204 protein-coding genes, 1 other RNA gene, 9 pseudogenes and 1 riboswitch (1 of these 215 cut by a window edge) are annotated in these 227,609 nt (G+C 70.9%); of the genes and pseudogenes, 103 read left to right on the top strand and 111 right to left on the bottom strand.

Annotated features, from left to right (window positions below):
* Positions 1-92: 92 nt before the first annotated feature.
* Positions 93-560 carry an RDD family protein gene (locus OG595_RS31740; protein WP_329277954.1) on the bottom strand — a complete coding sequence of 156 codons (468 nt, stop codon included), beginning with the start codon at positions 558-560 and terminating at the stop codon, positions 93-95.
* Between the two features lie 197 nt (positions 561-757).
* Between OG595_RS31740 and glnA the strand changes: the two genes are divergently transcribed.
* From glnA to pspAB, 5 genes are all read left to right on the top strand, one after another.
* Positions 758-2,167 (top strand): type I glutamate--ammonia ligase, encoded by a 1,410-nt coding sequence (gene glnA, locus OG595_RS31735; RefSeq protein ID WP_329277952.1) that lies wholly within the window; start codon positions 758-760, stop codon positions 2,165-2,167.
* A gap of 183 nt (positions 2,168-2,350) precedes the next feature.
* Entirely contained in the window at positions 2,351-2,608 is a 258-nt protein-coding gene (locus tag OG595_RS31730) for an SCO2583/SCO2584 N-terminal domain-containing protein (RefSeq protein WP_329277950.1), read from the top strand.
* Between the two features lie 17 nt (positions 2,609-2,625).
* Positions 2,626-4,065, top strand: a complete 1,440-nt coding sequence (locus OG595_RS31725) for a hypothetical protein (protein ID WP_329277948.1) — start codon at positions 2,626-2,628, stop codon at positions 4,063-4,065.
* Positions 4,066-4,177: 112 nt separating this feature from the next.
* Entirely contained in the window at positions 4,178-5,101 is a 924-nt protein-coding gene (htpX, locus tag OG595_RS31720) for a zinc metalloprotease HtpX (RefSeq protein ID WP_329277946.1), read from the top strand.
* A 26-nt stretch (positions 5,102-5,127) separates the two neighbouring features.
* Positions 5,128-5,739 carry a PspA-associated protein PspAB gene (gene pspAB, locus OG595_RS31715; protein WP_329277945.1) on the top strand — a complete coding sequence of 204 codons (612 nt, stop codon included), beginning with the start codon at positions 5,128-5,130 and terminating at the stop codon, positions 5,737-5,739.
* A gap of 54 nt (positions 5,740-5,793) precedes the next feature.
* Here the strand turns inward: pspAB and OG595_RS31710 are convergent, their stop codons facing one another.
* Together OG595_RS31710 and OG595_RS31705 are read right to left on the bottom strand one after the other, a co-directional pair.
* On the bottom strand, positions 5,794-6,081 hold the full coding sequence (locus tag OG595_RS31710) for a hypothetical protein (protein ID WP_329277944.1): 288 nt from the start codon (positions 6,079-6,081) through the stop codon (positions 5,794-5,796).
* 398 nt (positions 6,082-6,479) lie between these two features.
* A complete protein-coding gene (locus OG595_RS31705; protein WP_329277943.1) occupies positions 6,480-6,788 on the bottom strand; it encodes a hypothetical protein in 309 nt (102 codons plus the stop codon).
* 129 nt (positions 6,789-6,917) lie between these two features.
* Between OG595_RS31705 and OG595_RS31700 the strand changes: the two genes are divergently transcribed.
* The 6 genes and pseudogenes from OG595_RS31700 (at position 6,918) to OG595_RS31675 (ending at position 12,778) form a co-directional block, all read left to right on the top strand.
* Positions 6,918-7,289 carry an arsenate reductase family protein gene (locus tag OG595_RS31700; RefSeq protein ID WP_329277942.1) on the top strand — a complete coding sequence of 124 codons (372 nt, stop codon included), beginning with the start codon at positions 6,918-6,920 and terminating at the stop codon, positions 7,287-7,289.
* A gap of 97 nt (positions 7,290-7,386) precedes the next feature.
* Positions 7,387-8,067, top strand: a complete 681-nt coding sequence (locus tag OG595_RS31695) for a hypothetical protein (protein WP_329277940.1) — start codon at positions 7,387-7,389, stop codon at positions 8,065-8,067.
* 353 nt (positions 8,068-8,420) lie between these two features.
* Positions 8,421-9,449 (top strand): glutamine synthetase, encoded by a 1,029-nt coding sequence (gene glnII / locus OG595_RS31690; protein WP_329277939.1) that lies wholly within the window; start codon positions 8,421-8,423, stop codon positions 9,447-9,449.
* A 316-nt stretch (positions 9,450-9,765) separates the two neighbouring features.
* A complete protein-coding gene (locus OG595_RS31685) occupies positions 9,766-10,362 on the top strand; it encodes a winged helix-turn-helix domain-containing protein (RefSeq protein WP_329277937.1) in 597 nt (198 codons plus the stop codon).
* Between the two features lie 137 nt (positions 10,363-10,499).
* A pseudogene (locus OG595_RS31680) lies at positions 10,500-10,936 on the top strand (hypothetical protein); the annotation flags it as partial.
* Positions 10,937-11,107: 171 nt separating this feature from the next.
* Entirely contained in the window at positions 11,108-12,778 is a 1,671-nt protein-coding gene (locus tag OG595_RS31675; protein ID WP_329277935.1) for a DUF1996 domain-containing protein, read from the top strand.
* 160 nt (positions 12,779-12,938) lie between these two features.
* Here OG595_RS31675 and OG595_RS31670 read toward each other — a convergent pair whose 3' ends face one another.
* Positions 12,939-13,400, bottom strand: coding sequence for a hypothetical protein (locus OG595_RS31670; protein WP_329277933.1), 462 nt, complete (start codon positions 13,398-13,400; stop codon positions 12,939-12,941).
* Between the two features lie 233 nt (positions 13,401-13,633).
* On the opposite strand from OG595_RS31670, the gene OG595_RS31665 reads away from it, so the two are divergent.
* From OG595_RS31665 to OG595_RS31645, 5 genes are all read left to right on the top strand, one after another.
* Positions 13,634-14,143, top strand: coding sequence for a tetratricopeptide repeat protein (locus OG595_RS31665; RefSeq protein WP_329277931.1), 510 nt, complete (start codon positions 13,634-13,636; stop codon positions 14,141-14,143).
* A gap of 49 nt (positions 14,144-14,192) precedes the next feature.
* Positions 14,193-16,121: a hypothetical protein gene (locus tag OG595_RS31660; RefSeq protein WP_329277930.1), complete on the top strand. Its 1,929-nt coding sequence runs from the start codon at positions 14,193-14,195 to the stop codon at positions 16,119-16,121.
* 69 nt (positions 16,122-16,190) lie between these two features.
* A complete protein-coding gene (locus OG595_RS31655; protein WP_329277928.1) occupies positions 16,191-17,105 on the top strand; it encodes a metal-dependent hydrolase in 915 nt (304 codons plus the stop codon).
* Positions 17,105-18,178: a PDR/VanB family oxidoreductase gene (locus OG595_RS31650; RefSeq protein ID WP_329277926.1), complete on the top strand. Its 1,074-nt coding sequence runs from the start codon at positions 17,105-17,107 to the stop codon at positions 18,176-18,178. The genes OG595_RS31655 and OG595_RS31650 overlap by 1 nt, the downstream gene beginning before the upstream one ends.
* A 56-nt stretch (positions 18,179-18,234) precedes the next feature.
* Positions 18,235-18,954, top strand: coding sequence for a TetR/AcrR family transcriptional regulator (locus OG595_RS31645; RefSeq protein ID WP_329277924.1), 720 nt, complete (start codon positions 18,235-18,237; stop codon positions 18,952-18,954).
* A gap of 83 nt (positions 18,955-19,037) precedes the next feature.
* Here the strand turns inward: OG595_RS31645 and OG595_RS31640 are convergent, their stop codons facing one another.
* The 9 genes from OG595_RS31640 to OG595_RS31600 form a co-directional block, all read right to left on the bottom strand.
* Positions 19,038-19,394 carry a 5-carboxymethyl-2-hydroxymuconate Delta-isomerase gene (locus OG595_RS31640; RefSeq protein ID WP_329277922.1) on the bottom strand — a complete coding sequence of 119 codons (357 nt, stop codon included), beginning with the start codon at positions 19,392-19,394 and terminating at the stop codon, positions 19,038-19,040.
* A 40-nt stretch (positions 19,395-19,434) separates the two neighbouring features.
* Positions 19,435-21,096 carry a fused response regulator/phosphatase gene (locus OG595_RS31635; RefSeq protein WP_329283381.1) on the bottom strand — a complete coding sequence of 554 codons (1,662 nt, stop codon included), beginning with the start codon at positions 21,094-21,096 and terminating at the stop codon, positions 19,435-19,437.
* Positions 21,097-21,167: 71 nt separating this feature from the next.
* Positions 21,168-26,642, bottom strand: a complete 5,475-nt coding sequence (pulA, locus tag OG595_RS31630) for a pullulanase-type alpha-1,6-glucosidase (protein ID WP_329277920.1) — start codon at positions 26,640-26,642, stop codon at positions 21,168-21,170.
* A gap of 103 nt (positions 26,643-26,745) precedes the next feature.
* On the bottom strand, positions 26,746-28,128 hold the full coding sequence (locus OG595_RS31625; RefSeq protein ID WP_329277918.1) for an alpha-amylase: 1,383 nt from the start codon (positions 28,126-28,128) through the stop codon (positions 26,746-26,748).
* A gap of 268 nt (positions 28,129-28,396) precedes the next feature.
* Positions 28,397-29,137: a dienelactone hydrolase family protein gene (locus tag OG595_RS31620; RefSeq protein ID WP_329277915.1), complete on the bottom strand. Its 741-nt coding sequence runs from the start codon at positions 29,135-29,137 to the stop codon at positions 28,397-28,399.
* A gap of 339 nt (positions 29,138-29,476) precedes the next feature.
* Positions 29,477-31,216 (bottom strand): glycoside hydrolase family 13 protein, encoded by a 1,740-nt coding sequence (locus tag OG595_RS31615; protein ID WP_329277913.1) that lies wholly within the window; start codon positions 31,214-31,216, stop codon positions 29,477-29,479.
* A 213-nt stretch (positions 31,217-31,429) separates the two neighbouring features.
* A complete protein-coding gene (locus OG595_RS31610) occupies positions 31,430-32,335 on the bottom strand; it encodes a sugar ABC transporter permease (RefSeq protein WP_329277911.1) in 906 nt (301 codons plus the stop codon).
* A 19-nt stretch (positions 32,336-32,354) separates the two neighbouring features.
* The gene (locus OG595_RS31605) at positions 32,355-33,359 is read right to left on the bottom strand and encodes a carbohydrate ABC transporter permease (protein WP_329277909.1); all 1,005 of its coding nucleotides are present in this window, start codon (positions 33,357-33,359) and stop codon (positions 32,355-32,357) included.
* A gap of 153 nt (positions 33,360-33,512) precedes the next feature.
* Positions 33,513-34,787, bottom strand: a complete 1,275-nt coding sequence (locus OG595_RS31600; protein WP_329277907.1) for an extracellular solute-binding protein — start codon at positions 34,785-34,787, stop codon at positions 33,513-33,515.
* A 498-nt stretch (positions 34,788-35,285) separates the two neighbouring features.
* On the opposite strand from OG595_RS31600, the gene OG595_RS31595 reads away from it, so the two are divergent.
* Together OG595_RS31595 and OG595_RS31590 are read left to right on the top strand one after the other, a co-directional pair.
* Positions 35,286-36,323 carry a LacI family DNA-binding transcriptional regulator gene (locus OG595_RS31595; RefSeq protein ID WP_329277905.1) on the top strand — a complete coding sequence of 346 codons (1,038 nt, stop codon included), beginning with the start codon at positions 35,286-35,288 and terminating at the stop codon, positions 36,321-36,323.
* Between the two features lie 195 nt (positions 36,324-36,518).
* Positions 36,519-37,400: a phosphatase PAP2 family protein gene (locus OG595_RS31590; RefSeq protein ID WP_329277903.1), complete on the top strand. Its 882-nt coding sequence runs from the start codon at positions 36,519-36,521 to the stop codon at positions 37,398-37,400.
* 40 nt (positions 37,401-37,440) lie between these two features.
* On the opposite strand, the gene OG595_RS31585 is transcribed toward OG595_RS31590, so the two are convergent.
* Both OG595_RS31585 and OG595_RS31580 read right to left on the bottom strand, forming a co-directional pair.
* Positions 37,441-40,446, bottom strand: coding sequence for a bifunctional [glutamine synthetase] adenylyltransferase/[glutamine synthetase]-adenylyl-L-tyrosine phosphorylase (locus tag OG595_RS31585; protein WP_329277901.1), 3,006 nt, complete (start codon positions 40,444-40,446; stop codon positions 37,441-37,443).
* Between the two features lie 278 nt (positions 40,447-40,724).
* A complete protein-coding gene (locus OG595_RS31580; protein ID WP_329277899.1) occupies positions 40,725-41,579 on the bottom strand; it encodes a hypothetical protein in 855 nt (284 codons plus the stop codon).
* Between the two features lie 192 nt (positions 41,580-41,771).
* Between OG595_RS31580 and OG595_RS31575 the strand changes: the two genes are divergently transcribed.
* Positions 41,772-42,518: a helix-turn-helix domain-containing protein gene (locus tag OG595_RS31575; protein WP_329277897.1), complete on the top strand. Its 747-nt coding sequence runs from the start codon at positions 41,772-41,774 to the stop codon at positions 42,516-42,518.
* Positions 42,519-42,611: 93 nt separating this feature from the next.
* Positions 42,612-43,058, top strand: a complete 447-nt coding sequence (locus tag OG595_RS31570) for a VOC family protein (protein WP_329277895.1) — start codon at positions 42,612-42,614, stop codon at positions 43,056-43,058.
* A gap of 57 nt (positions 43,059-43,115) precedes the next feature.
* Here OG595_RS31570 and OG595_RS45445 read toward each other — a convergent pair.
* Positions 43,116-43,202 (bottom strand): annotated as a pseudogene (locus OG595_RS45445) (glutamine synthetase); the annotation flags it as partial.
* Positions 43,203-43,548: 346 nt separating this feature from the next.
* Here OG595_RS45445 and OG595_RS31565 point away from each other — a divergent pair.
* Entirely contained in the window at positions 43,549-44,019 is a 471-nt protein-coding gene (locus OG595_RS31565; protein WP_329277893.1) for a hypothetical protein, read from the top strand.
* Between the two features lie 193 nt (positions 44,020-44,212).
* On the opposite strand, the gene OG595_RS31560 is transcribed toward OG595_RS31565, so the two are convergent.
* On the bottom strand, positions 44,213-44,728 hold the full coding sequence (locus tag OG595_RS31560) for a hypothetical protein (RefSeq protein ID WP_329277892.1): 516 nt from the start codon (positions 44,726-44,728) through the stop codon (positions 44,213-44,215).
* A 599-nt stretch (positions 44,729-45,327) separates the two neighbouring features.
* Here OG595_RS31560 and OG595_RS31555 point away from each other — a divergent pair.
* Together OG595_RS31555 and OG595_RS31550 are read left to right on the top strand one after the other, a co-directional pair.
* The gene (locus OG595_RS31555; RefSeq protein WP_329277890.1) at positions 45,328-45,747 is read left to right on the top strand and encodes a hypothetical protein; all 420 of its coding nucleotides are present in this window, start codon (positions 45,328-45,330) and stop codon (positions 45,745-45,747) included.
* A complete protein-coding gene (locus tag OG595_RS31550) occupies positions 45,748-46,797 on the top strand; it encodes an LPO_1073/Vpar_1526 family protein (RefSeq protein WP_329277887.1) in 1,050 nt (349 codons plus the stop codon).
* Between the two features lie 709 nt (positions 46,798-47,506).
* Here the strand turns inward: OG595_RS31550 and OG595_RS31545 are convergent.
* Genes OG595_RS31545 through OG595_RS31535 form a run of 3 tightly spaced genes read right to left on the bottom strand, consistent with a single transcriptional unit; the run spans position 47,507 to position 49,142 of the window.
* Positions 47,507-48,358, bottom strand: a complete 852-nt coding sequence (locus OG595_RS31545; RefSeq protein ID WP_329277885.1) for a helix-turn-helix domain-containing protein — start codon at positions 48,356-48,358, stop codon at positions 47,507-47,509.
* 24 nt (positions 48,359-48,382) lie between these two features.
* Positions 48,383-48,910 carry a DUF6879 family protein gene (locus OG595_RS31540; RefSeq protein ID WP_329277884.1) on the bottom strand — a complete coding sequence of 176 codons (528 nt, stop codon included), beginning with the start codon at positions 48,908-48,910 and terminating at the stop codon, positions 48,383-48,385.
* Positions 48,882-49,142, bottom strand: coding sequence for a hypothetical protein (locus tag OG595_RS31535; protein ID WP_329277882.1), 261 nt, complete (start codon positions 49,140-49,142; stop codon positions 48,882-48,884). The genes OG595_RS31540 and OG595_RS31535 overlap by 29 nt, the downstream gene beginning before the upstream one ends.
* Before the next feature lie 227 nt (positions 49,143-49,369).
* Here OG595_RS31535 and OG595_RS31530 point away from each other — a divergent pair, with 227 nt between their 5' ends.
* The 5 genes and pseudogenes from OG595_RS31530 to OG595_RS31510 all read left to right on the top strand — a co-directional run bounded on the left by OG595_RS31530 (position 49,370) and on the right by OG595_RS31510 (position 53,635).
* Positions 49,370-49,759 (top strand): DUF6415 family natural product biosynthesis protein, encoded by a 390-nt coding sequence (locus OG595_RS31530; RefSeq protein ID WP_329277880.1) that lies wholly within the window; start codon positions 49,370-49,372, stop codon positions 49,757-49,759.
* Between the two features lie 23 nt (positions 49,760-49,782).
* Entirely contained in the window at positions 49,783-49,944 is a 162-nt protein-coding gene (locus OG595_RS31525) for a hypothetical protein (RefSeq protein WP_329277878.1), read from the top strand.
* Positions 49,945-50,152: 208 nt separating this feature from the next.
* Positions 50,153-51,406: pseudogene (locus OG595_RS31520) on the top strand (IS256 family transposase).
* Between the two features lie 42 nt (positions 51,407-51,448).
* Positions 51,449-52,432 carry a GNAT family N-acetyltransferase gene (locus OG595_RS31515; protein WP_329277876.1) on the top strand — a complete coding sequence of 328 codons (984 nt, stop codon included), beginning with the start codon at positions 51,449-51,451 and terminating at the stop codon, positions 52,430-52,432.
* A gap of 138 nt (positions 52,433-52,570) precedes the next feature.
* Positions 52,571-53,635, top strand: coding sequence for a tyrosine-type recombinase/integrase (locus OG595_RS31510; RefSeq protein ID WP_329277874.1), 1,065 nt, complete (start codon positions 52,571-52,573; stop codon positions 53,633-53,635).
* A gap of 75 nt (positions 53,636-53,710) precedes the next feature.
* On the opposite strand, the gene OG595_RS31505 is transcribed toward OG595_RS31510, so the two are convergent.
* Positions 53,711-55,072: a glutamine synthetase family protein gene (locus tag OG595_RS31505; RefSeq protein WP_189146573.1), complete on the bottom strand. Its 1,362-nt coding sequence runs from the start codon at positions 55,070-55,072 to the stop codon at positions 53,711-53,713.
* 336 nt (positions 55,073-55,408) lie between these two features.
* On the opposite strand from OG595_RS31505, the gene OG595_RS31500 reads away from it, so the two are divergent.
* The 3 genes from OG595_RS31500 (at position 55,409) to OG595_RS31490 (ending at position 58,854) form a co-directional block, all read left to right on the top strand.
* Complete coding sequence (locus OG595_RS31500; RefSeq protein WP_329277871.1) at positions 55,409-56,095, top strand: DUF3105 domain-containing protein; 687 nt, start codon at positions 55,409-55,411, stop codon at positions 56,093-56,095.
* Positions 56,092-56,715 carry a DUF305 domain-containing protein gene (locus OG595_RS31495; protein WP_329277869.1) on the top strand — a complete coding sequence of 208 codons (624 nt, stop codon included), beginning with the start codon at positions 56,092-56,094 and terminating at the stop codon, positions 56,713-56,715. Before OG595_RS31500 ends, OG595_RS31495 begins: the two co-directional genes overlap by 4 nt.
* A gap of 195 nt (positions 56,716-56,910) precedes the next feature.
* The gene (locus OG595_RS31490) at positions 56,911-58,854 is read left to right on the top strand and encodes a S53 family peptidase (RefSeq protein ID WP_329277867.1); all 1,944 of its coding nucleotides are present in this window, start codon (positions 56,911-56,913) and stop codon (positions 58,852-58,854) included.
* Between the two features lie 55 nt (positions 58,855-58,909).
* Here the strand turns inward: OG595_RS31490 and OG595_RS31485 are convergent, their stop codons facing one another.
* Positions 58,910-59,332, bottom strand: coding sequence for a hypothetical protein (locus OG595_RS31485; protein ID WP_329277865.1), 423 nt, complete (start codon positions 59,330-59,332; stop codon positions 58,910-58,912).
* Positions 59,333-59,544: 212 nt separating this feature from the next.
* Between OG595_RS31485 and OG595_RS31480 the strand changes: the two genes are divergently transcribed.
* The 3 genes from OG595_RS31480 (at position 59,545) to OG595_RS31470 (ending at position 64,163) form a co-directional block, all read left to right on the top strand.
* Positions 59,545-61,299 carry an NAD+ synthase gene (locus OG595_RS31480; protein WP_329277864.1) on the top strand — a complete coding sequence of 585 codons (1,755 nt, stop codon included), beginning with the start codon at positions 59,545-59,547 and terminating at the stop codon, positions 61,297-61,299.
* A gap of 467 nt (positions 61,300-61,766) precedes the next feature.
* Positions 61,767-63,266: an arabinofuranosidase catalytic domain-containing protein gene (locus tag OG595_RS31475; protein WP_329277863.1), complete on the top strand. Its 1,500-nt coding sequence runs from the start codon at positions 61,767-61,769 to the stop codon at positions 63,264-63,266.
* Positions 63,267-63,971: 705 nt separating this feature from the next.
* Positions 63,972-64,163 carry a hypothetical protein gene (locus OG595_RS31470; RefSeq protein WP_082417165.1) on the top strand — a complete coding sequence of 64 codons (192 nt, stop codon included), beginning with the start codon at positions 63,972-63,974 and terminating at the stop codon, positions 64,161-64,163.
* A 58-nt stretch (positions 64,164-64,221) separates the two neighbouring features.
* Here the strand turns inward: OG595_RS31470 and OG595_RS31465 are convergent, their stop codons facing one another.
* Entirely contained in the window at positions 64,222-64,794 is a 573-nt protein-coding gene (locus tag OG595_RS31465; protein WP_329277860.1) for a dihydrofolate reductase family protein, read from the bottom strand.
* A gap of 176 nt (positions 64,795-64,970) precedes the next feature.
* On the opposite strand from OG595_RS31465, the gene OG595_RS31460 reads away from it, so the two are divergent.
* Entirely contained in the window at positions 64,971-65,621 is a 651-nt protein-coding gene (locus tag OG595_RS31460; protein ID WP_329277858.1) for a tetratricopeptide repeat protein, read from the top strand.
* Positions 65,622-65,695: 74 nt separating this feature from the next.
* Here the strand turns inward: OG595_RS31460 and OG595_RS31455 are convergent, their stop codons facing one another.
* From OG595_RS31455 to OG595_RS31440, 4 genes are all read right to left on the bottom strand, one after another.
* Positions 65,696-66,988 carry an MFS transporter gene (locus tag OG595_RS31455; RefSeq protein WP_329277856.1) on the bottom strand — a complete coding sequence of 431 codons (1,293 nt, stop codon included), beginning with the start codon at positions 66,986-66,988 and terminating at the stop codon, positions 65,696-65,698.
* Positions 66,989-67,097: 109 nt separating this feature from the next.
* Positions 67,098-68,078, bottom strand: coding sequence for an endonuclease/exonuclease/phosphatase family protein (locus OG595_RS31450; protein ID WP_443073373.1), 981 nt, complete (start codon positions 68,076-68,078; stop codon positions 67,098-67,100).
* A 298-nt stretch (positions 68,079-68,376) separates the two neighbouring features.
* Positions 68,377-68,994, bottom strand: a complete 618-nt coding sequence (locus tag OG595_RS31445; RefSeq protein WP_329277852.1) for a TetR/AcrR family transcriptional regulator — start codon at positions 68,992-68,994, stop codon at positions 68,377-68,379.
* Between the two features lie 103 nt (positions 68,995-69,097).
* The gene (locus tag OG595_RS31440) at positions 69,098-70,696 is read right to left on the bottom strand and encodes an MFS transporter (RefSeq protein WP_329277850.1); all 1,599 of its coding nucleotides are present in this window, start codon (positions 70,694-70,696) and stop codon (positions 69,098-69,100) included.
* 306 nt (positions 70,697-71,002) lie between these two features.
* Between OG595_RS31440 and panB the strand changes: the two genes are divergently transcribed.
* On the top strand, positions 71,003-71,878 hold the full coding sequence (gene panB, locus OG595_RS31435) for a 3-methyl-2-oxobutanoate hydroxymethyltransferase (protein ID WP_329277849.1): 876 nt from the start codon (positions 71,003-71,005) through the stop codon (positions 71,876-71,878).
* A 194-nt stretch (positions 71,879-72,072) separates the two neighbouring features.
* Here the strand turns inward: panB and OG595_RS31430 are convergent, their stop codons facing one another.
* The gene (locus tag OG595_RS31430; protein WP_329277846.1) at positions 72,073-73,002 is read right to left on the bottom strand and encodes a hypothetical protein; all 930 of its coding nucleotides are present in this window, start codon (positions 73,000-73,002) and stop codon (positions 72,073-72,075) included.
* Between the two features lie 238 nt (positions 73,003-73,240).
* On the opposite strand from OG595_RS31430, the gene OG595_RS31425 reads away from it, so the two are divergent.
* Together OG595_RS31425 and OG595_RS31420 are read left to right on the top strand one after the other, a co-directional pair.
* The gene (locus OG595_RS31425; RefSeq protein ID WP_329277844.1) at positions 73,241-74,275 is read left to right on the top strand and encodes an ATP-binding cassette domain-containing protein; all 1,035 of its coding nucleotides are present in this window, start codon (positions 73,241-73,243) and stop codon (positions 74,273-74,275) included.
* The gene (locus OG595_RS31420; protein ID WP_329277842.1) at positions 74,272-75,129 is read left to right on the top strand and encodes an ABC transporter permease; all 858 of its coding nucleotides are present in this window, start codon (positions 74,272-74,274) and stop codon (positions 75,127-75,129) included. The genes OG595_RS31425 and OG595_RS31420 overlap by 4 nt, the downstream gene beginning before the upstream one ends.
* Before the next feature lie 89 nt (positions 75,130-75,218).
* On the opposite strand, the gene OG595_RS31415 is transcribed toward OG595_RS31420, so the two are convergent.
* Complete coding sequence (locus OG595_RS31415) at positions 75,219-78,686, bottom strand: AfsR/SARP family transcriptional regulator (RefSeq protein WP_329277841.1); 3,468 nt, start codon at positions 78,684-78,686, stop codon at positions 75,219-75,221.
* 273 nt (positions 78,687-78,959) lie between these two features.
* Here OG595_RS31415 and OG595_RS31410 point away from each other — a divergent pair, with 273 nt between their 5' ends.
* Positions 78,960-79,757: a site-2 protease family protein gene (locus tag OG595_RS31410; protein WP_329277839.1), complete on the top strand. Its 798-nt coding sequence runs from the start codon at positions 78,960-78,962 to the stop codon at positions 79,755-79,757.
* Here OG595_RS31410 and OG595_RS31405 read toward each other — a convergent pair.
* From OG595_RS31405 to OG595_RS31395, 3 genes are read right to left on the bottom strand one after another with little or no spacing between them, the layout of a single operon-like run.
* The gene (locus tag OG595_RS31405; RefSeq protein WP_329277838.1) at positions 79,750-79,947 is read right to left on the bottom strand and encodes a hypothetical protein; all 198 of its coding nucleotides are present in this window, start codon (positions 79,945-79,947) and stop codon (positions 79,750-79,752) included. The genes OG595_RS31410 and OG595_RS31405 overlap by 8 nt on opposite strands.
* A 57-nt stretch (positions 79,948-80,004) precedes the next feature.
* Positions 80,005-80,742: an NADPH-dependent F420 reductase gene (gene npdG / locus OG595_RS31400; protein ID WP_329277835.1), complete on the bottom strand. Its 738-nt coding sequence runs from the start codon at positions 80,740-80,742 to the stop codon at positions 80,005-80,007.
* A 37-nt stretch (positions 80,743-80,779) separates the two neighbouring features.
* The gene (locus OG595_RS31395) at positions 80,780-81,859 is read right to left on the bottom strand and encodes a sialidase family protein (RefSeq protein ID WP_329277833.1); all 1,080 of its coding nucleotides are present in this window, start codon (positions 81,857-81,859) and stop codon (positions 80,780-80,782) included.
* Between the two features lie 130 nt (positions 81,860-81,989).
* On the opposite strand from OG595_RS31395, the gene OG595_RS31390 reads away from it, so the two are divergent.
* Both OG595_RS31390 and OG595_RS31385 read left to right on the top strand, forming a co-directional pair.
* Positions 81,990-82,628 carry a hypothetical protein gene (locus tag OG595_RS31390; RefSeq protein WP_329277831.1) on the top strand — a complete coding sequence of 213 codons (639 nt, stop codon included), beginning with the start codon at positions 81,990-81,992 and terminating at the stop codon, positions 82,626-82,628.
* Between the two features lie 164 nt (positions 82,629-82,792).
* A complete protein-coding gene (locus OG595_RS31385; RefSeq protein WP_329277829.1) occupies positions 82,793-84,085 on the top strand; it encodes an MFS transporter in 1,293 nt (430 codons plus the stop codon).
* A gap of 106 nt (positions 84,086-84,191) precedes the next feature.
* Here OG595_RS31385 and OG595_RS31380 read toward each other — a convergent pair whose 3' ends face one another.
* On the bottom strand, positions 84,192-84,422 hold the full coding sequence (locus OG595_RS31380; protein WP_329277827.1) for a hypothetical protein: 231 nt from the start codon (positions 84,420-84,422) through the stop codon (positions 84,192-84,194).
* 60 nt (positions 84,423-84,482) lie between these two features.
* Here OG595_RS31380 and map point away from each other — a divergent pair, with 60 nt between their 5' ends.
* Positions 84,483-85,340 (top strand): type I methionyl aminopeptidase, encoded by an 858-nt coding sequence (gene map / locus OG595_RS31375; RefSeq protein ID WP_329277825.1) that lies wholly within the window; start codon positions 84,483-84,485, stop codon positions 85,338-85,340.
* A 158-nt stretch (positions 85,341-85,498) separates the two neighbouring features.
* A complete protein-coding gene (locus tag OG595_RS31370) occupies positions 85,499-86,152 on the top strand; it encodes a biliverdin-producing heme oxygenase (protein WP_329277823.1) in 654 nt (217 codons plus the stop codon).
* 1 nt (position 86,153) lies between these two features.
* Here OG595_RS31370 and OG595_RS31365 read toward each other — a convergent pair whose 3' ends face one another.
* Positions 86,154-86,798 (bottom strand): PhzF family phenazine biosynthesis protein, encoded by a 645-nt coding sequence (locus OG595_RS31365; RefSeq protein WP_329277821.1) that lies wholly within the window; start codon positions 86,796-86,798, stop codon positions 86,154-86,156.
* Between the two features lie 37 nt (positions 86,799-86,835).
* A complete protein-coding gene (locus tag OG595_RS31360) occupies positions 86,836-87,156 on the bottom strand; it encodes a hypothetical protein (protein WP_329277819.1) in 321 nt (106 codons plus the stop codon).
* Between OG595_RS31360 and OG595_RS31355 the strand changes: the two genes are divergently transcribed.
* From OG595_RS31355 to OG595_RS31335, 5 genes are all read left to right on the top strand, one after another.
* Positions 87,151-87,900, top strand: a complete 750-nt coding sequence (locus OG595_RS31355; protein ID WP_329283379.1) for a heme ABC transporter ATP-binding protein — start codon at positions 87,151-87,153, stop codon at positions 87,898-87,900. The genes OG595_RS31360 and OG595_RS31355 overlap by 6 nt on opposite strands.
* 218 nt (positions 87,901-88,118) lie before the next feature.
* On the top strand, positions 88,119-89,258 hold the full coding sequence (gene efeO, locus OG595_RS31350) for an iron uptake system protein EfeO (RefSeq protein ID WP_329277818.1): 1,140 nt from the start codon (positions 88,119-88,121) through the stop codon (positions 89,256-89,258).
* A 15-nt stretch (positions 89,259-89,273) separates the two neighbouring features.
* Positions 89,274-90,614, top strand: coding sequence for an iron uptake transporter deferrochelatase/peroxidase subunit (gene efeB / locus OG595_RS31345; RefSeq protein WP_329277816.1), 1,341 nt, complete (start codon positions 89,274-89,276; stop codon positions 90,612-90,614).
* A 5-nt stretch (positions 90,615-90,619) separates the two neighbouring features.
* On the top strand, positions 90,620-91,504 hold the full coding sequence (gene efeU, locus OG595_RS31340; protein ID WP_329277814.1) for an iron uptake transporter permease EfeU: 885 nt from the start codon (positions 90,620-90,622) through the stop codon (positions 91,502-91,504).
* Positions 91,452-92,486 (top strand): hypothetical protein, encoded by a 1,035-nt coding sequence (locus tag OG595_RS31335; protein WP_443073209.1) that lies wholly within the window; start codon positions 91,452-91,454, stop codon positions 92,484-92,486. Before efeU ends, OG595_RS31335 begins: the two co-directional genes overlap by 53 nt.
* Before the next feature lie 37 nt (positions 92,487-92,523).
* Here OG595_RS31335 and OG595_RS31330 read toward each other — a convergent pair whose 3' ends face one another.
* Together OG595_RS31330 and OG595_RS31325 are read right to left on the bottom strand one after the other, a co-directional pair.
* Positions 92,524-93,273: a bifunctional DNA primase/polymerase gene (locus OG595_RS31330; protein ID WP_329277812.1), complete on the bottom strand. Its 750-nt coding sequence runs from the start codon at positions 93,271-93,273 to the stop codon at positions 92,524-92,526.
* Positions 93,274-93,462: 189 nt separating this feature from the next.
* Positions 93,463-94,140, bottom strand: a complete 678-nt coding sequence (locus OG595_RS31325) for a TetR/AcrR family transcriptional regulator (RefSeq protein WP_329277811.1) — start codon at positions 94,138-94,140, stop codon at positions 93,463-93,465.
* Between the two features lie 100 nt (positions 94,141-94,240).
* Here OG595_RS31325 and OG595_RS31320 point away from each other — a divergent pair, with 100 nt between their 5' ends.
* On the top strand, positions 94,241-94,510 hold the full coding sequence (locus tag OG595_RS31320; RefSeq protein ID WP_329277809.1) for a DUF6243 family protein: 270 nt from the start codon (positions 94,241-94,243) through the stop codon (positions 94,508-94,510).
* Between the two features lie 51 nt (positions 94,511-94,561).
* On the opposite strand, the pseudogene OG595_RS31315 reads toward OG595_RS31320, so the two are convergent.
* Positions 94,562-94,985 (bottom strand): annotated as a pseudogene (locus OG595_RS31315) (DUF5937 family protein); the annotation flags it as partial.
* Positions 94,986-95,210: 225 nt separating this feature from the next.
* Here OG595_RS31315 and OG595_RS31310 point away from each other — a divergent pair.
* From OG595_RS31310 to OG595_RS31300, 3 genes are all read left to right on the top strand, one after another.
* Positions 95,211-95,636 carry a cytidine deaminase family protein gene (locus OG595_RS31310; RefSeq protein WP_329277808.1) on the top strand — a complete coding sequence of 142 codons (426 nt, stop codon included), beginning with the start codon at positions 95,211-95,213 and terminating at the stop codon, positions 95,634-95,636.
* A gap of 75 nt (positions 95,637-95,711) precedes the next feature.
* Positions 95,712-95,954, top strand: a complete 243-nt coding sequence (locus OG595_RS31305) for a hypothetical protein (protein ID WP_329277806.1) — start codon at positions 95,712-95,714, stop codon at positions 95,952-95,954.
* A gap of 69 nt (positions 95,955-96,023) precedes the next feature.
* Positions 96,024-96,239 carry a hypothetical protein gene (locus OG595_RS31300; RefSeq protein ID WP_329277804.1) on the top strand — a complete coding sequence of 72 codons (216 nt, stop codon included), beginning with the start codon at positions 96,024-96,026 and terminating at the stop codon, positions 96,237-96,239.
* A gap of 367 nt (positions 96,240-96,606) precedes the next feature.
* Here OG595_RS31300 and OG595_RS31295 read toward each other — a convergent pair whose 3' ends face one another.
* Genes OG595_RS31295 through OG595_RS31280 form a run of 4 tightly spaced genes read right to left on the bottom strand, consistent with a single transcriptional unit; the run spans position 96,607 to position 100,939 of the window.
* Entirely contained in the window at positions 96,607-97,284 is a 678-nt protein-coding gene (locus tag OG595_RS31295; protein WP_329277802.1) for a hypothetical protein, read from the bottom strand.
* A gap of 11 nt (positions 97,285-97,295) precedes the next feature.
* Positions 97,296-99,449, bottom strand: coding sequence for a glycoside hydrolase domain-containing protein (locus OG595_RS31290; protein ID WP_329277800.1), 2,154 nt, complete (start codon positions 99,447-99,449; stop codon positions 97,296-97,298).
* Between the two features lie 15 nt (positions 99,450-99,464).
* Positions 99,465-99,986 carry a peptidase inhibitor family I36 protein gene (locus OG595_RS31285; RefSeq protein ID WP_329277798.1) on the bottom strand — a complete coding sequence of 174 codons (522 nt, stop codon included), beginning with the start codon at positions 99,984-99,986 and terminating at the stop codon, positions 99,465-99,467.
* Positions 99,983-100,939, bottom strand: coding sequence for a hypothetical protein (locus tag OG595_RS31280; protein WP_329277796.1), 957 nt, complete (start codon positions 100,937-100,939; stop codon positions 99,983-99,985). The genes OG595_RS31285 and OG595_RS31280 overlap by 4 nt, the downstream gene beginning before the upstream one ends.
* Positions 100,940-101,128: 189 nt before the next feature.
* Here OG595_RS31280 and OG595_RS31275 point away from each other — a divergent pair, with 189 nt between their 5' ends.
* The gene (locus tag OG595_RS31275; protein WP_329277794.1) at positions 101,129-102,160 is read left to right on the top strand and encodes a MarR family winged helix-turn-helix transcriptional regulator; all 1,032 of its coding nucleotides are present in this window, start codon (positions 101,129-101,131) and stop codon (positions 102,158-102,160) included.
* A gap of 85 nt (positions 102,161-102,245) precedes the next feature.
* On the opposite strand, the pseudogene OG595_RS31270 reads toward OG595_RS31275, so the two are convergent.
* Positions 102,246-102,464 (bottom strand): annotated as a pseudogene (locus tag OG595_RS31270) (DUF397 domain-containing protein); the annotation flags it as partial.
* A 325-nt stretch (positions 102,465-102,789) separates the two neighbouring features.
* Positions 102,790-103,785, bottom strand: a complete 996-nt coding sequence (locus OG595_RS31265; RefSeq protein WP_329277791.1) for a small ribosomal subunit Rsm22 family protein — start codon at positions 103,783-103,785, stop codon at positions 102,790-102,792.
* Positions 103,786-104,023: 238 nt separating this feature from the next.
* Between OG595_RS31265 and OG595_RS31260 the strand changes: the two genes are divergently transcribed.
* Positions 104,024-104,755 carry a class I SAM-dependent methyltransferase gene (locus OG595_RS31260; protein WP_329277789.1) on the top strand — a complete coding sequence of 244 codons (732 nt, stop codon included), beginning with the start codon at positions 104,024-104,026 and terminating at the stop codon, positions 104,753-104,755.
* Positions 104,756-104,776: 21 nt separating this feature from the next.
* On the opposite strand, the gene OG595_RS31255 is transcribed toward OG595_RS31260, so the two are convergent.
* Together OG595_RS31255 and OG595_RS31250 are read right to left on the bottom strand one after the other, a co-directional pair.
* The gene (locus tag OG595_RS31255) at positions 104,777-105,964 is read right to left on the bottom strand and encodes a serine hydrolase domain-containing protein (RefSeq protein WP_329277787.1); all 1,188 of its coding nucleotides are present in this window, start codon (positions 105,962-105,964) and stop codon (positions 104,777-104,779) included.
* A complete protein-coding gene (locus OG595_RS31250; RefSeq protein ID WP_329277785.1) occupies positions 105,916-107,307 on the bottom strand; it encodes a multidrug effflux MFS transporter in 1,392 nt (463 codons plus the stop codon). Before OG595_RS31250 ends, OG595_RS31255 begins: the two co-directional genes overlap by 49 nt.
* 116 nt (positions 107,308-107,423) lie before the next feature.
* On the opposite strand from OG595_RS31250, the gene OG595_RS31245 reads away from it, so the two are divergent.
* The 4 genes from OG595_RS31245 (at position 107,424) to OG595_RS31230 (ending at position 111,978) form a co-directional block, all read left to right on the top strand.
* Positions 107,424-108,428 carry a Gfo/Idh/MocA family protein gene (locus OG595_RS31245; protein WP_329277783.1) on the top strand — a complete coding sequence of 335 codons (1,005 nt, stop codon included), beginning with the start codon at positions 107,424-107,426 and terminating at the stop codon, positions 108,426-108,428.
* Positions 108,425-109,201 carry an SDR family oxidoreductase gene (locus OG595_RS31240; protein ID WP_329277781.1) on the top strand — a complete coding sequence of 259 codons (777 nt, stop codon included), beginning with the start codon at positions 108,425-108,427 and terminating at the stop codon, positions 109,199-109,201. Before OG595_RS31245 ends, OG595_RS31240 begins: the two co-directional genes overlap by 4 nt.
* 469 nt (positions 109,202-109,670) lie before the next feature.
* Positions 109,671-111,152 (top strand): ABC transporter permease, encoded by a 1,482-nt coding sequence (locus tag OG595_RS31235; RefSeq protein WP_329277779.1) that lies wholly within the window; start codon positions 109,671-109,673, stop codon positions 111,150-111,152.
* A 136-nt stretch (positions 111,153-111,288) separates the two neighbouring features.
* Positions 111,289-111,978, top strand: a complete 690-nt coding sequence (locus OG595_RS31230) for an ABC transporter ATP-binding protein (RefSeq protein ID WP_329277777.1) — start codon at positions 111,289-111,291, stop codon at positions 111,976-111,978.
* A gap of 188 nt (positions 111,979-112,166) precedes the next feature.
* On the opposite strand, the pseudogene OG595_RS31225 reads toward OG595_RS31230, so the two are convergent.
* Together OG595_RS31225 and OG595_RS31220 are read right to left on the bottom strand one after the other, a co-directional pair.
* Positions 112,167-112,376, bottom strand: a pseudogene (locus OG595_RS31225) (aldo/keto reductase); the annotation flags it as partial.
* A gap of 67 nt (positions 112,377-112,443) precedes the next feature.
* Positions 112,444-112,767: a nuclear transport factor 2 family protein gene (locus OG595_RS31220; protein WP_329277775.1), complete on the bottom strand. Its 324-nt coding sequence runs from the start codon at positions 112,765-112,767 to the stop codon at positions 112,444-112,446.
* 101 nt (positions 112,768-112,868) lie between these two features.
* On the opposite strand from OG595_RS31220, the gene OG595_RS31215 reads away from it, so the two are divergent.
* On the top strand, positions 112,869-113,423 hold the full coding sequence (locus OG595_RS31215; protein WP_329277772.1) for a DoxX family membrane protein: 555 nt from the start codon (positions 112,869-112,871) through the stop codon (positions 113,421-113,423).
* Between the two features lie 113 nt (positions 113,424-113,536).
* Positions 113,537-113,860, top strand: a complete 324-nt coding sequence (locus OG595_RS31210; protein ID WP_329277770.1) for a MazG-like family protein — start codon at positions 113,537-113,539, stop codon at positions 113,858-113,860.
* Between the two features lie 78 nt (positions 113,861-113,938).
* Here the strand turns inward: OG595_RS31210 and OG595_RS31205 are convergent, their stop codons facing one another.
* From OG595_RS31205 to OG595_RS31170, 8 genes are all read right to left on the bottom strand, one after another.
* On the bottom strand, positions 113,939-115,315 hold the full coding sequence (locus tag OG595_RS31205) for an NADase-type glycan-binding domain-containing protein (RefSeq protein ID WP_329277768.1): 1,377 nt from the start codon (positions 115,313-115,315) through the stop codon (positions 113,939-113,941).
* Positions 115,312-115,869, bottom strand: coding sequence for a phage tail protein (locus OG595_RS31200; RefSeq protein WP_329277766.1), 558 nt, complete (start codon positions 115,867-115,869; stop codon positions 115,312-115,314). Before OG595_RS31200 ends, OG595_RS31205 begins: the two co-directional genes overlap by 4 nt.
* Positions 115,866-117,827, bottom strand: coding sequence for a putative baseplate assembly protein (locus tag OG595_RS31195; RefSeq protein WP_329277764.1), 1,962 nt, complete (start codon positions 117,825-117,827; stop codon positions 115,866-115,868). The genes OG595_RS31200 and OG595_RS31195 overlap by 4 nt, the downstream gene beginning before the upstream one ends.
* A gap of 6 nt (positions 117,828-117,833) precedes the next feature.
* The gene (locus OG595_RS31190) at positions 117,834-118,277 is read right to left on the bottom strand and encodes a GPW/gp25 family protein (RefSeq protein ID WP_329277762.1); all 444 of its coding nucleotides are present in this window, start codon (positions 118,275-118,277) and stop codon (positions 117,834-117,836) included.
* A gap of 69 nt (positions 118,278-118,346) precedes the next feature.
* Positions 118,347-120,227: a VgrG-related protein gene (locus OG595_RS31185; protein ID WP_329277759.1), complete on the bottom strand. Its 1,881-nt coding sequence runs from the start codon at positions 120,225-120,227 to the stop codon at positions 118,347-118,349.
* Positions 120,227-120,961 carry a CIS tube protein gene (locus OG595_RS31180; RefSeq protein WP_329277757.1) on the bottom strand — a complete coding sequence of 245 codons (735 nt, stop codon included), beginning with the start codon at positions 120,959-120,961 and terminating at the stop codon, positions 120,227-120,229. Before OG595_RS31180 ends, OG595_RS31185 begins: the two co-directional genes overlap by 1 nt.
* 69 nt (positions 120,962-121,030) lie before the next feature.
* A complete protein-coding gene (locus tag OG595_RS31175; protein WP_235479583.1) occupies positions 121,031-121,456 on the bottom strand; it encodes a phage tail protein in 426 nt (141 codons plus the stop codon).
* Between the two features lie 87 nt (positions 121,457-121,543).
* Entirely contained in the window at positions 121,544-122,815 is a 1,272-nt protein-coding gene (locus OG595_RS31170; protein WP_329277751.1) for a hypothetical protein, read from the bottom strand.
* 1,051 nt (positions 122,816-123,866) lie between these two features.
* Here OG595_RS31170 and OG595_RS31165 point away from each other — a divergent pair.
* Entirely contained in the window at positions 123,867-124,637 is a 771-nt protein-coding gene (locus OG595_RS31165) for a hypothetical protein (RefSeq protein WP_329277750.1), read from the top strand.
* 453 nt (positions 124,638-125,090) lie between these two features.
* On the opposite strand, the gene OG595_RS31160 is transcribed toward OG595_RS31165, so the two are convergent.
* From OG595_RS31160 to OG595_RS31145, 4 genes are all read right to left on the bottom strand, one after another.
* Positions 125,091-125,249: a DUF6760 family protein gene (locus tag OG595_RS31160; protein ID WP_329277748.1), complete on the bottom strand. Its 159-nt coding sequence runs from the start codon at positions 125,247-125,249 to the stop codon at positions 125,091-125,093.
* Positions 125,246-125,734 carry a hypothetical protein gene (locus tag OG595_RS31155; RefSeq protein WP_329277746.1) on the bottom strand — a complete coding sequence of 163 codons (489 nt, stop codon included), beginning with the start codon at positions 125,732-125,734 and terminating at the stop codon, positions 125,246-125,248. Before OG595_RS31155 ends, OG595_RS31160 begins: the two co-directional genes overlap by 4 nt.
* Positions 125,734-126,177, bottom strand: coding sequence for a phage tail protein (locus OG595_RS31150; protein ID WP_329277744.1), 444 nt, complete (start codon positions 126,175-126,177; stop codon positions 125,734-125,736). Before OG595_RS31150 ends, OG595_RS31155 begins: the two co-directional genes overlap by 1 nt.
* A gap of 73 nt (positions 126,178-126,250) precedes the next feature.
* Entirely contained in the window at positions 126,251-127,837 is a 1,587-nt protein-coding gene (locus tag OG595_RS31145; RefSeq protein WP_329277742.1) for a phage tail sheath subtilisin-like domain-containing protein, read from the bottom strand.
* 326 nt (positions 127,838-128,163) lie between these two features.
* Here OG595_RS31145 and OG595_RS31140 point away from each other — a divergent pair, with 326 nt between their 5' ends.
* Positions 128,164-129,603, top strand: a complete 1,440-nt coding sequence (locus OG595_RS31140) for a hydrolase (protein WP_329277740.1) — start codon at positions 128,164-128,166, stop codon at positions 129,601-129,603.
* A 14-nt stretch (positions 129,604-129,617) separates the two neighbouring features.
* On the opposite strand, the gene OG595_RS31135 is transcribed toward OG595_RS31140, so the two are convergent.
* From OG595_RS31135 to OG595_RS31125, 3 genes are all read right to left on the bottom strand, one after another.
* Positions 129,618-131,768 carry an ATP-binding protein gene (locus OG595_RS31135; protein WP_443073204.1) on the bottom strand — a complete coding sequence of 717 codons (2,151 nt, stop codon included), beginning with the start codon at positions 131,766-131,768 and terminating at the stop codon, positions 129,618-129,620.
* Positions 131,765-132,421 carry a DUF4255 domain-containing protein gene (locus tag OG595_RS31130; RefSeq protein ID WP_329277738.1) on the bottom strand — a complete coding sequence of 219 codons (657 nt, stop codon included), beginning with the start codon at positions 132,419-132,421 and terminating at the stop codon, positions 131,765-131,767. Before OG595_RS31130 ends, OG595_RS31135 begins: the two co-directional genes overlap by 4 nt.
* A 197-nt stretch (positions 132,422-132,618) precedes the next feature.
* Positions 132,619-133,281 (bottom strand): helix-turn-helix transcriptional regulator, encoded by a 663-nt coding sequence (locus OG595_RS31125; RefSeq protein WP_329283373.1) that lies wholly within the window; start codon positions 133,279-133,281, stop codon positions 132,619-132,621.
* A 221-nt stretch (positions 133,282-133,502) separates the two neighbouring features.
* Between OG595_RS31125 and OG595_RS31120 the strand changes: the two genes are divergently transcribed.
* Complete coding sequence (locus tag OG595_RS31120; protein ID WP_443073202.1) at positions 133,503-136,493, top strand: AAA family ATPase; 2,991 nt, start codon at positions 133,503-133,505, stop codon at positions 136,491-136,493.
* A gap of 278 nt (positions 136,494-136,771) precedes the next feature.
* Positions 136,772-137,038 carry a hypothetical protein gene (locus OG595_RS31115; RefSeq protein ID WP_329277736.1) on the top strand — a complete coding sequence of 89 codons (267 nt, stop codon included), beginning with the start codon at positions 136,772-136,774 and terminating at the stop codon, positions 137,036-137,038.
* Between the two features lie 18 nt (positions 137,039-137,056).
* Here OG595_RS31115 and OG595_RS31110 read toward each other — a convergent pair whose 3' ends face one another.
* The gene (locus OG595_RS31110; RefSeq protein WP_329277734.1) at positions 137,057-138,667 is read right to left on the bottom strand and encodes an MDR family MFS transporter; all 1,611 of its coding nucleotides are present in this window, start codon (positions 138,665-138,667) and stop codon (positions 137,057-137,059) included.
* A 264-nt stretch (positions 138,668-138,931) separates the two neighbouring features.
* Here OG595_RS31110 and OG595_RS31105 point away from each other — a divergent pair, with 264 nt between their 5' ends.
* Positions 138,932-140,737: an AfsR/SARP family transcriptional regulator gene (locus tag OG595_RS31105; protein WP_329277732.1), complete on the top strand. Its 1,806-nt coding sequence runs from the start codon at positions 138,932-138,934 to the stop codon at positions 140,735-140,737.
* Between the two features lie 75 nt (positions 140,738-140,812).
* Here OG595_RS31105 and asnB read toward each other — a convergent pair whose 3' ends face one another.
* Positions 140,813-142,714 carry an asparagine synthase (glutamine-hydrolyzing) gene (asnB, locus tag OG595_RS31100; protein WP_329277730.1) on the bottom strand — a complete coding sequence of 634 codons (1,902 nt, stop codon included), beginning with the start codon at positions 142,712-142,714 and terminating at the stop codon, positions 140,813-140,815.
* 108 nt (positions 142,715-142,822) lie between these two features.
* The gene (locus OG595_RS31095) at positions 142,823-143,254 is read right to left on the bottom strand and encodes a DUF6069 family protein (RefSeq protein ID WP_329277728.1); all 432 of its coding nucleotides are present in this window, start codon (positions 143,252-143,254) and stop codon (positions 142,823-142,825) included.
* A 215-nt stretch (positions 143,255-143,469) separates the two neighbouring features.
* Here OG595_RS31095 and OG595_RS31090 point away from each other — a divergent pair, with 215 nt between their 5' ends.
* The 3 genes from OG595_RS31090 (at position 143,470) to OG595_RS31080 (ending at position 146,522) form a co-directional block, all read left to right on the top strand.
* Complete coding sequence (locus OG595_RS31090; RefSeq protein ID WP_329277726.1) at positions 143,470-143,937, top strand: MarR family winged helix-turn-helix transcriptional regulator; 468 nt, start codon at positions 143,470-143,472, stop codon at positions 143,935-143,937.
* A gap of 522 nt (positions 143,938-144,459) precedes the next feature.
* Positions 144,460-145,524, top strand: a complete 1,065-nt coding sequence (locus OG595_RS31085) for a hypothetical protein (RefSeq protein WP_329277723.1) — start codon at positions 144,460-144,462, stop codon at positions 145,522-145,524.
* Positions 145,521-146,522 carry a beta-ketoacyl-ACP synthase 3 gene (locus OG595_RS31080; RefSeq protein WP_329277721.1) on the top strand — a complete coding sequence of 334 codons (1,002 nt, stop codon included), beginning with the start codon at positions 145,521-145,523 and terminating at the stop codon, positions 146,520-146,522. The genes OG595_RS31085 and OG595_RS31080 overlap by 4 nt, the downstream gene beginning before the upstream one ends.
* 210 nt (positions 146,523-146,732) lie before the next feature.
* On the opposite strand, the gene OG595_RS31075 is transcribed toward OG595_RS31080, so the two are convergent.
* From OG595_RS31075 to OG595_RS31055, 5 genes are all read right to left on the bottom strand, one after another.
* Positions 146,733-147,050 (bottom strand): antibiotic biosynthesis monooxygenase family protein, encoded by a 318-nt coding sequence (locus OG595_RS31075; RefSeq protein WP_329277719.1) that lies wholly within the window; start codon positions 147,048-147,050, stop codon positions 146,733-146,735.
* Positions 147,047-147,358, bottom strand: coding sequence for an antibiotic biosynthesis monooxygenase family protein (locus tag OG595_RS31070; protein WP_329277716.1), 312 nt, complete (start codon positions 147,356-147,358; stop codon positions 147,047-147,049). Before OG595_RS31070 ends, OG595_RS31075 begins: the two co-directional genes overlap by 4 nt.
* 1 nt (position 147,359) lies before the next feature.
* A complete protein-coding gene (locus OG595_RS31065) occupies positions 147,360-148,109 on the bottom strand; it encodes an SDR family NAD(P)-dependent oxidoreductase (protein ID WP_329277714.1) in 750 nt (249 codons plus the stop codon).
* A gap of 101 nt (positions 148,110-148,210) precedes the next feature.
* Positions 148,211-149,263, bottom strand: coding sequence for a methyltransferase (locus OG595_RS31060; RefSeq protein ID WP_329283371.1), 1,053 nt, complete (start codon positions 149,261-149,263; stop codon positions 148,211-148,213).
* A 22-nt stretch (positions 149,264-149,285) separates the two neighbouring features.
* Positions 149,286-149,750 (bottom strand): anthrone oxygenase family protein, encoded by a 465-nt coding sequence (locus OG595_RS31055; protein ID WP_329277712.1) that lies wholly within the window; start codon positions 149,748-149,750, stop codon positions 149,286-149,288.
* A 203-nt stretch (positions 149,751-149,953) separates the two neighbouring features.
* Between OG595_RS31055 and OG595_RS31050 the strand changes: the two genes are divergently transcribed.
* Positions 149,954-150,400 carry a DUF1772 domain-containing protein gene (locus OG595_RS31050; RefSeq protein ID WP_329277710.1) on the top strand — a complete coding sequence of 149 codons (447 nt, stop codon included), beginning with the start codon at positions 149,954-149,956 and terminating at the stop codon, positions 150,398-150,400.
* Positions 150,401-150,520: 120 nt separating this feature from the next.
* Positions 150,521-151,261 carry a SchA/CurD-like domain-containing protein gene (locus OG595_RS31045; protein ID WP_329277708.1) on the top strand — a complete coding sequence of 247 codons (741 nt, stop codon included), beginning with the start codon at positions 150,521-150,523 and terminating at the stop codon, positions 151,259-151,261.
* 123 nt (positions 151,262-151,384) lie between these two features.
* On the opposite strand, the gene OG595_RS31040 is transcribed toward OG595_RS31045, so the two are convergent.
* The 10 genes from OG595_RS31040 to fabG form a co-directional block, all read right to left on the bottom strand.
* Positions 151,385-151,819, bottom strand: a complete 435-nt coding sequence (locus OG595_RS31040; protein WP_329277706.1) for an SCP2 sterol-binding domain-containing protein — start codon at positions 151,817-151,819, stop codon at positions 151,385-151,387.
* Between the two features lie 15 nt (positions 151,820-151,834).
* Positions 151,835-152,167 (bottom strand): antibiotic biosynthesis monooxygenase family protein, encoded by a 333-nt coding sequence (locus tag OG595_RS31035; RefSeq protein WP_329277704.1) that lies wholly within the window; start codon positions 152,165-152,167, stop codon positions 151,835-151,837.
* The gene (locus tag OG595_RS31030; RefSeq protein ID WP_329277702.1) at positions 152,164-152,628 is read right to left on the bottom strand and encodes an SRPBCC family protein; all 465 of its coding nucleotides are present in this window, start codon (positions 152,626-152,628) and stop codon (positions 152,164-152,166) included. Before OG595_RS31030 ends, OG595_RS31035 begins: the two co-directional genes overlap by 4 nt.
* Before the next feature lies 1 nt (position 152,629).
* Positions 152,630-152,881 (bottom strand): acyl carrier protein, encoded by a 252-nt coding sequence (locus tag OG595_RS31025; RefSeq protein WP_329277700.1) that lies wholly within the window; start codon positions 152,879-152,881, stop codon positions 152,630-152,632.
* 112 nt (positions 152,882-152,993) lie between these two features.
* A complete protein-coding gene (locus tag OG595_RS31020) occupies positions 152,994-154,208 on the bottom strand; it encodes a ketosynthase chain-length factor (RefSeq protein WP_329277698.1) in 1,215 nt (404 codons plus the stop codon).
* On the bottom strand, positions 154,205-155,470 hold the full coding sequence (locus OG595_RS31015; protein ID WP_329277696.1) for a beta-ketoacyl-[acyl-carrier-protein] synthase family protein: 1,266 nt from the start codon (positions 155,468-155,470) through the stop codon (positions 154,205-154,207). Before OG595_RS31015 ends, OG595_RS31020 begins: the two co-directional genes overlap by 4 nt.
* Positions 155,467-155,892 carry a cupin domain-containing protein gene (locus OG595_RS31010; protein WP_329277694.1) on the bottom strand — a complete coding sequence of 142 codons (426 nt, stop codon included), beginning with the start codon at positions 155,890-155,892 and terminating at the stop codon, positions 155,467-155,469. Before OG595_RS31010 ends, OG595_RS31015 begins: the two co-directional genes overlap by 4 nt.
* A 74-nt stretch (positions 155,893-155,966) precedes the next feature.
* Entirely contained in the window at positions 155,967-156,287 is a 321-nt protein-coding gene (locus OG595_RS31005; RefSeq protein WP_329277693.1) for a TcmI family type II polyketide cyclase, read from the bottom strand.
* A 133-nt stretch (positions 156,288-156,420) separates the two neighbouring features.
* On the bottom strand, positions 156,421-158,022 hold the full coding sequence (locus OG595_RS31000) for a peptide MFS transporter (protein WP_329277691.1): 1,602 nt from the start codon (positions 158,020-158,022) through the stop codon (positions 156,421-156,423).
* Between the two features lie 10 nt (positions 158,023-158,032).
* On the bottom strand, positions 158,033-158,776 hold the full coding sequence (fabG, locus tag OG595_RS30995) for a 3-oxoacyl-ACP reductase FabG (protein ID WP_329277689.1): 744 nt from the start codon (positions 158,774-158,776) through the stop codon (positions 158,033-158,035).
* A gap of 119 nt (positions 158,777-158,895) precedes the next feature.
* On the opposite strand from fabG, the gene OG595_RS30990 reads away from it, so the two are divergent.
* Positions 158,896-161,541, top strand: a complete 2,646-nt coding sequence (locus tag OG595_RS30990; RefSeq protein ID WP_329277687.1) for a multicopper oxidase domain-containing protein — start codon at positions 158,896-158,898, stop codon at positions 161,539-161,541.
* Here OG595_RS30990 and OG595_RS30985 read toward each other — a convergent pair.
* The gene (locus OG595_RS30985) at positions 161,502-162,569 is read right to left on the bottom strand and encodes an acyltransferase domain-containing protein (RefSeq protein WP_329277685.1); all 1,068 of its coding nucleotides are present in this window, start codon (positions 162,567-162,569) and stop codon (positions 161,502-161,504) included. The genes OG595_RS30990 and OG595_RS30985 overlap by 40 nt on opposite strands.
* Positions 162,570-162,665: 96 nt before the next feature.
* Here OG595_RS30985 and OG595_RS30980 point away from each other — a divergent pair, with 96 nt between their 5' ends.
* Positions 162,666-164,315, top strand: coding sequence for an acyl-CoA carboxylase subunit beta (locus OG595_RS30980; RefSeq protein WP_329277683.1), 1,650 nt, complete (start codon positions 162,666-162,668; stop codon positions 164,313-164,315).
* The gene (locus OG595_RS30975; RefSeq protein WP_329277681.1) at positions 164,312-164,524 is read left to right on the top strand and encodes an acyl-CoA carboxylase epsilon subunit; all 213 of its coding nucleotides are present in this window, start codon (positions 164,312-164,314) and stop codon (positions 164,522-164,524) included. Before OG595_RS30980 ends, OG595_RS30975 begins: the two co-directional genes overlap by 4 nt.
* Before the next feature lie 601 nt (positions 164,525-165,125).
* Here the strand turns inward: OG595_RS30975 and OG595_RS30970 are convergent.
* Positions 165,126-165,614 (bottom strand): hypothetical protein, encoded by a 489-nt coding sequence (locus tag OG595_RS30970; protein ID WP_329283655.1) that lies wholly within the window; start codon positions 165,612-165,614, stop codon positions 165,126-165,128.
* Between OG595_RS30970 and OG595_RS30965 the strand changes: the two are divergent.
* Positions 165,564-167,378 (top strand): annotated as a pseudogene (locus tag OG595_RS30965) (polymorphic toxin-type HINT domain-containing protein); the annotation flags it as partial. The gene OG595_RS30970 and the pseudogene OG595_RS30965 overlap by 51 nt on opposite strands.
* Positions 167,342-167,695: a hypothetical protein gene (locus tag OG595_RS30960; protein ID WP_329277679.1), complete on the top strand. Its 354-nt coding sequence runs from the start codon at positions 167,342-167,344 to the stop codon at positions 167,693-167,695. The pseudogene OG595_RS30965 and the gene OG595_RS30960, both read left to right, overlap by 37 nt.
* Before the next feature lie 398 nt (positions 167,696-168,093).
* Here OG595_RS30960 and OG595_RS45440 read toward each other — a convergent pair whose 3' ends face one another.
* The 3 genes and pseudogenes from OG595_RS45440 to OG595_RS30950 form a co-directional block, all read right to left on the bottom strand.
* A complete protein-coding gene (locus OG595_RS45440) occupies positions 168,094-168,495 on the bottom strand; it encodes a ricin-type beta-trefoil lectin domain protein (RefSeq protein ID WP_443073372.1) in 402 nt (133 codons plus the stop codon).
* A 3-nt stretch (positions 168,496-168,498) separates the two neighbouring features.
* Positions 168,499-169,689: pseudogene (locus tag OG595_RS30955) on the bottom strand (alginate lyase family protein); the annotation flags it as partial.
* 87 nt (positions 169,690-169,776) lie between these two features.
* On the bottom strand, positions 169,777-170,823 hold the full coding sequence (locus tag OG595_RS30950; protein WP_329283369.1) for a glycoside hydrolase family 19 protein: 1,047 nt from the start codon (positions 170,821-170,823) through the stop codon (positions 169,777-169,779).
* A gap of 265 nt (positions 170,824-171,088) precedes the next feature.
* Between OG595_RS30950 and OG595_RS30945 the strand changes: the two genes are divergently transcribed.
* The 4 genes from OG595_RS30945 (at position 171,089) to OG595_RS30930 (ending at position 174,703) form a co-directional block, all read left to right on the top strand.
* Positions 171,089-171,397, top strand: coding sequence for a hypothetical protein (locus OG595_RS30945; protein WP_329277675.1), 309 nt, complete (start codon positions 171,089-171,091; stop codon positions 171,395-171,397).
* Between the two features lie 403 nt (positions 171,398-171,800).
* Positions 171,801-173,219, top strand: a complete 1,419-nt coding sequence (locus OG595_RS30940) for a BTAD domain-containing putative transcriptional regulator (protein WP_329277673.1) — start codon at positions 171,801-171,803, stop codon at positions 173,217-173,219.
* 409 nt (positions 173,220-173,628) lie between these two features.
* Positions 173,629-174,222 (top strand): hypothetical protein, encoded by a 594-nt coding sequence (locus OG595_RS30935; RefSeq protein ID WP_443073198.1) that lies wholly within the window; start codon positions 173,629-173,631, stop codon positions 174,220-174,222.
* Positions 174,223-174,409: 187 nt separating this feature from the next.
* Entirely contained in the window at positions 174,410-174,703 is a 294-nt protein-coding gene (locus OG595_RS30930; RefSeq protein WP_329277671.1) for a hypothetical protein, read from the top strand.
* Between the two features lie 27 nt (positions 174,704-174,730).
* On the opposite strand, the gene OG595_RS30925 is transcribed toward OG595_RS30930, so the two are convergent.
* Both OG595_RS30925 and OG595_RS30920 read right to left on the bottom strand, forming a co-directional pair.
* Positions 174,731-175,501: a dienelactone hydrolase family protein gene (locus OG595_RS30925; protein WP_329277669.1), complete on the bottom strand. Its 771-nt coding sequence runs from the start codon at positions 175,499-175,501 to the stop codon at positions 174,731-174,733.
* 47 nt (positions 175,502-175,548) lie between these two features.
* Positions 175,549-176,046 (bottom strand): hypothetical protein, encoded by a 498-nt coding sequence (locus OG595_RS30920; RefSeq protein WP_329277667.1) that lies wholly within the window; start codon positions 176,044-176,046, stop codon positions 175,549-175,551.
* A gap of 293 nt (positions 176,047-176,339) precedes the next feature.
* Between OG595_RS30920 and OG595_RS30915 the strand changes: the two genes are divergently transcribed.
* A complete protein-coding gene (locus OG595_RS30915) occupies positions 176,340-179,450 on the top strand; it encodes a helix-turn-helix transcriptional regulator (RefSeq protein ID WP_329277665.1) in 3,111 nt (1,036 codons plus the stop codon).
* 162 nt (positions 179,451-179,612) lie between these two features.
* Here OG595_RS30915 and OG595_RS30910 read toward each other — a convergent pair whose 3' ends face one another.
* From OG595_RS30910 to OG595_RS30890, 5 genes and pseudogenes are all read right to left on the bottom strand, one after another.
* Positions 179,613-180,422: a calcium-binding protein gene (locus tag OG595_RS30910; RefSeq protein ID WP_329277663.1), complete on the bottom strand. Its 810-nt coding sequence runs from the start codon at positions 180,420-180,422 to the stop codon at positions 179,613-179,615.
* 624 nt (positions 180,423-181,046) lie between these two features.
* Positions 181,047-181,455, bottom strand: an RNA gene (gene rnpB, locus OG595_RS30905) — RNase P RNA component class A.
* A gap of 115 nt (positions 181,456-181,570) precedes the next feature.
* Positions 181,571-182,353: pseudogene (locus OG595_RS45435) on the bottom strand (DMT family transporter); the annotation flags it as partial.
* Complete coding sequence (locus OG595_RS30895) at positions 182,350-183,213, bottom strand: AraC family transcriptional regulator (protein ID WP_329277659.1); 864 nt, start codon at positions 183,211-183,213, stop codon at positions 182,350-182,352. The gene OG595_RS30895 and the pseudogene OG595_RS45435, both read right to left, overlap by 4 nt.
* A gap of 54 nt (positions 183,214-183,267) precedes the next feature.
* Positions 183,268-184,728: an RNB domain-containing ribonuclease gene (locus tag OG595_RS30890; protein ID WP_329277657.1), complete on the bottom strand. Its 1,461-nt coding sequence runs from the start codon at positions 184,726-184,728 to the stop codon at positions 183,268-183,270.
* 96 nt (positions 184,729-184,824) lie between these two features.
* Here OG595_RS30890 and yaaA point away from each other — a divergent pair, with 96 nt between their 5' ends.
* Together yaaA and eda are read left to right on the top strand one after the other, a co-directional pair.
* Positions 184,825-185,610, top strand: coding sequence for a peroxide stress protein YaaA (gene yaaA / locus OG595_RS30885; RefSeq protein WP_329277655.1), 786 nt, complete (start codon positions 184,825-184,827; stop codon positions 185,608-185,610).
* 181 nt (positions 185,611-185,791) lie between these two features.
* The gene (eda, locus tag OG595_RS30880; protein WP_329277654.1) at positions 185,792-186,466 is read left to right on the top strand and encodes a bifunctional 4-hydroxy-2-oxoglutarate aldolase/2-dehydro-3-deoxy-phosphogluconate aldolase; all 675 of its coding nucleotides are present in this window, start codon (positions 185,792-185,794) and stop codon (positions 186,464-186,466) included.
* Here the strand turns inward: eda and OG595_RS30875 are convergent.
* Genes OG595_RS30875 through OG595_RS30865 form a run of 3 tightly spaced genes read right to left on the bottom strand, consistent with a single transcriptional unit; the run spans position 186,441 to position 189,248 of the window.
* Positions 186,441-187,601: a bifunctional RNase H/acid phosphatase gene (locus OG595_RS30875; RefSeq protein ID WP_329277652.1), complete on the bottom strand. Its 1,161-nt coding sequence runs from the start codon at positions 187,599-187,601 to the stop codon at positions 186,441-186,443. The genes eda and OG595_RS30875 overlap by 26 nt on opposite strands.
* Positions 187,602-187,635: 34 nt before the next feature.
* The gene (locus OG595_RS30870) at positions 187,636-188,379 is read right to left on the bottom strand and encodes a zinc ribbon domain-containing protein (protein ID WP_329283365.1); all 744 of its coding nucleotides are present in this window, start codon (positions 188,377-188,379) and stop codon (positions 187,636-187,638) included.
* Positions 188,376-189,248, bottom strand: coding sequence for a Nif3-like dinuclear metal center hexameric protein (locus OG595_RS30865; RefSeq protein WP_329277651.1), 873 nt, complete (start codon positions 189,246-189,248; stop codon positions 188,376-188,378). The genes OG595_RS30870 and OG595_RS30865 overlap by 4 nt, the downstream gene beginning before the upstream one ends.
* Positions 189,249-189,534: 286 nt before the next feature.
* On the opposite strand from OG595_RS30865, the gene OG595_RS30860 reads away from it, so the two are divergent.
* Together OG595_RS30860 and OG595_RS30855 are read left to right on the top strand one after the other, a co-directional pair.
* Positions 189,535-190,797 (top strand): hypothetical protein, encoded by a 1,263-nt coding sequence (locus OG595_RS30860; RefSeq protein WP_329277650.1) that lies wholly within the window; start codon positions 189,535-189,537, stop codon positions 190,795-190,797.
* 98 nt (positions 190,798-190,895) lie between these two features.
* Positions 190,896-191,063, top strand: a complete 168-nt coding sequence (locus OG595_RS30855; RefSeq protein WP_329277649.1) for a hypothetical protein — start codon at positions 190,896-190,898, stop codon at positions 191,061-191,063.
* A 90-nt stretch (positions 191,064-191,153) separates the two neighbouring features.
* Here OG595_RS30855 and OG595_RS30850 read toward each other — a convergent pair whose 3' ends face one another.
* The 3 genes from OG595_RS30850 to OG595_RS30840 form a co-directional block, all read right to left on the bottom strand.
* Complete coding sequence (locus OG595_RS30850) at positions 191,154-192,107, bottom strand: 3-oxoacyl-ACP reductase (RefSeq protein ID WP_329277648.1); 954 nt, start codon at positions 192,105-192,107, stop codon at positions 191,154-191,156.
* 9 nt (positions 192,108-192,116) lie between these two features.
* Positions 192,117-193,193 carry a Zn-dependent alcohol dehydrogenase gene (locus tag OG595_RS30845; RefSeq protein WP_329277647.1) on the bottom strand — a complete coding sequence of 359 codons (1,077 nt, stop codon included), beginning with the start codon at positions 193,191-193,193 and terminating at the stop codon, positions 192,117-192,119.
* Positions 193,194-193,322: 129 nt separating this feature from the next.
* The gene (locus OG595_RS30840; RefSeq protein WP_329277645.1) at positions 193,323-194,183 is read right to left on the bottom strand and encodes a MaoC/PaaZ C-terminal domain-containing protein; all 861 of its coding nucleotides are present in this window, start codon (positions 194,181-194,183) and stop codon (positions 193,323-193,325) included.
* 350 nt (positions 194,184-194,533) lie between these two features.
* Here OG595_RS30840 and OG595_RS30835 point away from each other — a divergent pair, with 350 nt between their 5' ends.
* From OG595_RS30835 to OG595_RS30800, 8 genes are all read left to right on the top strand, one after another.
* Positions 194,534-196,063, top strand: coding sequence for a sensor histidine kinase (locus OG595_RS30835; RefSeq protein WP_329277641.1), 1,530 nt, complete (start codon positions 194,534-194,536; stop codon positions 196,061-196,063).
* 5 nt (positions 196,064-196,068) lie between these two features.
* Positions 196,069-196,701 (top strand): response regulator transcription factor, encoded by a 633-nt coding sequence (locus OG595_RS30830; protein ID WP_329283364.1) that lies wholly within the window; start codon positions 196,069-196,071, stop codon positions 196,699-196,701.
* A gap of 247 nt (positions 196,702-196,948) precedes the next feature.
* Entirely contained in the window at positions 196,949-198,679 is a 1,731-nt protein-coding gene (locus tag OG595_RS30825) for an MFS transporter (RefSeq protein WP_329277640.1), read from the top strand.
* A 165-nt stretch (positions 198,680-198,844) separates the two neighbouring features.
* The gene (locus OG595_RS30820) at positions 198,845-199,510 is read left to right on the top strand and encodes a class I SAM-dependent methyltransferase (protein ID WP_329277638.1); all 666 of its coding nucleotides are present in this window, start codon (positions 198,845-198,847) and stop codon (positions 199,508-199,510) included.
* A 10-nt stretch (positions 199,511-199,520) separates the two neighbouring features.
* On the top strand, positions 199,521-200,444 hold the full coding sequence (locus tag OG595_RS30815) for an N-acetylmuramoyl-L-alanine amidase (protein ID WP_329277635.1): 924 nt from the start codon (positions 199,521-199,523) through the stop codon (positions 200,442-200,444).
* Between the two features lie 141 nt (positions 200,445-200,585).
* The gene (locus OG595_RS30810; protein WP_329277633.1) at positions 200,586-201,437 is read left to right on the top strand and encodes a hypothetical protein; all 852 of its coding nucleotides are present in this window, start codon (positions 200,586-200,588) and stop codon (positions 201,435-201,437) included.
* Between the two features lie 111 nt (positions 201,438-201,548).
* Entirely contained in the window at positions 201,549-202,559 is a 1,011-nt protein-coding gene (locus OG595_RS30805; RefSeq protein ID WP_329277631.1) for an LLM class F420-dependent oxidoreductase, read from the top strand.
* Positions 202,560-202,629: 70 nt separating this feature from the next.
* Positions 202,630-202,923: a hypothetical protein gene (locus OG595_RS30800; protein WP_327694505.1), complete on the top strand. Its 294-nt coding sequence runs from the start codon at positions 202,630-202,632 to the stop codon at positions 202,921-202,923.
* A 28-nt stretch (positions 202,924-202,951) separates the two neighbouring features.
* Here the strand turns inward: OG595_RS30800 and OG595_RS30795 are convergent, their stop codons facing one another.
* From OG595_RS30795 to OG595_RS30785, 3 genes are read right to left on the bottom strand one after another with little or no spacing between them, the layout of a single operon-like run.
* Positions 202,952-204,022: a prenyltransferase gene (locus OG595_RS30795; RefSeq protein WP_329277629.1), complete on the bottom strand. Its 1,071-nt coding sequence runs from the start codon at positions 204,020-204,022 to the stop codon at positions 202,952-202,954.
* Positions 204,019-204,810, bottom strand: coding sequence for a class I SAM-dependent methyltransferase (locus tag OG595_RS30790; protein WP_329277627.1), 792 nt, complete (start codon positions 204,808-204,810; stop codon positions 204,019-204,021). The genes OG595_RS30795 and OG595_RS30790 overlap by 4 nt, the downstream gene beginning before the upstream one ends.
* The gene (locus tag OG595_RS30785; protein WP_329277626.1) at positions 204,804-206,213 is read right to left on the bottom strand and encodes a glycosyltransferase family 4 protein; all 1,410 of its coding nucleotides are present in this window, start codon (positions 206,211-206,213) and stop codon (positions 204,804-204,806) included. Before OG595_RS30785 ends, OG595_RS30790 begins: the two co-directional genes overlap by 7 nt.
* 262 nt (positions 206,214-206,475) lie before the next feature.
* On the opposite strand from OG595_RS30785, the gene OG595_RS30780 reads away from it, so the two are divergent.
* Entirely contained in the window at positions 206,476-207,258 is a 783-nt protein-coding gene (locus tag OG595_RS30780) for a TetR family transcriptional regulator (protein WP_329277625.1), read from the top strand.
* Between the two features lie 191 nt (positions 207,259-207,449).
* Here the strand turns inward: OG595_RS30780 and OG595_RS30775 are convergent, their stop codons facing one another.
* Positions 207,450-207,683, bottom strand: a complete 234-nt coding sequence (locus tag OG595_RS30775; protein ID WP_329277623.1) for a ferredoxin — start codon at positions 207,681-207,683, stop codon at positions 207,450-207,452.
* A 5-nt stretch (positions 207,684-207,688) separates the two neighbouring features.
* On the bottom strand, positions 207,689-209,146 hold the full coding sequence (locus OG595_RS30770) for an aldehyde dehydrogenase (RefSeq protein WP_329277621.1): 1,458 nt from the start codon (positions 209,144-209,146) through the stop codon (positions 207,689-207,691).
* 191 nt (positions 209,147-209,337) lie between these two features.
* On the opposite strand from OG595_RS30770, the gene OG595_RS30765 reads away from it, so the two are divergent.
* Positions 209,338-210,375 carry an MBL fold metallo-hydrolase gene (locus OG595_RS30765; RefSeq protein ID WP_329277619.1) on the top strand — a complete coding sequence of 346 codons (1,038 nt, stop codon included), beginning with the start codon at positions 209,338-209,340 and terminating at the stop codon, positions 210,373-210,375.
* 31 nt (positions 210,376-210,406) lie between these two features.
* Here OG595_RS30765 and OG595_RS30760 read toward each other — a convergent pair whose 3' ends face one another.
* On the bottom strand, positions 210,407-211,087 hold the full coding sequence (locus OG595_RS30760; RefSeq protein WP_329277617.1) for a phosphotransferase: 681 nt from the start codon (positions 211,085-211,087) through the stop codon (positions 210,407-210,409).
* 47 nt (positions 211,088-211,134) lie between these two features.
* Positions 211,135-211,249, top strand: a riboswitch (cobalamin riboswitch).
* 137 nt (positions 211,250-211,386) lie between these two features.
* Here OG595_RS30760 and OG595_RS30755 point away from each other — a divergent pair.
* From OG595_RS30755 to OG595_RS30720, 8 genes are all read left to right on the top strand, one after another.
* Positions 211,387-212,637 (top strand): prenyltransferase/squalene oxidase repeat-containing protein, encoded by a 1,251-nt coding sequence (locus tag OG595_RS30755; protein WP_329277615.1) that lies wholly within the window; start codon positions 211,387-211,389, stop codon positions 212,635-212,637.
* Positions 212,637-213,296 carry an SCO2322 family protein gene (locus OG595_RS30750; RefSeq protein ID WP_329283361.1) on the top strand — a complete coding sequence of 220 codons (660 nt, stop codon included), beginning with the start codon at positions 212,637-212,639 and terminating at the stop codon, positions 213,294-213,296. Before OG595_RS30755 ends, OG595_RS30750 begins: the two co-directional genes overlap by 1 nt.
* A complete protein-coding gene (locus OG595_RS30745) occupies positions 213,293-214,501 on the top strand; it encodes a CbiQ family ECF transporter T component (protein WP_443073194.1) in 1,209 nt (402 codons plus the stop codon). Before OG595_RS30750 ends, OG595_RS30745 begins: the two co-directional genes overlap by 4 nt.
* Complete coding sequence (locus OG595_RS30740; protein ID WP_329277613.1) at positions 214,498-216,180, top strand: ABC transporter ATP-binding protein; 1,683 nt, start codon at positions 214,498-214,500, stop codon at positions 216,178-216,180. Before OG595_RS30745 ends, OG595_RS30740 begins: the two co-directional genes overlap by 4 nt.
* A complete protein-coding gene (locus OG595_RS30735) occupies positions 216,177-217,016 on the top strand; it encodes an ECF transporter S component (protein ID WP_329277611.1) in 840 nt (279 codons plus the stop codon). The genes OG595_RS30740 and OG595_RS30735 overlap by 4 nt, the downstream gene beginning before the upstream one ends.
* A gap of 317 nt (positions 217,017-217,333) precedes the next feature.
* Positions 217,334-217,753: a transglycosylase SLT domain-containing protein gene (locus tag OG595_RS30730; protein WP_329277609.1), complete on the top strand. Its 420-nt coding sequence runs from the start codon at positions 217,334-217,336 to the stop codon at positions 217,751-217,753.
* Between the two features lie 136 nt (positions 217,754-217,889).
* Positions 217,890-218,591 carry a YoaK family protein gene (locus tag OG595_RS30725; RefSeq protein WP_329277607.1) on the top strand — a complete coding sequence of 234 codons (702 nt, stop codon included), beginning with the start codon at positions 217,890-217,892 and terminating at the stop codon, positions 218,589-218,591.
* A 274-nt stretch (positions 218,592-218,865) separates the two neighbouring features.
* Positions 218,866-219,087, top strand: coding sequence for a hypothetical protein (locus OG595_RS30720; RefSeq protein WP_044473203.1), 222 nt, complete (start codon positions 218,866-218,868; stop codon positions 219,085-219,087).
* A gap of 275 nt (positions 219,088-219,362) precedes the next feature.
* Here OG595_RS30720 and OG595_RS30715 read toward each other — a convergent pair whose 3' ends face one another.
* The 6 genes from OG595_RS30715 to OG595_RS30690 all read right to left on the bottom strand — a co-directional run bounded on the left by OG595_RS30715 (position 219,363) and on the right by OG595_RS30690 (position 227,390).
* Positions 219,363-221,747: a protein kinase domain-containing protein gene (locus tag OG595_RS30715; RefSeq protein ID WP_329277602.1), complete on the bottom strand. Its 2,385-nt coding sequence runs from the start codon at positions 221,745-221,747 to the stop codon at positions 219,363-219,365.
* A gap of 181 nt (positions 221,748-221,928) precedes the next feature.
* Complete coding sequence (locus tag OG595_RS30710; protein ID WP_329277599.1) at positions 221,929-222,564, bottom strand: class F sortase; 636 nt, start codon at positions 222,562-222,564, stop codon at positions 221,929-221,931.
* A gap of 102 nt (positions 222,565-222,666) precedes the next feature.
* Positions 222,667-223,062 carry a sortase-dependent protein gene (locus OG595_RS30705; protein ID WP_329277598.1) on the bottom strand — a complete coding sequence of 132 codons (396 nt, stop codon included), beginning with the start codon at positions 223,060-223,062 and terminating at the stop codon, positions 222,667-222,669.
* 102 nt (positions 223,063-223,164) lie between these two features.
* Positions 223,165-225,240 carry a sensor histidine kinase gene (locus OG595_RS30700; RefSeq protein WP_329277597.1) on the bottom strand — a complete coding sequence of 692 codons (2,076 nt, stop codon included), beginning with the start codon at positions 225,238-225,240 and terminating at the stop codon, positions 223,165-223,167.
* Positions 225,227-225,997 (bottom strand): response regulator transcription factor, encoded by a 771-nt coding sequence (locus tag OG595_RS30695; RefSeq protein ID WP_329277596.1) that lies wholly within the window; start codon positions 225,995-225,997, stop codon positions 225,227-225,229. The genes OG595_RS30700 and OG595_RS30695 overlap by 14 nt, the downstream gene beginning before the upstream one ends.
* 46 nt (positions 225,998-226,043) lie before the next feature.
* Positions 226,044-227,390, bottom strand: a complete 1,347-nt coding sequence (locus OG595_RS30690; RefSeq protein WP_329277594.1) for a glycoside hydrolase family 125 protein — start codon at positions 227,388-227,390, stop codon at positions 226,044-226,046.
* A 200-nt stretch (positions 227,391-227,590) separates the two neighbouring features.
* Here OG595_RS30690 and OG595_RS30685 point away from each other — a divergent pair, with 200 nt between their 5' ends.
* Positions 227,591-227,609: the beginning of a LacI family DNA-binding transcriptional regulator gene (locus OG595_RS30685; RefSeq protein WP_329277592.1), read on the top strand. It continues 983 nt past the right edge of the window; 19 of the gene's 1,002 nt are visible here — the first part of the coding sequence; its start codon is at positions 227,591-227,593; its stop codon lies off the right edge, out of view.

The following is a 227,609-nucleotide window of genomic DNA, read 5'->3' as shown; positions in this document are numbered from 1 at the left end:
CGGATCACTCTCCGGGCGCCCCCATCGTCGTACGTGTCACGCGTCACGCGTCGCCGTACGTCGTGCGTCATGCCTGCCGTGCCGCGGAAACGCTAGACGCGTACTTCCACGGTGCCGGCCAGCCGGTCGTGCAGGCCGCGGCCGTCGCGGTCCCAGATCAGGGGTGGGAGGGCGAGGAAGAACAGGACCGTTCGCAGCGCGGCGCGCAGGGGGTTGACGCGGCCGGTGTCCAGGGCGACGACCCGCAGGCCGAAGAGCCGCTTGCCCGGGGTGTACCCGAGCGTGCCCAGCGTGAGCAGGAGCAGCGCGAGGAGAATGAGCGGCGCCCAGACCTGCGCCGCCTCGTTGTAGCTGTCGGTGATGAGGCCGTATGCGATCAAGAGGCACAGGCCCCAGTCGACGGCGAGGGCGCCGAGACGGCGCCCCGGGCGGGCGATCGATCCGGGGCCCTGCTCGGGCAGACCGAGCTGTTCGCCGCGGTACCCGAAGTCGACACCCGCTTCCTCCGCGGCTGCGCGAGGTCCGGAGAGCCACGATCCGATTGCGTCCCTGTTGTCCACCCGACCACCGTACTGCGCGTGAATTCCGCTACCCACAGGTGGGTCACCAGGCCCGGGTCCGGTTAACTTGGTCGAAACAAATGGGTCATGCCTGAGAAATCACCTGTCCCTAAGGTCGGATCCAACGTGTGCCACCGCACTGGCCGCACGAACGAACTACCACCCCGGCACGGACGGCCGGGAGTAGGAGGAGCTGGATGTTCCAGAACGCCGACGAGGCCAAGAAGTACATCGCGGACGAGGACGTCAAGTTCGTCGACGTCCGCTTCTGCGATCTGCCGGGTGTGATGCAGCACTTCACGCTGCCGGCGACGGCCTTCGACCCGGACGAGGAACTTGCCTTCGACGGCTCCTCGATCCGCGGCTTCCAGGCCATCCACGAGTCCGACATGGCGCTCCGCGCCGACCTGTCCACGGCGCGGGTCGACCCGTTCCGCAAGGACAAGACGGTCAACATCAACTTCTTCATCCACGACCCGATCACGGGCGAGCAGTACTCCCGTGACCCGCGCAACGTGGCCAAGAAGGCGGAGGCCTATCTGGCGTCGACCGGTATCGCGGACACCGCGTACTTCGGTCCCGAGGCCGAGTTCTACGTGTTCGACAGCGTGCGCTTCGCGACCGGCGCGAACGAGTCCTTCTACCACATCGACTCCGAGGCCGGCGCCTGGAACACCGGTACGGTCGAGAACAACCGTGGTTACAAGGTCCGCTACAAGGGCGGCTACTTCCCGACCCCGCCGGTCGACCACTTCGCCGACCTGCGTGCCGAGATCTCCCTGGAGCTGGCCGCGTCCGGCCTCCAGGTCGAGCGTCAGCACCACGAGGTGGGCACCGCCGGCCAGGCCGAGATCAACTACAAGTTCAACACGCTGCTCGCCGCGGCCGACGACCTCCAGCTCTTCAAGTACATCGTGAAGAACGTGGCCTGGCGCAACGGCAAGACCGCGACCTTCATGCCGAAGCCGATCTTCGGCGACAACGGCTCGGGCATGCACGTCCACCAGTCGCTGTGGACGGGCGGCTCGCCGCTCTTCTACGACGAGGCCGGCTACGCGGGCCTGTCGGACATCGCCCGCTACTACATCGGCGGCATCCTCAAGCACGCCCCGTCGCTGCTCGCGTTCACCAACCCGACGGTGAACTCGTACCACCGCCTGGTCCCGGGCTTCGAGGCGCCGATCAACCTGGTGTACTCGCAGCGCAACCGCTCCGCGGCCATGCGTATCCCGATCACGGGCTCCAACCCGAAGGCCAAGCGCGTCGAGTTCCGCGCGCCCGACTCCTCCGGCAACCCGTACCTCGCCTTCTCCGCCCTGCTGCTGGCGGGCCTGGACGGCATCAAGAACAAGATCGAGCCGGCCGAGCCGATCGACAAGGACCTGTACGAGCTGGCTCCCGAGGAGCACGCGAGCGTGGCGCAGGTCCCGACGTCCCTCCCGGCCGTCCTCGACTCCCTTGAGCGGGACCACGAGTTCCTCCTCCAGGGCGACGTGTTCACGCCGGACCTGATCGAGACGTGGATCGACTTCAAGCGCACGAACGAGATCGCGCCGATCCAGCTGCGTCCGCACCCGCACGAGTTCGAGCTGTACTTCGACGTGTGATCGACCCGCCTCACCAGCGTTCCAGGGCCGTCCCCGCGAGGGGGCGGCCCTGCCGTGTTCGGGCCGCGTGTTTTGGGCTGATCGATATCCTTTTCCGCTTCCCAGGCGTGCCGCAGTCGGGAGATCATCCACATCTACTGTCCATACGGTTGTTCGAACCAGGTGTGAGAGAGGGAAACGGGGATGTCCGAACAGGACGACGTGGAGCGGGAGTTCGACGTCAGGTGGGCCGACAGCGCCGAGCACAAGGAGCCCTCGGCGCGGGCCCGGATGCTGGCCGCGCGGTGGAAGGAGAACCCGCCGGAACCGGTGCCGTTCCGGGGCGATCCCGACCACTCGGGACCGCGTCGGTCGTCGTGGGTGTCGACGGCGGTCGTACTGGGGTGCGTGGCCGCGGTGATCCTGCTGCTGGGGTACGCGAACTTCCGGGCTCCCTACTAGTACCGGCGGGGACGGGCATGCGCGAGGACATCAGGGTTGGCGAAGCGGCGGCACTGCGGCTGGCCGAGGGAGCCGCTCTGTCCGACGTGCTCGACGCCGGGGAGCCGATGGCCTGGCTCCGGCTGGACGAGGGGTTTCGGTGCTGCTGGTCCTACCGGCTCCCGCCGGAGCGGTTGCCGACCCTGACCGAGGTCGACGGCCGGCGCCCCTGGCTCACCGCCCTCACCGAGTCCCGGCTCGCGCTCGCCCTGTGCCACCGCGACGGGCGGGTGCGTGAGGCGGCTCTCGGCCGGGCGGTGGGGTGTCCCGGGCTGTGGCCGCTGGTCGTCGTCCGCACCGCCGACTGGGTGCTTCCCGTACGGGAGCGGGCCCGGGAGGTGCTGCGGGCGGTCCTCGACCCGGAGACGGCCGTCCGGCTCGCGCCGCTGATCCTGCTCGGCGCCCGCCGCGGCCGGGGTGTCTTCGCCGTCGACCTGCTCGACGACGTGCTGCGCCGGGCACCCAGTGAGCGTCTCGCGCCGCTGTTCACCGACGCCGACCGGGGCGTACGCCGGTACGCGTACCGCCTCGCCGTCGACGAGGGGCGCCTCTCCCCCGCCGAACTCGCCCGCGCCGCCGCCCGCGACACCGACCCCGTCGTCCAGAACCTTTGCGCCGAGGCCGCCTTGGCCGGCCTACCGGAGAGCGATGCGGCGGGCGGCCCGGACACCGGCGTACTCGACGCGCTGCTCGGCGCGCGCGGGCCCCGGGTGCGGTCCGCCGGGGTGACCGCGCTGCGGCGGGCCGGGCAGGGGGAACGGGCGGAGGAGTTCCTCCCCGACCGGTCGGGGCTCGTGCGGGCCTGTGCGCGGTATGTCGTACGGCAGTCCGGGGGCGATCCGCGGGCCTGGTACCGGCAGCGGTGTGCCGGGCCGGACGACCCGGCGCTGCCGCCCGGCGCGGTCGCCGGGCTGGCGGAGTGCGGGGTGCGCGCGGACGCGGAGCTGCTGTGGCCGCTGCTCGGCCATCCCGCCGCCGGGGTACGGGCGCGGGCGGTGGCGGGTCTGCGGACGCTGGACGTGACGGACGTACGACGGCTGCGGGCGCTGCTCGACGACCCGGAGCCCGGTGTGGTGCGGGAGGTGACGTCGGCGCTGCTGCCCTTCGTGCGGTCGCTGGACACCGGCCGGCTGGCGGAGCGGCTGGGGGACGGGTCGCCGCGGCATGCGCGGGTGGCCGCGTTCCGGCTGCTGGACGCGTACGGCGGGCTGGTGCGGCTGCGGGCGGCGGTCGCGCTGCTCGGCGATCCGGACGTCCGGCTACGGGCCTGGGCCGCGCACTCGGTGCGGAGCTGGTCCCCGGCTCCGGATGCGCGGCGAGGGTCGGCGGAGGTGGGCGAACTGCTCGGCCGGGCGCAGCATCTGCTCGGTGAGTCCGCGCTGAGAATGCCGATGTGGGAGGCGGGCATCACGCGCTGAGCCGGACCGAACCGAGCTTTGCTGGGCCTAGGACCGATCGCGACCGCTTCATGGGACGGGGCAGGTGCACACTGGGCAGTGGGGCGAGTGCCTGACTGGCGGGGTGGTACGGATGCCGAACCGAATGCGGAGCGACCGGCGACTGACCGTGCGGATGACGGTCACGCTGTTTCTGCTCGGACTGCTGTACGTGGCCTTTGTCGCCGCGTTGATCGTGTTGTTGAAGTCCTGGGTGCTGGTCGTGGTGGTCGCGGCGGGGTTCCTCGGCGCGCAGTACTGGTTCTCGGACCGGGTCGCCCTGTTCGCGATGCGCGGGCGGGTCGTGGAGCGGGAGGAGTATCCGCAGCTCCACGGGGTGATCGACCGGCTGTGCGCGGTGGCCGATCTGCCCAAGCCCTTGGTCGCCGTTTCGGACATGGATATGCCGAACGCGTTCGCGACCGGGCGGAACGCCGATCACGCCGTGGTGTGCGTGACCACCGGGTTGCTGCGGCGGCTGGAACCGGAGGAACTGGAGGGTGTCCTCGCGCACGAACTGTCCCATGTCGCGCACAAGGACGTCGCCGTGATCACCGTCGCGTCCTTCCTCGGCGTCATCGCCGGGCTCATCGTGCGGTTCGCGTTCTACTCGCAGCTGTTCGGCGGGGGCCGGCGGGACCAGAACACCGCCGTCGTCTTCGCGGCGGTGATGGGCGTCTCCGCCGCCGTCTACACGATCAGTTTCCTGCTGATCCGCGCGCTGTCCCGGTACCGTGAGCTGGCCGCAGACCGCTCCGCCGCACTGCTCACCGGGCGGCCCTCGGCACTGGCCTCCGCGCTCACCAAGGTGTCCGGCGACATCGCGCGGATCCCGTCGAAGGACCTGCGGACCGCACAGGCCTTCAACGCCTTCTACTTCACACCCGCCCTCGGCAAGGAGCCGGGCCTGGCACGGTACTTCTCCACCCATCCCAGTCTGGAGCAGCGGCTCGACCAACTGGGGCAGATCTCCGGCGAGTTGGGGGAGGCGGCGGCTCCCGGCACGGGAAAGTCGTGAGCTGAGGAGCGAGGAGGACACAACCCATGGGGCTGCTGGACATTCTGCTGGGGCGCACCAAGCCCGTGGCGCCCGACCTCGACCGGCTCTTCGGGCTGCCGTCGGCCGCCGTGACCCTCCAGGCCGCGGCAGGCTTCACGCCCACGGGCAGCGGGTCGGTGTGCTTCGCCTCGGTGGAGGGCGCGGCCTTCGACGACGTACGCAAGGAGGTCCAGTCCCTGCTCGACGCTGACGCGGAGCGGACCGGGCCGCCTGTCGAGCTGGTCCGGGACGAGTACGGGTACTCGTGGCTGGTGTCGCGGCGCGGGCCGGAGGATCTGCCGGCGCTCGTCGGGGATCTGCACGCGGTCAACAGCGCGTTGGAGGCGAGTGGGTTCGGGCCCCAGTTGTTGTGTTCGGTGGTCGGGTTCGAAGACGCGGGAGCTACGGGGACCTCGGGCCAGGGTGCTCGGCGGCTCGGGCTTGTCTATCTGTACAAGCGCGGGACCTTCTACCCCTTCTCGCCGCTGACCGGCGGTGAAGGTCAACGGCGGGACAGCGCACTGGAGTTGCAGGTGCGGGCCGTGCTCGCCGACGATCTGCGGATCGAGCAGGACCTGAACCGCTGGTTCCCGGTGTGGGGTGCCCCCGGTCTGTGAGACGGACCGACCGGAGGCACTCCCCCCTTCCCGTTCTCCCCTGCGCGACTTCCCCTACTGGCCCCGGCGGTCCTGGCGGCGGGTCTGGACAGGGCGCTCGCGACGGTAGCGGCGCTCCCACCTGGCCTGCTGGTCCCGGCGCTGGCGGTAGGCGCGGTAGCTGGCGGGCGAGGAGCCCGCGGCCGGGCCGGCACCCCCGGACGAGGAGGCCGCCGTACCGCTCCCCGTGCGGCCGTAGCGGAAGTAGACGTAGAGCAGGCCGGCGGCGGCGAGCCACAGGACGCTGTTCTTGAAGCCCATGATGATCAGAACGACGGTCGCGGAAATGATCAAGGTGCCCATGACGGGACTCCTTGTGAGTGGCGTGGATGGCTGAGCGGTGACGGATGTGACGGTGTGCGCCGGGCGGGGCGCTGGGGTGGGTGCCCGTCCGTCGGTGCGTAGAGAGTAGCCCCGAGTCCTGGAACTCACGCCTGTCCGGCGGGAAGCCGTATGGACGGCTTCGCTCTGCCTGTCCAGCGTAGGGACGACAGGGGAGCCCGCGCATCCGTGTTTCGCGGTGCGCGGGACGGGAGTGGCGTGAGCGATCGGGCGACGGGCTCACGGGGTGAGGCCCTCTGTGCCTGGGCCCGGACCTGGGCCCCGGGCGGGTGGTTGAACACCGCCTGGGCGGCGGCCGGATCGCCTCCTGGACGCCGAACGCCGGGTGCCCTGGACAGACAAGGGCACCCGGCGGCCGTTCAGCGGGAGTAACGCATCAGCGCTCGTACCATGTGGCACGTCGTCTCCGACGGCGGGTGTACGCCGATCAGATCCGCCGCGCTGCGAATCGTTTCGTTGCGGGCCTGGTTCGGCATGTAGACGCCGGAGTCGAGCAGGGCGATCGCGAGGCGCATCGCCTTGAGCCGGCGGTTGTGCGTGACGTACCACTCGCGGGGGCGCCCCGGCGGCAGCGGGCGCTTCTCCACAGGGGCGCACGGCAGTTCGAGCAGGACCCCCCTCCTGGCGGTGGACTGGGTGGGCGACGGCTTGAGAGCGGCAGCGGGCACAGGCATCCTCCTGTCGCGGTCAGGGTGGCACCGGACCCCCCGGCGACACCCTCGAACACTGCTTCTATTCTACTGCCCGGCACTGACAAAAGCCCCTGGCCACAAGGCCTCTGGCGTACCGTGAGCCCCATGGAAATCTGGATCAACCCGGCCTGCTCCAAGTGCCGTGGAGCCCTCTCCCTGCTCGACGCCGAGGGTGCCGAATACACCGTCCGCCGCTATCTGGAGGACCCGCCCACCGAGGCCGAGATCCGCGACGTACTCGACCGGCTCGGGCTCGAACCCTGGGACATCACCCGGACCCAGGAAACCGTCGCCAAGGAGTTGGGGCTGAGGGAGTGGGGCCGGGAGGCGGCGGACCGGGAACGCTGGGTCGCCGCTCTCGCCGCGCATCCCAGGCTGATCCAGCGGCCCGTCATCACCGCCGACGACGGCAGTGCCGTCGTGGCCCGCACGGACGAGGCCGTACGAGAGGCCCTGACCCGGCGCCCACCTGCGTGACGTACGTCACTTCGGCGGCTCCCGTGACCGCTGAGTGACCTCGTTCGGTATCTCGTACATAGCGGCGTACGCTCCCCTATCTCTTCAGGAGGCGCGCATGTCGCGCAGGAGAACTGTCAGTACGAAGAAGAAGCTGGCGCTGTTGATCGGTGCCGGTGTGGTGGCGGGCGGCGGCGCCTTCGCCATGGCCGCCACCTCCAACGCGGCGCAGACCGCCGCGGATTCGACCGTCTGCCAGGGGCTCGCCACCGCCCTCGGCAACAACCAGAAGTTCATCGCGGACCAGCGGGCCGATCCCGACGCCCTCTCGACGGCCCGGATCGCGAACCGTGACGCGGTCGTCGCGCAGATCAAGGTCCAGCAGGAGGCGTCCCGTTGCGTGGTTGGGGAGTCGGCTCAGGACTCCCAGGTCACGCAGCCCGTCACGCAGCCCGCATCGCCCGCACAGACCGACTCGCCCGCCTCGACTGCCACTCCGGCCACTCCGGGCGTTCCCGCCGACCCGGCCGACCCGGCTGACCCCGCCGACGGGCAGCAGGTCTGCGACGGGTCCACCGTCACCCTCTCCGGGGAGGGCGGGGCCCCTGCCGCGTCCAGCAACCAGTTCCCCGTCGGGACCACGTTGCGCGTCACCAACCTGGACAACGACAAGTCCACGACGGTGCAGGTCACTTCGTTCTCCGGCAGTTGCGCTCTGCTCAACAACGCGGCTTTCGAGCAGGTTCGCGAGCCCGGCAAGTTCCTGATCCGCCGGGCGCTGATCGAGAAGGTGGGGTGAGGTTCCGGCGCTGAACCGCTCGGACAAGGGTCCTGTCACTCCCGGCCAGGGGTGGCAGGACCCACCCATTCCTCCGAAGTCCCCCTCATCCGCATCAATCCCCTCCACCCCCCTCAACCCCTTCGCATACGAGTCCCGGAGCGCTCCCCCTCCTTTCCCCTTCGCGACTCCGTGCGGGCCCTCCCCGCGTGAAAATCGCCACAAGAACACCAGGTAACACGGGGTTCACATTCGAGCAATGATCGGGAAATCGCCTGTTGACAGGCTCGCGGGCAACAACAGCGGCGCCCCAGTGCCGCAGCGCCGCAGCACCCGCAAGTGCGCCTAGAGACCCACCCCGAAGGATGTGTCCCGTGACCTTCAAGGCTGAGTACATCTGGATCGACGGCACCGAGCCGACGGCCAAGCTCCGCTCCAAGACCAAGATTCTGGCCGACGACGCCAAGGGCGCCGAGCTGCCGATCTGGGGCTTCGACGGGTCTTCCACGAACCAGGCCGAGGGACACTCCTCGGACCGCGTGCTCAAGCCGGTCTCCTCCTACCCGGACCCGATCCGCGGCGGTGACGACATCCTCGTCATGTGCGAGGTCCTCGACATCGACATGACGCCGCACTCGTCCAACACGCGTGCCGCGCTGGTCGAGGTCGCCACGAAGTTCGCCGCCCAGGAGCCGATCTTCGGCATCGAGCAGGAGTACACCTTCTTCGACGGCTCCCGTCCGCTGGGCTTCCCCGAGGGCGGCTTCCCGGCCCCCCAGGGCGGCTACTACTGCGGTGTCGGCGCCGACGAGATCTTCGGTCGCGAGATCGTCGAGGCCCACCTGGAGAACTGTCTCAAGGCCGGTCTCGCCATCTCCGGCATCAACGCCGAGGTCATGCCCGGTCAGTGGGAGTTCCAGGTCGGCCCGGTGTCCCCGCTGGAGGTCTCCGACCAGCTGTGGATCGCCCGCTGGCTGCTCTACCGCACCGCCGAGGACTTCGGCATCTCCGCGACGCTGGACCCGAAGCCGGTGAAGGGCGACTGGAACGGCGCCGGTGCGCACACCAACTTCTCCACGAAGGCGATGCGCGAGGGCTACGACGCGATCATCACCGCGTGCGAGTCCCTCGGTGAGGGCTCGAAGCCGCTCGACCACGTCAAGAACTACGGCGCCGGCATCGACGACCGCCTCACCGGTCTGCACGAGACCGCCCCGTGGAACGAGTACTCGTACGGCGTCTCCAACCGTGGCGCCTCGGTCCGTATCCCGTGGCAGGTCGAGCAGGACGGCAAGGGTTACATCGAGGACCGCCGCCCGAACGCCAACGTCGACCCGTACCTCGTGACGCGGCTGATCGTCGACACCTGCTGCTCTGCCCTGGAGAAGGCCGGACAGGTCTGATCACCAGCTGATCCCAGATAGTGAGAAGGGGTGTCCACCGGACGGTGGACACCCCTTCTCCGCTTCGCCCCTTCTCTGCTTCAATGGACCCATGGCCAGCTTCCAGAAGTGCATCGCGACAGGTCGCCACGACCTTGAGCCCTTCTGGCCTTCCCGCCAGCACCACGACTTCGACCGGGTGTGTTGTCGCGCGATGAACGCGTCGGCCCTCTAACACCAGCCGTACGGCCCCTCTGCTGCCGTACTTCTCGGTCTTCCGCCGACGCGCACGACGTACGTCCCCGACGAACTCCTCGCGCGAAAGAGCTGACCTCTCATGGCGACCACTCGTACTCTCTCCCCCCTGTCCCCCCTCTCCCCCAACGGCTCCGCCCGGCACCGGCTGCGCGCCGTCGACCGGGACGAGGTGGTCGACGTCAGGGACTTCCTGCCGCCGGGTGCCACCTGGCTGCCCGCTCCCCCGCACACCCTGCCCACGCTGCCCGGGCAGCCGCCGATGATCGGCTACCTGGTGCTCGTGCCGGCCGACCAGCAGCCGCCCGTACTGCCGTTCGCGCTCCCGGACCCGGAGCTGCCGGCCCCGTCCACCGCCCCGGAGCAGTCCCGGGCCGACGGCGACCGTCACCTCGTACGCGTCGACAACGTGCAGCGCACCGCCGAGGTCGACGGGCAGCCGCTGGATCTCACGTACCTCGAGTTCGAACTGCTCGCCCATCTCGTCGCCCACCCCAACCGGGTGCACACCCGCGACCAGTTGGTCACCACGGTGTGGGGCTACGGGCACGTGGGCGACGGCCGGACCGTGGACGTCCACATCGCCCGGCTGCGCCGCAAGCTCGGCGCGGAGCACCGGCAGGCGATCCAGACGGTACGACGGGTGGGGTACAAGTACACGCCCCCGACCGCGCGTTGACCGGCACGAGCGTTGACCGACCTGCCCTGATCTGATCCGGCCTGACCGATCCTCCGGACCGGGGAGGTGTGCCCGGCGCCCACCCCCCGGTACCGACAACGGGCGGAGTTCCACCAGGGTGCCCGTGAAGAGGCGCCGTACGCCCGCCGCCGACGCACACCGACGAGGCACCGCAGTGCGCGCTGCGGGCACTGCGGGCTCGGCCGGGACCCGCCGGTACCGGTGCTGTCCGTGGCGGGGCTGTCGCGGCACGTGGAGCGGCTGTACGCGGACGAGTTGCCGGCCTGCGGGGTGCGCCGGGGACAGCCGGCGGCTGGGGCGGCTGACGCCCAGCGAGCCGGATGCGCTGGAACTCATGGCTCGGGAAACGTTCGAACGCGGCGACCGCGGGGCATCTTGTTGTCGCGGAGCGGGCGATCACGGGGCACACGTCCGACATCTTCGCCGAACCGGACCCCGGGTGCCGGACGGCGACAACCGCCGCGTCCTGACGGTACTGACATATCTCGACCACCGGCGCCGAAAACATGCCAGAGTCGACGATATCCGCTCCCCCTCCGAACACTTGCCGTAAGAGATCCGCAACTCCCGGTATAGCCGGTGGAGTTGAGGTCGAATTGTCCTACGAATCTCTCATCAATTTCTGAGGCGGCTGAACACTCCTGGGGTCCCCCTCGTATGGAACGACGCCGCTTCACTCCTGTCGGGCGCCTCGATAGCCCCGCAAGGAAGTCAGAGGAGTTCCATGGGACGCAATGCACGTAAACGACGCTCACCACTGGCCGTTCGCGCCGTGGCCGCATCCGCGGCCCTCGCGATCGGTGGTGGTGGACTTGTCTGGGCGAATTTCTACGCCTCCGCACACGAGGAGAACGGCGCCCAGAACCAGACCAAGGCCGCTGCCGCACAGATCGCCACGATCGACTGCCCGGACGTCGGCCAGAAGCTCTCGAATGTCCCGAGCGGCGCCCGCGCCGGTGTGGACAGGGAGCTCGCGAATCTGGACAACCAGATCACCGAGGCCTACGCACGTCTCGCCTCCACCCGGCAGGCGCAGGCGGGCGACGCGAGCTTCGTACAGAACGCGATCGTCAATCCGCTGAAGGACAAGCGCGTCGCGGCGATCGACCGGATCCGCATCAACATCAAGCGGGCCGGTGGTTCCGGAGCCGACAACCTGGCGCAGTTCGCCCAGTGCACCGCCGTCGCGGCAGCCCCGCAGACCAACGCCGGCCAGGGCCAGGGCAACAACAACCAGGGCAACGGCCAGAACAACAACGGCAACCAGAACAACGGTGGCCAGAACAACAACGGTCAGAACAACAACGGCCAGGGCAACGCTGGTGCGGGCAACGCAGGCGCGGGCAACGCTGGCGCGGGCAACGCTGGCGCGGGCAACGCTGGCGCGGGTAACGCGGGTGCCGGCAACGCCGGCGCGGGTAACGCGGGTGCCGGCAACGCCGGCGGTGGCGGCCAGGGCGGCAACGGACCGGTGGCTGCCGACTTCGTCGACATCACCAAGGTTCAGGGCAACGCCCAGCTGGGTGTGGGCGCGAACGGGCTCGCCGCGAACGGCAACAGCGGCTCGCGCGGTTCCTTCACCACCAAGTGCGGCACCAACGGGAACGACAACCACAACACGGACAACGTGATCGTCGCCCCCGGTGTCAGCAACGGCGCGCACCACCTGCACGACTACGTCGGCAACCAGAGCAACGACGCCTTCGCGAGCGACCAGGAACTGGCGGCGGCCCAGACCAGCTGCCAGAACCAGGGCGACAAGTCGTCGTACTTCTGGCCGGTGCTGCGTCTGCAGGACGGTTCGCAGGACTTCGACCAGAACGCCGCCGGTGGTGGCACCGAGGGCAACGTCGGCAAGATCCTGCAGGCCTCCCAGGCGCAGATCAAGTTCGTCGGCAACAAGAAGGGCAACGTCGTCGCGATGCCGACCGCCCTGCGCATCATCACCGGTGACGCCAAGGCCTTCGTCAACGGCAACGCGAACGCCAACGTGAACTGGAGCTGCACCGGCTTCGAGAACAAGGTGCAGCTGAAGGACAAGTACCCGATCTGCCCGCAGGGCAGCGCCGTGGTCCGTACGACCGCTTTCCAGAGCTGCTGGGACGGCCAGAACATCGACAGTGCGAACCACCGCACTCACGTGGCCTTCGTCCAGGCCGACGGCACCTGCGCCAACGGCTTCAAGGCGATCCCCCAGCTCCAGGTCCGTCTGGTCTACAACGTTCCGGCCCCGAAGCTGCAGAACGGCACGGTCGTGAACCCGTACGCGGTGGACTCCTTCCCGGAGAACCTGCACAAGCCGATCACCGACCACAACGACTTCATCAACTTCTTCTCCCAGAACACGATGAACAAGATGGTCAACTGCATCAACACCGGCAAGAAGTGCCAGTAGATCCAACAGTGGTCCACCGATGGTGGTCCACGTGAGAAAGCCGGTGGCGGGTTCTCCCGCCACCGGCTTTCTCGTGCTCTGCCCTGCTCTTCGTTCTGCTTCTCGTCCTGCTTGCCGCTCTGCGTGCCGTCCCGCTCGTTCTTCCTGTTCCTGCTTCCGCTCAGCCGTCGTGGCCGGCGGAGTGGGTCGCCTCGCCGCTGGCGCCCGCGTGGTGGTCGGCGCCCACCTCGGTGGTCCCGCCGAGCTTCCCCTGCAGTTTCGCGATCACCTTCTGGTCGCCGACCGCGGTCCACTTGCGGCCGAGGAGGTAGAAGCCGCCGTAGTCCTTGGCCCCGTTGATCCACTCGCGCTGGCCGCGGTCGGTTGCGTAGGTCAGGAGAAGGAACTTGCCGTAGGTGGTGGTCTTGCAGGCGGCCTGGCGGAGCTCGTCCGCGTCGATCTGCATGATCGGCTTGCAGCCGGCCTTGTTCGCGAGCTGCTCCAGGCTGCCGGTCGCGGCGACCGGCGTGGAGTCGATCGCCGTGGCCGCCCGATCGCTGTCGCCGCCCGAGCAGCCCGTCAGTGCCAGCGCCGCCACGGCTGTGACCGCGGCAGCCGCGAGCTTCGGTCGCGTCACCATCATCTGTTCGTCCTCCGGTCCGTTCGCCGCCGACATTACTCTCGGCCCATGCCGCGGGTGGCCCCGTCGAGGAGCCCTCGCCTTCGATACGGCTGCCGGGCACAGACCACTCAATCAGGGAACACGTGTGCGAGAGTGGGCAAGTACCACGTCCACCCGGGGGACAACCCCCCGGACCCCCGGCAGAAAGGCAGGTCAGCAAGCATGACCGGCACGGATATCGCGAGGCGACCCGAGTGAACGCGGACTGGAACGAGCGCGTGGACGCGGCCTGGGCCACCTTCGACGACTACGACGAGGACCACGGGGCCGACTTCCGCGCCGTGATCGACACTCTCGTCGCCGAACTGCCCGCCGACAGCCCCCTGGCCCCTTTCGAGCAGGCGTGCGCCTGGGACTCCACGGGCCACTCGGACCGGGCGGCGCCGCTCTACCGGGAGGCGCTCGCACTCGGCCTCAGCGAAGCCAGCGGCTACAAGGGCCGCCGCGCCAAGATCCAGCTGTCGAGTTCGCTGCGGAACCTCGGGCAGGCCGAGGAGGGCGTCAAACTGCTCACTCCCGAACTGGACGCCCCCTCCGACGAGTTGGACGACGCCGTACGGGCATGTCTGGCGCTGTGTCTGTCCAGCCTCGGCCGCGACCGTGAGGGACTCTCGCTGGTCCTCGGCGCCCTCGCTCCCCACCTGCCGCGCTACCAGCGGTCGATGGCGAACTACGCCCGCCTGCTGACCGAGCCCGACGGCTGACTCCCGGCCGGCCAGGTGACCATCCGACCATTCGCTCGTTCTGCTGAACGTGCAGTCACAGGATGTCGCCTTCAGCCCCACCACCGGTAACAGCGCCAAGGGCCGCCCCGTCGTCGACGTGGAGCAGGCCGAGGCCGCGCTCGTCGAGCACTACCCCCGGCTCGTCCGGCTCGCCTATCTGGTGCTGCCGCCGAGCCTCGGCCGCAACCGGCGCGTCCTGACCGCGCACGCTCTCACCCAGCGCGCGCTGCCCAGGGGACGCACGGCCACGGCCGCGATCCCGGCCCAGCCGAAGGGCCGTGCGGGCGACCCCGGTTACGCGCTCGTCCGCCTCCAGGTGCTGCGTACGGCGCTCGCCGCGGGGCAGCCGTGGCGGGGCCGCACGCTGCCGAAGCGGTCGCAACTGCCGCCGCTGCTCCCCCAGGTGTGGGGGCTGCGGCTCTTCCCGCGGTCGGGGGGCGCCGAGGAACTCGCCCTGGACCAGCGGCTGTCGGCCCTCTCCGGCCCCGCGCGGGCCGCGTACGTCCTGCGCGGTCTGGAGAAGCTCCCGGACTCCGACGTACGCACCGCCCTGGAGGCCGCCGGGGTCGACCGGCCGACCGAGGCGCTGCGCGAGGCGGACGAGGTCCCGGCGCAGTACGCGCTGCTCGACTCCGCCGAGTTCGACCCCTGTTCGCTCCAGGCCCGCCCGACCGACCTGATGCGGCGCAGGCAGCACCTGAAGGCCGCGCTCGTCGCCGCCGCGGCCGTCGCGGTGTGCGGCGCGCTGCTCGGCCTGCCCGGGGACGGCTGGGCCCCGGACGGCGCCGCCGCACCCGCGTACGCGAAGAACCCGGCCGCCGAAGCCGCCCTGGACCCGGCCCGGCTGACCCTGGTCGCCCCCGCCACCTGGAAGTCCTCCGCGCGCACCGACTTCTCCGTCTGGCCCGCGCGCGGCGACCTCGTCGACGACAGCGCCCTGCTGCGCCGCGCCCTCGCCGTCTGGGCCCGCCCCGGCGGGACGGTCCAGGTCTCGGCGACCCCGGGCACCCCGTCCGGCGGCCCGGCCGGCCCGCCCCAGCTCCTGTACGCGGGCACTGTCGACGCCGCCCACGTGGTGATCCTGTACGACGGTCTGCGCATCGCCCGGTACGCCGAGCCGAAGGACGGCACGAGCGGGGCCGCCCTCGACTTCGCCCGCGTCGACGGCGCGACCGGCGCCGAGGCCGACGCGGTGGTCCTCGACCGGGCCGACGGCAACGTCCGTTACCTGACGGCACCCTGGGTGCTCAAGGCGGAGATGCGGGACCTGCGGGTGCCGGCCGGGACGCCGATCGACCTGGGGCTGACGGACGGGGTGACCGGGCCGCTGGCCAGCCCCGTCGCGCAGACCGGCACCTGCCGGTCGTGGAACACGCTCCAGGTGACCGACGCCGGAGGCGCCCGTCTGCTGAGCGACCTCGGCGAACTCGTGCCGGCCCACCTCACCACGGGCCGCCCGACCGCGCCCCGCGAGGCCTCGGCTCCGGCGGCGCTGACCATGTGGTCACCGTTCGCCTGCTCGCTCGCCGCGATGCACTCCCAGGGCGTGCGCTCCGTGAACGCCTGGCAGTACGCGCGGCAGCCGCTGCCCGACGCGGGCGGAGCCGCCGACTGGGTGTGCACCCGCGCCGAGACCTGGCGCGGTGAGGGCGCGCGGGTCCTGGCCCAGTTCCACACGCCGGGCGGGGCGTACGGGGCGGTCGCGGCGAAGTCCGAGAGCGGCCCGGCGTGCGGTCCCCGCGACCCGAACGTGCTCGCCGGTGTGCTGTGGAAGTCGGGGGCGGGTGAGTGGTACATGCTGGCCGCCGGGTCGGAGAACACGGCGTCGATCACGGCGACGGGCGGGGTGAGTTCGTCCGCGCGGGGTGCCATGCTGGCGGCCAGGACCCAGCAGGGCGCCCAGGCGGGCCTGAAGGGGACGCTCAAGGACGGGCGGGCCATCGGCGGACTGCGCTAGCTGACACTGGCGTCAACAAGTCGGCGCAGAAGGGTTTCCCCACCCGCTACCCGTCAGTACATTGACGCCATGTCCAACAGTGCCGATCCCTCCCCCGCCCCCTCCGAACACGTACCGCCGCACATACCGCTCAAGGCGCGCAAGGTGTCCTTCTCCTGGGAGGACACCCCGCTGCACTGGGTGCCGGGGGATCCGTTCACCTCGCACACCATCAACGTGCTGCATCTGCTGCTGCCGGCCGGCGAGCGGTGGTTCGTGCACGTGTACAAGCAGGTGCTGCCGTACATCCGTGACGAACGGCTGCGGGCGGACGTCGTCGGGTTCATCGGGCAGGAGGCGATGCACTCCCAGGCCCACGACGAAGTCCTCCCGCATCTCCGGGAGTCGGGGCTCGATCCGACGCCGTACACCGCCCAGGTCGACTGGCTCTTCGAGAAGCTGCTCGGCGACCGGTTCCTCCTGCCGGGCCGCCGGGCGCGCAGGTGGTGGCTCATGGAACGGGTCGCCGTCATCGCGGCCATCGAGCACTACACGGCGTTCCTCGGCGACTGGATACTCAACGCCCCGGAGCTGGACCGGCGCGGCGCCGATCCGACCATGCTGGACCTGCTGCGCTGGCACGGTGCCGAGGAGGTCGAGCACCGGTCGGTCGCCTTCGATCTGTTCACACACGTCGACGGGGGCTACGGGCGGCGCGTGCGGACCTGGCTGACCGGACTGCTGGCGCTGTTCTTCCTGTGGCAGCGCGGGGTGCGGTTCTTCATGGCGAACGACCCGGCGCCGAACCTCCGCAAGCCGACCTTCCGGGGCTTCTACGTGCGCGGGAAGCGGGGTCTGCTGCCGTCGACCCGGGCCATGGCGAGATCGGTGCCGCGCTATCTCGCCCGGGACTACCACCCGTCCCAGGAGGGCTCCACCGAGCAGGCCGTCGCCTATCTGGCCTCCTCCCCCGCCGCCCTCGCGGCCGACCGGGGCGCCGCCTGATGCCCCGGCCGCTGACTCTCGCGCTCACCGCCGGGGCCGCGCTGCTCGCCCGGCGGGCCGTGCGCCGCCGGATCGAGGACTCCCCGCTGTGGCCGCTGCCCGCGCTGGCGGAGCCGGTCTCCGGCCGGCCGCGCTCACGGGCCCTGCGGCTGACGGTCGCCGGGCACGAGACGGTCGCCGACGGTGTCGTACAACTTCGCCTGGTGGGGCGGGAGTTGCCGGGCTGGGCGCCGGGGGCGCATCTCGATCTGGTGCTGCCGTCGGGGCTTGTGCGGCAGTACTCGCTGTGCGGGGATCCGGCGGACACCTCGTCGTACACGGTCGCCACGCGGCTGGTGCCGGACGGGCGCGGAGGGTCGCGCGAGGTGCACGAGGGACTGCGGGCCGGCATGAGCGTCGAGGTGCGCGGCCCGCGCAACCGCTTCCCGCTCGCCCCGGCTCCGGCCTACGTCTTCGTGGCCGGCGGTATCGGCATCACCCCGATCCTGCCGATGCTCCGGGCCGTTCACTCCCAACCCGGCCTGGAATGGCGGCTGTTGTACGGAGGGCGCAGCCGGGCCTCGATGCCGTACCTCGCCGAGATCGAGAAGCTGGGCGCGGGCGGCGACCGGGTGCGGGTCGTCGCGGAGGACGAGGACGGACTGCCCGACCTCGACGCGCTGTTCGCGGGTGTGGCGGCGGACCTGCCCGAGGGCACCGCAGTCCACTGCTGCGGCCCCGAGGGGCTGATGGCCGCGGTCGAGGCCCGGCTGCCCGAGGGGACCGTGCTGCGACTGGAGCGCTTCACCCCGCGTACGTCGACCGGGGGCGACCAGCCTTTCGAGGTCGAACTCCGGCGCAGCGGAAGGACGTTGACGGTGGCGGCCGACTCGACCGTGCTGGCCGCCGTACGGGCGGAGCTGCCGGACATCGCGTACTCGTGCGAGCAGGGATTCTGCGGGACCTGCCAACAGCGCGTGCTCGCCGGGGAAGTCGACCATCGTGACGAGCTGCTGACCGATGCCGAGCGGGCGGACTCGATGCTGATCTGCGTGTCACGGGCACGACGGAGTCCACTTGTGCTGGATTTGTGAACATCCTCGGTCGGACCCGTCCGTTGCGGGCCGTATCCGATCGGTAAGGTGTTCGCATGACAACCGGGGTTCGCCGCAGAATGGGAGTCGAGGAACGCCGGCAGCAGTTGATCGGCGTCGCCCTCGAACTGTTCAGCCGCCGCTCGCCCGACGAGGTCTCCATCGATGAGATCGCGTCGGCCGCGGGCATCTCGCGCCCACTGGTCTACCACTACTTTCCCGGCAAACTCAGCTTGTACGAGGCCGCGTTGAAGCGGGCGTCGGACGATCTGGCGGCCCGGTTCACAGAGCCGCACGAGGGTCCGCTGGGGGCCCGGCTGCTGCGCGTGATGCGCCGGTTCTTCGACTTCGTCGACGAACACGGGCCCGGTTTCGCGGCGTTGATGCGCGGCGGTCCGGCGGTGTCCGCGGACGAGGTGCGTTCGAGCAGCGCCTCGACGACGAACGCGCTCATCGACGCCGTACGACAGGTCGCGTACGTCCAGATCCTGTCGCATCTGGAACTGAACCCCGAAGACGCGCCCGCCCGGCTGGAGTTGGTCATCCGGACGTGGATATCGCTCGTCGAGTCGACCGCGCTGATCTGGCTGGACGGGCGGCGCGTGCCGCGCGGCGAGCTGGAGGCACAGCTCGTGCACGACTTCGCGGCACTGGCCGCCGTGAGCGCCGCCTACGACGAGGAGATGGCCGCGCTGCTGCGCCGGATGCTCAAGCAGGAGCCCACCGACGGCCCGTTCACCGACCTGGTCACACGGCTCATCTCACTCGCCTCGTAGCCCGCGGAGCCTCCCGCAGCCCCTCGTAGTCCCTCGTCGTCCCTCGTACGTAGCCCTGAGACCCTCCGGGCCCGGTCGACGGGTCAGTTGTCGAACTTCCGGTAGGAGTCGTCGAGTTCGCGGACCTCGACCGAGGCGTGCAGGGCGAGTCCTTCGACGGGCTTCACATGGGCGCGCACCAACTCCAGTACGGCTTCCGTCAGTTGGGCCTTCGTCTCCACCGTGCGCCCGGTGAGCATGCCGATCCAGACGTGCACGATCGCGTGGCCGTCGCTGTCCGCGCCGACCGTGGCGTCCTCGGTGCGGCGGAACTGCGTCTTGCACGCCTCGGGCTTCGCCTTCGCCGTGGCGACGACCTCCTCGTGCAGCGCGAGCGCGAACGCGCGCCGGTCGAAGGCCTCGGTCAGCGGACCCGAGTAGTCGACGGTGATCTGCGGCATGGGTCAAACCCCTGTTCTACGACGGCACGGCCAACACACCCTAACCGTTGGCCCTCGCCGACAGCCCTGGACTGTGGTCCTGGTCAGCGAGCCGCAGCGCCAGCATCGCGATGTCGTCCTCCCGGTCGTGGCCGAAGGAGACCAGCAGCGTGTCGCAGAGGGCGTCCAGGCCGGGCAGCGCGCCGGAGGCCGCCGCGCGCAGGTGTTCCATGGAGTCCGCGAGGTCGGTGCCCCGGGTCTCGATCAGGCCGTCGGTGATCATGAGGAGCCGGTCGGTGGGTTCGAGGAAGAGTTCGGTGGGCGGCGGATGGGTCAGGCCCACGCCGAGCAGCGGGCCCGCGGCCTTGGCGTAGTCGGCGCTGCCGGTGTCGCGGATGATCAGCGGCGGGATGTGGCCCGCGTTGGCGATACGGGTGCGCCCGGTGCCCGGAGCGACATGGACCAGACAGACGGTGGCCGTGACCTCGGGGTGGTAGCGCCGGAGCATCCGGTCGAGGCGCTCGGCGAGCACGGCCGGGTCGCTCTCGTCGACGCAGTAGGCGCGCAGCGCGTGCCGGATCTCGACCATGACGGTGGCCGCGTCCAGCGAGTGCCCGACGACGTCACCGACCGCGGCGAGCACGCCGTCCGCGGTGCGCAGGGCGGCGTAGAAGTCGCCGCCGATCTCGGCGTCCCGGGATGCGGGCACGTACCGGACCACCACGTCGATGCCGGGCAGGTCGGGCAGCCGGTCGGGGCGCGGCAGGAAGCTGTGCTGGAGGGTGAGGGCGACATGCCGCTCGACCTGGTACATGAGGAGCGGCTCGGCGGCGAGCACGGTGGCCTGGGCGAGCCGGGCCACCAGGGACTCGTTCTCGGGGCTCACCCTGCGGGTCCCGCGGGTGGGCGTGGCCAGGCACACCGAGGCCCTGCCGTCCTCGGTGGGGATCAGCACGAGGCGGGCGTCGTGCTCCATGCCCGGCCGGAAGAACCCGGCGGGCCACAGCGGCGAGGCCACCGTGGTGATCTGCACCCCGCTGTGCCCGCGGGTGAGCCGCCGGAGCAGCCCCGCCACGACACGGTGGGCGCTCTCGTCCGGCATGGCGAGCGTGGTGCGGTCGCGGGAGATGGCGCGGTACAGCTCGTCGTCCGGGCCGAGGAAGAACACGGCGGCGGGCGAGCCGGTGAGCCGCGCGGTGCCCTCGGCGGCGGCGTCGGCGAGTTCCTGCAGGGACCGCGCCGACTGGATGGCGAAGACCGTCTCCGACAGCCGGGTCAGCCGCCGCGCCAGCGCCTGGTCGTCGGCCCGCAGCCGCGAGGCACGCACCGCGGCCCGCAGCACCGCGTCGATCTCCCCGGGCTCGGCGGGCACCGTCAGATACGCCTCCCCGCCCGCCTCCAGCCCGTCGCGACGGTCGCCCGGGGAGACGGCGGAGGACGAGAAGTGGACGACTGGCAGGCCGGCCATGTGCGGCCGGGTCTTGATCCGGCGGCACAGTTCGACCCCGCTCACGCCGGGCAGGTTCACCGCGATGAGGGCCACGTCGGGCAGGATGCCCTTGCGCAGCCTTACGTCGAGTTCCGCGAGCGCCTCGTGGCCGCCGCCGACCGGGACGACCTGGTAACCGGCTCGGCGGAGCAGGGCGCTCATCGCGTAGCGACCGGCCGGGGTGGCGTCCACGACGAGCACGGTGGTCTCGGTCCGCTTGCCGTTGCCGTCCATCTGGCCGCCCTTGGACACACCGGTGGGGCAGACCGAGGTCCATGGTCTGCCCCACCAGGATAATCCCCTCGTCAGGAGGTGCGGGAGTACACCGCGACGGTTCGCCCGGGAACGGCGAACGTACCCGAATCCCGTTCGTACGTGGCCGACTTGACGACGGGGTCCGCTCCCGCCCGCAGTACGGGATGCAGCGCGTACGAGGTTCCGGCGAGCGGGCCGACCCGCTGCTCACTGCGCTGGGGCGTCGCGTTGAACACGATGACGAGATCACCGAGTTCCATGGTGATCACGCCGGGCGTCTCGTCCCTGCCGGACAGCGGGAAGGAGAGCTTCGACTGCACCTGTCCGGCCGTGCCGAGGGAGAATCCGCTCTCCGTCGTACGGATCCTCAGCAGATCCCGGTACGCGGCCGAGGCGCCCTCTATCTGTGCGCAGCCGGCCCCGACGGTGGTCAACAGGGGCTTGGCGTAGGCCCACTTGGAGGCGTTGTCGGCCGCCATGGGCAGCCCGCGCCCGAAGCCGTTGCCGTTACCGGTGCCGTCCGCGCAGTTCCAGTGGATGGCGTTGAACCAGTCGCCGCTGTCGTAGGAGTTGCGGTCGAGGGACTTGGAGCGCAGCAGGTCGCTGCCGGCCTGGGAGAGCGCCGGGCCCTGCGAGAGGGTGGCCGTGGCCATCGCGAGGACCTGCATACGTGCCCGTTCGGCGGCGCTCGTCGTGGCGGGCAGTTTGAAGGCGAGCGCGTCGAACAGCGACTCGTTGTCGTGCGCGTCGGCGTAGGCGAGGGCGTCGCCGGGGGCGTCCGCGTACCCGGCGGGCCGGCCGTTGTAGTCGACCTGGGCGCCGGTGACCTCCTTGCCGTCGGTGTCCGTGAAGCGGTAGGCGGCGAGGTTGCCGGAGAGGCCCACCTTGATCAGGTCCTGGTAGTGCAGGAGACGGGCCTTCTGCTCGGCCGAAGTGCCGTTGCTCGTGGAGGAGTTGGGGTCGGTGTACAGGCCGGACGCGAAGCCCTGGACGCCCGGGTCCCCGTCGAAGGGGCCGCCGCCGCGCACGGCGTCACGGGCCCGGTCGGAGAAGGTCGCGACGCCCGTCCCCGCCATGTTCTCCTGGGTGGCCTGCACGAACCGGGAGTCGTCGGCGACCTCGCCGAAGTTCCAGCCCTCCCCGTACAGGATGATCTTCCTGCCGTCGACGCCGTCCTTCTTGAGGGTGAGCGCGTCCAGGGCCTTCCTGACGGCCAGGATGTTGGCCTTCGGGTGGTGACCCATCAGGTCGAAGCGGAAGCCGTCGACCTTGTACTCCCTCGCCCAGGTGACGATCGAGTCGACGACGAGCTTGCCCATCATCGTGTTCTCGGGCGCGGTGTTGGCGCAGCAGGTGGAGCTGGCCACCGAGCCGTCGGCGAGAAGGCGCTGGTAGTAGCCGGGGACCACCTGGTCGAGGACGCTCGTCTTCGCCTGGCCACTGGCCGGGGTGTGGTTGTAGACGACGTCCATCACGACCCGCAGTCCGTCGGCGTTGAGCGACTTCACCATCTTGCGGAACTCGACCGTGCGCCGCGTCCCGTCCGGGTCGCTCGCGTACGAGCCCTCCGGAACGGTGTAGTGGTACGGGTCGTAGCCCCAGTTGTACGCGTCCTTCGCGGCGATCTTCGCGACGCAGGCCTGCTGCTGGTCGGAGTCGGCGGCGTAGGAGGACAGGTCGCAGTCGACGGTCGCCTGGTCCGCCTTCTTCTCGGGGATGGTCGCGATGTCGAAGACGGGCAGCAGGTGCACGTAGGAGGTGCCGGCCTTCGCCAGCGCGCGGAGGTGCCTGGAGCCGTCGCTGTCCTTGTCGGTGAAGGCGAGGTAGGTGCCCTTGTCCTTCGCGGGCACGGTGGTGTCGGCGACCGAGAAGTCCCGGACGTGCAGTTCCTGGATCTGGGCGTCGCGCAGCGGCACGGCCTTCGGCTTGCTGTACGACGTCCAGCCGCTCGGCGCGAGGGACTTGTCGTCCAGATCGACGACGAGGCTGCGCTCGGAGTCGGCGGTCAGGGCCACGGAGTACGGGTCGGTGACGTGGTTGGTGACGACCTCGGCGACACTCGGGGCCCACACCTTCACGACGTACCGATAGGGCTTGTTCTTCCACGACTTGCCGCCGGTGACGGACCAGACGCCGGTGGTGTCGTTCCGCTCCATCGCGACCGTGGAGCCGTCGAGTTCGAGCTTCACCGACTGGGCCGTCGGCGCCCAGACGGAGAGTGTCGGACGGCCCTTGCTGAAGGTGGGGCCGAGGTCGGCGTTCCCCGCGCCGGCGTAGAGATCGTCGAGTACGCCGGCGATCTGAACGCCCGTCGCGGCCAGCACCGCGCCGTTCGCGGCCCGTTGGGAGGCGACGAGCTGGCCGCGCAGGGCCCCGGGGACCCGGTCGCGGTCGCGCGGGTCGACCGTCCAGGCGGTGTACGAGGCGAGGTGCGGGAACCTGGCCTTCTGGGCGTCGGTGAGGGCCGACCTGGCCAGGCGGAGCCAACGCTCGTCGGTGCTGGTCAGCACGCCGTTCTTCGCCGTGATCGAGCCGGTGCGGGAGGAGAGCAACTGGGTCGAGGCGGCGGTGTCGTTGCCGTTCCAGGCGATGGTGTTCCGGTCGATCCAGACCGCCCTGGACGTGGTCGGGTCGAGGGTGGCCGAGCTGCCCGCCGGCTGCGGGAGCAGGTACTTCTCCTGGCCGTTCAGCAGCCAGACCTCGTGGCCGTCGGTCTTGAGGTCGAGGGCCTGGTCGGTGGAGAGGTCCTTCTCGTCGCCCTTGTGGATGATGTAACTGAGGCTGGTGGCACCGGCGTTGAGGGGTACCTCGTACACCGCGCCGTACGCGTCGGTCCGCACCGGCTCCAGGGGCTTCGACCAGTCGGTGGGGTTCGCGGCGCCGGACCAGACGTGCAGGCCCCAGCCGTCGTAGGCGCCGTCCGCGCGGTGGTAGTGGAGGACCGCCTTGGACGTGTCCTGCTCGGGGTAGTCGGCGGCGGGCTTCGCCGTCAGTACGGCTTCCTTGCCCTGCTCGGCCCAGATCTCGCCGGTCTTCGTGACGTCGATCGAGCGGTCGGCGGAGACGTCCTTGTTGCCGTCCTTGTCGATGACGAGGTAACTCACGCCGGAGGCGCCGGGCTTGAGCTTGACGTAGGCGAAGGCGCCGTACGCGTCCCGCCCGACGAAGTCGTGGCCCGCCGGCCAGGTCGTGCCCTCGCCGTCGGCGATGTCGCCCCAGGCGTACAGGCGCCAGTCGGTGTAGTCGCCGTCCGCACGCTTGTAGTGGACGATCGCGTAGTCGCGCGAGGAGGCCGTGGGGACCTCGGGGGCGGGCGGGGTGCCCGTGGTCGAGGTCGCCATGGCGCCTGCCGTGCGTCCGGCGCGGTCGATCACAACCGCCTTGTAGCGCAGGGGCGTTCCGGGGGCAACGTCCTTGGCGATGGTCTGGGTGACCCGGTAGGGCGCGTGGTCGGCGGAGCCGAGGGTCTGCCACCTGCCGTTGCCGGTCTGGGCGGCGAAGACGACACGGTCGAGTCGGTCGCCGTCGACGTCGGCGGCGATGTTCACGGTGCCGGTGGCGCCGGCGGCCGGGGCGGTGAGGGTGAGGGAGGGCCTGGTGGCGGGGGCGGGGAGCCTGCCTGCGGCCTTGAGGACGATCGCGGTGCGGGGCGGGACGGTGACGGTGATCTTCTTGTCGGTGCCGCTCGTCGTCGTGGCGTCGGTGCCGTGGACGCCCCTGAAGGACATGGCCGCCGAGCCGGTGGCGAAGGTCGCCGTCTTCGCCTCGGCCGCGTTGTTGAAGGCGACGACGTACTCGGTGCCGGACTTGGCGTCCGTGCGGGAGAAGGCGTAGACGCCGGCGCCGTCGGCCGCGTAGCGCTCGGTCTGGACGCCGTCCGCGAGGGCGGGGTTGGCCTTGCGGAGCTTGGCGAGAGCACTGATCTGCTTGTAGAGCGGTGCACTTGTGTCGAAGGAGTCGTCGGCGTGCGTGCGGTCCGTGCCGAGTTCGTCGTCGTCGAGGTAGTCGGGGACCTTCGAGGCGAACATGGTCTGGCGGGCGTCCTTGTCGCCGCCCGCGCCGGTGAAGCCCTGTTCGTCGCCGTAGTAGACGACCGGGTTGCCACGGCTGAGGAACATCAGCTCGTTGGCGAGCCTGTCCTTGGCGAGGAGTTCGGCGTCGGTGGCCTGGGGATCGTCCTGCCGCAGGAAGGACCCGATGCGGCCCATGTCGTGGTTGCCGAGGAAGGTGACCTGCTCGTAGGCGTTGGCCTTGTCGGTCGTGTACTTGTAGTCGTCGCCGAAGACCGAGGCGAGCTTCTGGGCGCTGCCGCCCTGGGAGGCGTACGAGCGTGCCGCGTCCTGGAAGGGGAAGTCGAGCGTGGAGTCCAGGCGGCCCTGGGTGACGTACGGGGAGGTCACGGAGGTGTCGGCGGAGTACACCTCGCCGAACATGAAGAAGTCGTGGCGGCCCTTCTTGGCCGCGTACGCGTCCAGCGCGGTGGCCCACTGGGTCCAGAACTCCATGTTGACGTGCTTCACGGTGTCGATCCGGAAGCCGTCGATGTCGAAGTCCCTGACCCAGCGTTCGTAGATCTTCTCCATCCCGCCGACGACCTCGGGACGCTCGGTCCACAGGTCGTCGAGCCCGACGAAGTCGCCGTGGGTGGCGGACTCGCCGGCCCAGGTGGAGTCGCCCCGGTTGTGGTACATCGCCGGGTCGTTGAGCCAGGACGGGACCTTGGCGTTCTTCTTCGCGGCGGGGACGACGGGTGTGCGGGGGAAGGAGTCGGCGTCGACGGCCGGGAACGCGGCCTTCCCGTCCGCGTAGTCCGCGTCGTCGAAGGGCTCGCCGTCCTTGGTGAGATACGGGAAGGCGCCCTTGGAGAGGTAGTCGTAGGACTTCTGCTCGTAGTCGACGACGTCGGCGGTGTGGTTGGTGATGACGTCGAAGAAGACCTTCAGGCCCTTGGCGTGCGCCTTGGAGATGAGGGTTTCGAGGTCCTGGTTGGTGCCGAAGTGCGGGTCGACCTGGGTGAAGTCGGTGATCCAGTACCCGTGATATCCGGCGGAGGCGTCCGACCCGGTGCCCTGCACGGGCTCGTTCTTGAAGATCGGGGCCATCCAGATGGCGGTGGTGCCGAGGCCCTTGATGTAGTCGAGCCTGTTGGTGAGGCCCTTGAGGTCACCGCCCTGGTAGAAGCCCTTGTCGGTGGGGTCGTAGCCGGTGGCGAGGCGTGAACCGGTGAGTCCGCCGCGGTCGTTGGCGGTGCTGCCGTTGGCGAAACGGTCCGGGAGCACGAAGTAGAACTGCTCGCGGGTGAGGTCGTTGCGGGCGGCGGTCTTCGCCAGTTCCGCGTCGGAGGGGGGCGCGGGCGGGGTGGCGGCCCCGGCGGCCAGGGGCTGGACGAGGGCCGCGGTCAGCGCGGTCACGGTGAGCGCGGCGACTCGTCCGGCGTGGGCGGTACGGGTGGTGCGGGTGCTGTGGCTGGTGCGGGCAACGCGGGCTGTGCGGCGCCTTGCCGGCGACGGCCATCTCGGTATCACGGATGGACTCCTTGCGATCACGGCTCTTCGGGTCCGACCCCGCGCGACCGTACCGCCGCCGAAAGGCTTACAGCAAGGGTCTTGAAACCAATGGCAAGAACTTTCAGCAGGTGGACTTGCCCGCATAGATCGCGAGGGCGGTGTTGGAGCCGAGGGTCGCGGTGAACTGACCCGAACTGTTCACGCTCACCGTGGTGTTGCTCTGCACGTTGCAGTACGTCCCGGCGGGCAGGGAGGTCTGGTAGGTGCGGCTCAGACCGCTCGACTCGTGGTTGATGGCGACGAAGCCCTTGGCGCCCCGGCCGAAGGCGATGGCGTCACCCCCGTTGTCCCACCAGTTGGTGACGGACTCGCCGCGCACGGCGTTGCGGAAGGCGACCATGCGCAGGATCTCCGGCCAGGCGTGCTGGCACTTCCAGCCGTCCTGCCAACAGGCGTTGACGGTACCGCCGTTGGGCGGCCCGGCGTCCGTGTCGGAGAACTCGTAACCGGAGTTGATGTCCGGGGCGCCGTACGGGTGGGCGAGCATGAAGACGTTGGCGAGGGTGTAGTTGGCGTTGTCCTTGTAGCTGAGGGTGCTGCCGTTGCGCTCGGTGTCGTGGTTGTCGACGAAGACCCCGGCGACCGAGCTGCTCATGTAGCCCCAGCCCTCGCCGTAGTTCTTCAGGTAGGCGAGGTTCTCGTTGTTGAAGACGCGCTTGAGGTCGAAGGCGTAGCGGAACTCCTGGACGTCGCCGTTGCCCGTGTACTCGGTGGGCTGGACCGCCTCGCCGCTGCCGTAGATGGCCTCCTGCTTCCAGTACACCGACGTGTTGCTCAGCCGGGACTTGATGTTGGCCAGGTCGGTCGCCGGGATGTGCTTGGCCGCGTCGATGCGGAAACCGTCGACGCCGTAGCCGAGCAGGGAGTTCATGTACCCGGCGATGGCCGAACGGACGTACTCCTCACCGGTGTCCAGATCGGCGAGGGTGACGAGCTCGCAGTTCTGGACGTTGGCGCGGTTGGTGTAGTCGCTGACGGTCGACGTGCAGTCGTCGAAGTCGTAGGAGGAGTACAGGCCGGGGTAGTTGTACTTCGTGTACGACGAACCGCCCGTCCCGGTCCCGGATCCCGCCGACATGTGGTTGACGACGGTGTCGACGACGACCTTCACACCGGCCGCGTGACACGTGTCGATCATGCTCTTGAAGGCGGTGGCGTCACCGAGGCGGCCCGCGATCCTGTAGCTCACCGGCTGGTACGACGTCCACCACTGCGAGCCCTGTATGTGCTCGGCGGGCGGGGAGACCTGGACGTATCCGTAGCCGGCGGGGCCGAGGGTGTTGGTGCACTCCTTGGCGACCGAGGCGAACTTCCACTCGAAGAGGACGGCGGTGACGTCCTTGGTGCCGGGCGGGGAGGCGTTGGCGGCGCCCGTCGGGACACCGAGCGCGATCGACGCGCCCGCCACGAGGGCGAGCGCGCCGGAGAGGGTTCTACTGGCCATGTGGGGTCCTTCTCCGTTGAAGGTCCAAGCAAGATCCCTTACCGGTTCTTGCTGCAAGATGACTGAAAACTTTCAGCCGACCAGAAGGTACGAGCCCACTTGCCGAGCGGTCAACCCTTGGGACGCCTCCTCTTCACACCCCCTTCACGCACACGAAATCTCTTCACGCCGAGGGGTGTTGAGGTGATATCGGGACCTGTCCTCGCTGACGGAGGCCCGGGGACGCCGCCTGCGGCCTGCCGTCCGCCTCCCGCCGGACGGCCCGGCCTCACTTCAGGTGTCGGTCCAGGAACCGGCAGCCGTCCTCCAGCTCGAACCACGGGGTGCCGGTGTGCCCGCCCGGATTCGCGTGCAGCGTCTTCTCCTCGCTGCCGAAGGCGTCGAACAGGTCCAGGGCCCGCTGCCGGGGGTTCCCTTCGTCGTCCCACTGCAGCAGGAACAGCAGCGGAACGGTGACCCGCCGGGCCTCCTCCCGCAGGGCCCGGGGCACGTATCCCCCGGCGAAGAAGCCGGCGGCGGCGATGCGGGGCTCTGCCACCACCAGCCGGATACCGAGGGCGGTCCACCCTCCCGAGTACCCGACCGGGCCGCCGATCCCGGGCAGCGAGAGCAGGGCGTCCAGGGTGGTCCGCCATTCCGGGACCGCCTTTTCGACCAGTGGGCCGATGAAGGACTCGAAGATCTCGTCGACCGGCTCACCCGCCTGCATCGCCCGCCGGAGGTCGGCGCGGACCTGCTCGTCGGCGGCGGACCGGGGCCGGTCACCGCACCCGGCCGCGTCGATGGTGGCCACCGCGTAGCCGCGCGCCGCGGTGTACCGGGCCCGGGCCACCAGCCGGGGATCCGCCTTGGGCAGGCCGTTGTTGTGGGCCATCAGGATCAGCGGGTCCGGTGCGGCGCCGGAAGCTCCGGCGGAGCCGGGCGTCCACAGGGTGCCGGGGATCTCGCCGAGGGTGAATTCGCGTTCGACGACGCCGTCGTCGAGGCGCTGTTCGGAAGTGAATCGCATGGTCGTGCCTTTCGGGAGTGCGCTTGGACGGCGCTCCCGGACGACCTATCGCCCGACCGTGACCCCGGAGGAGAGCACCCATGTCGATACTGTGTTCACGGGTACCACCTCCTCGTTCTCTCGCACGGCCTCCGGAAAGCTAGCAGTGGCCGCCGTGGTCCGCCAACGGGTTTTCGCGGCCCTCCGGGGCCGCCTGCCGCGGAGCGCGGGCCATGTCGGCGATGCTGCCCCGCCATGTGAACACGGCCCACGTGATCCCGGACCGCAGTCCTCACGGGGCCGGGGACGACAGCAGGGCCCGCCGCCCCGAACCGGGCGGCGGGCCCTGCGGGTTCGGCCTCAGCCGGTCGTCCACCACACCGTCGTGTCCGCCGGCAGCTTCGCCTCGTCCTCCGCCACGGTGACCTCGCCGCTGGCGACCAGGATCTCGCCGTACGCCGGGATCGTGACCGCCTCGCCGCCGGTGTTCGCGACGCACACGAACTCGCCGCGCCGGAAGGCGAGGACACCCTGCGGCGCCTTCAGCCACTCGACGGAGTCGCCCGCACCGAGGCCGGGGTGTTCGCGTCGGGCGGCGAGCGCGGCGCGGTACAGCTCCAGGGTGGAGCCGGGCGTGCCCGTCTGCGCCTCGACGCTCAGCTCGGCCCACTCGGCGGGCTGCGGAAGCCAGGAGCCGCCCGCGCCGAAGCCGTACGACGAGCCCTCGCGGGTCCACGGGATCGGCACCCGGCAGCCGTCGCGGAAGCCGTCCTGGCCCTCGCCCCGGAAGTACGCGGGGTCCTGGCGGACGTCGTCCGTGAGGTCGACGACGTCCGGCAGGCCCAGTTCCTCGCCCTGGTAGACGTACGCCGAGCCGGGCAGCGCCAGCATCAGCAGGGTTGCCGCGCGGGCCCTGCGCAGGCCCAGCGCGCGGTCCCCGGCGAGCCGGAGCTGCGTACCGAGGCCCGGCTCGTTGGCGAAGCGGGTGGCGTGACGGGTGACATCGTGGTTGGACAGGACCCAGGTCGCCGGGGCGCCGACCGGACGCATGGCGTCCAGGGTGCGGTCGATGACGACCTTCAGCTCGGCCGCGTCCCAATAGGTCGCCAGGTACTGGAAGTTGAACGCCTGGTGGAGTTCGTCCGGGCGGACGTAGTTCGCCGTGCGCTCGATGGTCGGGGTCCACGCCTCCGCGACGAAGATCCGCCCGCCGGTCTCCCGCCCCCGCCCTTCCGAGGAAGGCCCCTCGGGCCCTTTTCCGTCTCCCAAGTACTCGTCGAGGAGCAGGCGCCATTCGCGGTAGATGGCGTGTACGCCGTCCTGGTCGAAGAACGGCATGACATCGTTGCCCAGCAGCTTGACCTGGTCGTGGGTTCCGAGGTCCGGGAGGCCCGCCGCCTTCACCAGGCCGTGTGCCACGTCGATACGGAAACCGTCGACGCCCATGTCCAGCCAGAAGCGGAGGACCGAGCGGAACTCGTCCCCGACCGCCGGGTGTTCCCAGTTGAAGTCGGGCTGCTCGGGCGCGAAGAGGTGCAGATACCACTCACCGGCAGTGCCGTCCGGCTCGGTGATCCTCGTCCACGCCGGGCCGCCGAAGATGGACTCCCAGTCGTTGGGCGGGAGTTCGCCGCTCTCGCCCTTGCCCGGGCGGAAGTGGTAGCGGTCCCGGAGGGGTGAGCCGGGGCCTTCCGCGACCGCCCGCTTGAACCACTCGTGCTGGTCGGAGGAGTGGTTGGGGACCAGGTCGACGATGACCCTGAGGTCCAGTTCGTGGGCGTCGCGGATCAGGGCGTCGGCGTCCAGGAGGTTGCCGAACATGGGGTCCACGGCCCGGTAGTCGGCGACGTCGTAGCCGGCGTCGGCCTGCGGGGAGGCGTAGAAGGGGCTGAGCCAGACTGCGTCGACGCCCAGGTCGCGCAGATACGGCAGCCGGGTGCGTACGCCCTCCAGGTCGCCCATGCCGTCGCCGTTGCTGTCGGCGAAGCTGCGGGGGTAGACCTGGTAGATCACCGCGTCGCGCCACCAGTCGCCGCGGTCGGTGAGGTTGGCGGAGGTGGTGGCGGAGGTCGGGGCCGGAGCGGCGGAGTGCTGGCTCATAACGTCCTTGGTGCGTAAAGGAGTTCGGGTCATGGGACGGTTTTGAAGCTGCGGGTTCGTTGTGGCTGGTCGCGCCCCGCGGCGGAGCCGCAGTTCGATACAGCCCCGCGGCCCTGAAGGGGCGGCCCACGGTGACAGCGGGGTCGGATGGGCACCGCGGGCCGCCGACCCGTACGACTGGAGCCGTACGGGAGTTTTACGCGGGGCCGGGTGTCAGCCCTTGGTGCCGCCCGCTGTCAGGCCCGCCACCAGGTTCTTCTGGACCAGGTAGAAGAAGGCCGAGACAGGTATGGCGACCAGTACCGCGGTGGCGGCCATCAGGTTGCGCTGGGCGTCGTGCTCGCTGACGAAGCTCTGCAGGCCGACCGCGAAGGTGTACTTCGTGTCCGACAGCATGAACGTCGAGGCGAACGCGACCTCGCCGAAGGCGGTGATGAAGCTGTAGAACGCGGCGACCGCCAGGCCCGGTTTGGCCAGTGGCAGGATCAGCCGTGCGAAGGTGCCGAAGGGGGTCAGCCCGTCGACGCGTCCCGCCTCGTCGATCTCGAAGGGGATCGTGTCGAAGTATCCCTTGAGCAGCCAGGCGCAGTACGGCACGGCCGTCGAGCAGTAGACGAGGACCAGGCCGAGGTAGTTGTCGATGAGCTGGAGGTCCGAGAGGATCTGGTACATCGGCACGATGAGTACGGCGATCGGGAACATCTGGGTGACCAGGAGGACCCACATGAACTTGCGGTAGCCGGGGAAGCGCATCCGCGAGACCGCGTACCCGGTGGTCGCCGCGACCATGACCCCGATGACCGTCGTGCCGAGCGAGACGATCAGCGAACTCTTCATCCAGTCGAAGAAGTTGGTGTGCTGGAGGACGAACGAGTAGTTGTCGAACGTCATCTTGTCCCAGATGCCCCCGGGGTGGAGGTAGTCGTCCTTGTCCGGGCCGAGGGACAGGAAGAGCAGCCAGGCGATCGGGAAGAGCGCGATCAGGCTCGCGACGGTCAGGATGCCGTGGGAGGCGAGGGCGGTGGCGAGGCGGCGTCGGCCGGGTCGCCCGGGCTGCCGGGGCACCGGCGTGTGGGCCGGGTCCGTCGGTTCGGACTTCTGAACTGTCATGGCACTCATGGGGGTTGGGACTCCTGCCTCAGATCGCGAGCTGCTGCTCATCGCGGTTCAGCCAGCGGCGGTAGAAGGAGGTGAAGACGACGAGGATGGCCAGCAGCAGCATGCCGTAGGCCGCCGACTGCGCGAAGTCGCGCGGCTGTTGGCCGAAGCCGAGGTAGTAGGCCCAGGTGACGAGGATCTGTGCGTCCGGGGCGGTGTTGCCGAACAGCAGGAAGATCACGGCGAACTGGTTGAACGTCCAGATGATGCCGAGGAGTACGACGGTGGAGCTGACGGAGCGCAGACCCGGCAGTGTGACGTACCGGAACCGCTGCCAGGCGTTCGCGCCGTCCATGTCCGCTGCCTCGTACAGCGTGGAGTCGATGGACTGGAGGCCGCCGAGGAGCGAGACCATCATGAACGGCACACCGCACCACGTGTTGACCATGATCGCGGCGAACCGCTGCCAGAAGGTGTCCTCCAGCCACAGCGGTGACGGCAGGTGCACCGCGTCGAGCATCGAGTTGATGATGCCGCCGTCGGCGAGCATGAACCGCCAGCCGAAGACGGTGACGAAGGTGGGCACGGCCCACGGCAGGACCAGGATCAGCCGGTAGAAGGTGCGCCCGCGCAGCTTCTGGTTGAGGAGCAGGGCCAGGCCGAGGCCGATGCAGTAGTGCAGGGCCACGCAGAGCGCGGTCCAGACGATCGTCCAGATGAAGTGCGACCAGAAGCGGTCGTACGCGGTGTCGCCCCACAGGATGTCGGCGTAGTTGTCGAGGCCGATGAACTTGTACGTGGCGTCGATGTGGTTGACGCCGATCGTGCGGGCCGAGTTCAGGCTGTTGGCGTCCGTGAGCGTCAGGTAGAGGCCGCGCACGAGCGGGTAGAGCACGAGCCCGCCGAGCACGACGACCACGGGGGCGATCATCGCGTACGCGTACCAGTACTTCTGGTAGGCGTGCCTGAGACGATCGAGCCGTCCGGGCCGCTGCCCGGGCTCACCGCGGCGCTTGCCGGTCGCGCGGTCGATGGCGACTGTCATGGGTTCGACACCTTCTGGAAGATCAGGAAGTCCGAGGAGACCAAGGAGACCAACAGGAAGACCGAGGGGTGCGGCGCACAGGGCCGACGGCCGTCAGAACTGTCCCCGGGTTCGACCGGGCAGTTCCGACGGCCGTTCGGAGTCAGTTGCCGATCACTTGCCGAAGTCCGGGACCAGCTTGGCGATCGCGGTCTCCGCGTTGCCGAGGCCCTTGTCGAGGGACTCCTTGCCGGCCGCGATCTGCGGCAGCTCGGTGTCGAGCGGACCCCACAGGGAGCTGTACTCGGGCAGCGCCGGGCGGGGCTGGGCGGCGGCGAGGACGCCCTGGTAGCCGGCGAGGCCCGGGTCGGCCTTGACCTCGGCGGTGTAGGCGTCGTCGCGGGTGGGCAGCGTGGAGTTCTTCAGGGCGATCTGCGACTGGGACTTCGCGGAGGTCATGAAGTTGACGAACTTCAGCGCGGCCTTCTGGTGGGCGGCGTCCGAGCCCGCGTACACGGAGAGGTTGTGGCCGCCGGTCGGGGCGCCCGCCTTGCCGGTGGAGCCGGCCGGGACGGTGGCGATACCGAGGTTGGCCTTGTCCTTGAACGCGGTGCCCTTGTAGAAGTTGGTGATCTCCCACGGGCCCTGGACGATCGCGGCGACCTTGCCGGTGACGAACGCGTCCTGGATGTGGGCGTACGCGTCGGCGGTGGTGTCCGCCTTGTGCAGGCCCTCGCCGTCGAAGAGGCCGAGCCAGGTGCCGTAGGCCTTCTTGGCGGCGGCCGAGTTGACGGTGATCTTCTTGGCGGCGGCGTCGACGGTGTCGGTGCCCTCGCCGTAGAGGAACGACTGGGCGTAGTAGGCCTGGGTGGAGCCCCAGTAGCCGTCGACGCCGGTCTTGGCCTTGATGGTGGCGGCGGCCGTCTTCAGGTCGGCCCAGGTCTTCGGGGCCTCGGTGATGCCGGCCTTCGCGAAGAGCGCCTTGTTGTAGACCAGCGCGAGGGTGTCGGTGACCAGCGGTGCGCCGTACGTCTTGCCGTCGTACTTGGCCTGCTCGATCAGGCTGGGCTGGAACTTGGCCTCGTCGGTGAGGGCCTCGGTGCCGTCGAGCGGCAGCAGGAAGCCCTTCTTGGCGAAGGCGGGGGTCCAGCCGACCTCGGAACGCAGCACGTCCGGGGCGCCGGAGGCTCCGGCTGCGGTGTCGAACTTGTTCTGCGCCTGGTCGAAGGGGACGTTGACGTACTTGACCTTGACGTCCTTGTTGGCGGCCTCGAACTCCTTGACCAGAGCCTGGTACGTCGGCGCCTCGTTGGTGGCGTTGGAGGTGTCCCACCAGGTGATGGTGACCGGACCGTCGGCCTTGTCACTGCCGCTGTCGTCTCCGCCGCAGGCCGTCGCCGCGAGGGCGATGGACGCCACCAGCGCGGTGGCCGCTATGCCACGCCGCATGAGTTCTCCTTGAGGGTTAAAGCCCGTGTACTGACGGAAACGGGCCCGTCCGCCGTTTCCGCCGACTTGCCGGCCGCGCCGTTGCCGCCGCCGGGCGACGTGAACGTAACAGCCATGTAAGCGCGACGAAAGACCTTGCAGCAAAAAAGTGCAAGAACCGTCGACAGTTACCGCGCCGTGACCCGTGCGACCCTTGTCGGTGGACCGCCCGATCCCCTGTTCTGCGCCTGCCGAGCGGGATCCGGGACACTTGTGCAAGACTCTGCAAGCTCTTGCCATGTACGCCCCATCAGACCCCTGCCGGACCCACTCCGGGCAGACGCCGGACCCACTCCGGACACAGACGCCAGACACACGTGCCAGACACGAGGGAGCGCGATGACGCAGCAACCCGCGGCGGCGAGCGGCCGTCCCGGCCGTCCGGTGGGCCGTTCGACGGCCCGTGCCCGGCGGCCGTTCGGTGGGCAAGGCGAGGGACGGCCGGTACAGTCCAGCCCTGTGACCACACGGCTTGCCGACATCGCCGCCCAGGCGGGGGTGAGCGAAGCGACGGTCAGCCGGGTCCTGAACGGGAAGCCGGGCGTCGCCGCCACCACCCGCCAGACCGTGCTCGCCGCCCTCGACGTACTGGGCTACGAGCGCCCGGTCCGGCTGCGGCAGCGCAGCGAGGGCCTGGTGGGCCTCATCACCCCGGAGCTGGAGAACCCGATCTTCCCCGCCCTGGCGCAGGTCATCGGGCAGGCCCTGACCCGGCAGGGCTACACACCGGTTCTGGCCACCCAGACGCCCGGCGGCTCGACGGAGGACGAGCTGACGGAGATGCTCGTCGACCGCGGTGTGGCCGGCATCATCTTCGTCTCCGGTCTGCACGCGGACACCTCCGCCGACATGCAGCGCTACGACCAACTGCGCGCCCAGGGCGTGCCGTTCGTCCTGGTGGACGGCTTCTCCCCCAAGGTGCAGGCGCCGTTCATCTCCCCCGACGACCGCGCGGCGACGACGCTCGCGGTCACGCACCTCGTCTCCCTCGGTCACACCCGTATCGGACTGGCCCTGGGGCCGAAGCGTTTCGTGCCGGTGCAGCGCAAGATCGAGGGCTTCGTGCGGACGATGCAGGACCTGCTGGGCCTGACGGCGCAGGACGTCGAGACGCGGTTCGTGCAGCACTCCCTGTACACCCTGGAGGGCGGCCAGGCGGCGGCCACGGCGCTCATCGACCGGGACTGCACGGCGGTGGTGTGCGCGAGCGACATGATGGCGCTGGGCGCGATACGGGCGGCCCGTCAGCGCGGCCTGGAGGTCCCCCGGGACGTCTCGGTCGTGGGCTTCGACGACTCCCCCCTGATCGCCTTCACCGACCCGCCCCTCACCACGGTCCGCAAGCCGGTCCCGGCGATGGGCCAGGCCGCCGTCCGCACACTCCTGGAGGAGATCGGCGGTACGCCCGCTCCGCACAGCGAGTTCGTGTTCATGCCGGAGCTGGTGGTCCGGGGTTCGACCGCCTCCGCTCCCGGCGACCGCACTCGTTCCCATTAGCACTCCCGGGCTCCGGGCTTCCGGGTACCGGGGCTCCACCGTCCGGCTCGGGCTCGTTCTCAGGGTGGAGAACGCCCCGCTTCGGACAGTGCCCTGGTAGTACTCCGGGCCGCCTCTCCCCACCGTAGGACGTGCGGGTCGGACAGGACCAGGGGATGATCTGGGAGGGGGCCGTATCTGGCAGACTCTGTGTCCATGGGTGAGACGACCGTGACGACAAGGGAAGGCCACGACCGGGCCGCACCGCACTCCGTCACGGACGAGACGGCGGAGGGGAACGGCCGCGTGGTCAAGGGACTCCTGCGCCGAGTACGCGCTCCGCGCCGGCCGCGGCTGTGGTTCGAGATCCTTCTGATCGCGATCAGTTACTGGACGTACTCACTGATCCGCAACGCCGTTCCGGAGCAGAAGGCCGAGGCGCTGCGCAACGCGGACTGGCTCTGGAAGGCCGAGCACAGCCTGGGCATCGCCGTCGAGGAGTCGGTCAACCACACGGTCAACTCGGTGACATGGCTGATCGTGGGCATGAACTACTACTACGCCACGCTGCACTTCGTCGTCACTCTCGGTGTCCTGGTGTGGCTGTACCGCAGTCACCCCGGCCGGTACGCGGCGACCCGTCTGACCCTCTTCGCGACCACGGCGGTGGCTCTGGTCGGTTACTACCTGTATCCGCTGGCTCCGCCCCGGCTGATGAACGGCGGCGACTTCGTCGACACGGTGATGGTCCACCACACGTGGGGTTCGATGGCCTCCGGCGACCTCAAGCACGTGTCGAACCAGTACGCGGCGATGCCGTCGATGCACATCGGCTGGTCCACCTGGTGCGGCCTGACGATCTTCGCGCTGGCCACCGTCCCCTGGGTGCGCGTGCTCGGGCTCCTCTACCCGGTGGCCACCCTGGTGGTGATCGTCGCGACCGCCAACCACTTCTGGCTGGACGCGGTGGGCGGCCTCATGTGCCTGGCCTTCGGCTTCGCTGTGGCCCGCCTCTGGTACGGCAAGCTCCCCTACGCCCTCCCGAAACTGGTCCCGGTGCAGGGACAGGGCGGCCCACTGCTCCCGGTCAAACCATGACGCGACGGCGGCCCACCGGAACCTGACGGACCTGCCTCGACTAGCCCGGCGCCCCGTAGAACAGCGTCTCCACGACGCCGCGGGCCCGCCGGGTGGTCCGCCGGTACGCGTCGATCATGTCGCCGACATGCCCCGGCCCGTACCCCAGGTACCGTCCCACCGCGCCCAGTTCACGCCCGTCCGAGGGGAAGGTGTCCCCGGCCCGGCCGCGCACCAGCATCACGGCGTTGCGCACCCGGGTGGCCAGGACCCACGCCTCGTCCAGTATCGCCGCGTCCTCCCCGGAGATCAGTTGGGCGGCGCAGGCGGCGGCGAGGGCCTCGCGGGTACGGGTCGTCCGCAGCCCCGGTTCGGCCCAGCCGTGCCGGAGTTGCAGCAACTGGACGGTCCACTCCACGTCCGAGAGACCGCCCCGCCCGAGCTTGGTGTGCAGGGTCGGATCGGCGCCGCGAGGCATCCGCTCCGACTCCATACGCGCCTTCAGGCGCCGGATCTCGCGCGCCGCGTCGTCGCCGATCCCCTCCGCCGGGTAACGCAGCGGGTCGATCAGCTCGATGAAACGACGCCCCAACTCCAGGTCCCCGGCGACGACTTCAGCCCGCAGCAGCGCCTGCGACTCCCAACCGAGGGACCAACGGCGGTAGTACGCCTCGTACGACGTCAGGGTCCGGACGAGCGGCCCCGACTTGCCCTCGGGGCGCAGATCCGCGTCGATGAGCAACGGCGGGTCGGCGCTGGGTGCCTGGAGGAGCCGCCGCATCTCGGCGACCACGGTGTTCGCCGCCTTGGCGGCCTCGTGCTCGTCGACGCCGTCCCGGGGTTCGTGCACGAACAGGACGTCGGCGTCGGAGCCGTAGCCCATCTCGTGCCCGCCGAAGCGGCCCATGCCGATCACCGCGAAGCGGGTGGGCAGGGTGTCCCCCCACCCGTCCCGCACGACCGCCCGCAGGGTCCCGGCGAGCGTCGCCGCGGTGAGGTCGGAGATCGCGCCGCCGACCTGGTCCACCAGCGCGCCCTGGTCGGCCTCGGCGGGCGACTGCTCGGTGCCGTAGGAGCCGACGATGTCGGCGGCGGCCGTGCGGAACAGCTCGCGGCGCCGGACACCGCGCGCGGCGTACACGCCCTGTTCGCCGGTGTCGGCGCGGCCGACGGCGGCCAGTATCTCCTGCTCCAACTGGTCCCGCTCGCGCGGCTCCAGCCCGCCCGTCCCGTCGCCGTCGCCGAGCAGCGCGACGGCCTCCGGGGCCCGCATCAGCAGGTCGGGGGCGAGGCGCCCGGCGGACAGGACGCGCGCCAGGTTCCCGGCGGCGGCCCCCTCGTCCCTCAACAGCCGCAGATACCAGGGGGTTCGGCCCAGCGCGTCCGACACCTTGCGGAAGTTGAGCAGCCCGGCGTCCGGGTTGGCGGAGTCGGCGAACCAGCCCAACAGGACGGGCAGCAGCGTCCGTTGGATGGCCGCCTTGCGGCTCACCCCGCTGGCCAGCGCCTCCAGGTGCCTGAGCGCGGCGGCCGGATCGGCGTACCCGAGCGCGACCAGCCGCTCCCGGGCCGCGACCGTGCTCAACCTGGTCTCGCCGGGGGCCAGTTGGGCGACGGCGTCGAGCAGCGGCCGGTAGAAGAGCTTCTCGTGCAGCCGCCGTACGACGGACGCGTGCCGCTTCCACTCCCGGTTCAGCTCGGCCACCGGGTCGGTGCGCAGCCCGAGGGAGCGCCCGATGCGCCGCAGATCGGCCTCGCTCTCGGGCACGAGGTGGGTGCGCCGCAGCCGGAACAGCTGGATCCGGTGCTCCATGGACCGCAGGAACCGGTAGGCGTCGTCGAGCTGCACGGCGTCCGCGCGCCCGACGTACCCGCCGGCGGCGAGCGCGTCCAGCGCGTCCAGGGTGGTCCCGCTGCGCAGGGAGGTGTCGGCACGCCCGTGCACCAACTGGAGCAGCTGGACGGCGAATTCGACGTCCCGAAGCCCACCGGGCCCGAGCTTCAGTTCCCGCTCGACCTCGGCGATGGGAATGTTCTCGACGACACGGCGGCGCATCTTCTGCACGTCGACGACGAAGTTCTCGCGCTCGGCGGCATGCCAGACGAGCGGGGCGAGCGCGTCGACGTACGCCTCTCCCAGCTCGATGTCGCCTGCGACCGGGCGGGCCTTCAACAGGGCCTGGAACTCCCAGGTCTTGGCCCAGCGCTGGTAGTAGGCGAGATGGCTGCTGAGTCTGCGTACCAGCGGCCCGTTGCGGCCCTCGGGGCGCAGGTTGGCGTCGACGGGCCAGATGCTCCCCTCGATGGTGGTCTCGGAGCAGATCCGCATGAGATGCGAGGCGAGCCGGGTCGCGGCCTGCAGAGCCTTCCCCTCGTCGGCCCCGTCGACAGCCTCGCCGACGAAGATGACATCGACGTCGGACACGTAATTGAGCTCATGGCCACCGCACTTGCCCATGGCGATGACGGCGAGGCGGCACAGTGCGGCGTCGTCGGGCGCGGCGGCCCCGGCGATGGCGAGGGCGGCGCGCAGGGTCGCGGTGGCGAGGTCGGCCAGCTCGGCGGCGGTCTCGGCGAGGTCGGTGGTGCCGCACACGTCACGGGCCGCGATGGACAGCAGGCAGCGCCGGTAGGCGACGCGCAGCGACACGGGGTCGTCGGCCTCGGCGAGCCCGCGTTCGAACTCCGCCACCCCCGGATGGAGATCCCGGGGTTCGTACATGACGAGGGCCTGCCAGTCGCGCGGATACCGGATCAGATGGTCGCCGAGGGCGGCGGAGGCGCCGAGCACCCCGAGCAGCCGGTCACGCAGCGGCTTGGCCGCTATCACCGTGTCCAGCAGCTCGTGCCGGGCGGTCCGGCCGTCCTGCGCCTCGGCGAGCCGCACGAGCCCGAGCAGCGCGAGATCCGGGTCGGCGGTCGCGCCCAGCGCGTCGAGCAGTACCGGGTCGTCCCGCATCGGCGCGAGCTCGACACTGTCGAGGAGCCGCTCGGCGGCGGAGGGATCGGTGAAACCGTGCCGCAGCAGCCGCGTGAAGGTACTGCTCCTGCGCCCCGGCGCCATCATCCTGGGCCTTCCCGTCGGATCAAGGTCCTGCGGTCCTGAGCCTATCCGGAGAGCCTGGTGGAAGCATCGGGGCGGGAAGCGGGGTTTCCGGACCGGCCGCCGGCAGTCCGGCTCACGGTGGCCGTCCCGGGCGGACGGCGTCGTCCCGCCCGTCTTTCCGGTCGGCCTCGCCCGGCGCGGCAGACGGCGCCGGGCAGGTCGCCGGGGGGGGCGACCTGGAGAGCCGACCTGGAGGGGCGATCAGGAGAGGCTCCCGGATGACGGAGACGGCCGCGGGTTCACCGCGCGACGACGATCGTGGCGGGCCGGGAGAGGTCGGTCGACACCGTGTCGCCGGGTGCGTGGCCGCGGGGCGCGGTGCCGTCGGGAGGCGGTACGACGGCCGCGGTGATCGGCTGTCCGGCGATGGGCACCAGAACGCGCTGCACGGTGCCGGCCGGTTCGCCGCCCGGCAGGGATGCGTACTGCACGTCGAGGCACTGTTTCCGCAGCTCCCCGGCGGCGTCCGGTACGGGTGTCCCGGCCTCGACCGCCGGGAGCACGACCCGGTGACTGGTCCGGCGGTCGAGGCCCCCGCAGGCCTGGGCGTCCGGCTCATCCGGCCCCGCGGACCCCGTGGTCCCGCGCGACGCGGAGAGAGTGAGCCGGACCAGGTCCCCGGTGTCCGCCCCCGTGACGTCGATCCGGATCGTGCCCAGGCGCAGTTGCTCCAGCGGGTGCCCGTCGAGGTCGGCCCGCACCCGGTCCGCGGTGTCGACCAGGAACCCGGATTCGACCGAGGGCTCCTCCGGTGGCCACGGCCGGGTCGCCCACCCCCGCGAGGCGCGATCCGGGGTGTGCGGGGCGGGCCGGTGGTGCAGCACCACCAGCAGTTGGCCGTCGGGCCGGGTGAAGGGGTGGGCGCGCTGTTCGGTCGAGGCGAAGGCCCCGATCGGGCGGACGTCGGCCCGCGACTCCCCGCTGACCCGGATGTCGCCGCGGGACCCGAGGGTGAACCGCACACCGGAGAACTCCGTGGCGGCGCTCGCGGCCTCGGCGGTGCCGGGCGCGCCGCCGCACCCGGTGGTGAGGAGCGCGGCGACGAGGGCTGCGGCGCCGACGAGACCGGACGAGTGGGACAGGTGGGTACGCATGGCAGGTCTCCGTAGGGCCGGTACGGGCGGCCGGACCGGCCGCCCGTACCGACACTGCGCGCGGCTGCCCCCGTATCCCATTCGTCATATGACGAATCTCCGGATATGAATGAATCTCCGGCATTCCCGGCGCCACTGGAACACGCGGGCGTACATTCTCAGACAGGCGAGAACCGGCCCCGGGAGGCCGACATGACACCAGCGGCCGGTACGACGGTCCAGACCCATCTGCGACGCATGGCGGACGTCCTCGCCGAGGCGCGGGAGGACACGTCGGACGACGTTCCGCCGAGGTCTCTGCTGTTCGGCCTCCGGCGCCTCGTCCCCTGCGACACCGTCAGCTTCTCGGAGCTGGACATCCCGACCCGGCGTTCACTGAACGAGCAGGAGACGCCATGCGATTTCGAGGAGTGCGCGAGCGACGCGTACTGGCGCTGGCGCCACCAGTACCTCATGTGCCAGGAGGTCGTCGCGCGCCCGCCGGCCACCCCCATAGCGCTCCAGATGCGGGACTTCATGTCGGTGCGTGAGCTGACGAACCTGCCGCTGTACACCGAGTTCCTCCGCCCGGCGAAGTCCATCGCGAGTGTCGCCCTGCCGACGGCTCCTGGCCGCACCCGCGTCTTCATCCTCTGCCGCGAGGATCCGAAGCCGTTCACCGACGACGAGATGACCACGCTGTACCTGCTGGGACCCCATCTGTACGCGATCTACCGCGACGCGGCCCTCAGGCGCCGTCAGCCCGTCCGCCTGACCGAACGCGAGCTCGACGTCCTGCGCTGTGTGGCCCTGGGCATGGCCACCCCGCAGATCGCCGCGCAGCTGACGGTCTCCCCGAGCACGGTCCGCAAGCACCTGGAGAACGTGTTCGGCCGCCTGGGAGTGTCCAGCCGCGCGGCGGCGGTGGCGCGGGTGTTCCCGGCACCAGGGGCCCTCTGATCCCGGCGTCTGTGCTCTTTTCGGTGGCGCCCCGCACGGTTTTCGGCTTCGGTGAGGGGAGCCGTTCCGTGAACGCGATCTGGAGGACCAGCGATGCAGTACACGCTCGAAGTGATCCCGCTGCCCGTGAGCGACATCGACCGGGCCAGGGACTTCTACCGCGACAAGGCCGGTTTCCACGTCGACATCGACCAGGAGGTCATGCCGGGGATGCGTATCGTCCAGCTGACGCCGCCGGGCTCGGGCTGTTCGATCGCCCTCGGTGACACCATCTGGGAGACGATGGACGGTCCGACGCCCGCACCGGGCTCCTACCAGGGCCTCCAGCTGTGCGTCGCCGACATCAAGGCGGCCCACGCCGAGCTGGTCGAACGCGGCCTTGAGGTGTCGGAACCGATGCAGTACTCGCCGGACGACGGCGCCACCTTCATGTACTTCAAGGACCCCGACGGCAACGGCTGGGCGATCCAGGAGTACCGGCAACGGGCGGGAAAGCCGTTGCACGCGCTGCTGACCGAGGCGGCGGCCGGCTCCAGTTAGCGGCCGTGTCCCGGGGCCGCCGACTGCGGCCCCGGGACTGTTCCGCCACTCGCCCGGTTACAGCACCGGCAGGTTCTTCCGCAGCTCGAACGCGGTCACCTCGCTGCGGTACTCCTCCCACTCCTGGCGCTTGTTGCGCAGGAAGTGACGTTGACTCGGAGCGACCTTGGGCGATAGACGTTGGCGCCTCGCTGACCTGCGATCGAGGGGTTGTCATTGGCCGTTGTTGGTCACTGTGGGTCCCCCCTTCGACGGCCCAGAGACGGCCCGGCGAGGCCGCCCGTCAATCCCCAGCTCGTCTCGCTTGGGAAGCTTCGGTTCTACGGGGTCCACAGTCCCCGCTGACCTCCTGCTGAGCGGCGTCATGACCTGAGGCTGACTCTGGGTGGGTGACCGCTGTTTCCCGTGATGCCCTGCAGAATCTGGCACAGTTCTGGCACGAAACGTAACTCTGTGGCCGCAGTGCGGCGTCACGCCCGATGATGGCGTCATGGATGTTGTCGTTCAGCGGGTGTGCACGTCGTGGACGAAGAAGTCGCGCGGCGGCTCTGAGGCCGCTCGCAGAAACGCCGCCCCAACAGCATTCTTGCTGCCTCCGGGCATGATTGCTGGCCTTCACGAGGTCGCCATGCGGGAATCCGATTTCTTCGAGCCGAGTACAGAGGTGCAGGATCTGTCGGCCCCCGGGACGATCCTCCGCGAGGTCGATGGACTGCTGCGCGTAGATCCACCAGAGGTGAGCATGTTTGCCATGCCACGACGCAATCGGCGCCCGCCGGCCGTGCGTCTGGCTCGTGACCAATGGCTGCAATGGCAGATCAACTATCGGTTCGTCGGCCGTTGTGATGGGGCCTGGTCCTATCGACTGGAGACGTTCAACGTCCTCTACGGCTCTGCGATGCCCGACGTGTTCCTAGGTGTGCCGACACGCCACGTAGACGAGCGGCGGTCTCTGCGCTGAACTCTGCAGCACCAAACCGCAACGGCTCCGGAGGACGCTTCGGTCTCGGTTGTGTGCGCAGGTCGCAGCCCTGCGGCTGATCGACTACCGGTCGCTCGTCCACAGGTAGTCCACGGGGGGGCCGCTGCTGGGTATCTCCCTGATGTGGACTACGGGCGGGGAGGGGCATGCCTAAGCCCGCGAGTACTCACAGCTAGTACGTCCGCTTAAGTTCCCGGATGGCATGGGCCTTGTACCGTCGTTCCCTCCAGTTCATACGGGCGTACTTACCAAACAGTCGAGGTCGGCCGTACTCGTGTAGGCGGCCGGTGGTGAGGTCGCGTAGCCATGAGGCTCCGTCCGAGTCAGTGAAGCTCACAGCCCATGGGATCACTTTCGTGCCGCCGATCCGACGCGGCGTTTCCACGGCCTTCTCCTCATCTGCCCGAAGTGTGCCAGCTACTGGAAACCCTTCGAAGAGAGGTTCCTTTTGGCCGTCGCGCAGCATTCCATGCATCGTGACGTTGTGTACCGTGCGGTCTGACGCATTCAGTACATGTGTCGTATACCCGTCATTTCCGAGACCCCTCCAGCAGATCAATTTGAGGGCGTCGGCCTGTTCCGCCTTCCGGCGATCGCGCAAAAGGATGTAGAAGCCCAACAGAAGTGATCCGCCGGTGAGTACAGCACTCAGCCAAGCAGGAACAGTCCCCCAGTCGATTCCACTCATGATCGGCAGTATGGCGTCAACAAAGCACGCAGGATGACAAGTTGCCTCTGGTGGACGAGCGAAGCCCCACTCTGCGGGTCTGGAGTGCAAGTTTGGAAGATCGCGTATGCGGACCAGGGTTGACCTGGCGAGACGCTGACCTGCCGGTTCCGGGGACGCTCACCGGGGCTCCCCGTTGTTCCCCGCACGTCTCCGCTCAATCAGACACGTCGGGGGCACGAGCTGGCCCCTGCCGTGATCTACCGCTCTCGCCAGTCGGGGCCGCACCTCATGCGGTGGGCCGGTACGACTGGCTCGCCCGGCAGCGGATCGATTCCACGGGCCCGTACAGCCACGATATCGGTCGTGACGCGGAGAGGTCCGGCAACTTCATCAGACGCCCGCGTAAGGGCTCTGGGACGTCCTTGGCGGGCATCTCCAGCGTGGCGAGGCTGACCCATCGGTCGTTGGTTGGTCGGGGAGATGCGCACAAACGCGCCACACCTGGGGCAAGTCGGAGGATCGATCCATGACAGGTCGTCGTGGTCCGGGTCCGGCCTCAGGGGAGCGGTTGTGCCGTCGACCCAGGCACTGTCATGCGTCGCCGGACGTACCAAGGTGTGGCCGAGGTAGCGACGGTTCGCTCGTTTGTCACCGGTTCTTCACAGATCGATGACGGTTTTGTGTGCGATGTGAGCCGTGGGGCTGGATGGGGCATTGTGATCCACATGACACCGCAACGTCGCATGTGGCTTTGGATCATGGTGGCCATCTGCGGACTGATTTCCGTTGGGCTTGGAATCTACTTCATTAAGATCGGAATGGACCGCGCTAGCGAACTTTCCGGAATTCTGGGTCTGTTTATTTCTATTTCCGGATTGGCGATTTCGATCTATTCGGTCACCCAAGCTAGATCGTCGCGTCATGCGGCACAGGCTGGAAACGTGCGAATGACCCAGACTAGCGGGAATAACTCGACTAATATCCAGTCTGCCGGTGACGTCAATATCGGCGACAATAACACGCTAGGGGGCCGATAGTTGACCTGGTTTCGCCAGAAGGCCGGAAATAATTCTCAGCTGGTCCAGGCAGGTACAGTCAACAACAACTACGGGATTAGTGTTCAAGACGCGGAACATATTTGCCTTAGGCTCATCGAGGAGCGGTTTGCATCCCACTCCCAGGAAGCCTATCAAACTGCCAAGGAGCGCTTCGAAGAGTTCGCCTTCAATTATCTAAAGGCTCTCATGGAGAAGAGTCCGCAAGCTATCGAGAATTTGAGTGATCCGGGAATTCAGTCGTCAATCTTGGCGGCCGAGGAGGGGTTTGCTAAATCGGGAGATACGAATCTCGGTGAGATTCTGGTAGAGATGCTCGTGAAGCGCACGTCGGAAGCGAGCAGGGAAGTCCGCCAGTTGGCCCTTGACGAAGCCATCAGTACGGCCCAGAAGCTGGCGCCAAAGCATCTCGATGCACTTTCTGTGCTATTTCTATTCAGAAGAGTTCAAATCGGCACGCCGACCCTTCCTCAATTCTTTCAGAGCATGCGAGCCTTGGTCGACCCGGTCGCTGCCAGTTTTGCCAGCTTTTCCGATTCGGACGCCCAGTACCTGGAGGCCACGGGGTGCGCTGTGCGAACCGTGGGGTCTGTCAGCTGGCCATACGGCATGAAGGATAAATATCCGGGATATTTCCACAAGGGTGTGATCCGAGAGGAAACCCCAGCCGTAGCCGAGATCCTGGAAAATGCGTCGAACCCGGACGGCCTATTCGTGCCTAGCCTGCATGATGCGGACATGATCCGCGTGAACGCCGTAACAAAGGATGAAGCGCGCGAATTGGCGGTATCGACCGGCCTTGAGTCGGAGTCGCTAGCGAACCTGGTGTCGTCGTATCCGCTGTCCGACCAGGAGATCACCGATATTCTCGCGCGAGAGATTCCCGCGCTTTCTCCTGTAATGGAGCGCTGGTCGGCTGTGGGTCTCGACAGCCTTGACACATCCCTGACGGGAATTGCCATCGGGCACGCCAATTTTAAAAGGGTTGCCGGGTCTGCGTTTAATGCTGAGATCGATATTTGGATCAATTAGGGCGGCGTTATAGAAGAACCGCAAGGTCGGTGTAGCGACTTTGGCCGGGAGCTGCTTTGGGGGGGAGTGATCATGGCCCCGTAAGCTTCCGGCGAGTCGGGCAGTCTGTGGACCTGCCCGTTAAAGCACGACGTTGGGGCCATGATCTTCGAGGCTCCCCCCAAAGTGGCTGGCTAAAGTCGCGGAGCCGACCGCCCCAGCCACGGGGCAACGACCCCGGTAGCGAGGTAGCCCGCGGGGAACCGCCGCCGCGATCCGGCCTCATCGGTAACCCAACGCGTCGTTGGCCTGGTGTGCGGCAATCCCCTGTACCTCATGTCCCGGTGCTGGGTTCTTGGCCGCTGCTGGTGGCGACGGGCGGGCGACGGTGCGCGGCCGGTGGCGGAGGCATAGAGGCAGCGCGGCGGCGACCGACCGGCGCCGCCGCGCGTGCGCGGCCCCTCGGTCCCCTTGGATCGATCCCGACTTTGTTGGGCGGCTCGGGTCTCATGGTCTTGATGGGGTGTCTCGTGCTCGTGCGCTTTATGGGCCCTACGGGTGCTGCTGGGTCTTCCATCTCCAGGCCGGATCGCGGCGGCGGTTCCCCGCGGGCGTGCCCGGCGTCACCGGAGCAAGATCCCTAGGTTGTAGGGCGGTTGGCGCTTGCGGCCGGAGCAGGACGGCCGCGAGCGGAGCGAGCCTTGATGGCGTGGGGAAAGTTCTATCTGGCTCAGCGCAGGGCTTCGATGGCCTTCACGATCAGGGTGCGGGCGTCCGCGCCGTAGACGGCCATGCTGCGCAACCCCTCGAACGCCTTCACGTACAGGGCGATCTCGGAGGGCTGGGTGACATTTACTTCCGCCGACACCAGCTCGACCGAGACATGCTTCTCGTCGTAGATGTGAAAGGTCTCCTCTGGCCAATGCGTCCGGCGGATGTTCATGGGGATGACGCCGAGGGAGACGGCCGGTAGGGCGCCGGCGGTGAGGAGGTAGCCCAGTTGTGCTGCCATCGCGTCGGTGTCGGCCACTTGGGAGTGCAGGACGGACTCCTCGACGACCACGATGAAACGGTGTCCCTGTTCGTGGATGATGCGGGAGCGTTCGAGCCGAGCACGCGCGGCCTCCGCGCTGTCGTCGATGTCCAAGTCGTGGATGTCCGCGGCCATACCGAGGACGGCGAGCGCGTAGCCCTCTGTCTGCAACAGTCCGGGGACGATGCTGGAGGAATAGATCCGGAAGGTCTCGGTATCGCGGGACGCCTGCACCCGGCTGTCCTGGATGTGGCGCAGGCCGGCGCGGACCTGGTCACGCCACTGCCGGTACATCGACTCTGCGCTGATGGACTGGACGACGAGATCCTGAGCTTGTCCGTCCGAACCAGTCGCGCTGCACCATCGCCGAATGTCGTTCGCGGACGGTCCGGTGAGGGCGTTCTCGATGCGAGAGGTCTTGGAGTAGTGCCAGCCGCACGCGGCAGCCAACTGGACGACCGTCAGGCCAGCTTCCTTGCGGAGGTCGCGCAGCCGGTGGGCGACGGCTTCACGTGCGGCCTGGGCAGACGAGGAGGGCGAGGCGGGCATGGGTTGGCTGCCGGTGCTTTCTGGTCAGTGGATCTGGTACTGGTCGTGAGGGACCGCGCGCGCCCAGACAGCCTCGAAGGACTCGGCGCACAGCTTCGCGGCGGCAGGGTCCTCAGAGACTTCGTGGCCGATCATGGCCCCGTCGCCGGAGAAGTAGCCCCATCGGATCACCTGGTCGTCGAAGAGCCAGAAGTCATTGCCGGGCAAGGCGATGTCCGAAGCGCGACGGCGGGGCAACCAGCGCACCTGTTCGCCGGCGCGCACGTTGACGCCGGTGGAGGCGTGTTCGTAGCGGATGTAGTCCGAGACGGGTTCGGACACGATCCGGGCGCGCCGCACCTTGACACCGCGCGCCACGGCACGGGAGACCAGGTCCACCCAGGGTGCCCAGTCGGGCGATCCGGGGTCGTTGTCGAGACGGCCGGTCTCCAGCCACGTCCGGAAGTCTTCAGCCTCTGCGGCCACCCCGTAGTGATCTCGCATCTCAAGGTGCACAGCGGAGTGTGTGCAGCCGTCCATGAGTTCAGCGATCGTCGGAACGATCGAGGACATCGCACGCCTCCCTGATCATGTGCGCCATCCTGGCAGGGATACGGATGACGACCTCGTCCGCCGGGATGCCGACGGCATGGCCCGGCACTTCGAACGCGGCGCACTCTGCTTCGAGTTGAGGCCCGGGCTTCCACCCCTGGAAGACGAGTTCGCCCTTCTCCTGGTCGACCCACACGGTCGGTGAGTCCCCGGTCTTGGTGTCGGGGTCGATCCCAATGAACCGTAGCGACATGACCTACTCCATCCATGAGATGTGCAGTTCTTTGCGACACGCTCCGGCAGATGGCGTAGCTGGTCAAGAGGCCGAACTCGACAAGACCCACGGCAGGTTGGCATGGCTGCAAAGATATGCACATCGCTGGCGTGGGCGTCTGTCGCATCCCTAGCTTCGAGGGGCACGACGAGACCCGGCGACCATGCGGACGGCCCCGGGGCGTGGCCGACTGGGCAGGGGGCGACATGGCGAACCGCATCACAGCGGCATCCGAAGGTACTGAGCGACGGCATGCCGCTCGTCCGGACATCACCATCATGCGCGAGACCGTGCAGATTCTGCTGGACCCGGACGCCGTGGTGCTGCCCCCAGCGCCTGACGAACTGGAGACGCTGACACAGACGATTCGGGGGCACCTGGAGCTACTCATCCCCGAGGTCGAGCAGTCCGTCAGGCTGCTGAAGAAGGACAGCATCCCCCGGTACTGCGCGCTCGCCTGCGTGGGCGAGGCTCGGGGAAAGCTTCGAGCCGAGCCGAGCCGCAGATTCGGCGCAGAAGTCGGCTATGCCCGACGCCTGGCACGCACCTTGAACGCGTTGTGCGACCACTACGAGAACCTCGGCGAGCACCCGTGACCACGGCCATGGACGACATTTCGATGCGCTCCGCTGAGTGCGCGTTGGCCTCGCAGGACGGCTACGAGGACCTGCACCACGAATGCCGCCAGACCAAGGACATCCCACTGCCCCACGGGGCGGGCCTGATCCTGGTACGACGCTGCGACTGCCCCTGCCACAGGCGCATCGCGGGTGTGGCATGACCCGACACTTCTGCCGCTACTGCGACGAGCCGATCACCGATCCTGATGACGCAGTTCACCTCTGGCACGAAGCGAGCAATGAGCGGGAGCAATGCTCATGACTTGTGGATCGGCCTCGGGTTGGACGCGAAGGGCGTACCTTCCCGAGTGATCGATTTCTGGTCATCGAGTAGGCCGACGTTGCACCGTCGGCCGGGAAGGCACGCCCGTGCTGAGCGTAGTGAATGCCGATGGAACAACGGAGACCGGCTTCCTGATTGATGACATCGTCCGTGAGGGCGCGCGGCGCATGCTCGCCGCCGCCCTGGAGGCCGAAGTCAACGCCTACATAGCCGAGTTGGCCGACCAACGTGATGAGACCGGGCGTCGCCTGGTCGTGCGCAATGGCTATCACCAGCCGAGGAAGGTCACGACCGCGGCCGGGGTGATCGAGGTGAAGGCCCCGCGCGTGAACGACAAGCGCGTCGATGAGGCCACGGGCGAGCGCAAGCGGTTCTCGTCGGCGATTCTGCCGCCCTGGTGCCGCAAGTCCCCGAAGATCACCGAGGTGCTGCCGCTGCTCTATCTCCACGGCCTGTCTTCCGGCGACTTCGTGCCCGCGCTGGAGCAGTTCCTCGGCTCGGCGGCCGGGCTGTCGCCAGCGACGGTCACCCGGCTCACCCAGCAGTGGCAGCAAGACCACGCCGCGTTCGGCCAGCGTGATCTGTCCGCCAGCGACTACGTCTACGTGTGAGCCGACGGCATCCACCTGCGCATACGCCTGCGGGAGGCGAAGTCGTGCGTGCTGGTGCTGATGGGCGTGCGCGCGGACGGCACGAAAGAGCTGATCGCCATGAGCGACGGCTACCGTGAATCAGCCGAATCCTGGGCCGACCTGATGCGCGACTGTCAGCGGCGCGGGATGCGGGCTCCCGAGCTCGCGGTTGGCGACGGAGCACTCGGCTTGTGGAAGGCCCTGGCCGAGGTATTCCCCGAGACCCGGCACCAGAGGTGCTGGGTTCACAAGATCGCCAATGTTGCGAACGCCCTGCCGAAATCCGCGCAGCCCGGCGCGAAGAAGGCCCTCCAAGACATCTACAACGCCGAAGACCGCGACCACGCGCTCAAAGCCGTCGCGGCGTTCGAGAAGATCTACGGCGCGAAGTTCCCGAAGGCCGTCAAGAAGATCACCGACGACGTGGACGAGATGCTGGCATTCTACGATTTCCCCGCCGAGCACTGGATCCACTTGCGCACCACGAATCCGATCGAGTCGACCTTCGCCACCGTCCGCCTGCGCACCAAGGTCACCAAAGGCGCCGGCAGCGCGGCGGCCGCCCTGGCGATGGTCTTCAAGCTCGTCGAGTCCGCCCAGGCCCGCTGGCGCGCGGTGAATGCACCCCACCTCGTCGCCCTCGTCCGCGCCGGAGCCCGCTTCGAACGCGGCCAGCTCGTTGAACGGCCACAGACGACCGCGGCATGAATAGGGTGGCGGGCCTGCCTCGAAGTTCGAGATCATTCGGTCATGTCGGATGGCGCGCCAGGACAGGATCTTTCGGTCGGCTTCGGGTTCCGGCCGTATCGCGGCGACGAAGACCACGGCCCCATGGCCGCGGTGCGGCTGGGGTGTGCCGAACGGGACCGGGTCGATGCCCATTCGGTTGTGGAAGGGCTCCCGACGGCGGCCGAGATCGCCGAAGCCTCAGCCAAGCTGGAGGAGCCGTCCAAGAACCAGATCCTGGTGGTGCGCGACGGGAGCGTCGTCGGCTACTCGACGATCCGGTGGTGGCAAGAGCGGGACGATACGTGGCTATACCTGCACCGCGGCCACCTCTTGCCCGAGCATCGCCGCCAGGGCATCGGCTCGGCCATGCTGAGCTGGGCTGAAGAGCGGATCCGCCAGCTCGTCAAACAGCATGGCACGGCGCGGACGGCAGTGATCGGCGCGAATGCCATGGCCTCCGAGGAGGACGCCACGGCGCTACTGCTCGCAGCCGGCTACCGACGTGTCTTCAGTCTCGTCGAGCTGGAGCTGGGCGATCTGCAGCAGCTGCCCGAGCGGGGCAGCAAGCTGCCGGCAGGGATACGGACGGGGCCGATCGGGACAAGCCACTACCGTGCAGCCTGGAGGACGGTCGTCGATTCGTATGCGGACACCGGTTTCACTCAGAAATGGCCTTTCCAGGACTTCGTCGACACCGCCGACCCGGCATGCTGGAGGGCTGCCTGGAACGGGCGGGACATGGTCGGCGTCGCCCTCTGCTCCATCCGCCGTCACGACCACACCGTGGGTGAGGTCGAAGAGTTGAGTGTCCGGACGGACCAGCAACGCCTCGGAATCGGCCGGGCCCTGCTGTTGGACGGGCTGCGCAGCCTTCGCGAGCAGGGTGCAACGACCGCCCGGCTGTTCACGGGCACGGCAAATCCGCACCGGTCCTACGATCTTTACGAGAGTGTGGGGTTCCGGTGGCAGAACGAGTACGTCCGTTACCGCAAGCCGCTTGCTTGACCGACAGGTCATTGGGTTGTCCGGTCAATCCACAGGATTTGACAATGCCTCGGCCCTGACGGCACCGAGAAGTCGAAGAGCTACCCCGACGGACAGAAACGACTCGCCGAGAAGTGGCTCAAGAAGACGGAAGCCGACATGGACAGCGGCTCCTACGTGGACCCAGCCGCCGGCCGAACGACGTTCGGGCAGTACGCCGAGAAGTGGCTGAGTACCCAGACCACCAGCCTGACGACTCGCGAGACGGTCACCTCTGCGGTTCGCGGTCACGCGATCCCCTACATCGGAACGCGCCCCCTCGGTTCTTTCAAGCCCGAACACATCCGGGACTGGCTCAGTGAGTTGGAACAAGCCGTACCGGCGTCGTCGTACCGACGGGTGATCTACAACAACGTGTCGACGATCCTCAATGCGGCCGTCGACGACGGTCACCTGTCGAAGAACCCGTGCCGCGCGCAGTCCGTACGCCCTCCTGCGGCGGGAACCGGCCGGGTGGTGCCGTGGACGGCTGAACGCGTCTTTGGCATGCGGGAAGCACTGCCGGAGCGCTTCCGTGCGGCCGTCGACCTCGCGGCGGGATGCGGCCTCCGGCAAGGGGAGATCTTCGGGCTACCCGTAGACGAAATCGACTTCGATTCCGGGTGGCTACACATCGTGAACCAGGTCAAGGTGACGGCCGGGGGCCTGGTGTTCGGTCCGCCGAAGCGGGACAAGCTCCGTGATGTTCCCCTGCCTGATCGAGTGGCGGAAGTCCTGAAGAACCACATGAAGGCGTTTCCGCCGGTCTCGGTCACCCTGCCGTGGCTTCGGAAGGACGGCCGCCAAGTGACGCGGCAACTGCTGTTCACCCGCCTCGATGGTCTCGGCGCGATACGGCGAACCGACTTCAACGACCGCGCCTGGAAGCCCGCTCTTGTAGCGGCCGGGGTGATACAGAAGCCGAAGCCGGGTGAGCGACACCAAGCCGCTCGCGAACACGGCATGCACGCCCTCAGGCACTTCTACGCCTCGGTACTGCTGGACGCCGGCGAGAACGTCAAGGCACTGAGCAACTACCTCGGTCACAACGACCCTGGCTTCACGCTCCGGGTCTACACGCACCTCATGCCGAGCAGCGACGCGCGGGCCCGGAACGCCGTGGACAGCCTGTACGACGGCACCGATCCTGCGTCGGACGGCCCAGAGACGGCCCAGAAGGGATGAGACGCCGTGGGGCCGACGGTCCGTGACCGTCGGCCCCACGCGCCAATACAGCAGGAAACCCGCTCTGATCTGCCCTTACAGCACCGGCAGGTTCTTCCGCAGCTCGAACGCGGTCACCTCGCTGCGGTACTCCTCCCACTCCTGGCGCTTGTTGCGCAGGAAGAAGTCGAAGACGTGTTCGCCGAGGGTCTCGGCGACCAGTTCGCTGCGCTCCATCAGGGTGAGCGCCTCGCCGAGGTTCTGCGGGAGCGGCTCGATGCCCATCGCGCGGCGCTCCGCGTCCGAGAGGGCCCAGACGTCGTCGTCGGCGCCCGGCGGGAGCTCGTAGCCCTCCTCGATGCCCTTGAGGCCGGCGGCCAGCAGGACGGCGTACGCCAGGTACGGGTTCGCGCCCGAGTCCAGGGAACGGACCTCCACGCGCGCGGAGCCCGTCTTGCCGGGCTTGTACATCGGGACGCGGACAAGGGCCGAGCGGTTGTTGTGGCCCCAGCAGATGTACGAGGGGGCCTCGCCGCCGGCGCCCGCGGTGCGCTCCGAGCCGCCCCAGATGCGCTTGTACGAGTTGACCCACTGGTTGGTGACCGCCGCGATCTCCGCCGCGTGCTTCAGCAGGCCCGCGATGAACGAGCGGCCGACCTTGGAGAGCTGGTACTCCGAGCCCGACTCGTAGAACGCGTTGCGGTCGCCCTCGAAGAGGGAGAGGTGGGTGTGCATGCCGCTGCCGGGGTGCTCGGAGAACGGCTTCGGCATGAACGTGGCGTTGACGCCCTGTTCCAGTGCCACCTGCTTCATGACCAGGCGGAACGTCATGATGTTGTCGGCCGTGGAGAGCGCGTCCGCGTACCGCAGGTCGATCTCCTGCTGGCCGGGGGCGCCCTCGTGGTGGGAGAACTCGACCGAGATGCCCATGGACTCCAGCATGGTGATCGCCTGGCGGCGGAAGTCCTGGCCGACGTGGGTCGGGGTGTGGTCGAAGTAGCCGGAGTTGTCGGCCGGGGTCGGGCGGGTGCCGTCCAGCGGCTTGTCCTTCAGGAGGAAGAACTCGATCTCCGGGTGCGTGTAGAACGTGAAGCCCAGGTCGGAGCCGCGGGTGAGGGCCCGCTTGAGGACGTAGCGCGGGTCCGCGAAGGACGGCGAGCCGTCCGGCATGAGGATGTCGCAGAACATCCGGGCGGTACCGGGGGCCTCCGCCCGCCACGGGAGGATCTGGAACGTCGACGGGTCCGGCTTGGCGATCATGTCGGACTCGTATACGCGAGCGAATCCCTCGATCGCGGAGCCGTCGAACCCGATGCCCTCGTCGAAGGCCTGCTCGAGCTCGGCCGGGGCCACGGCCACGGACTTGAGGAAGCCCAGGACGTCCGTGAACCACAGCCGGACGAACCGGATGTCACGCTCCTCCAACGTCCGGAGCACGAACTCCTGCTGCTTGTCCATCTTCCGCTTCCCCATCCTTGCTGGTCAGGCCGCCTGTCTCCCGCACCACGGAAGGCGGTCGGGCACCTGAGCATCCCACCACAACAGCATTTCATGCGCATTGCGCACCTTGATCGTCCAGCCGACCCCGGAGTGAACGCCTCGCGTAGGGCAGGTGCACCGCTCTGTCTCTCATCTTGCCTGTTCGCGGCGACATCCGTAATGGGTGATCCCCGACGGGAACCGTTGCGGGCGGTCACGGATTACGATCGGTGGCCACCGATTACGATCAGGGACCGAGCAACCGATCGACCGCCCGGCCAACCGACCGCCCCTTTCCCCAGAAGGACCGATCCCATGGGTTCCGCCAAGAAGAGCGCCAAAGACGCCAAAGACAGCGGCAGCGCGGCGCGCAAGGCGCGCATAGAGGAGATGCGGCGCGCCGAGCGCTCGCGTGAGCGCCGGAACCGGATCCTCACGATCGGCGTGAGCGTTGTCATAGTGGCCGGCCTGGTCGTCGGTGTGACGGTCCTCGTGAAGAAGCAGTCCGACGGCAGCGACACCGCGGCGACCGACTCCAAGGGTGCGGGCAAGTTCGTCACCGGCGCGGACGGCGTGAAGACCTGGGACAAGAAGCTCACCCAGAACCATGTCACCAAGACCGTGAACTACCCGATGGAGCCCCCGGTCGGCGGTGACCACAACCAGGTCTGGATGAACTGCAACGGCGATGTCTACGCCAAGGCGATCAACAACATGAACGCCGTGCACTCGCTGGAGCACGGGGCCGTGTGGGTGACGTACAACAGCAAGGCGTCGAAGACCGACATCGACGCGCTCGCGGCGAAGGTGAAGAAGACGCCGTACACGCTGATGAGCCCGGACGACAAGCAGGCGGACCCGATCATGCTGTCCGCGTGGGGCAAGCAGCGCACGGTGACCAGCGCCAAGGACCCGAACGTGGACAAGTTCTTCGAGGAGTTCGTCCAGGGCAAGCAGACCCCCGAGCCGGGCGCCGCCTGTACGAACGGGCTGTCCCAGTGAGCCGGTCGGCCTGGATCGCCGGTGCCGCCGCGACGGCGCTCGTCGCGGCCGGCGCGATCACCTACGCGGTCGCCGACGGTGACGACTCCGGGATGAAGGCACCCGCCGCGGACTCGGCGGACGCGGGCTTCGCCCGTGACATGGCCGTCCACCACCAGCAGGCCGTCGAGATGTCCTACGTCGTGCGCGACCGGACGACGAACGAGGAAATCCGGCGGCTCGCGTACGACATCTCGCAGACGCAGGCCAACCAGCGAGGCATGCTGCTGGGCTGGCTCGACCTGTGGGAGCTGCCGAAGGTGTCCTCGGACGCGCCGATGTCCTGGATGGACATGGCGGGCATGGCCGACGGCAAGGACGGCGCGCTGATGCCGGGCATGGCGACCAACACCGAGATGGCGAAGCTGGGCAGGCTCAGCGGCAGGCAGGCGGAGGTCTTCTATCTCCAGCTGATGACCAAGCACCACCAGGGCGGTGTCCACATGGCCAACGGGTGTGTGGAGCGGTGCGAGGTGGGGGTGGAGAAGCGGCTCGCGCAGGGCATGGTCAACGCGCAGGAGTCGGAGATCTCCCTGATGGCGGGGATGTTGAAGGAGCGCGGCGCCAAGGCCCTTTCCTAGGCCTTTCCCACGGTAGGCGGTCGATCGGAACGATTGGGGCCTTAAACCTCAAATCACCTGCGTATACGTTCTCTTGGGGGCTTCTTGGCACAGCCATTCCCCCTGGATTCCCCTGGCATGAACGGTTCATCGCGAGAGTGGCCAGCGGCGAGTGATCACTCGCCTTGCTCGCGTTGAACCGCATCAGGGGGTTCCATGAGATCCACTCGCGCCGTCAAGCGCGCCGGTGTGAGCCTGGCAGCGACACTGCCTCTGCTCGCCGGCGCGCTGGCGCTCGGCATTCCCGCGGCCCATGCCGCGGACGCCCCGGGCCGGGACACGCTCGCCGGCACCAGGCCCGCGTGGGCCACCGCCAAGGCGGACAAGGGAGCCACGCCCGACGGCTCCAAGGTCACCGCCCGGGTCTATTTCGCCGGGCGGGACGCCAACGGTCTGACCGCGTACGCGAAGGCCGTCTCCGACCCGACGTCGGCTTCGTACGGCAAGTACCTCACCGCCGCGCAGGTCCAGCAGCGCTTCGGGGCCTCCCCGGCCCAGGTCGCCGCCGTCAAGGCGTGGCTGAAGGCGTCGGGCCTCACGGTCACCGGCGTCACGGCGCACTACGTCACGGTGACCGGTGACGTGGCCGCGGCCGAGAAGGCCTTCGGTACACAGCTGCACAACTACGCCAAGGGCAAGAAGACGTACCGGGCGCCCGCCAAGGCCGCCTCCGCGCCGGACAGCCTCAACGGTGCCGTCCTGACCGTCACGGGTCTGGACAACGCGCCGCACAAGGCGACCCACGACGACACGCTGCCGGCGCCGGAGACGGTGTTCCGCAACTCCGGGCCGTTCTCGACGTACTACGGCTCGAACACCGCCTCCACGCTGCCGACGGCGTACGGCGCCCAGATCCCGTACGCCGTCGAGGGCTACACGGGCAAGCAGCTGCGGGCCGCGTACGGCGCGGGCAGCTGGACCGGCAAGAAGGTGCGCGTCGCCATCACCGACGCCTACGCCTCGCCGTACATCGCCGCCGACGCCGCCACCTACGCGGACGCCCACGGCGACGCCACCTACCGGAAGGGCCAGCTCAAGCAGGTCCTGCCGGCGGACTACAGGTACACCGAGGAGTGCTCGGCGGCCGGCTGGTACGGCGAGGAGACCCTCGACGTCGAGGCCGTGCACGCGGTCGCGCCGGCCGCGGACATCACGTACGTCGGCTCCGCGTCCTGCACCGACGACGACCTTCTCGACTCGCTCGGCAAGATCGTCGACAAGCACCTCGCCGACATCGTCTCCAACTCGTGGGGCGACATCGAGGCCAACCAGACGCCGGACCTGGCCGCCGCCTACGACCAGGTGTTCAAGCTCGGCGCGGTCCAGGGCATCGGCTTCTACTTCTCCTCCGGCGACAACGGCGACGAGGTCGTCAACACCGGCCAGAAGCAGGTCGACACCCCGGCCAACTCGGCGTGGGTGACGGCGGTCGGCGGAACCTCGCTGGCGGTCGGCCGGGGCGACAAGTACCAGTGGGAGACCGGCTGGGGCACCGAGAAGGCGTCGCTGTCGGCCGACGGCAAGAGCTGGACGAACTTCCCGGGCGCCTACACCTCGGGCGCGGGCGGCGGCACCAGCGCGACCGTCGCGGAGCCCTTCTACCAGAAGGGCCTCGTGCCGGACTACCTGGCCAAGGCCAACAGCTCGAAGGGCAACCGCGTCGTCCCGGACATCGCGGCCATCGCCGACCCGAACACCGGCTTCAAGGTCGGCCAGACCCAGACCCTGCCCGAGGGCGGCACCGCGTACAGCGAGTACCGCATCGGCGGTACGTCCCTGGCGGCACCGGTGATCGCGGCCGTACAGGCCCTCGCGCAGGAGGCCCGCGGCGGCAAGCCGATCGGCTTCGCCAACCCGGCGATCTACGCGACGTACGCCTCGCACGCGAAGGTCTACCACGACGTGACCGACAACCCCACGGGGTACGGACTCGCCGTGGCACGCCTCGACTTCGCCAACGGCTACGACGCCACGGACGGGATCCTCACCTCCGTCCGCAGCCTCGGCAAGGACAGCTCGCTGCAGGCCGTACGCGGCTACGACGACGTGACCGGCGTGGGTACGCCCGCGAAGGGTTACGTGGAGTCGTACCGCCGCTGAGCCGGCAACGGCGCCGCTGACGCGGCGACATGCCCGAAGCCCGTCCCCGGAGCGTTCACCGTCCGGGGACGGGCGTTTTCCGGGTACCCCGCCCGATCATCAGGAAGATGACGAAACCCGCGACGAACAGGAGCACGCCACCGACCAGGAACGGTAGGGGGGTGTACTCCTCGGTGCACGTCTGCCCGCCCGACGACGAACGGCAGACGTCCCCAGGGCCGCCCCGGTTCAGGTACGCGAGGCAGAAGAGCGGCAGCGCCAGACCCGTGAGGCCTCCGACGACGGCGTTCCGCGGCCCCTTCCGCAGCAGGAGCCCTCCGGCCACGGCGGCGGGGACGAGAAGGACCGGCCCCACCGTCAGGACGGCGGCGAGCCCGGCAGCCACGCACGCCCCCACCGCGAACCAGGCCAGGAACCAGCCCCATCCGCGGCCCGTTCCGCTGCCTTCACTGTCCTCATGTGCCCCGTTGTACGTCATGTCTCCTACTGAAGTCGCCGCCGTGGCGTCCGGGCAATCCACTTCAAGATCCCATTGCCCTACCGTCGGGGAGAGATGACCTCCAGCGCTCCGCCGGGAGCCCGACCTGCACGAAACAACCGGTGGCCGGGATCGGGACCTCAGCCCTGGCGTGGGGCGCCCCACACTCCCCCACCCCCCATCGCGTCGCATTGACGATTAGACTTGGCGGCGTGCCTCAACTACGCCTCGCCCTGAACCAGATCGACTCGCGCGTCGGCGACATCGCCGGAAACGCGGACTCGGTCCTCCGCTGGACCCGGCACTCCGCCGAGCAGGGAGCGCACCTCGTGGCGTTCCCGGAGATGGTGCTGACCGGGTACCCCGTCGAGGACCTCGCCCTGCGCTCCTCCTTCGTGGAGGCGTCCCGCGCGGCCCTGCGCTCCCTCGCCGCGCGCCTCGCCGACGAGGGCCTCGGTGAGCTGCCGGTGGTCCTCGGCTACCTCGACCGGTCCGAGAGCGACCTGCCGAAGTTCGGCCGCCCGGCCGGCTCCCCGCGCAACGCGGGCGCGGTGCTGCACCACGGCGAGGTGATCCTGACCTACGCCAAGCACCACCTCCCCAACTACGGCGTCTTCGACGAGTTCCGCTACTTCGTACCGGGCGACACCATGCCCGTACTGCGCGTGCACGGCGTCGACGTGGCGCTCGCGATCTGTGAGGACCTCTGGCAGGACGGCGGCCGGGTCCCGGCGGCGCGCTCCGCGAAGGCGGGCCTCCTGCTCTCGATCAACGCCTCCCCGTTCGAGCGCGACAAGGACGACACCCGGCTGGAGCTGGTCCGCAAGCGCGCCCAGGAGGCGGGCTGCACGACCGCCTACCTGGCGATGGTCGGCGGCCAGGACGAGCTGGTCTTCGACGGCGACTCGATCGTCGTCGACCGGGACGGCGAGGTGATCGCGAGGGCCCCGCAGTTCACGGAGGGCTGTGTGGTCCTGGACCTGGACCTGCCCGCTGCCCTGGCCGACGCTCCCACCGGTGTGGTGGACGACGGTCTGCGCATCGACCGCGTGGTGCTGTCCGCGGAGCCGCTGCCGGCGTACGAGCCCGAGCTGGCCGGCGCTTACGCGGAGCGCCTCGACGACGACGAGGAGATGTACTCGGCGCTGGTGGTGGGCCTGCGGGCGTACGTGGCGAAGAACGGCTTCCGGTCGGTGCTGATCGGCCTGTCCGGCGGTATCGACTCGGCGCTGGTCGCGGCGCTCGCGTGCGACGCGGTGGGCGCGGAGAACGTGTACGGCGTGGCGATGCCGTCGAAGTACTCGTCCGACCACTCGATCGGCGACGCGGCGGAACTGGCGAAGCGGACGGGGCTGAACTTCCGTACGGTGCCGATCGCGCCGATGTTCGACGCGTACATGGACTCGCTGGGCCTGACGGGCCTGGCGGAGGAGAACCTCCAGTCGCGGTTGCGGGGCACGATGCTGATGGCGATCTCCAACCAGGAGGGCCACATCGTGCTGGCGCCGGGCAACAAGAGCGAACTGGCGGTGGGTTACTCGACGCTGTACGGCGACTCGGTGGGCGCGTACGGCCCGATCAAGGACGTGTACAAGACGTCGGTCTTCCGGCTCGCCGAGTGGCGCAACCGCGCGGCCGAGGAACGGGGCCAGACTCCGCCGATCCCGGAGAACTCGATCACCAAACCGCCGAGCGCGGAGTTGCGTCCGGGGCAGATCGACACGGATTCCCTGCCCGACTATCCGGTGCTGGACGCGATTCTCGAACTGTACGTGGACCGGGATTCGGGTGCGGACGCGATTGTCGCGGCCGGGTACGACGCGGAACTGGTGACCCGGGTCCTGCGGATGGTGGACACGGCCGAGTACAAACGGCGGCAGTACCCGCCGGGGACGAAGATCTCGGCGAAGGGCTTCGGGAAGGACCGGCGGCTGCCCATCACGAATGGGTGGCGGGAGTCGGTCTGAGGGACGGGGCGGGGTGGGCGGGGGCGGATCCCCGCCCACCCCGCCCTCACGACCGGCGACGTTACCGGTTCGGAATTTCGAGCAATTCAATTCGGTTCGGTATTTCGATCGCGCAGCGTTCGGCATTTCGATCGAATTCCAGTGAGGCGCTTCTCTGCCCGGGAATTTGACGACCTTTTGGCTGACGCTTGACGAATTGTTAGCGCTCGCATGCGACTCATGCCGGAAATATTGACGCAACTTCACACCGGAGACATACTGGCGGCCACCTGACCTCCAGGTACAGCCACCGGTCTTCCGAAGTCCCGTACAACGAACTTCCCCAACCTTCGCCGGCCTCCTCCTGAGCGCAGAAAATGTTAGCGCTCACAGAACGCACTCGCGACGAAGTTTCCGCTGCGCCAAACCCCGATCCAGTGAGCGGCACCTCGGGTATTCGTCATGCCCAAAAGGAACGGAGATCAACGATGATTTCTCTTTCACGTCGTCAACGCCTCAGAGGGATACTTCTCTCGGTCGGCGCGACCATCGCGGTGGTCGCCGGCCTCCTGGTCGGCGCCGCCGGCCCGTCGCAGGCCGCCACCTCGCTCCCGTGCGACATCTACGCCGCGGCCGGCACGCCCTGCGTCGCCGCGCACAGCACCACACGCGCGCTCTACGCCGCCTACAGCGGCGCCCTCTACCAGGTGAAGCGCGCCTCGGACGCCACGACGACCAACATCGGCACCCTCACCGCGGGCGGCTACGCCAACGCCGCGGCGCAGGACTCCTTCTGTTCCGGCACGACGTGCGTCATCACGGAGATCTACGACCAGAGCGCCAGGCACAACGACCTCACCGTCGAAGGCCCGGGCGGCAACGGCGGCCAGGACGTCGGCGCCATCGCCAACGCGCTGCCGGTGACGGTCGGCGGGCACGCGGCCTACGGGATCTTCGTGTCGGCCGGCGTCGGCTACCGCGACAACAGCACGACGGGCGTCGCCACCGGGAGCAGCCCCGAGGGTATGTACATGGTCACCAGCGGCCACCACGTGAACAACCGGTGCTGCTTCGACTACGGCAACGCCGAGACGTCCGGCAACGACACCGGCAACGGCCACATGGACGCGCTCAACTTCGGTACGGAGTGCTGGTTCTCGTGCTCGGGTGCCGGATCGGGCCCCTGGGTCGAGGCGGACCTGGAGAACGGGCTCTTCTTCGGAGCGAACGGCTCCTACCCGAGCAACACCGGCAACAGCAGCGAGTTCGTCACGGCCCTGCTCAAGAACAACGGCACGACGACCTACGCCCTCAAGGGCGGCAACGCGCAATCAGGGTCGTTGACCACCTGGTACGACGGAGCCCTGCCCAACCTGGGCGGATACACCCCGATGCAGAAGGAGGGCGCGATCGTCCTCGGCACCGGCGGTGACAACAGCAACGGCTCCGACGGCTCCTTCTTCGAGGGCGTCATGACCGCCGGCTACCCGACCGACGCCGCCGACAACGCCGTACAGGCCAACATCACCTCCGTCGGCTACACCACACCGACCGCCGCCTTCCCCGTCGCCGGCACCGCCTACCGGCTGACCAACACCAACTCGGGCAAGGTCCTGGACGCGGTGAACTGCGGTACCGGCAACGGCACCTCGATCGACCTCTGGGCGTCGCTCGGCAACACCTGCCAGCAGTGGAAGTTCGCCAGTGCGGGCAACGGCCACTACACCATCACCAACGTCAACAGCGGCACGGTCCTGGACGACAAGAACTGCGGCCAGAGCAACGGCACCGCCGTCCAGCTGTGGGCGTCGCTCGGCAACCAGTGCCAGCAGTGGGACGTCACCCACGTGGGCAGCCACTACACGATCAGCAACGTCTACACCGGCATGACACTGGACGTCACGAACTGCGGAACAGCCAACGGCACCGTGGTCCGCCAGTGGCAGCAACTCGACAACACCTGCCAGCAGTGGGACATCGCCCCCTAGCCGACACCCCCACCCCCGCCCCGAGGGCCTGCCGGACGGAACCACTTCCGGCAGGCTTCCGGCCTTCGGCAGGCTTTCGCCTTTCGGCAGACTTCCGGCCTTCGGCAGGCCCGGCCTCGGAGTCACCGGACGCCGCCTGTCCTCTTGCGCCGGTTGGAGTGCGCAGCGTGCCCCGCGAGCTCACAGGCCGACGCGTACGCCGGACCTACAGCGTTGGCGGTCCCGGCCTCGGCTCGGGCTTGAGCTGGGGCCCAGGCTCGGGCTCAGGCTCGGGTTGAGGCTCGGGCGCCGGCGCTGCGTCCGGTCGCGTCTCCGGACCGGACTCGGGCTCCGAGAGGCCCGCAGCGGGATTGCGCACGTTCCTCCTGCGCCTGAAGCGCGGCCTGAGACCGGCCGCCTCTTCGGCACTACGCCGGCAGGTACGGCAGAAACTGGTCCCCCGGATCAGGACGATTTCGCGGATCTCGATGCTGCAGTTGCAGTGGTCCTCACTCTGCGGCGACTGCTCGGCCATAGGGAACTCGGTCATAGGGAAGGTGTGCCCGAACCAGCCGCTCATCACTCGGCCAACGCGCGCGATCGTTTCCCCGTTTGTCGCGCGTCACGCGGGATGAGGGCGACGGGAAACGGTCCCGATGATCAACGCCCGCAGCCGCTCACTACACTCCGACAATGAACAACATACGGTGCACCCAATGCGGTGCGGTGGGGCTGGAGCCGGGCTTCGTCGAGGACTCCGGACAAGGCGCTCGCGGGTTCGCACGGTGGATCGCGGGCCCCCTTCAGCGAGGCCCGCTCGGCGGCGCCAAGAGGATGGGCCGACCGCACTGGCAGATCGACGCCTACCGCTGCCCCACCTGCGCACACCTGGAACTGTTCGCCGCCCAGCGGGACTAGCCGCGTGGCCGGGCGGCGTGCACGTCGTGGTCACCGCGGTCCGCCCGAGGGCGGGCCGTCAGCGGACGACGTCGAAGACGTTCTTCTGAAGGCCGTTGGCGTACACCTCGGACTCGACGAGCCTCAGCTTCTGGGTGTCCTTGTCCGTGCCGCTGAACAGCCGCTTGCCCGCGCCGAGCAGCAGCGGGAAGACCAGCAGGTGGTAGCGGTCGATGAGGCCGGCGTCGGAGAGGTCGCGGGTGAGGGTGGCGCTGCCGTGGATGATGATCGGGCCGCCCTCGGTCTCCTTCAGTGCGGCGACGTCGTCGAGCGAGCGCAGGATCGTGGTCTCGCCCCAGTTCGACACCAGGGCGTCCTCGGTGAGGGTGGTGGAGACGACGTACTTGGGCATCACCTTGTAGTCGGCGAAGTCCGCCATGTCGGGCCAGACCGGGCTGAACGACTCGTAGCTGGTCCGGCCCAGCAGCATCGCGGCGGCCTCCTTCTGTTCCCGGCCCTTGATCTCGAAGGCCTCCGGGAGGAACTCGATGTCCTTGAAGGTCCACCCGGCGTTCCGGTAGCCGGGCTCGCCGCCCGGGGCCTCCACGACTCCGTCGAGCGAGACGAAAGCGGTGCTGACAAGGGTGCGCATCTCGGGTCTCCTGCGTGCGTCTCGTGGCTGGTACTGGTTTCCGGCCTGTTCACCATGACTGACTCCGGGCCGCGGCGAAACTCATCGGCCATCAGCGGCGTTCACCCCGCCACCCGGGCCCGCAGAACCCTAAAACTGTGCGGACTGCTGTCCCACGCGGTCGATACCCTCACCGCATGACTGCCGACGAGCGAATCGAGCAAGCCCAACTCCTCTACGAACGTGCCGTGTTCGGCGGTGACAGCAGTGTGCTGGAGTCCGCCGACCGGAACCTCGACGGGGTCGAGGCGGACCTCGCGCTGACCCGGGGCAAGGTGATCCACGCGCGCTTCCTGGAGGAGCGGGTCGAGGATGCGCGGGAGCTGGAGCTGTTCGAGCGTGCGGTGGAGCTGTACGGGCGGCTCGGGGACGTCCGGGGCGAGGGGGAGGCGGTGTTCTGGGTCGGCGTCTTCCACCAGGTGGTCCGTGACGACTCCGAGGCCGCCGTGCCCGCCTTCGAGCGTGCCCTCGGCCTCGCGACCCGGGCCGGAGACCGGCTGACGACCTCCTACGCCCTGCGTCACCTCGGCTTCGCCGACCACATGGCCGGCCGCTTGGACGAGGCCCGTGCGCGCTTCGAGGAGTCCACCCGCCTCCGCCGGGAGCTGGGATTCCTCCCGGGGGTGGCGGCGAACCTCGTCGGGCTGGCGTACGTGGCCGCCCAGCAGGAGCGGCGGGACGACGCGGCGGCGCTGCTCAAGGAAGCCGCGGAGCTGGCCGAGAGCACCGACTCGCAGGGCGTGCTGCGCTGGGTGACGGGAGCCAGTGAAGAGCTCAAGCTGCCGTAGGCGGGGAGGGGCCGAGTCGAGAGCCCGGGAAACGGGCCGTAAACGGGCGGGAGGGTGGGAGGGAGATCGACCCCTCAGTGGTGCACCTTCTCCGCCCGCACAGGCACGTGCGACGCCACCACACGCTCCCGCCCGGCCGACGGAGTCACCGCGCGGCGGTCCACCATGTACGAGATCCCCGCGACGCCCAGACCCAGCAGGGCCAAGGCCGCGCCGACCAGCGCCGGGGACGTCACCCCGAAGCCCGCCGCCAGGGCGAGGCCGCCGATCCACGCTCCCCCGGCGTTCGCCAGGTTGAAGGCCGCCTGGTTGGCGGAGGAAGCCAGGGACGGGGCCGTCGACGCCCTCTCCATCACCATCAGGTTGAGCGGTGAGCCCGTGACGAACGCCGCCACGCCGAGCAGTACGACCGCCAGGGCCGCGCTCCACGCCGTACTCATCAGCAGCGGGAACGCGCCCAGGACCGCGATCAGTGACACCAGGCCGCCGAAGAGCGTGCCCCGCATCGAGTGGTCCGCGAGCCGGCCGCCCACCAGGTTGCCGATCGTCGCGCCGACGCCGAACAGCGCCAGCAGCAGGGTCACGCTGGAGTCGGCGTATCCGGCGGAGTCCGTGAGCATCGGGGTGATGTAGCTGTACGCCGAGAACAGGGCGCCGAAGCCCGCCACCGTCGTGCCGAGGGCCAGCCAGACCGGCAGCGACCGGAGTGCGGCCAGTTCGCCGCGCAGGCCCGCCGCCGGTGCTCCCACCCGGTCGTGCGGGATCAGCAGCGCCAGCGCCGCTATCGCCGCCACGCCGATCACGCTCACGCCGAGGAAGGTCGCCCGCCAGCCGAGCTGCTGGCCCATGGCCGTGGCCACCGGGACGCCGACCACGTTCGCGACCGTCAGACCCAGGAACATCAGGGAGACCGAGCGGGCCTTGCGCTCCGGGGCCACCATGCTCGTGGCCACCACCGCGCCCACGCCGAAGAAGGCACCGTGCGGCAGCCCGCTCAGGAAGCGGGCGGCGAGGAGGTAGTCGTAGTCCGGCGCGAACGCGGAGAGCGCGTTGCCCGCGATGAACAGGCCCATCAGGCCCATCAGGACCTTGCGGCGCGACACCCGGGCCGTGACCGCCGCGAGCAGCGGGGCACCGATGACGACGCCGAGCGCGTACGCCGACACCAGATGCCCGGCGGACGGGATCGAGACGGCCAGGTCGTCGGCGACGTCGGGCAGCAGGCCCATCATCACGAACTCGGTCGTGCCGATGCCGAAGGCACCCACGGCGAGGGCCAGCAGGGCCAGGGGTGTGGTCCTGCGGGCGGACGCAGTGGGTACCTTCGGGAGCTTGGTCGGCGGCGTGGTCGGCGTGGGCCGGGACATCAGAGCGCGGGGCCTTTCGAAGGGTGCGGCGGGCGTACTTCCGTACAGTTTAAGTTCAAGTACGGAACAAAGCCTGCCAGGCCCAGTATTCCCCCGGCGTTCCGCCGGGTTACGAGCCGGTTGCCGATGCCGGAATCTTGACCCGCGCCGCGATCGGCAGATGGTCGCTCGCCGTGCGCGGCAGCGACCAGGAGCTGACCGGCTCCACGCCCTGCACCATGATCTGGTCGATCCGCGCCAGCGGGAACGACGCCGGCCAGCTGAACCCGAACCCGCTGCCCGACGCGCCCTGCGTGGAGCGCATCTGGGCGGTGACCGCGTTGAGCGCGCGGTCGTTCATCGTGCCGTTGAGGTCGCCGAGCAGGATCTTGCGCGTCAGCGTCTCGTCGGAGAGCGCCTCGCCCAGCGCGTTCGCGCTCTTGTCGCGCTGGCGGGCCGTGAACCCGGCCTCCAGCTTCACGCGGACCGACGGGAGGTGGGCGACGTACACCGCGACCGGTCCCTCCGGTGTCGCGACGGTGGCGCGCATCGCGCGGGTCCAGCCCAGCTTGATGTCCACCGGGCGGGAGGCGCTGAGCGGGTACTTGCTCCACAGGCCGACCGTGCCCTGCACCGAGTGGTACTTGTACGTCGACGCGAGGGCCTTCTCGTACGTCGGGACCGCCGTGGTCGTCAGCTCCTCCAGGGCGAGGAGGTCGGCGCCGGAGCCCGCCACCTCGCGGGCGGTGCCGGACGGGTCCGGGTTCTCGGCGTTGACGTTGTGGGTGGCCACCGTCAGGTTGCCGCCGGTGCCGGCGTTGCTGCCGAGCAGCCCGCCGAAGAGGTTGAACCAGACCGCCGTGGGCAGCACGACCGCGATCAGCGCGGTCGCGGAGCGCCGGATGAGCGCGACGACGAGCAGCAGCGGTACGGAGATGATGCCGAACCACGGCAGGAACGTCTCGCTGAGGCTGCCGAGGTTGCCGATCCGGTTGGGGATCTGCGCGTGCAGCACCATCACCAGGGCGAGCAGGATCGCCAGCGCCGCAGTGATCAGACCCCGGCGCCAGATTCTCGGATCGTCCCGCCAGCCGGCCGTCAGACGGCTCATCAGGCGCCGAAGCCGGGGTCCCCGGCGCTCGGGTCCCGAGCCTCCGTTGTCCGTCTCCGTCATGTACGCCTGCTGGGCCATACCGTCGCCTCACAACCTGCCGTGCATACCGTCCGTCCCCCGCGTCTAAGACCCTAGGGGATGATCGGTTCCGATCTCGCCGTCCCATGACGGCCGTACGGGGACGATGACGAACAAGTCGGCACGACCAGTTCCGGTTGCCCCCCGCAGACGGTCCTCTGTGACGAAACACGCACAGTCGGGCGTCTCCCGGCCCGACAGGCGTACGAATTCCCGATTACGGGGCGGCCGGCCGCAGACCTTCCAGCAATGTGTCGACGATCTGCTCGGCAAGACCCTCGGGCAGGTCCCCTTCGGGGCGCAGCACGGCGCGCAGGAGCATGGGCCCGAGGAAGAGGTCGTACATCATCGAGGCATCGATGTCGGAACGCACTTCGCCGTTCCGCTGGCCGCGGCGCAGGACCTCGGCACCGAGCAGACGGCGGGGTTCGACGACGGTGGCGTGGTACGCGGCCCACAGTTTGGGGCTGCTCTTCACCTGGGCCTGGACGTTGTGCAGGAATGCCGAGGACCGGTTGGCCAGTCCGCGCCGGCGCAGTACCTCCAGCAGCACGACCAGGTCGTCGCGCACCGACGTGCCGGGCAGTTCCGGGTCGACCGGTTCCATGACGCGCATGACGTCGACGAAGAGTTCCTCCTTGCCCGGCCAGCGGCGGTAGATGGTGGCCTTGCCGACACCGGCGGTACGGGCCACCCGCTCGATGGAGATGTCCGCGAGCGGCACGCCGTCCTCCAGGAGCTGCATCACGCCCTCGATGATGGAGCGCTCCACGGCTTCGCTCCGGGGGCGGCCACGGGTGCCGCTCCGACCGCCCAGGCCGTCCGCGAGGTTCACGCGACCTGCTCCTTTCCTCGTCCTGTGTCCTGTGTCCTGAGCCCTGAGGCCTGAGTTCGCGCGGCCCCGAAACCTGTGTCCTGCGTCGATCCTCCCCCGCCGCTCAGTGACCCGCGGATGCCAACTGCGGCTTCTCCTCGCCCTCTTGGGGTGTTGCCCGGCGGCCCGGCAGGCACAGGGCGACGACCAGGGCGCCCAGGACGGCGACGCCCGCGCCGCACAGCGCGGTGAGGTGCATCGCGTGCAGGAACGCGTCGTTGGCGGGAGCGACCAGGGCGTCGCCGCGGGGGCCGAGCTTGGCGGCGACACCGAGGGTGGCCTCGATGGACTCGCCCGCGGTGTGCCGTACGTCGGCGGGCAGCGCGCCGAGCTTGTCCTCGATGCCGTTGCGGTAGGCCGCGGAGAGGACGGAGCCGAGCACGGCGATGCCCAGCGCGCCACCGACCTGGCGGAAGGTGTTGCTGAGCGCGGAGGCGGAGCCGGCCTTCTCCCGGGGCAGGGCCTGCATGATGACGACGCTGGTCGGCGTCATGATGTGCGCCATGGCGGTGCCCATGAGGAAGAAGACGACTTCCAGCACCCAGATCGGGGTGTCGGTCTCGAACGTGGCGAAGGCGGCCAGGGTCGCGGCGATCAGGAGCATCGCGGCGGTGGTCGTGGCCCGGTTGCCGAAGCGGTCGACGGCCAGCCGGGCGCGCGGCGCGAAGATCAGCTGGGCGATGGCCAGCGGCAGCATCAGCAGCCCGGTCTGGAGGGGCGAGTAGCCGCGCACGCTCTGGGTGTAGAAGACCGAGAAGAAGGTCACGCCCATCAGCGCGAAGAAGACGAGCGCGATGACGGACATCGCCGCCGAGAAGGTCTTGTTGCGGAAGTACGTCACATCGATGGACGGGTGGTCGCTGCGCTTCTCGAACAGCACGAAGCCGACGAGTACGGCGAGACCGGCGCCGATGGTCGCCAGCACCTGCGGGTCGGTGAAGTCGGCGAGCTGGCCGCCCTTGATGATGCCGTAGACGAGCAGCACGAGGCCGACGACGGACAGCACGACCCCGACGGGGTCGACGCGGCCGGGCTTCGGGTCGCGGGAGTCGGGCACCAGGACCGTCATGAGGACGAGGGCGATGACCACGATCGGCACGTTGATGAGGAAGACGGAACCCCACCAGAAGTGGTCGAGGAGGACGCCTCCGGTGATCGGCCCGATGGCGATGGCGAGCCCGACACCGCCGGCCCAGATGCCGATGGCCTTGGGCTGCTCCTCGCGCTCGAAGACGTTCATGAGGACGGCGAGGGTGGCGGGCATCACGAAGGCGGCGCCGAGGCCCATCACGGCCCGGAAGACGATGAGTTCGGTGGGCGAGCCGGCGAAGGCGGCGAAGGCGGAGCCCAGGCCGAACACGGCGAGACCGCCGAGCAGCACCTTCTTGCGGCCGAGGCGGTCGCCGAGGATCCCGGCGGTGAACAGCAGTCCGGCGAAGACGAGGGTGTAGGCGTTGATCGCCCACTCCAGCTCGCTCTGCGTGGCGCCCAGGCCGATCGGGGCGGGGGTGGAGATGGTCTTGATGGCGACGTTGAGGATGGAGTTGTCGAGCACCACGATCAGCAGGCTGAGCATGAGCACGCCGAGAATCACCCAGCGTCGCCGGTGCACGGCCTCCGGGATCCGGGGGCCGAGGGTGGATGGACCGGCGGGAGTAGTCATGACGGCAAGCCTACGACCATTCCGATACGATACCGTCTCGTATTTTAATTCTTTACCGAGACCTTACGCAGGCCGCCCTTCGCTCCCCCTTCGCTCCCCTTCGTTGCCCCTTCCCTCCTCCTTCGCTCCGCCTTGGTCGCTCCCTGGCTGCCCCTCGGCCTCGCGCCGCCTCGCGCGCGAGACGTTCAGCACACAGACCGCCCGCCGAGGGCGACCACTAGCCGTTCCCGGATGCGAGGTGCCACCATGGGTGGCGATCCGGGGACGCCGTCAGGGCGCCTCGAGATGATTGAAGGAGCCGTTGCCATGACGCAGCTTCAGCCTGCCCACCAGGCCCCCGCCGGCAGCACCCACGCGACGAACGCGCTGTACGGGGGCAAGGGCACACGCCGCATCACGGTCCGGGACATCACCGCCGCCAAGGAACGCGGCGAGAAGTGGCCCATGCTCACCGCGTACGACGCGATGACCGCGTCCGTATTCGACGAGGCCGGTATCCCGGTCATGCTGGTCGGCGACTCGGCGGGCAACTGTCACCTGGGGTACGAGTCGACGGTGCCCGTGACCCTCGACGAGATGACCATGCTGTCGGCGGCGGTCGTCCGGGGTACCAGCCGGGCGCTGATCGTCGGCGACCTGCCCTTCGGCTCCTACCAGGAAGGCCCGGTGCAGGCGCTGCGCTCGGCGACCCGGCTGGTGAAGGACGCCGGGGTCGGTGCCGTCAAGCTGGAGGGCGGCGAGCGCTCGCACCGCCAGATCGAGCTGCTGGTCGAGTCCGGCATCCCGGTGATGGCCCACATCGGCCTGACCCCGCAGTCGGTGAACTCCATGGGCTACCGCGTCCAGGGGCGCGGCGAGGAGGCCGCCCAGCAGTTGCTGCGGGACGCGAAGGCCGTGCAGGACGCGGGCGCGTTCGCGGTGGTCCTGGAGCTGGTCCCGGCGGAGCTGGCCGCGGAGGTGACGCGGACGCTGCACATCCCCACGGTCGGGATCGGGGCGGGGGCGGAGACGGACGCGCAGGTGCTGGTGTGGACGGACATGCTGGGGCTGACCGGCGGGCGGATGCCGAAGTTCGTCAAGCAGTACGCGAATCTGCGTGAGGTCATGGGGAACGCGGCGAAGGCGTTCGCGGAGGACGTGACCGGCGGGACGTTCCCGTCGGAGGAGCACTCCGTGCACTGACCGATCGCCGCACACCCGCTGCACGTCCACTGACCGACCGCTGACCGACCACTGACCGACCACTGGGTTCCCCGGAGCCCACAGGGCCCGCCGGGCCCTACAGAGCCACTGCGGCACGAGAGCAGCCCGCCGACTTCCCCCATCGGCGGGCTGCGGCTTTTGTTCGCCGCCCCGCCCCTGCCCCCGCCGACCGCTCAGTCGTCGGTCGCGTCGGAACTGGTCACGGCATCGCCGCTGGACGGTACGGACGACGCGGAACCGCCGGTGCCGGAACTCGGGTCGGCGGTGGGACTGTAGCCGGGCACGGGATCAGAACTGGTCTCCGGTGCCTCGCTCGTCTCCGGCGCGGACGAGCCCTCCGGCTGCGGTGTCGTACCGCTGGACGTGCCCGGGGTGGGTGTCGGGCTCCCGGCGGGAGCGGGGGTACCGGCCGTGCCACCGCCCACCGAGGTTCCCCTGCCCGGCTCGCCCTTGACCACGGCCGCCACCGGCTTGCCCGCGATCAGCTCCACCGAGGTCAACGTGATCATCGCCAGGGCGAACACCAGGCCCGTGGCCAGGGCGTACTTCTTCCAGCCGATGGAGCCGCGGAGGGAGCCCCCGCGGTAGGTGGTGACCGACTCGCCCTCGGAGGGCGCGGAGGCCGCGGTCGCCCCTCCGGTCCGGCCGCCCGGGACGTCGGGCCAGGAGGGCGGCGTCGCGCGGGCAGCCGTGCCGCTTCCCGGTGGCCCGAAGGCCGCCCGGGCGTCCGCGCGGGCCTCCGCCCGCTCCTCCAGCGACGTCCGCGACACCCCTACCGGCGGTATCCCCACCGACGGCACCCGGCTACGGATCCCCTCGCCCGTCCGCCGGAAGGCGTGCGAGAAGACCGCCGCGCCGGTGGTCGCGCTGGCGCTGACCACGGCGGCGCCGATGATCGTCCCGGTCACCCCCAGCAGGGACGCGAGGACCGCGCCCACCACGGTCGCGAGAGCACTCGCCACCACCTGCACCACGGTCAGGTCGAGCACCTTGCGCTTGGGCGCCCGCTCTTCTTCCTCTCCCCCTGCTTCCCCTGCTCCCCTTGCCGCCCCTGCCGCTCCTCCTGTTTCTCCTTCTTCCCGCTCTTCTCTGCGACTCTCCATCGATCTCCCTCGGCAGTTCTGGAGCCGGACGCCGGCACGCGAGCGGCACATCACCGGAACGCGAGGCTCCTCCAGCCATGCGGACGGCACTTCGGACGCCTGCCCAGTCGGCGGTGTTTCATCTGCGCACGGCGGAGTTGCCCGACGGGGCCGCCCGTGGGAAGCGGAAAGGTGGTCCGGAGTCGGCCTGTAGGCGGTCTGTAGGCGGTCTGTCGGTAGGGGGTGACAGGTTCGGTTCATGACGCGAATCGACAACCACCCCGCAGGCGGGGCCAAGAGTGCCGTTTCCGTACGGGGGCTGGTCAAGCACTACGGCGAGACCAAGGCGCTGGACGGCGTCGACCTGGACGTCCGGGAAGGCACCGTGCTCGGTGTGCTCGGACCCAACGGCGCCGGCAAGACCACCCTCGTACGCATCCTCTCCACCCTGCTTCAGCCCGACTCGGGGCAGGCGACCGTCGCCGGGTACGACGTCCTGCGCCAGCCCCGGCAGCTGCGGCGGGTGATCGGGCTCACCGGGCAGTACGCCTCCGTGGACGAGAAGCTCCCGGGCTGGGAGAACCTGTACATGATCGGGCGGCTCCTCGACCTGCCCCGCAAGGACGCCCGCGCCCGGGCCGACGAACTGCTGGAGCGGTTCTCGCTCACCGACGCCGCCAAGCGGCCGACGAGCACGTACTCCGGCGGTATGCGGCGGCGACTGGACCTGGCCGCCTCGATGATCGGCCGGCCCCAGGTCCTCTTCCTCGACGAGCCCACCACCGGCCTCGACCCCCGTACCCGCAAAGAGGTCTGGGCCGAGGTCAAGCGGATGGTCGGCGACGGGGTGACCGTGCTGTTGACCACTCAGTACATGGAGGAGGCCGAACACCTCGCCTCCGAGCTGGCCGTCATCGACCGGGGGAAGGTCGTCGCCGGCGGTGCCGTCGACGCGCTGAAGGCGAGGGTCGGCGGGCGTACCCTGCGGATCCGGCCGGCCGATCCCCTGCAACTGCGCCCGCTCGCCCGTGACCTCGACGACCTCGGCATCACAGGTCTCGCCACGACGACCGTGGACACCGGGACCGGCAGTGTGCTGGTGCCGATCCTGAGCGACGAGCAGCTCACCGCCGTGACCGGCGCGGTCGTCGCGCGCGGTATCACGATCGCCTCGATCTCCACCGAACTGCCCAGCCTGGACGAGGTGTTCCTGTCCCTCACCGGTCATCGTGCCGGTGCCCGGCAGGACGACGCCGACTCCCCCGCCGACATCCGAGAGGAGGTCGCCGTATGAGCACCGCGACCGCGACCGTGAACGAGATCCGCGACGACAACGGCGGGACCGGAAAGGACGACATCCAGGCGGACGGCCGGATTCCGCCGCGCGGCCATCTGCGCCACACCGGCGCCCTCGTCCGCCGCAACCTGCTGTGGATCCGGCAGGACCCTGAGTCGATGGCCGACGCGCTGCTGATGCCGATCATCTTCACCCTGCTGTTCGTGTTCGTCTTCGGCGGCTCGATCGGGCAGGCCCTGGGCGGCGGGCAGGACGGTTACGTCCAGTACGTGATCCCCGGCATGATCGCGATGATGAGCATGACGCTGTCCCAGGGCGTCGGCACCGGGTTCTGCCAGGACTTCAACTCCGGTGTCATGGACCGCTTCCGGTCCCTGCCGATCGGGCGCGGCTCGGTGCTGTTCGCGAAGATCTCGGTCGAGCTGGTCCGGATGCTGTTCGCGACCACCGTGCTGATGGTCGTCGCCGTCCTGGTCGGCTTCGACATCAACCACTGGCCCGGACTGTTCGCGGCCGTGGCCCTGGCCACACTGTTCGCCTCGTCGATCATGTGGGTGTTCCTCACCCTGGGCGTGATCATGAAGAGCGCGCAGTCCGTGCAGGCGATGGGCTTCCTGGTGCTGTTCCCGCTCCAGTTCGGTTCGTCGATCTTCGCCCCGACACAGTCGATGCCGGGCTGGCTCCAGGCGTTCACCGACTACAACCCGCTGTCCACGCTCGCGGACGCGGCGCGCGGACTGATGGTGGGCGGCCCGGTCGCGCACGACCTGTGGGTGACCGTCGGCTGGTCGGTGGCCATCACGGCGGTGATGGCACCGGTCGCCATCCACAAGTTCCGCACGAAGAGCTGAAGGAACTGGAAGAACATGAGGAACTCAAGGAACTGAAGGAACTGAAGGAACCGGCAACCTCGGTACGTCTGTGCCGTACGCGCCGGTTGTCAGATGAGGGCGGTCGCCTCCCCCGCGGAGAGTCGGCCGCCCTCCGCGTACGCGGCCTCGTACGCCTCGTCGCCGAGCACGTCACGCACCGCGCGGACGGAGCGGGCGCGGACCTCGCGCTCCACGTGTCCGGAGACATGGCCGGGCGGCAGCAGGGCGTCGGCGGCGCCCAGGCAGCGGGCGGCGTCGTGGGCGCGGGCGGGGTCGAGGCCGACGAGGGCGGCGGCACTGGTGGTCAGCAGCGTGGGGCGCATGTGCGGGGCGATGGCGATGGACAGCTCGTCGTCGGCACGGGTCACCGCCTGTCGCGCCTTGACCAGTGCCTCCTCGTAATGTCCTTCCACGACGTCCAGCCAGGACTCCGCGCCGAGGATGAACGCGTCGAAGACGACGAACGAGGAGGCTCTGAACTCCGCCCGCAGCAAACGGAGTTGCTCGCGCGCCTCGGAGGCCCGGTCGGTGACGCCGAGCCAGGCCGCGAGGAAGAGCCGGGCGGCGGGCATGGCCTCGTTGACCATCCCGTCCGCCTTCTCGATCACCTCGCGCAGCAGCTGTTCGCCCTCTTCGTTCCGGCCCGCCTCCAGGAAGACGTTGCCGAGGCGGGCGGCGAGCACGGTCTTCTGGGAGCGGGCGCCGAGTTGTTCGGCCAGTTCCATCGCGTCCTGGAAGTCGGTGGCGGCGGCGGCGTACTCGGCCTTGCGTTCACGGGCCTCGCCGCGTGCGGAGAGCGCCTCGGCGGCGCCCCAGGCGTCTCCCAGGCGCCGGAAGATCTCCAGCGACTCGTCGGCGTCGCGGGTGGCGTCACCGGCCCAGTCGCTGCGGTTGGCGAGGACGTTGGCGCGCAGTTGCAGACAGGCGGCGAGTTCCCACTCGTAGCCGGGTGCGGCGTCGCGGCAGGTGCGCACGGACTCGCTGACGATGACGCTGAGCCGCTCCATGTCGCGGGTGAGCATGACGGCGTAGAACCAGAGGAGGCCGGGGTGGCGGCAGGTCTGTGGTGTGCCGGGTTCGTAGACCTGGGTGATGGCGCGCAGTTTCTGCCGGGCCTCCGGTGTCTGCCAGGCCTCCAACTCCATGTCCATGGAGGCGAGATGGATGAGGTGGACGCCGCGCCGGGCCTCTTCGAGGAGTTCGCCGTGCCAGGGGGGCGGGGTGTTCGTGCTGCGCTCCCACACGGGCTGGGCCGGGCGGACGGGGAGGGTGAAGGGGTCAGGGCCGAGGTTCATGACCTCGCGGGACCAGTTGCGGCCGGCGAGACGCAGATCGCGCATCTGCCAGTACCAGGAGGCCGACAGGACGAGGCAGATCGCCTCCTGTTCGTCGCCTGCGGTGACGGCGTGGCGGAGGGCGGCGCGGATGTTCTCGCTCTCCCGCTGGAACACGTCCAGCGCGGCCAGTTGGCCGGGGCCGCGCAGCAACGGGTCGGTGGTACGGGCGAGTTCGCGGAAGTATATGAGGTGTGCGCGCTCCGCTTCGGGGCGGACGCCCGCTTCGTCGAGGCGTTCCCCGGCGTACTCGGCGACGGTCTCCAGGAGTCGGTAGCGCATCGCGCCCGCGCCGTTCTCGTCCGAAGGGGCGGCCACGACAAGGGACTTGTCGACGAGCGAGCCGAGCGCTTCGAACGCGACGGGCCCGCACACCGCTTCGGCGGCGGGGAGGTCGCAGCCGCCCGCGAAGACGGACAGCCGTCGCAGGACGTCCCGTTCGTCCGTGTCGAGCAGGTCCCAGGACCAGTCGACGACGGCGCGCAGGGTCTGCTGGCGGGGCAGGACGGTACGGCTGCCGGAGGTGAGCAGCCGGAAACGGTCGTCGAGCCGGTCGGCGATCTGCCGCAGCGACAGCATCCGCAGCCGGGCGGCGGCCAGTTCGATGGCGAGCGGCAGCCCGTCGAGCCGTCGGCAGATCTCGGCGGCGGCCTCCGGATCGTCCTCGACGCGGAACCCGGGCCGGGCGGCTGCCCCGCGGTCGGCGAGCAGCCGTAGCGCGACGGGCTCGGGCAGCGGTTCGACGGGACGCACCAACTCCCCCGGTACGCCAAGGGGTTCACGGCTGGTGGCGAGCACGGTGACTCCCGGGCAGCGTGCCAGCAGCTCCGCGACGAGCTGCGCGGCGGCGTCGACGACGTGCTCGCAGTTGTCGAGGAGGATCAGCATCCGCCGGTTGGCGCAGTGCTCGGTGAGGCGTACGAGGGGGTCGTCGTGGCGTTCGGCGGAGGCTGCGCGCAGTTCCTCGGCGCCGGCTCCGCGCAGCACGGTCTCGCGGGCTCCGACGGCGGTGAGTACGGCTTCGGGTACGGCGTCCGGGTCGACGACGGGAGCGAGTTCGGCCAGCCACACCCCGTCCGGCGCCGCGTCCCGCGACCGGTCCCGCGACCCCTCGCGCGTCCCGCCCCACGTCCGGTCGTCTCCCGTGGTTTCCCGCGTCCCGTCCCGTACGGCTTCGGCGGCCTCCTGCGACAGTCGTGTCTTTCCGGCCCCGCCGGGCCCGAGCAGGGTCACGAGCCGGGCCGTCGCGATGTCCCCCCGGATGGCCTCGATGTCCGCCTCCCGGCCGACGAAGGAGGTGAGGCGGGCGCGCAGGTTGCCCGGGGGCGGCGACGAGGGCGGGGTGCGGGGCGGGCCGGAGGGCACGTCGGGCCGGGGTGAACGGCCGGCCGGGCCGCCCCGCGCGGGAGCCGCGCCCGCAAGGTTCGCGACGGCGCCGCGGGAGGCGGGGGCGGTCGCGCCCCACGCGCCTTCGGGTACTCGGTCAGGATTCAGCAACTCCGTTTGCAGCGACCGAAGTTCAGGCCCGGGGTCCGCGCCGAGCCGGTCCGCCAGCAGTCGGCGTACGTCCTCGTACGCGGCCAGGGCCTGGGCCGGGCGGCCCGCGTCGCGCAGGGCGCGCAGGCGGAGGGCCTGGAGGGGCTCGTCCAGGGGGTGGCTGTCGCACAGGGCGGTGAGTTCGGGCAGTGACTGTTCCGCGGCGCCCAGGGCCAGGGCGGCGGTGAGGCGGGCGCGGCGCGTGTCCAGCCGGCGGGTCTCCCAGCGGGCCGCCTCGGCGGTGCGGTCGGGGAGGTCGGCGAGGGCCGGGCCGTGCCACAGGGCGAGGGCGTCGTCGAGGACGGCGGCGGCCTTGGCGGGGTCGCCGTCGGCGAGCGCGCGCGTGCCCTCGTCGGCGAGCCGTCCGAAACGGTGCAGGTCGACGTCGTCCGGAGCGGCGCACAGCCGGTAGCCGCCCTCGGCCGAGGCGATGGTGTCCGGGCCGAGCGCCCGGCGCAGCCGGCCGACCAGTGCCTGTAGCGCGGCCGTCGCGTCGGCGGGCGCGTCCCCGTTCCACACCTCCTCCACCAGGACGCCCGCGGGCACGGTCCGGCCGGGCCGCAGGGCGAAGACGGTCAGCAGGGCGCGCAGCCGCGCGCCGCCGACCGGGACGAAGGTGCCGTCGGGACGGAGTGCCTGGGTGGTGCCGAGGATGCGGTAGCGCACGGACCCATTCTGTCCGGGGACGGTTCCGTGGCGCGCGTGGGTTTACGCGCGCGTGAACAGGCACGTGGACGGGGACGCGAACAGCCATGTGAACCGGGACGTGAGCCGGAACGTGGACCGGGACATGAACAGGGGGAAGTCCAGGATCGCCGGGAACCTCCAGGAACCTCCGACCCTGGGTGGGGCGTTCTTCACAGAGCACAGGTACCGTCGACCCGCCCGCACCAGCCGCGTACGGAGTTTCCCGCCGAGTCCCCTCAGGAGTCCCGCCCCATGACCACCGCCACCACCCGCAACAGCGACCGGCGGATCAGCCCGGTCTTCGTCGGGATCCTGGCCGTCACGGCGGTCACGGGCTGGGCCACCTGGACGGGGTTCGCCGAGCAGCCCGGTGTCGCCGTGTTCCTGTTCGTGACGTCCGCGTGGATCGTGTCCCTGTGCCTGCACGAGTACGCGCACGCGCGCACCGCGTTGCACGGGGGCGACATCACCGTGGGCGCCAAGGGGTACCTCACCCTCAATCCGCTCAAGTACACGCACGCCCTGCTCAGCATCGTGCTGCCGGTGATCTTCGTGATCATGGGCGGGATCGGGCTGCCGGGCGGTGCCGTCTTCATCGAGCGCAACCGCATCCACGGCCGCTGGAAGCACAGTCTGATCTCGGCCGCCGGTCCGCTGACGAACGTCCTGTTCGCGGTGGTGTGCGCGGCCCCGTTCTTTCTGGACGCGCTGGACGGCGTACCCACCGGGTTCCGGTTCGCGCTCGCCTTCCTGGCGCTGCTGCAGGTCACGGCGGCGATCCTGAACTCCCTGCCGGTGCCCGGTCTCGACGGCTACGGGGTCATCGAGCCCTGGCTGTCGTACAACATCAAGCGGCAGGTGGAGCCGTTCGCGCCGTTCGGTCTGCTCTTCGTGTTCGCGGTGCTGTGGATCCCGTCCGTGAACGGCGCGTTCTTCGACGGGATCGACACGGTGCTGCGCGGTCTGGGGATCAACGAGCTCGACACGTACTGCGGTCAGGAGCTGTACCGCTTCTGGCAGGGGACGAACGAGTTCTGCGGGGTCAGCTGACCGAGCGGGGGCCTGCGGACCGGGGGTCGGCGGACCGGGCGCGCCGGGCGTAGTACCAGCACATGTTGGACGACAGCCCGGCCAGCAGTACCCACACGATCCCCAGCAGGTTGCCCTGGACGAAGGACACGACGGCGGCTGCCACGGCGAGCAGGCAGACGATCAGGGCGTAGCGGGCGAGCCGGGGCATGGGGTGAGCTCCTGTCGGGGGACACTGCCGGAAACCCGTCCAGTGTCCCCCATCCGCTCAGATGTCGGTGACGCGCAGGCCCGCGTGGGCCTTGTAGCGGCGGTTCACGGAGATCAGGTTGGCCACCAGCGACTCGACCTGGTGGGCATTGCGCAGCCGGCCCGCGAAGACCCCGCGCATGCCGGGGATACGGCCCGCGAGGGCCTGCACGATCTCCACGTCCGCGCGCTCCTCGCCGAGGACCATCACGTCCGTGTCGATCTCCTCGATCGCCGGGTCCTGGAGCAGTACGGCCGACAGGTGGTGGAAGGCGGCCGTGACCCGGGAGTCCGGCAGCAGGGCGGCGGCCTGTTCGGCGGCGCTGCCCTCCTCCGGCTTCAGCGCGTACGCGCCCTTCTTGTCGAAGCCGAGCGGGTTGACGCAGTCGACGACGAGCTTGCCGGCCAGTTCCTCGCGCAGGGATTCGAGGGTCTTGCCGTGTCCGTCCCAGGGCACGGCGACGATCACGATGTCGCTGCGGCGCGCGGTCTCGGCGTTGTCGGCGCCCTCGACGCCGTGGCCGAGTTCGTCGGCGGCGGCCTGGGCGCGGTCGGCGGCGCGCGACCCGATGATCACCTTCTGCCCGGCCCTGGCGAGCCGGTAGGCGAGGCCCTTGCCCTGCGGCCCGGTCCCGCCGAGCACGCCGACGACGAGCCCGGAGACGTCGGGAAGGTCCCAGGGGTCCTTCACGGGCGCCTTCGCGGGGGTTCCGGAAGGGCTCTCGGCCGGGGTCTGTGCACTGTCGGTAGAGGTCATGGGCCGACTTTACGTCCGTGGCCGCGTGGCCATGGGGTCAGGTGAGCTGGGTCACGGGGACCCGGCGGAAGGGGATCCTTTCGTACGGGCCGAAGTCGCCGGTCTCGAAGAGGAGCCCGACGGTGTCGGCGTCGACGCGGACGAGGTCGGAGTAGGCGGCGGGCAGGCCGTTCACCGTGTGCGCCGGGCGCCAGGTGGTGCCGCCGTCGGTGGAGACCCGGATGGTCATCAGGGCGCGGGCGGCGGGGTCGGCGGGGCCGGAGAAGAGGAGCAGGTCGGGGTCGCGGAGCTGGAGCACGCTGGCCTGGCAGACGGGGGCGGGCAGGCCGGCCTGCGGGCGGAAGGGTTTGACGAGGGTCTGGCCGCCGTCCGTGGAGTGGGCGTCGGCGCGGTTGCCGGGGGACGGGGAGTCGTTGCGGGTGTTGAAGTAGACGCGGCCGTCGGGGAGTTCGGCCGCGGTGGTCTCGTTGACGTTGATGTAGCCGTTGGTGTTCTCGTCGAGGTACCCGATGCGCCAGGTCTCGCCGCGGTCGTCGCTGAGCAGACAGTGGCCGCTGTTGTAGCGGGCCTCGTTGCCCAGGTCCGCCCCGGTGGGCGGGATCGTGTGGTTGGCGGCGACGACGACCCGGCCGGTGCTCAGCTGGATGGCGTGGCCGGGGGTGGTGGCGTACCAGCGCCACTCCGGGTTCTTCACCTGGGCGGTGATCTCCACGGAGGAGGACCAGGTGACGCCGTCGTCGTCGCTGTGGCGCACCCAGACGCGGCGTCCTTCCGCGGCCGGCACGTTGCCGAGCAGGATGTCCTTCTCGGTGACCGAACCCGAGGCGCGGACGTACACGAGCAGGATGCGGCCGGTGTCGAGGACGACGGGGGCGGGGTTGCCGGCGAGGTTGACGCCGTTGTTGGCGGCGACGGTGAGCGGGCCCCAGGTTCGGCCGCCGTCCGTGGACCGCTTCAGCACGATGTCGATGTGACCGTGGTCCGAGGCGGAGTCGACCCGGCCCTCGCAGAAGGCGAGCACGGTGCCGGCGTGGGTGACGACGACGGCCGGGATGCGGTAACTCGCATAGCCCTCCTGGCCTGCCCAGAAGGGAATGCTTGTCTCCACGACTGTCATGTGCGGCTCCTTGCCATGGGCGGTGACGGTGACTGTCCGTACGGGTAGTGGTTCGTGTTCTTACCCAGGTTGGGCGAAATCATGGTGAAGGGCGCGCCGCGAGTTGCCTGTTGGGGCAGGATGCGCGGTCATGGACGCCGTACGGGTCGCGCTGTTGCGCGAAGTGCTCGCTGGAACCGAGTGGTTGGGGGCCACGCGGAGGTTCGCGGGGGCGTTGCGGGGGTCCGTGGTGTCGTACGGGGGCGGCTTGTTGCTGGTGGGGACGCCGTCGTACGAGCCGTGGCATTTGGCGGCGCATCTGGTGGACGAGGCGACCTGGTCGGGGACGCCCGAACTGGCCCCGACGCTCGTACGGCACGACCCGCGGGCGTCCGGTCCCGGGCAGCTGTCGGTCGGGCTCGGGCGGATCGAGGCGGCGCGGCGGGGTGAGACGTTGCTGGTGGTGGCGCCGGAGGAGGTGGGCGGCGCCCTGCTGGAGCGGGTTCATGACGCCCGACGGGGTGGGGCGAAGGTGATGGTGCTGGGGGCGAGGTCAGGACCGGAGCCGGGATCGGGATCGGGTTCGGGTGAGGGGGAGTTGGTGTCGATGGCGCACGAGTCGCTGGCGGTGCCTGACGGGTTGGAGCTGGACCTGGACACCGTGCAGCACCTGGTGAGCGCGGCGGCCGGGGAGAACGCGGTGCCTGTCGGTCGGGGGCGCCGGGGTTTCCGTGACCGTCTGGCCCGGCTGGCGGACGTCCTGACGGCACCGCCGCCCACCCGCTGGTAACAACATTTCCCACCCACCCATCCGTCCCGCCCCCTCACCTGCCTCCGGCAGAACAACAGAAGCCCCCCCCTCTCTCCCCACCCGGCGAAAGCAGTCGCCCCTCACCCCCCCGCCCGGCGAAAACCTGTTGCCCCGTGTCTCCCCACCGCTCAGCATGACCCCACGTGACCTCCCTCCTCCGTGCTCTCCTCCCCGATCTCTCTCCCTGGCGGGCCTCCGCGGATTTCCGGAAGCTCTGGCTGTCGGGGCTGATCACCAACTTCGGGAGTTTCCTGACCTTCGTCGCGCTGCCGGTGCAGATGAAGGAGCTGACCGGGTCGGCCGCCGCGGTCGGGGCGATCGGGGCCGTGGAGCTGGTCCCGTTGATCGTGTTCGGGCTGTACGGCGGGGCACTGGCCGACGCGGCGGACAAGCGGAAGCTGATCCTGTGGACGGAGGCGGGGCAGGGGGTGCTGTGCGCCGTACTGCTCGTGAACGCGGTGCTGCCCGAGCCGCTGGTCTGGCCGCTGTACGTGGTCGCCGCGCTCACCTCCGCCCTCGGGTCGGTGCAGCGGCCGGCGCTCGACTCACTGATGCCTCGGGTCGTCGCCCATGAGCAGCTGCCGGCCGCCGCCTCGCTGAACTCGCTGCGCTGGACGGTCGGCGGAGTGGCGGGACCGGCTCTCGCCGGGGTGGTCGTGGCGTATGCGGGGCTCGGCTGGGCGTACGCCGTCGACCTGGTCACCTTCGCCGTGTCCCTGCTGTTCGTCGTGGGGCTCGCCTCCTCCCCCGCCTCCCACGAGGCCGTGAAGCCGTCGCTGCGGTCCATCGCGGAGGGCGCCCGGTACGCGTGGAACCGCAAGGAGCTCCTCGGGACGTACGCCGTCGACCTCGCCGCGATGTTCCTCGCGATGCCGCTGGCCGTGCTGCCGTTCCTCGCCGACGAGCTGGACGCCGAGTGGTCGCTCGGGCTGATGTACGCGGCGATCCCGGCCGGTTCCCTCCTCGTGAGTCTCACCAGCGGCTGGACCTCACGGGTGCACCGGCACGGCCGGATGGTCGTGCTCGGGGCGGCGGGGTGGGGGCTGGCGATCGCCGTTTCCGGGATCGTCGGCAATGTGTGGCTGGTGCTGCTGTGCCTGCTCCTCGGCGGCTGTTTCGACATGGTCAGCGGGATCTTCCGGGGCGCGATGTGGAACCAGACGATCCCGGACGAGCTGCGCGGACGCCTCGCCGGCATCGAGCTGCTCTCCTACTCGGTCGGCCCTCAGCTCGGCCAGGTCAGGGCCGGTGGCGTGGCCGCGTGGCGCGGGGTGCGGGCGTCCATGTGGTCGGGCGGGCTCGCGTGCGTGGCCGGGGTGGGGCTGCTGGCCCTGTGCCTGCCGGGCCTGATGCGGTACGACGTGCGGACGAACGAGCACGCGCTGCGCCTGCGGAAGCAGCGGGAGTCTGCGACAGGCCTGGCGGCAACCCCCTAGGGGCGCGGGGCTGTGACATCTGCGGCTCCGCCGCGTGGGCGCGACCAGCCACAGCGCACCCGCACCCGCGCCCGCACCCAAAAACCGCCCCCACCCACCCCGACCGTCAGTCCTCGTCCTCGCCGCGCGCCTGCGCATCGTGCCACTTGGGGTCGTTCTCCCACTGGAGGTTGCGTTCGCGGGCCGTCTCCATCGCGTGTTCGGCCTCGGCCCGGGTGGTGTACGGGCCGAAGCGGTCCTTGCCCGGGCAGTCCGGGCCCTCCTCGACCTTCTTGTGCTCCAGGCAGTAGTACCACTCGCCCGGTTTGCCGGCCGTGCGCTTCTTGAACAGAGCCATGGTTGGGACTCCTTTCACCAGGGTCATCGTCCCCCACCAGGGCTCGTTAAACTCGCTGGCATGTCTGGCCAGTCACTGCTCGTACCAGGGGAGCTCTCTCCCATCCGTTCCGTGCCCGGGAACATCCGTCGCCCCGAGTACGTCGGCAAGCCCGCGCCGACCCCGTACACCGGGGCGGAGGTGCAGACGCCCGAGACGATCGAGGCGATGCGGACCGCCGGGCGGATCGCCGCGCGGGCGATGGCGGAGGCCGCGAAGCTCATCGCGCCCGGTGTGACCACCGACGAGCTGGACCGGGTGGCGCACGACTACATGTGCGACCACGGCGCCTATCCGTCCACCCTCGGCTACCGCGGCTTCCCCAAGTCGCTGTGCACGTCCGTCAACGAGGTCATCTGTCACGGCATCCCCGACTCCACGGTTCTGCGGGACGGGGACATCGTCAACCTCGACGTGACGGCGTACATCGGCGGGGTGCACGGCGACAACAACGCGACGTACCTGGTCGGGGACGTCGACGAGGAGTCCCGGCTGCTGGTGGAGCGCACCCGTGAGTCCCTGGACCGGGCGATCAAGGCGGTCAGGCCGGGACGCCAGATCAACATCATCGGCCGGGTCATCGAGTCGTACGCCAAGCGCTTCGGCTACGGCGTCGTCCGGGACTTCACCGGGCACGGCATCAACTCGTCGTTCCACTCCGGGCTGATCGTCCCGCACTACGACAGTCCGCACGCCACGACGATCATCCAGCCCGGCATGACCTTCACCATCGAGCCGATGCTGACGCTGGGTTCGTACGACTACGACATGTGGGACGACGGCTGGACCGTCGTCACGAAGGACCGCAAGCGCACTGCCCAGTTCGAGCACACGCTCGTGGTGACGGACACGGGCGCGGAGATCCTGACTCTGCCGTAGCCCACCCGGCCACCCGGCCGTCTGCCGGCCGTCCTGCCGGACGCGCGAGCCCGTCCCCTTCCCGGGGGCGGGCTCGCGGCGTCTCCGGGTACGCTTTTGCCGACAGTCCGTCGGTAAAGTATTGACTAAGGTTAGCCTTACCTTAGAGGATATGCGTCATGGACTCCTTCTCGACAGTCATCCGCACCGCGTCCCACGAACAGCACGTGGAGGCGGAGACCTCGACGTTCATGGGCGACCTGCTCGGCGGCAGGCTCGGCGTGGAGGCGTACGCGCGCTACACCGAGCAGCTGTGGTTCGTGTACGAGGCCCTGGAGGCCGGCGCGCACCGGCTGGTGCCGGACCCGGTGGCGGGCCCCTTCGTCCAGCCCGAGCTGATGCGGCTGACGGCACTGGAGAAGGACCTGGCGCATCTGCGCGGCCCCGACTGGCGTACGACGCTCACCGCGCTGCCCGCGACACGGGCGTACGCGGAACGGGTCGCGGAGTGCGCCCGGGAGTGGCCGGCCGGCTACGTCGCCCACCACTACACGCGCTACCTCGGGGACCTCTCGGGGGGCCAGATCATCCGCGACAGGGCCGAGAAGACCTGGGGCTTCGCACGCAAGGGCGACGGCGTCCGCTTCTACGTGTTCGAGGAGATCACCAACCCGGCCGCCTTCAAGCGCGGCTACCGCGAACTGCTGGACCGGGCGGGCACCGCGGTGGACGAGCTGGAGAGACAGCGAGTGGTCGCGGAGTGCAAGCGGGCGTTCGCACTGAACACGGGCGTCTTCCGCGCCCTGGGCGAGGAGTTCCCCCTGTCCGCGTGACTCAGCGTTCCAGGAACACCCGGCCCCCGACCTCCACCCACCCCATCGGCTGCGGCGCCGTGAGTATCTGCGACCCCTTGCCCTGCGTGATGTTGAGCGCCCGGCCCAGCTGGTCCGTGAGCAACAGCGCCGCCGCCCCCGTCGCCTCGTCCTCGGCGATCCCGTCGTCACGCCCGGGGAAGGCGCGGGCCCGAACCCGGCCCGCGGCCTCGTCCTCCCAGGCCCACGCGTAGATCCACTCCCCCTTCGGCGGCACCTCCAGCGCGTCGACCTCCGCGGCCGACCCGTACCGTCGCAGCGTCCGCGCCGGTACCCACTCCGCCCGCGCCTCGATCCAGCTGAACTCCCCGTCCAGCCGTGCCCCCACCAGCCCGGCCGGTGTGACCAGTTCCGGCACGTCGAGCAGCCAGGCCGTACCGACGCAGGGGTGGCCGGCGAAGGGCAGGCGCAGGGTGGGCGTGTAGATGTCGATGATCCCGCGCTCGGGATCGTCGACGAACACGGTCTCGCTGAAGCCGAGTTTCGCCGCGAACGCCTGCCGCTCGCTCCGCTCCGGCATGACGGAGCCCTCACGGACCACGCCCAGTTCGTTGCCGTATCCCCCGTTGGGGGCGCAGAAGACGCGGAGTACGTCGTAGTCAGTCACGCGCGCATTCAAACACCCAGGTGCCGGACGCCACCAACTACGCGTCGGTACGCCTGCGCCGGACCGCCACGACCACAGCCGCGCCCGCCGCCACCGTCACCGCCGCGGCCGTACCCAGCGGACCCGCCGGAACGCCCGCACCGGTGGACGCGAGGCCGCCGGTCACACCGCCGGTCGTCGAGCCCGTACCACCGGTCGTCGAGCCCGTCGTACCGGAACCGCCCGTGGTACCGGAGGAACCGCCGGTGGCGCCTGCCGTGCCGGAGGAGCCGGCCGTGGAGTCCGATCCGCCGTCGCCGCCCGGGAGTTCGGCGCCCTCGGCGACGGCGACGTCCTCGCTGACGCCGCCGGGCTGCACGTACGGCTCGGGGCGCGGGAGGTGCTGGCCGGTGTCGACGTGACCGTCCGCGCCGGAGAGGTGCTGGCCCTCGTGGGGCCCAACGGGGCCGGAAAGTCGACCCTGTTGGGCGCGCTCGCCGCCGATCTTCCGGCCGCCGCAGGGGTCGTACGGATTCACGGCCGGTCCACCGAGAAGTGGTCGGCGGCCGAACTCGCGCTGCGCCGGGCGGTGTTGCCGCAGGCGGCGGCGCTGTCCTTCCCGTTCGCCGTCGAGGAGGTCGTCCGGATGGGCCGGGCGCCCTGGGCCGGTACGGAGCGGGAGGGCGAGGACGACGTGGCGGTGGCCGCGGCGATGGGGGCCGCCGAGGTGGCCGAGTTCGCCGTACGGCCGTTCTCGGCGCTCAGCGGCGGGGAGCGGGCCCGGGTGACGCCGGCCCGGGTGCTCGCCCAGCGGGCGCCGCTGCTGCTGCTCGACGAGCCGACCGCCGCGCTGGACCTGCGTCACCAGGAGCTGGTGCTGCGGGTGTGCCGGGAGCGGGCGCGGGCCGGGGACGCGGTGGTGGTCGTCCTGCACGATCTGGGGCTCGCGGCGGCGTACGCGCACCGGGTCGCGATCCTGAGCGCCGGGCGGGTGGTGGCGGACGGGCCGCCCGACCGGATTTTCGACGAGCGCGTGCTGTCGGAGGTCTACCGCCGGCCCATCGAGGTGTTTCCGCATCCGCGTACCGGAGCTGTCCTGATCTCGCCGGTCCGGCACTCTTGACCTGTGCATTGCCTATGCATGGGTTTTGCTTTAGACCTTCTTTAGGTCGTGATTAACCCGCTGTGATCGGAGCGTGCCATAGGCGACCCATGAGAGGTGAATCACCGATTGCCCGGGTATCACTGAGGCAAGCCTTAGGTAAGTTAGGGCCGCCTCACCAAACCTGTGTGAGCCCGGACACGTCGTTTTTTCGCCACTCGTGATTCTCAGGAGCCCGCATGCGAGCCGTCAGACTCTCCGTCGTCACCGCCGCCGCCACCGCGGCGGCTCTGGCAGCCGTCACGGGGTGCACGGAGAAGGGCAGCTCCGGGAGCGGCGACGGGGTCATCAGCGTCACCGCGACGGACGACAAGTGCGAGGTCTCGAAGAAGGAGTTCCCGGCCGGGCACATCGAGCTGGACATCCAGAACAAGGGCTCCAAGGTCACCGAGGTCTACGTCCTCTTCCCGGACGACCGGATCGTCACCGAGCGCGAGAACATCGGCCCCGGCACCAAGCAGAAGGTCACCGCCGAGGTGAAGGCCGGCGACTACACGATCGCCTGCAAGCCCGGTATGAAGGGCGACGGCATCCGGCAGGCCGTGAAGGCGACCGGCGGCAAGGTCGCCAAGCGCGACCCGCGCCTGGACGCGGCCGTCGCCGCCTACCGCAAGTACGCGCAGGAGCAGGCGGACGCGACGCTGCCGCTGGCGAAGACCTTCGCCGCCGCCGTCAAGGCCGGCGACCTGGACGCCGCGAAGAAGGCGTACGCGCCCTCCCGGATCGGCTGGGAGCGCACCGAGCCGGTCGCCGAGTCCTTCGGTGACATCGACCCCAAGGTCGACGTCCGCGCGGACGGTCTGGAGGCCGGCCAGAAGTTCACCGGCTGGCACCGCCTGGAGAAGTCCCTCTGGGAGGACAAGAAGATCACCGCCGAGGACAAGGCCCTCGCCGACGAGCTGATCACCGACCTCACGGACTGGCAGAAGCGGGTCGGCAAGGCGGAGATCACCCCGACCTCGATGGCCAACGGCGCCAAGGAACTCCTCGACGAGGTCGCCACCGGCAAGGTCACCGGCGAGGAGGAGCGCTACTCGCACACCGACCTGGTCGACTTCAAGGCCAACGTGGAGGGCGCCGAGCAGTCCTACGAGCTGCTCAAGCCGGTAGCGAAGGAGAACGACGCGGCGCTGGTCACGGAGCTGGACAAGCAGTTCGCCGCCCTGAACACGCTGCTCGACAAGTACCGCACGGACAAGAACTCGTACGACTTCACCTCGTACGACAAGGTCGGCGAGACCGACCGCAAGCAGCTCTCGGACGCGGTGAACGCGCTCGCCGAGCCGCTGTCCAAGCTCGCCGCCGCCGTCGTGAAGTAGAGGGGACCGACTGTCATGACGGAGACACCAGGGACACCGGAGACGACCGAAGGCGGTACCGGGGCCGGTACGGATGCCAGTACGGCCGCCAGCGCCGAGGGCGGTACCTCGCGGCGGGCGCTGATCGGCTGGGGCGGGGCCGGGCTCGCGCTCGGGGCCGCGGTGGCCGGGGGCGCCGTGGCGATGACCCGGAGCAGCGACGACGTACAGACGGTCGCCGCGGACGCGGGCGGAGCCATCGGCTTCCACGGCGACAACCAGGCGGGTATCGCGACGCCGGTGCAGGACAGGCTCCACTTCGCCGCGTTCGACCTGGCGACGGACGACCGCGCCGAGTTCGCCCAGATGCTCAAGGACTGGACCGCTGCGGCCCGCCGGATGACCGCCGGGCAGACCGTCGGCGAGGGCGCGTACGGCGGTCTCGCCGAGGCTCCGCCGGACGACACCGGTCAGGCGCTGGGGCTGAAGCCGTCACGGCTGACGCTGACGATCGGGTTCGGGCCCGGCCTGTTCGAGAAGCTCGGGATGGCGGACCGGCGGCCCGACGCACTGGTCGATCTGCCGCAGTTCCCCGGCGACAACCTGGACAGGAACCGCAGCGGCGGCGATGTGTGCGTGCAGGCATGCTCGGACGATCCGCAGGTCGCGGTGCACGCGATCCGCAACCTGGCCCGGATCGGCTTCGGCAAGGTCTCGGTGCGCTGGTCGCAGCTCGGCTTCGGCAAGACGTCGTCGACGACGCCGGAGGAGCAGACCCCGCGCAACCTGCTGGGCTTCAAGGACGGCACCCGCAACATCGCGGGCACCGAGACGGCCCGGCTGAAGAAGTTCGTGTGGGTGGACGGCGCGGACACCGACGACAACTCGGCCTGGATGGAAGGGGGTTCGTATCTCGTCGCGCGGCGCATCCGGATGCACATCGAGCCCTGGGACCGGACCTCGTTGCAGGAGCAGGAGGACATCTTCGGGCGCGACAAGGGCGAGGGTGCCCCGGTCGGCAAGGCGAAGGAGCGCGACGAGCCGTTCCTCAAGGCGATGAAGCCCGACGCACACGTCCGGCTCGCGCACCCCGACTCCAACCACGGGGCGACCCTGCTGCGCCGCGGCTACTCCTTCACGGACGGCACGGACGGCCTCGGCCGCCTGGAGGCGGGCCTGTTCTTCCTCGCCTACATGCGCGACATCCGCAAGGGCTTCATCCCGGTGCAGCGCAACCTCGCGACCGACGCGCTCAACGAGTACATCCAGCACGTGGGTTCGGCGGTCTTCGCGGTTCCTCCGGGCGTCCGGGACAAGGACGACTGGTGGGGCCGGGCACTGTTCTCGGAACCCTCCAAGTCCTCCAAGGAGGCGTAGGCGCCGTGTTCGCGAACTATCTGATCGGTCTGCGCGAGGGCCTGGAAGCCAGTCTCGTCGTCTGCATCCTCATCGCCTACCTGGTGAAGACGGACCGCCGGGACGCCCTGAAGCCGATCTGGATCGGCATCGGGGTCGCCGTCACCCTGGCACTCGGCTTCGGCTGCGCGCTCGAATTCGGCTCCCAGGAGCTGACGTTCGAGGCGCAGGAGGCGCTCGGCGGCTCGCTGTCGATCATCGCCGTGGGGCTGGTGACGTGGATGGTCTTCTGGATGCGGCGCACGGCCCGGCATCTCAAGGCGGAGCTGCACGGCAAGCTGGACGCGGCCCTCCAGATGGGCACGGGCGCGCTGGTCGCGACCGCGTTCCTGGCGGTGGGCCGGGAGGGCCTGGAGACCGCCCTGTTCGTGTGGGCGTCCGTACGGGCGTCCAGCGACGGCACCGAAGGACCCCTGATCGGTGTGCTGTTGGGCATCGCGACGGCGATCCTGCTCGGCTACCTCTTCTACCGGGGTGCCCTGCGCATCAACCTGTCCAGGTTCTTCACCTGGACCGGCGGCATGCTGGTCGTGGTCGCGGCGGGCGTCCTCGCCTACGGCTTCCACGACCTCCAGGAGGCCGACTGGGTGCCCGGCCTGACGAACAAGGCCTTCGACATCAGCGGGACGATCCCGCCGGACAGCTGGTACGGCACGCTCCTCAAGGGCGTCCTCAACTTCCAGCCGGACCCGACCGTCCTCCAGGTCACGGTGTGGGCGCTGTACCTGATCCCGACGCTCGCGATCTTCCTGGCCCCGGTAGGGTTCGCCTCCGGGAAGGGGAAGGTGGAGCCAGCTGATGAGCACGGTGAGCAGGGGTCGCAGCCCTCTAGGTCCACGAACGCCTCGTAGAGCTCGGGGTCTTCTGGGGCGCAGCGGCCTCGCAGCGGCCTCGGTGACCGTGTTGGCCCTGGCCGCGAGCGGCTGTGTCGTGGTGCACGGCGAGCGCGAGGTGCTCCCGGCGGCGACCCCGACGGAGGCCGCGGAGGCGCTGAAGGACTTCACCGCCGCGTACAACAAGGCGGACAAGGCGTACGACCGTGCCCTGGACGCCGACTACGTCACCGGCGCCCTGGGCGCGATCGACGCCGCCCGGTTGGACGCCGGTCACGAGGTCAGCCCGGCCGGCAACTCGTCGCACGTACCGCTGGAGTTCACGGACGCCCGGTTCACGATCCCGAAGAAGGCGGGCTGGCCGCGCTGGTTCGTCGCGAACGCCGACGCCAACAAGGGCAACGAGGCGCGCTGGCTGCTGGTGTTCACGCGCAGCAACGTGGCCGAGCCGTGGGCGGTGGCGTATCTGACGCTCCTCGACCCGGACGACGTACCGGTGTTCAAGACGGACAAGGACGGCCTCGCGGAGCCGGTGACGGTGAACTCGGCCGAACTGGCCGTCGCCCCGAAGGACTTGAGCGCGGACTACGCGACCTATCTGAAGGACGGCGGCGGCGACGTCTTCGCGCCGGGCGTGCACACGAGCGGCTGGGTGGAGCAGCGCAAGAAGAGCGCCATCAAGCCCGGGCTCGTCACCCAGTACATCGACGAGCCGCTCGGCAAGGGCGACTTCGCCCCGCTGGGCCTGCGGACGGCGGACGGCGGCGCGCTGGTCTTCTTCGCCACGCACCACTACGAGAAGCTGACGGCCGCGCAGGGCACGTCGATCCCGGCGCAGAGCGACAGTGTGCTGGCGCTGACGACGGGCGAGATCAAGCAGTCGCTGACACTGGAGTTCGTGTCGAACCAGGTGGTGCTCGACCCGGGGAGGAGCGCCGCGAACCAGGGTGTGGAGTTCCTGAGCCGCATCCAGGGTCTGACGGCGGCACAGGGCGAGTGACTCCGGCCTGCGGGGCGGCAGTCCGACCTCGTCGGTCTCAGTTCCGGTGGGGCCAGGCCGCGGTGGCGTGGTCGGGCTCCTCGCCCGCGTACCGGGCGCAGGCGTCGGTGAGGACTTCGAGCAGGCTCAGCGGGTCGGGCAGGGCGAACTCCGGTCCACGCACCCAGTACACGCCCTGGTCACCTGGCAACCGGGCGGGCGGTACGAGGACGTAGGACCCCCGGCAGTGCCAACGCAGGCCCGGATGCTCGTCCATGGTCTCGGGGTGGCAGTCCAGTTCGCAGGGCCACCACTCGTCCTCGTCGTCGGGGGTGCCGCGCGTGAGGGTGAAGAACAGGAGCCGTCCGTCGTCGCTCTCGGCGACGGGACCGACCTCGATGCCGGCCCCCAGCAGCCGCTCCAGTGCCTCGCGGCCCGCTTCGAGGGGCACGTCGAGAACGTCGTGCACTATGCCGGTCGCGGTGATGAAGTTGGCCTGCGGCTGGTGCCTGGCCCAACGCTCGATCTGGGCGCGGTCGGTGGTGGACTGCGTGTGCCAGGCGAAGGAGATCGGGTGCCGGGCGGGGGTGGGGCAGCCTACGCGGTCACAGGAACACCGGTAGGCGGAGGGGTGCGCGGCCGGCGCGAGGGGCAGTCCGGCACGGGCGACGGCGAGCAGCAGTTCCTCACGGCGCCCGCTCTCGGCGGCGGTGGCGGCGTCCTCCCGGGCATTCGTACGGCGTCCACGCAGCCACTGGGAGATCCTGCCCTGCCGGCCCGTCGTACTACCGCCGAACTCCGCGCTCATGTATCGCCTCGCCTCGCTGCTGTTGTGCGGACAGCCTGCTCCATGCTCCCACCATCCTGCGGTGTGGGAGGCCGGAGCCGACATCCGGGGTAGGGGGGACGAGGCGTACGGGAGGCGGGATGGACTGTTTTCGGATCGATTAGCATGATTTACCACCCGCTGTTTTCGGCCATTCCACCTCTTGCCGTTTCACTCCTCCCTGTTGCCGGGTGGGGCGATCCCGTTGAGGGCGTAGTCGACGAGGGTGTCCGTGTACTCGTACGAGATCGGGCCGGTGCACTGGAGCCAGCGCTGGGCGAGCGGGGAGACGAAGAGTTCGAGGGCGATACGGGGATCGATGTCGGCCCGCACCTCCCCCGCCTCCTGGGCGGCGCGCAGTCGTCGCACGTAGAGCTGGAGCGAGGGTTCGAGCAGCTTGGCGACGTACCTGCGGCCGAGTTCCTCATTGACGAGGCCTTCGGCGGCGAGACCACGGGAGGGGACCGCGAACACGGGGTCGAGCAGTTGGTCTACGGTGAGGCGCAGCACGGCCTTGAGGTCGGCGGCCAGGTCACCCGTGTCGGGGATGACATAGGCCCGCCCGGGCGCGGCGGCTTCGGCGGCCTGCTCGCTCAGATCGACGAAGGCCTCCATGAGCACGTCCCCCTTGGAGGCCCACCACCGGTAGATGGTCTGCTTCCCGACACCGGCCCGGGCCGCGATGCCCTCGATGGTCGTCTTCTGATACCCGACCTCACCGATGAGCGCGAGGGCGGCGTCGTAGATGGCGCGACGGGACTTCTCACTGCGCCGGGTGGCGTCGGGGCCGGGTTTGGCCGGGGCGGGTTCGCCTGGGGCGGGTTTGGCTGGGGTGGGCTTCTGGACCATTTCGGCAATTTATCAGGTTGACAAGACGGAGCGTCTCGCCACAGGGTGGGGTCGAGCCAAACGAGACGATACGTATCGTCAGAACCGAAGGAGACGGACCATGGCACGAGGTGGCGGAAACATGCTCGGCGTCGGCGGTACCCGCAGCAACCTGGGCAAGAACGCCCTGCGCGGCGGCAGCCGGGGCAAGCAGACGGGCGGCGGGACGGACCCGCAGACCCAGAAACGGGAGCTGGTGCGCAAGCTGCAGGAGAAGCGCGCCGAGGAGGAGCGCGTACAGGAAGGCTCAGAACCGAGCCCGGAAGTGGGCGCAGAACAGGGCGCACAGGAGGGACGCGCGCCGGCCGAGGCCGACCCGACGGCCGAGTGACCGAAGCCCCGACGTCCGAATTCCCGGAGCCCTGAATTCCCGCAGCCCCCACCGCAGTTCGACCGTCGGCAGGTCGGTCTCCAGCGCCGTCAGGTCGTGCGGATTGAGGGCGTATGGGACGTAGCGGCCGTACCGCCGGACCATGAGCGGGTCCGCGCGGCGCAGGACGGCGAGGTGGCGGGAAACCTCCGGAGGTGAGAGGTCCCACACCTGGGCCGGTTCACCGGTGGTGTGCGGGCTCGGCCACGGGGTACTGGATCACCGGCTGCCACCCGGGCGCGTGGACCGCGACCAGGTGCGGGCGGCCGAAGACGCTGGGGATCAGGCGCAGATCGGTCGCGAGCCGAACGGCGACGTCCGTCCAGGCGGCGTCGGAGAAGGCCTCGGCACACTGTTCGAGGGTGTCGCGCACCCGTGCCCGTACGGCGGCCGGGTCCGCGAACAGCCGTTCCGCGAAGGCCTCCCGCCGCGCGCCTGGTCCTCCCTCGCACCCCACCGTCCCACCGCTCTCCGGGGCGGTCGCGGCTGCGACGCTCGTCTCCGCCGCAGCGGTGATGGGCGAGAAGGACGAAATTGAGGTGACCGAGGAGGTTGAGGAGACCGAGGAGAAGGACGAGGAGCACGGGCCGCGGCCGATATTGGCTTGCGCACCCTCGTCACCCGGGTCAACGTCTCCTGACACCCCACGAAGGCGGAGAAGATGACCACCCGACCCCACCCCGTCGACCACGAGCTCATCGAGGCCGCAGCGCACATCGCCCGCACCCGCTGCCGGGGCGACAACCACACCATGGCCGCGGCGGCCCGCGCCCAGGACGGCCGCATCGTCACGGCCGTGAACGCCTACCACTTCACCGGCGGCCCCTGCGCCGAGCTGGTCCTCATCGGCACGGCAGCCGCGCAGGGCGCGTACGACCTGGACACGATCGTCGCGGTGGGCGACCGCGAGCGGGGAGTTGTCCCACCGTGCGGCCGGTGCCGACAGGTGCTCCTGGACTACTTCCCGACGCTCCGGGTCATCGTGGGCAACGCGGACGACGACCTCCGAGCGATCCCCATCGCCGAGTTGCTCCCTGAGACGTATGTCTGGGCGGACCACCAACTGGACGCCGGACAAGCCGAATAGGATGCCGTGAGCCGCGCGAGGTGCCTGGGCCAGCCGCCCGCGAGCCAACAGGAACGGCTCTGGAGAAGCTGAGGCATGGTCACCCGTTACACCTCCGCGCTGAACGGAGTAGCCGTCAACCCGGCCCTTCCCGCATCACTGCTGCCACGGCTGCTCGCCTTCGACGGCAGAGGCGAAGTCCCCCCGTTCCAGGCCCTCCATCGGCCGGGGCTGCCCAAGTCGGCAGTCGAGGCTGTCCGCGCCCACCCGATCCCGTATGTGCGGGTCAGGCCCGACGCACGGCGATCGACATCACCGTGGATCCGCACGCACGGATGACCGTGGACTGGGTGGTGGCGGGCATCGCCGACCAGGAGGTACTGCGCCGCGACCTCGACCCACCTCCTGATGAGCGTGTACGCATGGTCCGGCGGAACGTTCTCCGCCCGGATGGCGACGGGCCACCCCAACCTCTCCCGCGAGGGCCTCGCCCGCCACGCCGACCATCCGAACCCGATCTACCGCCAACCGGTCGTCCGCGACCCCTCAGCCACCCCGGACCTGATCGAGCGCCTGGGCCACGACCCGAACACCTGGACCCACGTCTGCCCCTCCCCCGCCTGATCGAGGCCCTCACCGAGCCCGAGCCGGCCTACAGCGCCGACGCCAATCCGTCGCTTCCGCCGGGTGAGATGGCGGGAGTCATGGACAGGGCCGGGGTGCCGTCGAGCCATGGACAGGGCATGTGGACGGGAGCCCCACCGACCGATCCGTGAAAGGTGTCCACGTCGACGTCGCTCCAGCCGGGCGGCCAGTGCGCGGACGCGGTCGAGCATGGCCCAGGTCGCGAAGCGGGAGTCCAGGACGCCGGTTTCCTGAGCAACGAGCGGGAGCCATGGGCCGATCGAGGCCCTGGCTCCCGCTCTCCTTCCTCGCCGGTTCTCCTTCCTCGCCGGTTCTCCTTCCTCGCCGGTTCTCTTTTCTCTCCGGCTCAGTCGCCCTGAGCCCGTTGCAGACGGCGTGCCATGCTTCTGCGGAACGGGGCGGCCGGGTCGGCGACCGTGCCCGCTGTCCGGGACCGGAGTGTGGTGGGCCGGCCGGTGTCCAGCCGGGCCGCGACACGCGCCAGGGTCCTGTCGCCGGGGCGCGCGACGACGTGGAAGTGCGAGACTTTCACCGGGGTCAGGTCACCACCCCAGACGACCGTGCCGTCGCAATCCGCGAGGATGTCCCGCACGATCGTCTCCTGATACGGCCAGAGTCCCTCGCTTCCGTTCAGCGGATAGGCGGTGGGGTGAAGAGCGACAGCGGTCCCGGAGAGATGGTTCGACTCGAAGTCGGCCCCCACCGTGCGCCGCGTGGTGTGGCCGGTGACACCACCGCCCTCGCCGGTGTCGAGCGCGGCGATCTCGTAGTGCCATCGGCGCGCGACGTGCAGCAGCACCGCCCCGGCGTCACCGCGCCGCAGCCCGAGGGAGGCGGCGGACCCCTGGATGTGGTGGACCGTGACGGAGTCGGGGTCGATCCGCCAGCCGTTGGCGGACACCTCGCCGGGCCACTGCCCGGTGGACGGCTCGATGGCCGAGGCGGATGTGATCGACGTGCCCGACACCATGGCGAGCACGCCGGTTCCGGCGGCGACACGCAGAAGACCGCGTCTGGAAATCATCTGCTTCCTCCTCATTCGCCCTGGCCGACAGCGGACACACCGGGATCGCTGCCGTCGCGCCAGATGTTGTGGTCCAGGCCCCAGCCCGCCTGGAACTCGTACTCGTGGATCTGGTTGAACGACCAGTTCTCCGGCAGCGGGAAGCCGAGGTTCCCGGAGAATCCCCAGGACATCCCGGAGACGAACGACCAGCGGGCCCCGGCGTCCTTCGACACCCGGGCGCACACGTTGCGGGACCCGTAGACGCCGAACGTGTAGCGGCTGCCCAGCTCGGTGAGCCCGGCCCTGACGCCGTTGAAGTACGGCACCACATGGCTGGTGATCTCTTCGTCGGTGGCGTCGTAGTCGACCCCGAAGTAGATGCAGGTGCCGGTACCGATCCCGTGCTGCACAGCCTTCTGGTGGGCCTTCCTGCCCTGGTCGTAGCCCTTGTCGTAGGTGAAGTTGCCGAGTTCCGTGCCGTTGTACTGGAAGATCGGGAAGAACCTCAGCCCGGCGTTCAGAATGGTCTGCGGCTCGCCCGGTTTGAGTGCCTTGCCGAGGTAGCCGTCGTCACCCGGGGCGAGGTGCTCGTCCAGATATCGCCCGACGATCGAGTAGCCGTTGGCCTTGAGCAACTGCCCCCGCTGCGCGGTGATCTCCGTGATGCAGTCGCAGCCGGTGGCGTCGCGGGAGGTGTCCCCGGACGACACGAGGAGCTGCGCCCAGGTCGTGTAGTCGTTGTGTCCCGTGACGGGAATCTGCGAGAACCTCTGGAAGGACTGGAGCCAGCCCAGGTGCGTGCCGGTCTGGGCATCGGTGCCGATGTCCGCCGCCAGGTAGTGCGCCTGTCCGTTCGCCGTGTACGTCGGTGAGTTGAAGTAGCACGCGGCACGGAAGAGGTACCGCAGGTCGCCCGAGAGAGCCGCCGATCCCCTTCCCTTGAGGGCGGCCTGTGTCCCCGGCCCGAAGTACCCGTTGATCGAGCCCAGGGCGATCCCGATCTCGTACTGGATGGCCATCATGAGCCCCTGCTGGACATCTCGGGAGTAGATCCCGTCGCAGGGCACCAGACTCATCGCGGGAATGCCGATGCCCGCGACATAGCGGGAGTTGAGCCGCTGTTGGATCGCCCGGACGTTGGGGTCGCCGCCGGGCACGAGGCGGAACTGGTCCATGCGCAGCAGGGATTTCAGCACGTGCGGCCACATGGCCAGGCGTTGCCCGGCGTTGCCGTAGTCGAGGCCGATGTCGGCGTAGAGCTGCTGGAGGGAGGTCTGGGAATCCTCGCCCCATCCGCCGAGGGACTGGGAGGCCCAGTAGCCCTTGCACCACAGTGCCCCGTTGTACAGGCGCAGCAGATTCGCGTTCCGCTCGAACTCCGGCGTGATCTCGTGGTTCTTCACCGCGTTGAACGTGCCAGGGCCGAAGGCCTGAACGGTGGGAGATATGCCGTGTTCGTGCTGGAGTCCCTGGGTGAGGGCGAGGACGGTGTTCCAGCCGGTGTAGCCGGTTTCGGGGCAGGCCACGTACCCGGGTGCCGTCTCGTAGGTCTTGTTCACCCACCTCTGCGTCCGGGACACGTAGATGTCGGGGAACGCCCGCCATGGCGCGGACGGGTCGACCACCGATCCGGGCCGCGCGTACATGTGCAGATTGCCGGGGCAGTCGGTGTCGTAGCCGTAGGAGTGCGGGAAGATCCTGTTCCCGGTGAGCGGGGTGGCGTCGTTGCGCAGACGGTGGATCAGGTCCCTGATCGCGCGCAGCATGGCCTCGCCCGCGACGTCCTCGGAGCGGATCATGCCAAGGATCGAGTAGAACCCCTCGTTGCGCCCCACGCCCTCGATGCGGCCGGCCTCACCGGCGTTCGCCTCACCGCGTTCCTCTCCGCGCCCTTCGTAGACGTTGCCGTGCGGGCAGACGAGATAGTTGTAGGCGATGTCTCCGTTGTACTTGCCGCCGGTCTTGTGGTTCACGTAGACGTCGACGATCGCTTTGCGGCAGTCCTCCTCCGTCCGCAGATCGCTCGTGCTGCCGGTGCCGAGGTAGTGCAGGAACACGCCCATGTTCCCGAACCAGTACTCGCCCTGATTCCTGTTGGGCTCGGGGCGCGCGGAGGCATGCGCCCGCAGGTCGCTGGGGGCGTACTGCCCCCAGGTGTCTCGAAAATTGATGGTGATGGCCATGATTCCTCCCTCCGGTCAGCAGGCGTAGTGCGGGTCGTGGGCGTAGTCCTCGTAGTCGGTGAACCATCGGTGCCCGCTGATCGCGTTGTCCGCCCAGCCGCCGTCGAGGAATCTCTCGTAGCCCAGCGACAGATCGGCGTAGTAGTTGCCCGCCTCGATGCAGAACGACGACTGGTTCGTGCTGGGGTTCACGTCACGGCGGAGCGCGACCTCGCTGAACAGGCCGGGGAACCCGTTGTTCCACACGGACGTGGCACGGTCGTTGAAGTTGCCGCAGTCATTGCCCCACCACTCGTCGTCGCCGTCCCAACGGCACCAGTCCCCCTGGAAGTTGGGCAGGTCGTAGGCGTAGAGGTAGCCGTCGGCGCCGTCCGCCGCGGCCAGCGCGCTGAGGTCGGCGCCGGCCCTTACCGGAGTCGGGGCGCCGACCGCCGTCACGGACGGTCGCGCGTCCGAGGCGGCCATGGCGGGTGCCGCTCCGGCGACCAGCCCGACCACCGCCGCCGTTGCCAGGACGCTCCGTACGAATTGCTTCATCTCGTGCCTCTCTTCTGGGTGTTGTCCTTCTGGGTGTTGTGCCGCGACGGGTCTTCGTCGCGGACGATCCGCTCCGCCTTCGGCAGTGCGGCGAGCCGCATACGCCGGGCGTTGGTCACATCGGCGCGATACCGCTCGCGCACCTCTGCGAGATGCCGTTCCTCGACATCCCCCGCGACCGCCGCCAGGCCGGAGCCCACCGCACAGGACGCCTCCGCGACGGCGTACTCGACCTCCTTGGCCGCGGGCGCCGAGTCGCCCAGCGCGGCCCGCAGGGCCCCCGGCGACTCGTGGGGCAGTCCGCGCGCGGCCACACAGTCCGACCAGCGGCGCAGCGCCTTCGTGTACGCCGGGTCCGTCTGCGCCCGGCTCATGGCCAGCGCCGTGACACCGCGGTCCACGGCGTCCGCGCCGAACCAGGTGCGGAAGTCGCCGTACAGCTCTCCGCGAGCCTCGCTGGTGCACCCCCGGGTGCTGCGCCCTGTCGTGGCGCCGCCCGGCAGGGTGACCTCGACGGTGTCCACGCCGCCGCCCTGCCAGGCGCGCAGTGCCTCGGCGCGCCGCTGCGGCGTCAGCGCGCGCAGGTAGTCCCCGACCGGGTCGTTCGCCCGCAGTCGGGCGGTCTCCCCGGGAGTACGGACGCGGGAGCCGTAGCCGTGTTCGCGGGCCCACGGCACGTCGGCGAGGACGAGCGCCATCGGTGGCGGCTCGGTACCGGTCCGGGCCGGCTCGGGTGCCGTCGGCAGGCGGAACCCGGCGCGGGCCATGCAACGCCGCTCCAGGATGTCCTCGGCCAGGCTCAGCGTCGCCAGCTCACCGGTGGTCGCCTGCCGCGGGAGCGCCGCGTCAGGGGCTGCGAGCCCGGGCGGCTCGGTCGCGCCACCCGGTCCACAGGCGGTGAGCGTCGCGAGCAACAGCAGTGGAATCAGTGACAGCACGGCAGATCCGCGCACCAGGTCTCCCCCCTACCCGTACGTCGATCGGTCGCCTTCAGGCTGTCCGGGGGACTCTCGCGGCGCATTCACTTTCGGTCTCAGCCGAAAGAGCGGGCTCACAGGACCCTTGTGAACGCGACGGTGCAACTGTTCGCACCCGCGCCGCACTCTTACTGAACAACCAGTCGCCTCGGGGGGGCTCTGCCTGTGCTGAACATCTACTTCTCTGCTGAGGATCTGGGGCGGGTCCGCCTTGCCCCGGCGCCGGATCCGGCCTGGGAGACGCTGCTGAGCCTGCACGCGCTCGGCGGCTCACCGGACCACATCGTGTTCGGGCCCTGGCGGGCCACGGTCCCCGACCCGCTCGACCCGTCGATCTCCCTGCTGCGCCGGCTAGCGCCACCGCGTGGCTACTCGCCCGACTTCCTGACGCCGGGCGCGGGCACCACCCTGGAGTCCGCCGTCGACGCCATAACGAGCGTCGATCGCACCCGGCTGCGCAGCGAACTGGCCCTGCTGCCCGCCCGGCGCCAGGCAACCCCATGGATACGTCGGCTGGCCCAGGGCGAGCCGGAGACGATGCGCGGGCTCGGCGGCGCCATACGCCGCTACCACCAGCGAGTACTCGGCCGCCCATGGCACCGCATCCGCACAGTGATCGAGGGCGAACGGGCCCTGCGGGCGCGCGACCTCCTGGACGGCGGCGTCGAACGGCTGCTGAGCAGCATCCATCCGCTGGCCCGCTGGGAGCCGCCGGTGCTCAGGGTGGACTACCCGGTACGTCAGGATCTGGTCCTGAACGGCCGGGGACTGCTCCTGATCCCCTCGTACTTCTGCTGGGGCCGCCCCATCACGCTCCGAGACGGTGAGCTGAACCCGGTCCTGGTGTACCCCGCCAACCGAAGCCTCCAGCTGCTCACGGACGACTCCGGGACACCGCGGCCGACCGCTCTGGGACGCCTTTTAGGACGTACCCGCGCGGCGGTCCTGGAGGAGATCGCGGCGTCCGACGGCACCACAGGAGGGGAGCTCGCCCGGCGGCTGAGCATCTCGACCGCCTCGGCGAGCGAACACACCGCGACCATGCGGGACGCGAACCTGATCATCAGCCAGCGGGTGAAGAACACCGTGTGGCACACGCTGACCCCGCTCGGCCAGGCCCTGCTGGAAGGACGCCGACCGGACGACGAGCCGCCCCGTCCCACGACCGGGGCCCACAACGGAACACGGCCGACGTAACGACACCGCCCTGCTGTCACGGCCCAGGGAATTGACGGCGGCGGAGCTTTCGCCGCTGAGCGGTGTCTACGGAGCCAGTCGGTCGGACGGCGCCGAACTCTCCGGCCTTGACGCCCTCGACGCAGGACGAGAACGCGTCGGCGGGGAAGCCCAGAACCGGGCCGCTCGGGTTCCTGGAGTCCCGGACGGGGACCATGCCACGCGAGGCGGCGAGGTTTGCGGCGACGGTCACGCAAGCGGCGCCGTTGTTGCTGTACCAAGAGGTGAACCAACGCGGGGATTCGGTCGAACCGGGGCGGTTCATGCACTGCGCTGCCCGCATGAGGACCACCCCGCAGCGTTGGTCGCGCATTCTGCGCATTCGGGAAGGACGAACAGGGTCATGCCGTTGACGGGCGGGCTGATGGTGGTGCCGTCGGTCAACTCGATGGTCGAGACGGAGAAGGAGACGGGCATCGTGCCCCTGCCGTGCCTTCCGACGCGCGGGCGCCGTAGTCGTGGCGGAAGACCCTAGCGCCGCGCGTGACCGATCGTTCACGCGACGAGTTACCGGTTCGAGAGCACACCCTCTTGCCGCCGGCTCATGCAATATCTGGTACGAAGCGCTCACTTGATCGCCCCGACGAGGTTTAGTTCCCGCCCTCCCCCGGCGGCCAGGCATCCCCCCAGTCCGCGTCCCGGGCCGCCCGATAGAGAACGCCGTGCCGCTTCGTGACCGTTTCCCGGCGGAGCGAGGGGGCCGTCTCGCACAGGTCCAGGAGGACCTGGCCCTTGCGGATCTGCGGCCTGCGCACGACCCGGGCGGGCGCCGGGGTCACCGGGAAGCGGGTGGCCGCGACGTAGCTGAACTTCTCGTCCTCGTACGGGAGGGAGCCGCCCTTCACCTTGCGGTGGAGGGAGGAACGGCTGACCCGGGCGGAGAAGTGGCACCAGTCCTCGCCGGGGACGATCGGGCAGGCCCCGCTGTGCGGGCAGGGGGCGGCGATGTGGAAGCCGGCCCGCAGGAGCTGCTCGCGGGCCTCGATGACGCGGAGGTAGCCGTCGGGGGTGCCGGGTTCGATGACGACCACGGCCTGAGCGGCACCGGCCGCCGCGTCGACCACGGAGGTGCGGTCGGCGGCGGTCAGCTCGCCGAGGACGTAGGAGATGGTGACGAGATCAGTGCTCTCGATTTTGAGCGCCGCTCCGATACGAGAGCGCTGCCACTCCACACCCTTCAACTCCGGGTTGGCGGCGGCGATCTCCCGCCCGAGAGCGAGCGCCGGCTCGGCCCAGTCGAGCACGGTGACGGGCCGGACGCCCTCCCACACGGCGTTGACAGCCCAGGTCGCGGCGCCCGTCCCGCCCCCGACGTCGACATGGCTGCCGGGCACCCAGCCGGACGCCGCGTCGGCGAAGGCGTCCAGCGCCGAGCACACCGCCTCGAAGGTGGCCGGCATCCGGTAGGCGGCGTACGCGGCCACGTCGGACCGGTCCCGCAGCACGGGCGCGTCGGTCGGGGTCCGCCCCCGATAGTTGGCGATCAGCCGCTCGACCGCCTGCGCGGCGGCCTTCGGCGGCAGCCCGCCGAGCAGACCGGCGAGGGAGGCGCGTAGCGCGTCGGCTGGGGAGACAGGGGTGTTCACCAGGTCATTCTAGAGACGGGGCGGAGACCATCAGAGCGGTGGTCTCGCGGCGGAGCAGCGCTCACGCATACGAGCAGTGGTCACGCCAAGGAGCAGCGCTCACGGATGCGAGCGGTGCTCCTGACCGAGATCGGTGGCCATGAGCGAGATCGATGGTCAGGACCGAGATCAGCGCGCTCTCCCCCAGTGGCCGTAATACGGAGGCTCGCACACCCCGGGCCCCGATACGGTCGCCGCCATGCCCGACGAATGCTTCCAGCACCCTCGCCTCGCGGCGATCTACGACCCGCTCGACCCCGATCGCGGCGACCTGGACGCGTATGTCGACATGACGACGGAGTTCGGGGCCCGCCGCGTCCTCGACATCGGCTGCGGCACCGGTGTCTTCGCCCTTCTGCTCGCGCGCCGGGGGATCGACGTGGTCGGTGTCGACCCGGCCCTGGCGTCACTCGACGTCGCCCGCGCCAAGTCCGGTGCCGATCGCGTCCGTTGGATCCACGGCGACGCGACCGCTCTGCCGCCCCTCCAGGTGGACCTCGCGACGATGACCGCCAACGCGGCCCAGGAGATCACCGATCCACTCGTCTGGCGGCGCACCCTGCGCGGCGCCCACGCCGCCCTCCGGCCCGGCGGTCACCTCGTCTTCGAGACCCGGGACCCGTCGCAGCGGGCCTGGGAGCAGTGGAAGCGTGAGTCCTCGTACCGGGTGACGGAGATCCCCGGTGTCGGCGCCGTCGAGAGCTGGGTCGAACTCGTCGGCGTCAGACCGCCGCTCGTCAGCTTCCGTTGGACCTTCGTGTTCGCCGAGGACGGCGCGACGCTGACCTCGCACTCCACCCTGCGCTTCCGCGAACGGGCCGAGATCGAGGCGGAGTTGCGAGAGCAGGGGTACGAGGTGACCGCCGTACGCGACGCACCCGACCGTCCCGGGCGGGAGTTCGTGTTCCTCGCCCGACGGCCGCCCCGGTGACCGACCGACACGACGGTCGCCTCATCCGCCGCCCCGCACCGCCCGAGCCACCCGGTCCCCCGCCCTCACCCGGGGCCCGTTCCCCACGCGTCCCCAACTCCGTTTCGGATGGACCGCGTTCGTCAGCAGTACGACGAAGGTGTCCGTGGCCCGGTCCAGGACGAGGGAGGTGCCCGTGAAGCCGGTGTGGCCGGCGGCTCCTCTCCCCGCCAGCTCGCCCATGAACCAGGGCTGGTCGACGGCGAAGCCCAGGCCCGGCGGGGTCAGCAGCAGTTCGACGTGGTCCGGGCCCAGGATGCGGGCCGTGCCGTAGGCGCCGCCCGCCAGCAGGCAGCGGCAGAAGACGGCCAGGTCGTGGGCCGTCGAGAACAGGCCCGCATGGCCCGCGACTCCGCCCAGCGCCCACGCGTTCTCGTCGTGGACCTCGCCCCGCACCATGCCCCGCTCCGCCTTGGCCCACGGTCTGCGCTGGTCCTCGGTCGCCGCCGCGTCGGGGCAGGGGCCGAAGTCGGTCGCCGTCATGCCGAGGGGGCGGGTGATGCCGTCGTGGATCAGGACGTCCAGGGTGCGTCCCGTGACGCGCTCCAGGACGTACTGGAGGAGCAGCATGTTCAGGTCGGAGTAGAGGTGGTGGCCCGGTGGGGACGACGGCGCCTCCGCCCGTAGCAGCGCTCGGCGGGCCGCGTCGTCCGGGCAGTCGTACAGCGGGAGTTCGGGGCGCAGGCCCGAGGTGTGGGTGAGCAACTGCCGTACGGTGATGCCGTGTTGGGCCGCCGCCGTGAAGTCCGGCAGGTACGCGGCCACCCGGGCGTCCATGTCCAGTGTGCCGCGCTCCAGTTGCTGCACCGCCGTCACCGCCGTGAACAGCTTCGTGAGGGAGGCGAGGTCGAAGGGGGTCGACATCGTTGCCGGGACGCGTGCCGCCGCCGGGAGTTCCACTCCCGTGTCCGTGCGCTCGTCGTACGACGCGTAGCGCACGGCCCAGCCCGCCGCGGCCTCCACCGCGACCACCGGACCGCGCCCGACGATCACGACCGCGGCCGGGGCCCAGGGGCGCTCGCCGGTCGTGAGGGCACGTACCTCTCGTACGAGGTGACGCATCTCCTCGGGATCGAGGCCGGCCCGTTGCGGGGTGTCGACGCGCAGTCTCGGTACGGCGCTCAGCTCTCCGCCCCCTCCAGGGTCGTACGTCTGTTCCAAGGACGGCACAGTCCCACGAAGCAGCCGACCGACACCAGTGCGGCCACCAGTTGGACGACCGCCATCGGGACGGCGGTGTCCTCGCCCGCGATGCCCACCAGGGGGGAGGCGACCGCGCCGATCAGGAAGGAGGTGGTGCCCAGGAGGGCGGACGCGGCGCCTGCCGAGTGGCGCGTACGCATCAGGGCGAGGGTCTGGGTGTTGGGCATCGCCAGGCCCATCGCCGACATCAGGACGAAGAGCGCGGCGGCCACCGGGAACAGGCCCGCCTCGCCGAACACTCCCGTCGCCATCAGCAGCAGGGCCGTCGCCGCGAGGGTGATGACCGCCAGGCCCAGTGCCAGCACCTTGTCCATCGACACCCGGCCGACCAGCACCTTGCCGTTGATCTGGCCGACGATCACCAGCCCGACCGAGTTGACGCCGAACAGCAGGCTGAACGTCTGCGGGGAGGCGCCGTAGATCTCCTGGATCACGAAGGGGGACGCGGCGATGTACGCGAACAGGGCGGCGAAGGCGAAGCCGCCCGCGAGGACGTACCCGGTGAAGACCCGGTCCGCGAGGAGGACACGCATGGAGTGCAGCGCCTCGCCGACTCCGCCGCCGTGGCGGTCGGCCGGGTCGAGGGTCTCGGGGAGGCGGAACCAGACCAGCACGGCGAGGACGATCCCCACCACCGTGAGGACGGCGAACACGCCCCGCCAGTCCGTCACGCGCAGGATCTGGCCGCCGATGAGCGGCGCGATGATCGGGGCGACCCCCGAGATCAGCATGAGGGTGGAGAAGAAGCGGGCCATGGCCACGCCGTCGTACAGGTCCCGTACGACCGCCCTGGCGATGACTATCCCGGCCGAGCCCGCCAGCCCCTGGACCAGCCGGAAGGCGACCAGGAACTCCAGGCTGGGCGCGAGGCCGCACAGGACGGTGGCCACGACGTACACCGCCAGGCCCGCCAGGAGGGGGCGCCTGCGGCCCCAGCGGTCGCTCATCGGGCCGATCAGGAGCTGCCCGAGAGCCATGCCCGCCAGACAGGCGGTCAGGGTCAGCTGGACGCTCGCGGCGGGCGCGTGCAGGGAGGTCGTCACCTCGGGGAGGGACGGGAGGTACATGTCCATCGCCAGCGGGGGCGTCGCCGTCAGCCCACCGAGGACGAAGGTGACGAGCAGACCGGTGCGGCGCAGCGAGCGGGCGGAGCCGGGTACTTCTTTCCGTACCCCTGTCTCCGTCTCTGTCTCTGCCGCTGCCCCCGTCTCTGTTGCCGCTGCCGCTGCCGTTGTCTCTGTTGCTGTCTCCGCCGCTGTCTCCGTCCGGGGACGCTTCCCGTCCCGCGTGGTTTGGCCACGCTCGGGCATACGCCCTCCCTTTTCGAGTAATCCGCCACCTATGCTCTCAGCTCGTACAGGCGGTTCGTACATTCCGTTCGTACAGGGTGTTCGAGGTAACAAAGGTCACGGGACTAGGGGCTGGCATGTCGGCTGAGCGCGTGCGGTGGGGAATTCTGGCCACGGGAGGTATCGCGGCGGCGATGGCGGCGGATCTGGTGGATCTGCCGGACGCGGAGCTCGTCGCCGTCGCCTCGCGGAGCGAGGCCTCCGCGAAGGCGTTCGCGGAACGGTTCGGCATCCCCCGGGCCTACGGCGACTGGGCGTCGCTGGCCGAGGACGCCGACGTGGACGTGGTGTACGTCGCCACTCCGCACTCGGCGCACCGGGCCGCCGCGGGTCTGTGCCTGGAGGCCGGGCGGAACGTGCTGTGCGAGAAGGCGTTCACGCTGAACGTGCGGGAGGCCGAGGAGCTCGTCGCGCTGGCGAAGGAGCACGGGGCCTTCCTGATGGAGGGCATGTGGACCTACTGCAACCCGGTCGTGCGGCGGCTGAAGGCGCTGGTCGACGACGGTGCGATCGGGGAGGTACGGACCGTTCAGGCCGACTTCGGGCTTGAGGGGCCCTTCCCGCCCTCGCACCGGCTGCGTGACCCGGCGCAGGGCGGCGGGGCGCTGCTCGACCTGGGCGTCTACCCGGTGTCGTTCGCGCACCTGCTGCTCGGGGAGCCCGACGGCATCTCGGCGAGAGCAGTGCTCTCCGAGGAGAACGTCGATCTCCAGACGGGGGCACTGCTCTCCTGGGAGAGCGGCGCTCTCGCCTCGGTGCACTGCTCCATCGTCGGCGGTACGCCCATCAGCGCGTCGGTGACCGGCTCCAAGGGCCGGATCGACGTACCCGACGGGTTCTTCTTCGCGGACCGGTTCGTACTGCACCGCGACGGCCGGGACCCCGAGGAGTTCGTCGCCGCCCCGGACCACGGCGCCCGCAACAGCTTCCGGCACGAGGCCACCGAGGTGATGCGCGCCCTGCGGGCCGGCGAGACCGAGTCCCCGCTCGTCCCGCTCGACGGCACCCTCGCCGTGATGCGCACGATGGACACCATCCGGGAGCAGATCGGCGTCCGCTACCCCGCCGAGGCCCGCGCGTGAGCGACGGGAGGATCGCGGTCGTGACCGGCGCCGGTTCCGGTATCGGGCGGGCGGTCGCCCTCGAACTGCTCGGCGCGGGCTGGTCGGTGGCGCTCACGGGCCGGCGTACCGAACGACTGGAGGAGACGGCGGCGCTCGCATCCGGGGGCACGCGCGAGGGAACTCCCGGGAGCGACTGTCTCGTCGTACGCGCCGATGTGGCCCAACCCGACGACGTGGCCGCCCTGTTCGCGGCCGTGCGCGAGCGGTTCGGGCGGCTCGACCTGCTGTTCAACAACGCGGGGACGTTCGGTCCCGGCGGGGTGGCGGTGGAGGACCTGGAGTACGAGGCGTGGCGGCACGTCGTGGACACCAACCTCAACGGGGCGTTCCTGTGCGCGCAGGCGGCGTACCGGCAGATGAAGGAGCAGGATCCGCAGGGCGGCCGGATCATCAACAACGGGTCGGTCTCCGCGCACACGCCCCGGCCGAACTCGGCGCCGTACACCGCGACAAAGCACGCGCTGACGGGGCTGACGAAGGCGCTGGCGCTGGACGGGCGGCCGTACCGGATCGCGGTCTCCCAGATCGACATCGGGAACGCGGCGACGGACATGACGGCGCGTATGCGGACGGGGGCCCTTCAGGCGAACGGGGAGATGGCGCCGGAGCCCGTCATGGACGTGGCGGACGTGGCCCGCACCGTGCGGCACATGGCGGAGCTGCCGTTGGAGGCGAATGTGCAGTTCGCGACGGTTCTGGCGACCGCGATGCCCTATGTGGGGCGCGGCTGAGGCGGAACCGGGGCGGCTTCGCGCAGGTATTCGAAGACTCAACCTGCACAAGCGGAATTGATTGCTCCGTAGCGTTCGGCCCGGTCGCAGGCATATGCTCAACACGCCTTCTCCATCAGAGCTTCACACTTGACGCTCTGAGGTTCCGGTAGCACACAACGGACCATGCCGAGGGGGGGAAGGCGACAGCCGCTCCACGGCGTATCCGGGTGGGGGTGGACCTCGCGTGGGACCGCGAGGTACGCACCGGGTCATGGAGCGGCTGTCGTGCACTCCGGCACCCGAGCACCACGGGCCGCACCAACAGCCAGGCGACGCGCCTTAATTGTTCGTGATTGTTTCGGTCCCGCTTTCTCAGCCCCCGCACATCGTTTACCCAGTTCCCCACAAAGGTTCCTCCCTAGCTTGTGGCAGCGCCCACAGTGGGCGCCGTCCGCAGCTGGGCGCCCATGAACCTTTGAGGAACGGGATGTTTGGCATCTATCTCAAGCGTGAGCTGAGCCGGCGCAAGAAGGCCGCTCTGGTCATCGCCATGGGTCTGGCGCTCGGTATCGCGCTGGTCATCACCGTCAGCTCGGTGTCGGCCGGCATGCAGCAGGCACAGGAGAAGGTCCTGCAGTCGCTGTACGGCCTCGGCACCGACATGACCGTCACCAAGGCCAGATCGGCCCCCACCGGCAACCAGTCGGGCCGGCCGAGCTTCGACTTCGACGCCAGCTCGAACGACTCGACCGAGACCCAGAGCAGCGACCGCGTGACGACCCAGGGCGGCCAGACCCTGAAGTCGGCGCTGGTCACCAAGGTCGCCGCCCAGAAGGGCGTGGCGACGGCGGTCGGCGCGCTGAGCCTCAACGTCACCAAGGTCGACGGCTCCTTCACCCAGGGCAAGGCGAAGACCGACACCTCGTCGTCCTCCTCGTCCTCCGGCCAGGGCGGTCCCGGCGGCGGCCAGGGCGGCAACACCGGCAGCACCGCCCCGCCCGAGATCCAGGGCGGCGGCGCCTCGTTCGACGTCAACTCGTACTCCGTCATGGGCGTCGACGTGACGAACCAGGAGCTCGGCCCGCTCGCCACCACGACGATCACCAGCGGCAAGACGTTCACGACGGCGCAGGCCAACGCGAAGGTCGCGGTGCTCAGCAAGTCGTACGCCAAGGAGAACAAGTACACGGTCGGCAAGACCCTCACGATCTCCGGTACGAAGTACACGGTCATCGGCATCGCCACGCCCGAGAGCAGCGAGACCACGACCGACGTGTACCTGCCGCTCAAGCAGGCGCAGACACTCGGCGACTCCGCGAACCTGGTCTCCACGATCTACGTCCAGGCGACCGACTCGAAGCAGATCGAGACCGTCAAGGCGACGATCCAGAAGAACATCTCGGGTACGACCGTCACGACCTCCGCCGACCTCGCGGAGACCGTCTCCGGTTCCCTCTCCACGGCCTCGAACCTCGCGACCAGCGTCGGCAAGTGGCTGTCCATCGCGGTGCTCGCGGCGGCGTTCCTGGTGGCCGCGCTGCTCACCTCCTCGGCCGTGTCCCGGCGGGTGCGGGAGTTCGGCACGCTGAAGGCGCTGGGCTGGCCCTCGCGCAAGGTGACCCGGCAGGTCGTCGGCGAGTCCATCGTGAACGGTCTGCTCGGCGGCGCGCTCGGCATCGGCCTCGGCCTGGCGGCGGCGTACGCGGTGACCACCTACAGCCCCAAGCTGACCGCGCAGCTCGGCAACACCGGCGGTGGCCCCGGCGGCGGTGGCGGCCCCGGCGGTGGCGGCCCGGGTCAGCAGTCGGCGGCCAACACGATGGAGATCGCGCTGTCGGCGCCCGTCTCCCTCACCACCATCGCGCTCGCGGCGGGCCTCGCCATCACCGGCGGTCTGATCGCCGGGGCGATGGGCGGCTGGCGGGCCTCACGGATGCGGCCCGCGGACGCGCTGCGCAGCGTGTCGTAGCCCTGCCGAGTTCAGCGGTTCCTCGGTTCCCCGGTTCCCCGGTTCCTCGGTTCCCCGGTTCCCCGGTTCCTCGGTTCCCCGGTTGTCTCAGTTCCCCCTCCCCCTGCCCCAATTCCCGTACGTCACGGAGTCGTTCATGTACAAGCTCACCGGTGTCAGCAAGAGATACACGCGGGGCAAGGAGACGGTGGAGGCGCTGCGCGGCATCGACCTCGTCATCGAGGACGGCGACCAGCTCGTCATCCAGGGTCCCACCGGCGGCGGCAAGTCCACCCTCCTTCAGATGATCGGCGGCCTGGACCGGCCGACCGAGGGCAGCGTCGAGCTGGACGGTGTCGATCTCGGCGCCATCAGCGAGGCGAAGCTGACCCGGCTGCGCGCCGAGAAGATCGGCATCATCTTCCAGGCGTTCAACCTCATCCCGACGCTGACCGCGCAGGAGAACGTCGAGACGGCCCTCGTACCGCTCGGCGTGAAGCCCGCCGAGCGGCGCGAGCGGGCGGCCGAGGCGCTGCGCTCGGTGGGCCTCGGCGAGCGGCTGTCGCACGTCCCGACCGAGCTGTCCGGCGGTCAGCAGCAGCGGGTCGCCATCGCCCGCGCCCTGGTGAAGAAGCCGAAGGTACTGCTCGCGGACGAGCCCACCGGCAACCTCGACGAGGGCACACGCGACGACATCATGGCGCTGCTCGAAGGGCTGTGGCGCGAGCACGGGCTGACCTTCATCCTGGTCACCCACGACTCGTCGATCGCCCGTCGGGCACCCCGGGTGGCGACCATCAAGGCGGGTCAGCTGACGGTCACGGACCAGGACCAGTACGTCAGTTGATCGCCTGATCGCTGATCGGCCGATCAGCCGATCGGCCGGCACACGCCGGTCCGGAGGGCCGTTCACCGCCCGAGCAGTTGGCCGATCTCGGCCAACCGCCCTGCGGTGAGCGGCCCTTTCGCGATCGCGTCGGCGTTCTCCCCGGCCTGCGCGACGGACCGGAAGCCGGGGATGGGGACGGTGCGGGGGCTGCGCCGGACCGCCCGTACGGACTCGTCGTCGTCGACCCCGCCCCAGCCGAGGGGCTGTCCGTCCGGGGCTCCCCACTCTCCGCCGATGGCCCAGCAGCCGAAGCCGAGGGGACTGACCTCGATGCCGCTGCGGCCCAGGGTCCGGTTCGCGAAGGCCCGGGTGGTGCCTGTGCCGTCCGTGTCGTCCGGGTGGTCCGTCGTCTCCATGGGGCAGGACACCAGGAGTTGGAGCACACGTCAGCGCAAGGGGAGCTGCCGACGGCTCCCGCGGCCGTCAGGCCTGGCCGGTCTCGAAGCGCAGGATGCGGCCGTCGTCGACGGTGAAGCTCCACTTGGTGCGCATCTCGCCCCAGGTGTCGTTGCTGTAGTTGGCGACGAGAACACGGCCTCCCCGCGACTCGTTGTCGACCTCCATGTGCCCGTGGGAGGAGAAGATCTCGCGCTCGGTCCAGTCGGCGAGGTCACGGTCCGAGCCGTCGTCGGACATGGTCGCGCCGGGTGCCAGGACGGCCCGGAAGGCCTCGCGGTCGTGTGCGTTCACGGCGTTGACGAAGGCCCGGACGGCCGGGTCGCTGAGCTTGGCGGTCTGAATCGTCATGCCGGACAGACTGGCACCGCCCCCGGGCACCCGCCACCCGAACGGCAGGCACGGACACCGCCGCCGGGTGCGGGCGGGGCGATCGGTGCGACGGTGGAGACATGACCTGTGACGACCGGTACGACCGGCGTGATCTGGGGCTGCTGCTGCTCCGCCTGGGAACGGGCGGGGTGCTGGCGGCGCACGGCGCGCAGAAGCTGTTCGGGTGGTTCGGCGGGCACGGCCTCGAAGGCACCGGTGCCTTCATGGAGTCCGTCGGCTACGCACCGGGGAAGGCCAGTGCCACGGCAGCGGGCCTCGCGGAGACGGGCGGCGGTGCACTGCTCGCACTGGGCCTGGCGACTCCGGCGGCCGGCGCGGCGGCGGCGGGCGCGATGGCCGGCGCCACCGCCGTGCACGCGCCCAACGGGTTCTTCAGCGCGGACGGCGGCTACGAGTACGCCGCGACCCTGGGCCTCGCCGCCGCGGGCCTCGCGGTGACGGGCCCCGGCCGGCTCTCCCTGGACCACGCGCTGGGCCACGTACTCGACCGCGGCTGGATGGTCCCGACGGCCCTCGCCGCGACGGCCGCGGTCACGGCGGTGATCGTGGGGGCGCGGAACCGGCGGGTGCGGGAGCGTCAACAGGGCACGCAGGACGCGCTGTTCGAGGAATAGCGGACTACCGAGGAACAGCGACACAGCGGAACAGCGGCGTCGAGGGGCGTGGCGGCGCAGACGGATCCGGGCTGTCGGGTCGGGGTGCCGGGGTCGCGTGGGAGGCTTCTCCCATGGCTGATGACGACGTCTGGGCAGTGATCGACGACCTCTGGACCTGGCTCGACGCCAACCGGACTCACCCCGACCGCGAGTCCCTCCTCCTGCGCATGCTGAAGCTGACCGAGGAGGTCGGCGAGGTCGCCCAGGCGGTGATCGGCGCGACCGGCCAGAACCCGCGCAAGGGCGCGAGCCACACGTGGGACGACGTCCGGTCGGAACTGTGCGACGTCGTCATCACGGCGATGGTGGCCCTGCGCACCCTGGCCCCGGACGCCGGAGAGGTGTTCACCACCCATCTGGCAGGGGTCAGGGAGCGCTCGCTGGGCCCCCGGTAGGCAAGGACCCCGTGGGCACGGGGGTCCCACAGGCAAGAGGTCCCGCAAAGAGAGCGTCGCGGCTGAGACCCGTGAGCCTTACGAAGCGCTCGCGTTCGAGCGCCCGAAGAACTCGATCTCGGCGATGGCCACCTGCTTGTCGCCGGACGCCGCGTGTGCCGAGCGGATGACGAAGCGTACGGCGGTGACGGAGCCGACGCGGAAGGCCCGGCGCTGGCCGCCCGAGCCCTGGTCGAGCGTGAGGAAACGGGTCGTCTTCTTGCCGTCCGCGGTGGTGATCTGGGCCTCGACGCGCTTCGGGAGCGCCGACTCGGCGATCGTCTCGGGGCGGGAGGAGACACCGGGGGTGATGATGACGTCCAGCAGACGGGTGGGCTCGGCGAAGCGGGCCTCGATCCACTGGCCCGCGCCGGACTCGGTGACGCCGGGGCCCCACCAGGTGTTGCTCCGCTTGTCGAAGGCCAGTTCGGGCTTGTGGCCCGGGTAGGAGCGGGACGCGATGACCTTGTCGGGGTCGGCCGGGGCCCGCTTGGCGAAGTGGTCGCGGATGCCGTTCACGGCGTCGTCGGTGTTCATGACCGCCACGATCAGGAGGGTCAGCACCAGCGCGCCGACCACCCAGTTCATGACGCGGCCGAAGCCCCTGCGCAGTCGCGGACGGTCCCCCGCCCACGGGGTCTCACCGCCCCCCGGGTTCAGCAGACGGCGCCACCACGGCCGTCGGCCGGGCTCGTCGTGGCTGTGGCCGGACAGTGGCATGGCGCAGCGTCCGCAGAAGTGCCGGTCGGGCATGTTCGGGGTGGCGCACCAGGGGCACGGAAGGCCGCCCTGTACGCCGGGTTCCCGGCCCGGGGTCCGGACCTGCGGGCGGTCGGCGACCGGGCGGCCGGGCAGCACCGGTGCGACGGACGGCTCCGGGGCGGTCCGGGGTCCGGGGTCGGAGACCGGTACGAGGAGGGACCTGGCGCGGGCCGCGCTGTCGTCCGGCGTGGGGGCGGGAGCGGGGGCCGTGGTGCTGCTCTCCCCGGGGGGTACCGCGGGCTGGGGCAGGGTGTCGGCGTCGGCGTCCTGGGCTGTTGCGGGGATGGCGGGCGCCGATGGTTCGGGAGCGGACGGAGCCGACGGGATGTGTTCGTCCAGCCGGGCCAGGGCGGTGCTCGGCACCACGGTGCCGCCGGGGCCCGAGCGGGAGAACGCGTCCCAGCCGGGAGCGGGAGCGTCGGCGCTGCCCGACGGCCCGCCGGCGGGCCTCGGCTCCTCGCGCGCACCCGCCGCCAGGGCGGGCTCCCCCGCCGGAACGGACACGGGTTCGGCGGCACCCGCACCCCTGGCGGAGGCCGTCCGTTCCGCCCGCTCCTCGCGGTCCGACCAGCTCAGCACCGCCCCACAGGCGTCGCAGAAGGACTGGCCGGGCTCCGCCCGTGTTCCGCATTCGGCGCAGCTCTGGCTGGTCATCTTTCCGGGGTCCTTTCGGCGGCGGTCACCTTGACCGTGTAGGGCATGTGGGCGGGGCGGGCTGCGGCCACGAGGCTGTCCAGCCGGTGTTCGTCCGCGGCTGTCGGGTCGGGCAGCCGCAGATGGACGTGCAGATGGGGTCGGCGGTCGCCGGGGACCGGTCCGAGGGGCCTGGCGTGCCAGTCGGCGCCGCCGCTCTCGCTGATCTCGGGGGTCACCCCGAAGGCGAGCCGTACGGCCTCGGACAGTCCTCGCCGGGTGCCCCGTACCCGGTGCAGATACGCGGCGGCGGCGACGGCGGCGCGCAGCCGGTCCTCGGGTTCGGTGCCGTCGGTCTCGGCGCCGACCCAGCTGCCGAGCCAGGTGGCGAAGTCGAGGGGGGCCAGGGACGGGGTGAAGTAGGAGTCCAGGCAGTCGAGTGCGTTGAGGATGGGGGCCACGACGTCGTCGAGTCCCGCGACGAAGCGCTGGGCCAGGTCGTCGTCGGCGAAGACCGCCGGGAGCATCGCGCCGATGGGCGCGGAGGAGCCGAGTCCGTCGATGGAACCTCTCATGAGCCGTCCCCGATCACACGCACCCGGTGGTCGAAGGAGAAGACCAGGGACGGCGGAGCGAGATCGATACGGTTCGTCGCCTCGCCGCGTTTGCCGGTGAGCGGGTCGGCCGGATGCAGTTGCACCTCGTCGACCAGTTCGACGCCGGGTACGCGTTGCAGGACCGCGAAGACCTCGCCGGACTGCACGGGTCGTCCGAAGGGCCAGCCCTTGCCGTCGGTGCCGCCGGTGAGCGGATCGAGGTGGCGGTAGAGGGCGTCGTGCGCCTTCCGGCGTACCCGGTCCGTGTCGACGCCCCGGAAGGCGTGCACGGTGGCGACCACCGTGACGCCCTGGTAGAAGGGCGGTCCCACCGCCAACCGCGTCCCGATCAGCCGGCGTTCGTCGAGATGGCGGGTGATGCGCTGCAACAGGGCGTCACCGGGGACGAGTTGCTCGAAGCGAAGCCGACCGCCCGGGTCGGGAACGGCTTGCGGCACGACCAGCACCCGTACGGCGTACGACCCGTGCTCCCCCTCGTCGCCTTCCAGGCAGGTGATCCGGGCGGTCTCGGGGGCGGCACGGCGCGCCAGCTCCTCGTAGTCCCGGAGGGTGACCGCGCGTTCCTGGGCGCGCAGGGTGATCGGTGCCCGGACCTTCGCCTCCTCGACGGTCTCGCCGTCGACCCCGCCGCGCGCGGCCTCCCGGTTGACGACCTCGGAGACGTACGGGATCGAGCTGCGCAGCACCTGTACGGCACCCCGGGCGACGTTGCCGGCCCTGCCCCCGCCGGTGCGGTAGCGGCGGGCGCGCAGGACCGCGCCCTTGGGCGGGACGGCTCCGTACTGGCGCAGGGTGCCGTCGGGTTCGCGGACGGCGGGGCCGAAGGCGATCTCGCCGGTCGCGGCGTCGAGGGTGAGGTGGCGGTCGTCGGCGGCGGAGGCGGAGAAGTGCGGGACGACCTGCCAGTCCGTCCAGCCCTCGGGGCCGGCGGCGGACTGGAGGAGCAGGGGCGGGTCGTCGCCGACGACGGGCGCGTTGGCCAGGCGCAGCCGTTGCCCGGGCAGGCCGGTGGACTCGCCGAGTGCCTCGTCGTACACGGTTTCCGCGTGGACGGCGCGGGTGGTGCCGCCCATCGTGAACGCCTCGGCGGACCGGATGGTCGGTGAAGTGGTGTAGAAGGGCTGGTTGTTGAGGGGTTCGGTGACCCGGCAGCGCAACCAGCCGGCCTCCCGGCCGCCGGTGCGGGAGAGGGTGTGGCCGCCGGGGACGTGCAGGACGACCTCGCCGGGCCGGTTGAGGCCGCCGGTGCCGTCCCGGTCGACCTCGCAGGCCGCCCAGCCGTCCTCGGTCCACGCCTCCCAGAGCAGCGGCGGCTGCCGCGGGTCCACGCCGACGCCGTCGACCCGGCTGTCGAGGTCGAGGGCGACCGCGCAGTGCGGTACGGCCGCGGTCAGCCCGAACAGCATGCAGTCGCCGGGGCTCGGGGCCTCGGTGAAGCACAGCACGTCCTTGCCCTCGGTGAGGTCGGCGGTACGGTCGGCGACGGGCACACCGTTGCCCTGCACGACAAGGTGCCCCAACTCGCAGGGCACTACAGCGAGTTCGCGTTCCGTGGCGAAGACGACGGCCTCCTCGCTCTCGGTGCGGAGGGTGGCCGCCTCGGTCCCCGGCGGCAGCAGCACGGTCTCCTCCTGCGGTGCCGACAGCCAGAACGTCACGTCCGTGCGGGCCGCCGAGGGCGGGAAGAGGGTGATGCCGACGAGGTCGAGGAAGGCGAGGTGGTTCTTCTCCGGGACGCGGTTGAGGCGGTAGACGATCTGGTCCGCCATGTGCGCGACCGTCTCCACGAGGGTGACGCCGGGGTCGGAGACGTTGTGGTCGGTCCACTCCGGGGCGCGCTGCTGGATGTAACGCTTGGCGTCGTCGACGAACTGCTGGAAGCGGCGGTCGTCAAGGTTCGGGGAAGGCAGAGCCATCGGTGATCAGCGGTCGCTTTCAGGGGAGTTGCCCGCATCGCCGGACGCGTCGGGTTCCTCGTGGGAGGGGATGACGTAGAAGGGGAAGACGAGACTGCGCGGGTTGTTGGTGCCGCGGATCGAGTAGCGGACGTCGATGAACAGCACGCCCTGTTCGGCACCGGCGGTGACCTCGACGTCGTCGACCTCGATGCGCGGCTCCCAGCGGTCGAGGCTGGTGTACACCTCGTGCTGGATGCGCCCGGCGGTGGCCTCGTTGACCGGCGCGAAGACCATGTCATGGATGGCGCAGCCGAACTCGGGCCGCATCGGCCGTTCCCCGGGCGCGGTGGCGAGGACGAGCCGGATGGCCTCCTCGACCTCCCGTTCCCCGCTGACGAGGGCGATGCCCCCGGTGGGCCCGATGCGCAGCGGGAACGCCCACCCGGAACCGACGAACTGCTCGGCCATCCTCAGACCCACCTGCCTTCTTCTCCGCACACTTCTCAGGACCAGGAACTTGACGGTTGTCGCTTGTTGTCACGGGATCGGATACGGCTTGTTGTTGACCAGCACGATGCCGTCCAGCTTGAGGTTGAGCGCCCGAAGGCTCACGTTGGCGACGGAGTTGATCTGGACGGTGCCCTTCCCGCTGAGGCTGAGGGCGCCGAGCGCGTCCACGTTGACCGCGCCGCCGAGCGACTTGAGGCTGACGATGCCTCGGCCCTGGAGGCTGAGGATGCCGCCGCTTCTGATGTTGACGGCCCGTCGGGCGCTCAGCGTCAGATCGGTGCCGGCGTCCACGGACACCGAGGTGCCGCCCGTGATGCTGACGGAACCCCTGCTGTCCACGGTGATCTCGGTCTTGGTGCGGTCGAGGTTGATGGTCAGTTTGTCGTTGCCGCTGGCGATGCGCACACCCTGTTTGCGCAGGCCCGTCTGCTGGCTGAGCAGGTCGACCCGGTTGCCGTCCCGGTCGGACAGGGTGTGCCGGATGGCCTTCTTCTTCAGCGGGTCGTGCAGCCACACGTCCTTGACGACGGTCGGCTTGTCCCGCCCGTTGTAGAGCCCGCCGACGACGAAGGGATGGTCAAGTGCCCCCCGATCGAAGGAGACCAGCACCTCGTCCCCCACGTCGAGCGGAAAGATCCCGCCCCCGCCCTTCCCACCCAGCTGCACGACCCGCGTCCAGTCACTCACGTACGCGTCGTCCAGCCAGGGGAACTGAAGCTTCACCCGCCCCTGTTTCAGGGGGTCCTGTACGTCCGTGACCAGCGCGTTGGCGACGCCCGGCAGCCGGGGTGCGGTGGTCGCGGCGCCGCCGGAGGTGAGGCCGAACAAGGAGCGCCACTGGCGTCCGCTGACCGTCACCAGGGTCTCGTAGTGGTCGCCGTCGCCGAAGACGTGCCGTACGGAGGTGCAGGTGTACTTGCCCTCGAAGGGCTTGCCGACGTCGGCCAGGGTCACCGGAATTCCCGGCCGCAGCTTGGGATTTCCGCGCACGGTGACCTCCAGCTCGGCGAAGGAGGAGGTGACGTCGTCGGCGAGGGCGTCGGCCGCGAACCTGACCTCGGACTGGCGGTCGTACGGCGTGTCCGTCTCGACGAGCAGGCCCGCCTTGAAGGGCGCGGAGGCCTTCTTCGGGGTGGTGCCGATGCCGATGAGGGGGGTGGTGGCGGCCGGTGCGGTGGCGGTGAGCTTCTTCTTGGTCGTCACGTCCCAGCCCCGCGCCTCGACCTTGGCGATCTGGTCGGCGGAGGTGACGGCGGCCCGGCAGCGCAGTACGTCCGTACCGCCCTCCAGCACGAACGGGCTCTTCTCACCCGGGGTACTGACCGGGGGCGCGCCGGACGCCGGGTCGGGCTTGACGAACTGGAACTTCCCTTTCGCGTCGAGGGACATGACCATCTCGTTCTCGTCGGCGAGCCGCGCGAGGAAGTCCCAGTCGGTCACATTGGCCTGGCTGATGAACTCGTAGACGGTCTTGGTGGCCTGGATCCTCCCGACCTGGACTCCCGCCGTGGCGACGACCTTTCGGACGATGTCCGAGGCGGTCTGGTTGCGGTAGGCGGCCACCCGGCTCTGCCGCATCAGTCGGTGCCCGGGGTCGTAGCCACGGATGACGGTGAAGGTGCCGGTGCCGTCGTAGTCGGTCTCCATACCGGTGACCTCACCGGTGATCAACGGGTCGCCGGCCCCCTGCCCGGCGGCAACGGGCGCCAGGACCACGGGAGTTCCGAAGTCGACACCGAGCAGGCCGAGGACGAGGTGGCGCGGGTCGCGGAAGGTGATCCGGAAAGCCCCGGGCACCCCGGCGCCCAGGTCGACCCAGCCGCCGACGAGCAGGCAGGCGACGTCGTCGGGCAGCTTCGCGCCCCCGATCTTCACGCTCAGGAGGCTGGAGAAGGCGATCTGGACCATCAGGCGCCCATCTCCTCGGCGGCGGGCAGGATGAGTTCGCGCCCGTTCGCCAGCCGGTTCGGGTCGTCGATGCCGTTGCGCTCGGCGATGGTCCGCCAGGCGGTCGCGTCCCCGTACTCCCGCCAGGCGAGCGACTGAAGCGAGTCCCCGGCGACGACCCGGTGCACACGCTGCGCGGTGAGCGCGCCCGACGTCGGGTTCTGTCCCTTGGTCTTGCTGGGGATCTCGTGCAGATTCACCTGGCAGGTGGCCCGGATGGGCACACCGGTCGTCCCGAACAGGGTGTAGGTCGCGTCCACGGAACTGACGTACGCGGTGAACCGCGCGGTGGAGAACGACCCCCACTCGAAAACGACCCAGGGGGTCGACGGCTGGTTGGCGGCGATGCTCTTCGCGGTCGTCTCGCAGCAGGAGAAGAGCGCCTCGACCTTCTTCAGCACACTGTTGCTGCTCGGCTCGTCGGAGGAGTCGAGGAAGATCTCGACGGTCATCTCACGCGGCAGCGGCCCCAGGAACTCCGGCAGCGAACCGTCGCGGACAGCCGCCGTGGGAGTGGTCTTCCACTGGGCGCGGCGGCTGAGCGAGAGCTGGGAGGGGTTGAAGTCGAAGCTGAAGTTCTTGATGAGCCCGCCCGGTGTGGTGCTGTAGCCGATCGGCGGCTCGTGAACGGCCAGCGTGGCCCGCACCAGGCTCTTCCCGGCGCCGCCCTTGCCGCCCTTGCTTCCCTTTGCCATGTCCTTCGCCGCCCTTCTCAGTCCGCTCGCCCGGTCCGCCGGTTCTGTCCGCTCGATGAGTCCGCTCGATCAGTCCGTGAACCCGTGGTGGGTGATCTCCAGGACCTCCGTGGCGACGCTCGGGTTCGCGGGGTCCAGGGAGGGGCCCTGCCAGCTCACGGGCAGTACGTCGATGAGCCCCCAGCGCGCGACCTCCGACCCGTCCGCGCGCAGTGCCGCGATCTGGGCGGTGGGCCGGGTGACTCCGGTGGTCACGCTCGAGATCCAGGCGGCGACCTTGGAGGTGTCCGGCGTCAGCGGCCGGGTGAGCCGGATGTTCGAGAACGTCACGCGTGACGGAAGCGCCCACACGAACCCGTTGTTGCCGCCCTCCTGGTGGTGCTCGATCTCCACCGCGGACGACAGTCCCTCGCACCCGTTGAAGTAACCGAGGCTCTCGCCGTCGATGGTGAGGGTGAAGAAGATGGTGGAGCCCGGGTCGGTATCGGTGGACATCGGGGCCTTTCAACAGACTTGTCAGAGTGCGGAGTCGGGCTTGGAGTTGTTTGGAGTTGTGGTTGCGGACGCGTCGGTGCGGACGGGTCAGTGACGGGGGTCGCGGAGCTTGCCGATGCGCTCACGGTCGAGACGCAGTTCGGTACGGACCTTGCGGGTGACCCTGTCGATCAGACGGTGGGTGAGTTCGTCGAGCTGGTGGTCGTTCAGGGCCTTGGCGTCGAAGGCCGCATCGGATTCGGGCTCCGCCTTCCGCGACTTGGCCCGGGACTCGGACGATGACGACGGCTGGTCAGCGGGCGGGGGTGACGACCGGGGGGTGTTCTGAGGTGCGGGCATCCGCTGGATACGGACGGCCGTGGGCGCGGGTGCGGCCGGCGGTTGCGGAGGTGCGCCGCCGGCGATCGGCGGTCGCGGCGGGGTGGCCTGCGTGCGCTGTACGGGGGCGCTGCCGCCGGAGCTGTACGGAACCGGCCCGGGGGCATGACGGACCGGCGTCACGGTCGGCCGGCCCGCGGTGGGCGCGGGACGCCTCAGGGGGACGGCCCTGGGTACGACGGGGAGGGCCCGCGCTGCCCCCGCGGCGACCGGTGCGGCGGGGACGGACGTGGTCAGGGGGTGGGCGGAGGAGAGCGCCCGCTGGACGCGGGGTGGGGTGGGGCGTACCGAGGGGGTGAGTGGGGTGGGGGGTTCGGTGGGAGCGCTCGCCGCCGAGAGGGGCAGCGCCGAGAGGGCCGACGCGGGAGCTGCCGCGCCGGACACGGCGACTTGCCTGGTGGATACGGGAATCGCAGGATCCGCCGGTGTCATGACGGCACGCTGGACGGGCGAGCCGAGGGCCGGCATCGACGCCGCTGTCGCGGAGAGGGCCGACGGGGGGAGACCCGGCGCGGGAGTTGCGGTGCCGGGCGCCCCGACTGCCCCCATGCGTACGGGTGTTACGGGAGCCGGCGGTGCCGTGACGGCCCGCTGGACGGGCGCACCGACGGCGGGTGTCGGCGCCGGTGTCGTGGGGATGCCGGGGCGCTTCGGGGTGCCGCGTCCCACCAGGGGCGTGGCGCCCGCGGGCGGTGCGGAGAGCGGCGCCCCCAGGGAAGTGCGCCGACGGGGCGTGCTCGGTGCCGGGGCAGCGGGCCCGGGCGGGGCCGTGCGCCGGGTCTCGGTGGCTGCCGTTCGCTGGATCGGGGCGGACAGACCGGCGAGGGGCTTGTCCGGGGTGACCGGTACGGCGGCAGCGGGCGGGTTCGTGCCGGGGCGAGAGGGTGCCCCCTGAGGGGAGGCGGGCCCCGGGGCGACGGGTGCGGCGTCCGACGCCCGGGCCGCGACGGTGTGCGGCGGCCGGGAAGAAGTCTGCGTCACACTCCGGGTGACGGGCACGGCATCGCGCGGGGCGCCGGGCGTCGCCGGGACCGATCCCGGGGCCGCGGAAGTGGGTGCCTGGGAGGAGGCCGGGGCGCCGGTTCGCACGTCGGCGGACGCGGGCTGCCGGAACGGGGCGTCGGAGGTCGGGGTCGGGGTCCTGCTCGGGAAAGCGGTGACTGGTACGACGGGGGTGGTCGCCGGTCCCGTCGGGGTGGCGGCTCGCTGCACCGGACGTGCGTCCGGTCCTGCGGAGGGCCCAACCGGTGGTGAAACAGCGGCACTTGAGCCGGACGGGGTGGCGACGGGGTGTATCGGGGAAACGTCCCGTGCGGCAGCAGGAGCAGCCGGGGCTCCCGCAGGGGCGGCGGCGCCGGGTCCTGGCGTCGCGGCAACCGGGCGTACCGGCACGACCGTCGGTTGCCCCGCGGAATCGGCGGCGGCCCTCTGCACCACGGGCACATCCGACGCGCCGGACCTCGGCACGTCCGAAACGGTCGACGTCTGTACAACCGCCCCACCGGACACCGGTCCCGGCCCCCCGGACGGGGCAACCGGCCCCACCGGAACGCCGGTCGACGCGCCGCCCGAACCGGCGGACGTCCGCACAACGGTCCCGCCCGGCCCCGGAGAGGCAGGACCCGACGACGACGCCGCCGACCCGGACTGTGACGCCGCCGAAGCGGAACGCAACCCCGTGACACCCGGCGATGCCACGGACACCGACGCGGACGCCGGATCGGGCCCCCCTGACGTGGGGCCCGGTCCGGGTGGCGCGGCAACGGGCCTCGCCTGAGCCGCAGTTGACCCCGCCGAGGCGGCCCTCTGCACCACGGGCACGTCCGGCACCGCAGACGCGGGACCCGGTCGGGTCCCCGGCGCCGCCGCGGCCGGGCGCACGTGATCGGCGGCCCGTTCCGCAGCCCTCGGGGCAGAACTGCCGGGTGCGGCGACCCGGCTCGTCGAGGTGTCGGCGGAAGCGGCTGCGACCGGTCGTGCCGAAGCGGCAGCCGGGCCCAGTTCGGAATGACCGCCGCGCGCCTCACCGCCCGTGGCCGCCGCTGACGCGCCGGGGGCCAACTGCACGGACGCCACGCCGGAACCCGGGGAAGCCGCAGTCGGTCGTACGGGAGCGGCAGCCGGGGTCGGCCCGTCCGAGGTGGCGGCCGGTCCCACGGACGGAGCGGCCGAACCCACCGGAAGCGCGCCCGGCTCCACGGCAGCGGCCGGTCCCGGCAGGGAAGCCGCCGACGCGTACGGGGTGACGGCCGAGGAATCCGGGGAGACAGGCACCGCACCGGACGACGCGGCCGGAGCCCCGGGAGCACCCGTGGACGCGACCCCACCGGAACTCCCCGCACCCGCACCCGCAGCCTTCCTGGCCACCGGCAAGGTCCGCCGCTGCACCACCGGCGCGCCGGAGACCCTGGTCAGCGGCACGGCCCCGGCCACGGACGAGGAGGCGGCAACGGAGGAGCCCCCGGCACCCGCCGGACCCCGGGCAGCACCCGTACTCGAACCCGAGGCAACCGCTCCCCCGGACCCCGAACCGGAAACCGCACCGGCACCGGCACCGGCACCCGCACCCGCACCCGCAGAGGACACCCAGGCGGCAGCGGGCAGCGCCCCCGCAGCCGGGCGACGCCCCACAACCGGCACCCGCCCGGCAGGGACCGAGCCCCCGCCCGAGGACACACCCGGCGAGGACACACCGGAAGAAGCCCCCGCCCCCGAGGACGACGGCCCATCTCCCGGACCACTCACCGCCACGACCCGAGGCCCCGCCGCCCGGGCGACCGCTCCCGGAAACGCCACGCGCTGAACGGAGGCCGCACCGGCGGAGGCCGAAGCGACGCCCTCCGCCCCACTCGCCGTACCCTCCTCAGCCATCGCCAACGGCAGTGACCGCGAGGGTAGTTCAAGTCCGGTTCCCGGCCCCCGCGACTCGACGAGAGCCCCCCTCACCAGACCGCTCGGCGCGTCGTCGAGGACGGCGTGCGAGAGGGTGCCGGTGAAGGAGGGGTTCTGCCAGGTCGTGAGTCGGCCGGCGAAGCCCGCGTCGGCAACTCCCGTCCGGCCGACGGCGGTCGCGCGCTGCATCGGCGGCAACGCGGACCACCCGGCCGACGGGGTACCGGACCCGGGACGGGACGTCTCCCCGCCCCCGGCCTCGCCCCCGACGTCAACTCCGCCACTGGAGATGGCACTTGCCGCCTCGCCGGCCCCTCGGGCCTCCCGGCGACGTTCTCTCAACCGCCCGACGAATCCCACGCCCTCACCCCTCCCCCGCCGCGCGCGTGACAAGGGCCGCGATCCGGTCCGTGTAACGGCGCCGGTCGCGGTGCTCAAGGTCGAGGATCTCGTCCATGCTCCAGTGGAAGTGGTAGGCGACGTACGCGATCTCCTCGTACAGCCGGTCGCTCGCGTACGTCACGATTCCCCCAGGCGGCTCCCGCCGAGTTCGACTTCGAACGGCTGCTCACAGTGCGGGCAGGTCACGCCCGCGCGGGTGTGCCCCTCCGCGTTGATCTGCCGGTAGAAGTCCTGGAGGAAGGCGAGGTCGGAGGCGAACATGTTCTCCACGACGCCGTCGTGCACGAGCGGCAGCGAGCCGAGCCGGGTGATGACCCGGCCGAGCAGCACCACCGACAGATACGCCGGGTTCTCCTGAACGCGCATGTCCCGCAGGGGGATCAGCTCGTCCCGGGCCGTGGCCAGCCGCATCACACCGTCGCGGTGCACCGTGCCGGTCTCGTCGACGTATCCGCGCGGCAGCTCGAACTCGAACTCGGTGCGCAGCCGTTGGGGAGCGGCGGCGACGACGATCTGCTCCGCCGTCGGTGCCGCCTCCGTCCCGGGGGAGGCCGGACCGGGGTCGGCCGTCGCGGCCCCGGCCGGCCTGGGAGCCGTACGACGCATTACTCGATGACCAGTTCTTCGAACGTGATCGTGACCGTCTCCTGCAACGCGGACGCCTCGCCGGCCTTCACCGTGCTGGTGTCGATCTTGCTGCACCAGGCGTTGCGCATGTTGTACCGCTTGACCGGGTTGTTCTGGTAGTCCATGACCATGATCGTGGCGTTCTTGCGGGCCGTGGCCATCTGACCGGCGACCGACTCGGTGATCCACTGGTTGAAGGCCGAGGACTGGGTCATGCCGCGGACGACCGTGCAGGTGCCCGCCTTCTTCACGCCCGGCAGCTTCTTGGTGACGGGCTTGCCCTGCGCGGAGACCTGCTGGTACTCGATGACGTCCTGCTCGATGCTGAGGCCGCTGACCTCGGCGAGGTACTCGACCATCACGCCGTCGATCTGCAGGCCGAAATTGTGTGAGGTGAGGGCGTCACCCGGCTGGAGGCTCATCTGGCTCTCTCAACTCTCTTGCTTCTGTTGGTTCTCTGCGTGTCTGGAGGACTTGGTATGTCTGCGAGGGGGGTTACTCCTCCAACTCCCCGCTGCCACCGGAGAACTGGGCCAGCCTGAAGATCACGAACTCGGCGGGCTTGACCGGCGCGATGCCGATCTCGCACACGACGCGGCCGAGGTCGACCGACTCCGGCGGGTTGGTCTCCTCGTCGCACTTGACGTAGTAGGCCTCCTCCGGCCGCTGGCCGAAGAGGGCGCCGCTGCGCCACTCGTTGACGAGGAACGCGGAGACGTTGCGCCGGATACGGGCCCACAGCTGGTGGTCGTTCGGCTCGAAGACCACCCACTGGGTGCCGATCAGGATCGACTCCTCCAGGTAGTTGAAGTAGCGGCGCACGTTGAGGTAGCGCCAGGCCGGGTCGGAGGACATCGTGCGGGCGCCCCAGACGCGGATGCCGCGGCCCGGGAAGGCCCGGATGCAGTTGACGCCGATCGGGTTGAGGAGGTCCTGCTCACCCCGGGTGATCTGCATCTCCAGGTCGACCGCGCCACGGACGACCTCGTTGGCGGGCGCCTTGTGCACACCGCGCTCGGAGTCGTTGCGGGCCCAGATGCCGGCGATGTGGCCGCTCGGCGGGATCAGACGGGCGTGCCCGGTGGCCGGGTCGAAGGCCTTGATCCAGGGGTAGTACAGGGCCGCGTACTTGGAGTCGTAGCCGGCCGTCTCCTGCCGCCAGACACGGATCTGACGGGCGTTCAGCCCGGGCGGCGGGTCGATGACGGCGACACGGTCGCCCATCAGCTCGCAGTGGGCGATCAGGCCGAGCTGGACCGCCTTCACCTGCTCCAGGTCGATCGCACCGCGCTGGTAGGCCGCCATCAGGTCGGGCACCGCGACCATCGACACCTCGTCGACGGCCTCCAGGCCACCGAATCCGGTGCGGTCGGCGGAGTCGCCGAGATACTGGGCGGGGCCGGCGTGCGCGCCCTCGGTGTCCGCCGTCGCCGGGACGACCGCGGCGGGGGCGGCCGGGGCGGCGAGCGCCACGGTCTGGTTGTCGGGACGGACGAGCTGGGCGGCGGGCGCCGTCTCCTGCACGGTGATGAGCTTGGAGCGCTCCTTCACCTGCGTGACGACGTAGTTGCGGCCGCCCTTCTTGGCGGTCACGTCGAACGTCTCGACAGCCTTGTCGCCGTCCTTGACGATCAGCTTGAACCGCTCGGCCGGGCCCTCGCCGTCCGCGTCGGTGACCTCGACGCTCAGCGAGCCGCCCGCCACGGCGGTCACGCTGAAGGTGCCGATCTGCTTGGGCTCAGCGGCTGCCAGCGCGGCCCGGTCGTCCGCGCCCGCGAGGGACTTGGCCGGTGCGGAGTCTCCCCCGGCACCGCCCGCCGCACCCCCGACCCGGACGACGTACGCGGCCGAGCCGCCGTTGTTGAAGAAGCCGTAGACGCTGTGCGCGAGGTAGTAGCCGTCGGTGAAGTCACCGAAGGCAGCGACGTACTGCGTCCAGTTGGTCACCAGTGTCGGCTCGTTCAGCGGGCCGGTCGGCGCGAGGCCGACGAAGGCAGCGACCGAGGTGCCCACTCCCTCGATCGGACGTGAGCCGCTGGCCACCTCCTCGACGTATACGCCGGGCGACAGGTAGGACGGCATGCTCTGATCTCCTCGGGGTACGAGACAGGACACTTCCCACCCTCACGCGCACGTCCCGTCCGCCGAAACGGCCTGCGGTACCTCATGAGGGGCAACTTCCGTGCCCGCAAGGGCAATCCGCCCGGCCCGCGAACCCCGGACCCCGTCGGCCCTGCCCGTACGTCTGCCCCTTCGGCTCTCCCCGCAACCCGCCCGCACCGGTAAGGCTGGGGGGCGGACCGAACCGGACCGAACCGCACTGGGCCGAGCCGGGCCGGGACGGGACCGTTCGGGAACGCGGAAGCCGCGGCCGAGATCACCTACACACCCGGGAAGTGAACGACCCAGTGACCCTTTGGACTTCCCTGGAGCCCGCCTCCGCGACCGTCGACCCCGGCGGCAGCACAACCGTCCGGCTGCGCCTGCGCAACACGGGCGACGTCGTCGACGAGTACCGCTTCGAGCCGGTCGGCCCCATCGCCCCGTGGACCCGGATCGAGCCGCAGACCCTCCGTCTCTACCCGGGTACGACGGGCTCCGTGGACCTGACCTTCGCCCCGCCCCGCACCCCGGACGCGACGGCCGGCCCGAACCCCTACGCCGTCCGCATCACACCCACGGAACACCCGGAGGCGACCACCGTCCCCGAGGGCAACCTGACGATCACCCCCTTCACCGAGGTACGGGCGGAACTCGTCCCGCCGACCGTGAAGGGACGTTTCCGGGGACGCCCGAAGCTCGCCGTCGACAACCTGGGCAACACCAGGCTCACCGCCTCCGTCAGCGGCAGCGACAACGGCGACAACCTGTCGTACGACATCCACCCGGGCAGCGTCCAGGTCGAGCCGGGGCGGGCGGTGTTCGTCGACGCACGCCTCAAGCCCCGCCAGATCATCTGGTTCGGCGGCAAGGAGGACCGGCCGTACAAGCTCGCTGTGCAACGCTCCGGCGCCGTACCGATCGACGTCGACGGCACGTTCGTACAGCGCGGTTTCCTGCCCCGCTGGCTCGCCACCTTCCTCGGTGTCTTCCTCGCCCTCGCCATCACGTTCGTCATGCTCTGGATCTCCTACCGGCCTCAAGTGGGCACCAGGGCAAAGGAGTTCGAGTCGGCCGGCACCATCAGTACCCTTCCGCCGCCCAGCCCCACGGCCGTGGCCACGACTCCGCCCGTGGCGCCCAGCCAGGAGGCCGTCCAGAACCCCGTCGTGAGCGCGCCCCCGCAGTCGGCGGAGGCGCCGGCCGCCGGAGGCGGGAGCGAGAGCCCGGCGGCCGGGGGCGGCGGGGGCGGCGGCGCGCCGAAGAAGGAGACGAAGGCGCCGGAGGTGACCGCCGCCACGGCGGTGACGCAGCTGGCGGCCCGCAGCACGGGACGGCACATCTGCTACCGCGCCTATGTCGCCGACCAGGGCTGGCAGGCCCCGGTGTGCGACGGCGCCGAGGCCGGCACCACGGGCAAGGACCTGCCGATCAAGGCCGTGAACATCGCCGTGTCCGGAACCAAGGGGACCGCGGGCAGCGGCGCCTTCCAGTACCAGAACTGGAAGGGCACGAAGTGGACGAGCGCGGTGAACGGGATCGACAACTACCTCGGCAGCACCAAGGAGTCGGACGAGCCCCTTCAGGGCTTCACCATCCAGGTCTTCGACGGCAGCGTGTGCGGCAACCCCCATGTGCAGGACCGCGGTTGGCTGGGCGTGGTCTGCACCGACGCCGGCGGCTGGAAGTACATCGGGAGCGACATGAATGAGCACCTTCAGCTGGAGGCGTTCCGTATCACCGTGTGAGACGGGAGGGTCACCTACCAGGTGCCCTCGCCCGGCACCAGTCGTCCCGCCTTGCGGTACTCCCGCTCGGCGCCCTCCAGCAGGTCCGCCGTCGTGACCGGTCCGCCGCGTCCGACGGCGGAGTAGGCGGCCGTGACGACGGCGCTGCGGATCGAGCCGCCGGCCAGTTCGAAGGCGTCGGCGACCCGGGCCGGGTCGGTGCCGGGTTCGCAGGGCACCATGGCGAGGCTGTGCCGCCACAGGGCGAGGCGCTGACCGGCGTCGGGGAACGGGAAGTCGACCACCAGGTCCAGCCGGCGCGTGAACGCCTCGTCGATGTTGGCGCGCAGGTTGGTGGTGAGCAGCGCGATACCGTCGAAGGACTCCAGCCGCTGGAGCAGGTACGCGCTCTCCATGTTGGCGTGCTTGTCGTGCGCGTCCTTGACCTCGGAACGCTTCCCGAAGACGGCGTCGGCCTCGTCGAAGAGGAGCACGGCGTCGGTGCGGTCGGCCTCGCTGAAGATCCGTTCGAGGTTCTTCTCCGTCTCGCCGACGTACTTGTCGACGATCGACGACAGCTGGACCACGTAGAGATCCAGGCCCAGTTCGGCGGCGACGACCTCGGCGGACATCGTCTTCCCGGTGCCGGACTCCCCCGCGAACAGCCCGAGCACGCCCCGGCCCCGCCCGCCGCCCGCGCTGAGCCGCCAGTCGCCGAGGACCCGGTCGCGATGGCGGGCGCGCAGGGCGAGTTCACGCAGTTGGGCGAGCGGCTTGCCGGGCAGGACGAGATCCCCCCAGCCGACGTCCGGTCGGATGCGCCGGGCATGCCGTTCGAGCCCGGACGCCGACTGCTGCCGGGCGGCCAGCCGCAGATGGTCGGCGGTGAGCGCGGTCCCGTCGAAGCCGGCGAGTCGGTTGGCGGCACGGGCGGCCCGCGCGATGCGGTCGGCGCCGAGGCGGTACGGGGCGACGGTGGCCGCCAGATCGAACCCCAGGTCCGGTTCACCGGGGTGGCCAGGTTGGTCAGGGGCGCCATGGTGACCGGGGTGGCCGGGGTCGCCGTGGTGATCGGCGCCCTGCCGCAGCGCGTCCCCCCAGGCGTTCGGCTGCCCCGCGCGCTGCCGGGGCGCCTCCAGGACCAGCGGGTCGTCCTCGGACCACTGCGGGTCGTACGGGCCGGACCCGGTGAGCAGCACGGGTACGTCCGACACGTCGACCCCGGTCAACGCCTTGACGAGGGAGGCGGGTTGGTCGGGCAGCGGCGACACGACGACGACCCGGCCGCTGAGCCGCGCCTCACGGAGCAGGTCCGGGACCCGGTCCTCGGGCCCCGAGAAGTGCAGCGCGCCCAGTCCGGCCGAGTACAGGGCCGCCGTGACACAGGCCAGGCCGTCGCCTTCGCGGTGTTCGCGCAGATAGACGGTGGATGGTGGCGGGGGCGCGGAAGCCGCGGGGGGCCCGGCGGTCAGCAGGGCGGCCAGCCGGTCGGTGAAGTCCGTCGCGTACGAGGGATACGAGGCGTACGAGGTCGCGGGCGCGAGGGGGCGTACGTGGCCGGCGAGGGCCGCGTCCGGGGTGTCGTCGCCGAGAAGATGGGCGGCGACCCGGTCGGGGACGCGCAACTGGCGGCTGAGGAAAGGGCGTTCGGGTTCCTCGACAGCCAGGAGGCCCAGCGCGGTCAGGGGCGCCGAGGAGTGGAAGCGGGCCCTGGCCGCCGGTTCGTGCGCGGGGAGTCCGCACAGGTCGAGGACGAGCCCGGTGGTGGCCCGGCGGCGGCCGACGTCGTCGTTGAGATAGCCGTACAGGGGCTCGAAGGAACGGTCGAGGTCCGGGGCGAGGACGGCGAGGAGGATGTGGACGTCCAGGGCGCCGAGGCCGAGGCGGGCGGCGAGACGCGCCAGTGTGTCGTCGCCGTCGACCACCGGCAGGGCGCCGGGCGGACCCCCGGGGGAATCCCGCGGGTCCTCGGTTCCGGGCCGCACGAGCAGGTGCCGTACCGCCTCCTCGGACAGATACAGCCCGCGCAGTGGATCGTCGGCCGTCGGATCGTCGGCACTGCGCAGCTCGACCAACCGGGCCACCTGGGCGCGCAGTCGGGAGAGGCGGGCGAGGAGCCCGGCGGCGGGCTCGACGACGGGCTCGGCCTTGGCGGTGCCGACCGCCGGTGGAACCACGGGATTCACGGAGTACGTGTCCCCGTCCGTCGCTCCTTCTCCAAGTGCCGTGGCTGATGGGCCCGTTCCGGGGAGTCCTCCAGCGAGCCGTCGATCGCGCGGACGCGGACGGCGGCGCCCTCCGTGACCGGGGGTCCGGCGTCGTACTCGGGGTAGGCCGGGAAGGGTGCCGTGACCACGAGGTCGAGGGACGGCTTGAGTTCGCCGCCGAGGGCGGACCAGATCTCGGCCAGGGAACGGGACTCCGTGTGGCTTCCGGACACGGAGAGCGGCACGGAGAGGCCCAGCTCGCCCAGCGCGCCGGGGAGTTCGTCGGGGGAGAGCAGCTCGCGGGGCAGCAGGTTGGCCAACACGGCGGACAGCAGCCGGTGTTCGTCCTGGGGCTGCCTGGTCCAGGCGGTGACGAGGTACGACAGCCGGAACCAGCGGGGCGGCTGTCGGCGCCGGACGATCACGTCGCGTTCGTCGCGGACGGAGACGGTGCCGCGCTGGCGGCGGGCGGTGTCCTCGCGGATGTCGTACAAGTAGGCGTTGACGGCGGGGCCGTTGCGCCGGGCGGCCCAGTCCCGGGTCGGGGCGTCGAAGAAGACGTCGATGCCTGATCCGGCCAGGGCGCCACCGCCGAGCAGCCCTTTGAGGACCTCGTCCACCTCGTGGATCACTGTCGCGCTCCCGCCCGCCCCGCTGCCGTGCCCCCGCGTGGCGCACACGGCCCAGGGCCGTGTGCGCTCGGTTGTTCGAGCTCGGTCTTGAGCTCACGGCCATGCTGCCGTCCCGCGCGCCCGCCCGCGCAGGCACGCAAGGGACGGGGGACGGGCACGAGTTGGTGTCCGCGCGCCGCGTTCGATTGCCCGTTCGGTCAGATGTAGCCTTCGCGCAAGGCATAGGCCACGGCATGCGCCCGGTTGCGCAGATGCAGCCGGGTGGTGAGCCCATGCATCACGTTCTTGACCGTGCGCTCGGAGTAGGACAGCTTGCTGGCGATCTCCCCGGTGTCGAGCCCCTCGGCGACCAGGCGCAGGACATCGACCTCGCGCGGCGCGAGGCCCGAGGTGGGGGCGCCGGGCTGGCCCGCCGCCGTGCGGTGCAGTGTGCCCACCTGGCTGATGAGCCGGCCGAGCAGGTCGGAGGGCAGGTCGCCGTCGCCCCGGGCGGCGGCGAGCACTGCCTGCGCCAGCCGGTGTCCGGTGGCCTCGTGGCGCCAGACGATGGCTCCGACGCCGCACTCGATGACGTCCAGGAGTTCGTTCTCGCGCAGCACGCCCACCACGAGAACGGCCTTGGCGCCCTCGCTGCGGACGAGCCGGCGCAGCCGGGACAGCGTGGACTCGTCGAGGATCTCGCTGACCAGGAGGGCCACGACGCCGGGCCCGCTGTCGGACTCCTCCCGGAGTTCGACCACCGGGTGCTGCCGCAGCTGGCTGACCGCGCCGGCGCGGGAGATCGGGTCGGACGCGTGCACGGCCACGGGTACACGGCGCCCGGCTTCGGACGGCCCGGTACTGGCCCTCGTGCCGGCCACGGCCCCCGTGCCGGGACCTGTGGTGCGGAGTGTGGTGCGCAAGAACTGCCCCCAGGGTCAGGTGCCGCCACCTTCGAGGGGTCGGTGGCAGACGTGCACAGCCCACACTTCTGTGACGCATGGGGCGCGCACAATCGTGGACCACCACGAGACACACCACGAGATCGGCCACCAGTTCGACCACTAGACCGGCCAGTCCCTACCCAAGACAGGAGGCAGACATGCCAACCCCCGCCCCATGGTCGTCCCCGTCCGCATTCCCATCGTCGTCGTCATCGTCATCTGCGTCCTCAACGCTGTATGAGCGCCGGGAGGCTCTGGCACTGGTGGCCGAGGAGGCGGCACGCGCCCGCGAGGGTACGGGCCGCCTGGTCCTGCTGCGCGGTGCGACCGGCACCGGCCGCACCGCACTCCTGGAGGCCGCCACCGGGCACGCGGAGACGCACGGCATGCGCGTCCTGCGCGTCCGCTGCTCCGCCGGGGGCGGCGCGACCGACATCCGCCTGGCCGTGGTGGAGCAACTGCTTTCTCCTCTCCAGGAGTTGACTTCCTCGGCTCCGCCCGGCCCCCCTGCCGAAGCCTCCGGTGCTCCGGACGGGCCGCTGCCGCCCGCCGCACGGCTCTGGCGGCTGCTGCGCGCGTACGCGGCCGAGGGTCCGGTGCTGGTCGCCGTGGACGACGTGCACCTCGCGGACGAGGACTCGCGCTGCTGGCTGATCGAGGCGGCGCGCAGGGTGGACCGATTACCGGTACTGCTGCTGGTGACGGAGCGCAGCCAGTACGACGTGGACCCGCCGTCCGCCGGCCTCGTCCACACCCTCTCCCCCGCCCTCGTACGCACCCACACCCTCGCCCCGCTGAGCCGCGACGCGGCGGCGGACCTGGTGCGTTCGGCCGTCGGCGACGTACCGGAGACGTGGGTGGCGGACTACGTCCGGGCGGGTGCGGGCAACCCGCTGCTCCTGCGCGCGCTGCTGGAGGACCTGAACGCCACCGGCGCCCCGGCCGCGCTGCCGGAGACGTGCGCGGCGCTGTATCCGGGGGCGTATCCGGCGGCGGTGGCGTGGTGGCTGGACTGCGCCGGGGCGGCGACGGCCGAGGCGGCGCGGGTGCTCGCCGCGCTGGACGAGTTGCCGGGGGGCGCCGACGTCGACCTCTTCACCGAGACCGCGGACACCCTCGGAGCCGACCCGGCCCGGGTAAGGGGCTGGCTGACCGCCATGCCCCGGCTCGGCATGCTGCGCCTCCGCGACGACGGGCTGCCCCGCTACGCCCACCCGCTGCTGCGGGACGCGGTGCTCGCCGGCTGGTGCGCCGCCGACCGGCAGGCCGCGCACGGGGCGGCGGCCGAGGCGATGCTGCGACGCGGTGTCCCGGCGGCGACGGTGGCCGAACTGCTGCTGCGCTCGGGCACGATGGGCGAGGTGTGGGCGACGGACGTCCTGCTCGACGCGGCCGGCGGCGCCGTCCGCGACGACCGTTCCGACGACGCGGTGGTCCTGATGCGCCGGGCGCTGGACGAGCCGATGTCGGACGGGCGCCGGGCCGAGGTGCTGACCGAGCTGGGCTCGCTGGAGTTCGCCGCCGTACGTTCCTCGGCGGCCATCCCCCGGCTCACGGAGGCGATGCGGCTGCCGGGCCTGCCGCAGTACCGCGTCCAGGCGGCGGTGGCCCTGGGCACGGCGCTGGCCAGACGCGGCGAGGCCCGCGCGGCGGTGGCCCTGCTGCACAACCTGGACGGCCAGTTGACGGACCACCCGGACCTGCTCCGCACGGTCCAGACCGCCTCGGCGCTCCTCTCCGACCACGACCAGACGATCCGCGAGGAGATGTACCGCCGGCTGCACGAGACCGCCGAACACTCCCCGCACACACTCGGCCCGGCCGGCCACGCCCTCCTCGTACGGTACGAGGCGACAGCGGGCCTGATCTCGGCGGACGCCGCCATGAAACGGGTGCGTGCCCTGCTGGCGGAGCCGGCCGTGCCACTGGCGGAGCCGTTCCTGCTCGGCACGGCGGCGGCGGTGGCCCAGTGGGCCGACGAGCTCGACGAGGCGGAACGCCTCACGGAACGGGGCCTGACCGGCCAACGCCCGACGCTGCTCCACCCGATGCACGAGGCCCTGCTGAACGTTCGCGCCGACATAGCCGCCGCCCGCGGCGACTACGGGCAGCTGCTGGGCGACGAGGAGTCGTGGCGGAGGGACGGAACGGGGGCCGGGACGGGGCCCGGGTCCGGTGGCGGTCCCGGAGCGGGGTTCAGGTTCGGGCTGGAGTGGGTGGCCGGGACCGGGGACGCCCGGGCTACGGCCGAGATCGGATCCGCGGCCGGGACGGGCACGGGCACCGCCACCGGAACCGGACCGACGAACGTGGAGGCGCACGTACTGCTCGCCCTCGTCGAGACCGGCCGCCTCGAAGAGGCCGGGCAGCTCGCCGGTGCCTTCGACCTGCGGGAGGCGCACGACTCCTGGGAGTTGAACCGTTTCCTCTACGCGCGGGGAGTGGTGCGCGGCGCCTCCGGTGACGCGGCCGGCGCCCTCGGGGACTTCCTGGAGTGCGGGCGCCGCCAGTCCGCACGCGACGTACTGAGCCCGGTGGTCACCCCCTGGCGGGCCGCCGCCGCACAGTGCCAACTGGCCCTCGGACACCCCCGGGAGGCACTCGCGCTGGCCGAGGAGGAACTGCGGCTGGCCCGGGTGTGGAACACCCCGCGCCTGGTGGGCCGTTCACTGCGGATACTCGGCACGGCGACGGGCGGGCGCCGCGGCCTCGACCTGTCCGAGGAGGCGGTACGGGTCCTGCGCGAAGCCGCTGTCGAGACGGAACTGATCCCGGCCCTGATCGCCCGGGGCCGTCAGCTGACCGCCGCCGGCGAACGCGCCCGAGCCCGCAAGTCGCTGCGCGAAGCGGCCGAACGCGCCGAGCACCTGGGCGCCGTACGCCTGCGTTCCGCAGCCGACGAGTCCCTCCGCGAGGGCGGCGCCCGCAGCACGACGACGACACTGACGGCGAGCGAGCGCCGGATCGCGGAACTCGCGGTGGAGGGCCGTACGAACACGGAGATCGCGGAACTCCTGCACGTGGCCCGGCGCACGGTGGAAACCCATCTGACCAGCGCCTACCGGAAGTTGGGCATCCGGAGGAGGGGCGAGCTGACGGCGGCGCTGGGCGGTGTTCCCGAAGCCGGCCCCCGGGCCGACCCGCCGTGAGGACCTCCCGCCCTCGCCCGGGCCTCAGGGGCGGCGGGCGGGGCGAAGGCTGGGCGCGGCGCCACGGGGGAGACGACACGCCCAGCCTGCCGGTCGGAGGTCCACCAGGCCGTGGTCCTGACCCCCGGTAACACCATGCCCGCCCGCACTCGAAGCCCGCTGGGCCACGACTCGTCCCCCGCCGGACACCGTCGGCGCGGCACTGGACGTCCGCCCCAGCCGCCTTCAAGCGCGGGGAACTAGCTTCGGCCCCCGGCATCCGGGCGAAGGGAGTCGTCGTGCGCGACGTAAGGACATGGCTGCGGAGGGCGTGGCACGACATGGCGGCGGGACTGGTGGCCGTGGGCCAGTGCTTCGGCGCCCTGACCCCACCGGAGTGCTACGGATTCACCCCGTACACCGTCCCGCCGACCGTCCCGCCCGCTGTCCCGTTTCCGGGCCACCCCGAATGTCTGACCCCGGCCTCGCTCTCGGACCTGCCGGCCCATGAACGCGCGGTGTGGGGCGACCTCGCCGAGGTGTGGGAGGACACGGACCTCCGCTGACGCCGCCGGGAGCGGCGCTCACCCACCCGCGCCGAGCTTCTCGCTCGGGCCGCCGGGGCCCCCGGGGCTGCCGGGTCCACCCGGCCCGCCCGGGCCGCCCGGCCCGCGCGCCTCCAGTCGCACGTCCTTCAGCAGCAGGGCCAGCACGAGGCCGACCAGCAGGACCGGTACGGCCGAGAGGAAGACCGTCGACATCGCGTTGCCGTAGACCTCCGAGACCGCCTCGGCCGTGCGAGGGGCGAGGGAGCCCGAATCGGCGGGGTCCCAGGTGCCCGAGACGATCCGGTCGGCCGTCTCCGCGGGGAGCAGACGCGCCGCCTCGGTGGCCAGCCGGGCGTTGAGGATCGAGCCGAAGACCGTGGCGCCGAAGGCCGTGCCCAGGTTGCGCGCGAGGCCCACCGTGGAGGTGCTCACCCCCATGTGCTGCCGGGGCGCGGTGCTCTGGGCGACGAGCGTGGTCACCTGGGAGGACAGCCCGACCCCGATGCCCATGACGGCGAGCAGGAGCGCGACGGCCATGGCGCTGGTGTCCTGCGACGTCAGCGACATGACGGCGGCGGCGACCGCCGCCAGCGCCGTGCTCGCCACCGGGAACCACTTGTACCGTCCGGTCTTCGAGATCACCTGTCCCGCCACGACCGTGGCCACCGCCAGGCCGATCATCGCCGGGAGGAAGAGCAGCCCGGTCCGGGTGGCGCTGACGCCCAGGGCGGCCTGGTAGAAGAGCGGAACGAAGTTGACGCAGCCGAAGAACGCGAAGCTGACCCCGAAGGCCACGGCCACGCAGATGGTGAACGTGCGGTCCGCGAACAGGCCCAGCGGGACGATCGGTTCGGGGGCGGACCGCTCCCGCCAGACCCACAGCACGGCCGTCAGCACCGCCCCGGCGCCGAGCGCGACGACCCCCAGGTCGGTCCAGCCGTCCCGGCCGGCCCGGTCGGTGGCCAGAACCAGACATCCGATGAGGAGGCAGAGCAGTGCCGTACCGGAGTAGTCGATCCGCGGGCGTGCCTCGCGGCGGGCGGCGCGGGGCAGCAGGGTGGCGAGGCCCGCGAGGGCGAGGAGCCCGAGCGGGACGTTGACGTAGAAGATCCAGCGCCAGCCCAGTTGGTCCGTCAGCACACCGCCGGCCAGCGGTCCGGCCAGGTTGGCGATCACCATGACCCCGGCGAACCACCCCTGGTACTTCGCGCGTTGCCGGGGCGGCATCAGATCGCCCAGCACGGAGAAGGCGCTCACCTGGAGCCCGCCCCCGCCCAGCCCCTGGAGCGCCCGGAACACGATGAGCTGGCCCATCGAACCGGCGGCGCCGCAGGCGGCGGAGCCCACGAGGAAGATCAGCACGGCGGAGAGGTAGACGGTCCGGCGCCCGAAGATGTCCCCGAGTTTCCCGTAGATGGGCATGGCCACGCTGAACGTGAGCATGTACGCCGTGAACGTCCAGCTGTACAGGTCCAGGGCTCCCAGGTCACCGGTCATGCTCGGCCCCGCGGTGGCGACGATCGACTGGTCGAGCATCGACATGGCGCTGGTCAGCAGAAGCGACGCGAGCAGAAGGGGGAAGCGTGGCGGCAGCGGTTGAGCAGGAGCTGCCGCTCCGCTCGCACGTCCCGCGCCGGGGTGCGTCATTCGGGAACTCCTTGTCAGGCGCATGCGCGACTTTTCGCAACTAAATGCTTCTAGCATATGAATGCTTTGTGTAGCGTACCCCTAGGTGAGGTGATCGCTACCGAGCGTTTTGAGACAGACCTCGAATCGCTCTCGCGTGTCGAGCGCAGCTCAAGCAAGAGTCAAGGGATCAACCGCACGCTCACGTCGGGCATCAGGCTGTGTCAGATGCGATTAACGGGAGGGCCAGTGCTGCAGATCGGTTTACTCGGAACGCTGCAAGTCGTGCATGACGGCGTACACGTCACGCCATCCGCCCCGAAAGTACGTCAGGTCCTCGCGCTGCTGGCCCTGAGGGCCAACACCACGGTTCCCCTGCATCAACTGGTCGAGGAGCTGTGGGAAGAGCATCCGCCGTGCAGCGCCGCCACCACCCTGCAGACCTACATCTACCAACTGCGCAAACTGCCAGGACTCGGTGAGACGCAGCCCCCGGGCAGTGCCGACTCGTCCCAGGCACTTCTGACCACCCCCGGCGGCTACCGGCTCTCCATGCCTCAGGGCTGCCTGGACGCACAGGAGTTCACCGAGCTCGCGGCACGGGGCAGGGAGGTCATGGAACGCGGCGCGGTGGCCGAGGCCGCCGATCTGCTCCACCGGGCCCTCGCCGTGTGGCGGGGGCCCGCTCTCAGTGACCTGGCTCCCGGCCCGATCGTGGGCATCGACGCCCTCAGGCTGGAGGAACAGCGCTACGAGGTGATGGAGGAACGGATCGACGCCGATCTCCTCCTCGGCCGCCATCACCGTCTGATCAGCGAACTCAGCGGCCTGGCCGCCGACAACCCGACCCGCGAGGGACTGCACGCCAAGCTGATGCTGTCGCTCTACCGGGCGGGCCGGCGGCCGGACGCCCTGGAGGTCTTCCAGCGCATCCGCCGGATGCTCACCCGGGAGCTGGGGCTGGAGCCCTGCTCGGAGCTCCAGCGACTGCACCAGCAGGTCCTGGCCGGCGACCGCGGGCTCGACCTGCCCATGGAACGGACCACCGTGATCGGCACCCACGCCGAGGGCCCGCACGACGAGCCCCTGGTGACGCTGCCCCCGGACGTGCCGCTCGTCGGACGGACGGCCGAGATCTCCCGGATCACCCGGCTGCTCACGGAGCCGGGCGGCACGGACGGCGCGCGCTGCGTCGCGGTGGCCGGGCCGCCCGGCGCGGGCACCACGGCCCTCGCCGTCTCCGTCGCCCACGGCCTGGGCGACGCCTTCCCCGACGGGCGGCTGTACGTGTCCTTCGGGGACCCGTCCGCGCCACGGACCGTGGAGGACGTGCTGGCGGACCTGCTGGAGGCGATCGGATGCCGGCGCTCCGAGCTGCCCACGACCAGACCCGGGCGGGCCAGGATTCTCCAGTCCTGGCTCGCCACCCGCCGCGTGCTGCTGGTCGTCGACGACGTCGGTGCCGCCGACCAGGTCGCCGATCTGGTCCCGGCGCACTCCCGGTCGGGTCTGCTGGTGGCCGGCTACCGACGGCTGTACGGCGGCAAGCTCGGGACGCCCGTGGACGTACCGCGGCTCCCCGCGGACCAGTCCAGGGGGCTCGCCCTGCAAGTGCTGGGGCGGGAGCGGCTCCTGGCCGACGCCTCGTCCCTGGGCACGCTCATCGACCTGTGCGGCGGGCTTCCGGGCCCCGTGGTGGAGGCGGCCGGTCTGCTCGGGCTGCGTCCGCACTGGTCGATACGGCAGCTCATCGACTGGATGAGCAGGGATCGCCCCGCGACCGTCGCCTGCCAGCGTCCGAGCCCCTTCCACCACGTCGTCCGGCGCTGCCAGGGCCTCACACCGGCCTTGCGCGACGCGCTGGCCAAGCTGGCCGGAGCGGGTGAGGACGTGCTGACCGTGGAGAACGCGGCCCGCGCCCTGGGCCGGGACCCCGACGAGACCGAGGAACTGCTGGAGGAACTGGTGGAGTTCCTGCTCCTGGAGGTCGACCTCGTCAGCGACGCCTCCTCGCACCGCTTCTTCCAGTACCGCCTGCCGTACCTCCTGCGCACGGCGCTGCGCACGACCGCACCCCACGCCGCCGTCTGACGGCGACCGCGCACGACTCAGGGGCGCTCTTCGGGGCGCCCCTGAGTCGTGCGCGGACGGAAGGGAGGGCCCGGGTCACAGCTCCAGGCAGTCCCCGAGCCCCACCAGCCAGGTGTTCACCTGGAGGACCATCTCGACGTTCATGCGATGGAGCCAGTCACGGGCCTCCGCCTCGCCCTCCGCGGAGACGACGTGGCGGGCCCTGTCGAGGTCCAGCAACCGAAGGACCGGGGACGACGGATCGGCCAGCACCTCCGCGAACTCCTCGTGCAGCGCCTTGGTGTACGTCGTGTCCTGGCTGACCGGGAACGGCGCCTTGGGCCGTTCGAGGACCTGCTCGGGCAGCAGGTCGCTCACGGCCGCCCGCAGCAGACTCTTCTCCCGGCCGTCGAACGTCTTCATCGCCCACGGGATGTTGTACGCGTACTGCACCAGCCGGGGGTCGCAGAACGGCACCCGCACCTCCAGCCCGGAGATCATGCTCAGCCGGTCGTTGCGCTCCAGGAGCCGGGGCAGCCAGTGGGTCAGGTGCAGATGGCAGACCTCGCGGGCCCGCCGCTCCTCGGCGTCCTCCCCGGTCAGCCGGGGGATGCCGGCCATGGCCTCGGCGTACCGCTCCGCGTAGTACGTGCCCATGTCGAGGCGGCTCTTGAACCCGGCGGACAGCAGCCCCTGCCCCAGCCCTTCCCGGGTGCCCGGATGCCACTGCTCGAAGGCGACCCAGGGGAACTGCTCCTCGTACGCCAGGTCGGGGATGTGCACCCAGCTGTAGCCGCCGAAGATCTCGTCGGCGCTCTCGCCGGTGAGCGCGACCTTGCAGTACGGCCGCACCCCCGCGAACGCCTGGTAGGTGGAGGTGTCCATGTCCCCGAAGGGAGCCGGCACGTCCTGGGCGCGGAGCACGGCGCGGCGCGCCACCGGGTCGATCAGGTCGGCGGTGCTGAGCTCGATCTCCAGGTGGTCGGAGCCGACGTGCTCGGCGACGGCCCGTGCGTACGGTGCGTCGGGGGCGCTGCGCACCAGGTCGGGCTGGAAGTTGTCGCTGTAGCCGCTGTAGGTGACGGTCGCGGTGCGGACCTTGCCGCCGCCCTCGCGGGCCAGGGCGCGGGCCGCGAGGGCGGCGACGGCACTGGAGTCGAGCCCGCCGGAGAGCAGCACGCTCAGCGGCACGTCCGCGACCAGTTCGCGGGAGACGCTGCTCTCCAGCAGTTCACGCACGGTGCGCACGGTGTCGTCGAGGCCGTCCTCGTGCGGGCGGGCCTCCAGCTGCCAGTAGCGGCGCAGCCGTACGCCGCCGTCCGGGCCCAGGGTCAGGGTGTGGCCCGGCGGCAGGTCGCGGATGTCGCGGTAGACGCTCTCGCCGGGGGCGCGGGCCATCGAGAACAGCACCCGCAGTCCGTCGATGTCGACGACGGGACGCACGGCGGGATGCGCGAGCAGGGTCTTGGGCTCGGAGCCGAACACCAGGCCGCCGGCGGTCTGCGCGTAGTAGAGCGGCTTGATGCCGAACCGGTCGCGGGCGAGCAGCAGGGTGCGGCGGCGCGGGTCCCAGACCGCGAACGCGAACATGCCCTCCAGGTGCTCGACACACCGCTCGCCCCACTCCAGGTAGGCGTGGAGCACCACCTCGGTGTCGCTGCGGGTGACGAAGCGGTGGCCGAGCCCGGTCAGCTCGGTGCGCAGTTCCCGGAAGTTGTAGACCTCGCCGTTGTAGGAGAGGACCGCGGACGGCTCCTGGCCCGCCGCGCCCGCGCCGGCGTCCGTACGTCCGTCGGGCCCGGCGGTCATGGGCTGGCGGCCACCGCTCACGTCGATGACCGCCAGTCTGGTGTGGATCAGCGTGGCCCGGCTGTCCGCCCAGGCGCCCGAGTCGTCCGGGCCCCGGCAGGTCATTGTCCGCGCCATGCCGGCCGCGAGTCCGGCCTCCTGCCCGGCCGGTCCGCCTTCGCGGCCGGCCCAGCCTGCGATGCCGCACATTGGGGATCTCCTTCCATGGCAGGTCGGTGCCTGGGCTCCAAGATCTGCCCGGGCGCTCGAATCCACGTGGAGAGGCGCTGGACCGGCCCGGCCGTGCGGATCACCCGGTCAGGCGGGTGCGGAGCCCCGGCGGAAGGCCGGGACGAGGATCGCGCCGACCGTGAGGTGCAGCAGGACGAGCGTGGCCCGGTTGCCGCCGCTCAGACCGGCACCGAACAGCGGTGCGAAGAGGGAGACGACGAGCACCAGGACCGCCACGCCGGTCCAGACGGCACGCGCACGGCCGGCCGCCACCTTCTCCAGCAGGGCGAGGAGCGCCCAGCCGAGGAGGGAGACGACGGCGGTGCCGATCAGTACGGCCGGGAGGACGAGCTCGGTCGTGGTGGTGGAACCGGGGCCGTCCGGCACGCGCAGGTCGATGTCGAGAAGGGAGCCGGCCACGAGCCAGATCAGCGCGCCGGCGGCCACGGTGGCCAGGACGGCGAGGGCTCGGACACGGAGTGTGCTGTCGGTGCGGGTGGCGGTGGATTTGGCGGACATCTGTGACTCCTCGGGTTTCGGAGGGCGTGGCGCTCACCCCACGGGCCAGGTCATTGCTTACAGCATATACATGACCTTCGCATATAAGTGTCCCACATCCAGGAATGCTCGGTCCAGTCATATGCCAGGGCGAGTAATCTCGGAGACTTGAGTGCTGACGGCCTGCCGAGGAATCCCGGCCACGAGAGCGCCCTGGGCGCGAGGAGGAGGTGACCATGGAGGACGGCGTGCTCAACTCCGTGGAACTGGCGATGATCCGGATCCGGCGGCGGCAGTCCCGGCGCAGTCTGGCCCGGCCCGCCATGGAGGGAATGGCGGAACCACTGGACCTGAACACCCTCTCCGTCATCGACGCGGTCGACGAGGGCGCGAGCGAGAGCGAACGGGACGTCACCGTCGGGTTCGTCGCGGACCGGCTCGCCATCGACCCCTCGCGAGCCAGCCGCATCGTCGCCGACGCGGTCAGGTCCGGCTTCGTGCGCCGCGTCGCCTCCCAGGAGGACGGCCGCCGCAGCTGCCTGGCGCTCACCAGGTCGGGACGCGAGGCCGTGTCCGCCGCCCACCGCACCCGCCAGGACTTCTACTCCCGCGCCTTCAAGGACTGGGACCCCGACGAGCAGAAGCACTTCGCCCGCCTCCTCACCAAGTTCGTCGACTCCCTGGAGGACGCGGGCCGCGACTGACCCGCACGCGAGACCCCCCTCGGCGGGGGCGCACCGCACGACCGCACGACCGGCCGGTCCCGCCCACCCGGGCGACAGCCACCCCCCACACCGGACGGCCGAGAAGCCGATCACCACGGCCCCGCGCACCTTCGCCCCGCGCACCTTCGCCCCGCGCACCTTCGCCCCGCGCACCTTCGCCCCGCGCACCTTCGCCCCGCGCACCTTCGCCCCGCGCACCTTCGCCCCGCACCACCCCGGGCCGGGAACACACCGGCCGGAAACCGCCCCACCAGGGCACCGTCCGCCCGTACGAGCGACCGCCCCGCAACCGGCCCGCCCCCGCACGCCTTGGTCGTGCGCCGCCCCGGCCGGCGAGCCGCCCCGGACAGCGGCGGCCATGGGCGACGCGCCGTCCACCGGGCTTCGAGTGGGTTTCGAGGCCGCCCGGCAACGCTGAGCGCGCCACGAACCCGCTACCGACGGCGCTCAGAGCCCCGCTGCCGTGGGGCGGACGCGCCTTGGATCGAAGGAGGCGCGACGGTGAGTACGACTGATCGGACAGAGCGGAGCCGGGGCCCGCAGGCGGCCGGCCCCACCCGGGTGGCCCGCCCGGCTCCCCCGGCAGCCGCAGACGCGGCGCCCGTTCCCCGCCGGCCGACCGCGGTCGGCTGGGCCTACGCCATGGTGATCGTGGCGACGCTCGCCGCGATCGCGAGCAACGTCTTCGAGATCGCCCACCAGGTCGAGACCGGTGTCGCCGGCGCGGCGACCACGGGTGACCTGACCCTGACCATCGCCTTCTGCGCGCTGTTCGGCTTCTTCGCCGAGATGCTCCGGGCCGGCCGTCAGTGGGGCCGGGTGCTGCTCACCGTGTTCACCTCCCTGGGCCTGCTGTTCACCGGCCTCGGCCTCGCCCGGCTCGGCGGTCGCCCGCTGGTGGGCCCGCTCCAGGCGAGCCTCGCCGTGGCCAGCCTGATCCCGTCCGTCATCGGCCTCGTCCTGCTCTACGTCCCCTCCGTCAACCGGTGGATGGCGAGCGTGCGCGAGGACAGCCGGACGATCTCCCAGCGTCTGCGCAAGGCGGTCCTCACCGCCCATGTCGGCATCTCCGTGGGCTGGCTCGGTCTGGTCACCGGCATGTTCGCCATGTCGGTCGCGGGCGCCACCACCCACAACGCCGAGCAGCAGGCCGCGATGTACCGCACGATGTCGATGCTCGACGAGATCTTCCTCGGCATGACCAGCATGTTCGCCCTCATCACCGGCATCGTCGTGGGCGCGGGCACCAAGTGGCGCCTGCTGCACCGCAGATGGGTCGCCGTGAAGTTCTTCCTGACGATGGCCGTCATGATGCTCGGCTTCTCCGTCATCCACCAGCAGATCCTGCGCGCCAACGAACTCGTCGACGCGGGCGCCACGGTACGCGGCGGCGAACTCGACACCGTCGGCTGGACCATGGCCGGCTCGGCCCTCCTCGCCGTGCTCTGCCTGGTCTTCATGACGGCCGTCTCCACGTACAAGCCCTGGGGCCTGACCGACCGGGGACGCCGGCACTCCCCCGCGAAGTCCGCCCGTGCGTCTCGAAAGGACGACCGACAGTCATGACCACGATTCAGGACACCCAGGCCCTGCGCCACAGCCGCCTCCTGGGCGTCGGCACCTACCGGCCCGAACGGTCCGTACCGAACACCGAGATCGCCGAACGGACCGGACTCGACCCCGACTGGATAGAGAAGCGCTCGGGCATCCGCTCGCGCCGTTACGCCTCTCCGGAGGAGACCCTCCCGATGATGGCGACCGCCGCCGCCGAGAAGGCGCTCGCAGCCGCGGGCATCGGCGCGGACCAGCTCGGTACGGTCATCGTCGCCACCATCACCTCCATGGAGCAGATGCCCGCCGTGGCCGTCGAGGTCGCGCACCGGCTGCGTGCCGGGAAGGCCGCCGCCTTCGACGTCTCGGCGGCCTGCGCGGGCTTCTGCCACGCGGTCGCGCTCGCCGGCGACCTGGTCCGCATGGGCCGTACGGACTACGTCCTCGTCATCGGCACCGAGCGGATGACGGACATCCTCGACCACTCCGACCGCGACACCGCCTTCCTCTTCGCCGACGGCGCCGGCGCCGTGGTCGTGGGCCCCTCCGACGAACCCGGCATCGGACCGGTGGTCTGGCACGCCGACGGATCGCGCAACGCGGCACTGAAGATGACCTCACCCTGGCACGACGGCACGGGGACACGCCCGGACGCCCGTCCCGCGATCACCATGGCGGGCTGGAAGGTCTTCCGCTGGGCGACCAACGAACTCGTCCCCGCCACCCGGAAGATGCTCGACCTCGCGGGCGTCACCGTGGACCAGCTCGACGCGTTCATCCCCCACCAGGCCAACATGCTCATCACCGACTTCGTCGTCGAACAGCTGGGCCTGACCGAACGGACCGCCGTGGCCCGGGACATCGTCACCAGCGGCAACACCTCCGCCGCCTCCATCCCGCTCGCCATGGAGGAACTGCTGTCCGCCGGCCGCGCCCCCAGCGGCGGTCTCGCCCTCCTGGCCGGCTTCGGCGCCGGACTGGTCTACGCGGGCCAGGTGGTACGCCTGCCCTGACGGCCGCGCCCGCGCGGCACGACGGCACGACAGCGGGGACCCGGCCGACGTACCGACCGGGTCCCCGCTGTCGTGCCGTCCGCGTCCACGTGCGGGCTTCCGCCCACCGCACCGGCCCCCGGTCCACCCGCGGGCCCGCCGTCCGGGCACACGGCTGTGCCGTGAGGAGCGGTGCTCCTCACGGCACGGCCTGCGGTGGTCAGCGCGGTGTCAGTACCCCGCCTCCACCGCGAACAGGGCGAACGGGCTGGGCCGTTCGGTGTCCTGGTAGGGGCGCAGCGGCGAGGTGGTGCCGCGGTGTCCGGCGCCCGCCTCCCACTCCCGGAAGGCGGCCATGCTCTCCCACTCGCTGAGCACGGCGTACGCGCCGGAGTCGGCCATGTCGCGCAGCAGCTCGTTGGCGAGCAGACCGGGCGTGCCCGCCAGGTCCTTGCTGATCCGGTGGTACGCCTCCTCGACCTCCGGCACCTGCTCCGGCGTGGCCCGCAGGTGCAGCATGATCCGCACCCGGCCGGGCACCCCGCTCACGCGGCGACCTTCACCAGGTGCATCATCGCCAGCGACCCGCCCGTGCGGTACGGGTGCAGCTTCTCGCGGTGCCGTACGTGCTCGACGCTGCTCTCGAAGGCGAGGAAGGAGTCCCGGTCGGTCCAGTCGCTCACCACGTAGTAGACGGAGGCCTCCTTCGCGCTGCGCGCCAGGGTGTGGCCCAGGTTCGCGCGCTGGGCCGTGACCTCCTTGCTGCCCTCGGCCCACACCTTCTCGAAGTCCGCCTCCAGGCCCGCCTTGACCTCGACGGTCAGCAGCACCCGGAAGGTACCGGGCTGTACGGCCATCTCAGACACCCCCGTCGACGTGCAGGGTCTCCCCGTTGACATAGGTGGACAGCTCGCTGGCCAGGAACAGCACGGCGCCGGCGATCTCCTCGGGGCGCCCGAACCGGCCGAGCGCCATCATCCGGAGGTAGCGCTCGTTGTAGGCGGCGCGCTGCTCGTCGTTCAGCTCGTCGGGTGCCGAGGTGTCGATGACGCCGGGGGCCACGACGTTGAACCGGATGCCCTTGCCGCCGAGTTCCTTGCACAGCGTGCGGGTCAGGCCGACCAGGCCCGCCTTGGACGCGGTGTAGTGGCCCCGCAGGGGGATGCCCGCCATGGCGCCGCGCGAGCCGATGTTGATGACCGACGAGCCCTCGCGCAGCAGCGGCAGGGCCTTGCTGATCACCATGAACGGGCCGGTGAGGTTGGTGCTGATCACCCGCTCCCACTCCTCGAACGGCAGCTGGGCGAACGGGACCTGGCTGATCACACCCGCGTTGTTGACCAGCACGTCCAGCGTCTCGAACCGGGCCCGGACCTCCGTGAGCAGGGTCTCGACGCCCTCGGCCGTGCCGACGTCGGCGCGCACCAGCGCGTGCTCGCCGCCGATCTCCTTCAGCTCGCGGGCGAGGCTGTCCACGGCCTCGCCCTCCTGCCGGTAGCAGGTCACCACCGAGGCGCCGGCGTTCGCGAGCGCCAGCACCACGGCCCGCCCTATGCCTCGGCTACCGCCGGTGACCAGCGCGTTCTTTCCCACCAGTCGAAGCTGCATGCCATCCTCCGTTTCCTCGCGACCGCGGTCGCGCCGTGTGCCCATTGCTTGCTCGCCTGCTCGCTCTTTCGTCTGTTCGCCCGTTCGCCCGTTCGTCTGCGTCAGTGGGCGGCCGGGAGGGGGCGGCACTCCAGGACCGCCCAGCGGCCGGCGACCGGCTCGTTCACCAGCTCGAAGCCCGCGCTCGCGAGCAGCGCCCGCCACTGGGGCTCGCTGCGCTCCCGTCCGCCGAACCTGATGAGCATGTCCAGGTCGAGGAGCTTGCCGCGGTCCCACTCGTTGGCCGGTCCGACCAGGAACTCGCAGATGAGCAGCCGCCCATCGGGGGAACCGGCGAGGGCCTCGCGGATCCGGCCGAGGATCGCGGCGGCCCGCTCGTCGTCCCAGTCGTGCAGCACCGCCTTGAGCACGTACGCGTCCCGGCCGGCGGGCAGCTCCCCGAAGAAGTCGCCGGGCACCACCTCGACCCGGTCCGCGACACCCGCCTCGTCGAGGAGCTTGTGCGCCTCCCCCGCCACCGCCGGACGGTCGACGAGCGTGCCACGCACCTCGGGGTGGCGCCGGAGCACCTCGGAGAGGAAGAAGCCGCGCCCGCCCCCGACGTCGGCGATCCGGCCGAAGCGGCCGAAGTCGAAGCTGTCGAGCAGCATCCGGGCGGTGGCCCGGCTCATCCCGGTCATCGCGCGGTCGAACAGCGCCCCCGCCTGCGGGTCCTGCTCCAGGTGCTCGAAGAAGCCGTGCCCGTAGGCGGCCTCGAAGGCGGGCTCGCCGGTGCGCACGGTGTGCATCAGGGAGCCGTAGGACCGCCACAGCATCTCGTCGCCGTTGTACAGCACCATGTCCCGCTGGCTGCCGGGCACGTCGCTGCGCAGTACCTCGCCCATGTCGGTGAGCGCGTAGGTGCCGTCGGGCTGTTCGGCGAAGACACCGAAGGCCGCGGAGACACGCAGCACCCGCCCCAGCGAGTCCTCGTGGGTGCCGGTCCGTTCGGCGAGCTCGGCCACCGTGAGCGGGCCGCCGGCCAGCTCGTCGGCGATGCCCAGCTCGGCGACGACGTGCAGCACCCGGGATATCCGTTTGCCGTCGGTCAGCAGCAGCAGCCGTACGTGCGGCGGCAGCGCGGCGGTCATCGCCGGGCCGACCACTCCGGTCATGGTGTCCACACCTTCTCCTAGGTCAGATGAGCACGGCGGCGGCGCCGACGTTCGCCAGCAGCGCGGCGACGGCGAGCGCGCCCCGGACGCGGTTCCAGCGGATCCAGCGCTCACGCGGGTCGAGGCGGTCGAAGTCGGCGGGCAGCTCCAGCGGATCGAGCGTCGACAGCCACCTGTTGATCGGCACGTTCTTGGTGAGCGACACCGTCATGGCCGCCGCCAGCAGCAGCGCCCCGAGGGCCACGAGCAGCCGGACGGCGGCGGTGGGGCCCGTGGCGACCAGGGCGATGTCGCACAGCAGGCAGCTGAGCAGCGACAGCGGCATGAACGGGTCGAAGCGGGTGACGAGCCCCTTGTGCACGGGGACGTACATCCCGGTGGGCAGCGTGGTGAACAGCGGGGCCGCCAGCACGGAGATCGCGAGACCGCCGCCCGCGAGACCGCCGGCGAGCAGCGCCGCGGGCATCAGTACCTGGACCGGATCCACCACAGTCACCCTCCCGACCTGGCCGCCGCTCTGTGCGGCGGACCGCTGCCCCGACTCTGGGAGGGCCAGGTCGAAGGGGACTCGAAGACGGCTCGACAGGCCGGGCGCGGACCCGCGGAGCCCGCTGTCGAGCACCCCTCCACAGCGAATCGAGCAGGTGGGGGCAAGGTCGCCAGTACATCCACCACGGATCGGGAGTCGTGATGCTCAAGGAAATACTGACCGGGGTCGTGCTGATCGGAACGGGAACCGTCACGGGCATATTCGTGGCGGTTCTGGTCAGTGTGGGCCCCGCCATGTCGGTCATGGACCGCGCCGACTACCTGCGGGCCCACGCCCTGCTGGGCAAGGGCTACCACCCGCTGATGCCGATCCTCGTCAACGTCGTGACCCTCAGCGGGTTCTGCCTGGGCGTGCTCGCCGACGGACCGGGCCAGATACTCTTCCCGGCCGCGTCGGTGCTGCTCATCGGGGTGCAGGCCGTCTCACACCTCGGCAACGTGCCGATCAACCGCTCGCTGGCCGGGCTCGCCGCGGACGGCCCCTGGCAGGACCCCCGGCCGCTGTGGCGCGCCTGGCACCGACTGCGTACGGCACTGGCCGCGCTGGCCCTGGTCACCGTCACCGTGGCGGAACTCGCCACTCCCTGAAGCACCGCCGAGCACCGCCGAGCACCGCACCGAGCCCCCGGGGGACCCGGAGGCACCGGCAACCCGCCACTCCACGAAGGCCGGCCACGCGCCACACGCGTCGCCGAGGAGGAGAAACCCATGCCACTGAACGCCATCACCTACCGCGTCCGTCCCGGCCACGAGGACGAGCTCACGGAGGTCTTCGCACCGCACAACTTCAGCCGTGTCGACTCGCCCGTCATCAAGGACGCCTCCGGCGAGACGGTCGGGATGCTGCTCGGCACCGGTCTGTTCGTCCAGGGGGACAACCTGGTGCGGGTGATTCACCACGACGGTGTCTCGGCCGACCGGATCGCCCGGCACATGTCGGTGCAGAACGGGGTGCACGAGGCCGAGCGGGCGATCCTGCCGTACCTGGCCGAGTCCCGCGACACCGAGACCCCCGAGGGATTCCGGCGGCACTTCCACCGCAGCTTCATGACCGTGCTGGAACAGCACAGCCCCGACGAGCGGCCCGCGGCCGGCACGGTCGCCCTGCGCTATCCGCTGCGCCGGGGCGCGGGCGCGGAGCTGGCCGCCACCCGGGCCACCGCCAATCTCCGGGCGACGCTGCTGCTGTCGCCGGAGCATCCGTCGATCGTGCGCACGGCGCTGTTCCTGCACGAGGACACCCTGGTCCGCGTCGTCCAGTACGACGGCCACCCGTACGACGTCGTCGGCTATCTGACGGAACGCTGCTTCGGCACGGCGGCCGAGAGGTGGCTGGAGCCGTACCTGCTCGACGCCGTCCGGCCCGCCCACCCGGACGCGTATCTGGCCCTCGTGCACGAGCAGGCCATGCTGTCGATCGCGCACATGTCCGTGCTGGGCGTCGACTGACGGGCCCCGTCCGCCGCAGTCCCCGGCCGTCTTCGGCCGTACGACGGTGGACAGCACGGAAACCGCCGCCGGGCGCTGGTCCCGGCGGCGGTTTCCGTGTCTCTGCGGCACGGCGCGGTCGTCTCAGACCTCGGGGTGGTCGAACCACTCGCCGAGCTTGGTGCCCATCAGCGGGCTGCCGCGCAGCTTCAGCTTGCCCGTCAGGAAGGCCTTGGCGCCGGGCAGCTTGCCGACCCCCATCGCCATCATGTCGGGGAACTTGATCCCGATGGTGATGTCGGGGTTCTCGTGCCGGCCCTTGTCGCTCAGGCAGGTGCCGGCGTCGACCTGGACGTAGTGGAGCTTCGGCCCCTCACCGGAGGCGATCTCGAACTGGAAGACGCCCCCCTGGCCCTTGGCCTTCTCCGGGTTGAACTCCGACACCAGCAGCTCGAAGATCAGCGTCAGCGCGCCGTCCAGGCCGCCCTCCCGCTGGGCCACCACGGCCTCCAGCTCCTTGGCCGGCACCGACTCGACCAGCTCGATCAGCTCGGTCACCTGTTCCGCTTGCGTACTCATCGGTTCCTCCTCGTCCTAGGCTTCGGCCGGGGCGGCCGGTGACAGTTCGTGGAGCGGTTCGAGCAGCCGCATCTCGCCGCCCTCCCGCAGTGGCCAGAGCACCTTGAGGTACGCCTGCTGGTCGGCGCTCCGCTCGAAGGCCCGGAAGGACGGCTCGTCCGTCCAGTCCGTCAGTACGGTGTAGGTGCCGGGTTCGGCGGTGTCCCGCAGCAGTTGCTGGCCGTGGTTGTCGGGGAACCTGCGCACGGTCTCGGCGTGGCCGCGCCACAGCTCCTCGAACACGGCCTCCTTCCCCGGAACGATCCGGATCCGCAGCAGGACCCGCAGCCCGGCCCGCGCCGCCGTCACGAGCGCACCGCCGCCTGCGCGGCGGCCGTCTCCACCAGCCCCTTGATACGGGTCATCTCCCGGCGGGTGTTGGTGTTGAGCCGCTCGGTCATCTCCTTGTCGCCGAACGGCAGTCCGGCGCGGACGGCGAACTCCTGCCGCCAGCGCATCTCCACACCGCCGTCGGTCTCGGTGTAGGTCCAGAAGATGTCCATGTGCTCGAAGGGGCCGGTCTCGATCCGCCGCGCCCGCACGGTCCGGGTCTCCGGGTCCGGGGTGCGCTCGGAGACCCAGTTCCAGACGGCGCCGTTCTCGTCCGGGTGCAGGGTGAGCCGGAACCGTACGGTGGCGCCGTCGCGGCCGAGGATCTCGGCGGACGCGTACTCGGAGAACAGCCGGGGCCAGGACTCGACATCGTTCGTCATCGCCCAGACGAGCTCCATGGGCGCGTCGATGACGACGGTGTTCTCGGTGAACGCCATGTCAGACCGCCGAGAGGCTGGCGTTGACGTAGTCGATCACGTCCTGGGGCGAGTTCATGCCCTCGATGGCCTCGTCGGGTATCTGGAGGCTGTACTCGCGCTGGATCTGGCTGGCTATCTCCAGCACCGCGAGGGAGTCGTAGCCGATGTCGGTGAAGGCGGCGTCGAGGTTGTCCGCCCTGAGGTCGTCGACCTCACCGGTGCACCGGCTCATGACTGCCTTGAGGTCCTCGAAGGTCATGCTGGCACTCATGGGGTTCCTCCAATGGGGACAGGTGACTCGGGATGAAAGAGAGAGGATGAAAGAGAGGGTGAGAAGCGGTGCGGGCGTCAGCGGCCCGGCACCGCGGCGGTGCTGTGCGGGGCTACCGCACGGCCCGCAGCACCACGGCCGCGTTGAAGCCGCCGTAGCCGCGGCTCAGCACCAGCGCGGTGCGCAGCCGGGTCTCGCGGGGCCCGCCGACAACCAGGTCGAGCCGGTGCTCGGGGTCGGGGCGGACGTTGACCGACGGCGGGACGACCTGGTCGCGCAGCGCGAGGGCGGCGGCGGCCACGTCGAGCGCCGCTCCGCCGGCGTAGAGCCGGCCGGTCATGGTCTTGGGCACGGTCACCGGGACCGCCCCCGGGCCGAACACGGCGGCGAGCGCCTCGGCCTCCTGCCGGTCCAGCTCGGGTACGCCGTAGCCGTCGGCGAACACCACGTCGACGTCGGACGGCGCCAGCGAGGCGTCGGCCAGGGCGAGTTCGGCGGCCCGCCGGAGCCCGGGCGGGCGGGTGGAGCCGGGCCGCGGATCGAAGGTGGCGGCGTAGCCGGAGACCTCGGCGTAGATCCGCTCCACGTCCCGGGCACGGGCGTCGTCGTGGCTCTCCACGACGAAGATCGCGCCGCCCTCCCCCGGGACGTAGCCGCTCGCGTCGGCGTCGAAGGGCACGAACGCCCGCTCGGGCCGGTGCTCCTCGCTGAGCCGTCCGTTGGAGAGCTGGCAGACCAGCCCGTACGGGGACAGCGAGGCGTCGGTGCCGCCGGACAGCACCAGCCGGGTGCCCTTGGCGAGGACCCGCCGGGCCTGCGCCAGGACGTCCAGGCCGCCGGCCTGCTCCGAGCAGAGCACCCCGCACGGGCCGCGCATGCCGTGCCGGATGGACAGCTGCCCGGTGGTCGCCGCGTAGAACCAGGCGATGGACATGTACGCGCCCACGGCCTGCGGTCCCTCGCTGTACAGCTTCTGCAGTTCGCGCTGGCCGAACTCGACGCCGCCGGAGGAGTTGGCGGTGATGACGGCCATGTCCAGGTCGGCGAAGTCGTCGGGGACCACGGCCGCGTCGGCCAACGCCTCGTTGGTCGCGGCGAAGGCGTACTGCGTCATGACGTCGGTCTCGCTGACCAGGCGCTGCGGCGCGTGCTCCGACGGGTCGAAACCGGTGGCCTCGCCCGCGACCCGCACCGGGTAGCGGTCCGGGTCGAAGCGGCTGATCCGGCCGAGGCCCGACGTCCCGTCGAGGGTCGCCTGCCACCAGGCCTCGCGGTCCTGCCCGTTGGGCGCGACCACGCCCAGCCCGGTGATGACGGGGGCACTCACGAGATCCTCCTCGGAGAGGTGAGGACGACCGCGCTCTGGAAGCCGCCGAAGCCGCTGCCGACGCTGAGGACGACGTCGAGCCGCGCCTCCCGCGCGGTGCCCGGCACGTAGTCCAGGTCGCACTCGGGGTCGCGCTCCTCGTAGTTGGCGGTGGGCGGGATGGTGCCCCGGTCGATGGCCAGGGCGCTGGCCGCGATCTCGATCGAGCCGATGGACCCGAGCGAGTGCCCGACCATCGACTTGATGGAGCTGATCGGGACGCGGTACGCGTGCTCGCCGAGGCTGCGCTTGTACGCGGCCGTCTCGTGCCGGTCGTTCTGCTTGGTGCCGCTGCCGTGGGCGTTGGCGTAGTCGATCTCGTCGGGGTTGATCCGGGCCTCGTCGAGCGCGGCGGTGATCGCCTCACCCATCTCGCGGCCGTCGGGCCTGAGGCCGGTCATGTGGTAGCCGTTCGCGCGGGCCGAGTAGCCCACGACCTCGCAGTAGATCCGGGCGCCCCGGCGGCGGGCGTGCTCCAGCTCCTCGATCACGAAGACCGCGGAGCCCTCGCCCAGCACCAGCCCGTTGCGGCGCCGGTCGAACGGCCGGCACGCGTGCTCCGGGTCGTCGTTGCTGGTGGAGGAGGCGCGCAGGGTGTCGAAGCAGGACACGGTGACCGGGTAGATGGGCGCGTCCGTGGCACCGGCGATCATCACGTCGGCCGAGCCCTCCCGGATCAGGTCGACGGCGTACCCGACCGCGTCGATCCCGGCGCAGCACCCCGAGCTGACGACGGTCGCCGGCCCCTCGGCCCCGGACGCCCACGCCACCTCGGTCGCCAGCGAGCTGGACATCACGTACGAGTACAGGTGGGGCTTCATGTAGCCCTGGTCGACGAGCCACTGGCGGCCGTTGTCGCTGACGGTGCGGTACTCCTGCTCCATGGAGATGGCGTTGCCGACGCCGTTGCCGACGCTCACCCCCATCCGGTGCGGGTCCTCGGCGTCCATGTCGAGCCCGCTGTCGGCCATCGCCTCCCGGGTGGCGACCAGCGCGAACTGGCCCGCCCGGTCGGTGCGCCTGATCTCCTGGTACGACAGTCCGGCCAGCTCGGGGTCGAAGTCGCACTCGGCGCCGATCCGGCTGCGGAAGGGCGTCGGGTCGAAGAGGGTGATGCGCCGGGTCGCCGTCTGCCCTTTGACGATCATCTCCCAGAACGCCTCACGGCCCGGCTGCCCGGGGGCGACGACGCCGATGCCGGTGATCACCGCACGCCCGGTCATTCGACGCCTCCCACTTCGGGCAGCGTGCCCTCACCGGGCAGCGGTTCGCAGTCGACGTGGCCGAGTTCGGGACGCGGGGCGAGCGGGCTGAGGAAGAAGGAGACGAAGGCCTGCTCGTCGAACGGGTTCTCGATACGGTGTCGCACCCCGATCGGGACCATGAAGGACTCGCCGGGCTCCAGCACCAGCTCCCGGCCGTCGACGCGCAGCAGCAGCCGGCCCCGGACTGCGTAGAAGAACTCCTCGGAGTACTCGTGGTAGTGCTCGGAGACGAACTCGCCCGGCTCCAGGGTGCCGACGCCCATGAACCCCGAGGTCGCTCCGCAGGTCTTGGGGCTGAGCAGGACACGCAGGTCGCCGCCGCGCTTGCGGTTGGGCGGTACGTCGTCGATGGCGACCTTGATGAGGTCGGTGGTCTGCATAGGTGCTCCAGGTGGGGACGTGAGCCCGGGCCGCCTGGGGAGGGCGGGCCGGGATGCGGCGGACGTCTCGGGGCTCAGGGTGTCCAGGTGTAGAAGGACTCGGCCATCGAGTCCTTGGGCTCACGCCAGGTCGGGGAGTACGGCGTCATGAACTCCTGGAGCCGGGTGTTGATGTCCTCGTAGAGCGGGTGGCTGCGGGCCCGGTAGAGGTCCTTGTTGATGGGCTGCTCCGCCTCCACCAGGTGGAAGTAGAGGCCCTGGAAGCGGAAGAGGGTGCGGCGTTGGACGCCGATCATGTGGGGCAGCTCGGTCGCGTCGGACTCGGCGAAGAGCGCGGCCACCTTCTCGGCGTCGTCGTGGTCCATCCGCGCGACGATGAGCGTGCGATGCGCCATGGGGACTCCAATCGGGTTGTCGCCCGCGGACGGTGGGGCCGCCCGGGCTTCCGGCGGGTCCGTAAGCGGTTCGGACCTGCCGCTTTTGATGCTGGACGGGATTGCTTGAGGCCTCGTCCAGAGCAACTCGACGTCAGATTTGAGCCGTTCTGTGAAGCGTCTCGGGCCGCGCCCCGTGAGACGTCCCCCGGGGCGCTTTGCGAGAGGTTCCGCGGAACAGGAGCAGCGCGGTGACCGTGGCCGCGGTCGCGAAGGACGCCAGATACGCCCACAGCGGCACCACGCCCACGAGGTGCGAGAGCTGGCCGCCGACCCCGGCGCCCAGCGCGGCCCCCAGGTAGAAGAGGCCCATCATGCGGCTGCCGTGCCCCTCCGGCGCGCTCTCCGCCGTGGTGCTCAGCCCGACCGGCCCGAAGACCAGCTCGCCGCACGTCATGCACAGGAAGGCCCCCAGCAGCCAGAGCGCGGAGACCAGGACCCCGCCGTCGTCCGCGAACCAGGCACCGGCCGAGAGCACGGCGAAGCCGCCGGCCGCGCACAACAGCCCGGCGGAGAACTTCCGTACCGTGTCCGTCCCGGCCGCGAGCCGCAGCCAGAGCCAGGCGAAGAGCGGGGCGAGCAGCAGCAGGAAGAGCGGATGCGCGGACTGGAACCAGCTGGCCGGGACCCTGAACCCGGCGATGTCGCGGTCGGTGTGCTCGCGCGCGAACAGGCTGAACACCGAGCCGAGTTGGCCGTACATCGCCCAGAACAGCACCGACGGTACGAAGATCCTGCGGTAGCCGCGGATGCGTTCGCGCTCGGCCGGGTCCAGCTTCGCCCCGCGCAGCAGCCGCCGGAAGTACCAGACGGGCGCCACCAGCGAGGCCAGCCCGCACAGCGCGAGCACCGGCCGCAGCGGCAGCCCGCCGGCCAGCGCGACCCCGGTGACCAGCAGGACCGCCCCGGCCAGCGCCGCCCAGGCGACGCGCACCAGGCGGCGCAGTGCGGCGGGCGGCAGCGGGTGGGCGGGGCCGGTGCGGGTGCCACGCAGGGTGGGGGCGCCGTGCAGGTACTGCAGGACACCGAAGACCATGCCGACACCGGCGGCGCCGAAGCCGAGGTGCCAGTTGACGCGTTCGCCCAGGGCGCCCGTGACCAGCGGGCCGACGAGCGCGCTGACCTGGACGCTCATGTAGAAGACGGAGAACGCCGCCTGCCGCTGGGCGCTGCCCGCTCCCGGGTTCATCTGGTCGAACATCACCGGCAGGTTGGGCTTCAGCAGCCCCGTACCGCAGGCGACCAGCAGCAGGCCCAGATAGAACGTGGTGTGGGTGGGCACGGCCATACAGGCGTGCCCGGACGCGATGACGAGGGCGCCGGACAGCATGGCCCGGTGCGTGCCGAGGACCCGGTCGCCGAGCCAGCCGCCGGGCATGGCGGCGAGGAACGACGCGGAGATGTAGAGCCCGAAGAGCGCGCCGGCGGTGCCGTCCGCCAGCCCGAGCCCGCCCTCGGCCGTCGGCGCGGTGGCGTAGAGGAACAGCAGGGCCTGCATGCCATAGAAGCTGAAGCGCTCCCACATGTCGGTCATGAACAGGGTGCTGAACCAGCGCTCGCGGAACAGCGCGCGGACGGGGCGGGTGCCGGGGTCGGGGGGCGGAGCGGGGACCTTGGCGTTCCGCGGGGTGTGCTCCGAGGTGTCGGGTGAGGTGTTCCGCGAGGTGTCGGGTGAGGTGTTCGGTGAGGTGGTCATCCGCGCGCGCTCACAGGGCGATTCCGCCGTCGATCTGCACCACTTGGCCGGTGATGTAGTCGGCGGCGTCGGAGAGCAGGAACGCGACGAGTTCGGCGACGGACCCGGGGGTGCCGAAGCGGCCCATGGCGACCTTGCCGAGGGCGGCCTCGCGGGCCTTGGCCGCCATGCCGTCGAGCATGTCGGTGTCGATGAAACCGGGCGCCACGGCGTTGACCCGCACCCCGTAGGGGGCGACCTCCTTGGCGAGGGCGCGGGTGAGGCCGTTCAGTCCCGCCTTGGCCGTCGCGTAGTTGGTCTGGCCGGGGTTGCCGTACACGCCGATCACGGACGATACGTTCACGACCGCGCCGGCCCTGCGGGTGATCAGGCCGCGCAGCACGGCGCGGCACATGTGGAAGGCACCGTCCAGGCTGGTGCCGACCACCGAGTGCCAGTCCCCCTCCGACATCAGTGCCATGGGACGGTCCTTCAGGACACCGGCGCAGTTGACCAGCGCGTACGGCGGCACGCCGAGCTTCTCCTCGGTCCCGTCGACGAACGCGCGGACCGCCGCCGGGTCCGTGACGTCGCAGACGGCGTGGTGGACGGCGGCACCGGCCTCGGCGACGAGCCGGGTGGTCTCCAGGGCCGCCTCGTCGGCGGACCGGGAGCAGAACCCGATGTCGTAGCCCGCCTCGGCGAGCCGTACCGCGACCGCGCGTCCGATGCCCCGCGATCCTCCGGTCACCAACGCGCAACGTCTCTCGGTCATGACGTGACCCTCCTGTGCGTGACTTGCGGGCCGGGCCGCTGCCCTGGCCGCCGAAAGCGTCGAAAGCATCGGGCAGGAGGCTCAAGGCAGACTCGAAGGGCACCCGGCACGCTGCGTGCATGGTGGAGAACCTCTTCGAACAGAACCTGCTCTGGGCCGTGCTGGCGGCGGTCTTCTGGGGCTTCGCGTCCCGCGGCGCCCGCCGTCTGCCGACCCGGGCCACGACGCGCTCCCTCGGGCGCCGGACCCGCCTCGGTCTGGTCCTGCTGACCGTGTCCCTGCTGGTGCTGGCGCTGCGCGTCGCGCTGGCCGTCGCCCTCGCGGGTACGGCGGGCTGGCTCGCGGGCGCCGACTTCGTCCTGTTCGCGGCCGTCCCCCTGACGGTGGCGGGCACGGCGGTCGCGGTCCTCACGCTCCCGGCGTACTGGCGTCTGACGCGCACCCCGGCACCTGGGTCGCCCGGGCCGCGTACGCCGATGACGGCACCCGAGGCACCCGCTACGGCCACGACATCTCCGACCGCCGAGCCCGCCCGGACACCGGCCACGACCGTTCCCCACCCGCGGCCCCACACATCGCCCGCCCGCGCCGAAGACCGCGCCCCGGGCCGGCTCGCCACGACCCCGGGCCGACCCGGCCGCCCCACCACGACCGCGCCGTACCCACTGCCGGAGGCGTCGGCCGGACACGTGAACGGCAACGGCAGCGCCGCGGCCGACCCGGGTGAGCCGGGTGAGCCGGGCGTCCGCCCAGCGCTACGACTCGCCGCCGTCTCCACACCGCCGGAGGCGTCCGCCGGACGCGGGAGCGACAGCACGGCGGGGGACCCTGACGTACCGGATGCGGCAGATGCAGCGGATGTACCGGCCGTCCCCGTGGAGCTCCGGCTCGCCGCCGCCTCCTGGCAGGTCGTCGTGCCCGTGCGGGTCTGTTTCCTGGCCGCGCTGTTCGCCGCCGGGCTCACGTTGCATCCGCCGGCCCCTCCGTACGGCGGGCTCTTCGTCCTCGAAATGGTTCTGCTGGTCCTCGCCGCCTCGGGGCTCGTGCTGTGGCAGCAGCGGTGGCGGGCGGTCGTGGGCGCGCCCGGCTGGCGGCGGCCGTCGCGGGCGCGGCGGCTGGTGCGCTCGACGGCCACGCTGACCGCCTTCGCGGTGCTCGTCACGGGCGGCTGGGCCCTGGCCGCCGAGCGGAGCCGACTGCCGGAGCGGATGGGCCAGGACCACCACACGCACGCGTACGACACCGGTGGCGGTCCGTCGGCCGGACAGGCGCCGGCACGTGATCTCACCGGCCTCACCGGCCCCCGTACCGGCACCCCCGACCGGCGCTTCACCCTCACCGCGACCGCCCGCACGATGCGGCTGGCGTCGGGCGAGAAGGTGGCCGCCCTCGCCTTCAACGGACAGCTCCCCGGACCCGAACTCCGCATGCGGAAGGGTGAGTTGGTGGAGGTCGTCCTCGTCAACCGGAACGTCGGCGACGGAGTCACCCTCCACTGGCACGGCGTGGACGTCCCGGCCGCCGAGGACGGCGTGGCCGGGGTGACGCAGGACGCCGTGATGCCCGGCGAGCGGCACGTGTACCGGTTCCGGCCGCCCCGCGCGGGCACCTTCTGGTACCACACGCACCAGCAGTCCAGCGCGGCCGTGGCACGGGGCCTGTTCGGCGCGCTGGTCGTGGAGGAGCCCGGTGCGCGCCCGGCGGGCGTGGACCGTACCGTCGTCGCCCACGCCTGGAGCGTCGAGGGCGCGAAGGGGTCCTCGACCGGCGGTCGCCCCGGCGGCGGAGGCGCGCTCAGCGGCCGGAACGGCATCGGTGGCCTCCTGCGCACCGCCTTCGGCGACGACACCCGGACCCGGCGCGAGCGGGTCCCGGCCGGCACCCCGGTCCGGCTGCGCCTGGTGAACGCCGACAGCTGCCCCCGTACCTACTCGCTCTCCGGTACGCCCTTCAAGGTCGCCGCCATCGACGGCAACGACGTGTCGGAGCCCACCGAACTGCGCGGCACCCGGCTGCGTGTCGCGGGCGGCGGCCGGTACGACGTGACGTTCCGCCAGCCCGACGGCCCCGTCCACCTCACCGTGGTCGGCGACGCCAACGCCACCAGCGCCAGCCACGGAACCGAGGGCTGCGGCGAGGACGGCGCCTACGGAGCGGGCCAGGTGGAGACGGCGTCCCTGCTGCTCGACCCCACCGGCTCCGCCGGACCGCCGCCCACGTCCACGGGCCCTCTCTTCGACCCCCTGGACTACGGCTCCCCTACGACCACGACGGGCACGGCGGGCACGACCACGACCGACGCGGCCCCGACCTTCGGCCCCGGCACCCGCTACGACCGTGACTTCCACCTGGTCCTCGGCAACAGCCTGGGCTTCTTCAACGGGCGGCCCATGGTGCTGTGGACCGTCAACAACGCCGTCTACCCGGACATCCCCGCCCTGCTCGTCCGGGAGGGCGACCTGGCCCGTGTCTCCTTCGTCAACCGCAGCCTCGACGACCACCCCATGCACCTGCACGGCCACCGGATGCTCGTCCTGTCCAGGAACGGGCAGCGGGCGACCGGCAGCCCCTGGTGGACCGACACCCTGAACATCGCGCCCGGCGAACGGTTCGAGGTCGCCTTCCGCGCCGACAACCCCGGCCTGTGGATGGACCACTGCCACAACCTGGACCACGCCCGGGACGGCATGGTCCTGCACCTGGCCTACGACGGCGTCACCACCCCCTACGAGGCGGGCAGCTCCACCGGCAACCTGCCCGAATGATCCGCCAGATCCGCCTGATCCGCGGCAGTCTCTGCGGCCTCTTCGGCCTCCGTCTGCCCGAGCAGCAGTTCGCGTGCCGCGCGGACCGCGCGCCGGTCCTCCTCGGGTCCCAGGGCCCGGGGAGGCAGCGTGGCGACGACCGCGCTGCGGCCCGAGCGCACGGCCCGGTGCCCCCGGGCGATGACCGCCAGGCTCTGGGCCGGCCCGGCCTCGACGAGGAGCCGGTCCCCGTCGTCCAGCACGCGCTCCAGCGTCGGCCAGAACAGCACGGGAGCGGTCGGCTGCCCCGCCCAGAACGCGGCCCCGGTGGCCTCCCGCGCACCGAGCGGTCGCGTGGTGTAGGCCGAGTACAGCGTCGTACGGGGCGGGGCGAGCGGAAGCCCCTCGATGAGCGCCTCGGTCTCGGCGACCAGCGGCGCCAGCACCGGACTGTGGTACGGGGTGCGGGTGGCGAGCCGCCGGAAGGTCCTGCCGTCCGCCGTCAGCCTGCGCGCCACCGTGTCCAGCGGGGCTGCCGGGCCCGAGAGCACCGTGTGCCGGGGCGCGTTCACCGCGCCCACCACGACCCCGGCCCCCAGGTATCCGGCGAGTTCCTCACGCGCCGCGGCGACCGCGAGCATCCCGCCCGCCGGTGTGCTCCGCTGCCGCAGGACGCGTTCCCACAGCAGCCGGACCGCGTCGTCGAGCCGGAAGACCCCGGCGAGCACGGCGGCGGCGAACTCGCCCATGCTGTGCCCGAGATACGCCGCCGGGCGCACCCCCCAGCTCTCGACCAGCCGCCCCATCGCGTAGTCCACGGCGAACAGCAGGGGGGCGGAGCGGATGTCGGCCTCCATCGGGACGGCGGGCCGCTCGGCCAGCCAGTCGTTCCTGGCGGCCTCGCCCTCCGCGCCGAGCCGGGCCAGGACGGAGTCGACCGCGTCGGTGAAAACGGCTTCGTGGCCGTAGAGCCCGGCCGCCATCTGCGTGTGCTGCGCTCCTGTTCCCGGGAACATCAGGACGACGGAGCGACGGTGAAGGTGTGTCATGACACCAGGCTGGACCGCACGGATCGAGCCGCTCTCCACCGGCTCTCGCGCAAGCCGTCGAGTACGCCTTGAGCGGCCGGGCGCACGCTGCACCACATGAGCGTTGTCGACGAAACGACCTCGGCGTCGGTGACCACCCGGAACGCGGCGGGCACCGCCACCGCCGTCCCGGCGGGCACCGACGTCTCCGGTAGCGGTCATCTGCGCGACCGCGTCACAGAACTCGCCGAACTGAACGAGACCCTACGGCGCGGCCCGAGCGAGCGGGCGACCGAGGCCCAGCACGCCAAGGGGAAACTGACCGCCCGCGAACGCCTGGAACTCCTCTTCGACGCGGGCACGTTCGCCGAGATCGAGGAGCTGCGCCGGCACCGCGCCACCGGTTTCGGCCTGGAGGACCGGCGCCCCCACACCGACGGCGTCGTCACGGGCTGGGGCCGGGTGGACGGCCGCACGGTGTTCGCGTACGCCCATGACTTCCGGATCTTCGGTGGTGCCCTCGGCGAGGCGCACGCCCAGAAGATCCACAAGCTGATGGACCTGGCCGAGAGCGCGGGCGCACCCATCGTGGGCCTGTGCGACGGCGCGGGCGCCCGGATCCAGGAAGGGGTCACCGCCCTCGCCGGCTACGGCGGCATCTTCACCCGGAACGTACGCAGTTCGGGGGTCATCCCGCAGATCAGCGTGATCCTGGGGCCGTGCGCGGGCGGCGCCGCCTACTCCCCCGCGCTGACCGACTTCGTGTTCATGGTGCGCGGCACCGGACAGATGTTCATCACCGGCCCCGACGTCGTCCAGGCGGTCACCGGCGAGGCCGTCACACACGAGGTCCTGGGCGGCGCCGACACCCACGCGACACTCTCCGGCGTGGCGCACTTCGCCTACGACGACGAGAGGTCGTGCCTCGACGACGTACGGCATCTGCTGTCCCTGCTGCCGTCCAACAACCGTGAACTGCCCCCGGCGCAGCCCACGTCCGACCCGCCCGACCGGCGCGGCGAGACGCTGCTGGACCTGGTGCCGGCGGACCCCGGGCAGGCGTACGACATGCGGGCCGTGATCGCCGAGATCACCGACGACGGTGACTTCTTCGAGGTCCAGGAGGACTGGGCGACCAACGTCGTGTGCGCGCTGACACGGCTGGACGGCCAGGTCGTGGGCATCGTGGCCAACCAGCCGGCGTCGTTCGCGGGCGTGCTCGACATCCGCGCCTCCGAGAAGGCCGCCCGGTTCGTGCAGACCTGCGACGCCTTCAACATCCCGCTCGTCACCCTCGTCGACGTGCCCGGCTTCCTGCCCGGCGTCGACCAGGAACACGGCGGCATCATCCGGCACGGCGCAAAACTCCTGTACGCCTACTGCAACGCCACCGTGCCGCGCGTCCAGCTGATCCTGCGCAAGGCCTACGGCGGCGCGTACATCGTGATGGACTCCCGCTCCATCGGCACCGACGTCTCCCTGGCCTGGCCGAGCAACGAGATCGCCGTGATGGGCGCGGAGGGCGCCGCCAACATCGTCTTCCGGCGTGAGATCGCCGCCGCCGCGGACCCGGAGGCGACCCGCGCCCGCCTGGTCAAGGAGTACCGCACCGAACTGATGCACCCTTACTACGCGGCCGAGCGCGGCCTCGTGGACAGCGTGATCGACCCGGCCGAGACGCGGGCCCGTCTGATCGGTGCGCTGTCGATGCTCCGCGCCAAACACGCGCCGCTCCCGGCCCGCAAACACGGAAACCAACCCCAGTGAGCGGCCCGACCGTCCGCGTCGTCCGCGGAGCCCCGGGGGCGGAGGAACTGGCCGCCCTGCTCATGGCCCTGCACGCCATGAGCGCACCCGCCCCGGCCATCGGGCCACCGCCCCCATCGGCGGCCCCCTGGCCCCGCCCGACCACCCCTCTCACGACACCGGCCCCGGCATGGTCCACCCGCGGCCGACCGGCCTGGCAGGGCGCGTAGGGCCACCCGCAACCACACTGGGATCGAGCCCGGCGAAAGCCACGTCCGCCGTGTCGCGCCGGAACCAGGCTCCGCGTACGCCACGAAACCCAGTCACCGGTGATCGGTGGAGTGCAGCACCGCTTCCGGGAACAGGACGCCGTCGGGCGGGGCCAGGGGGCCGCCGTTGTGCGCGGCGGACTTCCCGGTCGCCGAGGAGATGGTCGCCGACATCAGTCACAAGGGCCGAACACACCGGCAAGCACAAGGATCCCGGCCGGGAACCGCGCCGCAGGCCGCGGGCGACCCACAACCGCTACCGCGTAGCACGGCGCCTGTTCACCGCCCTGAGCCTGGCCGAGATCGCCTGCACCTCGACCGCCCCGGGGAAACCATTCAGACAAGTTTTCCGGACAACTGGGCCAGGGCCGGCCTGGTGGCCTCGATGTGGTCGGCGGCGGTGTTGGAGCCCGCGTTGCCGGGGGCCGCAGCAGGTCCACGACGGGCTCGCCGGACCCGCCGCGGCCGTGGACTGGTAGCCGTAGGAAAAAACGGGTGAGCCCCCAGCGCCATGCGACGCCGGAGGCTCACTCACACGCACAGCCCCGAAGGCCGGTTCACCTCACCCGAACGCCAGCTTGTCGTTCCACCCGGACCCGATGACCGTCTTCACCGGCGAGTTGGCCCAGTTGGTCGCCGGGTGCCAGATGGACATGTGCCCGTCCGACGCGAACCGGCCCCAGATGTCCGGGATCCCGTCCTCGTTGATGTCCGGGATGCCGATCGCCGCGCTGACGTTGGCCTCCGTCCAGGTGACGCCGAAGGACTCGTCGCCGTTGACGGCGTTCGAGCCCAGCATCAGGGAGTTGAGGTCGACGCTGCCCGTCACCGCGCCCGGCTTTCCGCGGCGGAGGTACAGGTTGCCGTTGTCGAGGTTGCGCCAGAGCAGGTCGGCCACGCCGTCCTTGTTCATGTCGGCGAGGTTGACGATGTCGCGGCGGGACCAGGCGTCGGGGTTCATCATCGTCGCCGTCTGGATGCTGCCGCCGGTGTAGCCGGAGAGGACCCAGAAGCCCGCGGCGGCACGACCGGCGCCAACCTGCAGAACCACAAGGGATTCCTCGGCAAGACCAGGGACGACGCCTCCGGCTACCAGCCGCTCGGCGCCCGTTTGTACGACCCGGTGGTCGGACGCTTCCTGTCCGTCGACCCGGTGCTCGATGTGAACGACCCGTTGCAGGCCAACGGGTACGCCTACGCGCAGAACAACCCGGTGACGTACTCCGACCCGACCGGTCTGGCGATCAGCCTGAGCGCCTCGGAGAAGGCGGCTGCCCTCGCCGGCGCGGGTCTGTCCGCGGCGCAGGTCGCGCAGGCACAGTCCATGATGGTCAAGTCTCTGACCTCGGTGATCCTGGCGATCGCCTGGGGGACGCTCAAGGACTTCATCGGCATCAACGACGCGATGGCCTGCTTCGGCGGTGACATGTGGTCGTGCGGCAGCATCATCCTGGACGCCATTCCGTGGACGAAGCTGGGCAAGATCCAGTCGGTCCTGAAGGCGATCAACCGCACCATCGACGCCATCCAGGCCTTCAAGGCCGCCAAGAGGGCCGCGGAAGCCGTCCTCAAGGCGGCCAAGGCCGCCGAGGCCGCCGCACTGCGGGCCAAGAAGGCGGCCATCGAGAAGGCGAAGAGGGAGGCCGCGCAAAGGGCCAAGAAGAAGGCGGCCGAGGCCGCCAAGAGAAGAGCAGATGCGGCGGCCACCGCGAAGCGGAAGACGGGTAACGCGGCGCAGAAGCAGGCGCAGGCCAAGGCGGCTCCGAAGGCTTCCTCCCACTCCGGAAAGGGCGGCGGAGGCGGCTCCGGCAAGGGCGGTGGCGGCGGATCGGGCAAGGCCGACGGTTCCTCCCGCAGCAAGGCCGGCACCAGCGGCGGAGCCGGCTCCGGCAAGTCCGACGGCGGTGGCTCCGGGGGCGGTTCCGGGGGCGGCTGCAACAGCTTCGTGCCCGGCACGAAGGTGCTGATGGCCGACGGCTCCACCAAGGCAATCGAGAAGGTGAAGGTCGGCGACAAGGTCGTCGCCACCGACACGAAGACCGGGGAGACCCGGATCGAGACGGTCTCCGCGGAGATCGCGGGCAAGGGCCTCAAGCACCTGGTCAAGGTCACGATCGATGTCGACGGCAAGGCCGGCTCGAAGACAGCTGAGGTCACCGCGACCGACGGCCACCCCTTCTGGGTCGAGGAACTCGGCAAGTGGATCAAGGCCGCCGATCTCGAGACCGGTGAGTGGCTGCGGGCCAGCACAGGCACCTACGTCCGGATCGCCTCGATCCAACGCCGGACCACTCGCAACGCCACGGTCCACAACCTGACCGTCTCCGACGTCCACACGTACTACGCGCTCGCCGGTGCGACGCCCGTCCTGGTTCACAACGACGGTGGCAGTGATCCGCACGTCTGCGAGATCGGAGGCGAGCCGTCCGACGCCCTGCTCGACCGGGCCGACGAAAGTGCCGGTACGACCAACGTCGCTTCGGAAGTGTTCACGGCCGACGGGCAGCACAGCGGTCTCGGCATCAGCATGAACAGGTCGCTCGACGACCTCACCCCGAATGTGCGGACGGCGGTTCAGCTGACCGGCCACCACGGTGGGTGCGGGGAGATCGGCGCACTGTGCGATCTTGAGAGTCGTGGTCTGCCGATCGGAGGAGCCAGGACGCAGTCCGTCGACGTCCGAGGCGGGTCCCAGGGCTATGGGTGGGATCGTCATGGCGTGTCTCGGGAGATGTGCCCCAACTGCTCGGAGTCTCGTGGAACGGCGAATATCTGGACATGTTCGCCGACTTCGCGGAATTCGTGGAGACGGTGACGCTCTGGTCGACGATGCGGGGATGGACGGCCATGGAGAGTGCCGGACTCCGGTTCTCCGATGCCGTGGAGGTCATCTCCCGAGGGAGGTCTCACCCGGTGACAGGTGGGAGCATCACCCGATGGGTGCGCTTCGACGACGCGGCCGTCCTGGAGGAGCCGTATCTGACCGGCACATCGGGCCGCCCACCACGGGTTCATGTCGTGGTGGCGGACCCCGAGCTGCCGGCCCGGTCCGGATTCGTCGAGTCCGATCCGTACGCCAAGTTCTCGACGATCGGCCGGGGGTTCCCCGAACTCCCGGCCCGCTGGGTCTGAGACCTGTTCCTGAACACACGACCCGACGGGCCGGTCCCGGAGGATGAAGGGGAAGCCCTGCCGTATCGCTTTCGGCAGGGCTTCCCGCGTCGCCGGTGGCGGTCGGGTGACGCCCAGAACCCAAGGAGACATTCGGCGGGGCCTTGCGGCATAGCCGTTCAACCTACGAAAAGGGCCCCTGACCTGCGAATTCGCTGGTCAGGGGCCCTGGGTTGGGCAGACGAGCCGGGCTGTACGCACCGTCGTCCCCCACCCCCGTCCGGCTCCGCTATCAGCTGCCCCCCTGGCGGTCAGGCGCTGGTGCATGCCCTGCGGCCGTTACGCAGGGCATGCGACGAGGCTTGAGCACAGGATGGTGCTGGACGGGTCCCGGCGTCTTCACGCCGTGAAACCCGGGGTCAGACCGGCAGGTGGAACTGCTGGTTGGTGGTGCCGGTGCAGGACCAGATCTGCAGCCGGGCGTTGTTGGCGGTGGACATCTCGGTGACGTCCAGGCACTTGCCCGAGGCCGGGTTGACCAGGGTGTCCCCGTTGCCGCGCTGCCAGACCTGGGCGGCGGTGCCCTTGCAGTCATACAACTGCACCTTGGTACCGTCCGCCGTGCCTGCGGCGGTGACGTCCATGCACTTGCCGAGCGCTCGGAGGGTACCGTCGCCGCCCACGGTCCACTGCTGGGCGGCGGTGCCGTTGCAGTCGTACATCTGGACGGCGGTGTTGTTGGTGCTGTTGGCTGCGGCGATGTCCACGCACTTGCCTCCGAGGCCGGTGATCGGTCCGGTGGGCAGCTGGGTGTTGGGCATCACCGGGTTGTTCGCGTTGGTCAGCGTCTCCCAGGCCACGAACAGGTAGTTCGTGCCGGCGGGGCGGCTGCCCTCGGTCAGGGCCTGGGTGTTGGCCATGGCGACTCCCTGCCTCGTGTGCAGGGCGTTGAACCCGGTCTCGGTGACCGGGCCGAGGCCGCGCTCGAGCGGTCCTTTGCCGCACAGGTTCGCCGGTTCCGGAGCCGCGCGGAGTTCCTGGGTGGCCTGCCATCCGAGAGCCTGCCGCAGGCGCTCTCCCACCTGCGGATAGAGATCCGTGCCCTGCATGAGTGCCGTTTCGGCGATGTGGGACATCGAGGCGATGCTGTAGCCGGTGTGTACGAAGTCCCGGCAGGTCTCCTGCGTCATCCCGGTGATGTACCGGGTCGCCGTCTCCCAGTTGAAGCTGCCGTCCGGGCTCGGGTGCGGTGTCGGCCCGTCGGATGCGAGGTAGACGAAGGCGGGAACGCGTGCGAGGTACTGGCTGACGGCCTTGTCGAAGGTGACTCCGTCGTTGGTGAAGACGGCGATCCCGATCGATGCCTCGGCCTCGATGAGGTCCCAGTTGCTGGTCCTGTCGTCGCCGTTCACCACGACGGGCAGGTAGACCGACCGCAGCATGTTCGCGAAGCGACCCGCGTTCGGCCAGTTCTGGTACTGGTACTTGATGAGTTCGGCTGCCTTGACCCACGAGGCGGCCGACCACGCCGTCTGGATGCCCGTGTTGGCGCCCGTGTGGCTCGTGATCGTGGACGACCAGGCGTCCATGATCTGGATCGACTTCTGGGCATACCGTTCGTCACCGCTGATGGCCCACGCCAGCGCGTCGGTGTACGCGGCGATGGCGTCCTGCCGTTCGTCGGTGCAGCCGTTGTTCGGATTGCTGCTCTGGCCGCAGTTGACGACAGGCCGGGGCGCCGGCACACGCGAGAGCGAGGCCAGCGGATCGCCGACCATGTCGTCGTAGGCGGCCTTCCAGGGAGCGGCACCCTGCTGGACCTTGGTCCGCACGAACTCCAGTTGCGTCGAGGTGATGTTGACCCCCGGGTGCGCGAAGGTCTGCGGAGCGAACTGCTGGGCGGCCAGGGGCGTCGGCGCGCTCGGTGCTGCCGACGCCGTGGTCGTCGACGTGGCTGAGAGACACAGAAGTCCTGACACTGCCGCCAAAGCACAGCGTCTCAGCATCGTGCTCATGTGGGGGAGTTCCCGTCTGTCGAGGTCGAGAAGAAGTCGCGAAGAGGTCGCGAGGAGATCGAGGTCCTGCCGCGCACGGGGCGGGCCTCAGCAGTAGAGGTTGCTGCCCGGGGCGACTCCGAGGATCCCGGTGAACTTCTGGTAGGCGCTCACTCTGCTCTGCACCTGTGCGGGGTTCTTGCCATCGCACTCGAGGGAGCCGTTGATGGCGCGGATGGTCTGGCCGAAGCCCGCCTGGTTCACCATCGCGTTGTGCGGGGTCATCGTGCCGGCGCCCGTCGAGGTGTTCCAGAACCACAGGCCGGTGCGCCAGGCCACGGCGGCGTCGGTCTCGACCAGCCGGGGGTTGTGGAGCAGGTCGATCCCGAGCGCGTCGCCCGCCGCCTTGTAGTTGAAGTTCCAGCTGAGCTGGATGGGACCGCGCCCGTAGTAGGCGGCCTGACCGGCCGGGCAGCCGTACGACTGGCTGAGGTCGCAGTAGTGCGGGTAGTTGGCGGTGTTCTGCTCCACCACATGGACCAGGCCGCCGGTCTCGTGATTGACGTTGGCGAGGAAAGCGGCGGCCTCCTGCTTCCTGACCGTGTCACTGCCGGTCTTCGCGAACCCCGGGTAGGAGCTCAGCGCCTGCACCAGCCCGCTGTAGGTGTAGAAGCTGTTCCGGTTCGGAAACATCTGGTTGAACTGGGCCTCGCTGACCACGAAGCCGGAAGGGGTCGTACCGCCCCCGCTCGCGGGCGCCGTCCACTTCTGGTTGGGGTTGCCGGTGCAGGTCCAGATCTGCAGCCGGGTGGCGTTGGCGGGGTCGTTCCCGCGGACGTCCAGGCACTTGTCGGCCGCGGGGTTGACGATGTCGCGCGCCGCGGTGACCACCCACTGCTGATTGGCGCCGCCCGTGCAGTCCCACAGCTGGACGGACGCGCCGTCGGCCGTGCCGTGTTCGACGACGTCCAGGCACTTGCCGAGTGCGCGGAGGGTGCCGTCGCCCGGGTTCGACCAGAGCTGGGCGCTGGTTCCGTTGCAGTCGTAGATCTGGACGGCGGTCCCGTTGGTGCTGCTCGCCCCGGCGACATCGACACACTTGCCGCCCAGTCCCTTGATCTGGCCATCCGCTGCCGCGGCGGTCGGCGCAGCCATGAACAGTGCGGCGATCAGTGCGACAAGCACCGTGAGGGCTGTAAGCACCGTCGAGGTGCCAGAAGAAGCGCGTCTTTCTGGTAACTGATGGACGAGGGATGTGGGCATGCGAATACCACTCCTTGGTCGGCTCAAGGCCGCGAATGTGTGAGAAACGGGATCTTCCCCGTGGGCGTCGGTGTTCCCTGGCGTGCGTCCGTGCCACTCCCGGGTGAGACGGCGCGAACCGCCGCCTGACCAAGACAACTGCCAGGGTGTCTATAGCTTGTTGACGTTCGCTCCACGGACCGTTGACTTCCGCTCGCCGGGTCTCGCGCGCCACGTGCAGGACATTCCTCGCGCCGAGCTGATGGTCGGTGGAGGGACACCTTCGCCGGGAGGCTGTCGGCTGTCGGCTGAGGCATCCGGTGTCGACGGCGATGGCGATGAGTACGTGCTGCGGGTGGGCCTTGGTCCGCCCGCAGTATCGGCAGCGGCGCATGCCGTGGCCGTGGGCGAACTCTCGGATGGTGCCCTCAATGTCGATGGGGCAGCGCACGGCCTCGGCGGCATCGCGTTCGGGAAGGTCCAGTAGGAACTCTGCAGCACGCTCACCGTGGCCAACTGCGCGGGCGAGAATCCCGGGCCCCGGTCGCGCGGGTGCCAGTCGGCGAAATCCTCGTCCCGCCACAGGCCATCGAGACGGTCACGCACCCACATCACCGTCGTACCAGAGGGGCTGCTGGCCCGCGCCATCCGCACCGTCAATACCGGGACCTCGACACCCGGACGGGGACGGACCGGAATATCGCACTCCTCAGGAATCTCGCGGGCACCACGTACTCGTGAGACTGGCGCACCACCATGATCGCCGGTATCCGAACACCAAGATCCCAGACAGAGCCAAGGTTAGACTTCGGGCATGATCCGCGCGGTTGCCCCGGAAGCCTGGCCCCGTCTGCCGGCTTCGGACGTGCATTCCTGAAGGAGGGCGCTGGTTGAAAGAGCGATTACGGTTCTCGCTGCTGGGACCAGTCAGGGCGTGGCGAGGCCGGGACGAGATCGCGCTCGGCCCGCCCCAGCAGCGGGCGGTGCTGGCCGTGCTGTTGCTGGCCGAAGGCTCGCAGGTGTCGGTGGGCAGGCTCGTCGACGCGGTATGGGGAACCGAAGCACCGGCCTCCGCGCGTGGCATTCTGCGTACCTACGTTCATCGGCTTCGTAAGGCATTGGAGCCCGCCGGGGACACCGCGTCGTCCGTGATCCGTGCCGTGGGGGACGGCTATCAACTCACCTCGCCGGGCGAGCTGGACCTGAGCCTCTTCCGGGAACTGTTCGCACAGGCCGAGCGGTTGCGAGGTGTGAGAGACGCCCAAGGCGCGGCGAAGTGCCTGGGTGATGCGCTCGGCCTGTGGCGGGGAACGGCGTTGGCCGGTGTCCGAGGCGAGTACGCAGACAGCCAGCGGCAGCGGTTGGACGAATTGCGTCTGTCGGCGGAGGCGGCCCGGCGGGCGGTCGAACTCGAACTGGGGGGCCATGAGCAGGCGGCCTCGGAGCTGACCGGTCTGGTCGCCGAGCATCCGCTGGACGAGCGGTTCCGGGAGATGCTGATGCTCGCCCTGTACCGCTCGGGGCGGCAGGCGGCGGCCCTCGCCACCTACCGCGAGGTGCAGACTCTGCTCGCGGGCGAGCTGGGCGTCGATCCCGGGCCGGCGCTTCAGGCGACGTACCAGCGGGTTTTGCAGGCCGACGCCGGGCTCCTCGCTCCGCCGGTCCCGGCCGAGCCCGCCCAGGTGCCCACCTCGGTCCTGGCTGTTCCGGCTCAACTGCCCGACGATCCGGTGGTGTTGGTTGACCGGGACACCTCAAGAGAGGAGACCGGAGGTCCGGATACCCGTACCCGTCGGCTCCGCTGGATGCTGGCCGGCTCCGGCCTGGCGATGGCCCTGCTCGCGTGCATCCCCTACCTCGTAGCGGTCTCGGGCTCGGACTCCGACGAGGGCGGTTCGACAGCGGGCCCTTCCCCCTCCAAGCCTGCTTCAGGCGTGGCAATACAAAGTCACGCCTCCGACAGGTGCATTGACGGCGGCACCCTTGGGGACACGCCGCTGCAGATCCGGGACTGCTCGAGCAGCGACAGACAGTGGTGGCAGATCGTGTCGGAGGACAGGATTATCCGGATCTCGGGCAAGTGCCTGGACGTCGCGGGCGGTTCGACAGAGAACGGCGCGGCCATCCGATTGGCCGACTGCAACGGCAGTGGCTCCCAGAGGTTCCGGCTCAACCCCGCCCACGACCTGGTCAACCTTCAGGCTCACAAATGCGTGGAGGCCACGGACCCGCGCGGGAGCAACCGCACACCGCTCCGGCTCTGGACCTGCACAGGCGCCCAGAACCAGAAGTGGACGGCGGTCATCTGATCCATCGGTCGTTCAGATCACGCGTACCGGGCGCCGTGCACTCGGGGACCCTCCCTCTCTTTGATCCGAACCAGCCGGGAGGCGTCGTTCACCCCTCCGCTCCAGGGACTTTTCAGGGACTTTCGACGCTGTCCGAGGAGCTTCCGAGGGTCTTTCCGCCGCCTGACGAGGCAAGCCTCGAAAGACCGGAAAGGGCCTCCGACGCAGGTCAGAGGACCTTCCGAGGTAAAACCGCAGGTGGCGGCAGACGAGTTGGGCTGTACGCCAGGGAGAATCACCTCACCGCTATGACCTGCACAAACATGCAGGGAGGATGCTTCCGTGGCTACCTTGATGGCTACGCAAGGAGGCGCCCCGCGCCGGAGCGATCCGGACGGACGCTTCGTCGTTCTCGGAGCGGCCGGTTCTGGTGGCCGCCGAGGCCGACGGCATCACCGCCGACATGGTGATCACCGAACTCGACCAGCGCGATGTACCGGTGGTCCGGTTCAACCCCGCCGACATGGGCGAGGACCTCGCAGTCTCGGCTGGCGGCAGCCGCCGGGAGCAGGGGCAGAGATACCTCCAGGGCCCCCGCCCAGGGCGGGACACTCACCGGAATCCGTACCAGAATCTGTACAGAATCAAGCCTCTATATGGGTACGGTGACAGCATGGAGATCCCTGAGGTCGTGACCGTCAGCGACGCGCGCGCGGGACTGTCGCGAATCCTGGCCGACCTGTCGGAGTCCGGCGCGGATGCCGACCCGGTCCTGATCGGCGCCCACCGCAAGCCCCAGGGCGTCCTCCTGTCCGTCGAGGCCTTCGAGGCACTGAGCGGCCGCGCGGCACGACGTGCGGCCGTCGCCTCGGCCACCGGCTCCATCGAGGCCGAGGGGCTCCAGGCCTCCAATGCCTCAGACCGCGACACCGAGGCATACGTGGAGGGCGACCTCGACGCGGACACCCTCGTCGCCCGCGCGATCGCCCGCCACCGACAGACTTCGGAGCGGCGGGCAGGGTGAACGATCCGTACGCCGTGCCCAACGGCGTGCTGCGCAACAAGCTAGGCATCACCGACCATCAGCTGCTCGCGGCAGCGGAGGCGGACATCACCCGGGGGCGCCTCGTCATGCTCGCCGAACGCCCCCTACCCGGCGCGTACGATCTCGGCCATCTCCAGGGGAACTGCAGACCTGGCGCTGGGTCCGCGTGGCGCTCGCCGACCACTGGGACATCGCGGGAGCCGGCTGCGAGAACAGGATCCTGGGAGCTGGAGCCAACAACCCGGCCTTCGTCATGATGACGCTGGACGCCGATGTCGTCGTCCAGGCCGGCTACTACCAGGACGGCATCAGCGCGAGCACCCTCCGGCATCCCGGACGCGTTCCCGAACTCCACGACCACGCCCGCCGCATCGCCTTCGAGTTCGACTGGCTGGAGGACGAACTACGGCGGTGGGCGGAACGCCGGCTCACGCACGTGACCGCAGGGCACACCCCCTAGGACGCCGCCAGGGCGCGGCCCCTGCTTTCACGTTCCCGGCGCCCCGTCGATGCCGTCCCCTCTGAGGTGCGTGGCGAAGAAATCGTCGATCCGTCGCCACGCGTCGACGGCGGACTCCGGGTGCGGCCTGATTCCGGCGACACGCATCAGTGGACGCAGCGCGCGCGGCCCGACCTCGGCGTCGTTCAGGAAGGAGTGCCCGGCCTCCGGATACTCCTTGACGTCGTGGGCGACGCCGAGCCGGTCGAGGGACGCCTCCAGACCGGAGGCCGCGCCCTTCAGCGTACGGTCGCGGGCCCCGTAACTCGCGACGACGGGACAGGAACCGGTGAGCGCCTGCTCGAGATGCCTGGGCAGGCGGCCGTAGTTGACGGCGGCGGCAGCGTAGTCGCCGCCGCCCACGGTGAGGAGGGCGAAGGAACCGCCCATGCAGAAGCCGATGACGCCGATCCGCCCGGTGCAGTCGGGATCCTGGGCGAGGTGGGTGCGGGCAGCCTCGATGTCGTGGAAGGCCCGGCCGCGTCCGGACAGGGCGGCCCGGAAGGTCGGCACCAGGCAGCGTACGGCTCCTCCGTCGGTGAACAGGTCGGGCATGGCAACGAGGTACCCGGCTCTCGCCAGCCGCTCTGTCTGGCGGTGCATCACGTCATTGACGCCCAGCGCCTCATGGATCACGACGACACCGGGCCAGGGGCCCGGCCCGGTGGGCCGGGTGAGATGGCCGGTGAGCCGACGGGAGCCGCCGCGGGCGGCGCTGAGCCCGCTCAGATCAACAGCGGTGGTGGTCGTGACGGACAAAATCTGCTCCAGGGGAGGTCCGGGGGCGGGGGTCGCCGGAGTGAGGACTACGGCGCGATGAAGGGCTGGACGCGCTTGCGGTAGTCCTTGGGCCGGACTTCGTTGTAGTACGTGTTCTTGTCCTCGCCCTCCGAGGTGAAGATGTACACCGGGCACTCGTCGGACTTGGCGTCACCGGTGTACTCGTACAGTTCTTCGCCCGTCCGCGACTCGACCACACTCAACCGGTAGGAAGTGTCGTACGTGCGTATCTTCAGCGGCTTGCCGTCATCGGTCTCCATGGCGCACACCTTGCCGGTGGGGGTCGACTTGGTGCGTTCGACGCAGACGACCAGCTCGGCTTCGGCGGGCTTGTCCGCGTAGCCGAGGATCCAGCCCCTGGGGAAGTCGCCGGAGGGCGGCTCGAACTGTGACCAGCTGTCGCCGGGGTTGTTCATGAGCATCGCCGGATGCACGGTCTTCTTCGTACGGTCGTAGGCGGGCATCCCCGCGTAGCCGAGCCCGTCCGTGCACACACGCTCCAGGTCCAGGGCGGACGTCGGCACGTCCGGCCCCTCGGCTGCCGAACCCGTCGACGGCGACGTGCCGCCACCCCCTCCCGGGCTTCCCGTGAGCGACGAGCATCCGGACAGGACCACAGCCAGAAACCCGGCGGTGACCAGAATCGAAGACCTTGAAGACATTGGGATCCGCCCATCGAAGAAAGAACAGCAGCAGGGCATGTCCCCCTCCCCCGGACATGCCCTGTCCCCCCACCTGCTGAGAAGAGAATGTCGTGCGCCTGCTGCCGGGGGCATGGGGGAAGAGCCCCCATCTAGTTGTGCGTCCCCTGTGACTCGTGGGCACTACGCTGTACGGACTCGAAGAGACATTCGAGGGAGCGGCCGGGACATCCCGGAAGAAGGCGCAGAAGGCGAAGAAGGTGCAGGGGGCCCGGGTGTCGTTGTCGTCACCGGCACTGGTCGGCAGAGGACCGGAGTTGGACCTTCTGACCGAGCTGGGACGGTCGGCGGGTGACGGACGGGGCTCGTCGGTGTTCGTGCTGGGCGAGCCGGGTATCGGCAAGTCGCGCCTCGTGGAGGAGGCCGTGGCCGCAGCCGCGCGCACCGGGTCACGGGTGCTGCGCGGGCGGGCCGCGTCGGCCGGGCGCGCGGTGCCGCTGCGCCCGCTGGCGGAGGCCGTGTTCTCCGGACTGCGCGGTGAAGGGGCGCCGGCGGACGGGGACTTGGGCCCCTACGAGCCGCTGCTGTCACGGCTGTGCGGGCTGGCGCCGCAGGACGGCGCGCCGCTGGTGGGTTACGCCGAGGCGGTGCTGCGGCTCCTGGGCGTCCTCGGACGTACCCATGGCTGCTTACTGGTGCTGGAGGACCTGCACGACGCGGACGCCGACACGCTCACCATCGTCGACTACCTCACGGACAACCTCCCCGGCCAGCGGGCCGCCTTGCTGGCCACCCTGCGCGGTGGGCCCGGACCGGCCCTCGACCTCGCCGAGGCCGCGGTATCCCGCCGTGCGGCCCGCACACTGCGCCTGGCGCGCCTCGGGCCCGCCCACACGGCGGAACTGGCCGCCCGCTGTCTGGGCCACGACGACGCCGACAAGGTACCGGCGGCCGTACTGGACCGCCTGCACGCCGTCTCCGAGGGCGTCCCCTTCGTCGTTGAGGAACTGCTGCGAGCCATGGTCGACAGCGGCAACCTCGTCCGGACGCGGAACGACGGCTGGACGGTGACCGGCGCGCTGAACGCCGGCGTCCCCACGACGGTCGCCGCCGCCGTCCTCCAGCGCGTCGACCACCTGGAACCGCCCGGGATCGCGCTCCTGGAGGCGGCGGCGGTCCTGGGCAGGCGGTTCCCCGTGGACGTGGCCGCCCGTGTCGCCGAGCTCGACCGGATGACGGCGCTCCGCCAGCTGAGACATGCGGCACGGGCCCACCTGGTCACCGACGGCGCCACCGCGGAGCAGCCCGGCTGGCACTCCTTCCGGCACGCCCTGACCGCCGACGCCATCGCCCACCGGCTGCTGCCCGCTGAGCGGGCGGCGCTCTGTCTCGCCGCCGCCGACGCCATCGAGGCCGCCGACGCGGCGGTGCCGGAGCCGATGGCTCCCCGCCCCGACCGGAGTGGGGAGCCGCGAGGTCTGCTCGGCGGCGGCTCGGGCGACGACCTGTACCGCCTGGCCGCGGAGCTGTGCGTCGCCGGCGGGCAGCCGGCCCGGGCAGCCGCGCTGCTCACCCGGGCCAGTCGGCAGGCGGTCCTACGGGGCGCGCTGCTGACCGCGGTGGAACTCCTCGACCGGGGCCTGGAACTGACCGCCGATGCCACGGACACACCGCCCGAGACAGTGGCCCGGCTGTTGGAGGAACTGCTGGGGACACTCGTTCTGACGGGCGACGTCCAGCGCGTCCCGGAGCTCGGCGATCGGCTGGACCATGTCCTGATCGCGTGGGGCGCGCCCGCCGCCCGGCGCGCCGCGGGCTTCCTGACCCGGGCCCGGGCCGCGGCCACCGCACAGCAGTGGGAGGAAGGCCTGACCGCCGTGCGCCGGTCACGGGAACTGCTCGGCGCCGAGCCCGACGCGGCGTCCCGGGCCGCCCTGGACGCCGTGGCGGCGCACCTGGTGCTCGGCTCACAGCGCCCCGACCGGCTGGAGAGCGCCCAGGTCCTGGCCGAAGGGGCCCTGGCCGCTGCCGAGGCGGGCGGGCTGCCGGAGGTGAGCTGCAAGGCGCTGAACATCCTCGGGTACTGCCTGCGGCCCCACGACCTGGCCGAGGCGGAGAAGGCGTTCGATCGTCTGGTGTCCACGGCCGAGACCCATGCCCTGCCGGTCTGGCGGATACGAGGCCTGCTGGAACTCGGTGCGCTGGACCGGATCCGGTTCACCGGTACCGACCGGCTGCTGGCAGCACGGAAGGCGGCCGAGGAGACCGGTGCCGTGCTCCTGACGGCCGTGGCCGACACGCATCTGGCACAGGCTCATGTGCTGCGCGACGACCTGGACGGGGCCCTGGAGCACGCCGGGCGACTCCACACGACGGCCGGCAGGCTGCGGCTGCGCGAGGTGCAGCTGATCGGTGTCGCGATGGACGCCGTCATCGCCGCCTCCCGAGGCGAACGGGAGAAACTCGAGGCCGCGCTGCACGTTCTGGAGACCGCGTTGGCCGGGGGGAGCGGCGGAGCGGTCTGGGGCTACGCCGACACCTCGGTGTGGGGCTGGGCCCGGGGCGTGTGTTCCCTGCTGCTGGAGGAACCCGACCGTGCCATGGCCGAGTTCACCGAGGCGGACCGGACCATGCGGGTACTGCCCAGCACCCGCGGGGTCATCGGTTTCCTCGGCCCGTACCTGCTCCTGCGCACCGTACGGGGCGCGGCCGGCTGGGCGGAGCTGGACGGCGCGGTCGCCGACCGGCTCACCCAGGTCCACTGGGACCGGCCCTTCGTGGGATGGTCCCGGGCCGTGCTGCTGGGCCGCGAAGGCCAGGCCGCCGAGGCCGCCAAGGCGGCCGAGGAAGCCCTGGCCGGTACCGACACCATTCCCATGGCCCGTCACCTGTGTCTGCGCCTGGGTGCCGAGGCGGCGCTCACCGCCGACTGGGGGCACCCTGTCGAGTGGCTGCGCACCGCCGAGCAGTTCTTCCACGACCGGGGCACGACACGGATGTCGGCGGCCTGCCGCGCCCTGTTGCGGGAAGCGGGCTCTCCCGTGCCCCGGCGGCGCCAGGGCCATGACACGATTCCGCCGGAGCTGCGGCGTACGGGGGTGACCGCCCGGGAGTACGAGGTGCTGCGCCTGCTCGGCCGGGGGCTCGGCAACCAGGAGATCGCCCAGCAGCTGTTCCTCTCGCCCCGCACCGTCGAAAAGCACCTGGCGAGTCTCCGCGACCGCACCGGCCAGAGCAGCCGGACCGCCCTGCGCGGCCTGGCCCGCCGGTACGCGGACGGGCGATGACTCCGGCGCGCCCGGCGCCGCGGCAGCGAGGGTCGCTCCCTCCAGCGTGGCGCGCGACGCCGGCACCTGACGTGGGCTGACCGCTGACCGCACGGGATCATTCCGGCACATGCCCGCATTGGTCTCGCGCATATCCCTGGGCTGGTCCCGTGCGGCGTTTCCTCACGCCTCGCAGAGACTCTTGGTGTCCCCGGTGTCGGCGGTGCAGGTGTCGGTGTTGGCGCCCCCGTCGACACTGTCGTTGCCCAGGATGTTGTCCACGCCGTTCAGGGTGTCGTTCCCGGGACCGCCGACCAGGGTGTCCGCGCCGGTCCGGCCGCTGCTGGACGGGACGAGGTCCCCGGTCAGGCTGTCGTTGCCCGCCCCGCCGACCAGCCGGTCGTTGCCCCCGTAGCCGAGCATGGTGTCGTTCGACGCACTTCCGGTGATCGTGTCGTTGAACTCGCTGCCGTAGATGATCTCCACGTCGGTGAGGACGTTGTCGCCCTCGCCGCCGGCACCGTCGTCGGCGGAGTTGTCGATGTCGACGACCACCCCTGAGCCGCTCTCGAAGTAGCTGGCGATGTCGGAGGTACCGCCCCCGCCGCTGAGCGTGTCGGCGCCGGCGCCACCGATGAGGAGGTCGAAGGTGGGGCCACCGTTGAGAGTGTCGTTGCCCGCCCCGCCGTTGAGAATGTTGCTGCCAGGGCTGGGACCGCCGCCGATGATGTCGTTGCCCGACTCGCCCTTCAGGTTGCCCCGGACATTGCCGGTCTTGGTGATCCGGTCGTTCAGGTCCCCCGCGTTCACCACCACTGTGGCGAAGCTGCCGACCTGGCAGGCCACCGATCCGTTGATCTGAGCCGAGCAGCCGACGCCTGCCGTGAGGGTGGCGGCGGTGTCCTGAATGACGACGAAACTTCCCGACAGGGAGACCGTGATGTTGTTCGCGACGCCCGACCCCGCGTTGACGATCACATCACCCCCACTCACAGACACCCCTGTGGCCGCGCTCGCGGGCCCCGCGGTCAAGGTCACCGCGGAACCCGCCATCACGGCGACCATCAGAACCCGGAGTAACGCTTTTCTGCCCATCGACTTCCCCTCGGTTGCGCACGCGTGGTGACGTCGTGCTGAAACGTGGTCACCAATGTGCCCGCCGCCCACACCGGACGCATGAGGGAAAGTCCCCCAATTACCTCGTGGCCCTCACCGCGCAGCCGGATGCCGGAACGGCGGGCCGCACGGGGCGTCCCTCACGCATCTGGCGTCGCAGCAGCTCGCGCAGACGTCCGCCCCGCTACGCCGGATCCGGAGATCCCCCCGGATCCGCTCGCCGACCGCCATGGACGGTCCCGAGCCGCTCCCGTGCCTCTTCCTCGATCCGGGCTGTGGCCACTGGCTACGTGCGAATCGTGACCATCGTGAGGCCTCAGCAATCAGGACGAGTGCCCGCGGTGGCCGCGTGAGTGGCTACCTTCGTGGCTACCTTGTTGGCTACGTTCACAGCCGCGTGTACCGGCCTGAACCGGCACGGACCGGGGCCCGGTGAAGCCCTTCGACTTACGGAAAAAGAGCCTACGACCAGCGATTTCCCTGGTCATAGGCTCTTGGCGGCAGACGAGTCGGGCTGTACGCCGGGTTCTGTCGCCCGACCGCCTCGCGGCGGCCGGGGAGACGGCCATCCATCTAGGGCCGGCGTTGCCGCCGGCCTCGTGCGGTCTACCCGAGGACTCGGGCGGGCAGCCCTCGAACGTCCTCGCAGAACCGCCTGTTGCAGCGGCTCCTTTTGACCTTGCTCCGGGTGGGGTTTACCTAGCTGCCCAGGTCGCCCTGGGCACTGGTGGTCTCTTACACCACCGTTTCACCCTTACCGGAGATCGAAATCCCCGGCGGTCTGTTTTCTGTGGCACTGTCCCGCGGGTCACCCCGGGTGGCCGTTAGCCATCACCCTGCCCTGTGGAGCCCGGACGTTCCTCGGGGAGCGCCCCCGAAGGGGAGTCCACGCGGCCGTCCGCCCGGCTCGTCTGCCGTGTCGACCATGCTACCGGGCGTCCGCCCCGACGCGGTCCAGTCGCCGTCGCCAGGACGGATCCCGCGAGGATCAGCGCGAAGGCGGCGAGGATGCCGACCGTGAGCGGCTCGTCCAGGAAGACGGCGCCCGCCGCCACCGCGACCGCCGGATTGACGTACGTGAACACCGTGGCGCGGGTCGGGCCGACCTCCTTGATCAGCTCCAGGAAGGCCACGAAGGCGAGGGCCGTGCAGACCACGCCCAGGACGGCCAGGGCTGCCAGCACCTCCCCGGACGGAAGCGCGGCCGGACGGGTCACCACCGCCGCCGGGGCGTACACCAGAGCCGCCAACGCCAGGCACGGCGCCGTGAGGTGGAGCGACGGGACGTCCTTCAGATGGCGCGCCGCGATCAGCGGGGCCGTGGCGTAGCCGACGACCGTCAGCAGTACCTCGGCCAGGGAGCGCGCGTCGCCGCCGGTCAGGTGCGGGACCGTCAGGACGGCGACGCCCGCGAGGCCCAGGGTCAGGCCCGTGAGCCGCCGGACGCCCAGCTTCTCCGTACTGCCGAAGAAGCGGGCCAGCGCGACCCCGACTATCGGCACCCCCGCGATCAGCAGGCCGGCCGTGGAGCTGGAGAGGTGGCGTTCGGCGTCCGTCAGGGTCCACCACGGGCCGATGATCTCGATGACCGCGAAGGCCAGCATCGGGCGCCAGTGGGTGCGGATCGTGCGCGGCAGGCCGCCCTGGCGGATCGCGAAGGGGAGGAGGATCGCCGCGCCCAGCACGCAGCGCGTGAACACCACCGCCGACGGGGACAGGTCCGCCTCCACCGCCACCTTGATCAGCAGATACGGGATGCCCCAGACCACTCCCATCAGGGAGAACAACAACCAGCCGCGTGCAGTCATACGGGCGAGTGTCGGCCGCTTCCCCTACCTCCGTCTTGAACGCTGTTGCGGTACGCCGCCGGGGTCACGCCCAGTACGCGCCGGAACCAGCGGGTCAGGTGTGCCTGGTCGGCGAAGCCGACGAGCGACGCGACTTCGGCGGGGCGCAGACCGGTCTCCAGCAGGGCCCTGGCCCGGGTCACCCGGTGCTGGGCCAGCCAGGCGTACGGGGGTATTCCGACTGTCGTACGGAAGGCGCGCAGGAGTTGGTAGCGGGACAGGCCCAGGTCGGTGGCGAGGTCGGCGAGGGAGGGCGGGGTGGTCAGTTCGTCGGCCAGGCGGGTGCGTACCGCGTGGGCTATCCGGTCCGCGCCGGGGATCCGATCGTCCGTCGGGCGGGCCGTGGAGTGGCGGTGGGCCAGTGCCGTGAGCAGCCAGGGGAGACGGGACTCGGCTTCCAGGGGGTCCGGGCAGATGCTCAGGTCGGTGTGGGCGGCGCGGAAGGCGGCGGCCAGTTCGGGGTCGTCGAGCAGCGGCTCGCGGAAGTGGGGGAAGCCGCCGGTGGTGCCGTCCGTGAGGAGGGAGGTGTCGGCGTAGAGGGCTCGGTAGGCGTATCCGTCGGCGGTGTCCGGGCCGCCGGTGTGCATCTCTCCGGGGTCCAGTACGACGATCGAGCCCGGCCTGGGGCGGATTCGGCCGCCCCGGTAGTCGATGACCTCGGAGCCGCCCACGCACAGCCCGACCGTGAACTCGTCGTGGGCGTGCGGGGCGTAGACGTGCCGGTCGAAGCGGGCGGTGAGCAGGTCCAGGGCGGGGCCGCAGCGGCCGAGTCTCGCTCTGGTCCAGAGTGCCTGTTCCCGTGTGCCCCTGCCTGCGTTCACGGTTCCACGGTACTTCGCGGGTGTCGGAGGAGGTCTGTCGTGTCGCGGCGACCGTCACGCGGGAGCGAACCGCACCCCCGCCACCCCCAGCTCGGCCCGCGTGAGCCGAACCCGCAACCGCTCCCCCAGTGGCAGCGGAGTCCCGGGGGCCTCAAGCCGCGCGACCACCGCCGGGGACTCCAACTGGACTGATCCGACCGTGGGTCTGTGTTCCTCCACGTCCACCACGAACCCCTCGAAGACCTCTCCCACCCGGTCCTTGAGGAGTGCCGCCTCGACGATGTCCACGCAGCCGCGTTCCACGGCGCCCGCTCGCCGCCCGCCCTCGGTCATCTCCTTGGGGAGGGCGTCCAGGGCTGCCGACACCCAGTCGGGCGGGGGCTGTTCGGCGACGGCGGCGAGGCAGATCTCCGAGGCGTAGCGGTCGACGAGGCGGCGCAGGGGGGCCGTGCAGTGGGCGTAGGGGGCGGCTACGGCGGCGTGGGTGGTGAGCGGGGGGAGGTTGCCGTCGCGGAAGATCGTGTAGCCGGCGCCCCGCAGCAGTGTCGTGCATTCCTGGAGGAAGGCCGCGTGGTGGGGGCGGTGCGGGTCCAGGGAGCGGATCAGGGCAGCGTAGGAGACGTGGTGCGGCCAGTCGATGTGCAGGGCTTGCGCGGTGCGGCGCAGGCGGCCGACGGCGCCGTCCGGTGCGGCGGGGAGGGTGCGGAGTACTCCCGTGCCGTGCGTGAGCATCAGCTCTGCCGCCGCCATGCCCGTGAGGAGGGAGATCTGGGCGTTCCAGCCTTCGGCGGGCAGGGGTGCGCGGTAGGTGAGTGAGTACGTGCGAGCGTCCTCGTCCTCGACTATCTCCTGCTCCGGGACGTTCAGGGAGATTCCGCCGCGTTCGGCTTCCAGGCGTTCCCGCGCCTCGCCGATGTCCTTGAGGAGGGCCAGGGGTTCCTCCGCCGTCCCGGCGTCGAGTTGTCGCTGTACGCCCTCGTAGTCGAGTTTGGCGCGGCTGCGGACGAGGGCGCGGTGGACGTCCACGGCGACGGTACGGCCGTCCGCGTCGAGGTCGATCGTCCAGAGCGCGGCCGGGCGGGTCCGGTCGGGGAGGAGGCTGGCGGCGTCCTCGCTGAGTACCGGCGGGTGGAGCGGGGTCTTCTCGTCCGGGAAGTAGAGGGTGGTGACGCGGCGGTGCGTCTCCTTGTCCAGCGCCCCGCCCGGTACGACGAATGCCGCGACGTCCGCGATGGCGTACCGGACGCGGAAGCCGCCGCCGGGGCGGCGGGACAGGTGCATCGCCTGGTCGAGGTCCGTGGACGTGGGCGGATCGATCGTGAGGAACGGGATGTCCGTCGCGTCGACGGGCGGCGGAGCCGGTGTTTTCGCCGCCCGCTCCGCCCCGGCCCGCGCTTCGGCCAGTACCTCGGGCGGGAAGCTGTCGGGGACGCCCAGTTCGGTGCGGAGTGCAGTGAGGGCGGCCCGGAGGGGGGCTTCGGGAGCGCCGGTCACGCTCATGTGGCGGCGGGGCATGGAACGAGCGTAGGCACAATCGGGACGACCCGCCTCACCACGTAATCTGACGCGGGTCGGCGCCGTGTACCCGCGTACCCGTTTGGAGAACCCACCGTGCTTGTCCTGTTGCCCCCCTCCGAAGGCAAGGCCGCTTCGGGGCGCGGTGCCCCGTTGAAGCTGGAGTCGCTGTCCCTGCCGGGGCTCACGGCTGCCCGCGAGGCAGTACTCGGGGAGCTCGTCGAGTTGTGTGCCGGTGACGAGGAGAAGGCGCGTGAGGTGCTGGGGCTGAGCGAGGGGCTGCGGGGCGAGGTCGCCAAGAACGTCGACCTGCTTACCGCCGGAGCGCGGCCCGCCGGGCAGGTCTACACGGGGGTGCTGTACGACGCCCTCGACCTGGCATCTCTCGACGCCGCCGCGAAGAAGCGGGCCGCGCGGTCGTTGCTCGTCTTCTCGGGGTTGTGGGGTGCCGTACGGGTCACGGATCGCATTCCCTCGTACCGGTGCTCGATGGGTGTGAGACTGCCCGGCCTCGGTGCGCTGGGCGCGCACTGGCGTGCGCCGATGGCCGCCGTCCTGCCGGAGGTGGCCGGTGACGGGCTCGTCCTCGATCTGCGGTCCGCCGCCTACGCGGCGGCCTGGAAGCCGAAGGGGGAGGTTGCCGGGCGGACGGCGACCGTGCGGGTGCTGCACGCGCCGACCCGGAAGGTGGTCAGCCACTTCAACAAGGCGACGAAGGGGCGGATCGTACGGAGTCTGGTGAGCGCGGGTGCGATGCCCTCCGGGCCGGGGGAGCTGGTGGAGGCGTTGCGGGATCTCGGGTATGCGGTGGAGGGGGAGGCTCCGCCGAGGGGGGCGGGGACGGCGTGGGCGTTGGATGTGCTGGTGGACGAGATCCACTGAGCAGTTCGGTGTGGGCGGGGCGGGGCGCTTCGCGGGGTGGGCATTTCGGGTTGTTCGGCGGCTGCTGCGCCGTCGTGGCTCGTCGCGCAGTTCGCCGCGCCCCTACGTACGCGCACGCACCCTGTTGCGACATGTGCAACGCTCGTTGCGTGCGTTGTGGACCGGGGGCAGGATGAGGCGCATGCCGAGCTTTCCTGTGCCCTCTCCCTCCGTTCTTGATCTCGCGCCCGTCGTGCCCGTGGTCGTCGTCGAGGATCTGGCCGACGCCGTGCCGCTCGCCCGGGCGCTCGTCGCGGGGGGACTGCCGGCCATCGAGGTCACCCTGCGTACACCCGTCGCACTCGACGCGATCCGGGCCGTCGCCGAGGGGGTCCCCGGCGCGGTGGTCGGCGCAGGCACCCTCATCTCACCGGCCCAGGTGTCCGACGCGCTCGCCGCCGGGGCGCGTTTTCTCGTCAGCCCGGGCTGGACGGACGTACTGCTGGAGTCCATGCGGGCAGCCGGGGTGCCGTTCCTGCCCGGGGTGTCGACGACGTCCGAGGTCGTCGCGCTGCTGGAGCGCGGGGTGCGGGAGATGAAGTTCTTCCCGGCGGAGGCGGCGGGCGGCACCGCCTACCTGAAGTCGCTGTCCGGGCCGCTCCCCCAGGCCCGCTTCTGCCCGACCGGGGGGATCGGTCCGGCGAACGCGCCCGAGTATCTGGCGCTGCCCAACGTCGGTTGTGTGGGCGGGAGTTGGATGCTTCCGGCGGACGCCGTAGCCGCGCACGACTGGGACCGGGTCGAGGCCCTGGCCCGCGCGGCGGCGAAGCTCCGCCGAGCGGACGCGGTGCTCAGCGCAGGTGGGACGTGTCGTTGAAGAGCCGTACGCTCGCGTTGCCGTCCGCGTAGTACGCCACCGCCGAGAGGGAAGCCGCCGACAGCTCCATGCGGAACAGGGACTCGGGCGGGGCTCCCAGGGCCAGGCGGACGAGGGTCTTGATGGGGGTCACGTGGGTGACCAGCAGGACCGTACGGCCCGCGTGGGCCGCGATCAGCTTGTCGCGGGTGACGGCCATCCGGCGCGCGGTGGCCGCGAAACTCTCGCCGCCGCCCGTCGGTTCGGCCTTCGGGGAGGCCAGCCAGGCGTTCATGTCGTCCGGGTAGCGCTCACGCACCTCGCCGAACGTCAGGCCTTCCCACGCGCCGAAGTCCGTTTCGCGCAGGCCGTCGTCGATGGTCACGTCGAGGCCGAGGCGCTCCGCGACAGCGGCGGCGGTCTGCCGGGTACGGGTCAGGGGGGACGCGACGATCGCCTCGATCGTGCCGCGCCGGGCCAGGGACGCGGCCACCCGCTCGGCCTGGTCCCGGCCCACGTCCGAGAGGGACGGGTCGGTGCCGCCGCTGCCCGAGAAGCGCTTCTGGGGGGTGAGGAGGGTCTCGCCGTGGCGCAGGAGCACGAAGGTCGCGGGCGGGCCGAGATCCGCGGGCGCCGACCAGCCGGCGGCCACCTTCGTGGCGGCGCCGGTGTCCGCGTCGGCGGCCGTGGAGGTGAGGGCTGCGGCCGGCTCCGCCGTCGACGTGGACGCCGACCACTGTTCGCCGCGCCTGCCCGCGTCCATCGCCTCGTTCGCCAAGCGGTCCGCGTGCTTGTTCCTCTCGCGCGGGATCCACTCGTACGTCACCTGCCCGGCGTCCGGGAACACCCGGGCCGCCTCCGCGGCCAGCGGCTTCATGTCCGGGTGCTTGATCTTCCAGCGGCCCGACATCTGCTCGACGACCAGTTTGGAGTCCATGCGGACGTGGACGGTGGCGGTCGGGTCCAGTTCGCGGGCCGCGCGCAGGCCGGCGACCAGCCCCCGGTACTCGGCGACGTTGTTCGTGGCGACGCCGATGTACTCGGCGGCCTCCGCCAGCGTCTCGCCCGTGGCCGCGTCGATGACGACACTGCCGTAGCCCGCGGGGCCCGGGTTGCCCCGGGAACCGCCGTCGGCCTCGACGATGAACTCCCTCACGTCACAAGCTCCTCGCTGACGGACCGCTACCGGACTACAGACCCGACTCCGACGTGCGCACCAGGATGCGGCGGCAGTTCTCGCAGCGCAGTACGGCGTCGCGGGGGGCCGCCTTCACCTCGTTGACCTCGGTGATGTTCAGCTCCAGGCGGCAGCCCTCGCAGCGGCGCTGGAAGAGACGGGCGGCGCCGACCCCGCCCTGCTGCTGGCGCAGCTTGTCGTACAGCTTGAGGAGGTCGTCGGGCACCGAACCCGCGATGACCTCGCGCTCCTTCGTCGCCGTGCCGACCTCGCCGGCGAGGGACTCGTAGGCCGCCTCGCGCCGCGCGGTCGCGTCGTCGATCTTGCCCTGGACGGCGCCGACCCGCTCGGTCAGCTCGGCGACCCGCTCCTGCGCGGACTCACGACGTTCCATGACCTCCAGGACGATGTCCTCCAGGTCGCCCTGCCGCTTGGCGAGGGAGACGATCTCGCGCTGGAGGTTCTCCAGGTCCTTCGGCGAACTGACGGCGCCGGAGTCTAGGCGCTGCTGGTCGCGGGTGGCGCGCTGGCGCACCTGGTCCACGTCCTGCTCGGCCTTGGTCTGCTCGCGGGCGCAGTCGCTCTCCTCGGTCGTCGCGGCCACCAGCAGGTCGCGCAGCTGCGTGAGGTCCTTGGTCAGCGACTCGATCTCGGCGTGCTCGGGCAGCGACTTGCGCTTGTGCGCGAGCTGCTGGAGGCGTACGTCGAGAGCCTGGACGTCGAGAAGTCGGATCTGGTCGGCGGGCTCGGCGTTCAGTTGGGGGCTCCCAGTGCTTCAGAGGTGGTGGTGGACGCCGCGTGGGCGGTCCAGGGGTCGGTGACCGTGGCGGAGACGTGGACCCTCAGGCCCCATCCGTGCCGGTCGGAGATCTCGTCGAGCTGGGCGGCGGCCAGTTCGCACCAGGGCCATTCGGTGGCCCAGTGCGCCGCGTCGAGCAGCGCGAGGGGGTTGTGGGCGCCGACGCTGTGGGCGCGGGCTTCGGACGCCGGGTGGTGGCGGAGGTCCGCGGTGAGGAAGGCGTCCACACCGGCCGCGCGCACCTCGCCGAAGAGGCTGTCCCCGGAGCCGCCGCTGACGGCGACCGTGCGGACGAGTGCCTCGGGATCGCCCGCGACCCGGATGCCCTGCGCGGTCGCGGGCAGCCGTCCGGCGGCCCGGGCGGCGAACTCGCGGACGGTCAGCGGGTGGTCCAGCTCACAGACCCGGCCGAGACCGCGCCGGCCTGCGGGGTCGGTGGGATCCGGTACGAGCGGCCGTACGACCCGCAGGTCGAGGGCGCCGGCCAGGGCGTCGCTGACGCCCGGGTCGGCGACGTCGGCGTTGGTGTGGGCGACGTGGAGGGCGATGTCGTGCTTGATGAGGGTGTGCACGACCCGGCCCTTGAAGGTGTCCGCCGCGACCGTGGTCGTACCGCGCAGATAGAGCGGGTGGTGGGTGACCAGCAGGTCGGCACCCAGCTTCACGGCCTCGTCGACGATGTCCTGGACCGGATCCACCGCGAACAGGACCCGGGAGACCTCCTGGTCGGGGTCTCCGCAGACGGTGCCGACCGCGTCCCAGCTCTCGGCCCGCTCGGGGGGCCAGAGGGCGTCCAGCACGGCGATGACTTCAGACAGACGGGGCACGACGCAAGGCTACCTGGCCCCCCTTCCGCGCCTGAACCGGCGCCGGTCCCGCGGATGTGGTCACCCGCCGTCGGGGTTCCTCGGATGCCGGTCGCGGCGGCGTTCGCAAAGAGTTGCGGCAGCATCCGCGAGGACGCACAGGCGCCCGCCGAGCCCCGGCCAGCACACGCGCCACCGTTTCCTCAGGCGAATCGTCGCCGGGCCACCCTTATGTGTGAAATGGCCGCCGCCCGGTCCCACGTCTGTGCGTGCGAAAACTAGTTTCGTCGCCGGAGGTGACCGATCGATGACGGCCTGTGCGATCGAAGCGATCGAGCCCATGATCGAAGCCATGGCGGAGGACCGATTTTCCCCCGGGGCGGAGTTGGCGATCACGGCGGACGGTGCCTACGCGGCCCGGCTCGCACGAAACGGCGACTCCTGGTTCCCGGAGCGCTGGACACTCGACGGGCCCGAGCCGTACGCCGTGCCGCTGCCCGGCAACCAGCCCGAGGAGCCCGGCACACAGGTGCTGCCGATGGGCGACGGCCGGGTCCTCATCCACCGTCCGATCGACGGCCGGCACACCTTCGCGCTCCTCTATCCGACCGGACCCGGCACCGGCGAACTCCCCCTCGGCGCGGTCGAGTGCCCCGACGCCGGCACCCCGCTGCGTCTGCTGCCCCCGGCTCCGGGCGGCGACCGCGCGTACGCCCTCGCCGTGGGCCGGCGTTCCACGACGGTGTGGCTGGTGGCGGGCGGCGCCTTCGGACCCGAGTACGTCACGGAGGTTCCCGGCCGTTGCTCGGGCGGGGTCTGGCTGGACCGCACGGGACGGCTGCTCGCCCTGGACCGGGAGGTCGGAGGGCGCACCAAGGCGATCGTGGTCGATCTGGAGCGCGACGGCGAGGTGTCCTTGCTGCTCCAGATCTCGGCGGAGAGCAACGACCGGCTGCTGCTCGCGGACGCGGACAGCGGACTGCTGCTGATCGGCTCGGACGCGCCCTCGCCCGGCGGGCAGGAACGGTTGGGCTGGGGAGTGCTGGGCAGCACCCTGCCGGTGCGTTTCCCGGAGTGCCTGCGCATCGACGGGTGCGCTCTCACACCGTTCGCGATCCAGCCGGGGCAGGTGCTGACGCCGGAGAGCTGCGGGGTGGCGTTGCGCGTGGACGGTCCGGCGGGGAGTTGGGTGGCGGTGTGGCGGCCCTCGGAGCGGCAGGTGCGGCATCTTCCGGCGCCGGAGGGGTGGTTGCCGGGCGCCGGGCTGTGGAGCAGGGACGGGGAGCTTCAACTGCCCTGTGCGACAGGGGAGATGCCGTGCGGGGTGGCCCGGGTGCGGGCCGGGAGGCCCGAAGGGTCCGCGGAGGGTGCGACGTCGGAGTCAGAGATGGGGACGGGGACGGGGACGGGGATGGAGATCGGTGCGGGGATGGGTGCCGGTCCGGAAGCGGCCCTGCCCGCGCCTGTCGCCGTGGCCCGGCCCGTGCCCTTGCAGCAGGCTCCGCTGGGGCGGCTCGTGGCGAAGGCCGGGAAGCCCGGTAACGAAGTGACGAAGCTTGTAACGAACTAGTCCCGGTGGGGGTGTGCGGCTCGTGTCACCCCGATGTGGGCTGGTTAAGATCACCCGGCTGTCAGAAGGATCATGTTGACGGGGTGAAAGACTTTCCGATGAACGACACAAACACCATGCAGCCGCTGTCCGCCGATGCCCACGAGGCCACGGGCCACAGCAACGGCCAGGGCAGACACCGGGGTCCGGTCTCGGCGCACAACGACGAGGCGACTCCGCACGGCCGTCACCGCAAGCCGTCCGAGCAGGCCGAGAACAGGGCCTGACGGTACGTCGGTACATCGATACATCGAGTGACGTGCGGCCCCGCCCGGCTGGTTACCGGGCGGGGCCGCTTTCCTCCGACCTCTGCCCTGTCAGCCGCGCTTGAGGCCGAGCACCTCCGCCGCGGCGAACGTCTCCCCGGCGGGCCGGTCCGCGTAGTGCGGGGTGAGGAGGGCGTCCAGTTCGTCGTAGGTGAAGGTGTCCTGCTTGCTGTCGAACTTGGCGGCCACCCGCGGGCGTTCGACGACGGCGACCATCCCGCCGTGGACGACGAGCAACTGTCCGTTGACGTGTCCGGCAGCCGGTGAGGCCAAGTAGCCGACGAGCGGCGCGACATGCTCGGGGGCGAGGGGGTCAAGGCCCGTGTCGGGCTGCTCGAAGCCCTGGAAGACGTCCTCGGTCATACGGGTCCGGGCACGTGGACAGATGGCGTTCGCCGTCACTCCGTACTTGGCGAGGGCGAGCGCCGTGGAGGTGGTCAGGCCGACGATTCCGCCTTTCGCGGCGGCGTAGTTGGGCTGGCCCGCCGAACCGGCGAGAAACGCCTCCGAGGACGTGTTCACGATCCGCCCGTACACCGGTGCTCCGGTCGCCTTGGCGCGCCCCCGCCAGTGCGCGGCGGCGAAGTGGGTCGTGTTGAAGTGCCCCTTGAGGTGGACCCGTATGACGGCGTCCCACTCCCCCTCCGTCATGGAGAAGACCATGCGGTCGCGCAGGATGCCCGCGTTGTTGACGAGGATGTCCAGCTTGCCGAACTCGGAGATCGCCAACTCAACCAGTTCACGCGCCTGTTGGTGATCGGCCACGTCTCCGGTGTGGGCGACCGCCGTGCCGCCCGCCGCGCGGATACCGGCGGCGACCTCCTCGGCGGGGGTGGCGGACGCCTCGCCGGAACCGTCCCGGCCGGGCTGCCCGTAGTCGTTGACGACGACGGCCGCGCCGAGCCGGGCCAGTTCCAGCGCCTCGACCCGGCCGAGACCGCGCCCCGCGCCCGTGACGATCGCGGCGAGTCCCTCAAGTGGCAGTGACGGTGACAGCAGTGACATCGGCGTCCTTCAGATCTCGATGCACGTACGCAGCGCGGTTCCCGTACGCATCTGGTCGAGTGCCTCGTTGATGCCGGCGAGCGGCACGCGGTGGGTGATGAGGCCCGCGAGGTCGACGCGTCCGGCGCGCCAGAGGGCGATCGTGCGCTCGTAGGACCGCAGGACGTCGCCGCCGCCGTACATGGACGGCAGGATGCGCTTCTCGTCGAAGAACAGCTCGAACATGTTGAGTTGGAGGTTGTCGTCCATGGCGCCCGCGCCGACGACGACCATGGTGCCGCCGCGCCGGGTGGTGTCGTAGGCGGTGCGGGCGGTGGCGGAGCGGCCGACGACCTCGAAGACGTAGTCGAAGCCCTCGCCGCCGGTGACCTGTTGCTTGGCGTCGGCCAGTTCGTCCGGCGAAACCGCCTTCGTGGCACCGAACTTGAGCGCGGACTCGCGGCGCGAGAGCACCGGGTCGACGGCGACGATCTCGGCGGCGCCCTGGAGCCGCGCGCCCTGTATCGCGGAGATGCCGACGCCTCCGCAGCCGATGACGGCTACCGACGAACCGGCCCGCACATCGGCGGTGTTGATGGCGGCGCCGAGTCCGGTGGTCACCCCGCAGCCGATGAGCGCGGCGATGTCGAAGGGCACGTCGTCGGGGATGGGCACGGCACAGCCGGCGTCCAGAACGACCTCCTCGGCGAAGGTGCCGGTGCCGGCCATGCCGAAGATGTCGCCGCCGGGGCGCCTGAAGTTGGGGGTGCCGGCGTTCATGAACCCGGCGAGGCACAGCTCGGTCTGGCCGCGCCTGCACGCCGGACACGCGCCGCAGGCGGGCAGCCAGCAGACGACGACCCGGTCACCGGCCTTCAAGTTGCTTACGCCCTCCCCGACTTCGAGGATCTCCCCGGCGCCTTCGTGGCCGGGGACGAAGGGCGCCGGCTGCGGCAGTACGCCGCTCATCGCGGAGAGGTCCGAGTGGCACAGCCCGGTGGCCCGTATCCGGACCCTCACCTTGCCGGGGCCGAAGCCCACGGCCTCGACGTCGTCCAGGACGTCCAGCTTGTCCTGCCCGATCTCGTGCAGTACGGCTGCGCGCATTGGTGCGGCTCCCTTCGGGGACCTACAGCGATGTACAGGGGTGTACGGGGCGTACAGGGAGGTGCGAGTACGTGTGCTCGGCCATGATCACGAGTGCGTGGTCACGAGGGCGGGGTCAAGAGGGCGAGGTCATGAGTGTTCGACGACCGTGTCGGCCAGTACGGGTGCGTCGTCCCGTTCGACGGCGGTGACCGACACCTGGACGCGGTCCGGTTCGTGCGTCCACATCCGGATGCGCAGGGTCTCCCCGGGGAACACGACCCCGGCGAAGCGGGTGCGGTACGCGCGGACCCGGCCGACGTCCCCGCCGAGCACCGTGTCGACGACCGCCTTGAGCGTCATGCCGTATGTGCACAGCCCGTGCAGGATGGGCCGCTCGAACCCGGCGCGGGCGGCGAAGTCGGGGTCGGCGTGCAGCGGGTTCCAGTCCCCGGAGAGCCGGTAGAGCAGCGCCTGATCCTCCCGGACGGTCCGCTCGACGACCTTCGTGGGTTCGGCGTCGGGCGCCGGGAGCCGGTTCGAGGGCCCCCGGTCGCCGCCCCATCCGCCCTCCCCCCGTACGAAGATCTGCGCGTCGCTCGTCCACAACGGCCCGTCGGCGTCGGCGACTTCGGTGCGCATCACGAGGATCGCCGCGCTGCCCTTGTCGTACACGGCGGCGATGCTCCCGGTGGCGCGTGCCCTGCCCTCGACCGGGATCGGGCGGTGCAGCTCGATGCTCTGGCCGCCGTGCAGGACGTGCGCGAGGTCGACGTCGACGCCGGGCATGGACAGACCGCTGATCACGTCCGGGGAGTCGTTGCCTGCGACGGTGGCGAAGCTGGGCAGGACGTGCAGCCGGGATTCGAGGGTGTAGTTCAGCTCGCCGGGGTCGGTCGCGGGGATGCCGGCGCCGATGCCGAGGTGGTAGAGCTGGACGTCCTTGCGACCCCAGGCGATCTCTGCGGACCGGGGTTCGGCGGCGACGGCCTTGGCGGCGTCAATGGGCATGGGGCTCCTGATCAACTGACGGGACGGACATCTCACACGGCAGGCGTCTGGCAGGACTGACAACGCACAGGCCTCACAGTGCGCAGGCCTGACAACTCACTGGACTGAGACCTCGGTACGACCGTCCGCACCGTCGGCCGCACCGAGGTCGATACGGGCCGATCTAGAACGCGTTCCAGTCCGGCGCCCCCTGTTGTATAGCCGAGCGGTCCTGAGTTGTGAATACTCCTGACGATGCGTCAGTTGCGCGGTCCCGGGCCGGACGGCACGCCGGGCCGGGACATTTGTCCTGCCGGAGTCCGTACATCGGCATCTGCCCGGCGTGACCCCCGCTTCGTACGCTGTCGTCCATGTTCTGGATGCGAGAGGCCGCCTGCCAGGTCGGCGAGTGGCGCGCCGAGCGGGCCCGATGGCGGGCGGACATGGACCGGTTCAAGGCCGCCCGGCGTGCCGCGCGGAAGTCGGGCGGCCGGCTGCCGGAGCCGGAGAACCCGGGCCCGCCGCCCACCGGATTCGCCCTGCTGCCCTGGCTGCTGATGGGCATGGGCTCCTTCTCCAACCTCCTCCAGGGCCGGACCCCGCTGCCCTGGATCGGCGCGCTGGGCCTGCTCACCTTCAACTCCCTCTACATCTACGTCACGTTCCGCGCCTTCGCGAAGGAGACGCGGGACGCCAGGTCGACGCGGGTGGCGCTCGTCGCGATGGGCGCGGTGACCTGCGCGCTGGCGATCGTCTACGGCGGCAGCTGGCTGTACTTCTTCCCGCTGCTCGGGCTGGCCACGGGCGCGGTGATGCGCGGCCCATGGCTGGGCCGCACCGGACTCGCGCTCACCGCCCTCGCGGCGACGGTCTCCTCCGTCCGGGACGGCTGGGACGCGCTGAACGTGGCGTACGGGACCTTCCTGTCGACGATGGTGACGGCGGCGATCCTGTCCCTGACCGAGGCGGTACGTGAACTGCGGGCGGCGCGTGAGGAGTTGGCGCGTCGCGCGGTCGAGGAGGAACGGCTGCGCTTCTCCCGCGACCTGCACGACCTGCTGGGCCACACCCTGTCGGTGATCGTGGTGAAGTCGGAGGCCGCCCGGCGGCTGGCGCCCCGGGACATGGACGCGGCCCTGCTCCAGATCACGGACATCGAGTCGGTCGGCCGCCAGGCCCTGACGGAGATCCGCGAGGCCGTGACCGGCTACCGGCAGGGCGGCCTGGCCACGGAACTGGACCGGGCGGACTCGGTCCTGACGGCGGCGGCCGTCACTCCGGTGATCCACCGCTCGGGCCCGCCCCTGCCGCCGCCGACGGAGGCGCTGCTGGGCTGGGTGGTGCGCGAGGCGGTCACGAACGTCCTGCGGCACAGCGGTGCCACCCGCTGCGAGATCACGGTGGAGGGCATGGGGCCGAGGAGCGCGGGCGCCGAGGGCACGGGCGGGGAGAGTACGGGCGGGGAGAGTACGGGCGAACGCGTGCGGCTGAGTGTCGCGGACGACGGGACGGGCGTGACGCCGCCCGCGGGGGCCACGCGGACGGATATCGGCGGCACGGGACTCAAGGGGCTGACGGAACGCCTGGCGGCGGCCGGGGGCTCACTGTCGGCGGGCCCGATGCCGCGGGGCGGATTCCTGGTGACGGCCGAACTCCCCGGCCCGACCGCCGAAACACCCTCCCCCGCACCTTCCTCCTCGTCGTCACCCTCACCCTCGCCCCCTTCCTCACCCTCGCCCCCTTCCTCACCCTCGCCCCCTTCCTCACCCTCGCCCCCTGCGTCTTCCTCGCCCTCGACCTCCTCCTCGCCGTCCGCCTTGCCCCCGCCCTCGCCCCCGTCACCTTCTTCGCCCTCTTCTTCCCAGGTCAACCGCCGCATCCGGCCTACCCTTGCTCCGTGAACGAGATGCCCCGGGATCACCGTCCCTCGAAGTCCATCAGGGTCCTCCTCGCCGAGGACCAGCAGATGATGCGCGGCGCTCTCGCCCTGTTGCTCGGGATGGAGCCGGACATCGAGGTCGTCGCCCAGGTCGCGTCCGGCGACGCGATCGTCGACGCGGCGCTGCTGCGCCGCCCGGATGTGGCGCTCCTCGACATCGAGCTGCCCGGCATCAGCGGGCTGGACGCCGCCGCCCGGCTCCGTGACGAGGCCCCCGACTGCCGGGTGCTGATCCTGACCACCTTCGGCCGCCCCGGCTATCTGCGCCGGGCCATGGAGGCGGGGGCCGCCGGGTTCCTCGTCAAGGACGGGCCCGTGGAGGAGCTGGCGGCGGCGATCCGCCGTGTGCTGACCGGGGAGACGGTCATCGACCCCGCCCTCGCCGCCGCCGCGCTCAGCGCCGGGCCCAATCCGCTCACCGCCCGCGAGTGCGAGGTGCTGAAGGCGTCGGTGGACGGGGCGACGGTCGCCGATGTCGCCGGCAGGCTCCACCTCTCCGAGTCGACGGTCCGCAACTATCTCTCGGCGGCCATCGGGAAGACCGGGACCCGCAACCGGGCGGAGGCGGTGCGGGAGGCCCGGCAGCAGGGGTGGCTCTAGGCGCCGGTCCGACGGTCTGCCGGTCTGCCGGTCCGACGGTCTGCCGGTCCGACGGTCTGCCGGTCTGCCGGTCCGACGAGCCGTGCCCCGCGCAGGACGGCTGAGAGGCCCTGACACGTGACGGCGGCTCAGATTCCCATGAGCAGGTCAAGGATTAGTTAGTACGCCAAAACATCGGAATAGTTGCCCAGGCACACGGGTTCGTCACACACGTACCCCGCCCGGATCCGCCTGGAGGCCCCACCCCATGACGCACACGACGACCGACCGGCCCGCCGGTGGAAGCGGCAGAACCGGCGGGGCCATAGTCCCGGTGCTCGCCTTCGCGGGCATCGTTGTCGCGGTCATGCAGACCCTGCTCGTCCCCGTCATCAAGGACCTGCCCCAGCTGCTGAGCACCTCGCCCAGCAACGCCACCTGGGTGCTGACCTCGACGCTTCTCTCCGGAGCCGTGGCCACGCCGATCATGGGACGGCTCGGCGACCTGTTCGGCAAGCGGCGCATGCTGATCGCGAGCCTGTCCGTGATGGTGGTCGGCGCCCTTGTCAGCGCGCTCACCAGCGACCTGCTGACCATGATCGCGGGACGTACCCTCCAGGGCTTCGCCATGGGCGCCATCCCGCTCGGCATCGGTCTGATGCGCGACATGCTGCCCCGCGAGAAGCTCCCCTCGGCGATGGCCCTGATGAGCTCCTCCATCGGCGTCGGCGGCGGCCTCGCCCTCCCCCTCGCCGCGCTGATCGCCCAGCACTCCGACTGGCACGCCCTCTTCTACGGCGCCGCCGGTCTCGGCGCGCTCGCCATCGTCCTCACCCTGTTCGTCGTACCCGAGTCCGAAATGCGCGCCGAGGGCACCTTCGACGTGCTCGGGGCCATCGGACTGTCCGCCGGTCTGGTCCTCTTCCTCCTCCCGATCACCAAGGGCAGCGACTGGGGCTGGACCTCCGGCACCACGCTCGGCCTGTTCGGCGCGTCCGCCGTCGTCCTCCTGCTGTGGGGCGTGCTGGAGCTGCGCCTCAAGGCCCCGCTGGTGGACCTGCGGACCACCGCCCGGCCGGCCGTCCTCTTCACCAACCTCGCCTCGATCATGGTCGGCGTCTCCTTCTACGTCGTCTCACTCGTCCTGCCCCAGCTCCTCCAGCTGCCCACCTCCACCGGCTACGGCCTCGGCCAGTCCATGGTCATGGCGGGCCTGATCGTGGCGCCGCTCGGCCTGACGATGATGTTCACGGCCCCCGTCTACGCCCGCCTCTCCGCCAAGTACGGGCCCAAGGTCACCCTGATCCTCGGCCTGCTGATCATCGGCATCGGCTACGGCGCCGGCCTGGGCCTGATGAGCGCCGCCTGGCAGTCCCTCGTCATCGCGGTCGTCCTGGGCGCGGGCATCGGCCTCGCCTACTCCTCCCTCCCCGCCCTGATCGTCGGCGCGGTACCGGCCTCCGAGACCGGCGCGGCCAACGGCCTGAACACCCTCATGCGCTCCATCGGTACGTCCGTGTCCAGCGCCGTCATCGGCATGGTGCTCGCCAACACCGCGGACCACGTGGGCGGCGTGGCGATCCCGACCATGCACGGCTTCCGGGTCTCCTTCCTGATCGCCACGGGTGCGGTGACGGTCGGTCTGCTGCTGGCCCTGTTCCTGCCGGGGCGGCGCCCGGCGAGCAGGCCGCAGCTGCTGGCCAGCAGTGAGCAGGACGCCGCGCTCGGCTCCGGGTTCCGTGGGCGGGTGCTGGGTGCCGACGGCAGTCCGGTCGCCCGTGCGAAGGTCACGCTGATCGACCAGCGGGGGCGCCAGGCGGGCGCGACGCTGTCCGGGGCCGACGGGAGCTATGCGCTCGCCGTCCCCTCGCGGGGTGCGTATGTCCTGGCCGCGAGGGCCTCCGGTCATGGGCCGCTTGCCTCGTCGGCGACGCATGCGGGTGAGGAGGGGACGGTCGATCTCGACCTGTCCCTGCCCGGGGAGACCGTCAGCGCGTAGGCGCTGCGCGCGGGCGCGGCGCGGAGGTGTGTTTTCGGCTGCGGGTCCGCCGTGGCCGGTCGCGCAGTTCCCCGCGCCCCTATGGGGGCACCCCCGTCGTCAACATCTCCCCGGTTGTACGGCAGCATGAGGCTCCCGCACGCTCGTACGACCGGAAGGAACCCCATGACCGCGGCAGCGCCCAAGCCGGAGATTCTGGCCGCTTTCGAGGCCGCCAAGGGGTTCATGCCCGCCGGTGAGGGGCTCGCGCTGTACGAGGCAGCCGTGGCGGCGGGGGCGCTCGGGCTGCCGTTGCTGGAGGTCGGGACGTACTGCGGGCGTTCCACGGTGCTGCTCGCCGACGCGGCCCGCGCGGCCGGGGTCACGGCGGTCACCGTCGATCATCACCGGGGCAGCGAGGAGCAGCAGCCGGGGTGGGACTACCACGACCCGGAGACCGTCGACCCGGAGCTCGGTGTGATGGACACCCTGCCGCTCTTCCGGCGCACCCTGCGCACCGCCGGCCTGGAGGACCACGTGATCGCGGTCGTCGGGCGTTCGCCGCAGGTGGCGCGGATCTGGAACTCGCCGCTCGGCCTGGTCTTCATCGACGGCGGACACACCGACGAGCACGCCACCGCCGACTACGAGGGCTGGGCCCCGCACGTCGCCGAGGGCGGCCTCCTCCTCATCCACGACGTGTACCCCGACCCCGAGGACGAGTTCACCGGCCAGGCGCCCTACCGCGTCTACCTCCGTGCCCTCGCCTCCGGCGCCTTCACCGAGGTCTCCGCGACCGACTCGCTGCGCGTCCTGCGGCGAACGGGAGCCGGAGTCCGAGGCCCCGGTTAGAGTCGCTGTCGTGTCCTACGCAGGCCCCGGCTTCGAGCCGCCCCAGCCCTCTCGTTCCGCTGCGCGCCGCCCGCTGGCCGTCGCCCTCGCCGTGCTGGTGCTGGGCGCGACAGGGGGGTGGTTCGTCTGGGGGGCCGTCGCGGACGACGGTGACCGGGACGGCAAGAGCCTGGCGGAGGCCGGCGGCGTCTATCCGTCCCTGTCGCCGATCGCACCGCCCGACTTCTCCTTCCCCAGCCGGCCGGCGACCCCGCTGACGGGCAAGGTCGTCGTCATCGACCCCGGGCACAACCCCGGCAACTTCAAGCACACCGCCGAGATCGCCCGCAAGGTGAACATCGGCACGAACTCGAAGGAGTGCGACACCACCGGTACCGCCACCAACAGCGGTTACACGGAGGCCGAGTTCACCCTCGATGTCGCGCGGCGGCTGCGGACGGTCCTCGAACAGGAGGGCGCCACCGTGAAGTTCACCCAGGACGGCGACCGCTCCGACTACGCCTTCGGGCCGTGCGTGGACGAGCGCGCCCGGATCGGGAACGCCGCGCACGCCGACGCAGTCGTCTCCATCCACGCCGACGGGAGCGCGCAGGGCAACCGCGGGTTCCATGTGATCCTGCCGGGGGCGGTGCACGAAGGGGCCGCGGACACCCGGCCGATCGTCGCGTCCTCCCGGCTGCTCGGCGAGGACATCAAGGCCGGGTTCATCCGCGAGACGGGCTCCGCGCCCTCCAACTACATCGGCGGCGGTACCGGTCTGGACACCCGCACGGACCTCGGCGGTCTCAATCTGTCAACGGTTCCGAAGGTGTTCATCGAGTGCGGCAACATGCGTGACAGCAAGGACGCGGCGCTGCTGACCAGCGGATCCTGGCGGCAGGAGGCGGCGCAGGGGATCTCTGAGGGAATCGTGAGTTTTCTGCGCGGGTCGTGATCAACGTGTGCATCCCGGCGGACAGTCCGCTCGGGCGGACGATAATGTCGTGCCCCTACGCACGATCGATTGACGGCCGAGCGATGACGACCGACCGAATGACGACGATGAGACGACCTACGAAGGACCTGAGGACCTGAAGTGAATATCCGCTCCCTCACTCGAGGCGACGGCGTGGTGATCGGAGCAGCGGTATTGCTGTTCATCGCGTCGTTCCTCGACATCTACTCCGTCGACGGCGCCACGGGCGTCGACATGCCGAGCGCCTGGGCCAGCGGACCGCTCCTGATGGGCGTCGTCCTGGCGGGCCTCATCGGTGCCGCGCTCGTCGTGGTGTCGCACGGTCTGCCGCAGGTGCCCAAGGTCGCCGGCATCGAGCTCGGCCAGTTCGGTGTCGCCTTCACCGTCTTCGCGGCGTGGAGCGCGCTGGGCAACGTCTTCGACCCGGCGGGCGGCATCGACAACGTCGGCAGCAACTCCGGTTCGGGCCCGGACGCCGGTACCGGTCTGATCCTCTCCCTCGTGGCGACGGTCGTCATGGCCGCCGCCGCGGTCGCCACCCCGCTGGTTCCGGCCCTGAAGGGCGCCCTGGTCGGCGCCCCCAAGCCGCCCGCCCCGCAGCCGTACGGCGGTCAGCCCTTCCCCGGCGGCCAGCCCCAGGGCAGCTACGGCTACCCGGGCGCCGACGCCCAGCAGCCGCCGTACGGCGGCCAGCCGCAGACCGCTCAGCCCTTCGGCGCCGGTGCCGGTGCCGGTGCGGCTCAGCCGCAGCAGCAGGCACAGCCGCCGGCCCCGGACTTCGCCCCGTTCTGGTTCGCCGTGCCGGTGCCGCGTCCCCTGTTCGCGGAGGACGGCTCCGCGACGGCGATCGCCGAACTGGCCCCCGGTACCTGGTACCTGGCCGTCGAGCAGCGCGGCCAGGGCCTCATCGCCCAGACGCAGGACGGCCGCAGGGGCGTCCTCCAGGACACCTCCGGCATCCAGCGCGGATAGCACCGCCTGCGGGATTCGTGAGCCGCGGCCCCCTGCCCTTCCGGGCGGGGGGCCGTTGTCGTACAGTCGCGACCGGCGCTCTCACATCTGACGGACCGTCAGGAGGCAGGCATGCGGCTCGGTCTCGCGCTCGGCTACTGGGGTCGCGGCCCCTCCCCGGACCATGTACCGCTCGCCCAGGAGGCCGAACGGCTCGGCTACGACTCGGTGTGGACCGCCGAGTCCTGGGGCTCGGACGCGTTCACCCCCTTGACGTGGATCGCGGCGCAGACGTCAAGGATCAAGCTGGGTACGGCGGTTGCCCAGATGGCGGCCCGCTCGCCGACGACCACCGCGATGCACGCCCTCACCCTCGACCACCTCTCCGGCGGACGCGTCATGCTCGGGCTCGGCCTGTCCGGCCCACAGGTCGTCGAGGGCTGGTACGGGCGCCCGTTCCCGAGGTCGCCGCTCACCGCGACCCGGGAGTACGTGGCTGTCGTACGCCAGGTCCTCCGGCGCGAGGCCCCCGTCGAACTGGAGGGACGCTTCCACTCCCTGCCGTACAGCGGGCCGGACGGCACCGGCATCGGCAAGCCGCTGAAGTCGATCACCCATCCCCTGCGCGCCGAACTCCCCGTCCTGCTCGGTGCGGAGGGGCCGAAGAACATCGCCCAGACGGCCCGGATCGCCGACGGCTGGCTGCCCCTGTACTGGTCCCCGCTGCGGGACGGGATGTACGAGGAGCCGCTGAGCGGGGCTCCGGAGGGGTTCCTCGTCGCGCCGATGGCGCAGGCCCGTGTCTGCGCCGACGTGTCCGAAGGGCTGCTGCCCGTCAAGACGATGCTCGGGTTCTACATCGGCGGGATGGGGCACGCGGCCCGCAACTTCCACGCCGACCTGATGGCCCGCATGGGGTACGAGGAGGAGGCCCGGCGGATCCAGGAGCTCTTCCTGGCCGGGCGGCGGGAGGAGGCCGTGCTGGCCGTGCCGGACGCCTTCGCCGACGAGATCTCCCTCGTCGGGCCGCGTGAACGCATCGCGGAGCGGCTGGAGTTGTGGCGCAAGGGGCCGGTGACGGACCTGCTCGTCCTCTCCCCCGACCCGCACACCCTGCGCGTGCTCGCCGAGCTCAACTCCTGACGGGCGGACCGACGGCCGACCGACGGCGCCCAGTTGGTTTCATCCGGGGTTTCGGGGCAACCCGGAGGTCATGTCCTCTGCATACCGCCGTGGTAACAACCAGGCCGGGACGGTCATCGCGATCGTCGCCGACATCATGGCCGTCATCCTCGGCCTCTGGATCCTGATGTACCTGCTGGACGCGAACCGCGCGAACGACTTCGTGCAGGTCGTCCACGACGCGGCCTCCTGGCTGGCGGGCTGGTCGCGCGACCTGTTCACGTTCGACGAGCAGTGGGCGCGGGTCGTCGCCGGGTACGGACTGGCCGCCATCGTCTACCTGTTCGTCGGCCACGCGATCGCCAACCGCGTCAACCGGCACTGAGCACCGGCCGACAGGGCTGGACCCCCGGCTACTCGCAGCAGTCGGGGTCCAGCCCCGTCGGCAGCAGTTCGCCGCCGAACACCGCGCAGGTCGCCTCGTGGCCGCCGAGCGCGGCGACCGCGAGGAGCAGTGAACCCGCGGTCCAGGTGGTGAGTTCACGCGGCCAGACCGCCCTGGCGTCGAACACGTAACCCGTCCAGTACAGGCCGCTGTCCGGGTCGCGCAGGTGCTGGATCGACTGGAGGATCTCCAGGGCCCGGTCGGACTCGCCCACCGCCCAGAGCGCCAGAGCCAGTTCGGCCGACTCACCGCCGGTCACCCACGGGTTGGGCACGACACAGCGCACCCCGAGCCGGGGGACGACGAAGCGCTCCCAGCCCTCCTCTATGCGGGACTTGGCCTCCGAACCCGTCAACGCGCCGCCCAGGACCGGGTAGTACCAGTCCATCGAGTAGCGGTCCTTGTCGAGGAACCGCTCCGGGTGCCGGCGGATCGCGTGCCGCAGCGCTCCCACCGCCAACTCCCAGTCGGGCTGCGGCTCTTCACGTTCCTCGGCGATGGCGAGCGCGCAGCGCAGCGCGTGATGGATCGACGAACTCCCGGTCAGCAGGCCGTCCTTGACGTCCGTGCCGTCGTCCTCGCGCTTCCACCCGATCTCGCCGCCGGGCTGCTGAAGCTGGAGCACGAACTCGACGGCCGCGAAGACCGTCGGCCACATCCGGTCGAGGAAGGTGTCGTCGCCGGTGGCGAGGTAGTGGTGCCAGACGCCGACGGCTATGTAGGCGACGAAGTTGGTCTCCCGGCCCCGGTCGGTGACGGCGGCGGCCTCCCCGTCGGCGTACGCGGCGTACCAGGAGCCGTCCGGGACCTGGTGGGCGGCCAGCCACAGGTAGGCCCGCTCGGCGGCCTCGTGCTCGCCGGCCGCGTCCAGGGCCATCGCCGACTCGGTGTGGTCCCAGGGGTCGAGATGGTGGCCCCGGAACCACGGAATGGCCCCGTCCGCGCGCTGCTCCGCGAGGATCCCGCGGACGGTGGCGGCTGCCTGCTCGGCGGTGAGGACCCCGGGCAGGACGAGGTGTTCTGTCCGGGGCGTGGTCACTTGACGGCCACCTTGGCGTCGGCCTTGGCTTCGGACTTGGCTTCCGGCTCGGCGTCGGACCCGGGAAGGTTCGGGAGGTGCGGCTTGGTCGCGTACGCCACGAAGCTCTTTCCGATCAGCGGGTTCAGCGCCTGCTCGGCGGCCCGGGTGACCAGCGGCTTCTTCATGATGTCCCAGACCAGCAGCTTGTGGTAGGCGCGCACCGGCAGCACCTTGTCGTTGTCCACGCCGAACGCGCACTTCAGCCACCAGTACGGGGAGTGCAGGGCGTGGGCGTGGTGCGTGCCGTAGGGATTCAGTCCCGCTTCCCTGATCTTCGCGAGGAGTTCGTCCGCCTTGTAGATGCGGATGTGGCCGCCCTCGACCTCGTGGTAGGCGTCGGAGAGGGACCAGCAGACCTTCTCGGGCCCGTAGCGCGGCACGGTGATCGCGATCCGGCCGCCGGGCTTCAGCACCCGCACCATCTCCGCGAGCACGCCCTTGTCGTCCGGGATGTGCTCCATGACCTCGGAGATGATCACGACGTCGAAGGACTCGTCGGGGAACGGCAGCGCCAGGGCGTTGCCCTCCATGGCCGTCGCGGTCGCCCCCGCGGGTGCCTCGCCCGCCTCCTTCATCGCGGCGAACCACTTGGCGACCTCGCGGATCTCCTCACCGTTCTGGTCGAGGGCCACGACCTGGGCGCCGCGCCGGTAGCACTCGAACGCGTGCCGGCCGGCTCCGCAGCCGAGGTCCAGTACGCGGTCGCCCGGGGCGAGCGGGAACCGGGTGAAGTCGACGGTCAGCACGAAGTCCTGCTTTCGCGGTCGGGGGTCACGTCGGGGGTGTGCGTCGGCACGGACTTGCGGGCGGGCGCCGAGCGGGCGATCGCCTCGCGGTAGTGGGCCGCCGTGCCCTCCGCGGCCCGGGCCCAGGTGAAGCGGGTCAGCACGCGCTCACGGCCGGCCCGGCCCAGGCGCGCCCGCAGTTCCGGGTCGGCGAGGAGGGTGGCCAGGGCGGTGGCCAGGGCTCCCGGGTCGCCCGGCGGGACCGCCAGGCACGTCTCGCCGTCGGGGCCGGCCACCTCGGGGATCGCTCCGCCGGTGGTGGCGACCAGGGGCGTGGCGGTGGCCATCGCCTCGGCCGCCGGGAGGGAGAAGCCCTCGTACAGGGACGGTACGCAGGCGATCTCCGCCGAGCGGACCAGGTCGACGAGTTCGGCGTCCGAGATGCCCTTCACGAACTCGACGGCGCCTTCGAGGCCGTACCGCTCGATGGCCTGGGCGACGGGCCCGTCCTCGGCGCGCTTGCCGACGACCACGAGGTGGGCGGCGGGATGTTCCGTACGGACCTTCGCCAGCGCCTCGACGAGGAACACCAGCCCCTTGAGGGGAACGTCCGCGCTGGACGTGGTCACGATGCGGCCCGGTACCTGACGCACCGCCGGGTCGGGCGAGAAGAGGTCGGTGTCCGCGCCGATGTGCACGACGTGGATGCGCTCGTCCCGTACGCCGAGATGGTCGACGATCTCCTGGCGCGAGGTACCCGAGACGGTGAGCACCGAGGGCAGGCGGCGCGCCACCCGCTTCTGCATGCGCGTGAAGCCGTACCAGCGCCGTACGGACATCCGCCGGCGCATGCTCTCGGCCGCGTCCAGCTCCAACTGCCGGTCCACGGTGATGGGGTGGTGGATCGTGGTGACGAGCGGGGCACCTATGTCGCCCAACAGGCCGTATCCGAGCGTCTGGTTGTCGTGCACGACGTCGAACTCGCCGCTCCGGGCGCGCAGTTGGCGGCGGGCGCGGAGGGAGAAGGTGAGCGGTTCGGGGAAGCCGCCGGTCCACATGGTGGCGACTTCGAGCGCGTCGATCCAGTCGCGGTACTCGTCGCGCCCCGGAGTGCGGAAGGGGTCCGGGTGGCGGTACAGGTCGAGGCTGGGCAGCTCGGTGAGGACGGGATCGGGACCGGGGCCGGAACCGGCGGCGGACCCGTCACGGCCGTCGAGTACGTCCAGCACGGGGTACGGCTGGGAGCCGATGACCTCGACGCGGTGACCGAGCCGGGCCAGTTCGCGCGACAGATGGCGTACGTAGACGCCCTGGCCGCCGCAGAACGGGTTCCCCTTATAGGTCAGAAGTGCGATGTTGAGCGGTCGCTCGCCGTCCGCTGCAGGATCCCCCGGAGGGCCTGCCTCGCTGGCCTCGGCCGTCACTCCTGGCCCCCTTCTCCCCACGGTTTCCCGCGAGACTACGACGGGACGCTAATCTAGAACAAGTTTCAGACTTGATCGTTCAGGAGGCTCCGAATCTACCGGCAGGCACCTCGGCTGTGAGCGGTGGATCAGGTGATTCGCACCACGGCCGCCGCACGACCCGACGTGCCATGCTGACTGTTTGCTGACATACGCCTGCCGGATCGCTGCCTGATCACCGCCTGATCGTCACGCGATCACCGACTGTCACGGAACGGGACCCATGCCTGCCGACGCGAAGGTGGAAGCACACACGGCGCGACCGAGTTCGCCGTCCGGTCCGGCGTCCCGGTCCGGGGCGGCATCGGGTTCCGTGGCCACGTCCGGTTCCGGGGCCACGTCCGGTTCCGGGGCCACGTCCGGTTCCGGTTCGCCGGCTGCCGCGCTGCCGCCGTCCGCTCCGCTCACCGAGCGGCAGCAGGCCCGGCGGCGGCGGATCCTGCACGCGAGCGCGCAGTTGGCGAGCCGGGGCGGGTTCGACGCGGTGCAGATGCGGGAGGTCGCGGAGTCCTCGCAGGTCGCGCTCGGCACGCTCTACCGGTACTTCCCGTCCAAGGTCCATCTGCTGGTCGCCACCATGCAGGACCAGCTGGAACACATGCACGGCACACTGCGCAAGAAGCCGCCGACGGGTGAGACGGCCGCGGAGCGGGTCGCGGAGACCCTGATGCGCGCCTTCCGCGCGCTCCAGCGTGAGCCGCATCTGGCGGACGCGATGGTGCGGGCGCTGACGTTCGCGGACCGCAGTGTCTCGCCGGAGGTCGACCAGGTCTCCCGTCAGACGACGGCGATCATCCTGGACTCGATGGGGCTGGGCGACCCGGGCCGGGGGCACCCGACGCCCGAGCAGCTCTCGGCGGTCCGCGTCATCGAGCACACCTGGCACTCGGCGCTGATCACCTGGCTGTCGGGCCGCGCCTCGATCGCCCAGGTGAAGATCGACATCGAGACGGTGTGCCGGCTGATCGACCTGACGGATCCCTCCGGGGAGCCGGGCGGGCGGTGAGGTCTTCGCCCCCGCCGCCCCTACCCGCCCCATCCCCGGGCGCTGCCGCCCCCATACCCCCACTACGGCCCTGAAGGGACCTCGTCCTCGAACGCCGGACGGGCTGGATGGTGCCGGCCCGCGCTGATCAGATACGGGGAACGGGCGGGCGGGTGGCGAACAGGGACCGGGCCGCACCCGCCCCGCCCTCGCTACTCCTCCGGCGGAAAGACCGGCTCCCCACCTCCCAGCAGCGTGATCATGATCGCCTCCACCGGACAGTTCTCCGCCGCCGCCAGGACCTTCTCGTTGGCGTCCGTGTCCGGTTCGACGGGGTGGGACTGCATCCCCGTGTCGAGGCGGAACCCGTCCGGTGCCCGGTGGACGCACTGGGCCGAGCCGATGCACAGCGAGCGGTCGACCTCCACGTGCCAGCGGTCGCCCATGGGCTCTAGCCCTCCCAGCCGGCGGGGAGGTGGATCATCTTGTGCTCCAGGTACTCGCCGAACCCCTCGGGTCCGAACTCCCGCCCCAGCCCCGAGTTCTTGTAGCCGCCGAACGGGCCGAGCATGTCGAGGCTGAAGGTGTTCACCGAGTAGGTGCCGGTACGGACCTGGCGGGCGATCTCGATGCCGTGTGCGACGTCGGCCGTCCACACGCTGCCGGAGAGGCCGTAGTCGGAGTCGTTCGCGATCTTCACCGCCTCGGACTCGTCGCCGTACGGGATCAGGCAGATGACCGGGCCGAAGATCTCCTCGCGGGCGATGCGCATCGAGTTGTCGACGTCGCCGAAGAGGGTCGGTTCGACGTACCAGCCGCGGTCGAGGCCGGCGGGGCGTCCGCCGCCGGTGAGGATCTTCGCGCCCTCCTCCTGGCCGATGCGGATGTAGTCGAGGTTGCGCTGCTGCTGCCGCTTCGCGACCAGTGGGCCGACCTGGGTCGCCGGGTCGAGCGGGTCGCCGACCACCAGCGCGCTCGCGGCCTGGGTGAAGGCGTCCGCGAACTCGTCGTAGCGGGAGCGCGGGAGGAGGATGCGGGTCTGGGCCACGCACGCCTGCCCGTTGTTCATCCAGGCGGCGGAGACGATGCCGGGCACGGTGGTGTCCAGGTCGGCGTCGGGGAGGACGACGGCCGCCGACTTCCCGCCCAACTCCAGTGTCACGCGAGTGAGTTGACGGGAGGCGACCTCCATCACGCGCTTGCCGGCGGCCACCGAGCCGGTGAAGGAGACCTTGTCGATGCCGGGGTGTCCGACGAGGTACTCGCTGACCTCGCGGTCGGCCGGGAGGATGGAGAGGACGCCGGGCGGCAGTCCGGCCTCCTTCGTGATCTCCCCGAGGATGTACGCGTCGAGGGGCGACTCGGGCGACGGCTTCAGGATCGCCGTGCAGCCGGCGAGCAGCGCGGGGGCGAGCTTGGCCGCCGCGACGAACTGCGGGACGTTCCAGGGGGCCACGGCGGCGACGACGCCCACCGGTTCGCGCCGGACGAGGATGCGGCCGAGGACTCCGTCGCGCGTCTCCTCGTACGTGAAGTCGCGGGCGACGGTGATCGCCGCGTCCCACACCATCATCGCGCCGAGGGCCTGGGCGAGGACGCTCCAGGAGTACGGGGAGCCGTTCTCGGAGGAGATGACGCGGCCGATCTCCTCGTAGCGCGCGGCGATCCCGTCCTTGATGCGGGTGACGACGGCGATCCGCTCGTCGAGGCTCGTCCGCGGCCAGGGTCCTTCGTCGAAGGCGGTGCGCGCGGCGGCGACGGCCCGGTCGACGTCGGCCGTCGAGGCGTGCGGCACACGGCCGATGACCTCTTCGGTGTGCGGTGAGATGACCTCGATGACGTCCTTGCCGAGGGGATCGGTCAACTCCCCGCCGATGAACAGTTGTCCGTGTTCCACGAGCTCGGTCATGGCCGACTGCCTCTCGCCGACTGCCTCTCCGGGTACCGTCTCTGACGGATCGTCAGATAGATACGGAGACAGTTACCAGTTCCCCTCCGAGGAGTCCACAGCTCTCGCACCACTACGAGGTAAGTGACTTGGGCTCCCATTGAAACCGGTTCTAGTTATAGTTGGGCCGGCAACCGGCCACAGGGGAGCCCATGACACAGGTGTCGACGCAGGTGACCGATCACGGCGGGGGCGTACGGTCCCTCCGGGTCCCCATCCCGAACAATCCCCTCGGACACACACTGGTGTACGTCGTCGACACCGACAGCGGACCGGTGCTCATCGACACAGGCTGGGACGACCCGCTGTCCTGGGAAGCGCTCGCCGAGGGCCTGTTGGCGTGCGGCACGTCGGCCGGCGAGATCCACGGCATGGTGATCACCCACCACCACCCGGACCACCACGGCCTGTCGGGCCAGGTCCGCGAGGTGTCCGGGGCGTGGATCGCGATGCACGAGGCCGACATCTCCCTCGTACGGCGGACGCGCGACAACCGCGCCGATCGCTGGTTCACCTACATGACGGCGAAGCTGGCGGCGGCCGGCGCACCCGACGACCATGTGGCGACCCTGACCAGGACCCCCGTCGGCATCCTGCCCAATTTCTCGCCGGCGCTGCCCGACCGCGAGATCGTCCCCGGCGAACTCCTCGACCTCCCCGGCCGCCGCCTGCGCGCCATCTGGACGCCGGGCCACACCCCGGGCCACGTCTGCCTCCACCTGGAGGAGGCGCACCCGGCCCGACTCCCGGGCAACGGACGCCTGTTCTCGGGCGATCACCTGCTGCCCGGGATCACCCCGCACATCGGCCTGTACGAGGACCCGGACGACACGACGGTCGCCGACCCCCTCGGCGACTATCTCGACTCCCTGGAGCGCATCGGCCGCCTGGCCCCGGCGGAGGTCCTCCCGGCCCACCGCCACGCCTTCCCCGACGCGACCGTCCGCGTACAGGAACTCCTCGACCACCACGACGACCGCCTCACCGGCCTGCTCGCCCTCCTCACCACCCCCCTCACCCCCTGGCAGCTGGCGGAACGCATGGAGTGGAACCGCCCCTGGTCCGAAATCCCCCCGGGATCACGGAACATCGCGGTCTCGGAGGCGGAGGCCCATGTACGCCGCCTGGTCAAGCTCGGCCGGGCGGAGGCGGTGACGGGGAGCGAGCCGGTGACCTACGTGGCGGTGTGACCGCCGCCCGGACCGACCGTCCGGGCCGGTTTCACGGCAGCAGCGTACGGATCAAGTCCGCCGCCGCTCCCAGCAGTTCGACCTCGGTCCGGGTCATCGTCGGATTCGCCGCGCGGCGCCTGCGCGCCTCCGGCAGGCCCTCCGCCGTCCGGCCCGCCTCCGGCACGGCGGACGGGGCTGTCAGCAGGGCCGCCAGCACCGCGCGGGCCGGGCCGGCCAAGGGGTCGGCGGATACCGCGACTTGGGCCAGGATCACGGCGGACATGGCCCGGTCCAGGCCCGGCGGCCCCTCCTCCGCGTTGGCCCAGTCGATGACCCGGGGGCCATCGGGAGTGAGGATCACGTTCTCCGGATGCAGGTCCAGGTGGAGGACGCGGGTCCCGGGGTCGGGAGCCGGGTCGCGGGGCGGGACGGCGTGCAGGCCGTGCAGGAGCCCCGCCAGCATCTCGCCGCCCGCTCGCGCGTCCAGCAGACCCGCCGCGAACGCCTCCAGCATCGTCGGTCCGGACAGCCGCTCCAGGACCAGGTCGGTCCGGGTCGCCGTGCGCACCTCGGGCACCGGGTACCCGTGGCCCCGCACATGCTCCATGACGGCCGCCTCGGCCGTCGCGTCCCCGTGTCCGTCCCGGTAGCGGCGCAGTACCCAGGCCGGCTCGTCGAGTTCGTACACGTCGGCCGTGCGCCCCGAACCGAGCAGTCTCCCCGTCAGCATGCGGTGAACCTACCTCCGCGCACGGCCACCTCTCAGCCGTTCCTGACCGGCCGGTACAGTGGAAGGGTCGTATCACACCCGTACAGGGGGAAGCCGGTGCAATTCCGGCGCTGACCCGCAACCGTGAGCAGTCCGGGCACCGGCCCGTGCGCTGTGAGCCGGATCGCCCTGTGCGGACCGTGACCGGCTCGTGTCACCGGTGGTCCGCCGGTGTACGGCACCGTCGAGGTATACGGAGCCGAGCCGCCCGGGGTGTCCCGTGCTGTCCGGCTCCCCGCAGGGAGAGGCACCCGCCGATCATGAATGTCCGCCGCAGCGCCGCGGCTCTGGCCGTCATCGCCGTCGTCGCCGTGACCGGCGGTGGTCAGGCGTCCGCCGCCTCGCCGTCCCCCTCGGCCCCTCTCCCCGCCGGGCTGTACGGCACCGGCGACCCCACCTACGACGGCGTCTGGCGTCAGTCCCTCGCACTGCTCGCGCAGGACACCGTGGGGGTGCGGCCCGCCGCGGCGGCTGTGGACTGGCTGGCCGGGCAGCAGTGCGCCGACGGCGCCTTCGCGCCGTTCCGAAGCGATACCGGCGCGCCCTGCGACGCCAAAGTCCTCGTCGACACCAACAGCACCGGCGCCGCCGTCCAGGCACTCGCCGCCCTCGGCGGACAGGACGCGGTGGTCGGCAAGGCCGTCGCCTGGCTGAAGTCCGTGCAGAACGCGGACGGCGGCTGGGGGTACGCGGCCGGCGGGGCCAGCGACGCGAACTCCACCTCCGTGGTCGTCGGGGCCCTCGCCGCGGCCGGTGAGAAGCCCGGCGAGGTCACCAAGGGCGGCAGGTCCCCGTACCAGCTGCTGCTGAAGCTGGCTCTGCCCTGCGACTCGGCCGGCGGGGGCGCCTTCGCCTACCAGCCGGACAAGAAGGGCGGGCTCGCCGCCAACGACGACGCCACGGCGGCGGCCGTGGTCGGCCTGCTGGGGAAGGGGCTCGCCGGGGAGGCCGTGAAGCCGAGTGGCGGCGCCGCTGCGGCCTGTACGGACTCCGACGATCCCGGGCAGGTCGCGCGCAACGGGGCCGCGTATCTCGTAACGGCGCTGGCCAAGGACGCGCACCTGACGTCGGCGCTTGCCGGGGCCGAGGACCGGCCCGACTACGGGAACACCGCCGACGCCGTCCTCGCCCTCGCGACCGCCGGTCAGGGTCCGCGGGCGGCGGACGCGCTGCGCTGGCTGGAGGCCAACTCCGGGCCGTGGGCGAAGGAGGCGGGGCCGGCCGCGTACGCGCAGCTGATCCTCGCCGCGAACGCCGAGTCCGCCGACCCGCGCGACTTCGGCGGCCAGGACCTGGTCGCGCTCCTCGACGCGACCGGCCCGGCGCCCGCGTCCGTCCCGGACTCCGCTTCCCCGACCGCCGCCACCAGTGGCAAGGACAGCGCCGAGGCCGACGGCACGGACGACGACAGCGGGTTCGGGACGCTCTGGACCGTCGGGGTGTTCCTCGTCGCCGGTGTCGGGATCGGCTTCCTGCTCAGTGGGCGCAACAAGCGGAAGCAGCGGCCGTGATCCGGCGCCGCGCGCTCCCGCCCCTGCTGGCCGCACTCCTCCTCTGCCTCTGGGCGGGCGCCGGGCGGGCCCAGGCCACCGGCTACCGCTACTGGTCCTTCTGGGAGCGCGACGGCGGCTCGTGGACGTACGCCACGCAGGGGCCGTCGACCGCCCGGCCCTCCGACGGTGACGTGCAGGGTTTCCGGTTCGCCGTGAGCCCGGACTCGCGGAGCGCCGCCCGGCCGCGCGCCGACGCCGTGTTCTCGGTCGTCTGCGCCAGGACGCCCGCGCGGGAGGGCCGGAAGCGGGTGGCGCTGGTCATCGACTTCGGTACGTCCGCCGACGCGCCGTCCGGCGAACGTCCGCCCGCGACGCGCACGGCGTGCGCCCGCGTGTCCCCCGACGCGACCACGGCGGACGCCCTCGCCTCGGTCGCCAAACCCCTGCGCTACGACACCGGCGCGCTGCTGTGCGCGATCTCCGGCTATCCGCGCACGGGATGCGGCGAGGCGGTGGGTGCGGTGGGTGCGAACAAGCCCGCCGACAGCGCCGCCGACCCGGACAGTGGCCCCTCCGTCGGCCTGCTCGCGGGGATCGCGGCCGTGGCGGCGCTCGGCGGGGCCGCGACCTGGCAGAGCCGGCGCCGCAGGCCGAGCGCTCCGCCGGAACAACGGTGACGAACCCGCGTGCCGGTGGGGGCTGGTCGCGCCCCGCGGCGGAGCCGCCGACCGATACGGCCCCGCACCCCTTCCGGGACTCACCCGTGCACCCCGGCGCCTGGTGGGTCTGGTCCCTCGGGCTCGGCACCGCCGCCACCCGCACCACCAACCCGCTCCTCCTGGGCCTCCTCGTCGCCGTGGCCGGCTACGTCGTCGCCACGCACCGCACCGACGCCCCCTGGGCCCGCTCCTACACCGCCTTCGTCAAGCTCGGCCTGGCCGTCCTCGGCATCCGCCTCGTCTTCGCCGTCGTCCTCGGCTCACCGGTTCCCGGCTCGCACGTCCTTCTCACGCTCCCCGAACTCCCCCTCCCCCACTGGGCGCAGGGGGTGCGCGTGGGCGGCCGGGTGACCGCCGAGGGGCTGGTGTTCGCCCTGTACGACGGTCTGCGGCTGGCCACGCTGCTGATCTGCGTCGGCGCCGCGAACGCCCTCGCGAACCCGGCCCGCCTCCTCAAGTCCCTGCCCGGCGCGCTGTACGAGATCGGGGTCGCTGTCGTCGTGGCCCTCACCTTCGCGCCGAACCTCGTCGCGGACGTCCAGCGGCTGCGCGCCGCCCGTCGGCTGCGCGGCCGTCCGGACCGGGGCGTACGGGGGCTGCTACAGGTCGGACTCCCGGTCCTGGAGGGCGCGTTGGAGCGGTCGGTCGCGCTGGCGGCGGCGATGGAGGCGCGCGGATACGGCCGCACCGCCGAGGTCCCGGCCGCCGTCCGCCGTACGACCGGCGCGCTCACCCTGGGCGGCCTGCTGGGCGTCTGCGCGGGCACGTACGGGCTGCTGACGGCGGCGGGCGGCACCTACGGGCTGCCGGTGCTGCTGGCCGGGCTGGCGGCGGCGCTGGGCGGACTGTGGCTCGGGGGCCGGCGTTCCCCGCGCACCCGGTACCGGCCGGACGTGTGGGGTGTACGGGCATGGCTGGTCGCGGGATCGGGGGTGCTGGTGGCGGTGCTGACGGTCCTCGCCTCCGTCCGCTCCGCCGGCTCGGCGAATGCGCTGCACCCCGGTGTCGTACCGCTGGTGTCCCCGGCCCTGCCGCTGTGGCCGGCCGCGGCGGTGCTGCTGGGGCTCCTCCCGGCCCTCGTCCTCCCGAGTCCCCCCGCCGACAACCGAACCGGTGTCCCCACCGCCCCCGTCACCTCCATCACTCCCAGGGAGCCGTCGTGATCCGCTTCGAGGACGTCTCCGTGACCTACGAGGGGACCGCCGAACCCGCCTGCCGGCACGTGGACTTCGAGGTGCCGGAGGGTGAACTCGTCCTGCTGGTCGGCCCGTCGGGCGTCGGCAAGTCGACGGTTCTGGGCGCCGTGAGCGGTCTCGTCCCGCACTTCACCGGGGGCACCCTGCGCGGCCGGGTGACGGTGGCCGGGCGTGACACCCGCACCCACAAGCCGCGTGAACTCGCCGATGTGGTCGGCACGGTGGGCCAGGATCCGCTCGCCCACTTCGTGACGGACACCGTCGAGGACGAACTCGCCTACGGCATGGAGTCGTTGGGCCTGGCCCCGGACGTGATGCGCCGCCGGGTGGAGGAGACACTGGACCTGCTGGGCCTGGCCGACCTGCGCGACCGCCCGATCGCCACCCTCTCCGGGGGCCAGCGGCAGCGGGTCGCGATCGGCTCGGTCCTCACCCCGCACCCGAGGGTCCTGGTCCTCGACGAGCCGACGTCGGCGCTCGATCCGGCGGCGGCCGAAGAGGTCCTCGCGGTCCTGCAACGCCTCGTCCACGATCTCGGCACGACGGTGCTGATGGCCGAGCACCGCCTGGAACGGGTGGTCCAGTACGCCGACCGCGTCGTCCTCCTCCCCTCCCCCGGCGCCGCCCCGGTCGTCGGCACCCCGGCCGAGGTGATGGCGTCCTCCCCGGTGTACCCGCCCGTGGTCGCCCTCGGCCGCCTGGCCGGCTGGTCCCCGCTGCCCCTGACGGTGCGTGACGCCCGCCGCAGCGCCGGTGACCTGCGCGAGCGCCTGGCGGACCGCCCGTATCCGGAACACACTCCAACTCCCGTACAGATAAACGCACTTGAACCGCTCCCCACCCCCCGCCGACGCTTCCGCCGGACCCCGCCGCCACCGGCACCCCCGGCTCACTCCCACGCGGCGGAAGTCGACGCCCTCACCGTCCGCCACGGCCGTGTCGAGGCCCTGCGCCGGGTCGGCCTCACCGTGTCCTGCGGTGAGACGGTCGCCCTGATGGGCCGCAACGGCGCCGGGAAGTCCACGCTGCTGGGGGCGCTGGTCGGGCTCGTCGAACCGGCCGCGGGTTCGGTGCGGGTCGGCGGTGCGGTGCCGCACCGGACGGCGCCCCGGGACCTCGTGCGCCGCGTGGGCCTCGTACCGCAGGAGCCGCGCGACCTGCTGTACGCCGACACGGTCGCCGCCGAGTGCGCGGCGGCCGACGCCGACGCGGGCGCCGGGCCGGGGAGCTGCCGGGCGCTGGTCTCCGAACTGCTGCCCGGGATCACGGACGACACGCACCCGCGTGATCTGTCCGAGGGGCAGCGGCTGGCGCTCGCGCTGGCCGTCGTACTGACCGCCCGGCCGCCTCTTCTGCTCCTCGACGAGCCGACCCGGGGCCTCGACTACGCGGCTAAGGCCCGGCTGGTCACCGTCCTGCGCGCGCTGGCGGCCGAGGGCCACGCGATCGTGCTGGCCACGCACGACGTGGAACTGGCGGCCGAGCTGGCCCACCGGGTGGTGATCCTGGCCGGCGGGGAGGTGGTGGCGGACGGTCCGACGGCGGAGGTGGTCGTGGCGTCGCCGTCCTTCGCGCCGCAGGTCACCAAGATCCTGGCCCCGCAGCGCTGGCTGACCGTCGCCCAGGTGCGGGAGGCCCTGCGATGAGCGGCCCCGCGAAGGGCGGACGCGGCAGGCTCCACACCGTCCGGCTGGGGCCGCGCTCCACCGCCGCCCTGGTCCTGGTCGGCGCCGTGGGGGTGGCGGGCTTCGGCTGGCCGTTCCTCGCGCCGCCCGCCTCCGCCGTCAGCGCGCACGCGCGGGACGCGCCCTGGCTCTTCGCCGGGCTGCTCGTCCTGCTCGTCGCGGTCGTGGCGGCGACGATCTCCGAGTCGGGGCTCGGCCCGAAGGCGGTGGCGATGCTCGGCGTGCTGGCGGCGGCCGGGGCGGCCCTGCGCCCGCTCGGTGCCGGTACGGCCGGTCTGGAGCCGATGTTCTTCCTGATGGTGCTGAGCGGACGCGTCCTGGGCCCCGGCTTCGGGTTCGTCCTCGGCTCGGTGACCATGTTCGCGTCCGCGCTGCTCACGGGCGGGGTGGGGCCCTGGATGCCGTTCCAGATGCTCGCGATGGGCTGGTTCACGATGGGCGCGGGCCTGTTGCCGGGCGGGGAGCGGCTGCGCGGCCGGGCGGAACTGCTGCTCCTCGCCTGCTACGGCTTCCTGGCCGCTGTCGCCTACGGGACGGTCATGAACCTGGCGGGCTGGCCCTTCATGGGCGAGCTGGCCTCGAACATCGCCTTCGTGCCGGACGCGCCGCTGCCCGCGAACCTGGCCCGCTTCGTCACGTACTGCCTGGCGACCTCGCTCGGCTGGGACCTGGGACGCGCGGTCCTCACCGTCGTCCTGACGATCACCCTCGGCCCGACCGTCCTCAAGGCGCTGCGCCGGGCCACTCGGCGGGCCGCCTTCGAGAGCCAGGTCACTTTCGACGCGCCCGGCGCGTGAAGCGGCCCACAGGACGCATGTCACCTACGAAGCGGATTAGTAGACCGAAGCCCATGTCATGCCCACACAGAAACCGCCCCTGACCTGCACATTGAGAACCACGTCACAAAGTGCACTCAACACCCACATACGACCACAACTAGCAAAAGGGGTGATTGCGGACGGCCGTCGGGTTTGTTTCTCTGGAGCAGTCGCACGGCGCCGACGAACCCTCACGGGTCGCGGCGCCGCCGCATGTCACCGCCACACACGCAACAAGCGCAGCACGTGGCACCGGCCCGCCCGCGACGGTCCTGACCCCGAGGAAAAGGTTCTCCGTGTTCGTCTCCCGTATCGCCCGCACCATCGCCTCCCCCAAGAAGGCCCTCACCACCGCCGCCGTGGCCGCCGCCACCGCCGGGATGGTGCTGGCCGCGGCTCCGGCCCAGGCGGCGACCACCGCCTCCGCGTCCGACGCCAAGGCGATCGCGCAGAAGCTGATCCCGAACGACGCGCAGTACAACGCCTTCAGCAAGATCGTCGAGCACGAGAGCGGCTGGGACGTCGACGCCACCAACGCCTCCTCCGGCGCGTACGGCCTGGTCCAGGCCCTCCCCGGCTCGAAGATGGCCTCGGCCGGCTCCGACTGGAGGACCAGCGCGGCCACCCAGATCAAGTGGGGCCTGGACTACATGAACGACCGCTACGGCAGCCCCGTCGGCGCCTGGAACTTCTGGCAGGTCCACCACTGGTACTGAGCCGGCCCGGCGAATCCCGGAAAGGCCGACAGCACCAGGGCGCCGGCCCTCCGATCACCTCGGAGGGCCGGCGCCTTCGTGATCCCGCCCCGTCCCCGCGTACACCCCCGTGGTACGCCCGTGGTGGACTGACCCGATGAGCACAGAGGCAACCGGGCCGGGCCGGCCGTCGTCGCGGGATCCCGAGTCGCGCGGTCTGCGTCTGGTGGCCGTTCTGCTGGTGCTGACGGTGGTCAGCGGACTGATCGACGCCGTCAGCTATCTCGGGCTCGGCCACGTCTTCACCGCGAACATGACCGGAAACGTCGTCGTGCTGGGCTTCGCCGCCGCCGGGGCGCCCGGGTTCTCCGTACCGCACACCCTGGTGTCGCTGGGTTCGTTCCTGGTGGGCGCGGTGGCCGGAGGGCGCGTCGCGGGGCGGCTGGGCGGCGGCTCGCGCCGGAGGTGGGCCCGGGTCACCCTCGCCGTCGAGGCGCTGTTCCTGGGCGTGTCCTCGGCGGTTGCCTTCGCGGCGCCGGACGCGACGGCCACCGTCTACACGCTGATCGCGGTCACGGCCTTCGCCATGGGCCTGCGCAACGCCACCGTGCGCAGGCTGGGCGTCCCCGACCTGACCACCACCGTCCTGACGATGACCCTCACCGGTCTCGCCGCCGACTCCCGCGCGGCCGGCGGCACGGGCAGACACTCTCCGCGCCGCTCGGCGTCGGTGGCGGCGATGGCGGTGGGTGCCCTGCTCGGCGCGTGGCTGGTGGTCCGTCACGGCCTGGGAATTCCGCTCCTCGTCGCGGCCGTCGTGGTGGCCGTGTTGGCGGTGAGTACGTCGGGGCGGGAGTGATCGGGGCTCGCGGCATGGCGTTCGAGGCGCCGAAAGTGGCTACCGATTCATAACTCTTCGCGATCATGACGCGTAGGGCCGGGCCTTCCGACGGGCCGCCACAGGGCCTCGCAGTCACCCTTCGCACCCCGCGTGACCTGCACGATTCATATCGGCGAGCGGGCTTCCCCCCGGGCCCGCGCGCGTAGGCGCGGACCGGGCGCGGGCATGGTCCGCGAGAGTCGGGGGTACCCATCGGGCCCACGACAGGCCCGCGCGGAGCATACTGGAGTCAATGACAAAGACAGCGGTAACGCGGGCCCATCTGGCCACCAGCCCCTTCAAAGCCCCTGTGGCACCTCCTACCAAGCTGTTCGCGGTAGGCGACCGAGTCACTCACGACGTCTTCGGCCTCGGCCGGGTGACCACCGTTGAGGACGGCATCGCAGTACTCGTCGACTTCGGCGGGCGTCAGGAACGGATCATCAGTCCCTACGCCAAGCTGACCGTTCTCTGAGTTCTGCAGCCCCGCATCGAGGATCAGGAGACCTTCCATCGAGCTGACTTCTCTGTTCTCCGCGCCGGAACCGACAGCGTTCCAAGCGAGGACCGATTCGCCGACCCCGGAGATCGACCCCTTCCAGGCGCCGGCCTTCCGGGAGGGCACTCCCGGCGCCTCCGCCGATCCGGCGGAGGACCCCGGCAGCTGGGAGCAGCTCTGAGCCGCCCCACCACGTCCGTGTGATCGCCGCCCGAATCGCCCAGTGACGGGTCACGGGCTCCCGGATGCCGTCAGGACCGAGGCATCGGAAGCGCGTACACCTTGTCGAAGTGCTGGGCGATCAGCGGATGGTCCGTGCCGCCGTCGGCGTCGCAGGAGAGCTGCCAGTCGTTGATGCCCGTGTCCCGGCCGTCGGTGAAGTTCCACAGCAGCTCGCCCCGCCGCGCGTCGATCGCGTAGAAGCCGTCCTTGTTGGCCGCGGCCGTGACGAACACCGCGTCGCCGCCCGCGACGAGCGGGTTCTCCAGGTCCAGCCCGGGGGTTTCGCAGAACCAGCGCCGGGAGCCGTCGGTGGCGTCGAACGCCTCGACACCGTGCGGGTCGCTCGTCGTGCAGAAGACCGTGCCGCCCGCCACCGCCACGGAGGCGAAGCCGCCCTTCTCCTCCCGCACCCGCCAGCGCAGCGCCCCGGTCTCCAGGTCCACGGCGACGAGTTCGCTGTCGGCCGCGAACACGGTCCCGTCCACCACCTTCGGGGCCGACCGGCTCTCCGAGTCCGACGCGATGCGTCGGCTCCACAGCACGCTCCCGCGGCCGTCGGTGCCCCGCGCCGTGAGACGGTGCAGCCCGTCCAGGTAGACGAAGTGGCCGGAATCGATGAACGGTCTCAGGTCGAGGCCGATGTCCTGCGGGCTGATGGGGATGACCTGGGCCAGCCGCGCCCGCAGGTTCGTACCGAGGACGACGTTCGTCGAGGTGGCCGACCCCCGTGACCCGTCCGGGTTGTCCTGGCGGTCGAACCGCAGCCCGACGATGGTGACCGTGCCGTCGGCCCCGCCGAGCAGCGTGTCGAACCGGAAGTCCGCCCCGAAGTCGAGCGAGTACCGCTCCACGCCCGTGACCGGGTCGACGCCGAGCACGGTCGCGCCGGTGCCCAGGGCGACGACGACGTCCGAGACGATCAGGGGCGGGGTGGGCGACTGGCTGATGCCCCGGTAGGTCCAGCGGGGACTGGCGCCGTCGGCGAGGCCGAGGCAGAACATGGTGCCGGACTGGGTCTTCAGCAGGGTCGTGCCGTTGTAGAAGACCGCCGGTGCCTGGACGAGCGGCTCGCTGCGGTACGTCCACAGGGGTTCCGGCGCCGGTCCGGCCGGCGATGCCGCACCGCTCGGTCCGTCGTCCTTCGAGCCGTGCAGGAGGGCTGCGACGCCGGTGCCCAGGGCGAGTGCGGCGGTCGTGAGGACCGTTCGGCGGGAGGGGGCGGCCGACCGGGACGAGCGCGGGGCGCGGTGGGAGCCCCGGTCGGGCGACGCCTCGGACGGCTGCTGCTGCGGGGACCGCTCGTGCGTCGGGCCGGGCTGCGGCCGGCCGGGGTGTTCGCCGGGCCGGTCGGACTCGGGGCGTTCCGGGAAGACGACGCGCCGAGGGCTGACCGGGCCTCCCGTGACCAGGCGTTGAACGGCCGCCAGGCGCGGATCGACGCGGAGACCGCCGGAGCCGGGAGCGGCTGCCACGGCGGCGGGGGCGGCCTCCCGCGCGAGGACGTCCGTCTTCGCGTCGAGGCCGAGGTCCAGATCCATGAGCTCGGCGGCCTGGCGTCTTATCCCGGAGAGAACGTCTTCCGGCAGCCAGCCGTCCCAGTCCAGCGCGTCGACGCCGCCGGGCGCGCACGCCGCCGACACCCGGTCCGGGCTGGGCCGGGCCGCCGGGGACTTCTCAAGACAGAGCCGCATGATCGTGTCCAGCGGTTCCTGGACGCCGGTCAGGTCCGGTGTACCGTGCACCACCTGGTACAGCAGCGTGGCCGCCGACGCGCCGTCGAAGGGCGCCTTGCCGGTGGCCGCGTAGGCCAGCACCGAGCCGAGGCAGAACACGTCGCCCGCCGGGCCCATCGGGTCCCCGGTGGCGTGCTCCGGGCACATGTACCGCGGGGAGCCCAGCAGCACGCCGGACAGGGTGAGTTCGTAGCCGTCGGTGGCGCGGACGATGCCGAAGTCGATGACGCGCGGACCCTCGGCGGAGAGCAGCACGTTGGACGGTTTGAGGTCGCGGTGCACCAGCCCCGCGGAGTGGACGGCGATCAGTGCCTCGGCGAGTCCGGCGCCGAGGGCCAGTACCGATCTCGGCGGCAGTGGCCCGTACGCCTCGATCGCGTCGGCCAGGGTCGGGCCGAGGATGTGCGTGGTGGCCAGCCAGGGGACGGGACCGTCCGGGTCGGCGTCCACGACGGACGCCGTGTAGGTGCCGCTCACCGCCCGCGCCGCTTCGACCTCGCGGCGGAACCGGTCACGGAAGGCCCTGCCCGAGGCGAGCTCCGGACGGATGACCTTGACGGCCACGGTCCGTTTCCGGTCGTCCTTGGCGAGGAAGACCTCGCCCATTCCTCCGGCGCCGAGTCGCGCGACAGGACGGTACGGCCCCAGCCGCTCCGGGTCCGTGGGACGAAGTGGCTCCATGGTCCTCAGCTCGCCTGTTCTCCGTCTGATCCCCGTCGAATGGTTTTGGAGGGAGAGTAGGTGCTGGAGGGTCGGTTGGCGTACGCAATCGAGCAAGTCGTGGCCATTACTTGAGACTTCAGGCAGGGATCGACCGGACGTTACTCGTGACGACAGGGCGAATCGGACAGGCGTAGACCTCTCAACTCGTTGTCGCGTACACGATGAGGTTGTCGACCGGGTGCCCCTGCGCGTCGAAGTCGCCGTCGCACGTGATGAGCCGTAGAGCACGTCCCTCGGTCGGCCCGTAGACCTTCTCCGTCGGGAAGGCGTCCTTGCTGACGCTCTCCGTGGCCGTGACGGTGAAGTGGAGGGCTTTTCCCGTCGCGTCCGTGACGGTGATGTCCGCGCCCGTCTCGATCTTCTTGAGGTCGTGGAAGACGGCCTCGCCGAAGCGGGTGTCGTTGTGGCCGATGATGACGGCCGCGCCGGCCTCGCCGGGCACGGCACTGCCCGTGTACCAGCCGGCGGTCATCCCCTTCTCGGCCGGCGGGACCTCGACCGTCCGGTCCGGGTTGAGGCCCAGCTCCATCAGCGAACTGGTGATCCCCACGGAGGAGATGGTGATCTCGGTCGGGGCCGCCGGGGTCACCGCGGGGTCGGAGGCCGCGGGCTGCTCCGGCTCCGGCGCGCCGGGCGCGGCGGCGGGGGCGGTGGGGGCGACCCGCACGGTCGGGCCGGGGCTGGACGAGCAGCCGGTGAGCAGGGTGACGGCGGTCAGCAGGGTCAGGGTCGTGAGTCGGGCCCGGGACAGGGCCGGACGGTGTGCAGGGGGCAACGCGGGCTCCAGAACAGGGGTGCGGGGATTCACCGGAACGCACAGGGCGCCGCCCGGTGAAGGGCGGCGCCACCGTTGCGTACGAGAAGTCGTGCTGCCGGGTCAGCCCTCGCGGCGGGCGGTGGTGCGGCGGCGCAGTACGTAGGTGCCGGCGCCCGCGAGCAGCAGCGCGCCCGTGGCCGAGCCGATGAGCGCGCCGGTGTTGCCGTCCTGGGCGGGGGCCTCGCCCGCGGCGACACCGCCGCGCGGGTAGTCCTTGCCGGCCTTCGCGGCTTCGGCCTTCCTGGCTTCGGCCTCCTTGAGTGCCCTGGCGTCCTCGGCCTTCTTCTTCGCCAGCGCCTCCTTGTCGGACGGGGTCGAGTCGGTCGCGCCCGGCGTCGGAGTCGGGTCGGTGGCGAAGGCCGCGGTGGCCGGGACGAGCAGCGCGCCGACCGCGACGCCGGCCAGGACGGCGATGCGCAGTGTGCTCAGCGGGCGCGGGGTGAGACGGCGGGACATGTAGAGCTCCAGTTCCAGCCCGGCTCGGTCGTGTACCTGGTTGCCGATCCGCACCAGGTTCCGGGCATGGCTCCACCCTGACGGCCACTTGTGAGGAAACTGTCAGAGCGCTGTCGTCATCCCATCAGGGTCGGCGGACGAACTCACCGGCAGCCGCAGGGTGAAGGTGGCCCCCTCCCCCTCGGTGCTCGCCACGTCCACCGTGCCGCCGTGGGCCTCGGCGAGCTTGAGGACGATCGCCAGGCCCAGGCCGCTGCCGCCGGTGCTGCGGTTGCGGGACTTCTCCGCCCGCCAGAAGCGGTCGAACACGTACGGGAGATCGGCCGCCGGGATGCCGCTGCCGGTGTCGGACACCTCCACGGCGACCTGGTTCCCGGTGCCGGTGACGTACGAGCGCAGGGTCACCGTGCCGTCGGCCGGGGTGTGGCGCACGGCGTTCGAGAGCAGGTTGCTGACGGTCTGGCGCAGCCGTACGGGGTCGGCGTCGAGGAGCGGCGGGCGGGGGGTGCCCGGCGGCGGTGTCAGGACCGTGAGGGTGACGCCCGCCTTCTCGGCCAGTCCCTGGTGCGCGGAGGCCACCTGGCCGAGCAGTTCGTCGATCCGTACCGGCTTCCGGTGCAGCCGCAGTGCGCCCGCGTCGGCCGCGCCGAGGTCCTGGAGGTCGTTGATGAGGTGCTGGAGCTGCACCGCCTCCTCCAGGAGCGAGGAGACGAACGCCGGGTCCGGTTCGGCCAGTCCGTCGTGGGCCGCCTCCAGCCAGCCCCGGATGTTGCTCAGCGGTGTCCGCAGTTCATGGGCGACATCGCTGACCATCACCTTGCGCTGCTCCTCCAGGCGGGCCCGGTGCGCGGCCATGTCGTTGAAGGCCGCCGTGAGCCGCCCGATCTCGTTGTCCGACACGACGGGCACGGGCACCGGCGTCGCGTCCAGCCCGTCCCGCATGCGCTGGGCGGCGCCGGTGAGCGCGTGCAACGGGCGTACGAGCCTGGCTCCCGCGAGCACCGAGGCGCCGACGGTGAGCGCGAGGACCAGGGCGGTGACGCCGGCGATGCGTGCGGTGTTGGCCCGGGAGAGGTCGAAGCCGGGTACGCCGGCGGCGCCGGGGCCGTCGATGAACAGCAGTGCGGGCTCGGCGACATAGCCCGAGAGCTGTTCCCGGCGGGCGCTGCCGACACAGGTGGCGACGGCCCGGTCGTACGCGCTGTCGCGGATCCCGGAGGGGACGTGGTCGACTGCCCCGCCGGAAACCGCCTTCCGTTCGGCCGTCGCCGCGTCCTCCGCCTTCTTGGCGGCGAGGGCCGCCAGCTCCCGGTCGCTGAGGCCTTCCTCGGCGCCGGAGACCGTGGTGTCCCGTCCGTAGACGTAACCGCGGTCCCAGGACAGGTCCACGTTCAGTTTCACGGCGGTGCGGCCCTGCCGGGTCAGGCAGGCGTCGACCAGTTGGTTGAGGGCGCTCAGGGCCTTCCGCTCGGTCGGGGTGGGGCCGACCGGGAAGGACGCCAGACACTTCGCCTCCATGTCACGGTCGATCTCGCTGTCGGTCCCGCCCGCGTTCTCGTCGCCCGCGAGTCGGACGCGGGGCCGTCCGCCCGGGCTGTCGACGACGTCCGCGGCGATACCCATCCGGCTGAGGCACCCCACCCTCCCGGCGGAGGCCTTCCGCAACTCGGCGCGTTCCTTCGAGGTCAGCCGGAAGGGGCCCACCGCCCGTGGATCGACGCGGTCCCCGCCCGTCTCGGCGGCGTCGGGCACCAGCACGGTGTCGACGGCCAGGGGGTCCACGACCGCCGAGGGCTGCGGCGCGAGCGATTCGGTGGACGAACCGCCGTCCGCCGAGCGCGAGCCGGCCGAGTCCACGAACAGGCGTCGGTCCTGCGCGGTGAGCACGATCCGGCGCCCGGACTCACTCGCCAGTTCGCGCACGGTGGCGTCGACACCGTCCCAGCCGGGATGGGTGGCCGCGTATCCGAGGAGGGTGTTGTAGATCTTCGCGTCGGACTTGAGGTTCTGCCCCTGCTCCTGGCGGATCGCGACGGAGGTCGTCTGCACAGCCAGCCAGGCGGTCGCGGCGACCGAGCACGAGGCCACCAGCGCCGACACCGTCAGCAGCCGCCCCGCCAGGCTCTTGCGGAGCGGCAGCCGGGCCGCCGCCCCGCCCCCGCGGTCAGGACGCCGCATGGCGCACGTTCTTCGCCGGGTCCGTCAGTTTGTAGCCGACGCCGAAGACGGTGATGAGACGGGCCGGACGCCGTGGGGCGCGCTCGATCTTCTTGCGCAGGTTCATGACGTGCACGTCGACGGTCCGGCCGCTGATGTACTTGTCGAAGCCGTGCAGTTCGTCCAGGAGCCGCGCCCTGGTGAAGACCCGGCCGGGTTCGGCCGCCATCGCCGCGAGGATACGGAACTCACCGGGCGTGCACTCGACGGGCGTCCCGGCGACGGACACCTCGTGCCGGGCCGGATCGACCCTGAGCGCGCCGACCTCCAACACCTCGTCGTCCGGGGCCGCTTCGGGCTCGGGAGCGGGGGCGGGGACCGGCACGGTCGCGGGAGCCGGGTCGGTGCCGCGCCGGTTGCGGCGCAGCAACGTCCGTACCCGGGCCGTCAGTTCGCGCGGGCTGAACGGCTTCGTCATGTAGTCGTCGGCGCCGAGGTCGAGGCCGAGCAGCATGTCGTCCTCGGTGCTGCGGGCCGTCAGCATCAGCACCGGCACCTCCCGGCGTTCGGCGCGCAGGATCCGTACGACGTCCAGGCCGTCGGCTCTGGGCATCATCACGTCGAGGACGACCAGGTCGGGTTCCTGGTGCCGGACCGTCTCCAGAGCCGTCCGGCCGTCCTCGACGACCGTGACGGTGTGACCCTCGTGCTCCAGGTAGCGGCGCACCAGTTCGGCCTGCTTCGCGTCGTCTTCGGCGACCACAATGTTTGCGCACACGCCGGAGATCGTAGCGACCGCCGGCGCCGGGAGAGCCGAAGTGGACCTACCGCGAGGGCAGTTCGGTGGTGGACAGCCGCGGGTGCAGGCGTGTGGTCGAGCGTCCCGCGAGGTCGAGCAGCAGCTCGGCGAAGAGGGCGTCGCCCCAGCCGAACCAGGGGCGGGTGAAGGTCGCCGGGTCGTCGACGTGGAAGCTCTCGTGCACGCGGCCGGTGCCCCCGTCGGTGCGCAGCAGCAGCTCGGCGAGGCGGGTCCGCTCGGCCTCGTCGTCGCTGGTCAGGGCCTGCATGGTGAGGGAGAGCGGCCAGACGTGGCCGGGCGGGGTGTGCGGGCTGCCGATGCCGGCGGCCGAACCGCCCGCGTAGTAGTAGGGGTTGGCGTCGCTGAGGACGAACTCGCGGGTGCGCAGGTAGAGCTGGTCGCCGGGGTCGCACCAGCCGAGGTAGGGCAGTGAGAGCAGGCTCGGGATGTTGGCGTCGTCCATCAGCGACTGCCCGCCGAGACCGTCGACTTCGTACGCGTACACCCCGGGGTCTGCCCCCGCGGTCACCCCGTGCGTACGCACACCGGTGGCGATCTCGCCGGACAGCGCGGTGGCGTCGGCGGCCAGTCCGGGGTCGCCGATCGCCGCCGCCAGTTCGGCGAGACCGGCGAGGGCGACGGCCGCCATGGCGTTGGCCGGGACCAGATAGCCGTACCGGCAGCGGTCGTCACTGGGGCGGAAACCGGACCAGGTCATCCCGGTGGGCGCGGTCGGGCCGCCCCGGCCGCCGCGCGGCAGCGTGTCGTACTCGTAGTCGCCGCGGCGGCGGAACTCGTACGGCGAGCGGTTCTCGTGGTCCTGCTCGACCCGCCACAGCGCGATGACGCGGCGGGCGGCGCGGGCGAAGCGGTCGTCGGCGGTGAGATGGCCGAGGTCGCCGGTCGCCCGCCAGATGCCGTAGGCCAGCTGGAGCGGGGCGCAGAGCGAGTCGACCTCGTACTTCTGCTCCCAGACCAGCGGGTCGGGAGTCGGCTCGTCGATGTGACCGGCGCCGGAGCCGTCGGGTTCGGCGTTGAAGGCGTTGGCGTACGGGTCGGCGAGGACGTACCGCAGCTGGCGGCGCAGGACGCCGGTGAGCGCGGCGGCCACGGCGGGGTCGTCGGCGGCGAGGAGGTAGGGGCGGACCTGGGCGGTGCTGTCGCGCAGCCACATCGCGGGGATGTCGCCGGTGAGGACGAAGACCTCGCCGTCGGGGAGCGGGCGCATCGCCCTGCCCCAGGTGCCGGTCAGCAGCCGGGTGAAGCGGTCGGCGGCGCGCGGGTCGAGGGAGCGCAACTCGCGGTGCACGTCGGCGCTCAGGGCACGGAGGCCTTCCGGCAGCTCACCTTCCGCTTCGTCGATCGACCTCATGATCATCCTCCCGTGCATTTCCCGCAGATCAAGACAACGTTGTTTCGAAACAACGTTGTCGGAGCGTACGTATCGACCACCGCACCGCGCAAGGGCATGCAAAATCCCTGTTCCAATCCATTGACAACGTTGTTTCACGGGAGGTTTGCTGTGCGGCACACAGCGACACCCAAGTGACCCTTTTCGGAGTGATGCCGGACATGCGAACGCCCACCATGC

Origin of the sequence: Streptomyces sp. NBC_01451 (assembly GCF_036227485.1) — a bacterium.
In the GTDB taxonomy this organism is placed as follows: domain Bacteria; phylum Actinomycetota; class Actinomycetes; order Streptomycetales; family Streptomycetaceae; genus Streptomyces.
Note: the sequence above shows the minus strand (reverse complement) of the source record. Positions and strands in the feature narration are given on the sequence as shown.

Bases quoted from the DNA above. Each gene is read 5' to 3' on its own strand.
- OG595_RS30700 (WP_329277597.1), bottom strand. From the start codon at position 225,240: ATGCGGCGTCCTGACCGCGGGGGCGGGGCGGCGGCCCGGCTGCCGCTC.
- OG595_RS31560 (WP_329277892.1), bottom strand. From the start codon at position 44,728: ATGAGTGGAATCGACTGGGGGACTGTTCCTGCTTGGCTGAGTGCTGTA.
- OG595_RS30990 (WP_329277687.1), top strand. From the start codon at position 158,896: ATGGTGGAGAACCTCTTCGAACAGAACCTGCTCTGGGCCGTGCTGGCG.
- OG595_RS30830 (WP_329283364.1), top strand. From the start codon at position 196,069: ATGCCCCGGGATCACCGTCCCTCGAAGTCCATCAGGGTCCTCCTCGCC.
- OG595_RS31000 (WP_329277691.1), bottom strand. From the start codon at position 158,022: ATGACCACCTCACCGAACACCTCACCCGACACCTCGCGGAACACCTCA.
- OG595_RS31725 (WP_329277948.1), top strand. From the start codon at position 2,626: ATGCGCGAGGACATCAGGGTTGGCGAAGCGGCGGCACTGCGGCTGGCC.
- OG595_RS31640 (WP_329277922.1), bottom strand. From the start codon at position 19,394: ATGCCGCAGATCACCGTCGACTACTCGGGTCCGCTGACCGAGGCCTTC.
- OG595_RS30760 (WP_329277617.1), bottom strand. From the start codon at position 211,087: ATGCTGACGGGGAGACTGCTCGGTTCGGGGCGCACGGCCGACGTGTAC.
- OG595_RS45440 (WP_443073372.1), bottom strand. From the start codon at position 168,495: ATGCCCAACACCCAGCTGCCCACCGGACCGATCACCGGCCTCGGAGGC.
- htpX (WP_329277946.1), top strand. From the start codon at position 4,178: ATGCCGAACCGAATGCGGAGCGACCGGCGACTGACCGTGCGGATGACG.
- OG595_RS31310 (WP_329277808.1), top strand. From the start codon at position 95,211: ATGACCACCCGACCCCACCCCGTCGACCACGAGCTCATCGAGGCCGCA.
- OG595_RS31510 (WP_329277874.1), top strand. From the start codon at position 52,571: ATGGACAGCGGCTCCTACGTGGACCCAGCCGCCGGCCGAACGACGTTC.
- OG595_RS31625 (WP_329277918.1), bottom strand. From the start codon at position 28,128: ATGGCCAGTAGAACCCTCTCCGGCGCGCTCGCCCTCGTGGCGGGCGCG.
- OG595_RS31095 (WP_329277728.1), bottom strand. From the start codon at position 143,254: ATGTCCGCCAAATCCACCGCCACCCGCACCGACAGCACACTCCGTGTC.
- OG595_RS30835 (WP_329277641.1), top strand. From the start codon at position 194,534: ATGTTCTGGATGCGAGAGGCCGCCTGCCAGGTCGGCGAGTGGCGCGCC.
- OG595_RS31050 (WP_329277710.1), top strand. From the start codon at position 149,954: ATGCTCAAGGAAATACTGACCGGGGTCGTGCTGATCGGAACGGGAACC.
- OG595_RS31635 (WP_329283381.1), bottom strand. From the start codon at position 21,096: ATGGACGGCAACGGCAAGCGGACCGAGACCACCGTGCTCGTCGTGGAC.
- OG595_RS31045 (WP_329277708.1), top strand. From the start codon at position 150,521: ATGCCACTGAACGCCATCACCTACCGCGTCCGTCCCGGCCACGAGGAC.
- OG595_RS30705 (WP_329277598.1), bottom strand. From the start codon at position 223,062: ATGTCCCGCCGTCTCACCCCGCGCCCGCTGAGCACACTGCGCATCGCC.
- OG595_RS30765 (WP_329277619.1), top strand. From the start codon at position 209,338: ATGACACAGGTGTCGACGCAGGTGACCGATCACGGCGGGGGCGTACGG.
- OG595_RS30980 (WP_329277683.1), top strand. From the start codon at position 162,666: ATGAGCGTTGTCGACGAAACGACCTCGGCGTCGGTGACCACCCGGAAC.
- OG595_RS31040 (WP_329277706.1), bottom strand. From the start codon at position 151,819: ATGAGTACGCAAGCGGAACAGGTGACCGAGCTGATCGAGCTGGTCGAG.
- OG595_RS31655 (WP_329277928.1), top strand. From the start codon at position 16,191: ATGTCCAACAGTGCCGATCCCTCCCCCGCCCCCTCCGAACACGTACCG.
- OG595_RS30715 (WP_329277602.1), bottom strand. From the start codon at position 221,747: ATGGAGCCACTTCGTCCCACGGACCCGGAGCGGCTGGGGCCGTACCGT.
- OG595_RS31710 (WP_329277944.1), bottom strand. From the start codon at position 6,081: ATGGGCACCTTGATCATTTCCGCGACCGTCGTTCTGATCATCATGGGC.
- OG595_RS31305 (WP_329277806.1), top strand. From the start codon at position 95,712: ATGGTCACCCGTTACACCTCCGCGCTGAACGGAGTAGCCGTCAACCCG.
- OG595_RS31425 (WP_329277844.1), top strand. From the start codon at position 73,241: ATGACGCGAATCGACAACCACCCCGCAGGCGGGGCCAAGAGTGCCGTT.
- OG595_RS31030 (WP_329277702.1), bottom strand. From the start codon at position 152,628: ATGGCGTTCACCGAGAACACCGTCGTCATCGACGCGCCCATGGAGCTC.
- OG595_RS31605 (WP_329277909.1), bottom strand. From the start codon at position 33,359: ATGACAGTCGCCATCGACCGCGCGACCGGCAAGCGCCGCGGTGAGCCC.
- OG595_RS30725 (WP_329277607.1), top strand. From the start codon at position 217,890: ATGAGCACAGAGGCAACCGGGCCGGGCCGGCCGTCGTCGCGGGATCCC.
- OG595_RS30690 (WP_329277594.1), bottom strand. From the start codon at position 227,390: ATGAGGTCGATCGACGAAGCGGAAGGTGAGCTGCCGGAAGGCCTCCGT.
- OG595_RS31420 (WP_329277842.1), top strand. From the start codon at position 74,272: ATGAGCACCGCGACCGCGACCGTGAACGAGATCCGCGACGACAACGGC.
- OG595_RS31370 (WP_329277823.1), top strand. From the start codon at position 85,499: ATGGACTCCTTCTCGACAGTCATCCGCACCGCGTCCCACGAACAGCAC.
- OG595_RS31185 (WP_329277759.1), bottom strand. From the start codon at position 120,227: ATGGTCCAGATCGCCTTCTCCAGCCTCCTGAGCGTGAAGATCGGGGGC.
- OG595_RS31685 (WP_329277937.1), top strand. From the start codon at position 9,766: ATGGCGACCACTCGTACTCTCTCCCCCCTGTCCCCCCTCTCCCCCAAC.
- OG595_RS30820 (WP_329277638.1), top strand. From the start codon at position 198,845: ATGACCGCGGCAGCGCCCAAGCCGGAGATTCTGGCCGCTTTCGAGGCC.
- OG595_RS31545 (WP_329277885.1), bottom strand. From the start codon at position 48,358: ATGCCCGCCTCGCCCTCCTCGTCTGCCCAGGCCGCACGTGAAGCCGTC.
- OG595_RS31300 (WP_329277804.1), top strand. From the start codon at position 96,024: ATGAGCGTGTACGCATGGTCCGGCGGAACGTTCTCCGCCCGGATGGCG.
- OG595_RS31250 (WP_329277785.1), bottom strand. From the start codon at position 107,307: ATGCCCGAGCGTGGCCAAACCACGCGGGACGGGAAGCGTCCCCGGACG.
- OG595_RS31525 (WP_329277878.1), top strand. From the start codon at position 49,783: ATGCGCTCCGCTGAGTGCGCGTTGGCCTCGCAGGACGGCTACGAGGAC.
- OG595_RS31475 (WP_329277863.1), top strand. From the start codon at position 61,767: ATGATTTCTCTTTCACGTCGTCAACGCCTCAGAGGGATACTTCTCTCG.
- OG595_RS31335 (WP_443073209.1), top strand. From the start codon at position 91,452: ATGAGCACGGTGAGCAGGGGTCGCAGCCCTCTAGGTCCACGAACGCCT.
- OG595_RS31645 (WP_329277924.1), top strand. From the start codon at position 18,235: ATGACAACCGGGGTTCGCCGCAGAATGGGAGTCGAGGAACGCCGGCAG.
- OG595_RS31395 (WP_329277833.1), bottom strand. From the start codon at position 81,859: ATGACAGTCGTGGAGACAAGCATTCCCTTCTGGGCAGGCCAGGAGGGC.
- OG595_RS31320 (WP_329277809.1), top strand. From the start codon at position 94,241: ATGGCACGAGGTGGCGGAAACATGCTCGGCGTCGGCGGTACCCGCAGC.
- OG595_RS31230 (WP_329277777.1), top strand. From the start codon at position 111,289: ATGTACAAGCTCACCGGTGTCAGCAAGAGATACACGCGGGGCAAGGAG.
- OG595_RS31465 (WP_329277860.1), bottom strand. From the start codon at position 64,794: ATGCGCACCCTTGTCAGCACCGCTTTCGTCTCGCTCGACGGAGTCGTG.
- OG595_RS31175 (WP_235479583.1), bottom strand. From the start codon at position 121,456: ATGTCCACCGATACCGACCCGGGCTCCACCATCTTCTTCACCCTCACC.
- OG595_RS31440 (WP_329277850.1), bottom strand. From the start codon at position 70,696: ATGACTACTCCCGCCGGTCCATCCACCCTCGGCCCCCGGATCCCGGAG.
- eda (WP_329277654.1), top strand. From the start codon at position 185,792: ATGCCGAGCTTTCCTGTGCCCTCTCCCTCCGTTCTTGATCTCGCGCCC.
- OG595_RS31585 (WP_329277901.1), bottom strand. From the start codon at position 40,446: ATGATGGCGCCGGGGCGCAGGAGCAGTACCTTCACGCGGCTGCTGCGG.
- OG595_RS31220 (WP_329277775.1), bottom strand. From the start codon at position 112,767: ATGACGATTCAGACCGCCAAGCTCAGCGACCCGGCCGTCCGGGCCTTC.
- asnB (WP_329277730.1), bottom strand. From the start codon at position 142,714: ATGTGCGGCATCGCAGGCTGGGCCGGCCGCGAAGGCGGACCGGCCGGG.
- OG595_RS31515 (WP_329277876.1), top strand. From the start codon at position 51,449: ATGTCGGATGGCGCGCCAGGACAGGATCTTTCGGTCGGCTTCGGGTTC.
- OG595_RS31700 (WP_329277942.1), top strand. From the start codon at position 6,918: ATGGAAATCTGGATCAACCCGGCCTGCTCCAAGTGCCGTGGAGCCCTC.
- OG595_RS31295 (WP_329277802.1), bottom strand. From the start codon at position 97,284: ATGATTTCCAGACGCGGTCTTCTGCGTGTCGCCGCCGGAACCGGCGTG.
- OG595_RS31380 (WP_329277827.1), bottom strand. From the start codon at position 84,422: ATGGCTCTGTTCAAGAAGCGCACGGCCGGCAAACCGGGCGAGTGGTAC.
- OG595_RS31580 (WP_329277899.1), bottom strand. From the start codon at position 41,579: ATGCGTACCCACCTGTCCCACTCGTCCGGTCTCGTCGGCGCCGCAGCC.
- OG595_RS31575 (WP_329277897.1), top strand. From the start codon at position 41,772: ATGACACCAGCGGCCGGTACGACGGTCCAGACCCATCTGCGACGCATG.
- OG595_RS31410 (WP_329277839.1), top strand. From the start codon at position 78,960: ATGACCACCGCCACCACCCGCAACAGCGACCGGCGGATCAGCCCGGTC.
- OG595_RS30805 (WP_329277631.1), top strand. From the start codon at position 201,549: ATGCGGCTCGGTCTCGCGCTCGGCTACTGGGGTCGCGGCCCCTCCCCG.
- OG595_RS31260 (WP_329277789.1), top strand. From the start codon at position 104,024: ATGCCCGACGAATGCTTCCAGCACCCTCGCCTCGCGGCGATCTACGAC.
- OG595_RS31190 (WP_329277762.1), bottom strand. From the start codon at position 118,277: ATGGCCGAGCAGTTCGTCGGTTCCGGGTGGGCGTTCCCGCTGCGCATC.
- OG595_RS31005 (WP_329277693.1), bottom strand. From the start codon at position 156,287: ATGGCGCATCGCACGCTCATCGTCGCGCGGATGGACCACGACGACGCC.
- OG595_RS31235 (WP_329277779.1), top strand. From the start codon at position 109,671: ATGTTTGGCATCTATCTCAAGCGTGAGCTGAGCCGGCGCAAGAAGGCC.
- OG595_RS31675 (WP_329277935.1), top strand. From the start codon at position 11,108: ATGGGACGCAATGCACGTAAACGACGCTCACCACTGGCCGTTCGCGCC.
- OG595_RS31485 (WP_329277865.1), bottom strand. From the start codon at position 59,332: ATGACGTACAACGGGGCACATGAGGACAGTGAAGGCAGCGGAACGGGC.
- OG595_RS30850 (WP_329277648.1), bottom strand. From the start codon at position 192,107: ATGTCACTGCTGTCACCGTCACTGCCACTTGAGGGACTCGCCGCGATC.
- OG595_RS31600 (WP_329277907.1), bottom strand. From the start codon at position 34,787: ATGCGGCGTGGCATAGCGGCCACCGCGCTGGTGGCGTCCATCGCCCTC.
- OG595_RS31530 (WP_329277880.1), top strand. From the start codon at position 49,370: ATGGCGAACCGCATCACAGCGGCATCCGAAGGTACTGAGCGACGGCAT.
- OG595_RS31210 (WP_329277770.1), top strand. From the start codon at position 113,537: ATGGCTGATGACGACGTCTGGGCAGTGATCGACGACCTCTGGACCTGG.
- OG595_RS30775 (WP_329277623.1), bottom strand. From the start codon at position 207,683: ATGGGCGACCGCTGGCACGTGGAGGTCGACCGCTCGCTGTGCATCGGC.
- glnA (WP_329277952.1), top strand. From the start codon at position 758: ATGTTCCAGAACGCCGACGAGGCCAAGAAGTACATCGCGGACGAGGAC.
- OG595_RS30845 (WP_329277647.1), bottom strand. From the start codon at position 193,193: ATGCGCGCAGCCGTACTGCACGAGATCGGGCAGGACAAGCTGGACGTC.
- panB (WP_329277849.1), top strand. From the start codon at position 71,003: ATGACGCAGCTTCAGCCTGCCCACCAGGCCCCCGCCGGCAGCACCCAC.
- efeO (WP_329277818.1), top strand. From the start codon at position 88,119: ATGCGAGCCGTCAGACTCTCCGTCGTCACCGCCGCCGCCACCGCGGCG.
- OG595_RS31670 (WP_329277933.1), bottom strand. From the start codon at position 13,400: ATGATGGTGACGCGACCGAAGCTCGCGGCTGCCGCGGTCACAGCCGTG.
- OG595_RS31430 (WP_329277846.1), bottom strand. From the start codon at position 73,002: ATGGAGAGTCGCAGAGAAGAGCGGGAAGAAGGAGAAACAGGAGGAGCG.
- OG595_RS30770 (WP_329277621.1), bottom strand. From the start codon at position 209,146: ATGACCGAGCTCGTGGAACACGGACAACTGTTCATCGGCGGGGAGTTG.
- OG595_RS31215 (WP_329277772.1), top strand. From the start codon at position 112,869: ATGACCTGTGACGACCGGTACGACCGGCGTGATCTGGGGCTGCTGCTG.
- OG595_RS31620 (WP_329277915.1), bottom strand. From the start codon at position 29,137: ATGCGATTCACTTCCGAACAGCGCCTCGACGACGGCGTCGTCGAACGC.
- OG595_RS31450 (WP_443073373.1), bottom strand. From the start codon at position 68,078: ATGAGCCGTCTGACGGCCGGCTGGCGGGACGATCCGAGAATCTGGCGC.
- npdG (WP_329277835.1), bottom strand. From the start codon at position 80,742: ATGACCTCTACCGACAGTGCACAGACCCCGGCCGAGAGCCCTTCCGGA.
- OG595_RS31405 (WP_329277838.1), bottom strand. From the start codon at position 79,947: ATGCCCCGGCTCGCCCGCTACGCCCTGATCGTCTGCCTGCTCGCCGTG.
- OG595_RS31080 (WP_329277721.1), top strand. From the start codon at position 145,521: ATGACCACGATTCAGGACACCCAGGCCCTGCGCCACAGCCGCCTCCTG.
- OG595_RS30720 (WP_044473203.1), top strand. From the start codon at position 218,866: ATGACAAAGACAGCGGTAACGCGGGCCCATCTGGCCACCAGCCCCTTC.
- OG595_RS31010 (WP_329277694.1), bottom strand. From the start codon at position 155,892: ATGCAGACCACCGACCTCATCAAGGTCGCCATCGACGACGTACCGCCC.
- OG595_RS31500 (WP_329277871.1), top strand. From the start codon at position 55,409: ATGGGTTCCGCCAAGAAGAGCGCCAAAGACGCCAAAGACAGCGGCAGC.
- OG595_RS31565 (WP_329277893.1), top strand. From the start codon at position 43,549: ATGGATGTTGTCGTTCAGCGGGTGTGCACGTCGTGGACGAAGAAGTCG.
- map (WP_329277825.1), top strand. From the start codon at position 84,483: ATGTCTGGCCAGTCACTGCTCGTACCAGGGGAGCTCTCTCCCATCCGT.
- OG595_RS31180 (WP_329277757.1), bottom strand. From the start codon at position 120,961: ATGGCAAAGGGAAGCAAGGGCGGCAAGGGCGGCGCCGGGAAGAGCCTG.
- OG595_RS31070 (WP_329277716.1), bottom strand. From the start codon at position 147,358: ATGGCCGTACAGCCCGGTACCTTCCGGGTGCTGCTGACCGTCGAGGTC.
- OG595_RS31505 (WP_189146573.1), bottom strand. From the start codon at position 55,072: ATGGACAAGCAGCAGGAGTTCGTGCTCCGGACGTTGGAGGAGCGTGAC.
- OG595_RS30800 (WP_327694505.1), top strand. From the start codon at position 202,630: ATGTCCTCTGCATACCGCCGTGGTAACAACCAGGCCGGGACGGTCATC.
- OG595_RS31610 (WP_329277911.1), bottom strand. From the start codon at position 32,335: ATGAGTGCCATGACAGTTCAGAAGTCCGAACCGACGGACCCGGCCCAC.
- OG595_RS31060 (WP_329283371.1), bottom strand. From the start codon at position 149,263: ATGACCGGAGTGGTCGGCCCGGCGATGACCGCCGCGCTGCCGCCGCAC.
- OG595_RS31535 (WP_329277882.1), bottom strand. From the start codon at position 49,142: ATGTCGCTACGGTTCATTGGGATCGACCCCGACACCAAGACCGGGGAC.
- OG595_RS31330 (WP_329277812.1), bottom strand. From the start codon at position 93,273: ATGAGCGCGGAGTTCGGCGGTAGTACGACGGGCCGGCAGGGCAGGATC.
- OG595_RS31090 (WP_329277726.1), top strand. From the start codon at position 143,470: ATGGAGGACGGCGTGCTCAACTCCGTGGAACTGGCGATGATCCGGATC.
- OG595_RS31150 (WP_329277744.1), bottom strand. From the start codon at position 126,177: ATGAGCCTCCAGCCGGGTGACGCCCTCACCTCACACAATTTCGGCCTG.
- OG595_RS30825 (WP_329277640.1), top strand. From the start codon at position 196,949: ATGACGCACACGACGACCGACCGGCCCGCCGGTGGAAGCGGCAGAACC.
- OG595_RS31570 (WP_329277895.1), top strand. From the start codon at position 42,612: ATGCAGTACACGCTCGAAGTGATCCCGCTGCCCGTGAGCGACATCGAC.
- OG595_RS31590 (WP_329277903.1), top strand. From the start codon at position 36,519: ATGGGTGAGACGACCGTGACGACAAGGGAAGGCCACGACCGGGCCGCA.
- OG595_RS30840 (WP_329277645.1), bottom strand. From the start codon at position 194,183: ATGCCCATTGACGCCGCCAAGGCCGTCGCCGCCGAACCCCGGTCCGCA.
- OG595_RS31290 (WP_329277800.1), bottom strand. From the start codon at position 99,449: ATGGCCATCACCATCAATTTTCGAGACACCTGGGGGCAGTACGCCCCC.
- OG595_RS31650 (WP_329277926.1), top strand. From the start codon at position 17,105: ATGCCCCGGCCGCTGACTCTCGCGCTCACCGCCGGGGCCGCGCTGCTC.
- OG595_RS31120 (WP_443073202.1), top strand. From the start codon at position 133,503: ATGCCAACCCCCGCCCCATGGTCGTCCCCGTCCGCATTCCCATCGTCG.
- OG595_RS30780 (WP_329277625.1), top strand. From the start codon at position 206,476: ATGCCTGCCGACGCGAAGGTGGAAGCACACACGGCGCGACCGAGTTCG.
- OG595_RS30960 (WP_329277679.1), top strand. From the start codon at position 167,342: ATGTTCGCCGACTTCGCGGAATTCGTGGAGACGGTGACGCTCTGGTCG.
- OG595_RS31245 (WP_329277783.1), top strand. From the start codon at position 107,424: ATGTCGGCTGAGCGCGTGCGGTGGGGAATTCTGGCCACGGGAGGTATC.
- OG595_RS31145 (WP_329277742.1), bottom strand. From the start codon at position 127,837: ATGCCGTCCTACCTGTCGCCCGGCGTATACGTCGAGGAGGTGGCCAGC.
- OG595_RS31205 (WP_329277768.1), bottom strand. From the start codon at position 115,315: ATGACCAGCCAGAGCTGCGCCGAATGCGGAACACGGGCGGAGCCCGGC.
- OG595_RS31015 (WP_329277696.1), bottom strand. From the start codon at position 155,470: ATGACCGGGCGTGCGGTGATCACCGGCATCGGCGTCGTCGCCCCCGGG.
- OG595_RS31490 (WP_329277867.1), top strand. From the start codon at position 56,911: ATGAGATCCACTCGCGCCGTCAAGCGCGCCGGTGTGAGCCTGGCAGCG.
- OG595_RS31695 (WP_329277940.1), top strand. From the start codon at position 7,387: ATGTCGCGCAGGAGAACTGTCAGTACGAAGAAGAAGCTGGCGCTGTTG.
- OG595_RS31390 (WP_329277831.1), top strand. From the start codon at position 81,990: ATGGACGCCGTACGGGTCGCGCTGTTGCGCGAAGTGCTCGCTGGAACC.
- OG595_RS31110 (WP_329277734.1), bottom strand. From the start codon at position 138,667: ATGACGCACCCCGGCGCGGGACGTGCGAGCGGAGCGGCAGCTCCTGCT.
- OG595_RS31730 (WP_329277950.1), top strand. From the start codon at position 2,351: ATGTCCGAACAGGACGACGTGGAGCGGGAGTTCGACGTCAGGTGGGCC.
- OG595_RS30755 (WP_329277615.1), top strand. From the start codon at position 211,387: ATGAATGTCCGCCGCAGCGCCGCGGCTCTGGCCGTCATCGCCGTCGTC.
- OG595_RS31195 (WP_329277764.1), bottom strand. From the start codon at position 117,827: ATGGCTCTGCCTTCCCCGAACCTTGACGACCGCCGCTTCCAGCAGTTC.
- OG595_RS30855 (WP_329277649.1), top strand. From the start codon at position 190,896: ATGAACGACACAAACACCATGCAGCCGCTGTCCGCCGATGCCCACGAG.
- OG595_RS30860 (WP_329277650.1), top strand. From the start codon at position 189,535: ATGACGGCCTGTGCGATCGAAGCGATCGAGCCCATGATCGAAGCCATG.
- OG595_RS30985 (WP_329277685.1), bottom strand. From the start codon at position 162,569: ATGACACACCTTCACCGTCGCTCCGTCGTCCTGATGTTCCCGGGAACA.
- OG595_RS31200 (WP_329277766.1), bottom strand. From the start codon at position 115,869: ATGAGAGGTTCCATCGACGGACTCGGCTCCTCCGCGCCCATCGGCGCG.
- OG595_RS30950 (WP_329283369.1), bottom strand. From the start codon at position 170,823: ATGGCTGCGCCGACCGCCGCGGCAGCGGATGGCCAGATCAAGGGACTG.
- OG595_RS31285 (WP_329277798.1), bottom strand. From the start codon at position 99,986: ATGAAGCAATTCGTACGGAGCGTCCTGGCAACGGCGGCGGTGGTCGGG.
- OG595_RS31325 (WP_329277811.1), bottom strand. From the start codon at position 94,140: ATGGTCCAGAAGCCCACCCCAGCCAAACCCGCCCCAGGCGAACCCGCC.
- efeB (WP_329277816.1), top strand. From the start codon at position 89,274: ATGACGGAGACACCAGGGACACCGGAGACGACCGAAGGCGGTACCGGG.
- OG595_RS31155 (WP_329277746.1), bottom strand. From the start codon at position 125,734: ATGCGTCGTACGGCTCCCAGGCCGGCCGGGGCCGCGACGGCCGACCCC.
- fabG (WP_329277689.1), bottom strand. From the start codon at position 158,776: ATGACCGAGAGACGTTGCGCGTTGGTGACCGGAGGATCGCGGGGCATC.
- OG595_RS30890 (WP_329277657.1), bottom strand. From the start codon at position 184,728: ATGCCCCGCCGCCACATGAGCGTGACCGGCGCTCCCGAAGCCCCCCTC.
- OG595_RS30735 (WP_329277611.1), top strand. From the start codon at position 216,177: ATGAGCGGCCCCGCGAAGGGCGGACGCGGCAGGCTCCACACCGTCCGG.
- OG595_RS31540 (WP_329277884.1), bottom strand. From the start codon at position 48,910: ATGTCCTCGATCGTTCCGACGATCGCTGAACTCATGGACGGCTGCACA.
- OG595_RS31615 (WP_329277913.1), bottom strand. From the start codon at position 31,216: ATGAGCCAGCACTCCGCCGCTCCGGCCCCGACCTCCGCCACCACCTCC.
- OG595_RS31025 (WP_329277700.1), bottom strand. From the start codon at position 152,881: ATGAGTGCCAGCATGACCTTCGAGGACCTCAAGGCAGTCATGAGCCGG.
- OG595_RS31065 (WP_329277714.1), bottom strand. From the start codon at position 148,109: ATGCAGCTTCGACTGGTGGGAAAGAACGCGCTGGTCACCGGCGGTAGC.
- OG595_RS31460 (WP_329277858.1), top strand. From the start codon at position 64,971: ATGACTGCCGACGAGCGAATCGAGCAAGCCCAACTCCTCTACGAACGT.
- OG595_RS31455 (WP_329277856.1), bottom strand. From the start codon at position 66,988: ATGTCCCGGCCCACGCCGACCACGCCGCCGACCAAGCTCCCGAAGGTA.
- pspAB (WP_329277945.1), top strand. From the start codon at position 5,128: ATGGGGCTGCTGGACATTCTGCTGGGGCGCACCAAGCCCGTGGCGCCC.